The organism is Aquirufa sp. A-Brett2-W8 (assembly GCF_054558755.1).
In genome coordinates this window covers 57672-224752 of record NZ_JBPXKS010000007.1, presented here as the reverse complement: position 1 = coordinate 224752, position 167081 = coordinate 57672, and the positions used below count along the sequence as shown (strand labels likewise).

Annotated in this window: 151 protein-coding genes and 3 tRNA genes (1 of these 154 only partly in view); 76 read left to right on the top strand and 78 right to left on the bottom strand. The window is 39.4% G+C overall.

The genetic code is table 11. The features are described from left to right. Positions 1-218: 218 nt before the first annotated feature. On the bottom strand, positions 219-2438 hold the full coding sequence (gene katG / locus ACST13_RS08665) for a catalase/peroxidase HPI (RefSeq protein ID WP_459522794.1): 2220 nt from the start codon (positions 2436-2438) through the stop codon (positions 219-221). Between the two features lie 471 nt (positions 2439-2909). Here katG and ACST13_RS08660 point away from each other — a divergent pair, with 471 nt between their 5' ends. The 8 genes from ACST13_RS08660 to ACST13_RS08625 all read left to right on the top strand — a co-directional run bounded on the left by ACST13_RS08660 (position 2910) and on the right by ACST13_RS08625 (position 11134). Further along, positions 2910-3680, top strand: a complete 771-nt coding sequence (locus tag ACST13_RS08660; RefSeq protein ID WP_459522793.1) for a hypothetical protein — start codon at positions 2910-2912, stop codon at positions 3678-3680. Then, positions 3677-4594 (top strand): hypothetical protein, encoded by a 918-nt coding sequence (locus ACST13_RS08655; protein WP_459522792.1) that lies wholly within the window; start codon positions 3677-3679, stop codon positions 4592-4594. Before ACST13_RS08660 ends, ACST13_RS08655 begins: the two co-directional genes overlap by 4 nt. Before the next feature lie 1103 nt (positions 4595-5697). Further along, positions 5698-6327 carry an AraC family transcriptional regulator gene (locus ACST13_RS08650; RefSeq protein WP_459522791.1) on the top strand — a complete coding sequence of 210 codons (630 nt, stop codon included), beginning with the start codon at positions 5698-5700 and terminating at the stop codon, positions 6325-6327. A 115-nt stretch (positions 6328-6442) separates the two neighbouring features. Then, entirely contained in the window at positions 6443-6970 is a 528-nt protein-coding gene (locus tag ACST13_RS08645) for a T9SS type A sorting domain-containing protein (RefSeq protein ID WP_459522790.1), read from the top strand. A 76-nt stretch (positions 6971-7046) separates the two neighbouring features. Beyond that, complete coding sequence (locus ACST13_RS08640) at positions 7047-7580, top strand: hypothetical protein (protein WP_459522789.1); 534 nt, start codon at positions 7047-7049, stop codon at positions 7578-7580. Positions 7581-7627: 47 nt separating this feature from the next. Then, on the top strand, positions 7628-8131 hold the full coding sequence (locus tag ACST13_RS08635; RefSeq protein WP_459522788.1) for a hypothetical protein: 504 nt from the start codon (positions 7628-7630) through the stop codon (positions 8129-8131). A gap of 110 nt (positions 8132-8241) precedes the next feature. Then, positions 8242-9504, top strand: a complete 1263-nt coding sequence (locus ACST13_RS08630; RefSeq protein ID WP_459522787.1) for an ice-binding family protein — start codon at positions 8242-8244, stop codon at positions 9502-9504. A gap of 271 nt (positions 9505-9775) precedes the next feature. Then, complete coding sequence (locus ACST13_RS08625) at positions 9776-11134, top strand: alginate export family protein (RefSeq protein ID WP_459522786.1); 1359 nt, start codon at positions 9776-9778, stop codon at positions 11132-11134. On the opposite strand, the gene ACST13_RS08620 is transcribed toward ACST13_RS08625, so the two are convergent. Further along, positions 11111-12568, bottom strand: a complete 1458-nt coding sequence (locus ACST13_RS08620) for a sodium:solute symporter (RefSeq protein ID WP_459522785.1) — start codon at positions 12566-12568, stop codon at positions 11111-11113. The genes ACST13_RS08625 and ACST13_RS08620 overlap by 24 nt on opposite strands. 51 nt (positions 12569-12619) lie before the next feature. On the opposite strand from ACST13_RS08620, the gene ACST13_RS08615 reads away from it, so the two are divergent. Genes ACST13_RS08615 through chrA form a run of 5 tightly spaced genes read left to right on the top strand, consistent with a single transcriptional unit; the run spans position 12620 to position 16400 of the window. After that, positions 12620-12952 (top strand): ATP-dependent Clp protease adaptor ClpS, encoded by a 333-nt coding sequence (locus ACST13_RS08615; RefSeq protein WP_459522784.1) that lies wholly within the window; start codon positions 12620-12622, stop codon positions 12950-12952. Continuing rightward, positions 12949-13557 carry a recombination mediator RecR gene (recR, locus tag ACST13_RS08610; RefSeq protein WP_459522783.1) on the top strand — a complete coding sequence of 203 codons (609 nt, stop codon included), beginning with the start codon at positions 12949-12951 and terminating at the stop codon, positions 13555-13557. Before ACST13_RS08615 ends, recR begins: the two co-directional genes overlap by 4 nt. Positions 13558-13586: 29 nt before the next feature. Next, positions 13587-14261, top strand: coding sequence for a superoxide dismutase (locus tag ACST13_RS08605; protein ID WP_459522782.1), 675 nt, complete (start codon positions 13587-13589; stop codon positions 14259-14261). Between the two features lies 1 nt (position 14262). Next, positions 14263-15231 carry an isopenicillin N synthase family dioxygenase gene (locus ACST13_RS08600; RefSeq protein WP_459522799.1) on the top strand — a complete coding sequence of 323 codons (969 nt, stop codon included), beginning with the start codon at positions 14263-14265 and terminating at the stop codon, positions 15229-15231. 2 nt (positions 15232-15233) lie between these two features. After that, on the top strand, positions 15234-16400 hold the full coding sequence (gene chrA, locus ACST13_RS08595) for a chromate efflux transporter (RefSeq protein ID WP_459522781.1): 1167 nt from the start codon (positions 15234-15236) through the stop codon (positions 16398-16400). Positions 16401-16406: 6 nt separating this feature from the next. Here chrA and rfbA read toward each other — a convergent pair whose 3' ends face one another. From rfbA to galE, 3 genes are read right to left on the bottom strand one after another with little or no spacing between them, the layout of a single operon-like run. Continuing rightward, positions 16407-17267: a glucose-1-phosphate thymidylyltransferase RfbA gene (gene rfbA / locus ACST13_RS08590; protein ID WP_459522798.1), complete on the bottom strand. Its 861-nt coding sequence runs from the start codon at positions 17265-17267 to the stop codon at positions 16407-16409. Position 17268: 1 nt separating this feature from the next. Continuing rightward, positions 17269-18324, bottom strand: coding sequence for a dTDP-glucose 4,6-dehydratase (gene rfbB / locus ACST13_RS08585; protein WP_459522780.1), 1056 nt, complete (start codon positions 18322-18324; stop codon positions 17269-17271). 1 nt (position 18325) lies between these two features. Then, complete coding sequence (galE, locus tag ACST13_RS08580; protein ID WP_459522779.1) at positions 18326-19339, bottom strand: UDP-glucose 4-epimerase GalE; 1014 nt, start codon at positions 19337-19339, stop codon at positions 18326-18328. A gap of 81 nt (positions 19340-19420) precedes the next feature. Between galE and ACST13_RS08575 the strand changes: the two genes are divergently transcribed. Beyond that, positions 19421-20254 (top strand): transglutaminase-like domain-containing protein, encoded by an 834-nt coding sequence (locus tag ACST13_RS08575; RefSeq protein ID WP_459522778.1) that lies wholly within the window; start codon positions 19421-19423, stop codon positions 20252-20254. Here the strand turns inward: ACST13_RS08575 and ACST13_RS08570 are convergent. Further along, positions 20246-20800 carry a 4'-phosphopantetheinyl transferase family protein gene (locus ACST13_RS08570; RefSeq protein ID WP_459522777.1) on the bottom strand — a complete coding sequence of 185 codons (555 nt, stop codon included), beginning with the start codon at positions 20798-20800 and terminating at the stop codon, positions 20246-20248. The two genes, ACST13_RS08575 and ACST13_RS08570, sit on opposite strands and share 9 nt — an antisense overlap. A gap of 103 nt (positions 20801-20903) precedes the next feature. Here ACST13_RS08570 and ACST13_RS08565 point away from each other — a divergent pair, with 103 nt between their 5' ends. From ACST13_RS08565 to ACST13_RS08540, 6 genes are all read left to right on the top strand, one after another. Further along, positions 20904-21788, top strand: coding sequence for a WD40 repeat domain-containing protein (locus ACST13_RS08565; RefSeq protein WP_459522776.1), 885 nt, complete (start codon positions 20904-20906; stop codon positions 21786-21788). Between the two features lie 45 nt (positions 21789-21833). After that, on the top strand, positions 21834-22685 hold the full coding sequence (locus tag ACST13_RS08560; RefSeq protein WP_459522775.1) for a DivIVA domain-containing protein: 852 nt from the start codon (positions 21834-21836) through the stop codon (positions 22683-22685). 8 nt (positions 22686-22693) lie between these two features. Then, on the top strand, positions 22694-23050 hold the full coding sequence (gene folB, locus ACST13_RS08555; protein ID WP_459522774.1) for a dihydroneopterin aldolase: 357 nt from the start codon (positions 22694-22696) through the stop codon (positions 23048-23050). Between the two features lie 48 nt (positions 23051-23098). Then, positions 23099-24121 (top strand): LacI family DNA-binding transcriptional regulator, encoded by a 1023-nt coding sequence (locus ACST13_RS08550; RefSeq protein ID WP_459522773.1) that lies wholly within the window; start codon positions 23099-23101, stop codon positions 24119-24121. 113 nt (positions 24122-24234) lie between these two features. Next, the gene (gene gyrA / locus ACST13_RS08545; RefSeq protein ID WP_459522772.1) at positions 24235-26829 is read left to right on the top strand and encodes a DNA gyrase subunit A; all 2595 of its coding nucleotides are present in this window, start codon (positions 24235-24237) and stop codon (positions 26827-26829) included. 50 nt (positions 26830-26879) lie between these two features. Further along, positions 26880-28325, top strand: coding sequence for a tetratricopeptide repeat protein (locus ACST13_RS08540; RefSeq protein WP_459522771.1), 1446 nt, complete (start codon positions 26880-26882; stop codon positions 28323-28325). Between the two features lie 314 nt (positions 28326-28639). On the opposite strand, the gene ACST13_RS08535 is transcribed toward ACST13_RS08540, so the two are convergent. The 6 genes from ACST13_RS08535 to ACST13_RS08510 form a co-directional block, all read right to left on the bottom strand. Beyond that, on the bottom strand, positions 28640-30010 hold the full coding sequence (locus ACST13_RS08535; RefSeq protein WP_459522770.1) for a sensor histidine kinase: 1371 nt from the start codon (positions 30008-30010) through the stop codon (positions 28640-28642). Positions 30011-30012: 2 nt separating this feature from the next. After that, a complete protein-coding gene (locus ACST13_RS08530) occupies positions 30013-30690 on the bottom strand; it encodes a response regulator transcription factor (RefSeq protein ID WP_459522797.1) in 678 nt (225 codons plus the stop codon). Next, positions 30690-31157 (bottom strand): pyrophosphohydrolase domain-containing protein, encoded by a 468-nt coding sequence (locus tag ACST13_RS08525; RefSeq protein WP_459522769.1) that lies wholly within the window; start codon positions 31155-31157, stop codon positions 30690-30692. Before ACST13_RS08525 ends, ACST13_RS08530 begins: the two co-directional genes overlap by 1 nt. Before the next feature lie 150 nt (positions 31158-31307). Continuing rightward, the gene (locus tag ACST13_RS08520) at positions 31308-31790 is read right to left on the bottom strand and encodes a helix-turn-helix domain-containing protein (RefSeq protein WP_459522768.1); all 483 of its coding nucleotides are present in this window, start codon (positions 31788-31790) and stop codon (positions 31308-31310) included. 79 nt (positions 31791-31869) lie between these two features. Continuing rightward, a complete protein-coding gene (locus ACST13_RS08515) occupies positions 31870-32718 on the bottom strand; it encodes a CvfB family protein (protein ID WP_459522767.1) in 849 nt (282 codons plus the stop codon). A 43-nt stretch (positions 32719-32761) separates the two neighbouring features. Next, complete coding sequence (locus ACST13_RS08510) at positions 32762-33580, bottom strand: 2,3,4,5-tetrahydropyridine-2,6-dicarboxylate N-succinyltransferase (RefSeq protein WP_459522766.1); 819 nt, start codon at positions 33578-33580, stop codon at positions 32762-32764. Between the two features lie 503 nt (positions 33581-34083). On the opposite strand from ACST13_RS08510, the gene gap reads away from it, so the two are divergent. Further along, a complete protein-coding gene (gene gap / locus ACST13_RS08505) occupies positions 34084-35076 on the top strand; it encodes a type I glyceraldehyde-3-phosphate dehydrogenase (RefSeq protein ID WP_459522765.1) in 993 nt (330 codons plus the stop codon). A 48-nt stretch (positions 35077-35124) separates the two neighbouring features. On the opposite strand, the gene trmB is transcribed toward gap, so the two are convergent. The 6 genes from trmB to ACST13_RS08475 are packed head-to-tail and all read right to left on the bottom strand — an operon-like array spanning position 35125 to position 43446. Beyond that, positions 35125-35784, bottom strand: coding sequence for a tRNA (guanosine(46)-N7)-methyltransferase TrmB (gene trmB, locus ACST13_RS08500; RefSeq protein ID WP_459522764.1), 660 nt, complete (start codon positions 35782-35784; stop codon positions 35125-35127). Between the two features lie 12 nt (positions 35785-35796). After that, on the bottom strand, positions 35797-37053 hold the full coding sequence (locus tag ACST13_RS08495) for a bifunctional folylpolyglutamate synthase/dihydrofolate synthase (RefSeq protein WP_459522763.1): 1257 nt from the start codon (positions 37051-37053) through the stop codon (positions 35797-35799). 7 nt (positions 37054-37060) lie between these two features. Beyond that, positions 37061-37933 carry a hypothetical protein gene (locus tag ACST13_RS08490; protein ID WP_459522762.1) on the bottom strand — a complete coding sequence of 291 codons (873 nt, stop codon included), beginning with the start codon at positions 37931-37933 and terminating at the stop codon, positions 37061-37063. A gap of 4 nt (positions 37934-37937) precedes the next feature. Further along, positions 37938-38906: an HU domain-containing protein gene (locus ACST13_RS08485; protein ID WP_459522761.1), complete on the bottom strand. Its 969-nt coding sequence runs from the start codon at positions 38904-38906 to the stop codon at positions 37938-37940. Between the two features lie 2 nt (positions 38907-38908). Next, the gene (locus ACST13_RS08480) at positions 38909-40576 is read right to left on the bottom strand and encodes a hypothetical protein (RefSeq protein WP_459522760.1); all 1668 of its coding nucleotides are present in this window, start codon (positions 40574-40576) and stop codon (positions 38909-38911) included. Between the two features lie 5 nt (positions 40577-40581). Continuing rightward, positions 40582-43446, bottom strand: a complete 2865-nt coding sequence (locus tag ACST13_RS08475; protein ID WP_459522759.1) for a tetratricopeptide repeat protein — start codon at positions 43444-43446, stop codon at positions 40582-40584. A gap of 157 nt (positions 43447-43603) precedes the next feature. On the opposite strand from ACST13_RS08475, the gene ACST13_RS08470 reads away from it, so the two are divergent. Further along, entirely contained in the window at positions 43604-45367 is a 1764-nt protein-coding gene (locus ACST13_RS08470; protein ID WP_459522758.1) for a M61 family metallopeptidase, read from the top strand. Here ACST13_RS08470 and ACST13_RS08465 read toward each other — a convergent pair. Continuing rightward, the gene (locus ACST13_RS08465; protein WP_459522757.1) at positions 45364-45600 is read right to left on the bottom strand and encodes a hypothetical protein; all 237 of its coding nucleotides are present in this window, start codon (positions 45598-45600) and stop codon (positions 45364-45366) included. The two genes, ACST13_RS08470 and ACST13_RS08465, sit on opposite strands and share 4 nt — an antisense overlap. Next, on the bottom strand, positions 45600-46037 hold the full coding sequence (locus ACST13_RS08460) for a peptidylprolyl isomerase (RefSeq protein WP_459522756.1): 438 nt from the start codon (positions 46035-46037) through the stop codon (positions 45600-45602). Before ACST13_RS08460 ends, ACST13_RS08465 begins: the two co-directional genes overlap by 1 nt. A 73-nt stretch (positions 46038-46110) precedes the next feature. Between ACST13_RS08460 and ACST13_RS08455 the strand changes: the two genes are divergently transcribed. Further along, the gene (locus ACST13_RS08455; RefSeq protein WP_459522755.1) at positions 46111-46854 is read left to right on the top strand and encodes a tetratricopeptide repeat protein; all 744 of its coding nucleotides are present in this window, start codon (positions 46111-46113) and stop codon (positions 46852-46854) included. Here ACST13_RS08455 and menD read toward each other — a convergent pair. From menD to ACST13_RS08425, 6 genes are all read right to left on the bottom strand, one after another. Then, positions 46840-48450, bottom strand: coding sequence for a 2-succinyl-5-enolpyruvyl-6-hydroxy-3-cyclohexene-1-carboxylic-acid synthase (gene menD / locus ACST13_RS08450; RefSeq protein WP_459522754.1), 1611 nt, complete (start codon positions 48448-48450; stop codon positions 46840-46842). The genes ACST13_RS08455 and menD overlap by 15 nt on opposite strands. Positions 48451-48485: 35 nt before the next feature. Next, positions 48486-49349 carry a sigma-70 family RNA polymerase sigma factor gene (locus ACST13_RS08445; protein ID WP_377982372.1) on the bottom strand — a complete coding sequence of 288 codons (864 nt, stop codon included), beginning with the start codon at positions 49347-49349 and terminating at the stop codon, positions 48486-48488. A 62-nt stretch (positions 49350-49411) separates the two neighbouring features. Further along, the gene (gene pnp / locus ACST13_RS08440; protein WP_459522753.1) at positions 49412-51565 is read right to left on the bottom strand and encodes a polyribonucleotide nucleotidyltransferase; all 2154 of its coding nucleotides are present in this window, start codon (positions 51563-51565) and stop codon (positions 49412-49414) included. A 115-nt stretch (positions 51566-51680) separates the two neighbouring features. Beyond that, positions 51681-51956 (bottom strand): 30S ribosomal protein S15, encoded by a 276-nt coding sequence (rpsO, locus tag ACST13_RS08435; RefSeq protein WP_377977958.1) that lies wholly within the window; start codon positions 51954-51956, stop codon positions 51681-51683. 74 nt (positions 51957-52030) lie between these two features. After that, the gene (locus ACST13_RS08430) at positions 52031-53470 is read right to left on the bottom strand and encodes an LptF/LptG family permease (protein ID WP_459522752.1); all 1440 of its coding nucleotides are present in this window, start codon (positions 53468-53470) and stop codon (positions 52031-52033) included. Positions 53471-53481: 11 nt separating this feature from the next. Further along, positions 53482-53874, bottom strand: coding sequence for an START-like domain-containing protein (locus ACST13_RS08425; protein WP_459522751.1), 393 nt, complete (start codon positions 53872-53874; stop codon positions 53482-53484). A 135-nt stretch (positions 53875-54009) separates the two neighbouring features. Between ACST13_RS08425 and ACST13_RS08420 the strand changes: the two genes are divergently transcribed. Together ACST13_RS08420 and ACST13_RS08415 are read left to right on the top strand one after the other, a co-directional pair. Beyond that, positions 54010-54083, top strand: a tRNA-Met gene (locus tag ACST13_RS08420). A gap of 33 nt (positions 54084-54116) precedes the next feature. Further along, positions 54117-54575, top strand: a complete 459-nt coding sequence (locus ACST13_RS08415) for a deoxycytidylate deaminase (protein ID WP_459522750.1) — start codon at positions 54117-54119, stop codon at positions 54573-54575. A gap of 167 nt (positions 54576-54742) precedes the next feature. On the opposite strand, the gene ACST13_RS08410 is transcribed toward ACST13_RS08415, so the two are convergent. After that, positions 54743-55261, bottom strand: a complete 519-nt coding sequence (locus tag ACST13_RS08410; RefSeq protein WP_459522749.1) for an FKBP-type peptidyl-prolyl cis-trans isomerase — start codon at positions 55259-55261, stop codon at positions 54743-54745. A 92-nt stretch (positions 55262-55353) separates the two neighbouring features. Here ACST13_RS08410 and holA point away from each other — a divergent pair, with 92 nt between their 5' ends. Beyond that, positions 55354-56400 carry a DNA polymerase III subunit delta gene (gene holA / locus ACST13_RS08405; RefSeq protein WP_459522748.1) on the top strand — a complete coding sequence of 349 codons (1047 nt, stop codon included), beginning with the start codon at positions 55354-55356 and terminating at the stop codon, positions 56398-56400. Positions 56401-56411: 11 nt separating this feature from the next. Here holA and ACST13_RS08400 read toward each other — a convergent pair whose 3' ends face one another. Next, a complete protein-coding gene (locus tag ACST13_RS08400) occupies positions 56412-57149 on the bottom strand; it encodes a hypothetical protein (RefSeq protein WP_459522747.1) in 738 nt (245 codons plus the stop codon). 137 nt (positions 57150-57286) lie between these two features. Here ACST13_RS08400 and ACST13_RS08395 point away from each other — a divergent pair. Together ACST13_RS08395 and ACST13_RS08390 are read left to right on the top strand one after the other, a co-directional pair. After that, positions 57287-57359: transfer RNA gene (locus ACST13_RS08395), tRNA-Lys, on the top strand. 135 nt (positions 57360-57494) lie between these two features. Beyond that, positions 57495-57977 (top strand): DUF3237 domain-containing protein, encoded by a 483-nt coding sequence (locus tag ACST13_RS08390; RefSeq protein ID WP_459522746.1) that lies wholly within the window; start codon positions 57495-57497, stop codon positions 57975-57977. A 289-nt stretch (positions 57978-58266) separates the two neighbouring features. Here the strand turns inward: ACST13_RS08390 and ACST13_RS08385 are convergent, their stop codons facing one another. Beyond that, positions 58267-58986, bottom strand: a complete 720-nt coding sequence (locus tag ACST13_RS08385; protein ID WP_459522745.1) for a DUF4197 domain-containing protein — start codon at positions 58984-58986, stop codon at positions 58267-58269. A gap of 268 nt (positions 58987-59254) precedes the next feature. On the opposite strand from ACST13_RS08385, the gene ACST13_RS08380 reads away from it, so the two are divergent. Genes ACST13_RS08380 through ACST13_RS08370 form a run of 3 tightly spaced genes read left to right on the top strand, consistent with a single transcriptional unit; the run spans position 59255 to position 61754 of the window. Beyond that, entirely contained in the window at positions 59255-60541 is a 1287-nt protein-coding gene (locus ACST13_RS08380; protein ID WP_459522744.1) for a M20/M25/M40 family metallo-hydrolase, read from the top strand. Beyond that, positions 60538-61350 carry a ThuA domain-containing protein gene (locus ACST13_RS08375; RefSeq protein WP_459522743.1) on the top strand — a complete coding sequence of 271 codons (813 nt, stop codon included), beginning with the start codon at positions 60538-60540 and terminating at the stop codon, positions 61348-61350. Before ACST13_RS08380 ends, ACST13_RS08375 begins: the two co-directional genes overlap by 4 nt. 50 nt (positions 61351-61400) lie before the next feature. After that, complete coding sequence (locus tag ACST13_RS08370; RefSeq protein ID WP_459522742.1) at positions 61401-61754, top strand: hypothetical protein; 354 nt, start codon at positions 61401-61403, stop codon at positions 61752-61754. Here ACST13_RS08370 and ACST13_RS08365 read toward each other — a convergent pair. Further along, the gene (locus ACST13_RS08365) at positions 61743-62699 is read right to left on the bottom strand and encodes a zinc-dependent alcohol dehydrogenase family protein (RefSeq protein WP_459522741.1); all 957 of its coding nucleotides are present in this window, start codon (positions 62697-62699) and stop codon (positions 61743-61745) included. The genes ACST13_RS08370 and ACST13_RS08365 overlap by 12 nt on opposite strands. Before the next feature lie 74 nt (positions 62700-62773). On the opposite strand from ACST13_RS08365, the gene ACST13_RS08360 reads away from it, so the two are divergent. From ACST13_RS08360 to ACST13_RS08345, 4 genes are read left to right on the top strand one after another with little or no spacing between them, the layout of a single operon-like run. Continuing rightward, the gene (locus ACST13_RS08360) at positions 62774-63532 is read left to right on the top strand and encodes an SDR family NAD(P)-dependent oxidoreductase (RefSeq protein WP_459522740.1); all 759 of its coding nucleotides are present in this window, start codon (positions 62774-62776) and stop codon (positions 63530-63532) included. A gap of 2 nt (positions 63533-63534) precedes the next feature. Next, positions 63535-64725, top strand: coding sequence for an acyl-CoA dehydrogenase family protein (locus ACST13_RS08355; RefSeq protein ID WP_459522739.1), 1191 nt, complete (start codon positions 63535-63537; stop codon positions 64723-64725). Continuing rightward, positions 64725-65714, top strand: a complete 990-nt coding sequence (locus ACST13_RS08350) for a phosphotransferase family protein (protein ID WP_459522738.1) — start codon at positions 64725-64727, stop codon at positions 65712-65714. The genes ACST13_RS08355 and ACST13_RS08350 overlap by 1 nt, the downstream gene beginning before the upstream one ends. After that, positions 65711-66565 (top strand): 3-hydroxyacyl-CoA dehydrogenase NAD-binding domain-containing protein, encoded by an 855-nt coding sequence (locus tag ACST13_RS08345; protein WP_459522737.1) that lies wholly within the window; start codon positions 65711-65713, stop codon positions 66563-66565. The genes ACST13_RS08350 and ACST13_RS08345 overlap by 4 nt, the downstream gene beginning before the upstream one ends. Here ACST13_RS08345 and ACST13_RS08340 read toward each other — a convergent pair whose 3' ends face one another. From ACST13_RS08340 to ACST13_RS08310, 7 genes are all read right to left on the bottom strand, one after another. Next, on the bottom strand, positions 66566-66841 hold the full coding sequence (locus ACST13_RS08340) for a penicillin acylase family protein (protein ID WP_459522736.1): 276 nt from the start codon (positions 66839-66841) through the stop codon (positions 66566-66568). Then, the gene (locus tag ACST13_RS08335; protein ID WP_459522735.1) at positions 66842-68626 is read right to left on the bottom strand and encodes a penicillin acylase family protein; all 1785 of its coding nucleotides are present in this window, start codon (positions 68624-68626) and stop codon (positions 66842-66844) included. Next, positions 68623-71088, bottom strand: a complete 2466-nt coding sequence (locus ACST13_RS08330; protein WP_459522734.1) for a PIG-L family deacetylase — start codon at positions 71086-71088, stop codon at positions 68623-68625. The genes ACST13_RS08335 and ACST13_RS08330 overlap by 4 nt, the downstream gene beginning before the upstream one ends. Further along, the gene (locus ACST13_RS08325; protein WP_459522733.1) at positions 71088-72452 is read right to left on the bottom strand and encodes a Gfo/Idh/MocA family oxidoreductase; all 1365 of its coding nucleotides are present in this window, start codon (positions 72450-72452) and stop codon (positions 71088-71090) included. The genes ACST13_RS08330 and ACST13_RS08325 overlap by 1 nt, the downstream gene beginning before the upstream one ends. Further along, the gene (locus ACST13_RS08320) at positions 72449-73756 is read right to left on the bottom strand and encodes a glycoside hydrolase family 30 protein (protein WP_459522732.1); all 1308 of its coding nucleotides are present in this window, start codon (positions 73754-73756) and stop codon (positions 72449-72451) included. The genes ACST13_RS08325 and ACST13_RS08320 overlap by 4 nt, the downstream gene beginning before the upstream one ends. 287 nt (positions 73757-74043) lie before the next feature. Continuing rightward, positions 74044-77397: a HEAT repeat domain-containing protein gene (locus tag ACST13_RS08315; protein ID WP_459522731.1), complete on the bottom strand. Its 3354-nt coding sequence runs from the start codon at positions 77395-77397 to the stop codon at positions 74044-74046. An 8-nt stretch (positions 77398-77405) separates the two neighbouring features. Then, positions 77406-79805, bottom strand: coding sequence for a TonB-dependent receptor (locus ACST13_RS08310; protein WP_459522730.1), 2400 nt, complete (start codon positions 79803-79805; stop codon positions 77406-77408). Positions 79806-79908: 103 nt separating this feature from the next. On the opposite strand from ACST13_RS08310, the gene ACST13_RS08305 reads away from it, so the two are divergent. Genes ACST13_RS08305 through ACST13_RS08295 form a run of 3 tightly spaced genes read left to right on the top strand, consistent with a single transcriptional unit; the run spans position 79909 to position 84334 of the window. Then, positions 79909-82020, top strand: coding sequence for a penicillin acylase family protein (locus ACST13_RS08305; RefSeq protein ID WP_459522729.1), 2112 nt, complete (start codon positions 79909-79911; stop codon positions 82018-82020). A 32-nt stretch (positions 82021-82052) separates the two neighbouring features. Then, positions 82053-83258, top strand: coding sequence for a PAS domain-containing sensor histidine kinase (locus tag ACST13_RS08300; protein WP_459522728.1), 1206 nt, complete (start codon positions 82053-82055; stop codon positions 83256-83258). 20 nt (positions 83259-83278) lie between these two features. Then, the gene (locus ACST13_RS08295; RefSeq protein ID WP_459522727.1) at positions 83279-84334 is read left to right on the top strand and encodes a response regulator; all 1056 of its coding nucleotides are present in this window, start codon (positions 83279-83281) and stop codon (positions 84332-84334) included. Here ACST13_RS08295 and ACST13_RS08290 read toward each other — a convergent pair. Genes ACST13_RS08290 through ACST13_RS08250 form a run of 9 tightly spaced genes read right to left on the bottom strand, consistent with a single transcriptional unit; the run spans position 84331 to position 92793 of the window. Further along, positions 84331-84993 (bottom strand): sulfite exporter TauE/SafE family protein, encoded by a 663-nt coding sequence (locus tag ACST13_RS08290; protein WP_459522726.1) that lies wholly within the window; start codon positions 84991-84993, stop codon positions 84331-84333. The genes ACST13_RS08295 and ACST13_RS08290 overlap by 4 nt on opposite strands. Beyond that, a complete protein-coding gene (locus ACST13_RS08285) occupies positions 84993-85439 on the bottom strand; it encodes a FixH family protein (RefSeq protein ID WP_459522725.1) in 447 nt (148 codons plus the stop codon). Before ACST13_RS08285 ends, ACST13_RS08290 begins: the two co-directional genes overlap by 1 nt. After that, a complete protein-coding gene (ccoG, locus tag ACST13_RS08280; RefSeq protein WP_459522724.1) occupies positions 85432-86817 on the bottom strand; it encodes a cytochrome c oxidase accessory protein CcoG in 1386 nt (461 codons plus the stop codon). Before ccoG ends, ACST13_RS08285 begins: the two co-directional genes overlap by 8 nt. A 36-nt stretch (positions 86818-86853) precedes the next feature. Further along, positions 86854-87069 carry a YgaP family membrane protein gene (locus tag ACST13_RS08275; RefSeq protein ID WP_459522723.1) on the bottom strand — a complete coding sequence of 72 codons (216 nt, stop codon included), beginning with the start codon at positions 87067-87069 and terminating at the stop codon, positions 86854-86856. 17 nt (positions 87070-87086) lie between these two features. Continuing rightward, the gene (locus ACST13_RS08270; protein WP_459522722.1) at positions 87087-87824 is read right to left on the bottom strand and encodes a cbb3-type cytochrome c oxidase N-terminal domain-containing protein; all 738 of its coding nucleotides are present in this window, start codon (positions 87822-87824) and stop codon (positions 87087-87089) included. Between the two features lie 7 nt (positions 87825-87831). Beyond that, positions 87832-88017, bottom strand: coding sequence for a hypothetical protein (locus tag ACST13_RS08265; RefSeq protein WP_459522721.1), 186 nt, complete (start codon positions 88015-88017; stop codon positions 87832-87834). Positions 88018-88021: 4 nt separating this feature from the next. Then, complete coding sequence (gene ccoN / locus ACST13_RS08260) at positions 88022-90148, bottom strand: cytochrome-c oxidase, cbb3-type subunit I (RefSeq protein WP_459522720.1); 2127 nt, start codon at positions 90146-90148, stop codon at positions 88022-88024. After that, complete coding sequence (gene ccoS, locus ACST13_RS08255) at positions 90145-90300, bottom strand: cbb3-type cytochrome oxidase assembly protein CcoS (RefSeq protein ID WP_459522719.1); 156 nt, start codon at positions 90298-90300, stop codon at positions 90145-90147. Before ccoS ends, ccoN begins: the two co-directional genes overlap by 4 nt. A gap of 57 nt (positions 90301-90357) precedes the next feature. Beyond that, positions 90358-92793 (bottom strand): heavy metal translocating P-type ATPase, encoded by a 2436-nt coding sequence (locus ACST13_RS08250; RefSeq protein WP_459522718.1) that lies wholly within the window; start codon positions 92791-92793, stop codon positions 90358-90360. A 132-nt stretch (positions 92794-92925) separates the two neighbouring features. Between ACST13_RS08250 and ACST13_RS08245 the strand changes: the two genes are divergently transcribed. Further along, complete coding sequence (locus tag ACST13_RS08245; RefSeq protein ID WP_459522717.1) at positions 92926-93309, top strand: cyclic nucleotide-binding domain-containing protein; 384 nt, start codon at positions 92926-92928, stop codon at positions 93307-93309. 63 nt (positions 93310-93372) lie between these two features. Here the strand turns inward: ACST13_RS08245 and ACST13_RS08240 are convergent, their stop codons facing one another. Further along, positions 93373-94179 (bottom strand): SDR family oxidoreductase, encoded by an 807-nt coding sequence (locus ACST13_RS08240; protein WP_459522716.1) that lies wholly within the window; start codon positions 94177-94179, stop codon positions 93373-93375. 91 nt (positions 94180-94270) lie between these two features. Here ACST13_RS08240 and rlmD point away from each other — a divergent pair, with 91 nt between their 5' ends. Then, positions 94271-95692 carry a 23S rRNA (uracil(1939)-C(5))-methyltransferase RlmD gene (rlmD, locus tag ACST13_RS08235; protein ID WP_459522715.1) on the top strand — a complete coding sequence of 474 codons (1422 nt, stop codon included), beginning with the start codon at positions 94271-94273 and terminating at the stop codon, positions 95690-95692. Between the two features lie 211 nt (positions 95693-95903). Here rlmD and dnaB read toward each other — a convergent pair whose 3' ends face one another. Then, positions 95904-97496 carry a replicative DNA helicase gene (gene dnaB, locus ACST13_RS08230; protein WP_459522714.1) on the bottom strand — a complete coding sequence of 531 codons (1593 nt, stop codon included), beginning with the start codon at positions 97494-97496 and terminating at the stop codon, positions 95904-95906. Positions 97497-97599: 103 nt separating this feature from the next. On the opposite strand from dnaB, the gene ACST13_RS08225 reads away from it, so the two are divergent. Continuing rightward, positions 97600-98559, top strand: a complete 960-nt coding sequence (locus ACST13_RS08225) for a PhoH family protein (RefSeq protein WP_459522713.1) — start codon at positions 97600-97602, stop codon at positions 98557-98559. Next, a complete protein-coding gene (locus ACST13_RS08220; protein WP_459522712.1) occupies positions 98540-98989 on the top strand; it encodes a GNAT family N-acetyltransferase in 450 nt (149 codons plus the stop codon). The genes ACST13_RS08225 and ACST13_RS08220 overlap by 20 nt, the downstream gene beginning before the upstream one ends. Before the next feature lie 184 nt (positions 98990-99173). Here ACST13_RS08220 and ACST13_RS08215 read toward each other — a convergent pair whose 3' ends face one another. Further along, positions 99174-99542 carry a DUF3127 domain-containing protein gene (locus ACST13_RS08215; RefSeq protein WP_459522711.1) on the bottom strand — a complete coding sequence of 123 codons (369 nt, stop codon included), beginning with the start codon at positions 99540-99542 and terminating at the stop codon, positions 99174-99176. 73 nt (positions 99543-99615) lie between these two features. On the opposite strand from ACST13_RS08215, the gene ACST13_RS08210 reads away from it, so the two are divergent. Next, positions 99616-99698, top strand: a tRNA-Leu gene (locus tag ACST13_RS08210). 35 nt (positions 99699-99733) lie between these two features. Beyond that, a complete protein-coding gene (gene trhO, locus ACST13_RS08205) occupies positions 99734-100723 on the top strand; it encodes an oxygen-dependent tRNA uridine(34) hydroxylase TrhO (protein ID WP_459522710.1) in 990 nt (329 codons plus the stop codon). Here the strand turns inward: trhO and ACST13_RS08200 are convergent. From ACST13_RS08200 to ACST13_RS08190, 3 genes are read right to left on the bottom strand one after another with little or no spacing between them, the layout of a single operon-like run. Further along, positions 100718-101068: an iron chaperone gene (locus tag ACST13_RS08200; protein ID WP_459522709.1), complete on the bottom strand. Its 351-nt coding sequence runs from the start codon at positions 101066-101068 to the stop codon at positions 100718-100720. The two genes, trhO and ACST13_RS08200, sit on opposite strands and share 6 nt — an antisense overlap. Positions 101069-101072: 4 nt before the next feature. Then, positions 101073-101399 (bottom strand): DUF2834 domain-containing protein, encoded by a 327-nt coding sequence (locus tag ACST13_RS08195; protein ID WP_459522708.1) that lies wholly within the window; start codon positions 101397-101399, stop codon positions 101073-101075. After that, a complete protein-coding gene (locus ACST13_RS08190) occupies positions 101396-101836 on the bottom strand; it encodes a hypothetical protein (protein WP_459522707.1) in 441 nt (146 codons plus the stop codon). The genes ACST13_RS08195 and ACST13_RS08190 overlap by 4 nt, the downstream gene beginning before the upstream one ends. 2 nt (positions 101837-101838) lie before the next feature. Between ACST13_RS08190 and ACST13_RS08185 the strand changes: the two genes are divergently transcribed. After that, positions 101839-102759 (top strand): nucleoside phosphorylase, encoded by a 921-nt coding sequence (locus ACST13_RS08185; protein WP_459522706.1) that lies wholly within the window; start codon positions 101839-101841, stop codon positions 102757-102759. Here ACST13_RS08185 and ACST13_RS08180 read toward each other — a convergent pair. Continuing rightward, on the bottom strand, positions 102725-103201 hold the full coding sequence (locus tag ACST13_RS08180; RefSeq protein WP_459522705.1) for a GNAT family N-acetyltransferase: 477 nt from the start codon (positions 103199-103201) through the stop codon (positions 102725-102727). The genes ACST13_RS08185 and ACST13_RS08180 overlap by 35 nt on opposite strands. Positions 103202-103237: 36 nt before the next feature. Here ACST13_RS08180 and surE point away from each other — a divergent pair, with 36 nt between their 5' ends. Continuing rightward, entirely contained in the window at positions 103238-104005 is a 768-nt protein-coding gene (gene surE / locus ACST13_RS08175) for a 5'/3'-nucleotidase SurE (RefSeq protein WP_459522704.1), read from the top strand. On the opposite strand, the gene ACST13_RS08170 is transcribed toward surE, so the two are convergent. Then, the gene (locus ACST13_RS08170; RefSeq protein ID WP_459522703.1) at positions 103976-104530 is read right to left on the bottom strand and encodes an NUDIX domain-containing protein; all 555 of its coding nucleotides are present in this window, start codon (positions 104528-104530) and stop codon (positions 103976-103978) included. The two genes, surE and ACST13_RS08170, sit on opposite strands and share 30 nt — an antisense overlap. Before the next feature lie 26 nt (positions 104531-104556). Between ACST13_RS08170 and ACST13_RS08165 the strand changes: the two genes are divergently transcribed. Next, positions 104557-105543, top strand: coding sequence for a cation diffusion facilitator family transporter (locus ACST13_RS08165; protein ID WP_459522702.1), 987 nt, complete (start codon positions 104557-104559; stop codon positions 105541-105543). Here ACST13_RS08165 and ACST13_RS08160 read toward each other — a convergent pair. The 3 genes from ACST13_RS08160 to ACST13_RS08150 are packed head-to-tail and all read right to left on the bottom strand — an operon-like array spanning position 105540 to position 107324. Then, on the bottom strand, positions 105540-106238 hold the full coding sequence (locus ACST13_RS08160; RefSeq protein ID WP_459522701.1) for an SDR family NAD(P)-dependent oxidoreductase: 699 nt from the start codon (positions 106236-106238) through the stop codon (positions 105540-105542). The genes ACST13_RS08165 and ACST13_RS08160 overlap by 4 nt on opposite strands. Positions 106239-106240: 2 nt before the next feature. Then, positions 106241-106942 carry a GTP cyclohydrolase I FolE gene (gene folE, locus ACST13_RS08155; protein ID WP_459522700.1) on the bottom strand — a complete coding sequence of 234 codons (702 nt, stop codon included), beginning with the start codon at positions 106940-106942 and terminating at the stop codon, positions 106241-106243. Next, positions 106902-107324, bottom strand: a complete 423-nt coding sequence (locus tag ACST13_RS08150; protein ID WP_459522699.1) for a 6-pyruvoyl trahydropterin synthase family protein — start codon at positions 107322-107324, stop codon at positions 106902-106904. Before ACST13_RS08150 ends, folE begins: the two co-directional genes overlap by 41 nt. A gap of 70 nt (positions 107325-107394) precedes the next feature. On the opposite strand from ACST13_RS08150, the gene ACST13_RS08145 reads away from it, so the two are divergent. The 4 genes from ACST13_RS08145 to ACST13_RS08130 are packed head-to-tail and all read left to right on the top strand — an operon-like array spanning position 107395 to position 112164. After that, positions 107395-108747: a Gfo/Idh/MocA family protein gene (locus ACST13_RS08145; protein ID WP_459522698.1), complete on the top strand. Its 1353-nt coding sequence runs from the start codon at positions 107395-107397 to the stop codon at positions 108745-108747. A 5-nt stretch (positions 108748-108752) separates the two neighbouring features. Then, positions 108753-109955 (top strand): sugar MFS transporter, encoded by a 1203-nt coding sequence (locus tag ACST13_RS08140; RefSeq protein ID WP_459522697.1) that lies wholly within the window; start codon positions 108753-108755, stop codon positions 109953-109955. A gap of 30 nt (positions 109956-109985) precedes the next feature. Further along, positions 109986-111971, top strand: coding sequence for a (E)-4-hydroxy-3-methylbut-2-enyl-diphosphate synthase (gene ispG / locus ACST13_RS08135; RefSeq protein ID WP_459522696.1), 1986 nt, complete (start codon positions 109986-109988; stop codon positions 111969-111971). Positions 111972-111975: 4 nt separating this feature from the next. Further along, complete coding sequence (locus ACST13_RS08130) at positions 111976-112164, top strand: DUF6728 family protein (protein WP_459522695.1); 189 nt, start codon at positions 111976-111978, stop codon at positions 112162-112164. On the opposite strand, the gene ACST13_RS08125 is transcribed toward ACST13_RS08130, so the two are convergent. Continuing rightward, positions 112165-113199 (bottom strand): thioredoxin family protein, encoded by a 1035-nt coding sequence (locus ACST13_RS08125; RefSeq protein ID WP_459522694.1) that lies wholly within the window; start codon positions 113197-113199, stop codon positions 112165-112167. It abuts the gene before it with no gap. Next, the gene (gene gldC, locus ACST13_RS08120) at positions 113199-113552 is read right to left on the bottom strand and encodes a gliding motility protein GldC (protein WP_459522693.1); all 354 of its coding nucleotides are present in this window, start codon (positions 113550-113552) and stop codon (positions 113199-113201) included. The genes ACST13_RS08125 and gldC overlap by 1 nt, the downstream gene beginning before the upstream one ends. A 43-nt stretch (positions 113553-113595) precedes the next feature. Between gldC and ACST13_RS08115 the strand changes: the two genes are divergently transcribed. Together ACST13_RS08115 and ACST13_RS08110 are read left to right on the top strand one after the other, a co-directional pair. Further along, positions 113596-114846, top strand: a complete 1251-nt coding sequence (locus tag ACST13_RS08115; protein WP_459522692.1) for a competence/damage-inducible protein A — start codon at positions 113596-113598, stop codon at positions 114844-114846. Between the two features lie 3 nt (positions 114847-114849). Then, positions 114850-116106: a dihydrolipoamide acetyltransferase family protein gene (locus ACST13_RS08110; protein ID WP_459522691.1), complete on the top strand. Its 1257-nt coding sequence runs from the start codon at positions 114850-114852 to the stop codon at positions 116104-116106. A 44-nt stretch (positions 116107-116150) separates the two neighbouring features. Here ACST13_RS08110 and ACST13_RS08105 read toward each other — a convergent pair whose 3' ends face one another. The 4 genes from ACST13_RS08105 to ACST13_RS08090 form a co-directional block, all read right to left on the bottom strand. Beyond that, entirely contained in the window at positions 116151-116912 is a 762-nt protein-coding gene (locus tag ACST13_RS08105; protein ID WP_459522690.1) for an acyl-CoA desaturase, read from the bottom strand. A gap of 85 nt (positions 116913-116997) precedes the next feature. After that, complete coding sequence (locus ACST13_RS08100; protein ID WP_459522689.1) at positions 116998-117702, bottom strand: RsmE family RNA methyltransferase; 705 nt, start codon at positions 117700-117702, stop codon at positions 116998-117000. Positions 117703-117705: 3 nt separating this feature from the next. Then, positions 117706-118284, bottom strand: a complete 579-nt coding sequence (locus ACST13_RS08095) for a hypothetical protein (protein WP_459522688.1) — start codon at positions 118282-118284, stop codon at positions 117706-117708. A gap of 7 nt (positions 118285-118291) precedes the next feature. Beyond that, positions 118292-120499, bottom strand: coding sequence for a glutamine synthetase III family protein (locus ACST13_RS08090; protein WP_459522687.1), 2208 nt, complete (start codon positions 120497-120499; stop codon positions 118292-118294). Positions 120500-120741: 242 nt separating this feature from the next. On the opposite strand from ACST13_RS08090, the gene ACST13_RS08085 reads away from it, so the two are divergent. Both ACST13_RS08085 and mtaB read left to right on the top strand, forming a co-directional pair. Continuing rightward, positions 120742-121755, top strand: coding sequence for a glutamine synthetase beta-grasp domain-containing protein (locus ACST13_RS08085; RefSeq protein WP_459522686.1), 1014 nt, complete (start codon positions 120742-120744; stop codon positions 121753-121755). Positions 121756-121844: 89 nt separating this feature from the next. Next, positions 121845-123164 carry a tRNA (N(6)-L-threonylcarbamoyladenosine(37)-C(2))-methylthiotransferase MtaB gene (gene mtaB / locus ACST13_RS08080; RefSeq protein WP_459522685.1) on the top strand — a complete coding sequence of 440 codons (1320 nt, stop codon included), beginning with the start codon at positions 121845-121847 and terminating at the stop codon, positions 123162-123164. Between the two features lie 225 nt (positions 123165-123389). Here mtaB and ACST13_RS08075 read toward each other — a convergent pair whose 3' ends face one another. The 3 genes from ACST13_RS08075 to ACST13_RS08065 all read right to left on the bottom strand — a co-directional run bounded on the left by ACST13_RS08075 (position 123390) and on the right by ACST13_RS08065 (position 126681). Further along, positions 123390-124736 (bottom strand): ammonium transporter, encoded by a 1347-nt coding sequence (locus tag ACST13_RS08075; RefSeq protein WP_459522684.1) that lies wholly within the window; start codon positions 124734-124736, stop codon positions 123390-123392. 26 nt (positions 124737-124762) lie between these two features. Beyond that, positions 124763-125905, bottom strand: a complete 1143-nt coding sequence (locus tag ACST13_RS08070; RefSeq protein WP_459522683.1) for a porin — start codon at positions 125903-125905, stop codon at positions 124763-124765. A 428-nt stretch (positions 125906-126333) separates the two neighbouring features. Beyond that, entirely contained in the window at positions 126334-126681 is a 348-nt protein-coding gene (locus ACST13_RS08065; protein WP_459460064.1) for a 4Fe-4S dicluster domain-containing protein, read from the bottom strand. Between the two features lie 112 nt (positions 126682-126793). Between ACST13_RS08065 and ACST13_RS08060 the strand changes: the two genes are divergently transcribed. After that, complete coding sequence (locus tag ACST13_RS08060; RefSeq protein ID WP_459522682.1) at positions 126794-127789, top strand: acyl-CoA reductase; 996 nt, start codon at positions 126794-126796, stop codon at positions 127787-127789. On the opposite strand, the gene ACST13_RS08055 is transcribed toward ACST13_RS08060, so the two are convergent. Both ACST13_RS08055 and trpS read right to left on the bottom strand, forming a co-directional pair. Next, positions 127762-128307 carry a phosphatase PAP2 family protein gene (locus ACST13_RS08055; RefSeq protein WP_459522681.1) on the bottom strand — a complete coding sequence of 182 codons (546 nt, stop codon included), beginning with the start codon at positions 128305-128307 and terminating at the stop codon, positions 127762-127764. The genes ACST13_RS08060 and ACST13_RS08055 overlap by 28 nt on opposite strands. A 3-nt stretch (positions 128308-128310) precedes the next feature. Further along, positions 128311-129282 carry a tryptophan--tRNA ligase gene (trpS, locus tag ACST13_RS08050; RefSeq protein ID WP_459522680.1) on the bottom strand — a complete coding sequence of 324 codons (972 nt, stop codon included), beginning with the start codon at positions 129280-129282 and terminating at the stop codon, positions 128311-128313. Between the two features lie 118 nt (positions 129283-129400). On the opposite strand from trpS, the gene ACST13_RS08045 reads away from it, so the two are divergent. From ACST13_RS08045 to trxA, 3 genes are all read left to right on the top strand, one after another. Beyond that, positions 129401-130084, top strand: coding sequence for a DUF2461 domain-containing protein (locus ACST13_RS08045; protein WP_459522679.1), 684 nt, complete (start codon positions 129401-129403; stop codon positions 130082-130084). 6 nt (positions 130085-130090) lie between these two features. Further along, complete coding sequence (gene dnaE, locus ACST13_RS08040; RefSeq protein WP_459522678.1) at positions 130091-133657, top strand: DNA polymerase III subunit alpha; 3567 nt, start codon at positions 130091-130093, stop codon at positions 133655-133657. A gap of 72 nt (positions 133658-133729) precedes the next feature. After that, complete coding sequence (trxA, locus tag ACST13_RS08035) at positions 133730-134053, top strand: thioredoxin (protein ID WP_459460052.1); 324 nt, start codon at positions 133730-133732, stop codon at positions 134051-134053. On the opposite strand, the gene ACST13_RS08030 is transcribed toward trxA, so the two are convergent. Then, a complete protein-coding gene (locus ACST13_RS08030) occupies positions 134050-135252 on the bottom strand; it encodes an aspartate aminotransferase family protein (protein ID WP_459522677.1) in 1203 nt (400 codons plus the stop codon). The genes trxA and ACST13_RS08030 overlap by 4 nt on opposite strands. Positions 135253-135341: 89 nt before the next feature. Between ACST13_RS08030 and ACST13_RS08025 the strand changes: the two genes are divergently transcribed. Further along, positions 135342-137873, top strand: coding sequence for a DUF5686 and carboxypeptidase regulatory-like domain-containing protein (locus ACST13_RS08025; RefSeq protein ID WP_459522676.1), 2532 nt, complete (start codon positions 135342-135344; stop codon positions 137871-137873). Between the two features lie 66 nt (positions 137874-137939). After that, positions 137940-140120: a sodium-translocating pyrophosphatase gene (locus tag ACST13_RS08020; RefSeq protein ID WP_459522675.1), complete on the top strand. Its 2181-nt coding sequence runs from the start codon at positions 137940-137942 to the stop codon at positions 140118-140120. 82 nt (positions 140121-140202) lie between these two features. Here ACST13_RS08020 and ACST13_RS08015 read toward each other — a convergent pair whose 3' ends face one another. The 3 genes from ACST13_RS08015 to ACST13_RS08005 all read right to left on the bottom strand — a co-directional run bounded on the left by ACST13_RS08015 (position 140203) and on the right by ACST13_RS08005 (position 144102). Further along, a complete protein-coding gene (locus tag ACST13_RS08015) occupies positions 140203-140769 on the bottom strand; it encodes a 50S ribosomal protein L25/general stress protein Ctc (RefSeq protein ID WP_459522674.1) in 567 nt (188 codons plus the stop codon). A 61-nt stretch (positions 140770-140830) separates the two neighbouring features. Further along, positions 140831-141772 (bottom strand): ribose-phosphate pyrophosphokinase, encoded by a 942-nt coding sequence (locus tag ACST13_RS08010; RefSeq protein ID WP_459522673.1) that lies wholly within the window; start codon positions 141770-141772, stop codon positions 140831-140833. 65 nt (positions 141773-141837) lie between these two features. Further along, the gene (locus ACST13_RS08005; RefSeq protein WP_459522672.1) at positions 141838-144102 is read right to left on the bottom strand and encodes an aconitate hydratase; all 2265 of its coding nucleotides are present in this window, start codon (positions 144100-144102) and stop codon (positions 141838-141840) included. Positions 144103-144282: 180 nt separating this feature from the next. On the opposite strand from ACST13_RS08005, the gene ACST13_RS08000 reads away from it, so the two are divergent. The 3 genes from ACST13_RS08000 to ACST13_RS07990 all read left to right on the top strand — a co-directional run bounded on the left by ACST13_RS08000 (position 144283) and on the right by ACST13_RS07990 (position 150053). Then, entirely contained in the window at positions 144283-146571 is a 2289-nt protein-coding gene (locus tag ACST13_RS08000; RefSeq protein ID WP_459522671.1) for a DUF5686 family protein, read from the top strand. 97 nt (positions 146572-146668) lie between these two features. Beyond that, on the top strand, positions 146669-149158 hold the full coding sequence (gene topA / locus ACST13_RS07995; protein WP_459522670.1) for a type I DNA topoisomerase: 2490 nt from the start codon (positions 146669-146671) through the stop codon (positions 149156-149158). Between the two features lie 4 nt (positions 149159-149162). Further along, positions 149163-150053 (top strand): bifunctional 5,10-methylenetetrahydrofolate dehydrogenase/5,10-methenyltetrahydrofolate cyclohydrolase, encoded by an 891-nt coding sequence (locus ACST13_RS07990; protein WP_459522669.1) that lies wholly within the window; start codon positions 149163-149165, stop codon positions 150051-150053. Here ACST13_RS07990 and ACST13_RS07985 read toward each other — a convergent pair. Genes ACST13_RS07985 through ACST13_RS07965 form a run of 5 tightly spaced genes read right to left on the bottom strand, consistent with a single transcriptional unit; the run spans position 150050 to position 154267 of the window. Beyond that, positions 150050-150955: a class I SAM-dependent methyltransferase gene (locus ACST13_RS07985; protein WP_459522668.1), complete on the bottom strand. Its 906-nt coding sequence runs from the start codon at positions 150953-150955 to the stop codon at positions 150050-150052. The genes ACST13_RS07990 and ACST13_RS07985 overlap by 4 nt on opposite strands. A gap of 3 nt (positions 150956-150958) precedes the next feature. Next, the gene (locus tag ACST13_RS07980; RefSeq protein WP_459522667.1) at positions 150959-152566 is read right to left on the bottom strand and encodes a hypothetical protein; all 1608 of its coding nucleotides are present in this window, start codon (positions 152564-152566) and stop codon (positions 150959-150961) included. A gap of 2 nt (positions 152567-152568) precedes the next feature. Continuing rightward, on the bottom strand, positions 152569-152973 hold the full coding sequence (locus ACST13_RS07975; protein WP_459522796.1) for an EVE domain-containing protein: 405 nt from the start codon (positions 152971-152973) through the stop codon (positions 152569-152571). 3 nt (positions 152974-152976) lie between these two features. Continuing rightward, complete coding sequence (menB, locus tag ACST13_RS07970) at positions 152977-153801, bottom strand: 1,4-dihydroxy-2-naphthoyl-CoA synthase (protein ID WP_459522666.1); 825 nt, start codon at positions 153799-153801, stop codon at positions 152977-152979. Positions 153802-153817: 16 nt separating this feature from the next. Continuing rightward, on the bottom strand, positions 153818-154267 hold the full coding sequence (locus ACST13_RS07965; protein ID WP_459460026.1) for a DUF2452 domain-containing protein: 450 nt from the start codon (positions 154265-154267) through the stop codon (positions 153818-153820). 63 nt (positions 154268-154330) lie between these two features. Here ACST13_RS07965 and ACST13_RS07960 point away from each other — a divergent pair, with 63 nt between their 5' ends. The 11 genes from ACST13_RS07960 to ACST13_RS07910 all read left to right on the top strand — a co-directional run bounded on the left by ACST13_RS07960 (position 154331) and on the right by ACST13_RS07910 (position 164651). Beyond that, positions 154331-155368 carry an AMP-binding protein gene (locus tag ACST13_RS07960; RefSeq protein ID WP_459522665.1) on the top strand — a complete coding sequence of 346 codons (1038 nt, stop codon included), beginning with the start codon at positions 154331-154333 and terminating at the stop codon, positions 155366-155368. Beyond that, complete coding sequence (locus ACST13_RS07955) at positions 155369-156127, top strand: hypothetical protein (protein ID WP_459522664.1); 759 nt, start codon at positions 155369-155371, stop codon at positions 156125-156127. It abuts the gene before it with no gap. A gap of 9 nt (positions 156128-156136) precedes the next feature. Then, on the top strand, positions 156137-157531 hold the full coding sequence (locus ACST13_RS07950) for an aldehyde dehydrogenase family protein (protein WP_459522663.1): 1395 nt from the start codon (positions 156137-156139) through the stop codon (positions 157529-157531). A 92-nt stretch (positions 157532-157623) separates the two neighbouring features. Then, entirely contained in the window at positions 157624-158415 is a 792-nt protein-coding gene (locus ACST13_RS07945; protein ID WP_459522662.1) for a hypothetical protein, read from the top strand. Positions 158416-158475: 60 nt separating this feature from the next. Further along, on the top strand, positions 158476-160416 hold the full coding sequence (gene thrS, locus ACST13_RS07940) for a threonine--tRNA ligase (RefSeq protein WP_459522661.1): 1941 nt from the start codon (positions 158476-158478) through the stop codon (positions 160414-160416). An 81-nt stretch (positions 160417-160497) separates the two neighbouring features. Continuing rightward, positions 160498-161058, top strand: a complete 561-nt coding sequence (gene infC, locus ACST13_RS07935; protein WP_459460016.1) for a translation initiation factor IF-3 — start codon at positions 160498-160500, stop codon at positions 161056-161058. A gap of 81 nt (positions 161059-161139) precedes the next feature. Beyond that, entirely contained in the window at positions 161140-161334 is a 195-nt protein-coding gene (gene rpmI / locus ACST13_RS07930; protein ID WP_459522660.1) for a 50S ribosomal protein L35, read from the top strand. A gap of 85 nt (positions 161335-161419) precedes the next feature. Beyond that, complete coding sequence (gene rplT / locus ACST13_RS07925; protein WP_459522659.1) at positions 161420-161764, top strand: 50S ribosomal protein L20; 345 nt, start codon at positions 161420-161422, stop codon at positions 161762-161764. Between the two features lie 67 nt (positions 161765-161831). Further along, the gene (locus ACST13_RS07920; RefSeq protein ID WP_459522658.1) at positions 161832-162917 is read left to right on the top strand and encodes a cysteine desulfurase family protein; all 1086 of its coding nucleotides are present in this window, start codon (positions 161832-161834) and stop codon (positions 162915-162917) included. Continuing rightward, positions 162914-163882, top strand: a complete 969-nt coding sequence (locus ACST13_RS07915) for an XdhC family protein (RefSeq protein WP_459522657.1) — start codon at positions 162914-162916, stop codon at positions 163880-163882. The genes ACST13_RS07920 and ACST13_RS07915 overlap by 4 nt, the downstream gene beginning before the upstream one ends. A gap of 1 nt (position 163883) precedes the next feature. Beyond that, complete coding sequence (locus ACST13_RS07910) at positions 163884-164651, top strand: DUF3050 domain-containing protein (RefSeq protein ID WP_459522656.1); 768 nt, start codon at positions 163884-163886, stop codon at positions 164649-164651. Positions 164652-164720: 69 nt separating this feature from the next. Here ACST13_RS07910 and dnaK read toward each other — a convergent pair whose 3' ends face one another. After that, the gene (gene dnaK / locus ACST13_RS07905; protein WP_459522655.1) at positions 164721-166613 is read right to left on the bottom strand and encodes a molecular chaperone DnaK; all 1893 of its coding nucleotides are present in this window, start codon (positions 166611-166613) and stop codon (positions 164721-164723) included. Positions 166614-166773: 160 nt separating this feature from the next. Between dnaK and ACST13_RS07900 the strand changes: the two genes are divergently transcribed. Further along, a protein-coding gene (locus ACST13_RS07900) for a fatty acid desaturase (protein WP_459522654.1) crosses the window boundary here: on the top strand, positions 166774-167081 show its start. It continues 697 nt past the right edge of the window; only the first 308 of its 1005 coding nucleotides appear in the window; it begins with the start codon at positions 166774-166776; its stop codon lies beyond the right edge, outside the window.

Here is a 167081-nt window from a genome sequence, read left to right as displayed (position 1 = left end):
CGGATGTCTTTGATGTAATTTTCTGCTGATTGTTTTTTTCTTGTTTCCATTTTGTAATTTAATAATTGTTTGGAAACACTCCCTAAGAAATAACCTCTATCGGTCCACTTTTTGCTGACGATTTACAGGGAGTATTACATACATTCTGACAATATTAAAATAAAAAAAGGCTCCATTTAGTGATAATACTAAACAGAGCCTTAAATTAAATTTTAATTTTATACTATATCGAATCGATCAAGATTCATGACTTTCGTCCATGCTGCGACAAAGTCAGTTACAAATTTATTATGTGAATCTTCGCACGCATAAACTTCGGCAATGGCACGTAATTCTGAATTAGATCCAAAAATTAAATCTACCCGAGTACCAGACCAATTAACTTGGCCTGTGGAGCGATCAGAACCTTCAAATATATATTGATGAACATCAACTGCTTTCCAAGCAGTTCTAAGATCAATTAGATTAACAAAGAAGTCGTTTGTTAATACCCCTGGGGTTGATGTAAATACTCCATGGTTTGACCCATCAAAATTCGCATTTAAAACGCGTAATCCACCAATTAATACCGTTAATTCAGGAGCACTTAAAGTTAATAATTGTGCTTTATCGATTAACATATCTTCGGCAGATAATAATGTACGAGGTTTAATGTAGTTTCTAAAACCATCTGCTATCGGTTCTAATACTCCAAATGATTCTACATCTGTATCATCTTGCGATGCATCCGTACGACCAGCAATAAAAGGAACTGCAATTTCTATTCCGCCGTCTTTAGCAGCTTTTTCAACAGCCGCCGAACCACCTAAAACTACCAAGTCAGCTAATGAGACTTCTTTATCTTGATTAATTGAATTAAACTCCTTTTGAATATTTTCTAGGACGTCTACTACTTTTGATAATTGAGATGGGTTGTTTACCGCCCAAAATTTCTGTGGCGCTAAACGAATCCGGCCTCCATTAGCACCACCGCGTTTATCTGAACCTCGAAATGTGGATGCAGATGACCACGCAGTAGTTACTAATTCACTGACAGATAATCCTGAAGAAAGAATACTATTTTTTAATACAAGTATATCAGCAGCATCTATAGCTTTTAACTTTGCCGCTGGAATAGGATCTTGCCATATTAATACTTCGGCTGGAACGTCAGCACCTACATACCTAGAACGAGGTCCCATATCTCGATGAGTTAATTTAAACCAAGCTCTAGCAAATGCATCTGCAAATAAATCAGGATTTTCATAAAATCTTTTTGAGACCTTAGCATAAGCCGGATCAACTATTAAAGCTAAGTCTGATGTCAACATGGTAGGAGCATGTTTTATTGAAGAATCATGCGCATCAGGTACTGAACCTGAACCAGCTCCCCCTTTGGGTTTCCACTGATTTGCCCCAGCTGGACTTTTTGTTAATTCCCAATCGAAACCAAATAAATTTTCAAAATAATTATTGCTCCATTGCGTTGGTGTAGTTGTCCAAGCTCCTTCTAGTCCAGAAGTAATGGTATTAATTCCGTTACCTGTTCCTAACGTGTTTTTCCAACCCAAACCTTGCTCCTCTATGCTGGCAGCAGCTGGTTCTTTCCCAACATACTTACCAGGATCTGCAGCTCCGTGGGTTTTACCAAAAGTATGACCACCGGCAATTAATGCTACGGTCTCTTCGTCATTCATGGCCATTCTAGCAAAGGTTTCACGTATATCCCTTGCTGAAGCTATTGGATCAGGATTTCCATTGGGACCTTCCGGGTTAACATAAATCAAACCCATTTGAACTGCTGCTAATGGATTTTCTAAATTGCGATCGCCTGTATATCTTTGATCATCTAACCATACACGCTCATTACCCCAATAAATGTCTTCGTGTGCCTCCCAAACATCTTCTCTTCCACCTGAAAATCCAAATGTCTTAAAACCCATTGACTCCAAAGCACAATTACCAGACAAAATCATTAAATCTGCCCAAGATAATTTACGGCCATATTTTTTCTTAATTGGCCATAACAATAAGCGTGCTTTGTCTAGGTTAGTGTTATCAGGCCAACTATTTAATGGAGAAAATCTTTGCGTCCCTGCACCTCCACCACCACGGCCATCAGTAGTTCGATACGTACCTGCACTATGCCAAGCCATTCTTATCATAAACGGACCATAATGACCATAATCTGCAGGCCACCAATCCTGTGAAGTTGTCAATGATTTGATAATATCGTCTTTTATAACTTTCAAATCTAGCGTCGAAAATTCTTTTGCATAATTGAAAGATTCATCCATCGGATTTGATAATCGAGAATGTTGTCTTAGAATATTTAAACGCAATTGATGTGGCCACCAATCTGTATTTCTTGTTCCACTTCCTGCACTAGGTTGTTTAACCATTGATGCTGCTCCCGTATAAGGACATTTAGCTTCTTCGCCGTGATTAGAATTATCCATAATAAATGATTGTTTATTGAATCAAAATAGCTTTATACCATTTGATATCAAATATCAACTTAAAAATTACATAAATCAAATCTATATTTATTATATTAGTATAACTGAAACGTATAGCAATTGTACCACCCCCCTAATAGACTGGACTAAATTTTAAATAAAACAGAGCAGCAATAAAGTGAGCAAGACCACATTATTTCATCCGATTTTAATAAGTTTCAAAAATCAAAAAATAAAAATAGATTTATCTGGTTTGGTTTTGATACGAATTAGATAGGGTAGGACAGGATTAAACTCTACCGTACGGACTACCAGAAACCACTCAGGGCGAGTGGTTTCTTTGTTTTTAAGGGTGTGGTAGTACGAAAGGTGTTTTCGATAGAAATTGGGGTTTGTTTAAATTTAATTAACTTCTAATTCTCTTATAAATTTCTTAATTTCAAAATCTTATGTTACCACAAAAATCACACCATGGAAGTACATCACCCTCATCATCCAACCCATAAAAAGAAATGGGCTGAATACATTATTGAATTTATCATGCTTTTTGCGGCGGTTACTTTGGGGTTTTTAGCGGAAAATTTACGGGAACATCAAGTCATCGAACACCGGATCGAACAAAATAAAATCGCCATCCTAAAGGATTTACAAGTTGATTCAAGCATAATTGCAAGGGTAATGGCTTCACACGATCGCTCTACTCAGACATTTAACAATGTGAATCAATTACTTTATTTGGCCAAAAATAAAAAAATAAGTCAGGAGCAATTAATTGATTCATTAAAAATAATGTCGGATTTTTATGCGTCCACTGCGACACTTTACATGAATAATAGCTCCTTTAAAAACATGCAATCGAGCGGATTATTCACTTATTTAGAGGAAAATGAACTTAAGAATGCGTTGTCTATTTATTACGAAGTAAATTTCAAAGCAGTAGAATCACAAAATACCTTTTTTGATCAAGTGGGGGTGGATTTCAATAATCACTTACCCATGGGAGTAGGAAAAGTCATCCGAGAAACAAATCAATTTTCGAAAGAGTATGAAATGAATGATCCAATCAAATACCAAAATTTTCTTCTAAGTCTTCCAAAAACAAAAGAAATTTTACAATCGGATGCGTTTATTTTTGAAGTCCAAAAATACTACAACTACATTTTTATCTACCAATTAAGTCTTAGTAAAGCGAAGAAAAGCAATGATAAGTTAATCGAACTTTTAAAAGCAGAAATCAAATGAAATATCTAAAATTCCTTATTTTATGTTGCTTAACAGCATTTTCGATGAATGCGCAAATGATAAATGACAGTACATTTGATGCGAGCGTGTCACACCCTAAATACATGAAAGGCAAAGGTCCGGCCCTATTAATCGACGCGGCACACCATAATTTTATCGTGGAAATGGGTTTAGCAAAGCCATTAATAGATGTGGCTACAGCAGATGGCTACCGGCCTAAAATCGATTCCGCTCTTTTCACCAAAGCCTATTTAGATCAATACAAACTGGTCGTTATTACGCCGGCAATGCCATTTAAGTTTGGGTCTAAGAAAGAAGTGACCACAGAGTCGACCTTTACTCTAGCTGAAATCGATGCCTTGCATGATTGGGTGGCTGCTGGCGGTTCTTTGATGTTACTAAGCGAGCATGCGCCTATCGATAAATCCATGAAGCCTTTACTAAACAAATTCGGGATTCAATCCAGTATCGGGATTATTTGGGATTCTTTGAATTGCGATAAAAGTATACAAATGAAAGGTTTTCAGACCCTACTGAAATTCAACAAAGAAAATGGTTTGCTGAATACGGATCATCCGATCACGAAAGGTGAGCGATCTGGGGAGCAAATCGACGCCATCGTCTGTTATGGAGGTAGCGGTTTAACAGGGCCAAGTTACACAAGCCTTTTTAACCTTTCCTCTACCTCAGAAATCAAACGCTGGAATGGAATCAATCCAGCCGGCAGCGCCACTTCGCAAGGTTTGGTAGGGAAAGTGGGCAAAGGAAAACTAGTTGCATTAGGCGATTGCAATGGGTTCACAGCGATGTATATCCCTATGGGTGATGGCAAAAAATTTTATGCTGGCATGCAAGTGACGGACCATCACTGGAAACAATTTGTGTTGAATACGCTACATTGGCTATCTAATTAAATTAGAAACTCGCTAAATCGTTCTTGCCCCTAATTTTTCTGTCAGCTCCACGATTGCTTACAAGTAGATATTGGTCGAGTTCAAGATTTGTATCTATCATGAGTGGAATTATTAACTTCCTCCAATTTACATAAAGGTTGTTTGATTGTTTAAAACAGAGCAGCAAATAAGCGAGCAAACCCATTACATTTCATCCGATTTTAATATGTTTCAAAAATCAAAAAATACAAATAGATTAATCTGGTTTGTTTTTTTTGTGTTTAAGCAAATCTGAAGGTTCATCCTAAAATCATTCTCATTTTTCTTTTTAAATACCTACTGAATTATTTCGTGCTAAACTCTTTTTGAAATTTAGTTCAGTCTATTAGGGGTTTAGTGCACATCCGATGATCTATAGAAAATAAACCTTGACCCATTTATATAAAAGGGCCAAGGTTTATCTTGTAAATTTAATTTACACCATAAACTTTGGTTATTTTTGAATATTGTTTTAATTAAAAATTTTAAGCTGTGCGAGCTTCCTATTAAAAGGAATTAGCTTTTCTTGAAATCATATTTTAAAAGTCCCTCATCCTAAAATATTGAACTTAGCCCTAGCTATTTACTGCTTTTTAATATCAATCCTGATACTAATTCATAATATTAAGACGAATGTGGCTAATTATTTATTAAGCCTCTGCATTTTTATGGTTGGGCTAATTTTCTTCAATATTCACGTTCTAATCAAACAAGATCTGGTTTATATATCGGCAATTTTATTGGCGCATTTTAGTCCGATTTATTTATTATTAGGACCAATTATATATTTATATGTTTAATTTTTCTTGTATAATAAATACAGATTTTTTTATGTTGATTTAATTCATTTGGTACCCCCTTTATTTTTACTAATTAATGAGATACCATATTTATTAATTCCTTTTTCAGAAAAATTAATTCTTGCTCATTTGGTACAACTTGATCACAATAATTTATACAATATTCAATTAGCGTTTATAAATGTTAAAATGATCAATATATTCATAATTAGTTCGTACCTCTTTTACTTATTATATTGTGTTTCACTTTTTTATAGAGTTAGGAAATCTGAATCAGTTAATGACATGTCTCCAGTTGTTTACAAAAGGGGAATTAAATGGCTTTTTTCATTCTTTTTTTTCTTGAATCTTATTTTTGCAGGATTATTGATATTATTTATTATAGAGGTAATATTTACCTCAAATTTTTTCTTAATAATTTCTGGAATTGGGATCTTATTTTTAATCATCACTTTATTTTTCTATCCATCTATTATTTATGGGATCAAATTTTTGAACAAACCTCATAAAATAATTAAAGACTCAACCTTAATTTCCCCAAATAGATTACTAAGCCAAAAGCAATTCGTTGAAATTGATGCCTTAGTGGCCGTATTTATGGTAGAATTACCTTATACTCGAAATGATTTTAATCTAAATAGAGTTTCTTTTGAGCTAGGAATTCCGAAGCATCATCTTACCTATTACTTACAAAACCACCTCAATTTATCATTCAATTCCTGGCGAGATCAATTACGTATAATCTATGCCAAAGACTTAATTTCAAAAGGGGGAGCCCAATCGTTTACACTAGAGAGTATAGGGAAGCAGGTTGGGTTTCAATCTCGGGATAAATTTAGACGCGCATTCAAAGCACAAACAGGCAGCAATCCTTCTAATTTTTTAAAAATTCAATTCTATCTGACCCCTTTGTAACAAAAGGGTCTTATGTTGAAACGTTTAATTCCTAAAGCCTTTTTTAATTCATAATTTTAAATAATTTATTAAAATAAGTCAACTAATTGAAAATCATAAAGTTTTGGTTTATGTTATGAAAACCAAAATATCAATTTTCAGATGCCACATAAACATTATCAATATCCAAAAAACAAAAATAGTTGTATTGTTTTTGTTTGTCTTTGGGCTTATAACAGCAAAGGCACAAGAAGCAGTAATTGCTGCAGGCGGTAATGCTTCAGGTAGCACAGGCACCGTTGCTTATTCGGTAGGGCAAATTGTTTATACTACTAATATAGGAACAAACGGCTTAGTGGTACAAGGCGTGCAACAACCCTATATAATTTCTGTTGTGCTAGGTGTAGAACTCCATACCATTCAATTGGATTTTACAGTTTACCCTAACCCTACCAACAATTTTTTAACGCTTAATGTGGGGAACGCCGAACTTTCAACTTTGAACTTTCAACTTTATGACCTTAGAGGAATATTAATTGAAAGCCGAAAAATACTACGTAATACCGAAACAATTAGTATGGAAAATCTACCAAGTGCCCTGTATTTTTTGAGAGTGACTAACAATAACCAAGATTTAAAAACATTTAAAATTATTAAATACTAAAGCGATCAAACAGATATATTCAATCATAGCAGGGCTTTTAATAACGGTAAGCGTATTTGCACAAGCCCCACAAAAAATGAGTTACCAAGCTGTAATTCGTAACAGCACTAATGCATTGCTAACATCATCTCTAGTGGGTATGCAAATCAGTGTTTTACAAGGTTCATCTACCGGAACTCCTGTATACGTAGAAATCCAAACACCCAGTACTAACTCCAATGGCTTAGTAAGCTTAGAAATTGGAATGGGTAGGGTTGTTAAAGGCATATTTGTAGGTATCAACTGGGCAAATGGACCTTATTTTATTAAAACCGAAACTGACATTACAGGCGGAACCGCTTACTCCATTGCTGGTACAAACGAGTTAATGAGTGTGCCTTATGCTTTGTTTAGTGCAAACGCAACGGCTGGTGTAGTTCAATATTTTGAAAAAGAGTTAGCTTCTGACGGGGAAAATAGTATTGCTCTAACATTCACTTTGAGTCCTTTTTCTAGAATTAATTATAATGGAGCTATACTAAGGCAAAATCAATGGTCAGGAGTAGGTCTTACTACTTTAACATTAATTCTTGACACAAGGCAAAACGATAAATTAACAGTTACAAATTGAATATTAAACTAAAATCTTGCAGTGGTATAGATAAACTGAGTTAACCAATGATAAAAAAATATATACTAACAATCGCATTATTTGCAATTTCCTATGTAGGATTTTCACAAACTTCAACTACTCCTGCAGGAACAGCTTCACCAACTGCTACTACCCCAACAGCACAATTAAGAATTCCAGATCGAATAACTGATTTTGGCCAAAATTTGCCTGCTGGAACGCAAATTTATGTTTTGTCTGATTCAACTTTATGGCAAACAAAAGTTCCAATTGCCTCAACTAAAACAATTAACTCTGCATACGTTGATTTGTTATTAATTAACCGAAGTGCCACATACCTTGTTGAATCATTTGAAGCACCCAACTCATCTAGCACGTATACACTTTCAAAACACCCAATAAATGGAACAGGGGGGATAACTGTTATGATGAATGGGGCGGCATTGAGACCTGGTACAGATTATACTTGTTTGGGGGTTATTCTAACTATTATTTCTAATCAATTACAATATGATAAATTTATAGTCTCCTATTCTCATACTACTAATTAACAGGTAGATTTTCCTGCAGGGAGAGTTAGCGCTTATGTTTCTTCATAAGGCAACTCTCCCTTTTTTGCTTTTGATAGTCCTACACTTCATAATCACTACCATTACATAATATGAAAAAGTTACTTATTTTATTCCTGTTTTTATCTACCCTGATGTTTGCGCAGGTAACGAGTTCTCCTTCAATATTAATTAAGATAGCTAACTCAGTAACTGTTTTTGGCTCTAATTTATCCGTTGGTACACAAATTTATGATATAGCTAATCATAAATTATATGCTGTAAAAACAATAATAAATGGCACCGAAACAATTACTACTTCCTTATTATCTTTAAACTTGCTTAACACCGCTGGTCATAGTTCTGTTGATGATTCTACAATTTGTTCAACTACTTCAACTACAGATTTAGTAATTACAAACATGACTAGAACTATAGTAGAGGATGGCACGTATTCTATTCAATTTAATGGGCAAATAGAAATCCCCACAGCTATTTATACAACGGGCTTTAGCACTGCTACTGCGGCTGAAGATTTAAATTTAATTTATAACGATATTATGGCAATACCAGTAACCGCTTCCCATCCACTTACTTTTGGAAATGGTGAAATACTTTTTCCTGGAGTGTATAATGTAGCGGGCGCAGCATCAATTGCTGGCACTCTTACTTTAAATGGTAATAATGAAATAAACCCTATATTTATAATTAGAGCCAATGCAGGAGCATTTAATACAGGGGCTGGTACTAATGTAATTTTTAAAAACGGAGCAACCGCAAAAAATGTTTTTTGGATTGCCGATGGAGCAATTGGTCTCGGTGCTAATACAAATATCTCAGGAACCTTATTTTCTCATGGGGCAGCCGTTGCAGGGGCTAATAGCATAGTAAACGGACGATTATTAACTACATTGGGAGCAATTTCTTTCGGACCAGGTGCACTTAAGTTGCCAACAGGTAATAGCATTATAAATTTTAGGAGCTTATCTAATTTCGTAATGTTTACCAGTTCTGGTGGAGAAGCCAATAGTGGTGCTTCAGTATATAATGGAGATATTGGAACAGCTTTAGGAGCTATCACAAGCTTTGAAACTGCAACTGTAAATGGAAATATCTTTCAAGCAGGATCAACTACGCTTGTTACAGCCGTTAATCATATGGCTACATTTAGCCTTTATAAAAATGGCGTCTTAATTCCTAATTCTAGCAGAACAAGAATACTATTACCATCGGAAATTTCATTACTAGCCCTTTCTAAAATTGAAGCGGGTGACACAATAGATGTGAGATGGAAAATTGATGAACAAATTTCTGATGGTATTGAAATAAGTGTTTTTAATAGAATTTTAACATTGATTAAAGTAGGAAATTTGTAGTACCACCCTAATAGACTGGACTAAATTTTAAATAATACAGAGCAGCAATAAAGCGAGCAAGACCACATTATTTCATCCGATTTTAATAAGTTTCAAAAATCAAAAAATAAAAATAGATTTATCTGGATTGGTTTTGATACGAATTAAATAGGGTAGGAAAGGATTAAACTCTACCGTACGGGATTAATCGGTAGGCAAAAAACCACACGTCGCGTGTGGTTTTTTTGTTTTAAAATGAGTTCTTTTGTTAATCGAATCTATTATTTAGCCTTTGAATAAGTTAGTATATATTTTTTTCAGCCTCATTGTGTTTTCTTCTTCAGCTCAGCATATAGCGAGACTGCGCGCTGAGGACAATTTCGACTATTTATTGTCGGATACACTGCAGAAATCCTGGGATGAAAAATTGAAATTTATACCTCTTTTTTCAGGCATAAATGTCAGTGTGGGGGGAGAATGGAGAGAACAATATCAGAACTATACGCAGGCAAATTTTGGCCAATTGCCTGCCAACTTTACGGAAGAAAGTCCTCATCAATGGCTTCACAGGTGGTTATTACATGCGGATTTAAACGTTAATTCTCAATTTCGGATTTTTACGCAGTTAAATAATACGGTTCGTTTTTGGAATCCTAATCCGATTTTGTCCCAAGTGGAACAAAATATGTTGTCAATACACCAAATTTTTGGGGAATATAAATTTCATCAAAATCTAATCCTGAGAGTAGGAAAACAAGAAATGCAATTCGGACAGGAGCGATTTATTGCCTCCCGCGAAGGGCCTAATAACAGGCAATCATTCTTGGGAGCTGAGGCAACCTATCATTCAAAGAAGGTTAGAGCGGTACTGTTTTACCTAAATCCGGTGAAAATGAATTTGGGTACTTTCGATGATGGTTTGATGGATGAACGTATCGGGGGGATTTATGTGACGAAACAAGTAATGCCTAAATATATAAATCTAGACGCTTTTTATTTCAATTTCACTAGTTCACAGCGGTCCTACATCTTAAAAAATGGATTAGAAAATAGGAATACGGGTGGATTTCGAATCTATTCCTCTCCTAAATTATTCAATTATGAACTGGAGCTTGCTTACCAATGGGGAACCTTTAAAGAGTTAGCTATTCGGTCTTGGATGCTGGTTTGGGATACAAATTATCAGCTAAAGCCTCATCTATTTTTGGGAATCGGTGGAAACTATGTGCCTGGAGATAAATCGGCAACAGATTCAGAGTTAAATACGTTTAATACGTTATTTGCAAGACCTCCATTCGGTCAAACTGTCGCTCTAAATATTACCAATACGTTTAATGTGAGTCCTTATTTGAGGTTCCAAAAAGGCACAAAATGGTTTGTTACCGCGCGCGCCTCTCTTGTTAATCGAATTAGTGAAGCTGACGGTATTTATACCCCTAATATGTCGACTTTGCGCCCGGTTGAAAATGGAAAAACTTCAAACTTAAAAGATCTCTGTTCTATTTATTCCCTTGATTTTAATTATAATACTGCCCCTCATTTGTTTACACAATTTGAATTTGGCTTTTGCAGGGCTGGAGACTATTTAAAAGAGTCTGGTTCCGGTAAAAATGTCATTTATTTTGCGCTACGCAACGCTTACCGATTCTGATTTTTTGTCCCGAATCAACCACAACATCACAAAGCAAATCGCCCCATTTAAGATCAATTTAGCGAATCCAAAGCCACCGAATAAGCTCTGCGCCTGAGTTTCTAGTACAAAGGTGATGATGGGTGAAAGAACGCACACAATAGGCACCCATTTATCTCGAATGGCGAATTTAGTAAATAGACCAAACGAAAACAAGCCTAATAAGGGCCCATAGGTATAGCCTGCGAGGTTAAATACGGCGGCGATTAATTCAGAGGTGTTGAAAATGTGAAATAGGCCAATTACGACAAAAAACAAGGCAGAGAATCCGATGTGAACCCAATGTTTCATGCTTTGCTGCTTTTTCTCCTTGAACTTTTCGATGCTTAAAAAATCAATACAGAAAGACGTCGTCAAAGCCGTTAACGCTGAATCAGAACTCGCATAAGACGCCGCAATAATCCCTAATAAGAAAGTTACAGCGGCTAGTGTCCCAAATTCTCCACCTAAAGCTAACATAGGATATAATTCATCTGTTTTCGTGGGTACTGCAATTCCTTTTGAAGCCGTATATATGTATAATAAGGCGCCTAAGGATAGGAACAAGATATTGATAAAAAGCAGCACCCAGTAGAACCAGAACATGTTTTTCTGCGCTTCGCTGATCGACTTACAAGTCAGGTTTTTTTGCATTAAATCCTGGTCTAAACCCGTCATTACAATCGCAATAAATACGCCCGCTAAGAAGTCTTTTCCGAAGAAATGGGGGTTCTTCCAATCCCACTCAAACAGGTGAGAGTATTTGCTTGCGCTTACCTGCTGAATCATATCAGGGATGCTCATGTCCATTTTTTGGCCCACTAAAACAATCGTAATAAAGAGCGCTACTAATAAGAAAAGCGTCTGTAACGTATCTGTCCAAATAATCGTTTTAACCCCTCCACGGTGCGTATAAAGCCAAATTAAGAAGATCGAAACGAAAACGGTCACAACGAAGGGCACGCCGATAGGGGCGAAGATGGCTATTTGTAACACATTCACCGCTAAATACAATCGCGCTGCAGAACCAATGGTTCGAGACAATAAAAAGAAGGCAGATCCTGTCTTATAGGACCAAAATCCGAAGCGCTTTTCTAAATAACCGTAAATAGAAATCAAATTAAGTCGATAATATAGGGGCATTAGTACCAATGCGATGGTTAAATAACCCAAAGAATGGCCTAAAATGACTTGATAATAGGTGAAATAGGTTTTCCCTACGGCTCCAGGAACAGAAATGAAAGTTAAACCAGATATCGATGTTCCGATCATTCCAAAGGCTACAAGCCACCAAGGGGACTCGCGATTGGCTGTAAAAAAGGCATGGGTATCAGCGCCTCTCGAGGTAAAATAGGAGATCGCTAATAGCAGTCCAAAATAGAGGGCAAGAATTCCTCCAGCTAATTGTACAGACATAAGGTTTGGAACGGATTTTTTTTTAAATTTGATTTCAAATTCATCAAAAATATGGAATTCTGTGTAGATAGTATTTATCGTCTACCTTTTTCTTTTCAAAATCAGGAAAAATGGCAAGAAGAAACTTCTACCCTTGTAGAGGAAGAGGTGAGCGAAGCCCATCAACTGATTGTCTATAATGATGAAGTAAATTCCTTTGAATATGTGATTTTGACGTTAATTGAGGTATGTGAACATACGCCACAGCAAGCGGAGCAATGTACTTTACAGATACATTTTAGAGGGAAATGTGGCGTAAAAACGGGTGGATTTGATGAATTAGTGTCCATGCGCAATGAGATTTGCCGTAGAGGAATTTCAGCAGAAATTGAAGCAAGCGTATGATGAATAACTATCCTTCGAAGATGATCGAACAGGCTGTGGAAGAGATTTCTAAACTGCCTGGAATTGGTAAAAAATCGGCATTGCGATTAGCCTTACATCTTTTGAAGCGCCCAGAAGCACAGTCTTTGCAATTAGCACACGCGGTGGTTCAATTAAGAACAGAGACGAAATACTGTCCGCAATGCCATATGATTTCCGATGGGGATTTATGCGGCATTTGTGCCAGCCATAAACGCGATGAGAGTATTATTTGTGTCGTGGAGGATTTACGAGATGTGTTAGCGATTGAAAATACCGGTCAATTTATGGGCTTATATCACGTCCTAGGAGGGATTATTTCCCCTTTATCGGGTATTTCTCCGGGTGATTTAACGATCGAAACCTTGGTAGCTCGCGTAGCATCAGGGAAGGTTGCAGAAGTGATTTTAGGATTGAGTCCTACGATGGAAGGGGATACGACGGCATTTTATTTGACTAAAAAGCTGAAGGAGTTTCCCGTTAAATTATCCACGATTGCACGTGGAATTCCTATTGGTGGTGATTTAGAATATACGGATGAGATTACGCTAGGCCGAAGTATAGTAGGTCGAGTGGTGTATGAATAGTTTACGAATAGTATTTAACCAAATAAACGATGAAACGTGCGGAATTTTTACAGAAATCCATAGTTCTTGCGGGAGCTGGCGTGGTGTTGCCTTCTTTTGCTTCACCCGTGGCAGACTCTTTTAGCTTACCGGCTTTGCCTTATGCTTTTGACGCTTTAGAGCCTCATATCGATCGTTTAACAATGGAAATTCACCATGATCGCCACCATAAAGCCTATGTGGATAATTTAAACAAGGCTTTACCAGGAACGACTAAATCGATAGAGGAAATTTTAGCCTCAGTTTCATCTCAGCCCGTTGCGGTGCGTAATAATGGGGGTGGACACTGGAATCATAGTTTTTTCTGGAATGTGTTAGCGCCTGCCAAAGGTTCGAAACCTTCAGCTGCCCTAGCAAAGCAAATTGATACGGATTTCGGATCATTTGATGCTTTTAAGGCTGAATTTACGAAAGCAGCGACCTCTCGTTTTGGTTCGGGCTGGGCTTGGTTAATTAAAAAAGAGGGGAAATTGGTGATTTCGTCTACGCCTAATCAAGATAATCCTCTGATGGATCTTGCCGAGGTGAAAGGACAGCCCATTTTAGCCTTAGATGTGTGGGAACATGCGTATTATTTGAAATACATGAATAGACGCGCGGATTATATCGCAGCGTTTTGGAACCTAGTTAACTGGGACTTTGTATCAACTAACTTTAGTAAATAAGATGTTATTAGATGAAATTCCTTCGCTGGATCTAGCGGATTTCTTATCTGGCGATGCAAGTCGCAAGGCGAAATTTGTACAAGAATTAGGTTCAGCCTTTAATACTATTGGTTTTGTGGCCATCAAGGGACACGGTTTGACGAATGACTTTACGACAAATTTGTATTCTGAAGTAGAGCAATTCTTTCAATCACCTGACTCGCTAAAGCAATCCTATGAAATTGAAGGTATTGCAGGCCAACGAGGTTATATCGGGAAAAGAAAAGAAACGGCTAAAGGCTTCACTGTACCTGATTTAAAGGAGTTTTACCATGTAGGTCAACCTCTAAAGGAGGATGGTGACTCGGTTTGGTCCGAATACCCGGCTAACATTTTTCCGACAGGATATCCGAATTTCGAACAATATACTGTCGAAGCCTATCATACACTTGAGACGGCAGGGAAGGCACTTTTACAGGCGATTGCGCTCTATTTAAACTTGCCAGAAGACTATTTTGAATCTCGAGTAAAAAATGGAAATTCCATTTTGCGTGCGATTCATTATTTCCCAATTTTAAATCCTGATTCTTTACCAGAAGGAGCGGTGAGAGCTGCGGCACACGGTGATATTAACTTAATTACCTTGTTAATGGGTGCCTCTGCAGAAGGATTGGAAGTATTGCGAATGGATGGCAAATGGATTCCAATAACTGCTTTACCTGATCAGGTGGTGGTGAATGTGGGGGATATGTTAGATCGTTTGACGAATCATAAGTTAAAATCGACTATCCACCGCGTAGTGAATCCGGCTCGCGAGAAAATGGGCAACTCGCGTTATTCGATTCCCTTCTTCATGCATCCGCGTTCTGAAATGGATTTAACTTGCTTGCCTTCTTGCGTCTCCACTGAATTTCCTAAAATTTATACAAATATGACGGCAGGGGAGTTTTTGAATGAGCGATTGATTGAGCTAGGACTTAAAAAGGCATAAGTATGCGGCTAAAACACGGGGATTTCCTGCTGGATGTCTTGATTTTAGCCTGCACCTCTTTTGGTGGACCACAAGTTCATTTCGCACTCTTTTTAGATAGATTAGTCAAAAGACGAGGCTATTTAAGCGAAGAAGAATTGTTTGAAATTCAAGCGCTCTGCTCCGTTCTTCCAGGACCTACCTCGACTCAAATGATCACCGCCATCGGTTTGAAAAGAGGCGGGGCTTTGTTAGCTTATTTAACCTTACTTTCTTGGATTACGCCTGCTGTCTTGATTATGACAGCTGCGGCTTTTGGGATGTCTCTTTTACGCAATAATTCCATTTTGCAGTATGTGTTACCCGTTGGAATTGGCCTGATCTTACAAGCTGGTTGGTATATGGCTAAAAAGGTCATCACAGGTTCCATGTACGTTATCATTCTACTGGTGACTTTATTCGTTGGTATCGCCTTTCAAAGTCCTTATATATTTCCATTGGTGTTAGTTTTAGGAGGGATTGTATCCTCGTTTAACTACCGAGATTTCCCTCCACAAACCAAACATAAATTTGTCATTCCCTGGGCTAATTTTCATTTGTATTGGGGATTTTTAGTCTTTTTAGCAGTTTTAGGGCATTTTACGGATTACTTCCCGATTCGAATTTTTGAGAATTTTTATCGAAATGGATCCCTTGTTTTTGGAGGAGGACATATTCTTGCGCCCGTTTTATATACCGAGTTTGTTGAATTTAAGCACTTGATCGATTCGGAGTCTTTTTTAACTGGAATGGCACTTTCGCAGACATTACCTGGCCCCGTTTTCGCCTTGACATCCTATTTAGGTGTCTTATTGATGAAAGATTACGGAATTTTAGGTGAATTGGCTGGATCCGCCATCGGAGCTATTGGGATATTTTTGCCAGGCACCTTTTTGATCTTCTTTGTGTTTCGAATTTGGGGGCAATTAAAGCAATATCGCTTTATTCGTGCGTCTTTGGCCGGAATACAGGCAGCATCGGTGGGTTTAACTTTAGTGGCTGTATTTACGTTTACGCGACCTTTGGTGGTTGATGCACAGTTTATATCGCTGGGAATTGTGGGTCTCGCATTCCTTTTAGCAGAGAAAACAAAAATTCCCGCCATCTTGCTATTTTCTTTAGCCTTATTAGCGGGAATTTTGGGACTTTAAAGCCGATTAGGCGATTAAATTCAATAGGTATTGCCCATATCCACTTTTAACAAGCGGTTCTGCGATTTTCTTTAATTGAGATTTGTCGATATAACCCATGCGATAAGCTACCTCTTCTATACAACCCACCTTCATGCCTTGGCGCTCTTCGATTACTTGAACGAATTGTCCCGCCTGCATCAAGGAAGCGAAGGTTCCGGTATCTAACCAAGCGGTTCCGCGGTTCAAAATACCCACAGAAAGACGTCCTTGCTTTAAGTATTCTTTGTTTACGTCTGTGATTTCGTATTCTCCACGGGGAGATGGGGCGATGTTTTTGGCAATCTCCACCACGTCATTATCGTAGAAATACAAGCCTGGAACGGCATAATTAGACTTAGGATGCGTCGGTTTTTCTTCGATTGAGATCACTTTATTATCTGCATCGAACTCCACCACACCATAGCGTTCCGGATCAGTCACCGAATAGGCATAAACAACGCCACCGGAAGGATTGCTGTTTGCTTGTAATAATTTACTTAAACCAGAGCCATAGAAGATATTATCTCCCAAAACCAAGGCAACTTTATCCTTACCTATGAATTTTTCACCTATCACAAAAGCCTGCGCTAATCCATTCGGTTCCGGTTGTGCGGCATATTCGAAGTGACAACCGATTTGGGATCCATCGCCTAAAAGTTTCTCAAAATGAGGCAGGTCGTGCGGTGTAGAGATGATTAAAATCTCCTTAATGCCTGATAGCATCAAGATAGACAAGGGATAATAGATCATCGGTTTGTCATAAACCGGCATCAATTGCTTACTAACTGCTAAAGTTAAGGGGTGCAATCTTGTTCCAGATCCACCAGCTAAAATAATTCCTTTCATCTTATCGTCCTGCGTAGTTTTTTTCGTAATATTTTTGATAATCTCCTGATGTGACGTCATTTAGCCATTTTTCATTCGCTAAATACCAATTAACTGTTTTTTCTAATCCTTCCGCAAATTGCAAACTAGGTTCCCAACCTAATTCTTTCATAATCTTATTTGAATCGATCGCATAGCGTAAATCATGACCCGCTCGGTCTGTTACATACGTGATTAATTGAACCGATGTTCCTGCTGGCCGCCCTAATTTTTCGTCCATGATTTTACACAACAAATGCACTAAATCGATGTTTTTCCATTCATTAAATCCACCAATGTTATAGGTATCACCTATTTTACCATCGTGGAACACGGTATCAATCGCACGTGCATGATCAATTACAAATAACCAATCACGTATATTTTCGCCTTTCCCGTAAACAGGAAGAGGTTTATGGTGAATAATATTATGAATCATTAAGGGAATTAACTTCTCTGGGAAGTGATTAGGCCCATAATTATTCGAACAATTCGTGATAACCGTAGGTAAACCATAGGTCTCATGGTAAGCACGCACGAAGTGATCAGAACTAGCTTTAGAAGCTGAATAGGGTGAACGTGGGTCGTAGGAGGTAGTTTCCAAAAAGAATTCCTTCGGATCATGCAATTCTCCATATACTTCATCGGTAGAAATGTGGTAGAAACGCTTTCCTTCCATTTTGCCTGCCCAGTATTTCTTAGCGGCCTGTAATAAATTCACTGTTCCGATTACATTCGTTTTTACGAAGGCTAAAGGATCTGTAATCGAACGATCTACGTGCGATTCCGCCGCTAAATGCAATACTCCATCGAATTGATGCTCTACAAAAAGGGCATCGATATGATCAGCATCCGTAATATCGGCTTTAATGAAGTGGTAATTAGGGGCAGACGCCACATCTTCATTATTCGCTAAGTTGCCCGCATAGGTCAAGGCATCCAAATTATAAATCTGGTATTCCGGGTATTTGTTGACAAACAAACGGACCACGTGAGATCCAATAAATCCGGCGCCGCCGGTGATAACTAATTTCTTCATCTTATTTCATGATGGCTTCTTGCCATTTCCAGGCATCTTGCAACGCTTTTTCTAAACTATACTGTGTTTTCCAACCTAAAACCTGGTTAGATTTATCTGTAGAGGCATACACTGCGGTAATATCCCCAGCTCTGCGATCTCTAATTTCATAAGGAACTTTCTTTCCGGTGGCTTTCTCGAACGCGTTAATAACTTCCATCACCGAACTTCCTTGGCCTGTTCCTATATTAAAGAAGTCGTAATTCAATGCTGATTTTCCCTCAATTAAGTGAGCTAATGCCTTCACATGGGCTCCAGCTAGATCTACTACGTGTATATAGTCCCGAATTGCCGTTCCATCTGGAGTAGGATAATCTGTTCCCCAAACCTGTAATGGCCCGCGTAATCCTGCCACAGATTGAGTTAAGAAAGGGATTAAATTAGCTGGTGGACCTAAGGGTAATTCTCCGATTAAAGCGGATTCGTGCGCTCCAATGGGGTTAAAGTAACGCAAAGCAATAGCTTTAAGTTTCGTAGATGCTGCCACCGTGTCCCGAATAATCTCTTCACAAATTTGCTTCGAATTTCCATAAGGGGACGTAGCCGCTTGCACAGGCGATTCTTCCGTCGCTGGAAGCGTTTCTGGTTGTCCATAAACAGTGCAAGAAGAGGAAAATACCAGATTAGATAGGCCGTATTGAGCCATTTTCTCTAGTAATAAAACGGTTGATGCTACATTGTTTCTGTAGTATTTTAAGGGATTCTCCACGGATTCGCCTACCGCTTTCGAGGCGGCGAAGTGGATGATTCCTTTGATATCGTATTTTGTAAATAATAGATCGTAGGTCTGGGGATCATTAACGTCCCCCTCTTCGAAAATAACCGCTTCTTTGGTGATTATTTCTAGGTTTTTAATCACTAATTTAGATGAATTAGAGAAGTTGTCTACGATGATGGGCGTGTAACCGTGTTCTTTTAAAACCACATAGGTATGTGATCCAATGAAACCTGCGCCGCCCGTTATTAAAATTTGCATTAGTAATTTTAAAAGAATTAAACACAAATTTAGGGGAAATAGGCCAATTGTCTTTAATTTTGTTAAAAATATACGTTACCTATGACGGATGCTGCCATAAAAGCAATGATTCATTTATTAGACGATTCTGATCAGGAAGTCGTGACCATGGTGGAGCAGCAAATCCGGACCTTAGGGCCCTCTATTATTCCTGTATTAGAGTCTGAATGGGAATCAGTCAGTTTGAATCCACTCCTACAATCCAAAATAGAGAACTTAATTCACGATTTTCAATGGCAATCGGTGAAGACCCGTTTGCAGATTTGGAAGGAGTCTGGTGGGATGGATTTATTAGAGGGAATGTGGATTTTAGCCACTTATCGCTATCCAGATTATAGTTTTGATGATTTAAAATTAGAGATGGACCAGCTTTATTATGAAGTCTGGCCTCAAATGCGGGAGGAAATACATCCCATGGATCAGGTGAAGGTGTTGAATGCGGTCATATTTGATCAATTGAAGTTTGGCCCTAACACGAAAAACTTTCACGCGGCGAATAATTCCTTCATTAATAATGTTTTGACGTCTAAAAAAGGTAATCCCATTAGCCTTTGTGTCATTTATATGTGGATCGCCCAAAAACTAGGCATGCCCGTATATGGCGTCAATCTTCCGAATCTTTTTGTTTTAACGCACAAGCAAAATGGCTTGCAATTTTACATTAATGTATTCAATAAAGGCTTGATTTTCAATAAGATTGATATCGATAATTACATTGCACAATTGAATTTAACGCCGAATGAAATCTATTATAATCCTTGTTCGAACCTAGAGATTATCCGTCGTGTGATTCGCAATTTGATGATGGCATACGAAAAAGCGGGGGAGCAGAATTATAAAGATGAATTAACAGAGCTGATCGAATTATTAGATTAGAGCAATTGTTAGACTAAAATCAGCGTATTCTTTCCAAAATAGCGTTATTTCCTCTCCTGTTTCGATTTGAGCATTCGTAGGATTATGATCAAAATCGGCTATTTCAATCTCTTTTTGAAAAGATAAACCTGGTTTTCCTACTGCCTTATAAACTGATTCTTTTGCAGACCAGGCCAAAGTCAATAGATTCGACGATTTTTGCCATTTTCCCCATTCCTTTTCGCTCAAGAATCTAGGCGCAATCTTCTCGATGTTCCGTCCCGGTTTTTCAATATCTATCCCTATTCGGAATTTACGTGAACAAGCAGCTGCCACATAGGGGTAGGAGTGGGTTAAACTTACATGCCAGTCAGAATTTTGAAAATAGGGGCGATTTCTATCATTTTGAATTAAAACAAGCTCTTCAAAATCGGATGACATTTGATGTAGACAATACCTGACAGCGGTTGATTCTAGTTTTTTAATAGGATTAAGCACAGAAGGCGTAGACCAAGATGCCGGAAAGGATTCAAAAAAAGCCTGCGGTTCTTCGATTTTCCAAATCATAAATTGGAAATCGGCTGAACTTATTTTTGAAAATATTTGGGGCATAAAAGGGAATATTTGGACGTAAAATTATCATTTTTGTAGCTAAATCGATGGAAATAATTTGAATACGCTGCAAATCGAACGTATTGACACCTTCTCAGGACACCGTGGCCCCATTTTTTCGCTAGAAAAAGGTCTAGATTCCTTGTTCTATTCCGCTGGATCGGATGGCTGGGTGGTGCAATGGAATTTAGCGAAACCTGACCTAGGAAAGGTCATTGCGCAAATAGAAGGGTCCATTTATGCCCTAAAATTAGACGCAGAGGGTATTTTATGGATAGGCCATAATCATCAGGGTATTCAAGGGATTCGAGTGGCTGATCAAACCCAAGTATTTTCAATTCCAACGCTAGGTTCATCTATTTTTTCGATTGAATTTATGGCTTCAAACGCCTGGATTGGACATAATGATGGGTTAATTACGGTAGTCGATAGGGCCTCAAAATCTGTCCTTAAACACATTAAGGCTAGTACAAAAAGTGTGCGTTGTTTTTCGCTTTTATCTGATGAACGAATCGCAGTAGGGTATTCAGATGGGTTTATTCGAATTTTTAATTCTGAATTTCAATTACTAAACACTTTTCTAGCGCATGAAGCATCCGTTTTTTCTGTCCAAAACAGGGGAGGGGAATTGTATAGTGTAGGGAAAGATGCCAAAATAAAGCAGTGGAACCCTGATTTTATATTGAAAAATGAGGTAGTGGGTCATATTTATGCCATACATGACCTGCAATTTTCTCCTGATGGAAATTGGTTTGCCACGGCTAGTATGGATAAGACGGTGAAGATTTGGGAGGCAGACAGCTTGAAACTACGAAAAGTCCTCGATGCAACTAGACACGGTGGCCATAAGAATTCGGTTAATAAACTAATTTGGAGTTCATTTGATGATTTACTAGTTTCTGCATCAGACGATAAAAATTTGTCTGTTTGGAAAATTCAATAAAAATTTCCCTATTTTAGTATTTATATACCTAAATCTATCAACACATTGGCAGCTTCCTTTTCAAAATCTTTTCGCGGTTACGACGTCTCTGAAGTAGACGCTTACGTTCAAAGTGTAGAAAACTTTGAAACCGAAACCGAAAACGCCTTAGCAAAATTGAATCATAAAACAGCTGAATTAGAGGCTGAAGTGACTCGATTAAGAGAAATTGAATCCAGTTTATTTAGGGCTTTAAAATTAGCGGAAGAAAGTCAACAGAACTTTGCCGCGAAGATGGAGAGAGAGTCAAAATCTATTCTGGATAAAGCCACTAAGGAAGCAGATGCCATTAAAAAGAAAGCAGACGTAGATGCTCAAAAGCAAGCTCTCTTAACAGAAAACGAACGTAAGCAAACCTTAGCACAAGCCGGACAAGAATTAAAAGAGCAGGAGCGTCAATTGCGCAATTTACAAGAGGCGCAGAAGGAAATTGCATCCCAATTAAAGCATATTTCAGAACAAACATTGGGTTCTATTGCTCAATGGGCTACATCGCCTGTAATTAATCCGCCTACATCAATTGAATCAAATCCAGCACCAGTCTCTAAAAGAGGTCGCAAGCCGGGGGTGAAAAATAAACCGAAAACAGCAAAAGCGAAACCAGCTCCGAAACCAAAGGTAGTCAAGGCGAAACCTGTCATTAAAGCTAAACCCATGGCCGCACCTGCTAAAAGAGGCCCTAAGCCAAAGGCAAAGCCCCCTGTAGCTCAAACCACTAAGCCGGCAGCCAAACGCGGACCTAAGCCTAAAGTAAGCCTTGATACCGTTACAGATGACGGTTTACCTACTTTAAACAGGGTTTTAGAGGCTTATGCAAAATCATCAGGACCTCGTGGAAAAGTAGGGGAGATCAATTAAAATTTAACATGGCGAATTACCAGGTTTCTATCGATGATATTCGAATTTTTGCCTTTCACGGATTGTATCCTGAAGAGCGAATTTTAGGGAATTGGTATACCTTAGATGTAGTAGTTGAATCGGATTCAGAGCCTAATTTTTCGGATGATATAGCTAATACGATTGATTACTCGCATATTTTCGCCATTTGCAAAAGAGTAATGGCTAAACCGGTCGATTTATTAGAGACAGTCGCGGAGAATATTGCTAAGCAGATTCAAGCTGATCTTTCAACAGAAGTCTCTATTTTAGTGCAAATTTCTAAAGAAAACCCACCTATGGGTTTATCTAGTGGCAGAAGCACTGTCGTTTATCGCCTCGATTAATTTTCGTATAGTTTTATTGTGTAAATTTGGATTGAATAAACCTATTTTATGCGTCACCAAGTCACCATTAAAGATATTGCTAAACAGCTGGGAGTCTCAGTTGCGACCGTATCTAGGGCTTTACGTGATCTACCGGATATTCATCCAGATACGAAGAAAATGGTTTTGGATTTGGCCAAAGAGCTAGATTATCAACCTAATGTCCTCGCATCTAGTTTAGTTAAATCTAAGACCAAAACTTTAGGTTTAATTGTCCCAGACTTAGGTTATTATTTTTTTTCTACGGTGGTAAAAGCAGTAGAAGATGCCGCCATAGCGGCTGGATATTCTCTTTTAATTGCCCAAACTCAGGAATCATTTGAGCGAGAACTAACGAACATTCAGAACCTGTCTCGTTCACAAGTGGAGGGAATTATCATCTCCTTGTCTCGTGAGACAGTTAATTTTGATCATTTGACTCGCCTGCAAAGAAGGGGAATTCCCTTAGTGTTTTTCGACAGGGATAGTGACGAAATTGATGCCTCTAAGGTTATGGTGGATAATGAACAGTCTGCCTATGAGGCTGTGAAGCACCTGATTGAAAATGATTGTAAGCGCATTGCCTTCTTAGCTGGCCCTATAAATGTGTCAGTAAGTAATCAACGTCGATTAGGTTATTTGCGTGCTTTAGAAGAAGCGGGGATTCAGGCAGATGCTAATTTAATTATACATAGTGATTACTTCCAGGATTCAGCGATTTCAAAGACGCATCAGTTGATGAAGGAAGTAAATAGACCGGATGGAATTTTAGTCGTTTCTGATCGTTTAGCGATCGGTGTTTTAATTGCCTTGAGAGAGTTAAATATATCTGTTCCTGACGAGGTAAAAATGGTGAGTTTTAATAACGAACCTATTTGTTCTTTAATTTCGCCTACGATTTCTTCGATTTCACAACCTTTGGAAGAAATAGGACGATTATCTGTGGAATTATTGCTAGAACAGATCGAGCATAAAACCGATAATCCGGTCCCTAGAGTGGAAGTTTTAAAGACAAAATTGATCGTACGAGAATCTTCCGTGCAAAAAAAATAATCCCCTCATTTTAGCCTCATTTTTTTTGGAAAAATAGGTAGAATTTAAGATATTTGTTCTATTGAAAAATACTGCTTTTGGCGGTGTCATTCCCTTGAATCAAAACATTATTTATGTCATTACAAACCAATGTTATCCCTATCAACATCGAAGATGAAATGAAAGGGGCGTACATCGATTATTCGATGTCAGTAATTGTGTCTCGTGCGCTTCCAGATGTACGTGATGGGTTGAAACCAGTTCACAGAAGGGTATTATTCGGAATGGAGGAACTGGGGGTTAATTACAACAAATCCTACAAGAAATCTGCTCGTATTGTCGGGGAAGTACTCGGAAAGTATCACCCACACGGTGATTCATCTGTATATGATACGATGGTACGTATGGCCCAAGATTGGTCTTTACGTTATCCATTAGTGGATGGCCAAGGAAACTTTGGTTCCGTCGATGGTGATTCTCCTGCAGCGATGCGTTATACGGAGGCTCGTTTGAAGCGTATTGCGGATGAGTTGCTTTCTGATTTGAACAAAGAAACGGTTGATTTTCAACCGAACTTCGATGATTCCTTGGAAGAGCCCACGGTTTTACCTGCAAAAATTCCTAATCTATTATTGAACGGTACGTCAGGTATCGCAGTAGGTATGGCGACGAATATGGCGCCTCATAACCTAAACGAGGTGGTAGATGGAATTGCCGCGTATATTGATAACCGCGATATTACCATCCTTGAATTGATGCAATATATTAAGGCACCAGATTTCCCCACGGGAGGAACCATTTATGGTGTTCAAGGTATTCGCAATGCATTTGAGACAGGTAGAGGTCGTATTGTGGTTCGTGGTAACGCGACTTTTGATACGTCTAAAACAGGGAAAGAGCAGATCATTATTTCTGAAATTCCGTACATGGTTAACAAGGCGACACTAATTAAGCAATGTGCTGATTTAGTGAACGATAAGAGAATCGATGGTATTTCTGAGATTCGTGATGAGTCAGATCGTCAAGGAATGCGAATCGTTTTCGATTTGAAACGCGATGCGGTGGCGAATGTGGTATTGAATAACCTGTACAAGCATTCAGCTCTACAATCATCGTTCTCGGTGAATAACGTTGCTTTAGTGAAAGGTCGCCCGATGATGTTGAATCTAAAGGACTTGATTCATCACTTCGTAGAGCATAGAAATGAGATTATCGTACGTCGTACACAATACGATTTGCGTGAAGCACGTAAGCGTGCACATATTTTGGAAGGATTTATGATTGCGCTAGATAATCTAGATGCAGTGATTAAATTAATCCGTGAGTCGAAAGATCCGAATGCGGCTCAAGAAGGCTTAATGTCTAAATTCAACTTATCAGATCTTCAATCGAAGGCTATCCTGGAGATGCGTTTACAACGCTTAACCGGTATGGAGCGGGAGAAGATCATGAATGAGTTTGCGGAGATTATGAAGTTGATCGATGATTTGGAAGATATTTTGGCCAAACCTGATCGTCAACTACAGATTATCAAAGATGAATTAACAGACATGAAACAACGTTATGGCGATGAGCGTAGAACGCAAATCAACATGACGGACGAGGAATTCTCTGTGGAAGATATGATTGCGGATGATGAGATGTTAATCACTGTTTCTGCTCAAGGTTATATTAAGCGTACACCGATCTCAGAATACCGTTCTCAAACGAGAGGTGGCGTAGGATCTCGTGCCGTAGTGACGAAAGATGATGATTATACAGAGCATTTGTTCTCAGCGACGATGCACAACTGGTTATTGTTCTTCACTGAAAGAGGTAAATGTTTCTGGTTACGCGTTTACGCGGTTCCAGAGGGATCTAAAATTTCCAAAGGTCGTCCTATCCAAAACTTGATGAATATCGAAAATGGAGATACCATCAGAGCTGTTATCAACGTGAAGTCGATCACAGATCCGGATTACATTGATAATAACTTCATTGTGATGTGTACAGAAGATGGTACGATTAAGAAAACTTCCTTAGAAGCGTATTCTCGTCCTCGCCAAAACGGTATCATTGCAATTACTATTCGCGAAGGGGATCGATTATTAGACGTAGCCTTAACTAATGGCAATAACCAAATCGTTATTGCGACGAATACAGGTCGTTCTGTTCGTTTCGAAGAGACGCGTGTTCGCCCAATGGGACGTTCAGCAGCTGGTGTGAAAGGTATTTGGATCGACGAAAAGATTCCTACGGAGAAAGTAGTAGGAATGGTTTGCGTTTCTGATCCAGCGGTTCAGCAATTGCTAGTGGTTTCTGAGAAAGGTTTTGGAAAACGTTCTGAAGTAGAAGATTACCGTTTAACTAACCGCGGTGGTAAAGGGGTTAAAGCCTTGAATATCACGGAGAAAACAGGTAATTTAGTCGCTATCAAGGAAGTGAATGATAATAATGACTTGATGATTATAACCAAAGCGGGTATCTTAATCCGCTCTAGCGTTGCAGAATTGCGCGTGATGGGACGTAATACGCAGGGAGTTAAATTAATTCGTTTGAAAAATGAATCAGATGAGATTTCATCCGTAACCAAGATTGAAAAAGAGCCTGAACCAGAAGAGGTAGAGGTTTTAGACGGTGAGGATGTGGTTATTGTAGAAGGCGTAGAGTCATCTAACACAGAAACTGAAGCTCCAGAAGGAGGGGAGGAGAATACATCTGAAACATCAGAAGAAGTAACTGAAGAATAATTTTAATAGCCCGTACGTGAGTACGGGCTTTTTTTTAATTTAATATAACAATGAAAAAACTACTTTTATCCCTATTTACGGTGGCTTTGGCGATGAATGCTTCATTTGGCCAAGCAGAAAAAGCTTTAGTTGAAGCACAAAAGAAGAGCATCAACGAAGCAATGAAGAAATCTGACGAAGATGTCAAGAAAGCACCTACCAAAGCTAGATTATGGTTAACTCGCTCTCAAGCTTATTTAGACTTAGCCTTATTTCCTGACTCCACTTTTACCTTAACTAATCCAGAGGCTGCATTTCAAGCATTTGAATTTGCAAATGAGGCAACAAAATTAGATACAAAAGACGGTAAAAAAGGAACGGTTGCGAAAGAAGTAGACCAAATGATGGTAGAAAAGAAATTTTCTAATGCTTTCTTAAATATGGGTGTTATTAAGTACCAAGGTAAAGATTACCGGGGTTCACTTCGTTATATGGCTAAAGCATCTGAAGTGGCTCCTAATGATACTATTTCAGCCATGTATACGGGTGTAACTGCTCAATTATGTCACGAAGATAAAATTGCTATTGTGGCATATGAGAAGTATATGGCCATAGGAGGAAAGGATTTAGCCATTCTTTACGGTTTGTCTCAAATCTACAAAAGCAACAAGGATGAAGATAAATCATTGGCTATTATTGACAAAGCCATAGGTCTTTATCCTACAAACAAAGATTTAAAAGGGGAGAAGTTCAACATGTTAATCGCCTTTAATCGGGTTGATCAAGCAATCACCCAATTAACTAAAACTACGATTGACGATCCTAAGGATGGAATTTCTTGGTTAAACTTAGGTCTTTTATACGAAAATAGAGTTTCTGGTCTTACTGATGAAATTAGAAAGGTTCAAGACAAATTAACTAAAGTTCAAGAAGTGGATCGTCGATTAACGGCACAAAATGACCAAATATCTGCTTTCCAAGATGAAGTGAAGCGTACAAAAGCAAAGTTGAAGACAGCTACAACTCCGAAAGCTAAGGCATCTGTAAACAACCAAGTTGCGAGCCTTGAAACTAAGGTAAAAGAGTTATCGGATGTATTGAAAGGTATTCAAGAGGAGAAAGCTGCTGCAGCAAGTGCAGCAGGGGATGCGGCTGCAAACAAGGCTAGAATCGATGAATTATCAGCTAAAGTGAAGGAAATTCGGGCAACTTTGCCTAATTACTATTTAAAGGCTTTAGAAATTGATGCTACTAATTATGACGCATTATATCAAATGGGAGCTTATTACTATAATGATGCTCAAGAAATTAAGCGTCAAGTGAATGGTATGGATATGAATGAATACAAGAAGACTGGTAAGGATTTAGAAGCTAAACTAGCGGTTAAATACAACGAGGCTTTACCTTATTTCGAAAAAGGTTACCAATTGAAGAAAGACGAAGACTTGAAAGAAATCTTAAAGCAGGTATATCGCGAATTGAAAAACGAAGCGAAACTAGCTGAGCTAGAGAAATAAAAATAAGTCGCTAGTCAATTTAAAACAAGGAAAGGGCTGCATAGAAATAGGTGGCCCTTTTCTTACGCTTTATTTTTTATTTAACATAATATAAATTATATAACAAATCAGTAGCCAGTAATCAGCAGCCAGTAATCAGTAGCCAGTAGTCGGTAATCAGTATCCAGTAATCAGTAGTCGGTAATCAGTATCCAGTAATCAGTAGCTAGTAATCAGTAGTCGGTAATCAGTATGGTGCTTCATTTCTACTCTATAATCTATACTCTATACTCTATTTCCTGACTACTGTCTACTGTCTACTGGATACTGTCTTACTAACTACTGACGTGAAACGTCACCGTAAACTCCGTGTACGAATCCGGTACAGAAACCACCGAAATTTGGCCATTGTGCAATTGAATGATACGCTCAACCAAGGATAATCCAATGCCATATCCCTTAGAGGATGCCGTATTTTCGCCTCTAAAGAACGGTTGGAAAATATACGGTAAATCGTTCGCTGGAATGCCTTTTCCTTCGTTTTTAACGAAAATTTGAATGCTTTTGCCGGAATTCTTGAAGCTCACTTGGGCTGATTTTGTGGGGCTGAATTTGCAAGCATTTTCCATTAAATTCTTTAAGGCTGTTAAGATGAGTTTGTCATCTCCCTTTACTAGAAGCATTTCTTCATCTTCTGGCATGTGTTGCGTATCGATGCTGACCTTGTAGGCTGAATTTAACTTTTGGGTTAAACTTCTAGCTTCCCAAAGGATTTCATCAATTCTCCATTCATTAAACCCAGCCTGAGTATCTGTCAGGCTTAATTTGTTTAATTCTAATAAGGATTCAGTGATAGCCGCTAATTCTTGTGTGTCTTCTAGCACCGAACTGATCGTTTTTCTATAATCACTTGACTCTCTTTCTTTTAAAAGACTCACCTCTAGTTGAGACGAAATTTTAGTCAATGGATTTTTTAATTCGTGGGAAACGTTTGCAATAAATGTTTTTTGCAATTTAAAGGCGTTTTCAATGCGTTCTAGCAGTCGATTGACCGTAGACACCATCTTCCCTATTTCATCCTCAAAATCAGGCGATTTAAGGCGTTCTTCGAGACGTTTGGGTGATAGTTTATCAACTTGTTGGATTACTTCTGAAATTGGATTCACTGCTTGACCGGCAAAAAACCAGCCTGAAAGCACCACAATGAGGATAAATAAGAGAAATAAGGCAATTAGAATGTTCTTTAGATCTTTGGCATTCTCAGCCGAATATTGATCTACAGCACCGGCAAAAACGACCAAGCGACCTTGCGGCGTGGCAAAAACGGTTCCTAAGACCTCAATATCCTCTCTTTGGAAGTGGATTTCTTGTTTTTGGCGTACCTGTTTGATTAAATCCACATCGATATGCAAATTAATGCTGTCATGCGATGCATAAATACGCTCGTTACACAAATCATACACTAAAATACTCTCCCGGTACAGTAAATCGCGGTTTGTTTGCCCGATGATTCCCATTAGTTTGGAATCCACTTGGTTCACATTGACCAATAATTGGGCGGTTGTGTTTGCTTTTTGGCGTAAACGACTATAAAATTTGTCCTTGTAATTTTCTTGTGTGAAGATATAGATGACAAAATAGGATACGAATAAAATCGCAGATACGAGGTAGGTAAACTGGTAAGTCAGCCTGGATCTAATCTGCATAATTATTCGTTTTTAAGGATATAACCTCTTCCAAATTGCGTGTGAATCAATTTACTTGAAAAGCCTTTATCAACCTTTTTGCGTAAGTAATTGACATAGACTTCGATCAAATTCGAGCTATTTTCGTCCTCTACCTCCCATATATTCTCTGCGATTTGCGCCTTGGAGATGACCATCTCTTGGTTTCGAAGGAAGTATTCTAATAATTGAAATTCCTTCGAGGTTAAATTGATGGACTGTCCCGATCGAGTGACTAATTTACTGAGTAAATCCATCTCTAAATCAGCGAATTTGAGAACTTGGGCATCTAATTGAGTTTGTGAGGAGCGCTTTAATAAGGCTTTTATACGGGCCAAAAACTCTTTAAAATCAAAGGGTTTTCCTAAATAATCATCTGCTCCCGCTTCAAAACCAGTTAATTTATCATCTGTCGTACTCAAGGCGGTCAACATTAGTATGGGTGTTTGAATACCCTCTGCTCTTAATTGCTTGCAAAGTTCGATACCATTGATGCCTGGAATAATTATGTCTGATACAATCAGTGAATAACTGTTGCGAAGCGCTAATTGCTTCGCTATTGTGCCATCGTAGGCTACCTCTACCTCATAGTTGTTCTCTTCTAATCCTTGTTTCAGAGATTGAACGGTTTTAGGTTCGTCTTCTATGAGGAGTATTTTGATCATTTAAGAATAGAAATCAAGTCAGCAGGTGAATAATTAATCGACTTCAACACCTTATTATCAGCCGTACGGTAGACCTTCCAAACCCCATTCTCCTCCTTAATTTCCGCCTCCGTACCATCTTTATCTTGATAGAATTTCACGGTATATTCAGCCTCTTCTATTGAGCTACAAGCTTTAGACATATTAGAACGTTGAACTTCGTTGAATAATTCGACGAACTTTTCCCCCATTCCAAATTCTAATACAGCTCCTGATAATACATATTGTAAGTCACAAAGTGCATCAGCAATCTCTACAAGGTCGTTAGCTGCAATAGCTTCTTTCAATTCATCTAATTCTTCTGCTAATAGACTTACGCGTAAATTACAACGCTCGATAGCAGGAATAGAGGGTTGAGCCAATATAGGGGCTCCAAAAGTTTGGTGAAATTGCGCCACCTGGTTCAGCGAATCTAGTTTTTCCATATAAATCAATCATTCAATTTATTAAAATTAAGCAATTAATTGGGCTCAAACAATATGGGATAAAGGCTGAATTTTGAAAATACAATTGTGCACAAGTGTGGATAACTTGTGGATAACTTTTATGGAATTTGTGGATAAGTCTTTTATTGTTTACAATGGTTTACTTTCTGTGAAAGTTCCATCTGTATAAAAAATGATCACACGCTCAATTTTCTTCGCTAAGTGTACCGTAGAGGTTTGGGCTGCTATTGGAATTTGAGTTTTAGTACCAGTCTCCCTAGGCCGTCTGAGATTTGATTGTACGATCGTTTGTTCAGGTAAAATACTTGTAGGCGATTCTGAAGAGACTGGAATAGGGGCATCAAAAAGCGACGGAGTTACAGATGTGGGAGTGCTAAGCACTTTAGGTGCCGACACGGTAAGTGACAAATCACGTTTATCATCTAAAAGCTCTTCTGCTGGAATTTCAGGGAAGGCGATGAGAATCTTCTGAACGACATCTAAGCTAGGTTTATTTCTTCCTGAGAGAATGTGGGAGATACTACTACGGGGTATTCCTAAGGTATCTGCAAACTGAGAGGCACTTAGTTTCTTCGCCTGAATTAACAATTCTATTTTAGCACTTAGATTCATCTTTGTAAACATGATTAATGTACTACAAATTTAAACAATCTAATGTAATTTACAAATCACAATTAGATTACCTTGTTGTTCACAAAAGTGAAACGCAGTCAGAATGCAATGTTATCAGTTTACTTTTGTACAAACCCCCGATGGCTTTTTTGAAGTCTTTCTTCGACATACCTAATTGATCATAGATATCTTCTGCAGGGCTTTTATCGTGAAGATAAAGGACACCCTTATTATCTTTAATAGCTTGTAATACTTTCTCTACTTGTGCATCTAATCGAACCATTCCTATAGGTTCCAAACGTAAATCTAGTCGACCATCTTCGCGCAACTTCTCAATGTATACAAATGTACTTTGACCTAATATAACATTTGTAAATATCTCGTTTTTGAACAACATCCCTATTTTACAATTGTCAATCAAACATTTTATTCCTAAATCAGTGTATTCAAATGGAACAGCTTCTATCTTAGTTCCTGGTGCATAGCGTTCTTCCTCGTCTTCGATGAAAGCAGGAAAGAAGTTTTCAATTCTGGCAGAAGCGACTATGCGATCTGTTTGGGCATCTAAATAAATATATACTAAGTAGAATTTCCCTACGACCATTTTTTGATATTGTTGGCTAAAGGGAACAAATAAGTCCTTTGCTAAGCCCCATTCAAGGAATACACCCAAAGGAGTGACTGATTTCACTTCTAAATAAGCGAATTGCTTAATGGTAGCGTAGGGTTTTAAGGTAGTCGCAATGATTCGATCTTCCGAATCACGGTAAATGAATACATCGATTGATGAATCGATTTCATACGCTTCAGGTACGTATTGCAATGGTAATAGGATTTCATCCTCGTAACCATCTAAATATAGGCCAAATGGAACCTCTTTAACGATACGAAGGTGATTGTATTCACCAATTTTCAATTCATTTTCCATAAAAAAGCCCGGCTATGAACCGGGCATTATTTTTTGATATTTACTAAACGACTACGTTATTCTCTCTTAATGCTTGATTAAGTGATGTTTTTAAGTCAGTACTTTCTTTTCTTTTTCCAATAATTAAGGCACACGGAACGCCATAGGTACCCGCAGCGAAAGTCTTTTGGATACTTCCTGGTATTACTACCGAGTTTTCTGGCACATATCCAATGTATTCCACAGGCTCAGGGCCTGAAACATCAATAATCTTAGATGAGCCAGTAATAGTAACTCCAGCACCTAAAACGGCTCTTTTTCCGATATGTGCTCCTTCAACTACAATACAACGAGAGCCTATGAAGGCTCCATCTTCAATGATCACAGGTGAGGCCTGAGGTGGTTCTAATACACCACCGATTCCCACGCCACCGCTTAAGTGTACGTTTTTGCCGATTTGCGCACAAGATCCTACGGTAGCCCAAGTGTCTACCATGGTTCCTTCGTCTACATAAGCACCAATATTGATATAAGATGGCATCAGGATCGTTCCTTTAGCTAAGAAAGCGCCATAACGGGCGACTGCAGGAGGAACCACACGAACGCCTAATTCTTTATAGTTTGATTTCAAACGCATTTTATCGTGGTATTCGAAGATACCCACTTCCGAAACGGCCATTTGGCGAATAGGGAAATACATCACAATCGCTTTCTTCACCCATTCGTTCACTTGCCAGCTACCATCTGCCTTAGGTTCAGCGGTACGTAACTCCCCTTTATCTACAAAGTCTACGACTTTTTCAATTGCTTCTATGGTTTCAGCCTTCGAACGTAGTTCTGTGTTGTCCCATGCAGCTAAAATTATTTTTTCTAATGAATTCATAAAAATGATATGCAATAAATGAAGATGCAAATTAATCAAAAAAGCCTTGGCTTCCCGAGATCGGAGGAAATAAAATCCACGTCAGTTAAAGAATTAAGCAGAAAGTAGCCAAAATTCTGCCATAAATTTAACTTTAACTTTAATAAGTCATTTATCTGATTATTAATTAGTTATGGATTAACGCAAAATAATATTCGGAGTATTTGTGCTAGAAATTTAGCTAAAAAGACAAGTGACATTCTGTCACTCCCCTACCCCATCGACCTGGAGCAATATTTTCTCATACAAATATGCAAAAATAGTTTGAATAAAAAACGTATCCGTCCAGTTTTTGCATAAAATTTATATAATTAGCTATTGAGCTAAATTAAAATAACGTGATTTACTTTTGTAAAATAGGGCATTTAAACGTTTAAAAGGGTTTATTTAATCCTATTACTCTTGGAATAATACATTTAAAATGCTATATTTGATCTTTGTATGAAATCAAATTAATTTATTCAATGAAAAAAATTAAAGTTGCTATTAATGGTTTTGGTCGCATCGGTCGACTTACCTTCCGCCGTTTATTGGAAAAAGAAAATGTTGAAATCGTTGCTATAAACGATTTAACTGATAATGCTACTTTGGTACACCTACTAAAGTATGATTCAGTTCATGGTCGTTTTAATGGAACTGTTACATCTGATGCTGATAGCATTACTGTTAATGGCCACGTTATCAAAGCTTTTGCAGAGCGTGATCCTAAGTTATTACCTTGGGGTGCTTTAGGAATTGATGTGGTATTAGAATCAACTGGTCGTTTCATCGATCAAGATGGTGCTGGACAACACTTAACGGCTGGTGCTCGTAAAGTAATTATCTCCGCTCCTGCTAAGGGTGATATTCCTACTGTCGTTTTAGGTGTAAATGATGATACCTTAACAGATGAGATGACTATTATCTCTAATGCTTCCTGTACAACGAACTGTTTAGCTCCAATGGCTAAAGTATTAGATGATGCGTTTGGTATTGAAAAAGGATTTATGACAACTGTTCATGCTTACACGGCTGATCAGAACTTGCAAGATGCTCCACACTCAGATTTACGTCGTTCACGTGCAGCTGCTTATTCTATTATCCCTACATCTACAGGTGCTGCTAAAGCGGTAGGTTTAGTTTTACCTCATTTAAAAGGTAAATTAGATGGTAATGCGATGCGCGTTCCTACTCCAGATGGTTCTGTAACGGACTTTACGGTTGTTTTAAAGAGAGATGCTACTGTTGCTGAAATCAATGCTGCTTTAAAAGCTGCTGCAGATGGACCAATGAAAGGTATTTTAGAATATACGACTGACGAAATTGTTTCTATCGATATCATCGGTAACCAACACTCTTGTATCTTAGATTCTAAGTTAACTACTGCAATGGGTAACCTAGTTAAAGTGGTAGGTTGGTATGATAACGAATTTGGTTATTCTTCTCGTGCAGCTGATCTAATCGCTCGCGTAGGTTAATCTAACGTTTGATATAATTTGAAAAGCCTCTCAATGGAGAGGCTTTTTTTATTTCAAGTTTTTTGCTCTGAGGTAATTGATGTTAAATCCTTGTTCATGAAACATCTGTTCGAAGCGTGTCTTTATTCCATAATGATCTTCGTTCCATTCTGAACTATATAAGTCATTTGTCTTGACGTTAATTTCCCAGGCATTGTTTGCTAATGATTCCTCTGAAAATTCGAAGAATGGCAGTGAGTCAGTTTTCAAATGAAGGGTACCTCCTGGTTTTAAAATTTTCTTGTAGCGATTCAGGAAAGTATGGAAGGTCAATCGTCGCTTTTCATCCCGATCTCTTAAACGTGGGTCTGGGAAGGTAATCCAAATTTCATCTACTTCATTTTCGGCAAAGTGTGCTTCAATCTCTTGCATGTGAATTCGAAGAAATGCGGTATTGGATAATTCGAGCTCTCTAGCAGCTCGACCACCTTGTGCTAAACGATCTCCTTTGACATCAATTCCTACGAAATTCATTTCTGGGAATAGTTTACCTAATCCATTGGTGTATTCACCTCTCCCACACCCAAGTTCTAAAACTAGCCGATTCTCATTTTTAAAAAAATCTGATTTCCATTTGCCCTGAAGAACACCAAAAAGAGGTTTTGGTTCTTGAATCACATTGTCTAACTCTAAGGCAAGATTGTATTTGGCTGTTTTTCGTCTGCTCAATTTGAACGCTAATTAAAATGTAATCTCTCCGACTAAATAAGTGCTTCCGCAGATGAGAATTCCATCTGATGGATTTGCAAGTGATTTTGCTTTGGCTATGGCTTCATTGACGGAGAGGATTACCTCACCATGTAAATCTTTAGTTTTGGCTAATTTTTGAAGCTCTACTGCTTCGATGGCTCTAGGATTATTTGCTTGCGAAAAGAAATAAGTGGCATCTGAAGGGAATAGAGATAATACGGATTCGATATCTTTATCAGCGACCATGCCTAGAATGACAAAGAGGCGATCAAAATTCTCCTGACGTACTTGTATAAGGATTTCTGATATTCCACTTTTATTATGTCCCGTATCAGCAATCACCTTAGGATTTTCTCCCAAAATTTCCCAACGCCCTTGTAATCCCGTATTTAGTCTTGCATTCTCAATGCCAGCTTGAATTTTCATGCCCTCTAATGGAATCTGCGTTTGTATTTGCTCACACCAGGCAAGGACTCCCCTGATATTTTTTTGTTGGTATATGCCTCCATAGGGGCTGTTTATCTTCATGGAACCCCAAGTTGGACTGCCGAAGTTAAAATCCAAAGAAGAAATGATATCTGCAGCAAATTGAATGGGCGCCTGCATTTCGGCTGCTTTTACTAGAAAGACCTCTGAGGTTTCAGCCTGCTTTTCACTAATGGTAACCGGTGTTTTTGATTTTATGATACCCGCCTTTTCTGATGCTATTTTCTCTAAGGTATCGCCTAGTAAATCTTGGTGGTCAAAACTGATGTTGGTAATTAAACAGGTCAAAGGGGAAATGATATTTGTCGAATCCAATCGCCCACCCAAACCGGTTTCTATAATGGCATAATCAATTTTTTGCTCTTTGAAATACGAAAAGGCCATTATGACTGTCCATTCGAAGAATGAGGGACGTACTTTTTCGATTAAGTCCAAATGCTTGGAGACAAAGTCAGCGACCCATTCCTCTGCTATATCTAACCCATTAATTTTAATTCTTTCGGTGAATGATCTTAAATGGGGTGAGGTATATAAACCCACTTTATAACCGTGTTCTTGCAGGATAGAAGCCATAAAGTGAGACGAACTCCCTTTTCCATTAGTACCCGCGATATGCAAAGATTTAAATGAACGCTCTGGATGGTCCATTAGCTCACAAAGCGCTTCAATGTTTCCTAGGCCAGGTTTATAGGCTTTTGCTCCTTCTCGATGAAATACGGGAAGCTGAGCATATAAAAAGGAAATAGACTCTGAATAATTCATGGAATGCCTATCTTTCTCCTACTCGGAAGGTGATAGACCCGGTCGCTTCTTTCGGACTAGGTCCTGAAGAAGTTTTGATGAATTTAGACTTTTCAATGGCTCTTTTGTATTTCTGTGCCAAAGAATTAGAGAATGAATTCTCCGCAATCACTAATTTAATAATATTCCCGTCCTCATCGACCTTGATCGTGAATCGGATTAACCCCGTTTCACCAGTATCATCTTTTACGTTAGGACGATTAGCAATTCTCCAGCCGGCGATGTTGACAGATGAATTACCTGCGCCATCTCCGTTTCCGCCATTGCCAGCATAATTAGTTGAATTATTGATGGTCCCGTTTCGGCTGCCTTTATCCCCTATTTTACCAGCATCAGTTCCATTGGAATTACCTCCTGGATTTGGATTAGTCCCTCTTGTACCATTGCTGGTTGTTTTCTTCTTAAATAAAGCACCTTCATCGATTTTCTCTTCGGGTTCAGGTACCGGTTTTGTCGAAACAACAGCTGTCTTTTTCGTGTTTTCAGAAATACTGACTGGACTTTTTACCACCGATGAAATAACGGTTTCTTTAGAGCTAGGGGTTGGTTTTGCTTTGCTTACGGAAGCCACTTCGGTTTCTTTCTCTGCAGGTTGGGATTCCTCATTATTGGGTAGATCACTAGCCTGATTAAAGGACTGCACATTTCCACCCCCTTCATCATCTGTACCATAATTCACTTGAAAACCAGGTTCAGGTAATTCAAGCTTCATTTCTTCCGCTGACCATACTTTCGCATACCAAAACAATAAGAACAACAAACCTTGAATCACTAGCGTGATCGCTAATGCCTTCCGTTGGTTTTTTCGTTCTAAATTCTTTTGTTCGATTGTATTCGTCATTGAATTAAAGGGCTTTATACACCCAAATATCTATCTTTTTCGATTCTTTTAATTCCAATGCTTTAGCATACCCTGCATCCATTGAACTTTCTGATCCTAAACTAATACGATAGAATTTAGTCTTTTCATTTTTGAGAATGATCTCTGCTTGTTCAAAACCACGTGATTTTAATTCTTTTAACCCTTTTTCAGCTTGTGTTAAAGATTGGAAACTGGCAGCCACTAAATAAATCACCTCCGCATGCACTAGCTTCTCCTTTTCTACTACTACTACTGGTGCAGGAAGAGTTTTAATCGTATCTGCTAATGGTACAACAACGGCTGCAACAGGAATCACCTTCTTCTCTATCTTAATGGGATTTAAAGAGCTTTGCGATTGATTAGTTGGAGGGGCAGTTAAGAAAAAGGCACCGAGTCCTCCTAGTATAAAGGCTATAAAAGCATATACATAGATGGATCTAGACAATTGTAGCGGTTTAATTTCCTCTAGTGTTATTTCTGGTAAATCTTCAGCAATAGGTGCTGAAATTAGCTCAGGTTTCTTCTCCTTTATAACAATATACCCTAGCCCTACAGGGAAAAGTCCAAAAACAGCTAAATCAGCATTAAAATCTGGGTTAGGAGAAAATGAAATACGATTTTCTTGAATTAAGGTAAACGAACCTAAGACTCCTATTGTTAAAACACCCTGTGATACAAGTAGTGATTTTAATTCTTTACTTATGTTAGCAATTTCTACAGCTGCCTCTTTTTGCTTAATTGACTTCTTCCTAGCCCATTCAGTGCTTAAGAATCGATCATCTGTTTTCAGTTTTTCGTTGAAGGCAACAAATTTTTTCTTAGGATGAATTTTTCCTTCTTTTTCATTAAATGAAAAGCCCTGTGCATTGACTACAAAACCCCCAAAATTAGGGATTATCACACATTCGTGCTCGTATAGTAAGTGCTCAAGAAAGGTATAAAATTCGGTCATTTTTAAAATGAATATGCGAGAGTTGCTGTAAAGTTAAAACCTTGCGTCGGATAAAATAAATATCGCTGGTAATTTTTTCCGAGGATATTATTAGCGGATAAACTGGCAGTGAATTTCTCTGTAATGGCATATTCTCCCTTTACATTGATATCTACGATGTTATCTAGCGTGCTTGCCTTTTGAGTTCTTGGATTAAAGCCATATAATCCGCCTACAAAGTAAATTTCAGGTAATACCTTTAATTTAGGTAGGACATTAATGGTGTTTCTCCAGGCGATTTGAATATTAGGTCGGTGGTAGGCGTACAATAGATTCCCTAAATTTCCATAATTCGTATAATCTACCTGCAAATCGGTTTGAACCTTATCAGAAATAGACATTTTGAAGTTGGCTTGCATTTGTAAGACAGAAACGGCCCCGTCGGCATTGGAATATAGAATATCAAATTGGGATAAGTCTGCTGCAGAGGCTGTAAAGAAGGCCATTTTAGCATATTCACCATAGGATGCTTTCAATTCGTAATGTACATTACGCTCGTTGCTACCCGTTAAACCTCCCGAAAGCATCCATTTTTGTTGGGTATTTTGTAAACCGATGGATTGTGATAGCCAGGGGTTTACTACTAAACTGCTGCTGTAGGAATTAAACTGTGTATTACCCTCAAAACCAGCAAATAAGCGAATAAAGTCATTTGCTATGAATCGAACATGTACTTTAGGGTAAATTCTTAGCTCTTCATCTTGTATGGCATTTATACCTGCTTCTAAAATCAAGCGGGGTAAAATATCATACGAGATACTTGGCTGTAAACGGAAGAAATTTCGGTTGATAGATGTGTTACTAGTGAAGTTTGAAAGTGTGGCATCTGCGTTTACGCGCAATGAAAGTCCGTCAGAAATAGCGTAAGATGATTTAATATAACTGGAAGACATCCATTCTTTAGGAGCTAAATTCCCGGCTAATGAAGAAAATTCGGTTCCTGCTTGATAGCTAAACTTTTTACCTTCCGTTGCGCTGAAGATGTCACCATTGAATTTTAGTAAGTTATAATTTATACCAAAGGCATCTATATTTGCAGGGATGACGATGACATCCTTAATGCCATAAAAATTAGTTGCGGTGCGACGGTAGTCTATCGAAGCTTTTAATAAAGCTTTTGACCAAAGTGACTGCGAGTATACTTTGACTTCATTTTCGGAACGACTTGAAAAAGCATTTCCAGTGGGTCCCATGGAATTAGCATCATGGTTAATATACAATCCTCTTGATTCTTTTTCGGTGGGATTATAGCCAAAATGTCCATTCAATAAAGTGTGGCCATAATTTCCAGCACCAATTTTAATCGAGTTTTTTGCTTTAGATCCAAAAGGGGATTTTAACTCCTCTCCTGTCCGAGGTCCAATTACGTTAGTTTGGATACTGGGCAAAACGAGTGATTGTGGCTTAGCAACATCAAAATTAAAATCTACTTTATGATCTTTGCTATAATCAGGAACTTCATTTAATGCTTCAAATGTACGGCTCATCGCAGGCTGTACTTCTATTTTACGCACCTTTTGCGTGACAAACTCTTCATTTTGAATGGACCCCTCCTTCTTCTGTTGACCATTGCTAAAGATGGAAATCAGACTAAAAGAGGATGCTATAACGATCTTAGATGTGAATCTCATATTCATTATTTAGGGAAATAGGTTTTCATTAAGGTTTTAGCAGCATCAACGCTTTCTTTATCCTCTGAATTATCAATAATAGATTTTAAGGTGGCCTTAGCTTGGGCAAGATTTTTAAGCTCAAACAAATTTTTAGCTAAAATTAAATAGGCTTTTCCTAAGGTAGCATCTGCCACTTCGGCAAATTCATTTCTGAATTTCTCCAAAATCATCTCATTCGATGTTGCATAATTGCCCTTTGCATTATTTAATTGAATAATATCAAGGAATAATAAAGCTGATTGTTCTATTCCGTCAGCTTCTTTTGTAGCAGACGCGTGGTATTCCTGGTAGGCAATTAGAGCAGAATCTAATTCAGTTAATTTAAGATAGGATTCAAGGATGCGTTTATTCGAACGAATAATGACCGTTGAATCCACTCCTTTTTCCTTTAATAATCGGTAGTGAACAATAGCATTCCGATAAGCTGCTGAATCAAATTCGATATCAGCAACCTTCGTGATAACGGAATTTAAAGATGGATGAACGTTTTGTTCAATCACCTTTTTGTAAAATTCAAAAGCTAGTGCCTTATTATTAGACCGATTCGCTGCATCAGCTATTAAGTAGGTTACTTCGCTAACACGTTCATCAGCAGGGAAATGTGCTATGAAATTTTTCAAAGGCTCGATAGCCTTATCGTATTTTTCACCTAAATAAATTCCTTTAGCCGCTTGGTATTCTAAATCGGTCTTTTCTTCATCATTTAGGCTGCCATTTTGGTACATATTTAAATAAGCAGTCATTTCCTCTGGACGTCCTACCCCATTTAACTCTTCCTGAAGACCCGCCACGGCATCTTTTGCAAAAGCTTCTTTCGCGTACTTTTCGATGACCACCTTATAATCCGTAATGGCTTTCTCCGGCTGCTTCGAATTCGAATAGGATTGCGCTCTTTTTAAGATAGATTCTGCGTAATAGGGACTATTAGGTTGATTTATTATCAAATCGGTGAATCCTGCGATTGCCTCAGTATATTTACCCGCACGAAAGGAGATTAGATTTTCTTGAAAACTAGCGTCATCACCAAACTTCGTATTAGGAAACGACTTCTTTAAGGCTTGAAAGGTTGCTTTTGCTTCTGCATCCCGCTCTAAGTAAACTAGCGTGATCCCTTTTTGATACATCGCATAATCCTTCTCCGTTTTTACATTTTCTATCGCTTGATTATAATAAGTTAATGCTTCGCTATAATTCTTAGCTACTAAATAGGTGTCTGCTAGACGAAGAAGTGCATTTGCATTGGCTTTTCCGGATGGATTTACCTTCAATTGGTCTACGTAAGTCTTGAAATAGGTATTCGCATTAGTGAATTCTTTTACTGAGAAATAGGCATAGGCAATACCAATACGGTTTCTTTGTAGGAAATCTGCTGAGTGTTTGCCTGTTAATAAAGGCTTGTACACCTGAATAGCGGCATCGAAATCTTTTAATTGAGAAAGACACTCTGCTTTTCCGAAAGAGGCTTCATCCATTAGGTTTTGATTAGCCGCTTGTGCGATGGCTTGGTCGAAAAAGCTAAGGGCTTCTTTGTATTGCTCCTGGTTGTACGCCTTTATTCCTAAATTATAGGTAAGCGTTTGATAGGCTACCTTCATTTCATCTGAAATCGAAATGCCCGATTTCATCAAAGCCGTTGCTGGTTGCAAAGAGGATAATTTTAAAAAGGCATCGGCGGCGAAACTTTGGTAAGCAGCCGTAAATGAACTACTAGCATATTTTTTTCCAAATTGTTCAATAGCTTTTAATCCTTCTAACCACTTTCCTAAATCGATGGAAATGCTAATGGATTTAAATTGAGCCTCTTCTTGCTGATTCAAATCAAAAACTAAAGCTCCTGATTGATTGAATGCCGTAGCAGCATCCGATTTTTTTCCTAGCTTTAATAAGGCTAAACCTTGAAGATAAAAGGCTTTTTGGCCTAAAGAATCATTTTTTAATAATCCCGTAATCGATTGAATAACATCCTCGTATTTATCAATTGAATAAAGTGCAAATCCCTTTTTATAGGTCGCAGCCTCATTTTTATGGACTGTCAAGTAATCGCCAAAGCTTTTTGCTGCCTTCGCATACAATCCTTTTTTAAATTGAACTTCGGCCACTAATAAGGCTAAATCAGGGTGTGTGGAGATAATAGGCTCCGCATACTTTAATAGTTCATCCCATTGGGCAGTTTGCTGATAGGAAGAGATTAACCAATAAGGTAAGTCTTTGCGGAATTTAGAATGACCGTTTGACTTCTTAAAATCAGCAATGGCTTCCAGGTAATTCTTTTGTTGGTAATGAATCACACCCGCATAATAAGCTGCAGAAAAGGCATATTCTTCATCTGGGTCCGTCTTTACTTCATTGAAAAGAGCTAAAGCATTATCGAAGTCTTTTGTCTCAAAATAGGCCACTCCTAATTTATAACGCGCTTCTACGTTGCCTAATGAAGAACTTTCTAAGTAACGAATCGCTTTCGCGTAATTAGCTATATCATAGAAATACAATCCAATTCTTCTGAAAAGTAAATTACTTTGTGGGCTATTCGGGTGGTTCAGATTGAAATGATAACCTAAAACATCAATCTCGGGTTGATTTAAATAAAGAGAACATAAGACCTGGTAGTATTCAGCTAAAATTACTTCGTTTTTAGTCGGATCAGATTGCCTGCTTAAGTAGTTTGCGAACTCCTCGCGCGCTGCTACATAGTTTGCGGCATCGAAATATTCTTTTCCTTGATTAAAATGAATCTGATTACTCTCAAAGGCCAAAGACTGTTGAGCGAAAGACGAGAAATGAAGGGATAAAAAGAGGACGAGGCAGTAAAAGGATGATCTAAATACCATAGGTTTATTGTCAATTATCACGACTAAACAATAATACGATTTTTATGTCAAATAATTGTTTAGAGATTTAGAATTATTTGGAAAAAAATAGCACATGTTAGACTATACGGCTGATTTTTATAATTTTACTAAAATCTATTTCTCAACAAAAATATATATGAATTTAAAACTAGTATTATTCGGTGTTTTACTGTCGTTCTGCAGTTTAGCAGTACCCATCAAGCACGAGATCAGGATGTCAGAGCCTTTTTCTCATTATTTTGAAATAAAAACGACAGTAGATGTCAGCAAAGAAATCAATTTTGTCGATCTAAAAATGGCTGCCTGGACACCAGGATCCTATTTAATTCGGGAATTTGCTAAAAATGTAGAGTCTGTTTCGGTGGAATCCGCTGGCCAAAAAATCACCATTTCTAAAATAAACAAAAATACATGGCGTGTTTCTCTGAGCCCAGGTCTCAAGCAAGTTTCTGTTAATTACCGAGTCTATGCCTACGAAATGTCTGTTCGCACGTCTTTTCTAGATGACGCACATGGTTACATAAATCCAGCCAGCGTGTTGATGTTTGCACCTAAGTTTGCTGCATTACCTCAGGAATTAAGTATTATTCCGTACAAAGACTTTAAAAAGGTGTCGACCGCGATGAAAAATGTAGGCGGCTTCAATTATGTGGCTAAGAACCTAGATGAGTTGATAGACTCCCCTATTGAGATTGGGAATCACAAGGTTTGGGACTTTAAAGTGAACAATATTCCTCATCAAATAGCCTTTTATGGCCCAGCGAAAGTCGATTCAGTCAAATTCCTAGCTGATGTAAAAAAGATGGCTGAAGAGGCTCAGAAAGTGGTAGGAGAACATCCATGTGATCATTATTTGTTCATCATACATAATTTAAATCGGGGCGGCGGCGGTCTAGAGCACTTGTATTCAACGACTTGTCAGGTAACGCGTTCTGGATATGAAAGTGTGAAAGGATACCAAGGGATTATGAATTTATTAGCGCATGAATATTTCCATTTGTGGAATGTGAAGCGTATTCGTCCCAAAGCTTTAGGGCCATTTGACTATGAAAATGAGAATTACACGCATAATTTATGGTTATCAGAAGGAATTACGAGCTATTATGCGGATGTGATCAATCAACGCACGGGAATGGTTTCTACGGCGGATTATATCAAGGGTTTAGGGGATGAAATCGCAGGTGTTGAAAATACACCGGGAAATCAAGTGGAATCAGCAGCTGAAGCTAGTTGGGATGCTTGGATTAAATATTACCGCCCTAATGAGAATTCCCGTAACTCTAGCGTTTCTTATTACGACAAAGGCTCTATTTTAGGTGGTGTATTAAATATGTGGATCATTCAGCAAACGAAGGGTGCTAAATGTTTAGATGATGTATTTAAGCTGTTGTACCAAACCTATTATTTAAAAGCAGGTCGTGGTTTTACCGATGCAGAATTAGAAGATGCCTTCTCTAAAGTGGCCGGAGTTTCCGCTGCGGATTTCTTTAAGACGCATATTTATGGAGTGAAGACTCCTGCTTATTCGAGTATATTTAAGGCTTTTGGCTATCAATTCACAGATGCGAACTTAGCGAAATCAATTCCTTATGTAGGGGTTTCTATCTCAGCAGGTCGCGTAATCTCAATTTATAAAGGTGGAGCAGCCTATATGGCTGGATTAAATGTAGGTGATGAGATACTTAAAGTCAACAACGCTGATTTTCCAGGAATCGATAAGTTATTAGCTGATAAGAAACCTGGGGATTCCTTAGTGTTTTCGGTAAAAAGAGATGGAATGGAACGTACTTTCTTAGTGGCGGTGCAACAAACGCCTTTGAAAGCATTTGCTATTGAATCCGATGCTAATCCGACAGAGGCGCAATTGAAATTACGCCATAAATGGTTAGGAGGCAATTAATCTATGTTTTTTGCCATTTCGGCATACATATTTTTAAAGGTCTGTAGGACAAAGTCTTGATAAGAGGAGCTGGATACCAGCTCCTCTATTTCTTTTAGGGAAGAAAAATCCATTACAGAATACTTGTAGCTCTGCTCCAGTTGTGGAGTTTCGAACTTCACGATATACTTCGAATTCCACTCAAAAAGTGAGATTCGCATCTGCGGATGGATTATTTCTTTGATAAAATGCATTAGTCTTGAATGATTTTAACGCTTTGGATTTTATCTCCTTCACGTACTAAATCGATCACTTCTACTCCTTCTACTACCTTACCAAAACACGTGTGCTTACGATCTAAGTGAGCCGTATTATTACGTGAGTGGCAAATAAAGAATTGTGAACCACCTGTATTCGGTCCACGGTGTGCCATCGATAAAACGCCACGATCGTGGTATTGGTTATCTCCAGTTAATTCGCAAGGAATAGTATATCCCGGTCCTCCTGCTCCAGTTCCTTCTGGGCAACCTCCTTGGATAACAAAATCGTTAATTACTCGGTGAAAAGAAATACCATCATAAAAGCCTTTTTCAGCTAAGTCGATGAAATTTTTCACATGGATAGGTGTATCCTCTGTATAGAATTCAATATTCATTAACCCTTTATCGGTTAACATTTCTGCGTATGCCATAATTTTACATTTAATTAAGCTACAAAGATGCGAATGAAATTTGAATTATTTAAATTGTACTTTCTTTCGGAACATGAAATACCTGATAATTTTTATTACCTCTATTGTACTTTTTGCTTGTAGTAACGCATCGGAAGATGAAAAGCGAGAAGCATCGGCTTTCTTTTTACGCGGTAATGCGAAATGGAAGGAAAAAGAGTACCATGAAGCGATTAAATGGTATACGGAAGCCATCGGAAAGCAACCTGATTTCTCAGATGCGTATTATAACCGGGGCTTAATTTACCAAACCTTAGAAAAAAATGAAGAGGCCTTAGCGGACTTTTCGAAAGCAATTGAATTAGATCCGAAATTCGCTCCTGCCCTCTTTAAAAAGGCTGAAATGCTGCAAACCATGGAGCGTTTCGATGAGGCTTTGCCTTCCGCTCAATTATTAGTGAAATCTTTCCCAGATTCAGCGGCTAATTGGACGCTTCAAGGTGATATTCTTTTGCAAAAAGAGGATTTATCGGGGTCTCTGGCTTCTTATGAACGTTCTTTGTCCCTCGATTCTACTTCGGTAGAAACACTGATCAATAAGGGCGTAGTCATGCAAGAGATGAATGATATCGATTTAGCGGAAGCGGTCTTTAAAAAGGCTTTAGCTACCGGGAAATATACCGATTTACTTTATAATAATTTAGGATATCTAGCCATACAGCGAATGCAATGGGATTTAGCAGCTTCTTATGTGAAGAAGGCTTTAGAAAAAGATCCTAAAAATGAGTTGTATTTAAAGAATTGGGCCAAAATTCAGGCCAAATCAAGCCTTAAATAAAGCCATATACCTTTTCAATTCCTCCGCGTTTTCGACTGAATTCGTATGAATTTCTAAAAGTGCTGGGCCTTTGTTTTTGAAAAAGGCATCTAGCTTTAAATCGGAGGTTTTGCTGGCTGAGAAATAGCTAATTTTAGCGTCTTTAGCCGTATTTTCTGCCGTAAAACCTTGTTCGGTTTCCATAAATTCAGTCAATTCCGGTAAATCTTTTGCCCCATCTAGGTTTCGGAAGATACCTCCACCCCCATTATTTAAGACAATAATCCGTAAGTTAGCGGGTAGGTATTTATTCCAAAGCGCATTGCGATCGTATTGAAACGCCACGTCTCCTATAATGGAAATACATAATTTATCTGTTTTTTGGGCTGCTCCTACGGCCGTACTCAAACATCCATCAATACCGCTTGTGCCTCTATTTGCAAAGACCTCCGTTGTATTGAATTTTGCCAAAGTCCAATTAATGTATCTGACTGCTAATGAGTTAGCTACATGAACTTCCGCTGATTCTTGCTCAATCGCCTCTGTAATTTGGTTGTACAAATGAATCTCGGTCCAATTTGGTTGGGCAAAATAATCAGCCTGCAGCGTTGCTATTTTAGTTGAATTCCAAACATTCCAGTTTTTTTGTTTCCACTCCACCCCTTCAATAAATGACGACGCATTCGTATTTATGATATGACTTAAACAAAGAAATGGATCAGGTCTACCGATTGGATTCGGGTGGATTAGCCAAGATTGTTTAGGCTTGTTAGAACGCAAAAATTGCTTAATTCGTTTAGAAACAAAGGATTTTCCGAAGTGAATGTGCAAGTCTGGTTGTAAGGCTGGCCATAAAGACTCGTCCGCTAAAAGTAAATCATGAGCGATGGTACTGCCACAATTCGAGGTTGCATCCCCTATAACTGGAATCCCGTAAGCAGATAAAGTTTCGAAGATCGAATTGTCTTCCATTTGACCTACGGTCACGAGAATTTTCTCTGCTTTAGTGATTTCTTGGTTGAAATAAGAAAAGTCAACTTTATTCTTTGTGCTTTGTGCTTTTTGCTTTGACAGGTTTTGTGGCAGGGAAAAAGTCTCACTTTTTTCCAAGACAAAACCGGGTTCAGGATAAAACGGCTCCCTAATCGGCACATTAATCTGCACTGGTCCTCTTGGTTCCGCTAAGGCTGTCGAAGGTGCTAAAGAGCAATCATCCGTTTCGAAATCAAAAAAGGCTTTGGAATGATTTCCGTACAGGTTTTCTTGGTAAATTGTTTGGCCATCCCATTGTCCAATCCATTCTTTCGGACGGTCTGCCGTTAAAATGATAAGTGGAACTTCTTGAAAGAAGGCTTCTAGGACGGCTGGCGCAAAGTTTACACCAGCAGAGCCTGAGGTACAGCAAAGAATAACCGGGCGATCTTTCTTAAGAGCGATTCCTAAGCCAAAAAATCCAGCTGAGCGTTCGTCCGAGACGGAATAGCAAGTAAACCCACCGTGACGCGTTAAGGCGATCATTAAGGGAGCATTTCTAGATCCTGGGCAAATAATAGCCTCATTTACACCTTGTTGGTATAAAGAGTCTACGAGTTCGATGATGCCTTTAGGAAATGCCATAGCAAAAAAAAGCCTCGTAAGAGGCTTTTTACAACTTATCCAAGATATGTTTTTAGAGCTTTGCTTCGAGAAGTGTGTCGTAAACGACGGATCGCTTTCTCTTTAATTTGTCTCACACGCTCGCGAGTTAAATTAAATTTCTCACCGATCTCTTCTAAAGTCATCGCATGTTCGCCATTTAAGCCAAAATACAAGGTAACCACATCAGCCTCCCGTTGAGTTAAGGTAGAAAGCGCCCGTTGTACTTCACGACGAAGTGAATCGTTAATCAAACCAGAATCTGGTTTGTCCTCAGAATCATTCTCTAATACGTCTAAAAGTGAGTTTTCTTCACCTTGAACGAATGGAGCATCCATAGAAACGTGACGACCTGAAATTTTCAAGGTGTCTACCACTTCTCCAGTTGAAATTTCTAAAACTTCTGCTAATTCTTCAGGAGATGGCTCACGCTCGAATTTTTGCTCTAATTCAGAGAAAGTTTTTGAAATTTTATTCAAAGAACCTACTCTATTTAAAGGCAAACGTACGATACGAGATTGCTCTGCTAAAGCTTGAAGGATCGATTGACGAATCCACCAAACAGCATATGAAATGAATTTAAAACCACGAGTTTCATCAAAACGTTGTGCTGCTTTGATCAAACCTAAATTTCCTTCGTTAATTAAGTCACCTAAGCTAAGACCTTGGTTTTGGTATTGTTTTGCAACGGATACCACGAAACGAAGGTTTGCTTTCGTTAAACGCTCTAAAGACAATTGATCCCCTTCGCGAATTTTCTGCGCGAGGATTACCTCTTCATCCGGAGTCAATAAATCGACTTTACCGATCTCTTGAAGGTATTTGTCTAGAGATTGACTTTCCCTGTTGGTAATTTGTTTGCTAATTTTTAGCTGTCTCATAAGATCTTACAACAGAATGAATGAGTCGCCCACCGAAGCAGACGACTCAGGATATACTAATATTATTCAGCTGAAGCTGCTGGAGCCTCTGGTTTTTCAGGCTTAGGTAAAAGAACCTTAGCAGATAAACGGAATTTACCCGTTTTCTTATCTACCTCGACTAATTGAACCCGTACTTTATCTCCTTCTTTGAAAACACCGTCCATTGTGTCGATGCGATCCCATGAAATCTCAGAGATATGTAATAAACCATCTTTACCCGGTAAAAATTCCACAAAAGCTCCGAATGCTTGAATATTCTTCACTTTCCCTTCGTAAATCTCTCCTACCTCTGGTAATGTTACGATTCCACGTACCATGCTGACCGCTTTCGCCATCGCATCTCCGTTAGCAGAGAAGATACTTACGTATCCACCATCTTCTTTTTCTTCGATCGTAACAGTTGCTCCTGATTGCTTTTGAATATCTTGAACTACTTTACCACCTGGTCCGATTACCGATCCGATTTGGTCTTTCATAATCTTGATAACCGTAGCACGTGGAGTTTGAGGTTTGAAATCTTCTCTAACGGCTGGCATCGCTTTCTTCATCTCATTTAAGATGTGTAAACGACCTTCTTTCGCTTGAGTTAAAGCTTCCGCTAAAACCTCGTAAGATAAACCTTGTACTTTGATGTCCATTTGGCAAGCTGTGATACCATTTTCAGTACCCGTTACCTTAAAGTCCATATCACCTAAGTGATCTTCATCACCTAAGATATCAGATAATACAGCGTATTTACCTGTTTTAGCATCAGAAATTAATCCCATTGCGATACCTGAAACGGGCGCTTTGATTTTTACACCTGCGTCCATTAAGGCCAAAGTACCCGCACAAACTGTCGCCATCGAAGACGAACCATTTGATTCTAAGATATCAGAAACGATACGTAAAGTATAGGGGAAGTCTTCCATTTTAGGTAAAACCTTCTTAATCGCACGCATCGCTAAGTTTCCGTGACCTACTTCGCGACGTCCTACTCCACGGTTAGGTTTTACCTCACCTGTAGAGAAGCCTGGGAAGTTATAGTGCAACATAAATTTGTTGTACCCTTGTGTCATCGCTTGGTCGATAATTTGCTCATCCATTTTTGTACCTAATGTAACGGTAGTTAAGGATTGAGTTTCACCACGAGTGAAAACAGACGAACCATGTGGCGTAGGTAAATAATCTACTTCACACGTGATTTGACGGATTTCATTCAATTTACGACCATCTAAACGGTAGCGCTCTTGCAATACTAATTGACGAGCAGCTTCTTTTTCGATATCGTGTAAATATACTTTCGCTAATGAAAGATTTACGGTATGATCTTCTGGTAAGGTAGCTATAAATTCGTCTACGATTGCCTTGAAACCAGCTTTACGCTCGTCTTTCTTCGGATTAGCCAACTTAGCTACGGCTAAGTATTTCTCGTAATAGTTTTTCCACAATTCTGCACGTAACTCTTCGTTATGTGTTTCGTGGCTATAAATGCGCTTTTCTGTTTTACCACAGGCGATGGTTAATTCATTCAATGCAGTACACTGAATTTTAATCGCCTCGTGAGCAATACGTAAAGCCTCTAGCATTTCGGTTTCAGAAACTTCGTCTCCTTCACCTTCTACCATTAAAATATCGTTTGCGTTTGCAGCAACTAATAATTCTAAGGAAGCTCCAGCTAATTCGCTTACGCTTGGGTTTACTTTATATACACCGTTGATTTTAGCTACACGGACTTCAGAGATAGGTCCGTTGAATGGAATATCAGATACGGCCAAAGCTGCAGCTGCAGCTAAACCGACAAATGCATCTGGTAATACTTCAGCATCTGCTGATATCAAGTTAATTAATACTTGAACATCTGCATGGTAATCATCTGGGAAAGTAGGGCGCAATGCGCGGTCTACTAAACGAGAGATCAAAATTTCATAATCAGAAAGGCGCGCCTCTCTTTTTAAGAAACTTCCTGGGATACGTCCATTGGACGCAAATTTTTCTTGATAATCTACTGATAAAGGAAGGAAATCAACTCCTTCTTTGGCCTCTTTGTTAGCCACTACAGTAGCTAACAACATCATATTTCCTGATCTTATAACGACTGCTCCGTCTGCTTGCTTGGCTAACTTGCCAGTTTCAATCGAGACTTCTTTGCCGTCTGGCATTGAAATATGCTTTGTAATGATGTTAAATGACATACGATTTTGAATAAATTTCACGCAACCTCGCGTGATTTAAGATTTGTTTGAACGTTTCAAACGTTTACAGCGGGAGAATAAAATAGGGCTCCAATGAAATGGAGCCCTGTTATTCTTATTTACGAATACCTAATTCTAGAATGATCGCACGGTAACGTGTGATATCAGTACGAGTTAAGTAATCTAGTAAGCTACGACGCTTACCTACTAATTTCAAAAGTCCTAAGCGTGTGCTGTGGTCTTTCTTGTTTTTCTTTAAGTGCTCAGTCAGATAGTTGATTCTGTACGTGAATAACGCAATTTGCGATTCAGAAGAACCAGTATCGATTTTAGACTTTGCTTTCCCTTTTGTTTCGAAAATTTCTTGTTTTTTCTCAGGTGACAAATACATCTTTTACCAGTTTAAGTTTTAAATAATTATTGAATTTGCAAAAGTACAATTTTATTGTCTAATAAACAAATGTTCTAGGCGTCTGTTTTGACTCCACTTACCTTGTTTTTCAGTCGGTCCCAAATCACCTTATAGAAGTCCGTTTCAAACAAACGAGAATCTGCTAAAGCGATCTTCAAGAAGTAGGCGCCTATTAATGCTAGGATGGCATTAGCGAGCCATGCTCCTACTTGGTGGATTAAGGCACCTTCTTTGGCCATTTTATCCCCCTGTTGTGTCAAAATATAAAGCAATATAAAGAAGGAAACCGCTACCACTACCGGCACTCCGAATCCGCCTTTCTTAATAATAGCTCCCAAAGGCGCCCCAATCAGGAACATCACTAAAATGGCAATCGCATTCGTGAACTTGTGGTGCCACTCCAGATTCGTCTTGTTTAATTTTGTTTCATAATCCTCTAAAATGACTCTATTCGTTTCACCTGAGGTAATCATGTTTTTCGCCTGTTGAGCTGCTAAATCGAATGGAACGGGGCTTTTTTTAGCTAATTCCTTCTTTAGACGAGGTTTGATCCAATCCGTATTATTAAAGAAGGATAAGGTTTTCTTTACCGGCGTTACATAGTATAAGAAATTGGCGGCAGAGGCCTTAAAGAATCCCTTTCTGACAATGCTGATCGTATTCGCTAAGGAATCTGCGTCATCAGCTAGTTGATTATTATTACGCATGATTTCATGGTGAGCGAATTGTTGCTCATCCGTTTTTTGGAGATCAAAGACAGCTAATGACATCACCACCTTACTTTTCTTGAAATCATGCACCGCTAATTCGGTCGGATTCACCACGGAACCTTGATCCGCATCCTCTAGATAATCTTTTCCATTAAAGAGTTCAAACACTAAATAGCGTTTATTTAGTATTGTATACATCAAAGCCGAATCCGCCAAAGTCACATGGCGATTACCGTCATTGTGCGTATGATCGTAAATAAGGAGGTTTTTCAGCGTCTTATTATCTGGGTACTTCTTCCCTACTTTAATGGAATATCCGGTCAAATCGGTATAAAAAATACCTTCCTTGATATTTAAAGTCGTCTTAGTCGTCTTTATGTCATACAGTAAACTCCAGCCTTTGATATTCGCCCAAGGTAAAGCCACATTCATAAACCAAAACATAAAGAGGCTTAAAAACACGGCCGATACTAAAATGGGACGCATAATGCGGAAAATGGAAATACCCGCACTCTTCAGCGCCGTCAGTTCGAAATTTTCGCCTAATTTCCCAAAAGTCATCAACGAAGAAAGCAATACCGACAAGGGCATCGCTAATGGAATGGTGATCAATGAGAAGTAGAAAAATAGTTCTACGTACACAAAAGCACCCAAATCCTTACCGAACAAGTCTGCAAAGTAAAACAATACCAAACGTAATAGGAAAATAAAGATGACAACGAGAAATGTCAAAGAAAATGGACCTAAAAACGCCTGAAGAACAAGCTTATCAATCTTACGCATCTTAGTAAATCCTAACTACCGACGATTTCTTTCAGTTTGTCGATTAAATAATCCCATAATTCCTGTGCATCGTCTTCAGATTTAAAGCTGGATGCCCCATCAATAATCGTTAGATAGGTAGTATTAGAAACTTCACTCACATCAAGGCTCATCTCAATAATATGTTTTCCTGGCTCCGAATCCTCTTTTTTGAAATCAAATTTTACTGATTTATTCGGCTTCCCTGGCAGAACCGAGGCTGGATGATTTTCATTGTCCCAAATAAATTGTAATTCCTGCGTTCCTCGGACAATTACCTTGTCTGCAAACCATTGTTGTAATCCGGATGGACTACTTAAGTAAGGATATAGCACCTTAGGGGATGCTTTTATCTCATATTCAAAAGTATATGTGGTTTGCGACATATTGATTGTGGTTTAATATAGCTGTAAACAAAGGTATTAACTCTGAGCTAATTCCCAAATCCTGCGCAAAATTAATAAGTATTGTGAAAATATTTGTGTTCTACGGTCGGAACGCTTACCTTTGCGACATAATTTGGCGGGGTAGCTCAGATGGTTAGAGCGTTGGATTCATAACCCAAAGGTCGGCAGTTCGATTCTGCTCCCCGCTACAAGAAATCCCTTTTCGGGATTTTTTTATGCCTATGAAAAAGCCTTCGTTTGATGTGATTTTTATGGAACTAGCTCAGAATCTGGCGCTTCGTTCCCATTGCACTCGCGCTCAAGTGGGCTGTGTATTAACAAAGGATACCCGCATTATTTCTATCGGTTATAACGGTCCACCCGCTGGAACGCATAACTGTGATGATGAATTTGGCGAGGATGGATGTCCTAGGGATTCAAAAGGAAGTTGTTCTTTAGCTCTTCATGCAGAACAAAATGCGATTCTATACGCCTCTAAAAATGGTGTTTCAGTAGAAGGCTCAACGATTTACGTTACTCTTTCCCCCTGTATCTCTTGTGCGCGTATTATTTACAGCATGAAGATCAAAAAAGTAATCTTCTTGAATTCTTATGCGGCTTACAAAGGGTTGGCTTCAGATGAGGGGGTGGATTTTTTGCGAAAGTTTGGGGTGGAGGTGGTTGCATATGCGGATCTTTAATCTAAAATAAAGTATAGAGCATAAAGCACAAAGAATAAAGTTGGAATCAAAAAAGGCGCAAATTGCGCCTTTTTTGATGGTATTAGGAACAAAAAACATTTCATAAGACATCGCCGAAGGCGAATCGACCTTTATTCTTTATGCTTTGTGCTTTATAATTTGTGTTTTTAATGTTGCACTCCCCCTTCCCCATGCACGTGACCGTGGGCAAGTTCGTCTGGAGTAGCTTCTCTGATGTTTAATATTTTGCCTTGGAACATGAGTGTTTTCTCTGCCAAAGGGTGATTAAAGTCCATCGTGACTGTTTCGCCTTCGATGGAAACGACTAAACCCTGCATACGGTTTCCTTGATCATCTGTCATAGGAATGAAGTTACCGATTTGAAGGATGTCGTCAGCGGTTTGATCCTCTGCTTGAAAAATAGATTTAGGTAATTCAATAATGGCATTAGGATCAACATTTCCGTAGGCATCTTCAGCGGAGATGCTAAAATCGAAGGTATCTCCGATAGAAAGGCCTAAAAGATTTTGTTCAAAAGCCTCTGGCAGGCCGCTAAGGCCGTGAATAAAGACCATTGGTTCTTTTTCGTCTACGATTTCCACTACATCTGGTTGCCCGTCTTCGTCTGGAAAAGCAAGTTGGTAGGAAATGTATACGACGTTATTTAGTTGTATTTGTGGATGCATAGCTGTTTTTTTGCCTGCAAACCTACGGGAAATACTTGAGATATTTTTCCATCCCTTTGGTTTTACCTATTTTTGTTTAAATAAATTATCACATGCAACAAAGTGCTTCAGAGGTTTTAAAGGATATTAAGCAGAAAAAGCTGGCTCCTATTTATTTGTTGCATGGCGATGAGCCCTATTTGATTGATCAGTTGGTAGACGCTTTTGAAAAAGAGGTGTTGCCGGAGGATCAGCAGAGTTTTAATCAATTTGTACTTTTTGGCAAGGACCATAGTTTAGGTTCTATTATTGCCACTGCGCGTCGGTATCCGATGATGGCAGAGCGTCAGGTCGTGATTGTAAAGGAGGCGGCGTTCATCGAGGCGATGGCGAAAGCGAAGGAAAATGCGAAGACGAAGGATGATGATTTAAAGGTTTGGGAAGATTATTGTGCTAATCCGACGCCTTCTACCCTGCTAGTGTTGACCGTGAAATCATTGCTTTCAGATAAATCAAAGGTTTTTTCTGCTCTGGTGAAGCATGGCGTGATTGTGACGTCGAAGAAAGTATCAGAGGATAAATTGGGTGCTTGGTTAGTGGATTATTTGGGCCAAAGAGGGGTCAAAATTCAACCCGCAACGGTCGAATTGATGGTTTCTTATGTGGGGGCAGATTTATCTCGCATGGCGCATGAGGCTGATAAATTAATTGTAAATGTGCCGGCTGGCTCCGAAGTGGGTTTGACGGAGGTAGAGAAATACATCGGGATTAGCCGGGAATACAATTATTTTGAGTTCCAAAAAGCCATCATCCAGCGAAATACCGAAAAAGCGCAGAAAATAGCCTTTCATTTTGCCGAGAATGCGAAGCAAAATCCAGTCGCTCCTATGCTGGTGCTTTTATTTAATTTCTTTTCCAAAGTATTGCAAGTCCACGATGTAGGGAATGTCTCTGATGGGGAGATTGCAAAGCTGATTGGGGTAAATCCTTATTTCGTACGAGATTATACGACGGCGGCGAGAAATTACCCGTTGGCGAAGGTCGTGCGTATTATTGAGGCTGTAAAAAATGCTGATTTAAAAGTGAAGGGGGTAATTGGAAGTGCGGAGACAGATCGCGAAATTATTTTGGACTTAAGTTTCCAAATCCTGCACCTCTAGTTAATAGGCCCTTAGTTTATCGGAAGGAAGTCGTCTTCTTTCACATAACCTTGCTGGTTTTCAATCAGGCTATACACCCAAATATCGTGGGTAAACCAATAATTAATTCTATTTCCCTTCTTTAACAGACGTTCCACTGGTGCCGCGGAGGATGGGAAGTCGCGCATGTAGGACTTTTCTTTCGTGATAATCCCATAATTTAAAAATCCGGGGAAGTTAGCAAAGAGCCAAATCAAGGCGATATAGATGATTAAATAACTAAATTGGCTGCCGCGAATGGTCTTTTTTTGAAAGACGGAATAGGTCAAAATCCCCACACCATAAAGTGCGATTAGTAAAAGGAATCCTAGAATCCAGGGGAAGAATTTAAAGTAGAGCCAGTAGATTTGATCCCAAATACTCATTTCAAAGCCATTCAGGCCCTGCTTCTCTCCTATTTCCTCTAAGCGTTTGGAGATTTCGGGTCTGGCATTCGTGGCTTGAATACTGGATAAATAGTATAATTCCTTTAACCAATCGTTTTTCGCTTTCGCGATATAGGCCAGTTTTAGTTTGATATTTTCGGATTCTCTGGGTTTGGTCTTTAAATGAGACAGGTAAATTTTCTCCGCGCTCAAAAGTCGGTTCGCTTTAAACAAGGAATCAGCTAATGCGAGTTGATTTCTATCTATTTGGCTATAAGCTGTTTGGCCAAAACCAAAAGAAAAAACTAGTAGAAATATAATTTTATTTAGAGAAAGGGCTTGCATTATTTAAAAAAGGGTGCTAGTTTTGCACCGCAATAAGGGGAAAAAGTTACTCTTTTGCAAACGAAGGTCAACCCGTAGTTGAACTTCCTTTCGGTTCCAGAGTGAACCATTTTACATATACAAGCCTCGGCTTGAATGATTCCGTAGCTCAGTTGGTAGAGCAATACACTTTTAATGTATGGGTCCTGGGTTCGAATCCCAGCGGGATCACAACTAAAATTAAGAAACACTGTCAAACTCAACATTGACGGTGTTTTTTTTGCCCTAACTCTCAAAAAATGATGATTAATGATCGCTAGTTTCAAAAAGATATTTATATTAGGGCTTCATTTAACCCATAATCTCATGAAAAAATTAGTATTGGCTCTCGTTTGTGTATTGAGTCTTAGTCTTCCGTCTCTAGCGCAAGAACTAAAGAGTAAATTGCTTTTTGAAGTAACTTTTAATCTAAAACCAGGAGTAGAAGTAGGACAAACTTTAGCTGGTAAAAGAACAATTTATCCTGTATTGGACGGCTTTTTCGAAGGCCCTAATTTAAAAGGAAAAGTTTTACCAAATGGTGGAGATTGGTTGATGCAGTTAAATGAAACTACCAATAAATTAGATGTAAGAGCTTCTTTACAAACCAATGAAGGCGAAAATATCTATGTGACTTATCAAGGATATTTAAAGTTAAACGCCGATGGTACGTATTATTTTAGAACTACTCCCTATTTTGAAACTAGCTCTAAAAAGCTAGAATATTTAAATCATACCGTTTGTGTGGGTGTGGGTACCATTGTGAAGCCGGGAGAAACGGTATCTTATAAGGTGTATCAAATTTTGTAAAATTTAAAGTTTATCCGATCTGGATCACCTCTTGAAATTTTAAAACACTGTCAAAATCAATTTTGACAGTGTTTTTTTTGTACTCATTTTTCTAATCAATTTCTTCCTTTAATAAATTTACTAAGCAAAAAGAAAATAGGTAATACCAAAAACCAACATAAAATAGACATGATAAGGACTTCCAGTAATAAAATTGAAAGGCTTATAATAGGATCCGAATCTATCATTGCCAGTATAGTGACAATAAATAATGAAATAAGGTAAGTAACTAAAAGTTTTGATTTTAGATTCATCTCTCAAAAACCTTCTTCAACAACTCACTCGTCCGTGCCATCGGATTAGCGCGAATATCCTTCTCTTGCTTCGCAATTTCGATGTAAATTCCTTCCATCGCCTTTTCAGTTACATAAGCGCTTAAGTCCGGATTGATCTTTTTATTGCTGAATGGAATGGCATTGTAGGCTGTGATGGCTTTTTCCCAATACTTCGTCGCGTTTACTTTGTCTAGCGATGTTTTGATGATGGGATTAAAGCTGGATTTTAATTCTGCTGTTGTCTTTGACCGTAAATAGGTGGTAGCGGCTGATTCGTCGCCGCGTAGGATATTTAGTCCGTCAGTGATGGTCATTTGTTTGATGGCATTGACAAAAATGGGAGCAGCAGTAACACAGGCGTCCTCTGCGGCGCGGTTCATGCTCAGGATGAAATCGTCTGCTAATTGATTAAGGCCGACACTTCTAAGGGTGCTCTCCACTTTAGCTGCTTCGGGTGGCATTAAGATTTTTAGGGCGGCGTTTTTGAAGAAACCATCGGGTTTTGAGAGATTAGTGCAGCCTTTTTCGGCCCCAATGCGTAGAGCTTCTTTCAAGCCATTCGCAATTTCATCAGAACTTAAACCGGTTTTTGTGGCGCCTGAGGCGATTTCAGTAGCTTTTTTCAGAAGGCCTTGGAAGGTTTGGGCTCGAGCGTTAAAGCTGAGAACCAGTGTGAGTAAAAGTATTTTTTTCATATTATTTTAAAGAATAAAGTAGGAATCCCCTGTAGGGATGACCATATGAAATATTTCCTTCGGACTCATTCCCTTCGGACTCTCTCCCTCCGGACTTCGGACTCTCTCCCTCCGGACTGACTTCTAAATTTACAGAAATATCCCTACCTTTAAACACACTATTTACAAACCTATAATGAAATTACGTTTCCTCCCTCTCCTTTTGCTCCCCTTGTTTTCTAGCGCGCAAACAGCTCAATCCAATGTTGACAGTCTTTTTATCAAGAAGATGTCTGACGAGATTATGACTAACGGAAAGGCCTATGACTTATTGTATGAGTTGACCAAAAAGATAGGTGGGCGTTTAGCTGGTTCCCCTCAGCAACAAAATGCGGTTATTTGGGGGAAGAAAAGTTTAGAAGCGATTGGTGTGGATAGAGTATTCTTGCAGCCTTGTAAGACACCTAATTGGAAGCGTGGTGGAACGGATTTTGCGGCGATTGTGGGGGTGAATGGAGTGGCTAGAATGCAGCCGTTGGCGGCTTTGGCCTTAGGGAATTCACTGGGTTCGAATGGATTAATCGAGGCGGAAGTGGTCGCAGTGGCTAGTTTTGATGAATTAGACAGGCGCAAGGAGGAGGTGAAAGGCAAGATTGTGTATTACCACAGTGTTTTTGATCCAACGAAGATTCAGACGTTTAAGGCTTATGGTGAGAGTGGCGCTTTTCGCCGTTCTGGGGCGAGTAAAGCCGCGAAATATGGTGCAGTGGCGGTGATGATTCATTCGCTGAGTACAGCGCCGGATAATGAACCGCATACGGGTAGCATGAGTTATGATGAGGCATATCCGAAGATTCCAGCGGTGGCTTTGGGTCCAGATGATGCGATGATGCTGTATGCTTTGGCCAAAAAAGGAACCATCAAAGCCCAAGTTCAAACTTACGGTTTCTTCCTTCCAGACGCTGACGAAAACAACGTAGTCGCGGAAATCCATGGATCCGAATTCCCAGACCAATTCATCACCTTAGGCGGCCACCTAGACAGCTGGGACGTAAACGAAGGTGCACACGACGATGGCGCTGGCATCGTCCAAACGATGGAAGTATTGCGCGTCATGAAAGCAGTAAACTACAAACCCAAGCGCACGATTCGTTTCGTCCTTTTTGCTAACGAAGAAAACGGTGTCCGCGGCGGAAACGAATACGCGAATCAAGCCAAAATCAATAAAGAAAATCACATCTTCGTCCTAGAAAGTGACGAAGGCGGCTTCACCCCGCGTTCCATCGGAATAACCGCCTCTCCTACTCAATTAGCTAGGTTTCAAACGTGGAATCCCCTTTTGAAACCCTACAGTTCTGAAATTACTTCAGGCGGTGGCGGTACGGACATCGGACCTATGTTAGGCGTAAATAAAGCCACCATATTAGCGGGACTCATTCCAGACAGTCAACGTTATTTCGATCTACACCACGCAAAAACGGATGTATTCGAAAATGTGAACAAAAGAGAATTACATTTAGGCGCTGTGAATATGGCTGCCATCATCTATTTAATTGATAAATACGGCGTAAAATGAGATTAACGACACTATTTCTGCTTTTTGCTTTTGCTTCTTTCGCATCATTCGCGCAAAAGACTTCTTATTCAGTTCTTGTCTACACAAAAAATGGCCCCGGCTATGTGCATGATAATATTCCGTCTGCGGTAGCAGCTGTACAAAAGTTTGGCTCTGAAAATCGCTTTCAAGTGGATGTCTCCGCTGATCCGGCGGTGTTTGAAGAAAAGAATTTGGCCAAATACAAAGTCATCATCTTCACCTCCACTAACAACGACGTATTCGACACAGACGCTCAGCGCGTCGCTTTCCGTCGTTATATCGAAGCAGGTGGCGGATTCGTGGGTGTGCACTCGGTAACGGGCACAGAACGCAAATGGAGCTGGTTCAAATCGATGGTAGGAGAAACCTTCTCTTGGCACGCCAAGTTCCAGCCCTTTTCAGTCATCAACATCGCCCCATCCCACCCATCCCTACAAGGTGTCCCTTTAAAATGGACAAAAGAAGACGAATGCTATTTTGGCTTTGAACTCTACCCTGGCATCCAAATACTAATGATGCATGACGTAACAACTCTTGATCAGTCTCAAAAAGAACTCATCACGAAACACAAAGGCGTATACGGCGACTATTTCCCAGCCGTATGGACCCAAAAATTCCAAGGAGGCCACATTTGGGTAACTACCCTAGGCCACGCGAAAGAAAACTACCAAGAACCGACTTATTTGAATCACTTGTTGCAAGGTATTAACTACATCGCTGGTCAGGTCCGCAAAATCGATTACTCGAAGGCTTTCTCGACGGGTAAGGATGATGTGTTGAGGTTTTAATTTTGAGGTATAATTTTCCTTTTTTCGGGAAAAATACCCATTTTTGCACCATGATTAGAGTATTATTAGTGGCTTTTGCCACCCTGTTCGTTCTAAATTCCTGTGAAAAATCCTCCGATGAAATCGAGGGAGAAGTTCGTGCACTATGGTTGCAAAATCTTGAAAAAGAGCATATTACAGGAGTAAGTATCCTGGATATTTCTTTGGTTCAAAAGAGTGATTCACTTTATACCGGTGCTCTAAAGACGAAGGAGTCTGACGGTACATTCCTATACAATCTAGAAGTTACCCTCGCTGGAGATAAGCTATCTTACGAAGTAGTCGGTGATGGTATCCCGACCGATGGCCGAAATACCCACGAACCTGATGACCAGCCCGCTGAGCTGGATAGCTTACACCAATAATATTTTTCCTGTTCGTCCTTCTTTCTGGTAAGCGATCAAAGCCTCTTTAAATTCTGCTAGTGGATACGTTGCTTGAATGTCGACTTTAACGTCTTGCTTCAAAAGATGTGTAAAAACCTCTTTAATGGCCTTTTGAATTCCTTCATTGCCTAGTTTTTCCCACCAAGAGCTCAACCACCAGCCTTCGACGCTTAGGTTTTTGAAGATTAATAGTCCTGAATTCAAGGGAATAGGTTCTAGGCTTAATAGGCCAAAAACAAGCATCTTTCCACCTGGTTTCAGGCAAGTCAAGGCTTTGGCCCCCTGATCCCCTCCTACGGCATCAAATACATACTCTATACCTTCCGGGAATAGTTCTTTTACTTTCTTCGTCACATTCTCAGTCGCCACATCTACGACGGCCGTAGCTCCTAAGTCCAATAAGGTCTGCTTCTGATCTTGTCGTCTCACCGTAGCGATGACGTGAATGCCCCGCATCGCAGCTAATTGAATGACTACTTTACCCCAAGCCGAGGCCCCAGCTGTAATCAGTAAGGATCCTCCTTTGCCTAAGCCAGAAGTTTCCAGCATACCATAAGCGGTCACCGGATTCACAAAAGCCTGGCAAGCCACCTCATCTGACATTCCCTCCGGAATAGGGATCAATCCCGCGTCAGAAACACATATAAATTCTTTCCATGTGCCTATAGAGGTAAATAATACGCGGGTTCCTGTAGGGAAAGTGGTCGATTCCTCTACCACACCAGCTGCTTCGAAACCTGCGCTACTAGGTAATTTAGGTGTAATACCATATAAGCCCTGGACAAACATCACATCTGAGGGATTAATATTCCGCGCTGTGATACGAATGAGAGCCTCTCCTTTCGCCGGAGATGGCTTTTCGATTTCTTCTAATTGTAGGACATTTTCAGGTAATCCAGTTTCGTAAAAGACAACTTGTTTCATAGGGTATTTTTTCAGCTTTTGTTTGCGTAAATTACCACAATTAATCTTTAAATTGTTTAAAAATAGATTAGAATATGCAGGCATTTTCATTGAAGAATCAAGTAGCCTTGATTACAGGGGCTAGTAAAGGGATCGGTTTCAGTATCGCGGAGTTTTTTGCGGAGGCTGGAGCGAAGGTGGTCATAAGTAGTCGAGATCAAGCAACGCTAGATCAATTAGCACAAGAATTACGGGACAAAGGATATGAGGCGACGGGGATTGCGTGCCACGTGCGTAAGATGGATCAGTTAGCATCACTTGTGGAAAAAACGATGGCTATCTATGGCCAAATTGACATACTAGTCAATAACGCGGCTACTAATCCCACTTTTGGGCCTATTCACGATACCACACTCGATGCTTTCGATAAGATTATGAATGTGAACTTGAAGGCTCCGTTTGAGTTAATGCGTTTGTGTTTACCTCATTTACAGAAATCTGCGAATGCGTCTGTGATTAACATTAGCTCCGTGGGAGGTATTTCCCCTGAACCTGGTTTAGGGATTTATAGTGTGAGTAAGGCGGCGCTGATATCGATGACGAAGGCTTTTGCCAAAGAATGGGGCGATTTTAATATCCGAGTGAACGCTATTTGTCCAGGCTTGATCAAGACGAAGTTTTCGGAGGCGCTTTGGTCCAATGATAAAATACTTCAACATACGCTTCGTCAATTACCCATTAAACGCATAGGTACGCCAGAGGAAATTGGCGCGACCGCTTTATACCTTGCCTCACCAGGAGCTTCTTACACGACCGGCGCAGTCATTACCGCTGATGGTGGCTTAACCATTTAATTATGTTTGTTTCAGATAAAGCACTCGAACTTGTACCTCGTTACAGAGCATTCCTCGAGAAATACATTATTCCCTTAGAGCAAGGGGCCATTTATGGTTCTTTCAGAGCTCATTTACCTCAATTACAGGCCTTGCGCGCTAAAGCAAAAGAGGACGGCTTGTTTGCCCCTCACCTGCCCGTTTCGCATGGAGGACTTGGTTTGTCCTTAGTAGAATTTGCATCGATCTCAGAAGTATTAGGGACGAGTCCTTTGGGACATTACGTATTTAACTGTAATGCACCCGATATAGGCAATATGGAGTTGATGCATCAATTTGCATCGCCTTATTTACAAGAAAAGTACTTACGTCCTTTAGAGAGAGGCGAGATTCGTTCTTGTTTCGCGATGACCGAGCCGGAGCATGCAGGAAGTAATCCGGTGCACATGTCTACTACAGCTGTCCGTGAGGGAGATGAATATGTGATCAATGGCCACAAATGGTTTACGTCCTCAGCGGATGGGGCGTCCTTTACGATAGTGATGGCGGTGACGAATCCTTTGGCTGAAAATAAGTATGAAAGGGCGAGTATGATTCTGGTGCCTTTGGATAATCCTGGATACCGTATGATTCGCAATATTCCCATTATGGGAGATGAAGGTGAAGATTACCTTTCCCATAGTGAGGTGGAGTTTGTGAATTGCCGGGTGCCGGTATCTCACTTGATTGGGACTGAAGGATCTGGTTTTACCTTAGCGCAGGTTCGTTTAGGGCCAGGGCGTATTCACCACTGTATGCGTTGGATTGGAATATGTGAGCGGGCTTTGGGGATGATGTGTGACCGAGCTATCGAACGGGAGTTAAATCCGGGGCATTCGCTAGCGATGCAGCAGACTATTCAAAATTGGATAGCTGAAAGTGCAGCGGAGATTAAGGCCTCTCGCCTCTTAGTATTAAACACAGCCCATATTATCGAAAATAAAGGTGCTAAGGCGGCTAAAGAAGATATTTCTACGATTAAGTTCTTTGTATCTGATGTATTAATGAAGGTGATCGACCGGGCGATTCAAGTGCACGGCGGTCTAGGAATCACTGATGATACGATGCTATCCTTCTGGTACCGGCATGAACGCGGCTCGCGTATTTATGATGGGCCGGATGAGGTGCATAAGACGGTTTTGGCTAAGAGCATTCTTAAATCACGCAAGGCTTAATGGAAGGTTTTGAAAAATTGCCTGCCTATTTAGGCGTTTCCTCTGTAGAGCTTAGCGCTTTCCCGGGTGGATTCTCGAATCTGACGTATCAGGTAAGCGCTGGTGATTCTACTTATGTGTTACGCAGACCACCGCAGGGGTTGAAGATTGCCAAAGCCCACGACATGATTCGCGAGTTTCGGGTGCTTCAAGCTTTAGAGAAGGCGGGTTATACGAAGATGCCGCATCCTATCTCTTGCTGTGAGGACGAGTCCGTTATAGGGGTACCTTTTTTCCTGATGGAAAAGGTGGAGGGAATGATCATCCGGAATCGTCCTCCGGTGGAGGCGTCGTCCTCGTTTTTCCAAAGCCTTTCGCAATCGGCTCTAGATGTCTTGTTCGAATTACACTCGCTGGAGTTGTCAGCATCAGGTTTAGGCGCCCTAGGAAAACCCGAGGGTTATGCCTTGCGCCAAGTTCAAGGCTGGGCGGAACGTTTTCAAAAGGCAAAGACATCAGAGGTTCCACAGATTGAAAAAGCCTTTGAATGGCTTTTGGCTTCTCTGCCCGCTTCTTCGGATGTCGCCTTCATTCATAACGACTTTAAATACGATAACCTAGTCATTTCTACCTCAGGCGAAGTGCAGGCCGTGTTGGATTGGGAGATGGCAACCGTGGGAGATCCGTTGATGGACTTGGGAACGACTTTAGCCTATTGGGCGGAGGCAGAAGATGAAGATATTTTGAAGATGTTTAATCTATCGTATGTGCCTGGTAATTTTACGCGACGCGAGGTTATTGATTATTACGGCTCCAGGACGGGACGAAATGTGAGTGAAATGGGTTTTTATTATGTTTTTGGGCTTTGTAAGGTAGCCACGATTGCACAGCAAATTTACCAGCGCTTCAGTTTAGGCTATTCTAAAGATCCTCGATTCAGTGTTTTAAATCAAGTCGTGGAGGCCGCGGGCCGAAAAGTGACAGCATGTATTCAAACAGGAACTATATGAAAATTTCCAACGTATGCATCTTAGGTGCAGGAACTTTAGGAACAAGAATTGCCTTGCAGGCTGCATTGTCTGGCTTTCAGGTAAAGATTTATGATATAAATGCGGAGGCTTTTGTATCGTCTAAAAGAGTGATGTCTAAGATTCTTAGATCGCTTTCGCTTACTGATGAAATTATTGCTAAGATCAAATTCACGACGGATCCTGCGGAGGCCGTGGCGGACGCAGATATTATCTCGGAATCTGTGACCGAGGAGTTGCCGCTGAAACGTCAGGTTTGGGCGCAATTTTCTGCTTTAGCACCAGCTAAAACGATTTTTACGACGAATACCTCGTATTTATTGCCTTCTATGCTGGTGGATTGCGTTGATCGTCCTGCCCTCTTTTGTGCTTTCCATTTTCACGATGTGTTTTACTCCAAGGTGGTGGATATTATGCCCCATCCAGGAACTTCAGAGGAGGTGATTACACTATTGGAGGATTTTGGCAGGGCTTTACTTCAAGTGCCTGTGATCGTTCGTAAAGAGAATCCGGGTTATGTGTTCAATTTTATGCTGATGGCCGTTATTGGTGCGGCAGGAAAGCTACGGACGAAGGAAGTAGCGAGTATCGAGGATATTGATAAATCCTGGATGGTGAACTTCCATATGCCTATGGGGCCTTTTGGCATATTAGACAGTATCGGATTAGATACGGCATGGCATGTAACGCATAATCAACAAGATGCGGGTTCTCAGGCTTTTGCAGCTCTGTTAAAGACCTATATCGATGCCGGAAAGCTAGGAGAAAAAACAGGGGAAGGATTTTATACCTACCCTGCCCCTGCCTATAAAGATCCTGATTTTCTAGTCTAGCTATTCAGGATGGTAGATTTTCTCGGCGTTCTTTACTACTTCGGCTTTGTCCAAAGTCATGACCTTCGTCTTCTGTGCTTGATATAATTCACGTTGATCTGCAAAGTGTTTTGATTCTGGATGCGAACTAGCGCCAAAGGTATTCACCGTCTCAATCAGTGGCAAACCTCCGCCTTTAGGGAACTTCACAAAACCGATATACGCATCGCCGCTATTCATCTTGCGTTGTGATTCACCCATAGGCTCAGACATCACCGCAGCTAAAACATCGGGCATTCAGGCTTGCGGCCAATCTTGATCCCCTCTTTTTAGGCGTTGGAACTCCCCTAGTGTCACGTCTAAACGGCCGTAATGCTTCATCAAGAAATCTTGAGCATATTGCACTATTTCAACTGCTTCTGCCTCTGTAAACGGTTCTTTAGAACCTGAATGCCTAATTTTAGACGCGCCGTAATACACGATGTTATAATACAAAGCACCGATACTTTCGACGTTTGTGACGTGATTCCACTCTTTTAGGCCCTTGATGATGGTCGCGATAGCAGGATATTTGGCTGGATCTAACGTGAATAAAACAGAGGCATCATACCCATACGGATATAAAATTTTAGCAGGCAGTTGGCGATCGAATTTAATTTGTTTCAAATCCTCCCAACCTATTTTGTCATAAGTATCGATCAATTCTTTCGCCCGCTGAGAACGGTTATTATGGTAGGTCTCGTAGCCGTCATATTTGTCATAATTCGCAGGATTGAGATTCTCGTTCACCGCAGTGGCCATAAATGGAGAGTGATTCGTGTTAAATAAGTAGCCTGATGCCGGATTCAAATGTTGCGGTAAGGCATCAATTGGTTTGAATTTTTCCCAAAGCGTCTCCCGCGTATTACCCGGTAGCGTGGAGGCCCAGTTGTATTTGGCATTACGATACGGCATTTTTCCATTCGAGATATAGAAAATGTTATCTTCTTTGTCCGCATACATAATGTTAAACATCGGTAAATGATTCTGGTTCAGCGCCGCCTTGAATTCTGTCAAGTTCGTAGAGCGATTCATCGCATACCATTGTTGTAAGGCACCCGCATCCATGAGAGACGGTAAGCGTATGGAGAAGTATTCACCTTTGGGAGATTTCACCGTAGGGCCATAGATCGATTCGTAAGCCATCTTGGAGACTGGGATAGGAATGCCTTTAATGTGAAGTTTTATTTTTCTTTTGGCTAATGTCAACCATTCTCCATCCACCTTATATTGACCTGGATGTTCTTTATCCGTCTGCAATTGATACACATCAATTTTATCCTGAAAGTTCACCGTATGAGCCCAGGCTAAATTAGGCGTCACTCCATGAAAGATCAAGGGACCACCTGGGAACAAGCCGCCCAAGATATTCCAACCTTCCTCAGATTGCACGTGCGCCTCATAAAAAGCGGTGGCTCCTTCGATGGGCTGATGCGCATTGATGACTAACATCGGCTCTCCAGTGGCAGATTTCGAACCTTTAATGGCAAAGGCATTACTGCCTTCTCCTGTAAAACCTGGAAGCGAAGGAATGGAGCCATCTAGAATCTTAGGCAAAGTCTTATCTACCCCACAGAAAATAGCCACCGAGAACATCGTCGTAGCGATATAATCTTCAATAGCAATGGGAAATATGTGCTTGTTCAAAACCTCTGACGGATGCGCCTTTCCATAGGCCTCTAAACCCATCAAGTACCCCTGCACTAATTGCAAGAATTTAGGATCCATCGACTTGATTTGCTGATCCACCACTTTCCGTGTATTCAATAAGCCAAAAACAAAGTCCACTGGGGCTCCCTTCTTCCCTAAATAGGGGCCTAATTTACCTTTACCGGTTAAAATAAGCGTTTGTATCGTTTTAAAATCATCCTCCGAATGCGCGTAGGCTAAGCCATAAGCTACTTCCGGATCCGTGGGGGCGAAAATATGGGGTATACCGTAATTATCGCGGGCAATGGTAATTTTATCCTTTCGGATGAGGGGTTGTTGAGCATTTGCTAGAAATGTAAATAGGCAAAGAGCAGCTACTAGTTTTAATTTCATTGTTCAGGTTTAGCGAGTAAGTTAGCCAATAAGCGATAGGCACCAGGAACACCTGCCGGTATTTCGCGGAAGAAAACAAGTCCAGTGTAAATGAATTGTCCTTTTCCGTATTTAGTCACGGCAATGTTTCCTTTATTTTCAGCTTCGTTTGGATCAGAAAACCCTAAAGGAAACTCAAAATGCGTATCGTTTGTTTCGGCCGTATAAATACTGCGCTCCTGAATCCAATCGTTGAAATCTTTTTCAGTGATTTTGTTAGGGCTGTTTAGTAGTGCGTGATTTGGTAGAAGAAAATTTGGCTTAGCTTCTTCTTTCGTAATCCGGTTACGTGTCACTTGTAATGGATAAGGTGACATACTCGACTTCATCGGTCCTAAGAAACTGGCCGTATTGTATTGAACCACATAATTACCGCCGTTTTCGATGTATTTCATGATTTCGGGGTATGCATTTGCCCAATAGTCATTCGTATTATAGGCTCTAACTCCTGTCATTACCACATCGTATTTCTTTAGATTAACGGCTGTTAAGTCCTTTTCTGATAAAAAGTCTACCTCATAACCCATCTGTTTTAAACCCTCGGGAACTTTATCTCCCGCTCCTTTAATGTAACCTAAGCGATTTCCTTTCTTGACAAAATCAATATGCATTAAGCTTAAGTTTACCGGTGAGAAGTAGCGCTGCGTAGGAATATGCGCATATTCGATGGTTTGTATTTCCAAAGAATCTACCCAGTGATCATTTCCAGAGGCGATATGCAATTGTAAATTTGAAGTCAGCTTCCCTTCTTTTAGGCTCGCTTCTGTGAAGGAAATAGGCCATTCACGCTTCTCGCCTGCTTTCATACCTTCTTTTAAAGGAATTAGGGCGATTGAGGTTCCATTCGTTTTAACGTCAATTGCTCCCGGTTTTAATGCCGACATTGCTGTTATAGCGATTTGGATGGTTTTGGTGGCTTTGCTTCCCTTCGGTAATAAAACGACATTGGAACTTAAGGTAAAGACTGTTTTAGGGCTAATGGTGATAGGTGACAGGATTTCCCCCTTCACGGGATCAATAATTAATTCTTGAATGGGTCTTTCTACACTAAATTCTTCTCCTTGAATGTGGAAGATTGCTTTAGCGGTATAGGCAGGATCTACTTTTGCTTGACCTATTTTTTGTTGATCAGATACATTAAAGTACCCCGTTGCTTTCGTTTGCTGAATCCAATAAGGTTGTGTTATCGCTGCGGAGACTGTGATAGTACGTTGTAATGGATATTTTTTATAAGGTTGTATTTTGCCTGTAAAAGTGGTGTCTTGGCCTCCAAATGAAACGGCGACATCCTCTACCGAAATAGGCGCTCTCACGATAAATTCGGTTTTAATGTTCAATTTTTCACCCGTAGCAATGATACCTTGCGTTGTGGTAGCTCCTAAGTAAATCCCAGCTGCTTGAACCACCCAGGCATCGATTTCCGCGATTTTCTTTTGAGTCCAAGAGCTAGCAGGAAGCGCTTTTATCGACTTTTTAAGTCCTATCAAAGCCGGAATGCTGGCGTAAGGTTTTTCTGGGTTATAGGCTGTGATAATAGGATTGATTAAGGCCTCTATGCTCGGATTCACGCGATTCCAAGTGGCATCTACTCCGTCCCATAAGAATTCTTTAGGAGCATCCCCTCCTAGCGTGGCAAAATACTCGGTGCTTCTACCGCGATCTACTGCAAACCCAAAACCTTGGGATTTATGTTGACTTCTACTATAGGCGGCTAATTCGCCCGTGCTTTGGCCTAGGAAGGTTAAAAAATCACCAATATCTACTTTGAATTGTGAATCACTAATCGTTGAATTTCCGCTTGAACCAGGGAAACGGAACGTATTCCACAAAAGACGTTTTGCCTGCCAAACATTCACCCCTTGCTTCAATTGCTCCGGGTACATGTTAGGGTCAGCCGCGGCTTTATAAGCTTCGATTGCGAGAGCCGACGAAGCGGAATGGTGCCCATGCCCTGCTCTAGCATCCGGGGGGAAACGCGTAAAAATGATATCTGGACGTGTTTTACGAATAACCCAAACTAAATCAGATAGGATGAGATTCTTATCCCAAAATCCCAAAGCCTCATCCGTCGACTTCGAAAAGCCAAAATCAAAAGCGCGGGAGAAATATTGATTCGCACCATCAATTCGACGAGCGGCTAATAATTCCTGTGTTCTAATTAAGCCCAAAGGAACCCCTTGCTCGCCCCCGATGAGGTTTTGGCCTCCATCTCCTCGCGTACAAGCGAAATAATTCGTCTCCCAGTGTTGTTGCTGCGCAAACCAGGTGAGCATATGGGTACTCTCATCATCTGGATGAGCTGCCACGTGTAAGACAGAGCCAAGTACCTTTAATTTTTTCAAGTCTTCGCCTAATTGTGCGGCGTTTCGTTGTTGAGAAAGTGCAGGAAATGCGAATAAGGCAAGAAAAATGAGCTTTTTCATTAATTTAACATGTTTCGGTTCCACGGTCCACGGTAATTTCTTGCTAAAAGAACAGTTGCTTCCGGGTCATTTAAAACGGTTTTGGTTCTAGGGTCATAAGAAAGTGGTCGTCCTAATTTCATGGATAGGTTAGCTAAAATACAAGACGCCGTTGAAATGTGGCCTTCTGAAATATCTGCAAGGGGTTTAGAACCTTTATCAATCGCCGCTAAAAAATCAAGCATGTGTCCGCGTGTAGCAGGCGCTGCATTTAATTCGATGCGATCTTCCTTTAAATCTTCTGGATATTTCTCTTTTTCATACACCACATCCATGTGTAGTTTTTCTGCTTTCGAATCCGTGGGTGTGAAATCATATTTCATGGTGCTCATCCGCAGCGTTCCTTTTTCACCATAAATAGTCAAACCCCAAGGATATTCAGGGTCCGGAGGAGTTCCCCAGGTTCTATGTTGCCAAACACAATTCAGTCCATTATACTCAAATACGGCAGTTTGCGTGTCAGTGATATTTGATTTGCCTTCTTTTTGGACATATATACCTCCTTCTGAACTCACGCGATTAGGCCAGCCTAAACCGAGCATCCAACGAGCCGTATCGAACATGTGAATACACATATCCCCCATGATTCCATTACCATATTCTTCAAAAGTTCTCCACCAGCGCGTATGTGGCAAGCCATCATAAGGACGTAAAGGTGCTGGTCCCGTCCACATTTCATAATCAAAATAGTCTGGAACAGCCTGAACAGGAGGATTTCCGTTATTACGCATTTGGTAATAACAATACATTTCTACGTGGGCAACTTTACCCAAAAGTCCTTTATCGATAATCTCTTTTTTCGCCTGAATTAAGTGTGGCGTACTCTTTCTTTGCGTACCCACTTGAACCGTTTTGCCGTATTTACGAGCGGCAGCTACCATCGCCTCCCCTTCTAAAATATCGACTGAAATAGGTTTTTGGACATATACGTGTGCCCCAGCCTTCACCGCATCAATCATTTGTAAGGCATGCCAATGATCTGGACTTCCTACAATGGCAATATCTAATTCATTTTCCTTCAATAATTGGCGGTAATCACCGTAAAGTTTGGGTGTTTTACGTGATTTTTGACGAGCAGCTACCATTTTTCCCGCTTCCGTTAATTGATTGCGATCTGGATCACAAAGTGCCACCACCTCCACGGGTACCACTTGCATTAATCGGAATAAGTCACTTTTACCGTACCATCCGGTACCGATTAAGGCCACGCGGTAAGGTCGAGCTGGATTCACTAAATCCAATCCATAAGCGCCAAAAGTGGACATAGCCAAAGCAGCCGAAGCTCCCTTCATAAAATGTCTGCGGTTAATGTTAAATGTTTTCATAGAATGATAGTTAAGACTGATTCAGCTGGTATTTCTAGGTTTAGTTTTTCAATTGTGATATTTTTTTTGCGGCCCTCATTTTGAACTAAGATGGCAATTTTTCCATCCGGACGTCTAAATGCAGCTGCCTGAATACCTTCAGGCACCTCTAGGCCTAGACGTATGGATCCAGCTGGCACAAAACGTGCCACCTGCATAACAATATAATAAGATTGATTTCGAATGATGTCCTGACCTGAGATGGTTAAAGCACCTAAACATTCCGTACATCCACCTGGTGTATGGGGTCCATAGGTCAGGTCATTCGCTAAATTCCATTCAATGGCCGTTTTAGCGTGGTTATTTACTGCGCCTAAAATTACATTTTTCACATGCCACATGAAATCACCCGTGAAGTCACCTTTATAGCCCGTCCACTGTTCTGTAAAATAGAGGTCTTTATCTGGGTGTGCTGCTTTCACTTTACTTAAGGCAGAAATATCCCCATTGTATAAATGGAAGGCAGAACCACTGACATATTTTCTGGTCTCAGGATCATTCAATAAATCAATCGCGTATTCAGGATGGTCGCAATTATGATCGTAGACGATGATTTTGGTCGTGATATTTCGTTTTTTGAATATAGGTCCCAAAGCTGTTTTTATGAATTTTGCCTGCATTTCAGAGGTCATCAACATACTGGGATTATTTCCGGGATGCAATGGCTCGTTTTGGGGTGTTAAAGCCCAGATGGAAATCCCTTCTTTCGCCATCGCCTGAATATAGTTAACGAGGTAATTCGCGTAAGTAATATAGTGTTTCTCTAAAAGGGATCCACCTTTACTTTCCCCATTATCCTTCATCCAAATCGGCGGTGACCAGGGTGTCGCCATGATATTTATCGCCGGATTGATGGCTATTATCTGTTGTAATACGGGGATTAAATCGTTTTTAGAAGGTTCTAGGCTAAATTTTCGAGGTTTGTCTTCATAAGAAAAAACAGAGGCATCTAAATCGGTCGCCCCTACACCTATTCGTAAAACGGAGATTCCATTCTCGCCAAATAGTTCTTGCAATAAAGCAGCTCTTTTCGTGGGTTCTAGCTGTTGAATCAATTGTGCGCTTCCCCCTGTTAGGGTGAAACCGAATCCATCTATGCTTTGAAAGCTTTGTTCTGGATGTACCACAATTTTCGCTCCGATGAAATCTGATCCTAGCCCGTCATTTTTTTGAAAAAAGGATTTCTGTTTAGGAAGACTTAGGTACAGTTCTGTTTGGGAAAAACAGAAAAGCGGCAAGCTTAATAGCAGCAATAGTTTTTTCATAGGTTTAAATTTCATTAAAGATATCGATTATTTGCAAAAAAATAAACCGCCTTTTTATGGGGCGGTTTATCATTTCATGTAGACGCCTTCGGACTTAGTCGCCTACGGCTTAGTCGTCCTTCGGACTTAGTCGCCTACGGCTTAGTCGCCTACGGCTTAGTCGTCCTTCGGACTTAGTCGCCTACGGCTTAGTCGTCCTTCGGACTTAGTCGCCTACGGCTTAGTCGTCCTTCGGACTTAGTCGCCTACGGCTTAGTCGTCCTTCGGACTTAGTCGCCTACGGACTATTACTTAAGTGAGGATAAGTACTCCACTACATCTCTAATTTCTCTCTTTGTCATTAGACTACCCATCGGAGGCATGCTAGATGGTAGATTTTCTCTGGTTTTAATGCGCGCCACCGGAATTCTTAATGGTTCTGCATCGTTTGTTTTTAATTGAATTTCGTCTGCCGTCTCTGAAATGACAGATCCTGACACTTCCTGCCCATCTGTTAAAACAAAATTAGTGCTACCATATCCTGGAGCGATACGCGCACTTGGCTCTATTAAAGCTTGTAAAAGTTGCTCTCTAGTTAATCTTGATGCCACTCCTTTTAAGTTTGGACCTACCGTAGCTCCTTCACCACCCACATTGTGACAACGAACGCATTGAATGGTGGAGTTATAATTAAAGTTATTTCTACCATCCGTGAGGGAGCCTCCGTACAAGGCTTCTTTAAACTCATCCGTTAAAGTTCCTTTTACTTTTAGGGCATCCAGTTTAGCGACTAATTTTTCTTCATTTGTTGCTTCTACAGCTTCCATTAAATCTAATTTCACTCCCACGGGAAGCTTATTGTCCACCATTCTTTGGATTAAATCAGCAAGAATAGCGGAGGTGTTAGCAGCTTTCATTTTTGCCATACTTTGAAGTAGTAATTGCTGCTCGATAAGCGTTCCTTTCTCAAAAATAGGTTCAGTAATGGCGGGTAATTCGCTTGATGTTAATTCAATTTTATTTAAGTGACTCAAAGCCGCAGCACGTACAATTTTGCTTGTATCTGAGATACCTTTCTCTAGGACATAGGCTAATTTAGAGGTATTTAAATCTGCTAATGAGTTAATTAAGGCCGCTTTTACTTTTGATTTGTTGTGTTTTGTTAATAATTCGATTTGAGAATCCGTAAACTCTTTCAATTGTAAATCAGCAATTAATTTAGCCGTAGCAATTAACACGTCCGGATTTTCTGACGCTAAAAAAGCTTGTATTTTAGGTTGAATTCTGGCTACTACATCGGCTGGGTTTCTATCCAATGCTCCTCTATGGCGACCATCCACGCGATCCATGACGGATGGATTTGCCCACGAACCTAAGGTGGCAATCGCTTCCGCTCTCACATCTTCTGAAATTCCTGTTCTTTCAGAGTAGGCAATTAATAAATCAATTTCTTTTGCTGTTCCCACGCGTAAACACGCATTAATGGCACGGCGTATAATCACCTCATCCTTTAAGCGTGTATCTGCTAAAGTAGCGGCTAAGGCAGGTAAAGCCGCAGGAATAGATTCGTCATCATTAATAGCTCTAGCTGCTTCAGCTACGATATATTCATCTGAATCAGCTAAGAAAACCTGAATTCCAGGATGAGCTAAACGTCGCAGCACAAGCACAGCTGCAATGCGCAAAGAACGATTGGGCGAATTTTGTAATGCTAATAAGGGTTCTGCTTTACCTATTCTGCTCAAAGCTAAAACAGCCGCGTGACGGATATATAAATCTTTGTCCCCATTTTTTTCAATTTGTTTCAATAAGCCAGGGATAGCTTTTTCAGACTGAACGCGTCCTACTGCCTGAGCCGCAAAGAAGGCCACTCTCGGATTAGCTGAAGCTAAAAGTGAAATCATTTGAGCTTCAGCGGCAGAATCCTTTAGATCGCCTAAGGCTTTTAGCGATTGTGCCACGATTTCTTCATCCGAATCGATTAGCAATGCTTGAATTGCTGATGCGGCTTTTATTTGGCCTAATCCCCAAATCCCATGAACCCGGGCTAGTTGATTATCTTTTTGCTGTGCCGCTTTTACGAAAATTTCTGTCGCTTTTCTCTCCGCTAATTCATATTGTGCTTTTAAACGAATACGTTGATCAGCATAGAACAATAGCTCATATAATTGAGTCAAACTTTGCTTCGAATAATCCTGTTGAATGAATTTCTTCGTTTGCTCCCGTTCTGACTTTAAGTCATTTTCTTTATCCTCCACATCGATCTTCCAAATACGACCATAGTTCTTCGTATCCCAACCAAAAATCCAATCTGAGGCATATAAAGCGCCTTCAGGCCCGAAACGTATACCGGTTGGAAGAATCCCTTTGATGACATCCTCTTCTGAATTAAAATCAAACGATGCACCTTTGGGTTTTAAATCAAATGACCAAATGTGGGAATTATTAGTATTCCCCACAAACTCGACCAAGAAGAATTTATTTGTCCAGCGCTTTCCTAATGCAGTTCCAGGATTCCAAAGCATCCCCGTAGGGCCATTATGGAAATTGCGAATAGGCGGAATAATATAAGCCGCCTGCCCCTCCCAATGCGGAATAGATAGCTTTTCATCCATCCAAACTTTGTAGGAATTATTGCGCGGATCTGTATACTTACCATATTGCCAGTTCGAGCGCCATCCAGCATCCGAACCCTCCACTACGTGCACTAATCGCTCACTTTCTCCGGGATGATCGCCATCATTATCGGAGCTGATAAGATTACCAAAATTATCAAACACAAATTCGTGCGTATTTCGCAAACCACTAGCATAGACCTCAAATTCCGAACCATCTGGATTAGATCTTACGATAACACCCGAGTTAGGGTGTTTATATTGTCTCCCGTCTTTCGCCGTGATATTAGCCCCAATATCCCCTATTTGCCAGTAAATTTTACCATCCGGTCCTTCTGTTACTCCTGACATTCCATGTCCACCAAAACCAATATGAACCGCATATCCTGTCGAGATGGATTGTGGATCTTTCCATTGACCATTATCATGCTTTAAACGCATTAAATCTGGTCCAATAGCTACGAATGCATCTTTTTTACGAACTAATAAGCCCCCAGCCACGTCGGTAACTTCTTCATTAAATCCATTAAATACGCGTGTAGATTTATCTGCATATCCATCGCCATTCACATCTTCTACTTTGTAGATTTCTTCTTTCTCCACCTTTAAATCCAACCAATCATGGGATCCATCCCCATTCATATCTGGCAACCAGGTATTTTTTGCACTATTTTCTGGCGCAAAGTTTCGTCGTAAAAAAGCTCTTCTATCTTCAACGGTTTGAAATCCGATAGATTCCGTCATCCAATCACGGTGTCCTCTAATATCAAATTCAGATGCCTTGTTTCGGTTCGTGCTATTGACAAAAATCGCACCATTATCATCCACAGCGATAGCTACTGGATCCTGCAGAAGAGAATCAGATGCCCATAAATCAATTTTTAGACCGGGAATGATCTTGATTGGCTGTTTGTCTTTTACAGCTTTGGCAGTCTCCAAAACCTTAGATTGATCAACTAAAATAATTTTATAGGTATCATCTTTGCTTTGCTTAGAGCAAGCTGCGATACTAAGAATGACACTAGAATAGAGAAATAATTTTTTCATATGGTGTATTAATTTTCTTCATCCATCATACTGCGACGTTGTTTAGCCGCTTGTTTGGTGGTTTTGAAACGGTAGTTAAAAATCAAATTAACGGATCTTAAACGTCCTTGCGATTCACCACGGGTAAAGAATCCTGATCCATCTCGAGGTTCTAAAAACCGTGATTCGTAGCGATTAATTCTGGAGTTAAAGATATCTAAAATACTTAAAGTTAGCGTACCATTTCCTTTAATTATGTCTTTTGAAGCAGATAAATCTACCCAAGCCATATATCCACGGCTACCCTGCGGCGTAAGTTGTGGGGCTTCATAATTAGCTCTTATTTGGAAATCAGTGAGTCCGATTTTAATGCGAGAGCTATGTCGAACAAACCAGGAATAGGTATCACTTTTAAAGGCTGCATTGATATTTGAAGCATCTGCAATGGCCCTAAAGGCATTAAAACTTAGGTCAGCCTTATAGGATTTGGTAAAATTCCATGAACTTGCCATTTCGATACCCATTGATTGTTGATCGGATATATTTGCGGGTAAAGTCCTTGAAAATCCTAAGCTATCTACTGTTCGTATACGTTCAATTTTTCCTGATGTTTGGCGATAATAAATCGAGGAACTGATACTTCCTTTATCGAAATATTTTAAATGCCCTAGGTCAAATGAATTAGTGAATTCTGGATTCAAATTTGGATTACCTGAGAAGAAATTTCGGTTATCTGATAGTGTGACAAAAGGAGACAAATCATTATAGGTAGGACGTCTCACCCGCCTAGAATAGCTCAATTGAAAAGAATTATCAGGTGTGATGGTATAGGTAAAATGTGCGCTTGGAAACAAATTCGCATAGTTTCTAGGGTTTTTCTCCCTGGTCAGCTGCAGTTCAGTTTGTATATCTGTCGTCTCCGCTCTTAGCCCAAATTGATAAGAGAATTTCTGCATTTTACTTCCAAAAATAAAATAGGCAGCGGAGATATTTTCCTTATAATTAAATATATTTCGAAGGTTAGGCAGGATGGTAAATTCCCCATTTGCTTGTTTTTCTGTTACGATGTAGTCATTAATCATATCACGAAAACTTGTCCGTAGTCCCATTTCTATCTTCGCATCTTTACCTATCGGATTTACATAATCTGCTTGTAAGATCCATTGGCGCTCAAACTCGTCATTTAAGGCTTTTTGCACCTTATTAAGCTCATTTATGGCTGTTCCGTCAGGTTTTTTTCCATTTTGGGTATATAATTGATCAGAACGTTCCCAATAGTCTAAATAGCGTAAATCAGCAGTAAATTCCTGCCCTTTCTTCGCAAAATTTTTCTTAAAAGTCAAGGCATACTCTCCATTAGGTTCTGCCTCCTTTTCGTCTTGTTGTCGATAGGTATCACTATAGAGATTGGATAAATTACCGCGGTAGTCTAGGTAGTAAAAGTCAGTGATACGTCGCACATCGGTACGTCGGTAGATATAGGAAGCCGTTAAAATGGTTTTATCATTGAAGAAATAATCGGCTCCACCGCGTACATTATTGACTAAACCGGTAACATTATTGTAGGAACGTTGTTCTAAGAAATTAGTTTGTTTTCCAGTGTAGACCTCTTGGTAAATAGTGTTTTTACCTGGTGTCCGGCGATAGAATACCCCATAATTGACAAAGAAATTGAATTTGTTCTTTCGGTAATTGACGATGGCCGTACCCCCAAAATTCTCTGGATATCCAGTCGTGGTTTCGATCGCCCCATTAAATCCTTGGTTTTGGTTTTTCTTTAATACGATATTGATTATACCGGCCATTCCCTCTGCCTCATAGCGAGCGGATGGATTCGTAATGATTTCTACTTTATCGATCAAATTTCCTTGCAAAGATTGTAAACCCGACGATCCATTTATGCCCGCTAAAGTAGACGGTTTTCCATCGATCAAAATACGGACGTTATCACTTCCACGCAGTTTAATCGCTCCTTCTGGGTCTACTTGTATCGAAGGTAGATTACCCAAAATCTCAGCAGCTGTCGCTCCTTTATTTGCTAAATCTGTTCCTACATTAAATATTCGCTTATCTAAGTTTAGTTCCATCGAGGCTTTTTGGCCCTTAACGACTACCTCATTTAAGGTCTGATTACTTTCTTTAACGGAAATCGTCCCTAAATTAACGGAGGACATAAATGACTGATTAGCCATTTTAAGGGGCTCATAACCAATGCTTTCGATCAACAAATCATAAACACCCGGAGCTATTTCCACGCTAAATTTACCCTTTTCATTCCCAATCGTTCCGGTCACAAGCGCCGCACCTTTAAACAGGCGAATGCTCGAAAAAGGAACATTGACCTCCCCTTGAATTTTAACTTTATTTTGGGCAATTAAGCTGAATGAACACAATAGAAGTAGTATCGGAAGGAGCCGAAAAATTTTCATATACTAGGTTTAGAATTATCTTGTAAGATAGAAAGACAATTTTATATAGTTTATACCCTCCTGACCCGATTTATTCTTATTTTTAGATTCTCAACACCAAACTATGAAAAAATTATTCCCTCTTATTTTACTTTTATTAACACACCTCACGCAAGCGAATCCTTACGAAGCGCAAGCTAAGCGGGTGACTATTCACCGCGATCAATGGGGAATTCCGCATATATATGGCAAAACGGATGCAGATGCAGTTTTTGGGCTTATGTATGCGCAGTGCGAGGATGATTTTGCGCGTGTGGAGTTGAATTACATCGAAAAACTAGGTCGAATGTCAGAGGTGAAGGGAGAAAAAGAGCTCGCTTATGATCTGTATATTAAACTATTAATAGATGAGACGGAGGCCAAAGAAGAATACAAGACGAGTCCTCTTTGGTTGAAAAAACTCCTACATGCCTATGCGGATGGGATTAATTATTACTTACTGAAACATCCCGAGGTTAAACCTCGCCTTATCACGCATTTTGAGCCATGGTTTCCCCTTTTATGGACAGATGGATCCATCGGTGCTATTTCTACCGGGGACGTGACAGAACAAGAAACCGCACTTTTTTATGGTTTACCTAAGCAGGTGGCCAGTGTGAAGTACCAAAATCCTAATGAAAAATTAACTGGATCCAATGGTTTTGCCGTAGGTCCGTCCCTTTCCACTTCTGGACATTCGCTTTTTTACATAAATCCCCACGTGACTTTCTATTTTAGACCGGAAGTGCACGTGGTTAGTGAAGAAGGATTATCAGTATATGGCGCTGTTACGTGGGGCCAATTCTTTATCTATCAAGGTTTTAATCCTTATAATGGTTGGATGCATACCTCATCTGAGGTAGATGTGGCCGATGCCTATGTGGAAACCACTAGAGATAATCAAGGTACGATGGAATATCTTTTGGATGGAAAATGGATTCCATTTAAAACGAAATGGATTACCCTGGGCTCCAGAATAATCAAAACTTATTATAATCATCGGGGCCCTATTTTAGCTGTTAGAAATGGCCATTGGATTTCTGTTCGTTCCTATAACCGGGCAAGAAAGAGTTTGATCCAAAGTTGGTTACGTACAAAGACGACAGGTTTTGATTCTTTTAAGCGAGTTATGGAAATGCGAGCTAATACCTCGAACAATACCGTTTATGCGGATAACAAAGGAAATATAGCCTATTGGCATGGTAATTACGTGCCTCGTAGAGATGGGGCGCGGGATTGGGGTGTTCCTCAGGACGGATCATCCTCTAAAAACGATTGGCGTGGACTCCATAAGTTGGATGAAATAGTGCATAGCTATAATCCGGCTTCAGGTTGGATTCAGAATTGCAATTCCACACCTTTTACTGTTTCAGGCGTATCAAGTCCTAAACGAACTGATTATCCGGTCTATATGGCACCAGATGGAGAGAATTTCCGTGATCGTAACGCGGTTCGCTTGTTCTCCCAAACGGGTAAATTAGATTTGGCTGGATTAATAGGACTTGGATATGATCGCCGATTGATGGCGTTTGAGGTGTTATTACCACCACTTGTAGAGGCTGCAGGAAAAGAAGCTGATTTGCAGGAAGTGGCTCAAATATTGAAAGATTGGGATTTTAATGCATCCACGACGTCTATTGCCCAAACAATAGCGATACGCTGGGGACTGAAAATTATGCCTAAAATACCTAAGGCCATGCAATTCGGTGGTGAAACGGATGTGGTTCAGAATATCGAAAAATACGCTGAATCTGGATCTAAAGTAGAAATGCTACAAGCATTGAGGGATGTGATGGCAGATCTAAAAAAGGATTTTGGTACCTGGCGAGTTTCATGGGGTGAATTAAATCGTTTTCAACGCGTTTCGAATGGAGAGGTCTTGCAAATGGACGATGATAAACCGAGCATTCCCGTACCTTTTACCTCTTCCGCCTGGGGACAGCTTCCCTCCTACACAAGTCGTTCGATTCAAGGGTCGAAAAAGTGGTATGGGGTGAATGGTAATAGCTTTATTGCAGCGGTGGAATTTGGACCTAAAATTAAAGCCTATTCGCTTTTAGCTGGAGGCCAAAGTGGTGATCCCAACTCCCCTCATTTTTTTGATCAAGGCAAGAATTATTCAGATGGAAAATTTAAGGAAGTTTATTTTTACAAAAGTGATGTAATGAAGCATGTTGTCTCTTCTTATCATCCTTAAAATTTTGTATATTTAGAGATAAACAACCAAAAATGCCTAATCAAATACAAGCCGGATTCGAGTTTGAAGCCATATTTCAAGAGGCTGCGATTGGCATTATTGTGACAAATTCCGGCTTTGAAATTATTCTTTCCAATCGATTTGCAGACAAACTTTTTGGCTTTGATGAGAACGAATTGTTGGGTGAAAATATATCCTTATTAATTCCGAATCACCTGAAAGATAGACATCAGGGTCATTTAGATCATTTAGGTCACGAAAAGCCCATATCCAGACCCATGGGAGTCGGTTTAGATTTAAAAGCCAAGCGAAAAGATGGTTCCCTTTTTCCCATTGAAATTTCCTTAAGTCACTTTAAAGCGGCGCAAAGTATGCATTACATTGCATTTGTGAGTGATGTGACCTTAAAGAGGAAGGTGGAGATGGAGTTGATTTTAAAGAATCAGCAGATTAACCAGTTGAACGAAACGCTAGAGCAAGAAGTGGCAGCTCGAACTCAAGCTCTTCAAAATACCTTGGATAAATTAGAGGTAAACGCGAAGGAACTTGAAATCTCCTTAGAGAAAGAAAAAGTATTAGGGGATTTAAAGACGCGTTTCGTATCGATGGCCTCCCATGAATTTAGAACGCCATTAACCTCCATTTTAGGATCAGCCACTTTAATCGAAAAATATGCTAAAGCAGAGGATCAACCTAAGCGTGAACAGCATATTAATCGAATTAAATCTTCTGTGAGTCATTTAACAGAGATATTAGAGGAATTTTTATCCGTAGGTAAATTAGAGGACGGAAAATTAGAAATTCATAAATCTGAGTTCTCCATTCAAGATTTTTTACAGGATATTCTTTCAGACTTCAGTACCTATAACCAATCAATAAGAGTAGAATTAGAAGCGGATTTCATCTGTTTTCAGGATGTCTCTATCCTACGCAAGGTTATATTTAATGGGCTTTCCAATGCCTTGAAATTTTCACAGAAAGAAGTGGTTTTATCCGTTTTTCAGGAGGGAACGCAAGTCGTAATAAAAATTAAAGACCAAGGTATTGGGATTAGTGAAGAAGATCAGAAACATTTATTTGAACGCTTCTTTAGAGGCGGAAATGCGACTGTGATACAAGGTACGGGTTTAGGATTGCATTTAATTGATCGCTATATGCGCTTGATGGGTGGAAAAGTGGAAATTACAAGTGAACTGAATCGGGGTACAGAACTCCTAATTAAGTTCCCTCTTAAATAAGTTTCCTAAAGAATAGAACTATGAGCAAGCGCATTTTAATAATTGAAGATAGCATAGATATTCGGGAGAATACGGCAGAGCTATTAAAATTATCTGGATTTAAAGTGGAGACTGCGTCCGATGGTTTAGAGGGGGTTCGATTAGCTCGGACTTGGAATCCAGATTTGGTCATCTGCGATATTATGATGCCTAATTTAGATGGATTTGGCGTATTGCAAGTATTTTCTAGTCAGCCCGAACTTTCGAGTATTCCGTTTATCTTTTTAACGGCTAAAATAGATCGAGCTGATATGCGTAAAGGAATGGAAATGGGAGCTGATGATTATTTGACTAAACCTTTTCAGGAAGTGGAATTATTAAGAGCCATCGAAGCCCGTTTCAAGAAGTCTAAAACGATTAGTCCTTTAACAGATTCGGTTACTGATGTCTCAGCAGTACACGAAGCGCTTAGTTTTTTAGATTTACCTACCTGGGTTGGAGAAAAGAAAAATCAAACACATGCGAAAAAGCAGGTAATTTATTCCGAAGGGGATCATCCGATTCGATTGTATTATTTGGTCAAAGGAAAGGTAAAAACCTATCATACGAATAAAGATGGTAAGTATTTCATTACCTCTTTTGTTCAAGAAGGCGATTTTTTTGGATTTGTAGACGTCCTAGAAAATCAGGCATATCGCGAGAGTGCAGAATCGCTAGAAGAAACGCATATAATTAGTGTTTCAGCCAACGATTTTTTACAAAGAATCAAGGAAAATATCCACCTGGAAGTCTTTTTCAGAAAAGCTTTAACAACTTATTTATTAAAAAATGAAAAGCTATTAGTCGAAATGGCTTACCAAAGTCTTCGTATGCGTGTGGCAATGGTATTAGTTGAACTTGCTAAAACTTATGGAAATAATCTCTCGGACCCATTAGTGATAAAGCTTTCCCGAGAAGATCTAGCCTCTCGCGTGGGTACAGCCACCGAATCTGTTATTCGTACCCTGAGTGACTTCAAAAAAGAAGGATACGTAGATGTGAAGGGAGGAGAAATGACTTTGAAAAATATCGAAGGACTGGCAAAGCTAAAATACTAGCTAAATGGATGGCAAATGATCGGGCTCAGACTTGAGTGCGTTAAATAATTAGAATAGGAAATTCCGATACCCCAGGCTCCTCTAAATAAGAGTATTCCGGCTATAAACCAGCCTAGGTATAGAAAAATGGGTTGCTTCTTTAATTTAGATGATCCCCAAATAAACAGTTGCAGCGCTGGCAAAGTGGCAATTCCTAAAATCACCATACTAAAGGCTCCGTAAAGTGGATTGGGTTGAATCAAAGCCACACTTAACCCAGCCACCACAAGGCCACAGGGTAATAAGCCATTCGCCATCCCTAATACGAAATAACCACTAGGTCCCATTTTTGTACTCCATTTTTGCAATTTTTTACCTATGGTTTGATGTAAAAAGGCGAGAGGCCCCTCTCCTATGTTCTGGCTTAAAATAAGCAAGATCAATACCCCTGCCAATAAATAATAATAGGACCACAAATTAGGAAATAACCAAATGGAACCTATCCCAGCCACTAAATAGCCTAAAATGCCATACATGAAAATTCGTCCCAAGGGATATAATACCATTCTGGTGGGGGAATGTCCGCGGGAATTAATTTGTGCCACGAGTGGTCCGCACATCGCAAAGCAATGCCAACTTCCGGCTAGTCCGATCAGAAAGGTATAATACCAGGTTTGCATTATGGAATCATTATTCTTTGCTCTTCAATGTAATTTTCCCCGTCTTTTTCCCAGCTTAGACTCACATTCCATGGTCCCTTTTGCAAGAAGTCAGTGGAGATGAATGCCGTTCCTGAAGTATCTGCAGTAATTTCTACTGTTTTATCTAAAGAGGCATTTGAAGGACGATAAAATACGATGCGACCCTGTAATACGGTAGCAGGAAAATGAATCTCCGCCTGCTTGAAATCTGCTGAAAATTCCAAGGAAGCCTTTACTGATAAAGCAGCCGTTTGCTCCCTTTCATTGATTTTTTGTTGAAATGCCTGTCCATCAGCATAATAATTTTTGCCTACTAATTCGATGGATTCGTTGGACATATTGACATAAAAATAAGCCATAAATGCCCCAAAAAGTACAAAAGTGACCATGATTCCATGTCCCCAGTTAAAGTTAAATTTATTCATCAGGTTGTATAAAACTGGTTTTAATTATCTCTTCTTTAGCACTAGTTTCCGTAATACGAATCGGAACTTTATCTCCATTTTTCCAAACGCCCATTTTGATTCGTAGGAAAAATTCCCCTTTCGTCATCTTACCAGCGTTGACTAAATTAATGGACTTTCCTACCCACACAATGGTAAAAGGCTCTTGCGCTTCAATTTTAAAGCTTTGGGGCTCCATCGATTTATTGAGGATTTCCATTTGGTATAAATTACTTACCTCGTGTTTCTTTTCATCTACTTGGAAAATCATACCAGGAGTACGCAATAAAGTAGTTTCAAAGTTTGTCCGCGTGACTAACATATAAGCTAAACCCGCGACAATTAAGGCTAAAACCGTGCTGTATGCACCGATACGCAAAGTGAATTTCAGCTTTTGGCCTGAATTAACACCATTCAAGGAATCGTAACGAATTAAGCCAGTCGGTTGATGTGTTTTCTCCATTACCGCGTCGCACGCATCTATGCAGGACGTACAGCCGATACATTCTAGCTGATTGCTTCCATTTCGAATATCAATTCCCGTAGGACAAACGCGAACACACCAATGGCAATCGATACACGCCCCTTTATCGGCTCCTTTTCCACGAGGCTCTCCCCTTTTGTGATCATATTGCACAAGAATGGAATTATTATCCAATAATACCCCTTGCAAACGCCCATAGGGACAAATGACCATACAAACGATCTCTCTAAATCGGGCAAATACTAGGTAAAAGACCGCTGTAAATAGGAGAATAGCTACTAAACCCACCATGTGATCATATGGAGACTCCGTGATTAATTTTAGCCATTCCTTTTTACTTATGATATACATCAAAAAGGTATTCGCAATGGCAAAAGATAGAATAATAAACAAGCTATGTTTTATACCTCGCTTCATAATCTTCTCCGTATTCCAGGGTGCTGACGCTAACTTCCTTTGTGCCTTATCATCCCCTTCGATCCAGTATTCGATTTTTCTGAAAAGCATTTCCATAAAAATGGTTTGCGGGCATGCCCAACCGCACCAAATTCGGCCAAAAAGCACCGTAAATAAACTGACAAACAAGAGAAAGGCGACTAAACCAAGCGCTACTAAATGGAAATCCTGAGGAAAAAAGGGAACTCCCCAAAAAATAAATTTGCGTTCTATAACATTAAATAGAAATATCGGATTGCCCTTATATTCTAGCCAAGGTATTCCAAACAATAGCGTTAATAGTACATACGAAAAATACGTTCTTAGGCGGTAAAATTGTCCGATAATGCGACCCGGATAGATCCAAAGTCGTTTACCGTCCTTTGTCTGGTTGTACAGATGGTTCCGGTAATCATCATTATCTAGATTTAATTTAGACATACATAAAAAGGTCCGATTTCCTCGGACCTTAGGGGTTTAAAACTTAGGAGGTTCTTCTCTGACGGTGCTTTTGTGGAGCATTTTGTATAGAGGACAAATTCTTACCAAGCCGGTTACCGCAATTATAACTGAAACGACATAAACAGCTAAAGCGAAATCTGGTGGAATTATTTTAGCATAAGCTAAAATGATCAATACGAGGGACAATGCAATGCGTACAATTTGGTCCATTTTACCAACATTCTTTCTCATAATTTTAGTTTTTAAGGTTATTTTACTTCAGTTCCTTGTGGCTCCTTCGCTCCAGCAGGATTTGTTCCTTGAAGCGTTATAATAAAGGACGCCACTTTTTGAATTTGTAAGGGATTTAAAGTCTTATTCCAGGCAATCATTCCTTTTTCGGGAACACCATACGTTAAGGTTTTAAAGATGGATTTTATATCACCGCCATGTATCCAAAATTTATCCGTTAAATTAGGCCCCACGCCTCCTTGCCCCTTATCACCATGACATGCTATGCAATTCGAACTATAAATTTGTGAACCTTCTGCTAAATCCTTCGCCCCATTTACTACCGTCACATTGTTCTCGTTCACGGAGTTAGCAAATTTCTTCATATATACTTCTCTCTCTTTCGCAGCTATAGCCACCTCGGTTTTATATTCTGTTTCTTGGATATTACCATCCTGGTAAACGTGGTAATAAAAGGCATAAACTACGGCGAATAGAATTGTTGAATAGAAGAGATACATGAACCAGGGAGGTGTCGGATTATCTAATTCTTCGATACCATCGTGTGTATGATCCATCAATAGCTCTTTTTCTTTTTCCAAAGGTTGTAAGCCTGTGAAACCATTCCACCAGCTCAATTTTTCAGTGGAGTCAGGTGTAGCCTTTTCAGCTATGTTTTTCAAGGCCACATGCAATTGTAGCGTTACGATCAAAATGACAATCCCAGTCATCAGAATCATACTGACTAACCAAATTTCAACGACATTAACAGACATAGTAGTATTATTTTAAGTTCTCGTTTAATTTAGTTCCTTCGTTAAAGGGCATTAACTCCATTTCAAGAAGGTGCTTTTTGTCCATCCAAATTAAGTAGACGCCTACTAAAACGAAGAAGGTGAAAAAGGTCAGTAGCGAGAAAATCATATAATTATCTGCTCCTGGGATAGTCGATATAAATTGCTTAAACATGATCTTATTTTTTAGAGATGTCAGTACCTAAACGTTGTAAGTAGGCAATCAAAGCAATAATCTCTTTGTCTTGACTCACTTTAATTTTCTCCAAAGCTAAATTTGCTTGGATGGTTTTAGCTTGCGTATCCAAGTCCTTAACCGCATTGCTTACCTCTTGAGTGGAATAAGGCACGCCTAGTTTTTTCATAGCCGCTAACTTATCTTGGGTTTGAGACGTATTCAATGTTTGTTCTAATAGCCAAGCATAATTCGGCATGATTGAACCTGGAGACATACTACTAGGCTCTCTCATGTGATGGTAATGCCATGAATCCGGGTATTTGCCACCCTCTCTATGCAAATCCGGACCGGTACGCTTCGATCCCCACAAGAAAGGATGATCGTATACAAACTCCCCTGATTTAGAGAATTCCCCATAGCGTTCGGTTTCACTTCTAAACGGACGAACTAATTGCGAGTGGCAGCCTACGCACCCTTCCCGGATGTAAATATCACGTCCCTCTAATTCGAGTGACGTATAGGGTTTCACAGATTCGATTGTGGGTACGTTTGATTTGACCATAAACGTAGGTACTAATTCGACCAAAGATCCGATCAATATCATCACTAAAGAGGCCACCAATAATTGGATAGGACGTTTTTCAATCCAACGGTGCCAGTGTACATCACTTTCTGTTTTTTCTTCGATGATGGCCAAAGGTGCAGCCTCTGCTTTCTCATTCGCTAACAAAGTTCCCTTTGCCATCGTTTTGTATAAGTTGTAGGCCATTAATATAGCACCCGTTAAATACAAAGTACCCCCAAAGGCACGCATCATGTGCATCGGTAATAATTGCAAAGTAGTATCAAGGAAGTTACCGTATTGCAAGGTTCCATCTGCTGTGAATTGTTTCCACATCATTCCTTGTGTAAATCCAGAGATATACATCGGAATGGCATAGAAGGCGATGCCGATTGTTCCGATCCAAAAGTGTGCTTTGACTAATTTTTCAGAGTAAATAGTTGTTTGGAAAATGCGCGGCATAAGCCAATACAACATGGCAAAGATTAAAAAACCATTCCAACCTAAGGCACCTACGTGTACGTGTGCAACGATCCAGTCGGTAAAGTGTGCGATGGCATTAATGTTTTTTAAGGATAACATGGGCCCCTCGAAAGTAGCCATTCCATAACAGGTGATACCCACCACCATGAATTTCAAAATGGTATTTTCTCGAACTTGATCCCAAGCTCCTCTCAAGGTTAATAATCCATTAATCATACCTCCCCAAGACGGAGCAATTAGCATAATAGAGAAAACAACCCCTAAGGACTGAGCCCAATCAGGTAAGGAAGAATATAATAAGTGGTGAGGACCAGCCCAGATATAGATAAAGATCAATGCCCAGAAGTGTAAAATAGAAAGACGGTACGAATAAACCGGACGATTTGCCATTTTTGGCAAGAAATAATACATCAAACCTAAAAAGGGAGTTGTCAAGAAAAAGGCCACCGCATTGTGCCCATACCACCACTGAATTAAGGCATCTTGAACACCGGCGTATACATAATACGATTTAAATAAAGAAATAGGTAATTGAACCGAGTTCGTTAAGTGCAAGACTTCAACGGTAATAAACGTAGCGATATAGAACCAAATAGCCACATATAGATGGCGCTCTCTTCTTTTAAAGATGGTTCCAAACATATTGATTCCAAAAGCCACCCATACCAAGGTAATTGCAATATCAATAGGCCACTCTAATTCCGCGTATTCATGAGAAGTCGTAATACCTAAGGGTAAAGTCACCGCAGCTGCTACGATAATTAATTGCCAACCCCAAAAATGGAAACTGGACAAAAAATCACTAAACATTCTAGCTTTTAAAAGCCGTTGCAGGGAATAATACACCCCAGCGAAAATGGCATTGCCTACGAAGGCAAAAATCACCGCATTCGTATGCAATGGACGTAAGCGGCCAAAAGTTCCGTATTGTGTTAAATTCCACGAGGGGGCAAATAATTGAGTAGCAATAATAACACCTACTGACATTCCTATTACCCCCCAAAGGATAGTGGCAAGTGAAAAGTTGCGAACAATTTTATTATCGTAATAAAATTGCTCTAATGAGGTAGATTTTGTGCTCATAGATTTTTGGTTGTTTCGTCTTCCTGTAAAATGCGCATGGCTGGAGTAATTAAATCCTCTTGTTGCCCTGTTCGGATGGACCAAACAAAGGCAATGACGAATCCTAATGCCATTAATAGGCTCAATCCGATCATTAGGTACATTATTTCCATTTATTTCACATTTTATTTGTTGCAATTTCGGGCAATAGGTTCATTGAAAACCTGACTTCAATCATGTTTAATCCTGATTTTATTCCGTTCTAAACCATGCCCTTTCTGGTTCATTTCCCAGGTCGCAATTACTAACATACTTATCGAGTTGATGGGCATTAAAATGGCAGCTATCATCGGATATAGCGTACCTTGAATCGCATAGCTTAATCCAAAACCATTATAGACTAAGGAAAGTAAGAAACTTGCTTTTATTAGTTTTAGGCCAAATTTGGAGTAATTTAAATACTCCCCTAATCGGGGTAATTCGGAACCTTTCAAGATGGCATCTGATGATGGCGTAAAATGCAAATGATCATCTGATACAGCAATTCCTACCTGCGCCTGCTTTAATGCCCCGGCATCATTTAATCCATCGCCTATCATCGCTACGATTTTGCCTTGATTCTGGAGTTTTTGAATGTATTCCATTTTCTCTAATGGACTGCATTCGAATTTCATGTGATCTTGATCTTCAAACCAATCCAATAAATGCGCCGCATGTTCTTTTTTATCTCCCGAAATCAAGTGTATTTCATATTGATGTCTTAAGCGATGTAAGAGCGCTTCTATACCCGGTCTATTTTCCCATGGGAATTCGATATAACCGATAGGTTTATGATTAATAGCTACGAATAAGCGTGTTTCGGAGGAGAAAAAGCCTTCAGGAGAATCTACGTGATTATGCGTGTATTTCGCACTTCCTATTTGGACAAATAAATCCCCAAAATCAGCCTCTAAACCTTTTCCAATAACTTCTTTGAATTCTTTTAATGGAATAATTGTTCGATGTTGCAAGAACTTTTTCACCTGCTTGGATAACGGATGAGTGGATTGAAATACCAGTGAATACAGCGCATTCCACTCGTTATCCAAAAGTCCTCTGGTGAACGTAATTTTAGGGACTGATTGACTTTGTAAAGTTAGCGTGCCTGTTTTATCAAAAACTAAAGTATCTACTTGCGCCATTCGCTCAAAAGCCTGTATATCCTTCACGAAGAAGTTGAATTTCGCCAGCCAGCGAATACCATGTCCTAATGCAAAAGGATAAGAAACGGCTAAGGCGCAAGGGCAAGCTATCACAAGAATACTGACGACGGCATTAGACCATTTACTCGGATCTATTTGGTACCAATAAATTCCAGCGGCTGCGGCCAGGCTTATCAGAACGACCGTAAAATACATGCCCACCCGGTTAGCAAAATTCTCCCAGTTTTCTGATTTATGGTTCGCGTCCTTAAAGACTTGCTGTTCCCAAAGCTGCGTTAAATGACTTTGCTTCAGCTCTTTACTAATTTGAATCTCAATAGCTTCCCCCAGATGTTTTCCGCCGGCATAAATAGATTGCCCCGCTGTAATCGGAATTAATTCGCTTTCTCCCGTCACAAAGCTATAATCCATCTCGCTTTTTCCCTTTAATAAATAGGCATCTGCAGGTATAATTTCTTGATTTCGGATAAGAAGTCGATCGCCTATTTCAATCCCTTCTAATGGTGCAGTTACCTCAATACCATTGGCTACTTTAGTTACCACTAAGGGAAAATAGGCCTTGTAATTGCGTTCAAAAGATAAAAAATCAAACGATTTCTGCTGAAACCACTTCCCTATCAATAAAAAGAAAATTAGTCCTGATACCGAATCAATATAACCAGCACCCGTATGTGATAGTATCTCATAGGCACTTCGGCCATAGCCCACTAAAATGCCTAGTAAAATAGGTAATTCAATGGTCATTTTACGCAGTTTCAAATGGGCATATACATTGCTTATATAATCTGATCCCGAATAAAATACGGCGACACTACCTAAGGCTAAATTCAAATAACCAAACAAATGTTGTAAGGATCCATCCTCAATTCCCAAATATTCAGGAAAGCTAAATAGCATGACATTTCCCGCACAAAATCCGGCGATGCCCAATTTTAGAAAGAGTTGTTTTTGGCTATTATTCTGAGGTTTTTCCGCCTCATTGGAGATATGTGGTTCGTATCCTAAACTCGCGATTAAGGTCGCCAGAGCGCCTAAGCTTAGTTTATCTTCTTTGAACCAGACGGTTAAATCTTTTTTGCCAAAATTCAGGCTCGTCTTAATGATTTGCTCATTTAGTCTTTGTAAGTTTTCAAGTAAATACAAGCAAGAGCGGCAATGAATGGCAGGGAGATGGAAGCTGACTTTAGAGAAGGAGGCATTCGAAAATGTAATTAATCGATTACGGAAAGCCGCATTGTTCAAAAACTCAAAATTCTTACCTGTGGGAGAAATACCCGGATTCAGATCGCAGCTATAGTAGTCTGAGAGGTGATTATCGTTTAACAGTTCGTAAACCCGCTCGCAACCCTGGCAGCAAAATGATTTGTCATTTTTTAAAATAGTTATTTCTCCACATTTGTCACCACAATGGAAACAGCTATTTCCTTGTTCTATCTTAGGTTCCTTTTCTATTTTTATATTCATTTAGATAACGATAATGTGTCAAAATTCGGAATTTTGAAGGGAGATTTTTGTGATAAACTACACGTAGAAAACTGATCGATATCAGTATTTGGGTGTAAATAACCTCGTATTTTCGTATTGTTATTTATACAAATGAAAAATTTTTCAGATACAGAGCGGAAAGTATTAGCGAGTGGGATTGAGCTCCGTTATTTGCCAGAAGAGTATTTATTTAGGTTGGGTCAAAAAGCAGAGTTTGTCTTTTATTTGCAAGAGGGCAGTTTGATTTTAGAAGGACTTGCGGGTATTACTACCATTGATCACAAGGGCCTATTTATTGGAATTGAAGAAGCAATTGACGAAAAAAAGCACGTGTATTCTGCTATGACTACCAGCAGTGCTCAATTTTTAGTATTTGAAAGGAAGTATTTTCAATTTTTGATTGATGAATTCGACTTAGCACTTCCCTATTTCGAGTTAAAAAAAGCTGAATTGAATGAGCTTTTACAAAAAGTTCAATTGAACTACAAAGTGTAGAATAGTTTAGAGTGGTATTTAATTGGGTTTTTGGCCCCCTTTTGCTTTTAGCGGAAGGGAGCTTTATTTTAAGGGGCTATCTTTTTCCTTTTTGAGGGTATTATAGACCATTTTGTCGAAAAATCCATTCATCCATTTGTTCAAGAATACCGTTAGTTTACCTTGGAAAGTTAAAACTAAGGTCTTCTTTTTAGCTTGAAATGCATCAGCTATTCGAGTCGCTACTTCTTCTGCTAACATCATATTTCCTTCATCTCGCATACTTTCCCCCGTTATTTTTCCCTCACTATTTAAGGAGGCGGCTCTGATATTAGATGCGGTGAATCCTGGACAAGCGATTAAAACGTGCACTCCTGTCTCTAATAATTCTGTTCTTAAGGCTTCCAGGAATCCATTCATAGCAAATTTAGAAGCGGAATAGCCCGTTCTAACCGGCAATCCTCTATATCCAGCGATAGATGAAATACCTATTATCCCTCCTTTAACGGCTTTAATATGAGGCAATGCGGCATGTGTGGCGTATACCGTCCCCCAAAAATTAATATCCATTACTTGTTTTAGAACTTGTAGATCTACAGTTTCGAACATAGATCTCATGGAGATGCCTGCGTTGTTAATTAATAGATCTATTCTGCCAAATAGTTGAATAACCTGATTTACCATCGCACGGGTTTGCTCTTCTGACGCGGAGTCGCAAACGATTCCTTTGGCGTTTATTCCAGCTGCTTTTAATTCTGCTTCTGCCGCGGTTAGATTCTGTTCGTTTCGTCCTGTAATGACTATTTGTGCCCCTTTTCTTCCGTATTCAAATGCTAATGCCTTCCCAATTCCTGAGGATGCTCCCGTAATGATAACAACTTGATTCTTCATACAAATAAATTTCCTTACGAAGTTAAGGTTTTATCTTGAATTGGTTGGCTTGCCCATATAAAGCCGTATTTTTGTGTACATTTTTAGCCGTATGAGTCAGAAAAAAGAAAAGAAAGCCCCTGTGGTGTTGGAACAAATTGCCATATTGGATTTTGCTGCTGAGGCAAAGTGTATAGCCAAAGTGAACGATGAAGTGATTTTTGTACAAGGTGCCGTAGCTCCTGGAGATATCGCTGATTTACGTATTTTAAAGTCGAAGAAAAGCTTTAAACAAGCTCAAGTCATCAACATTCAAGCCCTTTCAAAACATCGTACAGACGTGGCTTGTAGCCATTTCGGTATTTGTGGTGGATGCAAATGGCAACACGTTTCTTATGAAGCCCAAATGGCCTTCAAAGCGCGTCAAGTAAAAGATAATTTGACTCGTATCGCGAAAGTGAAACTTCCCGAATTTCAACCAATTCTAGGTTCTGAAGAGACTTACTATTACCGAAATAAATTAGAATTCACTTTTTCTTCTGCCCGTTGGCTTACGGAGGATGAAATTGGTAAAGAAGATTTGGGATCTATGAATGCCCTAGGATTCCACGTTCCTGGCCGTTTTGATAAGATTTTGCCTGTCGATCATTGTCACTTACAGCCTGATCCATCTAATGCGATTCGTAATGGTGTTCGTGATTTTGCTGAGGCGAACGGTATCTCCTATTATGAATTGAAAAATCAAAAAGAAGGTGCTTTACGAAACCTGATTATCAGAAATACGGTTACCGATGAATGGATGGTTACCGTTCAGTTTGCCTATGCGACTGAAGAGGAAATTAATTTGGTGATGGAATATTTGAAGTCAACATTTCCGATGATTACCTCTTTAAATTATGTGGTAAATCAAAAAGGAAACGACACTTTCCATGATTTGGAAGTTATTTGTTACTACGGAAAACCTTTTATGGTAGAAACCATGGAGGATTTGAAGTTCCAAATTGGCCCTAAGTCCTTTTTCCAGACCAATGCCAAGCAAGCCCTTAAATTGTATCAATTGGTGCGTCAATATGCTGATTTACAAGGGAATGAAGTCGTTTATGATTTGTATACAGGCACGGGAACCATCGGTTTATTTCTAGCGAAACATGCTACTAAAGTAGTAGGTTTAGAATATGTTGATATGGCAGTAGAAGATGCCCGTATTAATGCTGAATTAAATGGCATTAAGAATGCCACTTTCTTTGCAGGAGATATGAAAAAAGTATTGACGGAAGAATTTATTGCTATCCATGGCGCTCCAGACGTCATAATCACAGATCCTCCTCGTGCAGGAATGGATGTAGATGTAGTGTATCAAATTTTGGCAGTAAAGCCAGCGAAAATTGTTTATGTTTCTTGTAATCCGGCTACTCAGGCACGTGATTTAGCATTATTAGATGCCTCCTATGAGGTAGATGTCGTTCATCCAGTGGATATGTTTCCGCAGACGCATCATGTGGAGAATATAGTGAGGTTGAAACTTAGAGCATAGATTATTTCATTACGCGATTCCGAAATTGTACTACGTATTTAATTAAAGCAAAAAGAATAGAGCATAAAGCATAAATATGGAAGCAAAAAGGGCGATAAATCGCCCTTTTTGTATTATAGAAATGTATCCCCGAAGGGGATTCCAACTTTGTGATTTGTGATTTGTGCTTTGCGCTTTGTGCTTTGAGTTTTAAAAATTGCAAACGCAATTTTTAAAACGGAGTGTTCAAAGGATCATAATCCTCCGGCGGTAAGTTCATTTTGCTTCCTTTGAAAACGTTATCATTGCCTGATTCGAACGCTGAAGTTTGATCGCCTAATGCACTTAGGTCAAAATTACCTCCTTCTTTGTTGTTCGAAAATGGTTGGAAATCTAAGTCACAATATTTGGTGAATTTACCGATGAATTTCAGCCAAACATTTTCGAGTGAGCCTGAACGGTTTTTGGCCATAATAATCTCCCCCATTCCAGTAATCGAGTTTCCTTGATCATCAGCCGTTATTCCATAATATTCTGGGCGGTAGATGAACATTACCTGATCGGCATCTTGCTCAATGGCACCTGATTCACGAAGATCGGACAATTGTGGTTTTTTATTACCACCACGCGTCTCAGTGGAACGATTTAATTGTGACAGCGCAATAACAGGAACATCGAGTTCTTTAGCTAACTGCTTTAATGCACGGGATATTTGGGCAATTTCTTGTTCACGGTTACCGCTTGCGCCTTTTCCGGAACTATCACCCGTCATTAACTGTAAGTAATCTATGACAACGAGATCTATGCCTTTTTGGGCCTTTAAACGACGACACTTGGCTCTTAATTCTAAGATAGATAAGGCTGGGGTATCATCGATAAACATATTTGCCTCAAATAATTTATTAATCTTCGTGTGTAATTGCTGCCATTCGTGCGGCTCTAATTTACCTCGCCGAATCTTGTCCGCATCGATTTCTGCCTCAGCTGAGATAATACGATTCACTAACTGAACGGCACTCATTTCAAGTGAAAATAAGGCGACAGAATGACCAAAATCTACTGCAGCATTTCGGCAAGCCGACACGACAAAGGCCGTTTTACCCATACCAGGACGAGCGGCTATAATGATTAATTCTTGTCTTTGCCATCCAGAAGTCAAACGGTCTAAGTCAGTAAATCCAGATGGAACACCTGTTAAACCACTTTTTTGTAATTGTTTCTTCTCTAATTCATCCACGGCCTTTTTCAAAATATCCGACATACTCTCGTAGTTCTTGCGGATATTAGATTCGGCGATAGTGAAAAGCTCTTGCTCCATCTTATCTAATAAATGGAAAACATCCGATGTGTCTTCGTAAGATAAGCGTTGAATTTCAGAGGATATTTGGATTAGCTGGCGTTTTAAATACTGTTCTATGATGATTCTAGCATGGAATTCGACGTTAGATGTAGAACTTACACGCGAGGTTAATTGTGCTAAATAGCTTGTGCCACCTGCTTTTTCTAAATTACCATTTTGCTTTAAATAATTGTTAACAGTTAATAAATCAACTGGTTGTGAAGCTTGGAATAAACCTTGGATGGACTCGAAGATTAACTGGTGCCCCTCTTTATAAAAGGTTGCCGGTTTTAATATCTCGATAACGTTGGCTAAAGGTTCTTTCTCTAACATTAAGGCACCTAATAAGGCTTCCTCTAAGTCTACAGCTTGGGGAGGTAATTTTCCTAATCCCAAATCGCTCAAACGAGTGGGACCTGTTTGTGTACGAATACCAGTAGACTGATTTCCTTTTTTATAAATGGATGAGGGGGTGTTAGATTCCATACCACAATTTTACGTTAAATTTTCAAAATTTTATTATAAAGGAAGATATAAAATTTCAAGAATTTCCTATTTTTACTTCTGTACGATTTAAACCCATTTTTACTTGTTAGAAAAAATAATTTCCCTCTCAGAGGTCTCATTAATTGACTTTTTAGGCGTTGCTAACGCGAATATCAATTTATTGATTCAAGCTTTTCCACAATCAAAAATCATAGCCAGAGGCGAGCAATTAACCGTCCGGGGATCGAATGATCAAATTGCTTTAGTGGAAGCCATTGTGAATTCTTGTGTGGCTCATTTGGACAAACATCATACGCTTGCTGAAAAACATATGCAGGCCTACATTGATGCCGTTATGAATCCCACGGGTGAAGAATCGGAACAACCCTGGGTGGAGGATAAAGACGTGCTTCTTTTTGGCAATAAAGGAATCGTTATTAAGGCCAAAACTCCCAATCAACGTAAACTGGTCGAATCTGCATCCACGAATGACATCGTTTTTGCTATAGGGCCCGCAGGTACGGGTAAAACCTACACGGCTGTTGCCTTAGCGGTGAAGGCACTGAAGAATAAAGAAGTTAAAAAAATTATCATTACACGACCCGCAGTTGAAGCTGGTGAAAACTTGGGTTTCTTGCCTGGGGATTTGAAAGAAAAAATAGATCCCTATTTACGTCCGATCTATGACGCTTTGGATGATATGATTCCGCCCGATAAATTAAAGTTCTATTTAGAAAATAGAACGATAGAAATTGCGCCTTTGGCTTATATGCGCGGTCGAACCCTAAATAAAGCATTTATTCTGTTAGATGAAGCCCAAAACACCACTTCAATGCAAATGAAGATGTTTTTGACTCGTATGGGTATACAATCTAAAACGATTATTACAGGTGATAAATCACAAGTTGATTTGCCTAAACACCAAACCTCAGGCCTGGGTGAAGCGGAACGTATACTCACGGGTATAAGCGGTATTTCTTTCGTTGAATTAGATGGATCCGATGTTGTTCGTCACCGTTTAGTGCGTAAAATCATCGAAGCCTATGGAAAGCAAGACAAATAAGCTCATTCAAGCTATTTCTCCTGAAGAAATCGAGCAGGTTTTTGAGATCCGTACCGAAGTATTTGTCAAGGAGCAAAAATGCCTTCCTTCGGAGGAGTTTGATGAATTAGACGCGGTGGCTAAACATTATTTATTGTTTGAGGGCAATTTACCTGTTGCCACGGGTCGCTACCGAAAAACCGAGAAAGGGATTAAAGTCGAACGCATTGCTACATTAGAAATGGCAAGAGGAAAAGGTTACGCCTCTTTTGTGGTCAATCACCTAATCGAAGAAGCTTTAAAAGAATACCCCGATTGCGCTTATTTTTACTTACATGCTCAAGTGAGTGTTATGCCTTTATATGCTTCTTTGGGCTTTAAGGCTTATGGTGAGACTTTTATTGAGGCAGATATCGTGCATCAGGCGATGTCATTAAATCACAAAGCATAAAGTACAAAGTACAAAGATGGAATAGCCTTCGGCTATACATTTCATTAATAAATAAAAAAGGGGCTTTAGGGCCCCTTTTTTATGCAAACTTTATACTTTTTGCTTTGTTCTTTGTGCTTTCATTTAAGTAGCGAAGCTAATTAAATGAAGTAGCGAAGCTAATTAAATGAAGTAGCGAAGCTACTTAGAAAGGTAAATCATCCCCACTCTCCGCCGCTAATGGAGGAAATTGATATCCACCCGCTGCTGGCGTAGGCTCCACTCCTGCTAGAATAGATCCCGTGCGATCTAAACGATAGGCACGAATCTCCGTATACCAACGGTCGTTGTATTCTCTTGATTCTACGTTGAATTGAACTTTCACGATTTCACCCTCTTGAACTGGAGTTAAATCTTGTGTTTTATCTCCCCAAACAGACATACATACCTTTTTAGGGTATTGATCTTGTGTTTCGATCACAAATTCTTGTTTGATCCAATTAGTTCCGTTTTTACCTGTTCCTGTAACCTCAGGTAATTTCTTGATTAATTTACCGCTTATTTCTAAAGCCATTTTACGATATATTTTTGAGTTCTGTAATTCTTGGCAAGTAAGTAAATAATTGGTAATTTTGCTAACCGTTTTTGGCGATGTGGTGAAATTGGTAGACACGCTACCTTGAGGTGGTAGTGCCCCTTAGGTTTGGGAGTTCGAATCTCCCCATCGTCACTTAATTTTTAATTAATCTGTAAATCATTTTGAAGATGAAACCTTACAGTGTATTGCTTTACTATAACTATACTCCTATCCCGAATCCGGAGGAGTACCGAGTAAAACATCATCTTTTTTGTATTGAGAACAAGCTTTTGGGACGAATTATCGTAGCTGAAGAAGGTTTAAATGGAACTGTTTCAGGGCTAAAAGCAGATTGCGATGTCTATATGAAGTGGTTAGAAAATGATCCCCTATTCGCTGGTTCAGATTTTGACTTCAAAATTGATTACCACGAAGCCCATACATTTAATAAATTACATGTACGGGTTAAAGACGAAATCGTTCACTCTGAATTGCCTGTAAATCCAAGGTTAAGAACCGGTAAGCATTTAAAGCCGAAAGAATTCAAGCAATTATTGAAAAATGATCCTGATGTGGTTTTAGTCGATATGCGTTCGAACTATGAACACGAATTAGGTCGCTTTAAAGGGGCTTATACTTTTGATATGGAAAATCTGCGTGATTTGCCCGATCATATGCAAGAGATTGAGCATTTGAAGGATAAAAAAGTAATTACGTATTGTACGGGAGGAATTAAATGCGAGAAGGCATCTGCCTATTTATTAGAAAAAGGGTTTAAAGATGTCTATCAATTGCATGGTGGCATTATTAAATATGGATTAGAAGAAGGTGGCGAGGATTTTGATGGTTCTTGCTATGTATTCGATAACCGGGTGGCTACCGCTGTTAATTCCATTAATCCAGAAGTGGTTTCTACCTGTCATGTCTGCCAAACAAAATCTGATCATATGGTCAATTGTGCAAATTCAGAATGCAATGAGCATTTAGCGATTTGCCCCGCTTGTCTAAAAGAAATGGAAGGTGCTTGTTCATCGGAATGTAAAGAACATCCTAGAAAACGCCCATACAATGACAAAGGATATTATTCCAAAAACTCAGTAGGATATTCGCCGGAATTGGGATTTAAATCTTTTAAACGAACAGAAAAAATCGAAAAACAAAAAAAGGCTCAATCATGAGTCTTTTTTCTTTTTGGCTAAATTCTCCTGAACTCTAAATAAAGTAATTTCCTTAATGAGGTCCAAAGGCATAGGTGAATGGTAAGGAAATTTAATCGCCCCTTTAGATCCTTCATAGGGCGCTAATTCTTGTACAAAATTCTTTATCCCGCTAGGGGTCGGATAAAAGCCCAAGTGGTTATTCCAGGCAGCAAAATGTATCAGATTTCCATTTAATTTGAAGGTAGGCATGTCATAAGACATCGTTTCCTCCGTTTCTTCCGGCACGACAGAGCGAATGGCATCACGTACTTCGATTAAAATCTTTTGTGTGGCCTCCGGAAAGGTCAAAATGTATTCTTCCATTTTTTTAGGCTAATTGACGGTGTCTAGCAAATAAAAATAAAGGGAATGCAAAGGCAAATCCGATTAAAACAGTTGCTAATAAATAAAGGTACAAGTATTTGATTTTAATACGCAATCCCTCTACTAGTATAAAAAAAGTACCTGCTGTGGCTCCTGTCCAAAAATCACAGCTTAAACTTTTAGCATAGGGGTTTGATGTCCAAGTGCTTTGGACAAAATCAATTACATCGAATTTCCCCTTGTTTAGCATCATCCCTTCATACACAAAGTAAAAGGTGAAACTGCCCCCTAATAAGGAGAGTAAAAGATAGAAATAGTGCGCATTTTTCATAAGATTGATTTTATTGTGATTTTTCGGCCGCGCATTTCGATGCGCTCCCCTACTTTTTTTCCTTTTAACTCAATACCCAGTGGAGATTCGATGGAAATAGCATAAACATCATCTAGTTTACCATATCCAATGGATATATAATACGTTTCTAGATCTGTCACTACTAAACTGCCCTCTGATATAACCACCGCAGCAGGTAAATCGGTTAGCCGGTCTAATTTAGCGATGGAATTAAGCGTATTATCTACCAAAGCACTTAACTTATCCATCTCCCTTTGCATCATTTCGCGACCCGTTTCAAATTTATCTCCGGCGCTACTTTTTGTATCAGAATCGCGGGATTCTTTGGCCAAAATATACTCTCTACGAGCCTCTTCTAGGGATTTTTCCAAAAGAGAACGTAGTTTCAGATGTATTTCGGATTTGGTGCTTTTCATGAATGGCTAATTACATTGGAAAATTATCAATAAATTTGCGCATGACCTATTTCTCTCCCACTGACTTAATTATAAATCCGGATGGTAGTTCCTATCATTTGAACTTACGTCCTGATCAAATTCCGGATACCCTTATTCTTGTAGGGGATCCTGAGCGCGTTCCTACGGTATCTCACTATTTCGATGAGGTGACTGAGATGATTCAAAAACGGGAATTTGTGACGCATATAGGCTTGCTAGGTGGTAAACGAATCGCGGTAGTATCCAGTGGTATTGGGGCAGATAATGTGGAGATAGTGATGAATGAACTAGATGCGTTAGTAAATATTGATTTTAAAACGCGCACAGAAAAAATAGAGAAAAGATCTTTGAATTTAATTCGGATAGGTACCTCAGGAAGTATTCAAGCGCACATTCCCGTGGATTCAATTTTAGTTTCTACAGCTGCGATAGGCTTTGATAATTTGGCTCAGTTTTACGGCTTTGATTCAGTACAGTCTATGCCAGAAGAAGTCCTGGCGCGATGGACAAAAGCCATTGATTATCCTTTGCCACTTTATGCGGCAAGTGCAAGCGCCTCCCTTTTATCTCAATTTGCCTCATTGAATGCTTACCAAGGCATAACATTAACCGCTCCAGGTTTTTATGCGCCACAAGGACGAACGATACGAATGCATTCTATTAGACCTGATTTTCTGACTAAAGTTTCCGCGGCTAAATTAGGGGATCAAGAAATCACCAACATTGAAATGGAGACAGCGGCTTATTATGCTTTTGCTGGTGCGATGGGACACGAAATGATTTCGTTAAATGCTATTTTAGCGAATCGAATTACGCAGGAATTCTCACAAGATCCAGAAGGTCAAATTAGGTCCTTGATTGAAAAGGCTATAGGAATAATCGCATCACATAATCGTCCATAACATAGCCATTGCCTATATCTAAGACCATTTCGCGTTCTACTGTGAATCCTTTTTTGATGTAAAAGGTCACAGCTGAATTTAATTTATTTACATTTAAATAGATAGATATAAGGCCTAATAAGCGAGCCTGTTTGCTTATTTGCTCGATTATAAAGCTTCCCGCGCCCTTTTGTTTTATAGAGGAACGCAAATAGAGTTTATGTAATTTTCCATCCGTTTCAGAAGTTTTTTCAAACGCACAATAGCCGATGGCATGTCCATCCATTTCGAGCATTGAAAACAAGTCGATTTGCGCGCTAATTAATTCCGTGTTATACATCATCGGAATCATATACAAGGTCTGTTCCTCTGTCAAAATAGGCCCATAAGTAGGCCTCCAGGCTTCCTCTGCAATTTCTTGTATGGTGGGTATATCTTCGAGCGTCGCTTTACGTAAAATCATTGCCAAAATTTGTAAATTGCATCCAAAATAGCAAATATGAAACCTCTTATTCTCATCGCAAACGACGATTCGATCTATTCCAAAGGTATCCGTGTTTTAACGGAAATTATGTCAGAAATGGGCGAAGTGGTTGTGGTTGCTCCTGATACGCATCAATCGGGAATGGGTCATGCCATTACCTTAGGTGAGCCACTTCGAGTGGTTAAGACGAATGATTTTGGAGATCATATCCAATCCTATAAATGTTCAGGAACCCCGGCTGATTGTGTTAAGATAGGTAAGCACCAGATTTTAAAGGATAGAAAAATTGATTTGGTCGTTTCTGGCATTAACCATGGGTCGAATGCTTCAATTGCCGTTTTATATTCAGGAACGATGTCTGCAGCGATAGAAGCAGCTATGGAAGGTATTCCCGCCATTGGATTTTCCCTTTGCGACTTTGTGTCAGATGCGAATTTTTCTCACTGCCATGATTATATTATTAAAATCTGCCAGCAAGTACTCGTTCATGGATTACCTAAAGGTTTAACTTTAAATGTGAATTTTCCTGCACATTCTTCTGTGCCATTACAAGGAGTTAAAGTAGTTAAACAAGCCAATGCCATCTTTAGAGAGCGATTTGAAGAGCGTAAAGATCCCTATGGAAAGCCTTATTATTGGATGGATGGAGATTTATTCAATGAAGATTTGAATAACAATACTGATCTAGATGCTTTAGCAGAAAATTATGTCAGTATTGTGCCTATTAAATATGATTTGACTGATTATGATGAATTAAAACAGATGCAAAGCTGGGATCTTTAATAGACTCAGAACGCTTAATGCGTCTGTAATTTCCCCATTTTTAGCCATTTCTATAGCGTCTTTCAGTGGGAGTTTTCGAATTTTTAATTCTTCTGTTTCTTCTGGGCAGGCTTGGTGTTGACTCAGGTTTTGGGCTAAATAAATTACCGCTTTCTCATCACTCACGGAATTCGAAAGGTAGACCTCCCCTAGTTCTTTCCACTCTGTAGCGACAAGTCCAGTTTCTTCTAAAAGTTCGCGTTTAGCAGCCTCTACTATAGATTCCCCCGATTCGATGGAGCAACCGCCTTCAGGTACCTCCCAAGAAAAGGCATTCAGTGTATAACGGAATTGCCCTACTAAATAAGTAAAGCCGTCGGAGTCTACGGGAACAATCGAAATAGCGATATTTTTGAAGTGCACCTTCCCATAAATACCTGGATTTCCAGCTGGATTCAACACTTGGTGGTTCTCCACCCGAATCCAAGCATTCTCATATGCCGTTTCTTGACTGATTGTTTTCCAGGGATTGTTTTCCTTTTCCATCCGGTAAAAATACTATCTTTGTCGTAATGAAACAGCGGCTTGTCCTTCTTTCTTTTGTCGTTTCGGTACTGATCATGGTAGCGAAGTTTGCGGTTTACTATGCTAGTGGATCCACAACTTTATTAACGGATGCCTTAGAGTCAATTATTAATGTGGTCGCCGCCTGTTTTGCCTATTACTCGATCTATTTAGCCTCTTTACCTAAAGATTTGAATCATCCCTATGGCCACGGGAAAATTGAATTCTTTGCGTCAGGATTAGAAGGAGTCCTTATTTTATTAGCCTCAGCCTATATTTTCTTACATGCCTCAGAGCATTTGTATTCATCACCAGAACTTAAAAACTTGGATTTGGGTATAGGTGTATCATTTATTTCTGCGGCTGTTAATGGAGTTTTAGGCTATTTTTTAGTCCAAAAAGGACGCTCCTCCCACTCTCCCGCCTTAATCGCAGATGGTAAGCACCTTCGATTAGATGCTTATAATGGTATTCTAGTAGTGCTTGCCTTAGCCATTACCTATTTTACGCATTGGTATTGGGTAGATTCAGTAGCCTCCTTTCTATTTGCTGGGTTTATGTGCTGGCAAGGAATAAATTTAATAAGAGAATCGGTGGCAGCTTTAATGGATGAGACGAACCCTGCCTTGTTTGAAAAAGTAACGAATTGGATTGTTTTGAATAAAAAAGAAGAATGGATTGACTTGCACAATTTGCGCGTCCAACAATACGGTGGTGATTTACATATTGATTGCCATTTGACATTGCCTCGGTACTGGGATTTGAATAGAACGCACGAAGAAATTCATGGCTTTGAACAGATGTTAGGTGAGCTGCAGGCCACTCACGTAGAGATATTTGTACATGCAGATCCTTGTTTAGATGAATGCTGCAATCATTGTTCGATTTCGGATTGTTCAATACGGAAGGAGGCCTTTACGAAGCAAATAGCATGGAATCAGATGAATTTGGCCCTAAACCAAAAACATTTCAACGAAACGTTAGCTCGTTCTTAACTTGTTCTTAACGAACCGATTCCCCCATCTACCCCCATTATTTGACCTGTAATCCACGAATTCGTCGAGTCTAAAAGGAATGCCGCTAAATTGGCTACATCCTCCGCTTGTCCCACACGTCCTAGGGGATGGCGTTTTCCTCCTGCTTCGATTTTTTCCGGTGAATTTAATAAGGCTCCAGCTAATGGAGTTAAAGTCAAGGATGGTGCTATGGCATTTACCCGAATTTTATTAGCTGATAATTCAGCTGCTAAAGATCTAGTTAAACCTTCTATGGCTCCTTTTGCACTCGCAATGGAAGCATGGAATCCCATTCCCGTCTGCACAGCGACCGTACTAAATAAAACGATGGATGACGTATCTGATTGTTTTAAGGCAGGTAATAAAGCTTGAATCACTCGTACCGCGCCCAAAACGTTTATTTGGAAATCTTTTTCAAAATCCGCTGAAGCTAAACGATGAAATGGTTTTAAGTTGATGCTCCCTGGGCAATAGGCAATTCCATCTAAGGGACCTGTAATTGCTACTAAAGCTGAATCGTCAGATGCTAGTGCATCCCAAGTATAATTCACGACTCCCGAAATGCCGGTAGGGTTTCGAGAAAAATTAATTACCTCATGGCCTTTGGCAATCAAAGCAGTAGCGATGGACTCGCCAATCCCTTGGCTAGCACCTACAATAACGTATTTTCCCATAATTAACCTTGGATGGATTGTAAGAATTCTCTTTTAGTACTCTCGTTTTGGAATTTACCTCCATAATACGATGTAATCGTAGAAGTAGCATCATCTTTAACCCCTCTAGAAGAAACGCACAAGTGTTTAGCATCGATGAAAACCGCCACATGATCCGTTTTTAATACCTTTTGAAGGTATTTAGCAATTTGCATGGTCAAACGCTCTTGAACTTGAGGTCTTTTAGCAAAATATTGAACTATGCGATTCAATTTCGAAAGCCCAATTACTTGACCCGATGAAACGTAAGCAATGTGTGTTTTACCTACGATGGGCACAAAATGATGTTCGCAATTCGAATAGAAAGAGATATTCTTTTCAATCAACATCTCATTATAGCCATATTTATTTTCAAATAAAGCTATTTTAGGCTCATTAGCTGGATTTAACCCATTGAAAATCTCTTTAATGTACATTTTAGCTACACGCTTAGGAGTACCGCGTAAAGAGTCATCCGTTAGGTCTAAACCTAAGGTTAACATGATTTCACGGAAATGAGCTTCAATAATGTCTATTTTTTCTGAATCTGAAAGATCAAATGCATCCTCCCTCATCGGTGTTTCGATAGAGGTGGCTACATGATTGTCCCCAATTTCCTCGTCATTCAACAAGAAATGGTCATTATCAATTAGCAGGGAATTCAACGAAATTTCGTTCGGTTTCATATAATCTGATTTTTAAATCTAATTTAGAAGGGAGTTTAGCCCTCATTTTATTATAAATAACGATGACAATGTTTTCTGCTGAAGGATTTAAATCTGCGAACTCAGGTACGTCTAAATTTAAATTCTTGTGATCAAATTTTTTGCACACTTCTGTTTGCGCTAAATCAGATAAAAACTTTGTATCAATAACATAACCCGTTTCTGGGTCAATTGTTCCGGTAACCTGGATAATTAATTCATAATTATGTCCATGGTAGTTCGGATTGTTACACAATCCGAATATTTCTTTGTTCTTCTCTGCAGTCCAAAGTGGATTATGCAATCGATGAGCTGCATTGAAATGCTCTTTTCGGAATACGGTAACGCGTGTTGCTTCAGTCATTTTTTCTAAATTCCTATAAAATTAAAGTATTTTCCTTAAATTTCATCTTTTATAACCTATCATTAACAAAATGAAAAGAAGGAAATTTATCTCTGATTCCTTACTGTATAGCTCAGGTACTGCTTTATTTCCCACTTATTTAAGGACTCTACCTGAAGAACAAACGAAAGTACGTTTAGGTTTTATCGGTGTTGGATTAAGAGGCCAAAATCACCTGGAAATGGCTATGTATCGAACGGACGTCGAAGTCGTGGCGATCTGTGATATAGATCCGAAAGCAATTGATATTGCCTTGAAGATGATTTCAGAAAAAGGTCGTCCCGCTCCTGCAGTGTACGGAAAGACGGAAAAAGATTTTGAAAATTTAGCTAAACGTACGGATATCGATGGTGTTGTTATTGCAACGCCATGGGAATGGCACGTTCCGATGGCCTTAGAAGTGATGAAACAAGGCAAATACGCTGGCGTGGAAGTTTCGGCTACCGTTACCTTGAAGGAATCCTGGGATTTGGTGAATATGTACGAGAAAACAGGTTCTCATTGCATGATTTTAGAGAATGTGTGTTACCGCCGAGATGTGCTGGCAACTTTAAATATGGTTCGCCAAGGGATGTTTGGCACCTTAAATCATGTTCAATGTGGTTATCAACATGATTTGCGCGAAGTCAAATTTAATGATGGAAAGCAGGGTTATGGTGGTGGTGTTGAATTTGGGGAGAAGGGTTTTTCAGAGGCCAAATGGCGTACCCAGCATTCTGTCGATCGCAACGGAGATTTGTATCCTACTCACGGCTTAGGACCTGTGGCTGAAATGTTAAATATAAACCGTGGAAATCAGTTTGCTTATTTAACGTCGATGGCGACACCTGCTTTGGGATTACATAATTACATCGTAGAAAAAGGCGGTGCTGATCATCCGAATGCGAAAGTGAATTTCAAATGCGGCGATATTGTTCAGACGATGATTAAGTGTGTAAACGGAGAAACCATTCTTATTACGCATGATACGAATTCACCTCGTCCTTATTCACTCGGATTTAGAGTTCAGGGAACGAAAGGTCTTTGGATGGAAGATAATAAATCTATTTATCTAGAAGGTGTTTCTGCCAAAGCGCATCGCTGGGAAGACGCCAAGCCTTATTTAGATAAATACGATCATCCTTTGTGGAAATCACATGCCGTAGATGCAGAAAATGCCGGCCATGGAGGAATTGATTATTTTGTTTTAAGAGCCTTTATTGAGGCAATTAAAGCGAAGGTAGCTCCACCGATCGACGTATATGATGCGGCGGCATGGTCTGCCATTGCACCCCTTTCAGAGGAGTCCATCAAGAAGGGCTCCGCTCCTATTCAAGTCCCTGATTTTACCCGGGGTAAATGGAAAAAAAATCAACCAATTTTTGCTTTAAACGATCAATACTAAACCAAATGAACCAATCAAAAAACGTAAACGGACCTCTTTTAATTATCGGTATTCTCTTCTTTGTCTTCGGATTTGTGACCTGGGTGAATTCGGTGCTGATCGCCTTCTTTAAGGATGCTTTTCAATTAAACAATTTCGATTCCTTATTAGTCACCTTTGCCTTTTTCATTTCCTATTTCGTGATGGCGATTCCGTCTTCTTGGGTCTTAGCTAAGACTGGCTTTAAAAAAGGGATGTCTTTAGGACTTTTAGCGATGGCTGTGGGAACTTTATTATTCATTCCAGCGGCTCAAATGGAAAATTATCCCATGTTCTTATTTGGGCTTTTCGTCATTGGAACTGGTTTAGCACTTCTACAAACAGCTTCGAATCCTTATGTGACGATCTTAGGACCCGCAGATTCAGCGGCACAACGAATTTCTGTCATGGGAATTTGCAATAAGGTGGCGGGTATTTTAAGTCAGTTTATTTTTGGTGGATTATTTCTGTCTAGTGCGGTCGCGGGTACTTCAAAATTAGCCATCGTTATTATGCCTTATGGAATTATGACGGCAGTTTTAGTTGTTTTAGCGGTTTGGGTGTGGTTCTCGTCATTACCTGAAGTAGAAGCAGACGAGACGGTGGAAGAGGCTGGGAACGCGAAGTCGAGTGTTTGGTCTTATCCGAGTTTGGTCTTAGGTCTGGTAGCTTTTTTCTTGTATGTAGGCGTGGAAGTGATTGCGGGCGACACGATTATTAATTATGGTGTTTCACAAGGTTTTAGTAAGGATGTGGCTAAGATCTTCACCACCTATACCTTATATGGGATGTTAGTGGGTTACGTGATTGGTATCTTTTTTATTCCAAAATATTTGTCTCAACAAAAAGCCTTGAATTATTCGGCTATTTTAGGAGTCCTTTTTTCAATAGGTGCCATTACCTTTACTGGATTTAATTCTGTTTTATGTTTAGCGCTTTTAGGTTTTGCAAATGCCTTGATGTGGCCTGCATTATGGCCTCTAGCTATTAAGGGATTAGGTAAATTTACTAAGATAGGTTCTGCTTTAATTATTATGATGATCTCGGGCGGGGCTTTGATGCCTTTGTTATATGGTAAAATAGCGGATCAGCTAGGTAATACACAGTCAGCTTACCTCATTTTGATTCCTTGTTATATTTTTATCTATTATTACGCAACAATTGGGCATAAAAAGAGTTCTTGGAAGTAGAATTGCCTATTTTTGCGTTTTATTCCCGCTATGTCTAATTTACCTTTGTCCACAGATCCTTTAATTGCAGACGGTAATCGTTATGCGTCGTCTTTGTATACGTATACAAGACGCAGCACCATTCCTGTGCAAATCGGCGACCTTTATTTAGGGTCAGACTTCCCTATTCGAATTCAGTCGATGACCACGGTAGATACGATGGATACCCAAGGTTCTATCGATCAATCGATTCGAATGATTGATGCAGGCTGTGAATTAGTCAGAATTACGGCTCCATCAGTTAAGGAAGCCCAAAACCTAGAAAATATTCGCAAAGGTTTGCGTGAGCGAGGTTACCATACGCCGTTAGTAGCTGATATACACTTTACGCCTAATGCGGCTGAATTAGCCGCTAGAATTGTCGAGAAGGTGCGTATTAATCCGGGTAATTACGCGGATAAGAAGCGTTTTGAGACAATTGATTATACCGATGCATCCTATGCAGCTGAATTAGATCGTATTCGGGATAAATTCCTGCCCTTAGTCAAAATTTGTAAGGAATATGGAACGGCGATGCGCATTGGTACGAACCACGGTTCTTTATCTGATCGTATCTTAAGTCGTTATGGCGATACTCCTAATGGGATGGTGCAATCAGCTCTTGAATTTCTGCGCATTTGTGAGGATGAGAATTATTTTAATATCGTCCTTTCGATGAAATCTTCCAATACACAGGTGATGGTGGAAGCGTATCGATTATTGAGTAAGAAATTAAAGGACGGAGGATTTAAGGACTATCCAATGCACTTAGGTGTGACAGAGGCTGGTGAGGGTGAAGATGGTCGGATTAAATCGGCCGTGGGTATAGGAACGTTATTAGAAGATGGTTTAGGCGATACCATTCGTGTTTCGTTGACGGAGGATCCAGAATTTGAAATTCCGGTAGCGCAAGATTTAGTTCGTCGCTATGACTCACGTGCTTCATCCCAAGATCCTATTGATTCATTTGAAGGTATTAATGCAGCATTTGACTCTCCTATTCACCCATTCGCACATTTCCGTAGAAAGACATCGGAGATTTTTTCGATTGGTGGACATCAAGTGCCTCGCGTAATTGCGGATTTTTCGTCAAGAACATCTATTGAGGTTGCAGATTTAAAAGCCATTGGTCACTTCTACTTGCCTGAACCTGATAAATGGGCCATGAATGATTTAGGAGTCGATTTTATCTATACGGGCAAGCAGACGCTTGGTTTTATGTTGCCTAATGGTTTGCGCCAAATTCAAGATTCGTCTGTTTATCAGGCCTCTGATTTTGTTTATCCCTTATTCAACTATTCGGATTTTGAAACGGCAACCGTAAAGCACCCAATTTTAAATTTTGTTGCAGTAGAAGCAGCCGAATTACTAGGGGGATCGGATTCATTTGATCAAACGTGCGTGATAGTTTTGAAATCAACCAATGCGCATCAAATGCCAGCGATTCGTCGCGCTTTTTTCCATTTGATGGAAAAAGGCATAGTAAATCCGGTGATTATTCACTTGAATTATTCCTCCATTTCGGATGATCAATTTCAATTGTTTGCACCTACTGATGGAGGAGCCCTATTTATTGATGGTTTTGGGGATGGACTTTTGTTAAGTTTGAATCATGCTAAAAACAAAGAGGCCTTGTGTAATGCGACGAATTTTGGGACGCTACAAGCTAGCCGAATGCGCATATCGAAGACAGAATATATTTCTTGCCCTTCTTGTGGCCGAACCTTATTTGACTTACAAGAAACGACCGCTTTGATTCGCCAAAAAACAGATCACCTGAAAGGCGTCAAAATAGGAATCATGGGATGTATTGTGAATGGACCAGGCGAAATGGCTGATGCCGATTATGGCTATGTAGGAATCGGAAAAGATAAGATTGCGCTTTATAAGGGTCAGGATGTCGTTAAAAAGTCCGTTCCTGCGGATTCAGCGGTAGATGAGTTAATTCAACTAATTAAAGAACATGGGGACTGGCGTGAGCCGTCTGTAAACGAATAGAAAAATGAGCAGATTAAGAGAACAATTTAAGGTAGGTGAAGTTTTTACGTATTTCGTTCGTGTCTTCAAGAAACCCAAGCCAGGTGCACCCTCTAATTTTAATATTCGTGCGATGCATACGATTAACAAGATATCCATCTTGATGTTTATCATTTGCTTAATTGTGATGACTTACCGGGCCTTTATTCGCTAATTATTTCGTCCCGTAAAGGCACCAATAGGATTTAGCCTTTTTCAAAGCACTGGCGTCTTTTGTTTTTCCCTTCACATAATCACAAAGGAATTGATTTTCTTTAGGGCCTAAAGCCCCTGGCATCGAATTGATGAGTTCATCGATTACCTTCATTGCTTGCGTAGCTTTACGCTGTTTAAACAAGATATCAGATTCCACCATCCAGGTTCTACGAACGATGCTAGATCGATCTATTTCTGTTTTAGCCATTTGTGATTTAAGTTTCATCATACCAGCTTCGCCTAATTGTACAGCACAAGAGCTGGTTAATGTGATTTGGAAGATATTCTCATAAACCATCCGAACTACCGATGGGTCGAAAATTGAATTATAATAATTCAGATTACGAATAAAATAGTCAAACAATCGATTATCGTGGCTCATTAAGGCCACTTGCATTAAATTAAAGGTAGATTGTGAGCTATATTGCGCAGGTTTCAATAAGGCTATATAGGCATTCATCGCCTTGATATTAGCCAAAGTATCACCCGTAATCCGGGCAAATTGGGCATAATTTATTAACATACCAGGATTCTTTTCTCCCGCTGCCAGACGTTTCGGAAATTGGGACGCTTGCTCAGCAGGATTGGCGGCCTTTGAGCCTATTCCATTTACCATGGTTACCGTATTGTCTTTCTCCCCAAATATCCGCGCCTGAACGATTTTCATCGATTTAGGCTCAAAGAATACGAAAGTAGGTGTTGCATTAAGTATAATGCCGGCTTGCTTTAAAGCCATTTCATTCGCTGGATTCCGAATGTCTAATTGATAATTAACGAAATTTTTATTGTACAAAGCCCCCACCGCAGCTTGAGTAAATACGCCTTTAAAAGAATTGCAAATATGGCAATCTGGGGCATAGATCTCCATGAAGAGCAATTTGTTTTGCTTAATAGCGGCAGCTCTCGCTTCTTGCAAGGAGTTTACCTGTAAAAAATCTATCCCTTGAGCAACACTCAAAAAAGGTAAAAGCAGAGTTAGTAGAATGTATTTCATTAGTTGGTGCCTTTTTCAGCAGCTACGATTTCTTTTTGTAAATGAGATGACAAGGTGCGACAAACGGATTCTAACTCTTGTGCGAAGAAATTATCACCTGTAGCTTGTAATGAAGCATCAGCTACGGTGCCCACTATTTCGATAAAAAACCTTTTCATATCTAACACTTCCATGTCTTTTGTCCAAAGTGGCAAAGTCAAGGTTCCCTTGTGATATGGATCCCAAGTAGCTACTAAAATGGCCTTGGTTTCTTCGATGCCTTCGTTCGGATTATCGGTAGCTGACCAAGAGATTTGCTCTGGGATATTTTGATCGTCTAATTGTATCTTAAAATTGATTTCAGAATGTTTCATGGATGTAAAATTAATCGTATTTTCGTATAAATTAAGGAAATTTATGGTTAGGGCTGAAATTATTACCATTGGAGATGAGATTCTATACGGGCAAATCCTGGATACTAACACGCAATGGATCAGTCTTGAATTAGACAAATTAGGTATAAAAACGGTACGGAAATCTTCCGTAGGTGATCAAAAATCAGAAATTCTTCAGATACTTAACGAAGCGTCGCAGCGTGCGGATGTTGTTTTTATCACAGGTGGTTTAGGCCCTACGAAGGATGATTTGACTAAAAAGATCTTGGCAGAATATTTTGGTTGTGACCTTCAAATGCATCTAGAGGCCCTACAAGATGTCACGGAATTCTTTTCGAAGCGTGGACGCGAATTATCTGATATTAATCGGGATCAAGCTTTATTGCCTACTAAAGCAGAATTTATACGTAATAGTCAAGGTACTGCTCCGGGAATGTGGTTTAATGAAAAAGGGGTTATTTGGGTTTCTATGCCTGGTGTTCCGTATGAAATGAAATCAATAATGGAGCAGGAAGTGCTTCCTCGCTTAGTAAAGCATTTTAAAACGCCTATCATTTTTCATAAGGTTATCAAAACGGTTGGAATAGGTGAATCCTATTTGTCTGATCTCATTGAAAGCTGGGAATTACAATTGCCGGAACATATTAAATTAGCTTATTTGCCCTCCATGGGTATTGTAAAGTTACGTTTAACGGCATTAGGTCAGGATTTGGAGGTATTGAAGTCTGACGTGGAGGTTGAATTGCAGAAAGTACATCCGTTGATAAAGTCCTATATTTTTGGATATGAAAAAGACGATTTAGCGGAGGTCGTAGGACGAAAATTATTCGATCAAAAAGCAACCTTATCGGTTGCAGAAAGTTGTACTGGAGGTCATTTGGCACATCAGTTCACACAAAATGCGGGTTCTTCTGCCTATTTTCTAGGCGGCATCCTCTCCTATGCAAATCAGGTGAAGATGGATCAACTCGGTGTTTCAGCGGAAATTCTGACCACTACTGGAGCGGTATCTGAAGAATGCATCAAAGCTATGGCTTTAGGTGTTCAACAAAGACTAGGATCTACTTATGCTTTGGCTACTTCCGGTATTGCGGGTCCAGATGGCGGAACGGAAGAAAAACCAGTGGGTACTGTTTGGATAGCCCTCGCTCATGAAAACGGAGTTATTACTAGAAAGTTAACTTTAGGAGGAACACGCACGCAAAATATTTATTTAAGTTCTTTAGCTTGTGTAAATTTGCTGCGCAAATATTTATTAAACGATTTAACCTAAGCTATGGCCATTACAGAGGTTATTATGCCCAAAATGGGTGAAAGTATCATGGAGGCGACTGTTTTAAATTGGTTAAAACAGCCTGGTGACTACGTGGAAGCGGATGAATTTATTTTAGAGGTCGCTACCGATAAGATAGATACGGAGGTTCCTTCCCCAGTGGCTGGTTATATGCAATCTATATTAATTCCAGTAGGCTCTGTCGCTACTATAGGTAAAGCCATTTGTATAATTGATGCGGTATCAACGGGTAGCCCTACTACAGCGGAAGCTTTTTCGCTGGATGATGACATTAGTTCACTAGTCGATGTGAGCTTAGGATCCACTGAATTGAGTACGGAGAAATCGAATAATCCGTGGATATCACCTTTGATTAAGCAGATTTGTCAGTCAGAGAATGTGTCCCAAAGAGAACTAATGGAGATTCCTGGTTCTGGTTTAGATGGTCGTATTACGAAAAAGGATGTACTTAATTACATAGCGGTTCGTAATTCAAAGCGTATCATTTCATCCGGTACTTTGAGTCAAGGTGCAGGAATGCGTCTTCCTGGTGACGAGGTAATTGAAATGGATCGCATGCGGAAGATGATTTCGGAGCGCATGTTAGATTCTAAACGTATCGCACCTCACGTTACGTCTTTCCTAGAAGCGGATGTTACTAATATAGTGAATTGGCGAGCTAAGGTTAAGCAAGGTTTTCAGGATAAACACAAGGAAGCGCTAACGTTTACGCCCCTCCTATTTATGGCCACAGCCATGGCCATAAAGGATTTCCCTGGAATGATTATCTCCGTAGAAGGAAATTATATAGTGCAACATGCGCAGATTAACATCGGTATGGCAGTCGCTTTGCCTACTGGAAATTTAATTGTTCCTGTGATTCACGAAGTGGATAAATTGACTTTAACCGAATTAACCCAAAAGGTAAATGATTTATCTAACCGCGCTAGAGCAAATAAATTAAAGCCAGCTGACTTAGAGGGTGGAACTTTTACTATATCGAATATTGGTGGTTTTGGCAATTTGATGGGAACCCCTATTATTGTACAGCCTCAGGTAGGTATTATAGCCTTTGGAATGATTGAAAAGAAGCCGGCGGTTATTACGAATGAAAAAGGTGAAGATGTGATTGCGATTCGTCAAAAGATGTTTATCTCACATTCTTATGATCACCGTGTCGTGGATGGTTCGCTAGGTGGAGGATTTGTCAAACGCGTCTCTGACTATTTAGAGAAGTTTAGTTTAGATACACAGATATAAAAAAAGAGCCTCGATTGAGGCTCTTTTCATTTATAAGATGGCTATTAAAACTTAGCATCATCCGGTTTTATATTCGGACGAATAATTTTTAATAAGGTCAAAAGTTTAATCATTGGAAAGGTAGGGTCAAACTCAAACCATTTCGTCGCGAAGTTAACGCGATTAGGTAGTTTGTGGTGATTGTTTTGGAACAACTCGCCCATCATGAGTACGTCAAAGATCAAAGAATTTTTTGACTGATCGTGGTTATCATAGTTTTGGTAGCCATATTTATGACCTGACCAGTTAACAATCGCTCCGTGAACAGGTCCCATTAAAAAGTGAACCGGTAATAAGAAGAAGAATGCCCAGTGCATATCAAAGTAGATAAATCCGACCACATATAAAGAGACGTAGGCTACTCCCCAACCAATGCGAGATATCCAGGAATCGCCAATTTTTTCGATGGTTTTCGACACCGGGTATTGATGTTCAAAGCGCTCCTCTACCTCTTGCTTTCTATTTAGCACCGCATTATAAATGTCTTTGGTTTTCCACATCATCGTGAAAACATTGCTAAAAAACATAGGAGAATGCGGGTCTCTCTTGGTGTCGGAGAACGCGTGGTGCATTCTATGTAAAATCGCGTAAGCTCTTGGGCTTAAAAAAGAGGAGCCTTGCGATAAATAAGTTAAGAAATAGAAGAATTTTTCCCAAAACTTACTCATCAAAAACATCTTATGAGCTGAATAACGGTGAAGGAAAAAAGTTTGGCTAAACAAAGAAACATACCAATGTATGAAGAAAGCAGGAAGTACTAATTGCATAATAGAAGGAGGAATTTTAATAATTTAACAAAAGTACGACGCAATTGTTTCTAATTTAAGCTGCTTTTAAAGAATTATACTGATTTTAATCACTATTTAAGAGGTGTAATCCATGACAAACAGCTATTCCAGCTGTTTCCGTGCGTAATATAGATTTTCCCAGGCTAAAAGGTTTCCACTTATTTTTTTTCAATAATTCTGATTCCTCTGAGGTAAAGTCACCCTCAGGCCCTACTAGAACGTGGTATTCTTTTCCCACTGTGGCCACTTTTGATAAAACAGATACAGGAGGATTTGAAATGAAAGCGAACAATTTCTCAGCACCCTCTTTCACCGCAATATCCTTAAACACGTGTAAACCCGTTATTTCAGGTAGGTACAGATTTTTAGATTGTTTCAGGGCCGAAATCGCTGTTTTTTCTAATCGAAGTAATTTGATTTCTTTCCGTTCTGAGTTTTTAGAAGCAAAAAAATGAATACCATGAATCCCAAATTCAACGCATTTTTCCACCATCCACTCCATTCGCTCCATCTGCTTCGTGGGGGCAACATAAAGTTGAATTTTATAGGAAGGTGTAGGTTCTGATTCCATAAGGTTTAAGCCGCTATAAGCTACTTTTTTCCCCTCAATAGAGCTGATTTTAGTTTCAAATTTAGATCCTCTCCCATCTAAAAGGTGTATCACCTCTCCTATTTTGAGACGTAAAACCCGTATAGCATGAAAGGATTCCTCTTCACTTAGAAAAGAGGAATCCTTTGCATTAGGAGCATAAAAAACAGCTATACTCATAAATTAATCTTCGTCTTCTTCATCCTCTTCATCATCAGAGTTAAAGGTATAAAGCGAGGGATCTAGACTTAAAGTATTCCCGTTAAAGTCAATGATGAATTGCGTTAACATGTCGTCATCTAAAGCCGGAACGTATAAAGCAACTTCGATACTTACTCCATAATCAAATTCTGGATCGATTTCGATGTATTCAGCGACTTTGATCTCCTCGTTTTCTTCTAGATCTTCAATAACTTCTAAGATCAGCATTTCAACCTCTTCGTCTAACTCTTCATTAGGCTCGTAGTTTTCATCCCGATTCTCTAAAGGAACATACAAAGGGTATTGCTGAATGATTTCGCGTTCAGCTGCTTCGTATAAAAGACTAGAATAATGTAATTGCAGTGTACAAACAATGGCATCATAAATAACCTCTTGTTTCTCATATTGACCCACAAATTGAATGTGAACCATTTCTCGCTCGTTCCCTGACGGCAATTCTTCGTCTAAAATATAGACGAAAGAACGATTGTCTTCTTGACACTGCTTTTTTAACGCTGCTATTTCTACCGGGTCAAAGCCTGGATTGGTATTTTTAGACATGTTTTGTTTATTTGATTAACAATAATTCACGGTATTTAGGTAATGGCCACTCATCATCGTCAATGATTAGTTCTAATTTATCGACACTGTACCGAATCTCTTCGAAATAATTCTTCACTTTCGTGCTATATAAAACGGCTCTTCCTTCTAGATCTTCTATGTTATTCGCCTCTTTTCTAGCTTCCGTCATCTCATTTTGTAATCTAACAATGGAAGACGTGTATTCAGAGATTTTCTTGATCATTTCGATCGTAGGTGCAAAATATTGCGGGTCTATTCCGATTTCTTTTTGGCCTTTCACATTCTCCACTAATTGTGTCTGGTATTTCAAAGAGGTAGAAACAATGTGGTTAATGGCCATATCTCCGATCACACGAGATTCAATTTGAATTTTCTTTACATAGTTTTCTAATTCAATTTCATGACGCGCATGCATCTCTTCTTTAGAATAAATTCCATGCTTCGTGAATAATTCGATGGATTCTGGACGCGCATAAACCGCTAATGCCTCTGGAGTGGTCTTTAAATTAGATAAACCACGGCGAGCAGCCTCTTCTACCCATTCATCAGAATAACCATTTCCTTCAAAACGGATGTTTTTAGACTCCTTCACATAGCGCTTTAACACTTCCATGATCGCTAATTCTTTCTTCACCCCTTTTTCTAACACTTCCTCTACCTCCTTGCGGAATTTGATTAATTGGTCTGCCACGATGGTATTTAAAACCGTCATTGGTGCTGCAGAATTCGCAGATGAACCTACTGCGCGGAATTCAAATTTATTTCCCGTAAAGGCAAAAGGAGATGTTCTATTTCGATCCGTATTATCTAAGATCAACGATGGGATTTTATTGATACCTAATTTAAGGTATACATTATCTCCTTTTTCTAATTGAATCTCGTCCAGACCATCCATGTTTTCCATGTCGTCCAAAACTTGGCTCATTGTACTACCTAGGAAAGCGGAAACAATAGCTGGAGGGGCTTCATTTGCACCTAAACGGTGCTCGTTGCCGGCAGATGCAATGGACGCACGCAATAAATCAGCGCGATCATGCACTGCTTTTACGGTATTGACAAAAAATGTCAAGAAGCGCAGGTTTTCTTTTGGTTTAGAAGATGGCGCTAATAAATTAATACCTGTATCCGTAGCTAATGCCCAGTTATTGTGCTTTCCGGATCCGTTAATTCCCGCAAATGGCTTTTCATGGAATAGAACCTTTAATTTATGTTTTGAGGCTACTTTAGCCATTAAATCCATTAATAAGGCATTGTGATCACAAGCTAAATTCGCTTCTTCAAACGTAGGCGCCACTTCAAATTGTGCAGGAGCTACCTCATTATGGCGTGTTCTAACGGGCATACCTAATTTAAGTGCCTCGATTTCGAAGTCAACCATGAAGGTATTCACTCGGGTTGGAATAGATCCAAAATAGTGATCTTCTAATTGTTGTCCTTTCGCTGGCGCGTGTCCGAAAACAGTACGTCCTGCCATGACTAAATCTGGTCGCGCATTAAATAAGGCTTCATCTACCACAAAATATTCTTGCTCAGCACCTAAAGTAGGAATTACCTTGTTCACGTCGCGATTAAAGAATTCCTTAATAACGGCTGTAGCGGCTTTATCAACTAATTCAATCGATTTCAATAAGGGAGTTTTATAATCCAATGCTTCTCCCGTATAAGAAACGAAGACAGACGGGATACATAAAGTAGCCGTTCCAGCCGCATTTTCCATGATAAAAGCGGGGGATGATGGATCCCAACCTGTATAACCACGCGCTTCAAAAGTAGAACGAATACCTCCATTCGGGAAGGATGAAGCATCTGGTTCTTGTTGTACCAAGGCGGAACCTTTGAACTTTTCCACCGCTTTTCCATTGCTTAAATCAATATCAAAGAAGGAGTCGTGTTTTTCTGCTGTCGTACCAGTTAAAGGTTGAAACCAGTGAGTGTAATGAGTGGCTCCTTTCGAGATGGCCCATGATTTCATAGCAGCTGCTACTTCGTCAGCTGCATCACGGTCTATTTTAGAACCGGTTTGGATTGCAGTATTAATCTTTAAATAGGCTTCAGGAGATAACAATGAGCGCATTACTTCATCACTGAAGGTCATACTTCCATAATAATCAGATACTTTTTCCGTCGGTAATTTTACAGGTGTTACAGTACGGGATTGAGCCAATTCTAAGGCTTTAAAGCGAGTGATTGCCATTCTTTTTTTGATTTGTTTTCTTAAGTAAAAGTAACGAATTGTCATGGGATAAAAAATGAACAAAAAGGAAAATTAAGATTCATTTTTTTGAGTTTAATTTGGATTTTTGGAGTTTTCTCAAAAAGTGGGTTGTTTTTGCTTGATTTTTTGATGAAAACTATTGTTTTTCCTAAAAAGTGGTATATTTTTGCTATACGAATTCCTAAAAAAGTATTTTTGTTCCAAAATCAAGTTTAAAAATCATGGCTAAATCAAAATTAGAGTACATTTGGTTAGATGGCTACAAGCCAACTCAAAGTTTGCGTTCTAAGACTAAAATTGAAAATAATTTTAGTGGAAAATTAGAAGACCTCGATATGTGGTCCTTCGATGGTTCTTCTACTCTACAAGCCGAAGGAGGTTCATCTGACTGCTTACTAAAGCCAGTTTATGTTTGTCCTGATCCAGCTCGTCGTGATGGTTATTTAGTTATGTGTGAAGTTCTGAATGCTGATGGTACTCCTCATGAGTCTAATGGTCGTGCAACAATTGAAGATGATGATAATGATTTCTGGTTCGGTTTTGAACAAGAGTATTTCCTTTGGGATCCAGAAATAAATAAGCCTTTAGGTTTTCCAGCAAATGGATTTCCAGCACCTCAAGGACCATACTATTGTTCAGTAGGCGCTAGTAACGCGTATGGACGCGAGATTATTGAAGAGCATATGGACTTGTGTATTGATGCAGGTTTAAATATAGAAGGTATTAATGCGGAAGTAGCTGCAGGACAATGGGAATTCCAAATGTTCGCAAAAGGCGCTAAGCAAGCAGGTGATGAAATCTGGTTAGGTCGTTATATTTTAGAGCGTTTAGGCGAGAAATATGGTGTCGCTATCAACTGGCATTGCAAACCTCTAGGCGAATTAGATTGGAATGGTTCAGGTATGCACGCTAATTTCTCTAACACTCTTCTACGTACGGCAGGAAATAAGGAAGCTTACGATAAAATTTGTCAATCATTCGCTCCGTTCGTGAAAGAACACATCGAGGTTTATGGCGCTGACAACCACATGCGATTAACTGGAAAGCACGAAACAGCTTCTATTCACGATTTCTCTTATGGAATTTCTGATCGTGGAGCATCGATTCGTATTCCTATCGCAGCAGTAGAAAAAGGATGGAAAGGTTGGTTAGAAGACCGTCGTCCGAACTCAGCGGCAGATCCATATAAAGTGGCTGCTCGTATTATCAAGACGGTTAAAACAGCCAAAGTATAATACATTTATTAAGCATTTATATACTTTTATAGATAAGATGGCGGGTTTTCCCGCCATTTTTGTTTTACCTTTGTCACCTGATTTCAGGTATGAAAAAAGTCGCATTTTACACATTAGGTTGCAAGTTAAATTTTGCAGAATCTAGCTCTATCGCTCGGTCTTTAGAGCCTTTAGGTTTTGTTCGTGCTGAATTTCAAGATCAGCCGGATTTATTTGTGATTAATACCTGCAGTGTTACCGAACAAGCAGATAAGAAGTGTAAGAAAGTGGTTCGGGAAGCTAAAAAAGCAAATCCGTCATCCACTGTTGTTATAATTGGCTGTTATGCGCAATTAAAGCCTGATGAAATTGCAGCCATTCCAGGTGTCGATTTAGTTTTAGGGGCAAACGAAAAATTTCAATTACCGGAGTTAATCTCCCCCTATTTAGATCGGATTTCGAAATCTTTACCTAAGTTAATTGCCTCAGAAATTCGCTACGATTTAGATTATCATGCCTCCTATTCGCTTAATGACCGTACGCGTACATTTTTAAAGGTGCAGGATGGCTGTGATTATCCTTGTTCTTATTGTACGATACCTTTGGCTCGAGGGCAGTCGCGATCTGACACGATAGAAAAGGTTTTGGGTTTAATTGAGGAGATTTCTGCCAAAGATGTAAAAGAAATTATCCTTACAGGAGTTAATATCGGGGATTTTGGCATTCAAAATGGAAAACGAGTGGAGACTTTCTTTCAGTTGGTTCAAGCCATCGAAGAAAAATCATCCATAGAGCGCTTTCGTGTTTCCTCCATCGAGCCTAATTTATTAACATCAGAAATGATTACCTATTTAGGTGCTTCGTCTAAGTTTGTTCCTCATTTTCATATTCCCTTGCAATCAGGTTCAAATGCTGTTCTGCGTTTAATGAAGCGACGCTATCAACGTGAATTATATGTGGATCGTGTCTCCTCTATTAAATCAGTTATGCCTTCCGCTTGTATTGGTGTAGACGTAATCGTGGGTCATCCCGGTGAAACTCCTGAATTATTTCTAGAAACCTATGAGTTTTTAAATGCTTTGGATATTTCTTATCTACATGTTTTCCCCTATTCTGAGCGACCTAATACCTATGCGGTAGATATGAAGCCCAAAGTAGATGGCATGCAAAAAGCAGAGCGATCTAAGATGTTGCATATTCTTTCCGATAAAAAGCGTCGTGCATTTTATGAATCACAATCAGGGTTAAAAGGAAAAGTGTTATTTGAAGAATCGGCGACTCCAGGAACTATGGAAGGTTTTTCTGAGAATTACGTTCGTGTCGTGGTTCCTTTCGATCCTTTACAGATTAATACGGTTCAACAGGTTAGATATAAATCTTTGAATGAGACGGGTGAGATGTGTGGTGTTGTAATAGAGCATAAAGAATAAAGCACAAAGAATAAAGTTGGTTAAAAGCGGCGATGCCGCATTTTGTGTTTCTAAAGAGTTTATCGGCGAAGCCGATTCCATCTCTATGCTTTATTCTTTGTGCTTTATTCTTTAATTTTTGTTTAGCGCCTCAGGCGCTAAACAAAAAAGTCGAAAGCTAGTAGCCTCCGACTTTTTGATTGAAACAAAACCACAAGAACCATTAATGCGGGCAGCTGTGTTGAATTATTTTGCTAACGACTCGTCGTGTTGAGAAATATCCAAACCTAATCTTTCTTCTTCCTCGTTTACACGTAATGGAATAATTTTGTCCGTGATAACTAAAAGGATATAAGATGCGCCAAAAGCAAAGGCCGAAACGATTGCTAAAGCTAATAAGTGCTTTAAGAATAAAGAGGTTTCTCCGTAGAACAAGCCTTGCTCTACTACTGCTGCGTTAACAGCAGAGGTTGCGAAGATACCAGTCATTAACATACCTACCATTCCACCAATACCGTGGCAAGCGAATACGTCTAATGTATCATCTAAGTTAGAGCTTGCTCTCCAGTGTGCGGCAATGTTAGAAACGATCGCAGCAACCACTCCAATGAAAATCGCTACAGGAACAGTCACGAAACCTGACGCTGGTGTAATAGCTACTAAACCTACTACCGCACCGATACAGAAACCCAAGGCAGATACTTTCTTGCCACGAGTTACATCAAATAGGATCCAAGATAAACCAGCAGCAGCGGCAGCTACGTGTGTAGTTGCGAAAGCTGTTACAGCTAATCCATTTGCTCCTACCGCAGAACCTGCGTTAAAACCAAACCATCCGAACCACAATAGACCTGTTCCTAATAATACATAAGGAATGTTAGCTGGAGGCAAGATATTAGACTCGATATGAGACTTACGGCGACGTAAGTATAAAGCACCCGCTAATGCCGCCCAACCAGCAGACATGTGTACAACTGTTCCCCCAGCAAAATCCAATACACCTAAGTTGAATAAGAATCCATCTGGATGCCATGTCCAGTGAGCTAATGGAGCGTAAACCGCTATACAGAAAAGGACCATGAATAAAACGAAGGCACGGAAGTTTATACGTTCTGCTAAAGCTCCAGAGATAAGCGCTGGCGTGATAACTGCAAACTTCATTTGGAAAAAAGCAAACAAAGCAAAAGGAATCGTGAACTTTAATTGATCAGAAGATCCTAAAGATAATTTGTGATCAAATACACCATTGAACATAAAGAAACTTCTAGGGTCTCCGATCCAGCCACCTAAAGAGTCGCCAAACGCCAAAGAGAAACCGAATACAATCCAAATCACGGAAATTACTCCCATGGCAATGAAAGATTGCAACATAGTAGAGATTACATTCTTGTGATTAACCATTCCACCATAGAAATACGCTAATCCAGGTGTCATTAAAAGTACTAAGCCAGAGGCTACAATCATCCAGGCCGTATCACCTGTGTCTAAACCTTCTGTAGGAATTGCTCCAGGAACAGAAGTGGTGAATAAGGCAAGGACTGCTATTCCTAATAAAACTAATAACGGGATCCAGGTTGGTTTTTGATTCGTCATATTATTAAATGTTAAGTGTGAATAAATTAAAACTTATAGATGAAGTGCAATCCTAAGGTTGTTTGAGATTTTTGATTTTTTCCATCACCGTCTACGAATTGAGTGGAATGGTAAGAATCAGTGCGTAATTCTGGTTTGATCAATAAATGGCCTTCTGCAGCTGTGAATGTAGCCGTTAGGGTAAGAGAACTAACATCAGTTCCAGTACCATCCGCTTTACGTAAAGCACGAGCACCAGATGTGTTATCGAATACTTCGTAGCGACCACCTAAGCTAAACTTATCAGTGAATGCATAGTTAGAGTATAAAGCCACTCCACCCCATGATTTGCTATTTCCTACAGATCCGCCTCCTTGGAAATCACCAGTTTGTGTTCCGTATGCTGCATTTACGCCTAATAAATAGTTAGGGGTGATTTGGTAAGATGTTGTTAAATCCAATAAGTTATAGCTGCCAGAATCATCTTTACCGCTAGCTAAGGGAGTAGATTCATTCGAGCTGATTCCATTAACATATAAGTTCCATCCTGCCGCCGGTGATGTAAACACTTGGTAGATAAAGCCTTTAGAAGAATTGTTATCATTTAAATTATCCACATTGTTGACCAATCCAACCATGGCAGAAAATTTGTCAGAGAAGGCATAATTCGCTTTAGCACCAATGTGGTAGAACGGCCCATTATTGAATAGGTTAGAAAGTGAATAGTTGTAGTTGATAGGCGCATCGATTACTTCGTATCCGATGTGGGTTCCGAATTGGCCTACTGTTAAGGTAAATTTGTCACTTGCTTTCCAGTTAAAGTAAGCTTGTTTGATGGCCAAAGCCGTACTTGCTTTTCCCGCACCCAATGGTCCGATAACGTTTCCGTACTGACCTAAGTCTGCGTTAGGTCCAAATGTTAAATCCACAACTACATCAGCTGATTTAGTAGCGTATCCAAATTTCGTTTGAACAAGTCCTAAAGAAAATTGATTTGACTTCTGGTCGAAAGCTCTTTCGTATCCAGAGGCCCCTAAATTGCTTCTACTAGTTGGGCTATTGAAATTCAACATATAGTATGAATCAATGTAACCCGAAAAAGAAAACTTAGGAGCTTCGGCTTCTTTTTCTTGGGAAAATCCACAAAATGCTGTTGCGGCGAAAATGGCTGTTAGGATAGTTTTTTTCATTTGGGAGATTGTTTAAGAGTAAAAAATGCTTGATTACGAATCAAAGATGTAGGCTAAATTTATATATTCCAAATATTTGAGATAAAAATTTAACCTATTTTTAATTTTTTTGCAAAAAAATAGTAAAAATGAGGTAAAAATTAAACCAGTATTTAATGATTTTGCAAAAATGAAGAATAAATGAGTTCAAATTAAAACTACATTTTTAAAATCTTGAAATAGTATAAATATCGGTGGCTAGTCGCTAGTCAGTAGTCACTAGTCTTTTTTAAAGAATAAAGCACAAAGCATAGAGCAAAAAGCATAAAGATTGAATCGCCTGCGGCGATAGCTTCATGAAATATTTGAACATAAAAAATGGGGCCGAAGCCCCATTTCAAATCTATTCTTTATGCTTTATGCTTTAAATTTTAAGCAAAGCTTAAAATTTATTCCGCATGCAACCATGCTTTCTTCGCTTGTAACGTATCAGTATCTTCTACGCGATCAGGATCAGGCACACAGCAATCCACTGGACAAACTGCAGCACATTGTGGTTCCTCGTGGAATCCAGTACACTCCGTACATTTATCTGGAACGATATAATAAAATTCCTCTGAAACAGGTTCTACAGGAGTTTTTGCATCCATTGAAGATCCGTCTTCTAATTCAATTTCTGTTAAAGAAGTGCCACCGCCCCAAGTCCATTCTACACCACCTTCATAAATAGCTGTGTTAGGGCATTCTGGTTCACAAGCCCCACAGTTAATACATTCGTCAGTTATGATAATCGCCATACCAATGTTTTTGTTTGATCATGCAATTTACGAACATAAATTTGAATAGTATATAATTTATATGGACTAACCGAAAAATTTTACACCTTTGTGTGGTTAAATCTATTATAATATGCCAAAGGCTTCCTTTTTACAGCTTATTACTTTCTTGAAAAACTATTTTACGGATGAATCAAATCGAGATAAAATAGAACTATTTATAGAAAGATCCATAAATGAGAATCCTTGGTTTTCTGAATCATTAGTTCGGCATGCCATGCAGGCAATAGAAGAGCAGTTTTTTTCTGTCAAAGCTTGGGAGGAATTTTATGTAAAGCATCCCTCACAGACGGCACACCCTAAAAAGGTTGGAATTGTTTTAGCCGGTAATTTACCCGCTGTTGGAATGCATGATGTATTAATGGTTTTAGCCTCTGGAAACGAAGCACATTTGAAATTAAGTTCGCAAGATAAAGCCCTCATGCAATTGTATGTGTCTGCGATGCAATCATTTGACAGTACTTTCCCTATCTATGTAATTGATCGTTTACAAGGCATGGAGGCTGTTATTGCGACGGGTAGTGATTTTTCAGGAGCTTATTTTGCCCACTATTTCTCCACCATTCCTCATATTATTCGTAAGAATAGGAGTTCCTTAGCAGTTTTGAAAGGAAACGAAACAGTGGGTGATTTTAAAGGTTTAGGTCAGGATATATTTACCTATTATGGTTTAGGCTGTAGAAATGTCTCTACGATTGCTGTTACTGCAGCGTATGATTTAACTCCTTTATTTGATGAATTGACAAAGGAAACGTGGGTTTTAGATCATTCAAAGTATTCAAATAATTTTCAATACCATAGAACCTTATTCTTATTGAATCAGATTCCTCATTTTGATTTAGGGAATCTTTTAGTGACAGAAAACGAGGATTTAGTCTCTCCAGTGGGTGTTTTATATGTTCATCGCTATACGGATGAAGCCTCTTTATTAGCCTGGATTGCGGAGCGCGAGGAAAAAATTCAATGTAAAGTGGGTTTAGATATTGGTTTTGGCCAAAGTCAACATCCATCCCTCGACGATTTCGCGGATGGAATCAATACTTACGACTTTTTAGTGAATCTCAAGTAAACTTGAAATAGTAGCCACGCTCCTATTCCACCCACAAAAGCTCCCGCGATGACATCTAAGGGATAATGTGCGCCTAAATAAATTCGGCTATAAGATATTAGTGTAGCCCAAAGTACCAAGGCAGCACCTGCAACTTTGTTTTTTGTAAGCAAATAAAAGCCTATCGCTACCGCAAAAGCATTAGCCGCATGTGAGGAGCAAAATCCATACATTCCCCCGCATCCATCAGGTAAATGTATCCAAGATTGGAATTCTTCTACATGACAGGGTCTTAATCGCTTAAAGAGAGGTTTTAGTAGACTAGAACTGAATTGATCAGCAAAGAGAATAGTCGAAAGTAAGTAAATAATCGCTTTCCAAACAGCTTGTCTAAATTCCTTATACAAATAATAGATTAGGAGGGCATATAAGGGAATCCAGGTTAATTTGCCTGATATGATTTCCATAGGTCCATCTAACCAAGGCTGATGCGCCTCGTTAATGAACTTAAATAGATCAATATCCCAGGATGGAAACATAGCTTAGAACTTAAATTCAGATCTGATACGTTTGATGGTAGCTTCTGCAATCGGCTGTACTTTTTGCTCCCCTATCGCTAGTTTTTCTTCAATGATTTCAGGGTGAGCAATGAAATAGTCAAATTTCTCTCTCGCCTCTTTGAAATAGCTGAGCATTAGTTCGTGCAAAGCTTGTTTTGCGTGGCCATAGCCGAAACCACCCGCTAGGTAATTAGCACGCATTTCTGCTACTTGGGCTGGGGAGGCCATTAATTGATACAGTTTGAAGGTAATATCGGTGGAAGGATCCTTCGGTTCTTCTAAAGGAGTCGTGTCAGTGACAATTTTCTTGATTTGCTTTAATAAGTCCTTTTCTGGTAAGAAGATATCAATGTAGTTATTTAATGACTTGCTCATTTTAGCGCCGTCTAGGCCAGGAATGGTCATTACGTCTTCATTAATTCGCGCTTCTGGTAAAACAAAAATGTCTTTATTATATCGCTTATTTACGGAATTGGTGATGTCGCGGGTCATTTCGATGTGTTGTCTTTGGTCCTTACCTACCGGAATAATATGCGCATCATATAAAACAATATCTGCAGCTTGTAAAACGGGATAAGTGAATAAACCGGCATTTACGTCAGATAATTTATCTGATTTATCTTTAAAGCTATGGGCATTTGCCAACATCGGAAATGGCGTGAAGCAATTTAAATACCACATCAATTCGGTGTGGTAAGGGGCTAATTTAGATTGACGGTAGAAGTAATTCTTTTCTGTATCAAAGCCAAAGGCTAACCAAGCTGCCGCTATAGACAACGTATTATTTCTAATACTTTCGCCGTCTTTTAGGGACGTTAGGGTGTGTAAATCCGCGATAAATAAAAAAGATTCATTACCTGCTTGCTTTGAAAGCTCGATGGCAGGCATGATGGCACCTAATATATTTCCTAAATGGGGCTTTCCAGAGGCTTGTATGCCCGTTAATATCCGCATGGCTTTAATTATAATTTATGCAAAAATCAATAAAATAGACCGTAACTCCAAAGGATTTGCGCTTGGGCATTCGAGCTAAATTCGCTAAATTCGTTTTTACATTTTCATCCCCGTTTTCATGCCTCTTTCTCTAAGCCTTTTGGCCTTTTTGCGTGACCTTCGTGTGAATAATTCACGGGAATGGTTTGCCGAAAACAAGGCAATCTATGAAAAGGAGAAAAAAGGATTTGATGCGTGGACCACTGAATTGATTACCGAGTTTGCAGATTTTGAGAATATGGATGGTGTTTTGTTAAAGCATTGCTCCTACCGCATTTACCGGGACGTTCGATTCTCTAAAAATAAAGAACCTTATAAGACCTGGTTTTCAGCTAGTTTTTCAGAAGGTGGGCGAAAGTCCGGATTGATGGACTATTATGTTCATATTGAGCCGAATGGATCGTCATTTTTAGGTGGTGGAATGTACTCTCCTAGTCCAGAGCAATTAGCTGCTTATCGTCAAGAGATTGATTATAATGCGGCAGGATTACGTAAAATCATTAAGAATCCGAAATTTGTGGCCGTTTTTGGTGAGGAAGTGGGTGAAAGTTTAGTTAGAATCCCTAAAGGATACGATACAGACCATGCTGACGCGGAGTTATTGAAGAAGAAACAATTGTTTTTTTGGAAAAAATATACAGATGAAGATGTCTGCAACCCGATGTTTACTAAACAGCTGATTTCTGATGCGAAGGTATTAAAACCTTATTTAGATTTCATGAATGCTATATTTTTTGAAAAAGAACCTTTTATAAAAGAATAAACTCCTATGCAATTTTCGCATTTGCACAACCATTCCCAGTTTTCACTCTTAGATGGTGCGTCTAAGATTTCGTCTATGTTTAAAAAGGCGAAAGAAGATAATATGCCCGCTGTGGCTATTACAGATCATGGGAATATGTTTGGGGTATTTCAATTCGTGGCGGAAGCGGGTAAGCAAGGTGTTAAACCGATTGTGGGTTGTGAGTTTTATTTAGTGAATGATCGCCATAAGCAGGTTTTTACGAAAGAATTAAAGGATAAGCGTTACCATCAGTTGTTTTTGGCTAAGAATCCGGAAGGATACCAGAATTTGGTCAAATTAAGTTCTTTGGGTTTCATGGAGGGGATGTATTCGAAATACCCCCGGATTGATAAGGAATTGGTTTTAAAATACCATAAAGGCTTAATTGCAACGACTTGTTGCTTAGGCGCTTCAGTGCCTCAAGCTATTTTGCGTGATGGAGAGGACGCAGCGGAAAAGGAGTTTAAATGGTGGTTGGATTTATTTGGTGAAGATTATTATATCGAGGTACAGAATCACTTTATTCCGGAGCAACAAACGGTGAATGAGGTGTTACTTCGTTTTGCGAAGAAGTATAATGTAAAGGTGATTGCATCGAATGATAGCCATTATTTGGACCAAAAAGATGCTAATGCGCACGATATTTTGCTTTGTATTAATACAGGTGAAAAGCAGGCCACTCCTACTTATAAAGATATTGAAGGTGATTTTGATATGAAAGGAAAGCGCTTTGCTTTCTATAATGATCAATTCTACTTCAAGACGACGGAGGAGATGACGAAGCTTTGGTCACATATACCAGAGGCAATTGATAATACGAATGAGATTGTGGGTAAGGTGGAAACCTTGAAGCTAGAGAAGGATGTTTTATTACCTAATTTCGTAATTCCATCCACTTTCCTAAATCAAGATGATTTCCTTGAGCATTTAACGATGGAGGGCGCAAAGAGGCGCTACATCGATATTGATCAAGTTGTCGAAGAACGTTTGCGATTTGAATTGCATACAATTAAGACGATGGGATTTGCAGGTTATTTTTTGATTGTAGCTGATTTTATTCAAGCTGGTCGTGATTTAGGCGTTTATGTGGGACCTGGTCGTGGTTCTGCGGCTGGTTCGGTAGTTGCCTATTGTTTAGGGATTACGAACATTGACCCGATTAAATATAATCTCCTTTTCGAGCGTTTCTTGAATCCCGATCGGAAGTCCTTACCCGATATTGATACTGACTTTGATGATGAAGGCCGCCAAAAAGTAATCGACTATGTGGTCGATAAATACGGTAAAAATCAAGTAGCTCATATTGCCACTTATGGTACTATGGCCGCTAAAATGTCTATAAAGGACGTTTCACGCGTTTTAGACCTCCCCTTACAGGAATCGAATGCGTTAGCGAAACTCGTTCCGGATAAACCCAAAATTACCTTAGAACGTATTTTTAATGCGGCACTTACAGGAGATAATAGTTTAGCCGATAAGGAAGGTTTTAATTCGGAGGAATTAGAACAAGTGAAAGAGCTAAGACGCATAAAGGTAGCAGGAGGATTACCTTCAACGGTAATTGAGAATGCACTCGTTTTAGAAGGTTCTGTGCGTGGAACCGGTATTCACGCGGCAGGAATCATTATTGCCCCCTCTGATTTAACTGATATTTTGCCTGTTGCCACCTCTAAAGATGTTAATCTCTTAATTACCCAGTATGATGGCTCCGTGATTGAGAATGCAGGTGTGATTAAGATGGATTTTTTGGGACTGAAAACCCTCTCCATTTTAAAAGAGTCTGTTCGCTTAATTAAACAAAATCATAATGAGACGATCATTTTAGATGATTTACCTTTAGATGATCAGCTTACTTTTGAATTATATCAAAGGGCAGAAACGAACGGTACTTTCCAGTTTGAATCCCCGGGAATGCAGAAGCACCTACGTGATCTAAAACCCGATCAGTTCTCTGATTTAATTGCGATGAACGCCCTATTCCGTCCAGGGCCGATGGTCTACATTCCTAATTACATTGCTCGCAAGCATGGAAGAGAGAAGATTGAATACGATTTGCCAGTAATGGAAGAGTATTTGAGTGATACCTACGGTATTACGGTCTACCAAGAGCAGGTAATGCTTCTTTCTCAGAAGATAGCCAATTTCACGAAGGGAGATGCTGATGTGCTTCGCAAGGCCATGGGAAAGAAGGACAAGGCCACAATCGACAAGATGAAGGGCAAGTTTATGGAAGGTGGAGTAGCGAACAATCATCCGGTGAATAAACTAGATAAAATTTGGACTGACTGGGAAGCTTTTGCTCAATATGCCTTTAACAAATCGCACTCAACTTGCTATGGATTAGTGGCTTATCAAACAGGTTACTTAAAAGCAAACTACCCTCCAGAATTTATGTCGGCGGTGCTTTCGAACTCGTTAGGCAACATAGAGAAGATCACTTTCTTTATGGATGAGTGTAAGCGAATGGGATTAAGTTTACTAGTTCCAGATGTGAATGAATCGTCTCGTTCATTTGCGGTAAATAAGAAAGGCCAAATACGTTTTGGCTTAGCTGCCATTAAAGGCGTGGGTGAAGCAGCAGTCGATGCGATTGTAGAGGAGCGTATGAAAAATGGGGAATACAAGGATATTTTTGATTTTGTTTCGCGCATTAATGTACGCCAAGTAAATAAGAAGAGTTTAGAATCACTCGCTTTTGCCGGTGCATTTGATTGCTTTCCTGAAGTGCAGCGTTCTCATTATTTTGCTGTAGATCCGCAAGATAATACCAACTTCATTGAAAAAATTGTGCGTTTTGCCTCTAAAATGAGTGAATTGAAGGTATCTGCTACGGCGTCCCTTTTTGGGGAATTAGGTGCAGGAACGGGAAATGATATAGCAAAACCACGCATTCCTACTTCTGAACCATGGTCTGTCATGGAACAATTGAAAAATGAGAAGGAAGTGGTGGGCGTTTATATTTCTGGACATCCTTTGGATGATTACAAAACAGAAATTTCCAATTTCTGCAATTCACATACAGGGCAACTTGAATCTCGTCCAAACCAAGCGCAATCTTTTGCTGGGATCGTAACTAAAGTTAATGTGCGGACTTCTGCAAATGGAAATCAATTTATGATTTTCACTCTCGAGGATTACGCGGGTAATTTTGAGTTTGCCCTATTTTCCAAGGATTACATCCAGTTTGAGCGCTTTATTGCCCTAGATCGTCTATTGTTTATTAACGGTTCTTATCAATTAAAGAATCGTCATATGGATCAAATGGTGTTCAAAATACAGTCTATCGAATTATTATCCGAAATTTTAAGCGATCGTACGAAAGAGATCAAATTGCGTTTAGAACTGAATCAACTAAATCCTGGCTTATTAGATCTATTGCAGGAAACTTTAGAGCGTAATAAGGGAGAAAAGAAATTAACCATTGAAGTTTATGATGATCAAGAAAAAATAGGAATGGATTTTCTTTCTCGTAAAATGCAGGTTTCTATCAATAAGGGCTTGATTTCTGAGCTGAGAGAGCTTGAAAATGTGGGCTTTAGATTAATTTCTTAAATATTTTTTACCGGGAACTAATTCTTATCCGGGTTTTGTTTTAATTTTGAATTTTATAAAATATATCAAACAATGGGAAAATACGTAGAGGCAACAGATGCTAATTTTCAAGAGTTAATCGGCACTGATACACCAGTTTTAGTAGATTTTTGGGCAGAATGGTGTGGCCCATGTAAGATGATCGGACCGATCGTAGAGGAATTAGCAGGGGATGTAGAAGGTCAAGCGATTGTGGCAAAAATGAATGTAGATCAAAATTCAGCGGTACCTGCGTCACTAGGTATTCGTTCTATTCCTACTTTAATGGTGTTTAAGAACGGTGAAATGGTAGAGCGTCTTGTAGGAGGAAATATCCCGAAGTCTGTTTTAGCTGAAACTTTATTGAAGCACGCTTAATCTGGCGCGTAGACTTTATTCATAGCCTGTAACAAGATGTTGCAGGCTATTTTTATTTCCTCTTCTGTGATGGTCAAAGGAGGGGCAATTCGAAGTGAATTATCGCAGAATAGGAACCAATCTGTGATTAATCCTTGAAGGATACATTCATCTATGACGGCTTTGACCGTTTTAAAATCTTTCATTTCGACCGCTAGCATGAATCCTATGCCGCGTACCTCATGAATGATGGGGTGTTTTAATAAACTCTTGAAAAGATCGTTTTTAGTTGGAATTTCATCCATTAATCCTTCTTCAAGAATGTAGTGTAAAGTAGCTAGTGAGGCAGCGCAGGAAACTGGATGTCCTCCAAAAGTGGTAATGTGGCCCAGTACAGGCTCAAAACTTAAGGTCTTCATCACTTCATCATTCGCTAAAAAAGCGCCAACGGGCATTCCTCCCCCCATTCCTTTAGCTGTTAGTAAAATATCCGGGATAATGTCCATGGCTTGAAAAGCCCAGAAAGTTCCTGTTCTCCCGAAACCCGATTGAATTTCATCAATAATTAATAAGGATCCAGTTTCAGTACATCGCTTGCGCAAGGCTTGGAAGTAGCTAGGTGATGCTGTTTTTATTCCGGCCTCCCCTGCTACAATTTCGATCACTACTGCCGCTGTTTTATTGGTTATTTTAATCAGATTAGCTATGCAGCCATGGTGAATGTGGCGAATATCAGGTAATAATGGTCTAAAGGCATTTTTGAAATTCTCATCCCCTGCGATGGATAATGCACCTTGGCTAGCACCGTGGTAAGCATCGAAACAAGAGATGAACTCGGTTCTGCCTGTGTAGCGTTTAGCTAATTTCATAGCACCCTCTACTGCCTCTGTTCCAGAATTAGTGAAGTAGACTTGATTTAAGTGGGTTGTTCTAGTAGATTTTACTAGGGCCTCTGCGAGTTTTACTTGAGGACTTTGGATATATTCTCCGTAGACCATTAAATGCATATAGGCGTCGACTTGGTCCTTTATTGCTTTTACGACGCTTGGATTTCGGTGACCTACGTTCGAAACGGCAATCCCGGAAATTAAATCGATATAGGATTTTCCTGCCGAGTCATATAGATAGACTCCTTCTGCCCTAGTTATTTCTAAGGCTAAAGGCGCATCTGATGTAGGCGCCATAAATTTCTGGAAGAGTTGTCTATGTGTGTAAGCCATATGCAGTAAAATTACGTTAATTATCGTTAATCGTCTGCCGTTTATCAAATTTATCCTTTGGTTTTGCGCGTTTCGTTTTATTTTGCAGAATGAAATTATTTCTTCTGCTTCTTTGCTCTTGTATTAGCCTTCATGCCCAAACGCTTAGTGGTGTAGTTTGTTCTAATAAGGGTGAATTGATGCCTTTTGCAACTATTTGGGTGAATGATTTGAATAGAGGTACGCTGGCAAATGAAGATGGGAAATATGCTATTACCTTACCTAAAGGAGAGCATGAAGTTGTTTTTCGATTTCTTGGTCATACACCTAAATCACAACGATTAACTATATCAGCTGATGTTTCCTTAGATGTTGTTTTATCCGAGGAAGCCATCACATTGCAAGACGTGAATGTGGGTGGTTTAAAAGAAGATCCAGCAATAGGCATGATGCGTCGTATGATTTCGATGGCACCTTTTCATTTAAAAGAGATTGATCGGTATTCTGCCAAAGGTTATGTGAAAGGTGCTGGGAAAATCACCTCCATCTCTAAAGTGATGAATGCTCTTGTGGGAAAGAAGATGGAAAAGGAAGCTGGAATTAAGGTAGGTTCCACTTATGTATTAGAAGGAATTAATCAGATCACTTACACTAAGCCAAACAAAATAGAGGAAAAGGTAGTATCAAATCGCAATAACCTTCCTTCTGTGATTAAAAATTCAGGAGCGCCTAATCTGCGCATTACTCAAACTAATTTTTACCAACCTAAGGTGTGGGGCTCCTTGATTTCTCCTATTTCAGCCTCTGCTTTTTCATACTATACTTTTGCTTACTTAGGTAGTTTTCAGTTGAATGGACAAACGGTTTCTAAAATACAGGTTAGACCTAAATCAGTTTCATCTGATTTATTTGAAGGTACATTATCCATTGTCGAAGATACTTGGAGTATCTATTCGTTTAGTTTAGCCTTTCGAAATTCGCAGGGCTATTATACGTTTCAACAACAGAATGTCCTGTTTCAAGGTGTTTGGATGCCGATAAATTATGATGTGAATGTTAATTTCGAAGCGATGGGCTTTGGTGCTACTTTTCGTTACATCACGCAAGTAAAGGAATATTCGATTAAGGTGAATCCAGCCTATGTTGTAAAGCCAACGATTATAGAAGAGCGCTTGCATAAGGATTGGGCAAAGGAAATAAATAAAGAAAAAATCTCCACTCCTAAATTAGCTTTGAGCTCAGATATAACACGCAAAAAGCTTAAAAAAGTGCTTAAAGAGTTAGATAAGGAAGAGAAAAAAGAAGTAAAAGAAGAGTTTAGTTCGGATTATACATTTACGGTGGATTCTACCGCTTCCAGTAAAAAAGAGGAATTCTGGGCCTCGGAAAGACAAATACCATTGACGGAGGCAGAGGTAAAGGGTTATAAAGAGGCGGATAGTCTGTATGTTCAGGATGAGAAAAAACGGATTAAGGATTCTATTAATGCATTACCTCGTTTCCGCTATGGAGATATATTTAGTGCCAGAACGTATTCTTATGGTCAAAAGGGATTAGGTGCTCGTTTGTCAGTCAGTGGTTTTCAGTCAGGATATAATGCGGTGGATGGAGCTAGTTTAGGCCGATCTGTTAATTACCGCTTTACTTATAAATTAGCTGATTATTGGGGAACCGGATTTGATGTTCGTTATGCTTTCTCTAGAAAAGCGTGGAATGGTTCTGCCTATGTGGAACGTAACTGGGATGAGAATCGCCAGCGAATGAATCTTTCAGGAGGTTCAGCTATACAGCAGATTAATTCCACAGAACCTGTTCCAGAAATTGTAAACCTGTATTATGCCTTGTTCCTATCTCAAAATTATCTGAAGTTATACCAAAAGGATTTTATAAAGGCTTCTTATAGGGTTCAAATGAATGCTAAATGGAATGTGAACTCGACTCTTGAAATGCGTTCACGTTCTAGCTTAGTGAATCAGGAGGAGAATGGTTTTTTCTTCAAGGAGCGTCGTTTTGAGTCTAATGGTCTTCCCTTTGCCACTAGTAAGCAACTTTATGGTTCAATTATAGTTCGATATCAACCATTCGCTACTTGGAGGAGATATAATGGATCTCGAAGATTGTCCAATGAGGTGGGTCCTACCATTTCGGGTGCTTATGAACAGGCGTTTGGAGATGATTCCTTTAACAAAGTATCTCTGCAGGTTTCTCAGTCTGTCTCATTAGCTAATTGGGGTGAAATTAATTACCGAGTTTCTGCAGCTCATTTTATCAATAAACCCACTTTGTTAGTTGATTATCAGCATTTCAAAGGAAATGAAGTGAATGTCTCCTCTGGAGAATCAAGCTTTTTTGCCCTTCCCTATTATGCGCTTTCGAACTCTGGAGATCATTTAAAGGCATTTGTTAACTGGGAACCGCGTAAATTCATCCTTACCCAAAACGCGTTTTTATCCCTTTATGGATTGAAAGAGAAAGTGGGTTATGCTTATCTTCAAACGTCCATAAGTTCTCAAGTAATTAATTACCAAGAGATTAGTTATGGCTTGACGGGAATTGGTAAAATCTTAGGCATCGATTTAGTCTATCCTATGGGGACTGTAGTGCCCGAAAAATGGAAAGTTCTGGTCAGATTGCCATTCTAATTGTTTATTTGCACCTTTTTACCTAAATTGTGCTAAATTTTTTGAGTATAATCTAAATTAACCTTTATGAATCAAATTGTTTACTTAGTTCCTGCTTTTGGTTTAGTGGGATTGCTGTACACAGCATGGAAATTTAACTGGGTCTCTAAACAGGATGCCGGAAACGAAAAAATGCAGGAGTTGGCTGGTTATATCGCAGATGGTGCGATAGCCTTCTTAAAAGCAGAATGGAGAATTTTAACATATTTCGCTATTCCTACCGCTATTTTATTAGCTTGGTTAGGATCTCAAGAGGGAACTCCGGAAAATCCGATTCACTCCTCCCCTTTAATTGCAGTTGCTTTTTTAATCGGTGCTGTATTTTCAGCAACGGCTGGTTATATTGGAATGATCGTCGCTACAAAGGCGAATGTTCGTACGGCAGAGGCTGCTAGAACTTCTTTAGCTAAAGCATTGAATGTTTCTTTTACTGGAGGTTCAGTGATGGGAATGGGAGTTGCTGGTTTAGCTATTTTAGGTTTAGGTGGTTTGTTTATTGCTTTCTATCAATATTTTGCGGCAGGGAAAGCTTTGACATCAATGGAGATGAGAACGGCAATCGAAGTATTAGCTGGTTTTTCTTTAGGAGCTGAGTCTATTGCTTTATTTGCTCGTGTAGGTGGTGGTATTTATACTAAAGCAGCCGACGTAGGTGCTGACTTAGTAGGAAAAGTAGAAGCAGGTATTCCTGAAGATGATGTACGTAATCCGGCTACTATTGCAGATAACGTGGGTGATAACGTAGGTGATGTGGCTGGTATGGGTGCTGATTTATTTGGTTCTTATGTAGCTACCATCCTTGCAACAATGGTTTTAGGACAAGAAATATCTGTTACAGATAATTATGGAGGCTTCTCCCCTGTTTTATTACCGATGTTAATTGCAGGTGTAGGCTTATTAGCTTCCTTAGTAAGTACGTTCTTTGTTCGTATTTCTAGTGAAACAGCTTCTGTTCAAAATGCGTTGAACGTAGGTAATTATACTTCTATTGCGATCACATTCGTTACATCTTATTTTTTAGTTAAGAATATTTTACCCGATAGCTTAACGCTTCGTGGTACTACATTTACTTCAATGGATGTGTTTTATGCGATTATCGTGGGTTTAGTGGTAGGAACTTTGATGTCTATTATTACAGAATATTATACTGCGATGGGAAAACGTCCAGTAGATTCAATTGTACAAAAATCGGGTACAGGTCATGCGACTAACATTATTGGTGGTTTAGCTGTAGGTATGGAGTCTACTGTATTACCTATTCTAGTTTTAGCAGGTGGTATTATCGGTTCTTACCACTTTGCTGGTATTTATGGTGTTTCTATCGCTGCAGCTGGTATGATGGCTACAACGGCTATGCAATTAGCTATTGACGCTTTTGGTCCTATTGCTGATAATGCAGGTGGTATCGCAGAAATGGCTCAACTACCTCCCGAAGTTCGTGATCGTACAGATAATTTAGATGCAGTAGGAAATACAACTGCGGCAACGGGTAAAGGTTTTGCGATAGCTTCGGCTGCTTTAACTTCCTTAGCTTTATTTGCAGCTTTCGTGGGTATTGCAGGAATTAGTTCTATCGATATTTATAAAGCTGATGTATTAGCTGGTTTATTTGTAGGTGGAATGATTCCATTTATTTTCTCTGCTTTATGTATTTCCGCAGTAGGTAAAGCGGCGATGGAAATGGTGAACGAAGTTCGTCGTCAGTTCCGCGAGATTCCTGGTATTATGGAATACAAAGCGAAGCCAGAATATGAAAAATGTGTAGCGATCTCTACAGAGGCTTCTATTCGTCAAATGATTCTTCCAGGCGCTATTGCTTTAACAGTTCCTGTTATTGTTGGTTTCACTATGGGACCTGAAGTTTTAGGTGGTGTATTAGCTGGTGTAACCGTTTCAGGTGTATTGATGGGTATTTTCCAATCAAATGCAGGTGGAGCTTGGGATAACGCTAAGAAATCATTTGAGAAGGGCGTTTTGATCGATGGTCAAATATATAAGAAAGGTTCTGAGCCTCACAAAGCTGCCGTAACAGGTGACACAGTGGGAGATCCGTTCAAAGATACGTCTGGACCTTCTATGAACATCTTGATTAAATTGATGTCGATCGTATCGTTGGTTATTGCTCCTTACATTCACGTAGGTTCTATTGACCATGCAGCGAAGATCGAAAAGGCTCCAATCGTGAAAGCGTTTGTAGCTAAGAAATAAGTCTAATATTAATTAGGCATAAAAAAGCCCCGCAATTGCAGGGCTTTTTCTTTATCTATCAATCTGTTTTTCCTTTAAGGAATTAAGCTGTTATTTTACCTCTTAATGCTCTTGGGATTTCGATTGTCGCTACTGGGTTGGATATTGGATTTAAGATCTCACATCCTTCTACCTGTAGTTTGTTTACTTTAACTGTTTGACCTAAGTCTAAACCAGATATATCAATTGTTACGAAATCAGGGATGTTTTCTGCTTGACCACGTAAAGTTACTTTACGTAATTTTTGCACCATTTTACCCCCTTTAATAACACCTGGAGAATTTCCAATTACTTTAATAGGTACAGCAATCTTGACTGCTTTGCCTTTTTGAATTTCTAGGAAGTCTACGTGGTAGATCATCTCGTTCACTGGGTGAAACTGTGAATCTTGTAAGATTGCACGGTATTTCGTACCCTCAATGTTTAATTCAACTTCGTATACATCCGCAGAATATAATAATTCACGGAAAAGGATCATTGGAACAGCGAAATGAACTTGCTCCGAACCACCATACAATACACATGGTGCTAAAGCTTCGTTGCGTAAATCATTTGCGCTCTTCGTACCGAGATTCGCTCTTTTAAACCCTACAATCTCTAATTTTTTCATCTTGTTTTTGTTAATGCTTCCAGTCTTTCGCACAAAGGCTATCCCCTAGAAACGGTTGAAATTAATATTTAATAAATAATGAACTGATAGATTCGTGATCACGGATACGTCCGATGGCCTTTGCGAAAAGCTCAGCAACCGAAAGAATCTTAATTTTGTCACATGCTTGTTTAGAAGGAATCGTATCCGTCACTAATAATTCTGCTAAAACAGAATTAGAAATGTTTTCGTATGCTTTTCCTGATAAAACCGGGTGGGTGACAACCGCCCTTACTGAATTTGCTCCCTTATCCATGATTAATTGAGCTGCTTTGCACAAAGTACCTCCGGTGTCAATTAAGTCATCGACTAAGATCACGTCAGCACCCTTCACTTCTCCAATTAATTGCATGGAGGCAATTTCATTAGCACGTTTACGGTGCTTATCGCAAATAACCATCTCCGCATTGAAGAATTTAGCCATGTTGCGAGTACGAACAACACCTCCCACATCAGGGGATGCGAAAAGGATGTTTTCTAAATTTAAAGACTTTAAGTAAGGAACAAAGATGGCATTACCTTCTAAGTGATCTACTGGGAAGTCCATGAAACCCTGGATTTGGCCTGCATGTAGATCAATCGTCATTAAACGATCAGCTCCTGCTGCAGTTAATAAATTGCCAATTAATTTTGCTCCAATACCCACGCGTGGACGATCTTTACGATCTTGACGAGAATACCCAAAATAAGGAATAACAGCTGTTACATAGTGAGCTGATGCGCGTCTAGCGGCATCAATCATTAATAATAACTCCATCAAATTATCCGCCGATGGGAACGTAGACTGAATGATAAATACATCACAACCACGTACTGATTCGTCAAAACTGGGTGACATTTCACCGTCTGAGAATTTTAAGGTTGTGACAGCGCCTAAATCTTTTCCATAAAACTTAGCAATATCCTTTGCTAAATAATTAGAAGCAGAACCAGAAAATATTTTAACTGCGTTAATCGCTGCCATGTGTTCGTTAGAGCTTATTTATTTTAATAAAGGGCAAAATTAATCAATTTTGCCCCTATTTCAAACTATTTTACAGAAGCACGTATGATGTTTAAGGCACCACCTGCTTTGAACCATTCGATTTGTTGTTCATTATAGGTATGGTTTACAGCAAAACTCTCTGTGCTACCATTCGAATGAACTAACTCAATAGTCAAGGATTTCTCCGGAGCAAAGCTTCCTAAACCAACAATGTTGATCGCATCGTCTTCTTGTATTTTGTCATAATCAGCCTCGTTTGTAAAAGTCAGAGCTAACATGCCTTGCTTTTTCAAATTCGTTTCGTGAATACGAGCGAAAGATTTAACTAGAACCGCACGAACCCCTAAATGACGTGGTTCCATAGCTGCGTGTTCGCGTGATGAACCTTCACCGTAGTTGGTATCTCCTACCACAATGGTTCCTACTCCTGCTGCTTTATAAGCACGTTGTGTAGCGGGTACTGGACCATATTCTCCGGTTAATGCGTTCTTTACGTTATCTGTCTTCTCATTGAAGAAGTTAAGCGCACCTATTAACATGTTGTTAGAGATATTATCTAAGTGACCACGGTATTTTAACCAGGGACCTGCCATTGAAATATGATCTGTGGTACATTTACCTTTGGCCTTAATCAATAATTTCAAACCTTTCAAATCAGATCCTTCCCATGCTGAGAATGGATCTAATAATTGTAAACGATCTGAGGTAACAGAAACTTTTACTTCAACGCCTGAACCATCTTCCGCCGGAGCTTGATAGCCAGCATCTTCAGCAGCGAATCCCAATTTCGGTAATTCATCTCCTGTAGGGGCGTCTAATTTAACTTGTTCGCCTTTATCGTTTGTTAAGGTATCCGTTAATGGGTTGAAGGTAAGATCACCAGCAATCGCTAAGGCAGTCACCATTTCTGGAGATGCTACGAAAGCAAATGTGTTAGGGTTACCATCGGCACGCTTTGCAAAGTTTCTATTGAAAGAGTGAACAATCGTGTTCTTTTCTCCCTTTTCAGCACCTGGACGAGCCCATTGTCCTATACAAGGTCCACACGCATTCGAAAATACGGTTGCTCCGATTGAATCAAATGTGGCGATGAAACCATCCCGCTCGATCGTATAACGAACTAATTCTGAGCCCGGTGTGATAGTGAATTGCGCCTTTGTTTTTAATCCTTTAGCCGCTACTTGTTTTGCTAGAGATGCGGCACGTGCGATGTCCTCGTAAGACGAGTTCGTACATGAACCTATTAAACCTACTTCCACTTTCGTAGGCCAGCCGTTTTTCTCAGCCATTTCTTTCATCTTAGAAATAGGCGTAGCTAAATCTGGAGTGAAAGGGCCATTCAAGTGTGGCTCTAATGTATCTAAATCGATTTCGATTACTTGATCGAAGTATTTTTCTGGGTTAGCGTATACTTCAGGATCAGCTGTTAAGTGTTCTTTCACACCATTCGCTAAAGCGGCTACATCCGCGCGACCGGTAGACTCTAAATAACGGGCCATCGATGCATCATAACCAAATGTTGATGTGGTCGCACCTATTTCAGCACCCATATTACAAATGGTTCCTTTACCAGTACAAGACATGGATGTCGCTCCTTCGCCAAAATATTCAACGACTGCACCCGTTCCACCTTTTACAGTAAGAATGCCTGCTACCTTCAAAATAACATCTTTAGCAGATGTCCAACCATTTAATTTACCTGTTAATTTAACTCCAATTAGTTTAGGGAACTTTAATTCCCAAGCTAAACCTGCCATTACATCGCAGGCATCAGCGCCACCCACACCGATAGCAATCATTCCTAAACCACCCGCATTAACTGTGTGAGAATCAGTTCCGATCATCATTCCTCCAGGGAAGGCATAATTTTCTAATACTACTTGGTGAATGATACCAGCACCTGGTTTCCAGAAACCGATACCATATTTGTCTGAAACAGATGATAAGAAGTCATAGACCTCCTTATTTTTATCAACCGCTACTTTTAAATCGGTAGTAGAGGCTACTTTAGCTTCAATTAAGTGATCGCAATGCACAGTAGAAGGTACAGCCACCTGTGGACGTCCTGCTTGCATGAATTGTAATAAGGCCATTTGAGCTGTTGCATCTTGCATCGCTACACGGTCTGGTGCAAAATCTACATAAGAAGCACCTCTTGCATAAGCAGTAGAGGCTTCGCCTTCCCATAGATGGCTATAAAGAATTTTTTCTGTTAATGTAAGCGGTTTACCTGTTAACGCACGAGCAGCAGCAATGCGAGCCGGCATGCGATCGTAAACAGCTTTAATCATTTCAATATCAAAGGCCATGGTAAAATTGTTATGTAAAAAATATTTACAAAATTAATAGATTAGCTTCAAATTTGCCACTATTTGTAGGATAACATTTCCTTTGTTAATTAATTATTAAGAACTTTGTTCTATTGCTTGATTTAATCTATTTTAAATAGGACTATTTTAACTTTTTAATCTACAATCCGCTTGAATTATTTGAAAATAATCCTTTTGATTGGATGTTTTTTTCATTTTCCTCAGAATGAAGCTCAAGCTCAGTCCCTGTCTCCGTCTTCAGTTTTAGAAAATGCCTTGCGCTTAGCCGATGAACATGGACAAGCTATCGGCTCCTTTAAAATACGCGTTAAAGTGCAAGAAAAAGGCCGGTTTAATCGGGTAATTGGTATAGCTAGAAAACGTTTGACTGCAAAAGAAGGGATTCAAATGGGGCAATGGTACGGTAATCAAACCATATCTGAGGTTCAAGTAGGCCATTTAAATCAAATGATTCACGGTATTGAATCGGTTCAAACTTTTCACAAGAAATATGCCAAACCTACGTTGTTTCTTTGGCCAGATTTATACCAAGACTATGTAGGATCCTCCTGCGTATCTCCGTTGAGTTTTCAAGCAAAATCCTTCTATCATTTTAATTTCAAAGGTGATACCTTAATAGAAGGTAAAAATTGCCTTCAATTTAAGGTAGAGCCTAAGTTAAGACGAGATCACCTGTTCAAGGGTACAATAACGTTAGATGAAGCTGGATGGATTGTTCGTTTTCAAGGCGCTGTATTTGCTGATGCGATCGATTATCAATTTGATTTAATGCATCAATATTTTTTAGGGAAATGGCTTCCTAAAAGAGGGCAAATTAGACTTGTGGCCGGATTACTAGGAAGTGATGGGGAATATATCTGGGAACAAGAGACCTTAGGTTCACCTGAGCAATGGAGCTTTAACCCGCGTTTGTTTACTGAACCTACGAATCCATTGGAAACACTAAATATCTCTGCTGTAGCCTTTGATGAAACATTTGCTAATCAGTTTTTGACCAATTTACATGGTTCTTTACTCCGTAAATGGAAGCAACGGCCTACGTCTAATTTATTGATGATTGATTCGGTTTATTATAAGAAAACGGATCAATCCACGAGCTTGAATCTTGTTTTCATTAATGAGGTTTCTGGAATTACAAATAAGGAGGTTTTAATTGATAGCTTTAGAGTAAGACCATTTAATCTGACTCAATTGATTTTGAGTAATTCGTTTTATTTCGGAAAGTTTAAGCGGGATTTTTATCCGTTTGAGATTTATTATAAATCCCCGGTCTTTGATTCTAATTTCAATACGGTGGAAGGTTTTGTGGCTAATACAGGACTTGTTTTTCGTAAGCGTTGGTCACGCTACCATTTGTTAGAAGCAGAGGTTTTAGGCCGTAGAGCCTTTGGTATTAACCGTAATTCAGGTTTGGTTAAATTACGTTATCGAGCGGATTCATTTGATTTATTGTTTACAAACGCAGATTTTGTTGCCCAGTATAATCCCGAGAATACGATTTCTCCAGAGATGAATTCCTTATCTACTTTGCTTTTAAAGAATAACCAGATGAAGATTTATCGGACAAAGTTCACCTCATTAAATTTCACAAAACGATTCTCTGCTCGATTCTTCTTGAAATCTTTAATTGAATATTCGGAAAGAAGTCAAATGGATAATACCACGGATTATTATTGGATTAATTTTCTTAATCGTGAGTATCAACCTAATAATCCTACTAATTCAGAATATAAAACAGATGGATTTGCTACGCATAAATCATTTATAACACAATTGCAGGTAGGTTTTAGGCCCTTTTTAACTCAAAGTTATCGTGCTAATACGCGCTTAACTGATTGGGGTTCATCCCCCTTATTATTAGCTAAATATAGGGCAGGATGGAAAGATGTGTTTGGTTCGTCAACAGATTTTAATCAATTGGAACTGTCCTATTTACATAATATTGAAGTGAATCCTTGGATTAAAATGGGTTTAATAGTTAATGCGGGTACTTTCTTGGGAAATAAACCAACCTATTTCATTAATTTTAAGCATTATAACGGATCATTAAACCTAATTCAAGCAGGAGAAATGTTAGGTTCTCATCGATTAGTGGGTTATTATCAGAATTTAACGGGAGGATCTAATCAACGTCTAAATGTGAATCATTATGCTAATTCAACAGCTGGATCTTATGTAGAGGCCCTTAGCTTTTTTCAGTTTTCCAATCTGTGGTTAAAGCCGCTTTTAGGTATGAAAAAGTTATATGTAAAGGAGGTTTTAATTGCTAATGCTAATTACGTCCAAAATCAAAATTTACTCTATACTGAATTAGGCTATGGCTTAGATGGCGTGTTTAAAGTTTTTCGTTTAGAAGCAATCGCAAACTTTATAAATGGCGAGTTTAGTTACATCGGTTTTAGGGTGAATATTAATTCTCGAATTCGTATTGGAAATATCCCGGATTAATATTTTTTTTCGCCTTTCGGCAATTTTTGATTCTTTGTTAAATTTAGAGCCCTTATATTTGGACTCGTGTTAAGTATTTCATTTTCTAATCAGCATAATGGCAAAAAATTTAGTCATCGTCGAGTCTCCAGCTAAAGCAAAGACCATAGAAGGATATTTGGGGAAGGATTTCGTGGTGAAGTCTTCTTTTGGTCACGTTCGAGATTTGCCTATAAAAGGTGATAAAGCCATTGATGTAGATAATAACTTCGCTCCTACCTATGTTGTTTCTGCGGATAAGACTAAAGTTATTTCGGAGTTAAAAAGTTTAGCGAAATCTGCCGAAGAAGTTTGGTTAGCAACGGATGATGACCGCGAGGGAGAAGCTATTTCGTGGCATTTAAAAGAAGCCTTAGGATTGAAAGATAACGCGAAGCGCATTGTTTTTCGCGAGATTACGAAGCCAGCGATCTTACATGCCATTACGCAACCAAGAACCATTGATATGGACTTAGTGAATGCGCAGCAGGCTCGTCGAATTATGGATCGTTTGATCGGATTTGAGTTGTCGCCGGTACTTTGGTCTAAAGTTCAAAAAGGTTTATCCGCGGGTCGTGTTCAATCCGTAGCCGTTCGGTTGATTGTAGAAAGAGAGCGTGAAATTGAAAATCACGCATCCATTGCCACCTTTAAAGTGGTAGCTCATTTTGATTTACCTGGAAAAAAAGTTTTAAAGGCAGAATTGTCGAAGGCTTTTGCTAAAGAAGATGAGGCATTAGACTTCCTTAAAAGATGCGTTGGAGCTGCTTTTAGCATCAAGAGTTTAGAAACTAAACCGGCTAAAAAGTCGCCAGCTCCCCCCTTTACCACATCCACCTTACAGCAAGAGGCGTCCCGTAAATTAGGGTTTGCTGTGGCGACTACGATGTCTGTAGCCCAAAAATTATACGAATCTGGCCGCATCACTTATATGCGTACCGATTCTACCATGTTATCCCAAGAAGCGCGAGATAAAGCGAAAGCGGAGATTGAATCAGCTTATGGTGCTAAGTTCCATTACGGTCGTCAGTTTAAAACTAAATCTGAAAATGCACAAGAGGCTCACGAAGCCATCCGTCCAACGGATTTCGCTAATCATAGTATCACTGGGGATGCAAGAGAAAAGCGTTTATATGAATTAATTTGGAAGCGCGCAATTGCGTCTCAAATGGCAGATGCCTTAATCGAGCGTACGACGGCTTTAATTGATATTTCAACGACTCCCGAGCTTTTATCAGCGCAAGGGGAAGTGATTGCTTTTGAAGGATTTTTGAAGGCTTATTTAGAAGGTAAGGATGAGGACGAGGAGGATGAGAATAAAGATATGTTGCCTCCATTAAATGTAGGTCAAGTATTAGATTTAGATGAAATGAAGGCTCAGGAGCGTTTTTCTAGAGCTGCTCCCCGATATACGGAGGCTAGTTTAGTAAAGGCTTTGGAAGAAAAAGGTATCGGTCGCCCTTCTACCTATGCGCCTACGATTTCTACTATCATTAAGCGTGCTTATGTTGTGAAAGAAGATCGTCCTGGTAGAGAACGTGAGTTTCAAACCTGGGTTCTTTCAAATAATGAGATTGCTGGGACAAAAGCATCAGAAATTGTTGGAACAGAGAAATCTAAGTTATTCCCTACACACATTGGTACTTTAGTGACCGACTTCCTAGTGGAGAATTTTGAGAATGTGGTCGATTATACCTTCACTGCAGAGATGGAGGATGAATTTGATAATATTGCCAAAGGTAAATTAGAGTGGACTACTCTAATGAAGAATTTCTATAAGTCTTTTCACCAAACCATTGAAGATTCTAAATCAATTAATCGTAGTTCTGTAGGTGGTGGTCGTGAATTAGGAGTGGATCCTAAAACGGGCCGATTAGTTTCTGTTCGCTTAGGTAAATTTGGTCCTTTCGTTCAGTTAGGGGAATCGTCTGAAGAAGAAAAGCCTGTCTTTGCGAATTTGATGAAGTCACAAGCCGTGAGCACCTTAACGTTTGAAGAGGCTTTGGCCTTATTAGAACGACCTAAATTGCCGCGTGAAGTAGGTATCCATGAGGATATGCCGGTGATTATCGGTGCAGGTAAATTAGGGCCATATATTAAATATGATGGTAAGTTTACGAGTTTGCCAGATACGCACGATCCTTTTACCATTGAAATGGATCAAGCCATTGAAGTTATTGCTCAAGCATTAAAAGATGCGGAAGCGGGTGGATTAGGATATTTTGAGGATTCCTTAATTGAGACCGGAAAAGGTCGTTTCGGGCCTTATGTGAAACATAATGGGAAGTATTATTCTTTGGCCAAAACAGATAATTTAGCAACTATCGATCAAGAACGTGCGATTGAATTAATTGAAGCAAAGCGTAAAGTAGAAGCGAATAAATTTATTAAAGAATTTGCTGAAAATGAGTCTGTAAAGGTTGTAAATGGCATGTATGGACCCTATATTCAAATTGGAAAAAGAAATGTAAAGATTTCGAAAGGAACAGAACCAGCAGATTTAACATTAGAGGAGTGTTTAGCTTTAGGCGACGCAGCTCCTGCACCTAAGAAAGCACGTAAAAAATAAGCTAATGAGTCAGATTATTGATGGTAAAATGGTGGCGGAATCAATGAAAATTGCCATCGGTGAAGAAGTAAAAGAAATGGTTGCTGCCGGCCAAAAGGCCCCGCATCTAGTGGCTATTCTTGTCGGTAATAATGGCGCATCTGAGACCTATGTCGCTAATAAAGTAAAGTCTTGTGAAGAATTAGGTTTTGCTTCTACCCTGTTACGTTTTGATCCATCGATCTCTGAAGCTGATTTATTAGCTGAGGTTCAGAAGGTGAATGATAATCCTGACATGGATGGTTTAATCGTTCAATTGCCTCTTCCAGCCCATATTAATCCAGATAAAGTAATGGAAACTATTCACCCTTCGAAAGATGTGGATGGCTTCCACCCTATCAATATTGGCCGAATGGCGAAAGGTTTACCAGCTTATATTTCTGCTACTCCACAAGGTGTTTTAGATTTATTAGCCTATTACAAAATAAAAACTGCCGGAAAGCATTGTGTAGTGGTAGGTCGTTCTCAAATTGTGGGTTTACCTATGTCCATCTTGATGCAACGTAATCACCCAGTAGGAAACTGCACCGTAACGTTAACACATTCAAGAACGCCTAATCTAGCCGAGATTTGCGCACAAGGAGATATTGTCATCGCAGCTTTAGGGAAACCTGATTTTATTAAAGCTGCGCACATTAAATCGGGAGCAGTTGTGATAGATGTAGGATTAACCCGAGTAGAAGATGCCACTAAAAAATCCGGCTTCGCTTTAAAGGGGGATGTTGATTTTAATGATGTGGCTCCTAAGTGTTCTTATATCACCCCAGTGCCCAAAGGCGTGGGTCCTATGACCATCGTTTCACTCATGAAAAATACACTTTTGGCCGCTAAGGGTGTGATTTATCCCAAAAACTAAGATTGATATAGATAGCGATAAAAGACTCCTAGTGGGAGTTTTTTATCATATTCATCATTCAAATAGATCTCTCCAGATTCGGCGATATCTGGTACATTGAAAATACCCTTCATTAAATTTTCTACGACCAAAGTCGAGAAACCCAGCGAGTAGACATTGGTTAATAATATATGCTCTTTCGGATCTAAAATTTCTTTCACGGAACGTAACATATCATCAATTTGCTCTTCTAACACCCATTTTTCGCCTTCTGGACCACGTCCATATGCTGGGGGGTCTAATAGAATTCCTTGGTAGAAATTACCCCGTCTTGCTTCCCGTTTCACAAATTTTAGAGCATCCTCGGCCATCCAACGGATGTTATCCAGCTTAGATACTTCCATATTTTCCCTAGCCCAAGATAAAACCGGTTTAACAGAATCTACGTGCGTTACATCTGCTCCTACTTGCTTACAAGCTAAACTAGCACCACCCGTATATGCAAATAGATTTAAAATTTTCGGTTTTGGCGTTTTTAGTAAGGGAATGTTTTTTGCTAAAAACTCCCAATTGGATGCTTGCTCGGGGAAAATTCCTACGTGTTTGAACGAGGATAAAGAAATCTTAAAGTTCAAATCTAATGTGTTAGACTTATAAGGCATGAACCATTTATCCGGTACTCCCTTTTTTACTTCCCAAACACCACGTTCCGAACTCCCTTTTTCTTTACTAAAATATGCATGTGCTTTGCTTGCCCAGAATTCTTCTGAAAGCGATTTTTGCCACACTGCCTGCGGTTCAGGTCGTCTTACGACAAAAGCACCGAATTGTTCTAATTTTTCGAATCCACCTGAGTCGATTAGTTCATAATTTTTACCCCAAAAGGCTGGTGTTTCGATGGCAATAGAGGCTAGATTTTTCAAATTTTAGGGGTTCAATGGGATTTTAGTTAGGAAGTAAACAGAACGGCGTCCTTCGTCTGAATTGCTGATAGTTTGATTTCCCACAGCAAGGAAATTAGTACCAAACCAGTAATTCAAATCGGACTTTTCTTGACGACGAATTTTATCTCCTTCGTTTTGGGAACTTAATTCTTGTATTTTCTCCTCTCCTGACTGTCCTGCAGCGGTGATGTATTTAGAAATTATATGGTTGCCTCTTTGGTAAGATAAAGTAAGAATATCCCCATGTAAGGACGTTTTTATCTTTTGAATTAGCTTATCTTCTTTGATATTATTCAAATCAATCGAATGATCCCATAATAAGTTACCTTTTTCGTCTATTTCTGCAATCACCGCGTGGGTATAGATCCAGCCGTCGAATTGCTGAGAATTACTATACGAATTAATACCTCGATATCCCCAAGGACTATAATAACTTGAGAATGGTGAGTACAACCCATAATTACCATAACCCCAGCGGTAAGGATTGTATAACATATTCCATGGCGAATAGAGTCCTCCTCCTAGCATAGCCATATTGCTGCCAAATGGCGAATAATTCATGTATTTATAATCTGGATAAAAGGCTTCCGCAACAATGATATAATGATCTCCCTTTTTAATAAGTTCATGCATTAATAATCGGTAATCTAACCGAAGTTCTTCTCCTTTATCTTCTTTACTTTTGATCTTTTTTTCCTGTTTGCTTTTTTGTTTCTCACCTAAGAAATTAAAGAAATTATTGAATTGAGTAAAGCTGTGGAACTTAGATTCTTGTAATTCTCCATCTAGGTAGGAACTAAAATACAAACCTTGAGAACTAGGGCCCTTTGAAGAACCAATCGTATTTTTGTGGCCATAAGTGCCCACAACTACTTGCAAAGAATCATTTAATTGGGTGGATTTGGCATTCATTTGGGCATATTCCTCTTGTGGATTCATAATTACCTGCCCTAATTGATTTCCATCCTCGTCAAATGATTTCAAAATTAGCTGGTAGCTCTTTGCTTTTTTACCCACAGAATAAACCACATTAATTTGCTGTTGAACTGTATCTAAATCCATTGATTGGATTTCGGCTTGACCATTCACTACTGCAGGTAAAATACGCGTCCTTTTCTCAGTTAAATTAGTGAATAAAATGACGGGGGTATTGTTGACCACTCCACCTATAAATAGCGATTGGTTTAAGGCTTTAAAATTTGAAATTTCCATTTTTTCCACTGAGAAAATCTGGAACTTTTCTAATTTTCCATCGCTAGGGTTTACTCGAACGATATAATAGTTATTACTTTTAAAACGGCTAAATAATAAATAAAGGCGATTTCCATCATAACAATGGGTTACATAGTCAAGATTTCCATCTACACTTCCCTGATTCATCCACACCTGATCTAAATCTGCATTGAATTTTCGAATATTGAATTCAGCTTTGCCTAAATGAGTTAATACAATTACTCCTTTTTCGCCTATTGGAATGGAAAATGTTTCCATTTGAGATCCTCCCACTGGAAATTCAATTCGCTTCATTTCTTGGGCGAATGTGCTTAAATGACAAATGACTAAGGCGAGTAGTAGGCGAATCGATTTCATATTTATTCTGCTAGGCTTAAAATAATATCGAATTCTGCTTTTGCGACGGGAGTTACAGATAAACGCGATTGCTTGATTAAAGCTAAACCACTTAATCTATCATCCGCTTTCATCGCTTTTAAGGTTACCGTTTTAGCGAATTTTTTAATAGGAATTAATTCTACCACCACCCAGCGAGGATCTTCCGTCGTTGGATCTGAAAAATGTTCCTTTCTTACTTCTGCTAGTCCAATGACTTCCATTCCTTCGTTTGAGTGGTAAAAAAAGACCCAATCGCCTTTTTTCATGGCCATCATGTTATTCCTAGCTTGGTAATTGCGAACGCCGTCCCAAACAGATTTCCCCTCCTTAACGAAATCATCCCAAGAATATTTGAATGGTTCAGATTTTACTAACCAATAATTCATCATTTAGGGGAATTTAGGGAATTTAGAGAAATCGGGTTTGCGTTTTTCAAGGAAAGCATTTTTTCCTTCTTTAGCCTCGTCTGATAAATAATACAATAAGGTGGCATTTCCAGCTAATTCCTGGATTCCTGCTTGACCATCTAATTCTGCGTTAAATGCTGATTTTAACATGCGTAAAGCAAGTGGACTCTTTTCTAATATCTTCTCGCACCACGCTACGGTGGTCTTTTCTAACTCTTCTAAAGGAACGACTTTGTTCACTAATCCCATATCTAATGCCTCTTTAGCATCGTATTGATCGCAAAGAAACCAAATTTCACGAGCTTTCTTTTGACCAACAACACGGGCTAGATAAGAGGCGCCAAAACCTCCGTCAAATGAACCTACATTAGGACCAGTTTGTCCAAATCGTGCATTTTCAGCGGCAATAGATAAATCACAAATGACATGTAAAACGTGTCCACCACCGATCGCCCAACCTGCTACCATAGCGATAACGGGTTTAGGGATAGTTCTGATCTGACGTTGAAGATCTAATACATTTAAACGAGGTACCGTATCTTTTCCGATATAACCACCATCTCCACGAACGCTTTGATCTCCTCCTGAACAGAAGGCTTTTCCGCCTTCGCCTGTTAAAATGACTACGCCAACACGTGGATCTTGACGAGCTAATTCCATGGCCTCAGACATTTCCTGAACCGTTAATGGAGTAAAGGCATTGTGCTTTTGTGGCCTGTTAATGGAAATTTTAGCAATTCCGTTATAGAATTGAAACAAAATATCCTCGTATGTTTTGATGGTTTCCCAAGCAAATGTTGAAATCATAAGTTTAATCGATTTGTTATGCGGGAGAATCGTTGTATTCTACCTCCCAGGTGTGGTCGGCTAATAATTTAACTTTGGCTAAATAGCGGCTATATTTAAAAGAACGACCCCATTCTTCTGGTGCCACTAAGGACATTAAGTCTGAACCATCTTCTTTTTCGTATAAATAATAAGTCTCGCTAATGATAGGTTCGAAACCCATGGCAGCTTCATATATACGTTCAGAAATTTCTTTCCTTTCTGCTATTAACTTGGCTTGCCGAGCCAAAACCTCCATTTGCTCGTACAATTGATTCATTTGACGATCCGTTTGCTGGCGCATGGCTAGAACGGAGCGACCTTTTATCTTACCCATATCGTCCGGCTTTATGACAGCCCCTCCTGCGGTATGCGCATAAGGAAGTAAGCCAGGGTTTTCGGCTACTTTGTCTGGATTAATGGGATTTAAGAATGGATCTTCTGACATATTGTAGGTGGCTTTACGATTACCCTTTATTAACTCACAAAATTAGAGAATGTTTGGTTAATTTTGGAAAGAATCTGTGATTATATGCGCATCCTGCACTCTCTTTTATTAGAATTGCCTCCAGCTGAATCGGAATTTGAGCAACAAGTGTTCGAATTTTGTCAGAAGTGGCGTGAAGGTCAAACAGCGTTTTTATTTCACAGTTCCGGTTCTACAGGGGATCCAAAGCCTTTTTTAATTTCTCGGGAGCGCATGTATGCTTCTGCAAAAATGACAGGTGAATGGTTAAAATTAGCCCAAGGCGATGTGGCGCTTTTATCTCTATCACCTACCTATATCGCGGGAGCCATGTTGCTTGTTAGAGCGCTAGTTCTTGATTTAGGTTTGGTTTTAGTAGAACCTTGCCAAAATCCCTTAGAAAACCTTCCTCCAATAAATATTCATCTAACTTCTTTCGTTCCCACGCAATGGAATACGATATTAGCTTCAGGAATTAATTTTAAAAACTATTTTTCTACTGCCAAAGGTATTCTTTTAGGAGGCGCGCGAGTTCCAGATAAACTCCGCATGGACATGGGATTCCCTGTTTATGAAACATATGGAATGACAGAGACCGTTTCACATATCGCCTACCGAGTTTGGAATCAGGATCATTTTCAAATTCTTCCAGGTGTTCAAATTGCGGTCAGCGACACCTCCTGCTTACTTATATGTTCTGTATTAACCGAAAATAAATGGATACAGACGCGCGACCTGGTAGAAATAACGGCTCCCGGGCGATTTATATTGACAGGTCGTTTAGATCGGGTGATTAATTCGGGTGGACTTAAAATTCAACCTGAGAACATAGAACAGGTATATAGTTCATTGACTAATGTGCCATTATTTGTGGCAGGAATTCCTGATGATTTTTGGGGAATGAAAGTAGTTTTATTTGTTGAGTCAGTCGAAGCTATTGTTTGGGATAGTGATTTTATTGACTCCCATTTAGCCTCTGTTGAAGTACCTAAGGAAATTGTTTATCTAGCGTCTTTTATAAAAACCGCTAGTGCTAAAATTGATCCTACGAAAACCGTAGCTTTGTATCTTAATTCCATTTAGATGAACCCAAATAAATTATCTCGGCTTTTTAAGTTATTCTATGAGTCGCCCATTAATGTGCCAGCGCCTTATCATTTAGAAGCTGTTTTTACTTTTTTACAATTTGATACAGATAAACCCACCGTTGCGATTGAAATACAATTCATAGATCGTTCTGATTTTTCTCGAGAAGAATTAATTGCGGATGGATTAGTTCCTGATGATAATTGGACTTTTTCAGGTGATTTGCCACTTGTTTGGCGGGATCGACTGTTTCCTCATTTTCAAGAATATGTGACAGGATCTTGCTCCCCTAAAGATCAGGAACCCTTTATTACCTTAGAAACGAATGATACCACTCCTAACGTTCCCTTGTATTTAGAAGCTCAAGAGACCGTAATTCAAGAGTTTATGCAAGCCATGTTTGAAATAGATGGACGTGAATTACCTTTGTATTTAGGATTTCAATTCAAAGATCGGGCTGGAAATTGGCGGAAGATTGAGGGAGAAATGTCCTTTGCTACCTTGTCCTTTAATTACCTCGATAGTGAAGACGGACAGAAAGAATTTACGAATTGGGATGAATTGCAAGATTTAATGAATCACGTATTTATAGCTGAATTTCAGGCCGATAAAGCGAATCAGAATTGCAAATCAGCTAGTTTAGCCGTTTACCCTGGCGATGGGTTATGGTATGTGGCGGGGCATTCCCTGTGTAAGCCTAGTGGAAACAATTATTATTTCGACGAGTTAGAAGAAAAATTACTATTCATCTTTTAATATACCTTGATGGAAAATCAAATTTTAGAAGTTCTCTCCTTACAAAAATCCGCTCTATTGCGCCTAAGTACCTCTAGTGCGACGGAACGTATCGAAAAGTTACGCAAAATAGAGTCTTATTTAATGCAGCATAAAAATGATTTGTGCGATGCTTTATATACTGATTTTAAAAAGCCCGCATCTGAAGTAGTTATTGCTGAGATGCTAGGTGTTAAGCGTGAAATTCAACACACGGTGAAGCATTTGAAGTCTTGGATGAAACCAACGTCTGTTTCTACTCCGTTGATGCTTTTAGGAACAAAAGGTCTAGTTCAATATGAGGCGAAAGGTTTGTGTTTGATAATTTCACCTTGGAATTACCCTTTCAATTTATCCATTTGCCCTTTAGTACATGCCATTGCGGCTGGAAATGCGGTGATTTTAAAGCCATCTGAATTAACGCCTGCGACGTCCTCTTTTATACAAAAGATGATTTCGTCCCTATTCGATAAGAGTGAAGTGGCTGTTTTTGAGGGTGATGCGGAAGTTTCTACTACGCTATTAGAACAAAAATTTGATCATATATTCTTTACCGGTAGTCCTGCGATTGGTAAAGTGGTAATGGCAGCTGCAGCGAAGCATTTAACTTCTGTAACCTTGGAATTAGGGGGTAAGTCTCCTGCGATTGTAGGTGCTGACGTCAATGTAGAAGAAGCGGCGGCGAAAATTGCTTGGGGTAAGTTTTTGAATAATGGACAAACCTGTATAGCCCCTGATTATCTTTATTTGCACGAAAAGAACTATTTTTCTTTTCTAAAGGCTTTAGAGGCAACCGTGGAGACTTTTTACGGAAAGAACGTCGCAAAAAGTAAAGACTATGCCCGTATCGTCAATCGCCGTCATTTTGATAGAATCGCTTCTTTAGTAGAAGATGCAAAAGAAAAAGGGGCTCAGGTGTTATTTGGAGGCATTATGGATCCAGATGATTGTTTTATTTCTCCTACCGTGCTGATTAATTGCACTCCTGAAATGCGTATTATGCAGGAAGAAATTTTTGGCCCTATCCTACCGGTAATGTCCTATCAAGATGAAATTCAGATAACGTCTGAAATTCGTTCAGGAGATAAACCACTAGCCCTATATGTTTTTTCAAAAGACACGGAGTTTAATCAATACATATTAAATCACACTAGTTCAGGAACCTCTGTGGTGAATGATTGTTTGATTCAATTTGGGCATAATGAATTACCGTTTGGTGGTGTTAATCACTCTGGAATCGGTAAATCAGGAGGGCATTATGGTTTTGTTGAGTTCTCGAATCAAAAATCCGTTGTTATTCAGCGTACGAATTTATTAAAGAATTTTTACCCTCCTTATGGTGTAAAAGTGCGTTGGATGATCGATTTTGTCTTAAAATGGTTGTAAGGTTATTTCTTCTTGTGTTTGCCGTGTTTTTTGTGTCTTGCCAAAGCTCCCCCGACTCAAAGGGTGAAAACATTCCGAATCAACAAGCGATCATGGCAGGTCAAAAAGCGGAGACGAATGTTCAGTTTTTGACTAAGCAAATGGAAGAGCAACCCAGCGCTAACCTGTATTATTTACGGGCTAAAAATTACCTCGCTCTGCATGCCTATGGTTTAGCGGATCAAGATATGGAGAATGCATTACGGGATAATCCGGGGGAACCAGCTTTTTTAGCTCTCTCTGCTAAAACAAAGCAATTTGTAGAAGATTATACAACTTCAATAGACCGTGCTAAGTTAACGGAGACATCTGTGTTAACGAATGGTCAAAACACACTTTTATTAGCTCAGAATTATTTAGCAATAAAACAAATGAGTTTAGGTCGTTTCTATCTAAAAAAAATAGACGAATCCCTTTTGTCCACACTAGACCGCTCATTGCTTAAGGCAATTAAGGATTATGGAGTTGCTGATTCTCTTCGTTTATTTACCCTAATGAATTCTAAACCCAGTGATGATTCACCGCTTGTTTATGTGTATTACGAACAAGGATTTACCTCTATTCCTTCGTTACGTTATCAGCAAGAGATTTTATCAAGTTTAAAGAATTACCCAATGGATCCTTATTTTTTGAGGTATTGGGCTCGTTTTTTAGTCAAAATGAAGAAGTACGATCAGGCGGCTTTGGTTTACAAACAAGTGCTAAAAGTTTTTCCTGAAACGAAATCTTTTAAAGCAGAATTAGTCTATTTTGATCTTGCCAAACAAGGTTTATTGCCTACAAAGCCCTCAGAATCTTTAACTGATTCTTTAGCGGTTTCCGCTGATTCTTTAACCCAAAATTAATCAGGATCTCATTTCGTTGATTTGCACCTTAATTTGTACCTTTACACAAATTTTTTTAGAATGATCAAAATTACATTTCCCGACGGGCAGGTTAGAGAATTTGAAAAAGGAATTACTCCTTATCAAGTTGCATTGCAAATTTCTGAAGGTTTAGCACGTAATGTGTTAGCGGCTAAATTAAATGGTGAGGTAGTGGATTCCTCTACTCCTATTGATGCAGATGCCGTATTGCAATTATTAACCTGGATCGACGAAGATGGTAAAAAGACCTTTTGGCATTCCTCTGCACACTTATTAGCAGAAGCTATTGAGTCTTTATTTCCGGGAACTAAATTCGGAATTGGTCCAGCCATTGAAAATGGTTTTTATTATGATATTGATTTAGGTGATCAAGAATTCGGTTCTGATGACTTTAAAGCGATTGAAGATAAAATGTTGGAATTAGCTCGCTTAAAGAACGAGTTCCTACGTAGCTCGATTTCTAAGGCTGATGCAGTCTCTTATTTTACTGATAAGGGAGATGAATATAAATTAGAATTAATTGAAGGTTTAGCTGATGGCTCCATCACTTTTTATAATCAAGGTAATTTCACAGATTTGTGCCGTGGGCCCCATATTCCTAATACAGGGTTTATAAAATCGGTTAAATTACTTTCGGTCGCAGGTGCTTATTGGCGCGGAGACGAGAAGCGTAAGCAACTAACCCGTATTTATGCGATTACTTTCCCTAAAGCAAAAGAATTAGAAGAGTATTTACACTTATTAGAAGAGGCAAAACGTCGCGATCACCGCAAATTAGGTAAGGAATTAGAATTATTTGCCTTCTCGGAGAAAGTAGGAATGGGTCTTCCACTATGGTTGCCTAAGGGTACTTTATTGCGCGAACGTTTAGAAAATTTCTTACGACGTGCGCAAGTTCGTGCTGGCTATTCACCTGTCATTACTCCTCATATTGCGAGTAAAGAATTGTATGTGACTTCGGGTCACTATGCGAAATACGGTAAGGATTCTTTCCAACCTATTCGTACGCCAGATGAGAACGAAGAATTCTTCTTGAAGCCAATGAATTGCCCACACCATTGTGAAATTTATAAGACCAAGCCACGCTCCTACAAGGATTTACCATTGCGTTTAGCTGAATTTGGCACGGTATACCGATATGAGCAAAGTGGTGAATTACATGGATTAACTAGAGTTAGAGGATTTACTCAAGACGATGCGCACATATTCTGTCGTCCTGATCAGGTGGAAGATGAATTCATGAAGGTGATTGACCTGGTATTATATGTTTTCAAAGCCTTAGGTTTTGATACGTATTCTGCGCAAGTTTCCTTACGAGATAAAGAAAATAAAGAGAAATACATTGGTAACGATGAAGATTGGGATCGGGCAGAATCAGCTATTATTCGTTCTGCAGAAGAGAAGGGTTTGCCTTATGTAATTGAATATGGTGAAGCGGCTTTCTATGGTCCTAAATTAGACTTTATGGTGAAGGATGCTTTAGGTCGTAAATGGCAATTAGGTACGATTCAAGTAGATTATCAGTTACCTCAGCGTTTTGAATTAGAATATACAGGGTCAGATAACGCGAAACACCGTCCTGTTATGATTCATAGAGCTCCTTTTGGATCATTAGAGCGTTTTGTAGCAATTTTAATTGAAAATACAGCCGGTAATTTTCCCTTGTGGCTATCCCCTGACCAAATAGCAGTTCTACCTATTTCAGAGAAATACGAAGATTATGCGAATGAATTGTATCTACGTTTACAAGAAAAGGATTTACGAGGTTATGTAGATCACCGAAATGAAAAAATGGGTCGTAAAATTCGGGATGCAGAGATCGCTAAAGTTCCTTTTATGATTGTAGTAGGCGAAAAAGAGCAGGCCGAAGGAATTGTCAGCGTTCGTAAGAAGGGTGATGGAGATGTGGGATCAATGACTTTAGATGCTTTCATTGCGATGGCACAAGAAGAAATCCAGTCCTTAACCTATGAAAAATAGGAGCTTATGCATTTTTTGCTTGCAAATGCGTTACATTTGATTTAAATTTCTAATTATTACATATTAAACCCATTTTATTTTATGGCTTTACGCCCGAATAACAATTACAGAGGAAATAGAAGAGAAGAAGAACCCTACCGGATTAATCAGTTGATACGTGGTGTGGAAGAAGTTCGATTAGTAGGTGAGAATATTGAAATTGGAGTATATCCTTTTGAGAAAGCATTAGAACTTGCTGTTGCTCAGAGTTTAGATTTAGTGGAGATATCTCCTAAAGCAGTACCTCCTGTTTGTAAGATTATTGATTATGCTAAATTTAAGTATGATCAAAAGAAGAAACAGAAGGAAATCAAGGCTAACGCAACAAAAACAGTTATTAAAGAAATTCGTTTTGGTCCTAACACGGATGAACACGATTTCAATTTCAAGTTAAAACACGCGGTTAATTTCTTAAAAGAAGGAGCAAAAGTGAAAGCTTATGTACACTTTGTGGGAAGAACGATTGTGTTTAAAGAGCGAGGTGAGATGTTATTATTGAACTTTGCTAAAGGTTTAGAGGACGTAGGTAAGCCAGACGATATGCCTAAATTAGAAGGTAAGCGTATGAGTATTATCTTCTCCCCTAAGGCTATTAAGAAATAATTTTCAAATGAATAGTGGATTTTAAGGGTAATTTTCATTACTTTTGCATTCCAAATTTAATTTTTACATAATTATCATACAATGCCAAAGATTAAAACTAACTCTGGAGCGAAAAAACGTTTCAAAGTAACAGGAACTGGTAAGATTAAGCGTAAACACGCTTTTCATAGCCATATCCTAACAAAAAAGACAACTAAACAAAAGCGTAATTTAGTTCACGCTACTTTAGTTCACCCTACTGATATGGTTCGCGTTAAATTAATGCTAGGTATTTAATCAGTATTTTAGTTATTGTTAAACCAGAAAGAAGGCCTAAATAAGTAATCGAGAGATTCGCCTCATTTCAAAAAACAAAAAAATTATGCCAAGAAGTGTCAATCACGTAGCCTCAAGAGCTAGAAGAAAGAAGATCCTTAAGTTAGCAAAAGGATTCTACGGTCGCGGAAAAAATGTCTGGACAGTAGCAAAAAACAAAGTAGAGAAAGGTTTGCAATATGCCTACCGTGACCGTAAAGTTAAGAAAAGAGATTTTCGTGGTTTATGGATTCTACGTATCAATGCAGCAGCTCGTCAAGAAGGTCTTTCTTACTCAGCGTTCATGGGTAAATTCAATAAATCTGGAATGACTTTAAATCGTAAAGTTTTAGCTGACTTAGCGATGAATCACCCAGAAGCATTTAAAGCAGTTTTGAATAACTTGAAGTAATTCAAGTTTTCTCATAAAGAGAGCCCCGAATTTTTCGGGGCTTTTTTTTTATGCCTATATTTGTCTAATGATGAGTCAGCCGATTTACCTTGATTATGCAGCAACGACTCCGGTTCACCCGGAGGTGTTATCGGCTATGCTCCCCTATTTTACCGAAGTATTTGGTAATGCTGGTTCTAGTTCTCATCTGTATGGTTGGAGAGCAGCCGAGGCAGTAGAAAATGCACGTGCTACGGTGGCTAAATTTTTCGATGTAAAGCCATCTGAAGTTGTATTTACATCTGGTGCAACAGAATCAATCAATTTAGCTATTCGTGGTTATTTAATGGGTAAGCCTAAGGGACATTTAATAACAAGTGCTTTGGAACACAAGGCTGTCTTAGAAGTTTTTCATGCTTTAGAGAAAGAAGGTTGGGACGTAACTTATTTATCAGATGTCTCAGAGTTAAGGAATGCTATTAGACCGACTACTGTATTAGTTTCTCTGATGCTAGTCAATAACGAATTAGGAAGCATTCTTCCTTATTGCGAAGTTGTAGAATTATGTGAGGAACGTGGTATTTGTTTTCACTCAGATGCTACCCAAGCCTTAGACAAAATTGACCTTGATTCTTCGTCTTTACCCCATCTACTTAGTTTCAGCGGACATAAATTATATGGTCCTAAAGGTATTGGAGCTTTAATTCATAGAAAGCCTTTACAAGCTATTAGTTTTGGTGGTGGCCAAGAACGTGGTCTACGGCCGGGGACGCTTCCTGTGCCTTTAATGGTGGGTCTAGCGAAGTCGGTTGAGTTAATTCCCCAATGGTTATCAAAAGGCGCATTCTATCAGGACGCGAAAAATAAGTTTTTATCTATATTACCTACTAATTGTATCAATTCTCCAATGAATTCTGTTCCATCCATTCTTAATTTTACCTTGAAAGGTGCTGACTGGGAAAAAATGTTTCAAGAATTAAATGGATTGGCTTTTTCTAATGGTTCTGCTTGTAATGCAAAAACCGAATTACCATCGCATGTTTTGAAGAATTTAGGACATTCTGATGAAGATGCCTTAGCGAGTGCTCGTTTTAGTTTGGGTTATTTTACCTCAGAACAAGACATAGAAAAGGTTTGTGCTATTTTAGTCCAAAATTTACCTAAGTTCCTATGAAAGAATTAATTCTTGTCATTCAGCAAGTGATTGAGCTACAAAAGGCGGGTTTAAAATTCGTTTTAGCTACTGTTGTGCGGGTGGACGGAAGTGCTTATCGTCGCCCAGGTGCTAGAATGCTTATAGCGGAAGATGGGAATTGGTGGGGAGGAATTTCTGGTGGTTGTTTAGAGGGTGATATTTTGAAGAAAGCTCAGTTAGCGTTGTTTTCACAAACCTATAAAACGATTACTTATGATACGCGAGAGGAAGATCCTTTTGCTTTAGGTATTGGCTTGGGATGTCAAGGTGTGATAGAGATATTCATTAATCCATTTCAGGATCAAATTAACCAACTCGTCACTGTATTAGAAAAGCATTTGGCTGGAAATGTGGCACATACATTAGCGATTTCTTATAGTAATGCCTTTCAAATAACGATGAATGATGCAAATGATTCTCATGGATGTAGTTGGGAGAATGAATTATTTACAGAATATTTACCTGCTCCTATGACGGTTTGGGTTTTTGGCAATCAATTTGATGCTCAGGGATTTATTCAGCAAGCGAATTTAGTAGCTTGGAGAGTCAATTGGGTAGGTATTTTATCGAAAATGCCATCGGATGTACAGGTGCAAGAGCGAATTGGATATGAGGAACTTTGGCCTATTCAATCCACTGATTACCTCGTGATGATGACACATGACCTAGAAAAGGATGTGAAGATTTTAGAAAAATTGCTGTCCGCTCCTATTAAGCCTGCCTATGTGGGAATGCTAGGACCTAAGAAAAGATTTGACAAGCTTCAAAACCATTTCAAGGAAGATTTAGTTACCTTATTACCTATTTCTACCCCCATAGGTTTAGATATAGGAGCCGAAGGGCCAGAAGAGATTGCCATCTCTATTATGTCAGAAATATTATCAACTAAAAATAACAGAAATGGTCAGCGATTAAGTTTACGCGATCGCGCCATTCACGAATAACATGAGTAATCAGATCAACCGCCTAAAAGAACAAATTGCCCCATTACGTGATGCATTAGTGCATCATCCAATTAATTCGTATATCCAAAGTACGTCGGAATTAGAGGTCTTTATGAAGCACCATATATTTGCGGTGTGGGATTTTATGTCTTTAGTCAAGAAAATGCAGCAGGAATTAACATCAGTCGAAGTGCCTTGGAATCCAAAAGGAACAGCAGAGATTCGTTATTTGATTAACGAAATTGTTTTAGGAGAAGAATCAGATGTGGACCAAAATGGAGTTTACATTAGTCATTTCGAGCTTTATTTACGCTCCATGGAGGAATTGTCGATTATGCCCTCTCCTTTCTTGCACGAACTTCGATCCTTTGAGAATCTTGAGGAATTGTTATTAGCGATTCCTGAAGCCAATATTCCTGATTCCGTCAAGCACTTTTTGACCTTTACTTTCTCCGCCATTCAAGATCGAAGTATAGAAGAAATTGCGGCTATTTTTACTTTTGGGAGAGAAGATATTATTCCTGCCATGTTTCAGGTTATTGTAGATCAATTGAAAACAGAGAATCCCCTTAAAGTAGAGACCTTAGTTTATTATTTAGAACGTCATATAGAAGTGGATGGCGGGCACCATAGTGAATTAGCTTTTCGTATGATGGAACATTTATGCGGTTCTGATGAGGCCAAATGGGAAAAAGCTACTCAGGCAGCAGTGGAATCTTTGCAGGTGAGGTTGAGGTTATGGGATGGGATAGTAGAGCATAAAGCATAAAGCACAAAGAATATAAATGCAAAAAGCCCGGCTGTTAGACAGACCGGGCTTTTATTTTACCACTCAGGCTTATTTTACTTCTTCGAAAGATACGTCTTCCGCACCGCCATCAGATGCATTTGCATCAGCTGATTGTGCTGGTTCTCCACCTTCTGTTTCAGCGCCTGCTGCATACATCTCTTGAGATGCTGCTGTCCAAGCTGTGTTTAATTTTTCTAATCCAGCATCGATACCGGCTAAATCTTGCGCTGCATGAGCCACTTTTAATTCAGCTAACGCCCCTTCAATGGCCGTTTTATTTCCTTCCGATAATTTCTCACCGTATTCTTTCAATTGCTTGTCAGATTGGAAAATCAACGCATCTGCTTGATTTACTTTTTCAACTTTATCTTTTTCTAATTTATCAGTTGCTTCATTCGCTTTCGCTTCATTACGCATCTTTTCGATATCTTCATCTGTCAATCCGCTAGAAGCTTCGATACGGATTTTTTGCTCCTTACCTGTTCCTTTGTCTTTCGCAGAGACGTGCAAAATACCGTTCGCATCAATATCAAATGTTACTTCGATTTGAGGTATACCACGTTGTGCTGGCGGTAAACCATCTAAGTGGAAACGACCTAATGATCGGTTATCTTTTGACATTGGTCGCTCCCCTTGTAAAACATTTAGTTCTACGGAAGGCTGATTATCAGCAGCTGTTGAGAATGTTTCTGATTTCTTCGTAGGAATCGTTGTGTTTGATTCGATCAATTTAGTGAATACTCCACCCATCGTTTCGATACCTAATGAAAGCGGTGTTACATCTAATAATAAAACATCTTTCACTTCTCCAGTTAAAACACCACCTTGGATAGCAGCTCCGATCGCAACTACCTCATCTGGATTAACTCCTTTAGAAGGTTTTTTGCCAAAGAATTTCTCCACTTCTTCCTGGATACGAGGAATACGCGTAGAACCACCTACTAAAATTACTTCATCGATATCAGCGTTTGTATAACCTGCATTTTTCATAGCACGTTTACAAGGTTCTAATGTACGTTGAATTAATTTATCAGCTAATTGTTCGAATTTAGCACGGGTTAATGAACGAACTAAGTGTTTAGGGATACCATCTACCGGCATAATGTACGGTAAGTTGATTTCTGTAGACGCACTTGAACTTAATTCGATTTTAGCCTTTTCAGCCGCTTCTTTTAAGCGCTGTAGAGCCATTGGATCTTTACGTAAGTCGATGTTTTCATCTGAGATAAATTCCTCAGCTAACCAGTTAATGATTACTTGATCAAAATCGTCCCCTCCTAAGTGTGTGTCTCCATCTGTTGATTTAACTTCAAATACACCATCACCTAATTCAAGAACAGATACGTCGAAAGTACCACCACCTAAGTCGAATACTGCGATCTTCATATCCTTTCCACCCTTGTCTACGCCATAAGCTAAAGCTGCAGCCGTAGGTTCGTTGATGATACGTTTTACCTCAAGACCAGCAATTTGACCCGCTTCTTTAGTCGCTTGGCGTTCTGCATCGTTAAAGTAAGCCGGGACAGTGATAACTGCTTCGGTAACGGTTTGGCCTAAATAATCTTCAGCCGTCTGCTTCATTTTCGTCAAAATCTGAGCAGAAATTTCTTGTGGAGTATACAAACGATCTCCGATGCGAACACGAGGTGTATCATTATTACCTTGATCTACCGTATACGAAATCGTCTTTAGTTCAGAGCTAACCTCTGAATATTTTTTACCCATGAATCGCTTCACAGATGAAATTGTATTCTGTGGATTTGTAATCGCTTGTCTTTTTGCAGGATCCCCTACTTTACGTTCGCCGTTCTCTAAAAATGCAACGATCGATGGAGTTGTACGTCTTCCTTCTGAGTTTGCAATAACGACTGCCTCGTTTCCTTCCATTACCGCCACACATGAGTTGGTGGTTCCTAAGTCAATTCCAATAATTTTTCCCATGATTATTTTTAAATATTTCGAGAGCATTATTACAAGGAATATGCCACTGTAGATTGCCAAAGGCTTTTGTGACATATTGTCACCTTTTAATTTAAAATCTTATTCTGAACTGAAAAAATGGCGAGATATGGTATATTTGTAATCTAAAATATAGACAAGTATGTCCGAAATAAAAAATTTTACGTGGGTTGAAGGCCCAGAACCACATAGAGCTCGCACACGTGCGATCATAAAGTCTCATCCAGAAGTGAAGAAATTGATTGGAAAGAATCCGATGACTTTTGTTTGGATTTTGGCCTGCGTAGGTATGCAATTAGCCATGGCCTATTTTATAAAGGATTATCCTTGGTGGGCAATTGTGGGTGTAGCTTGGATTTTTGGGGCTTTCCCTACCCATACTTTATTTGTATGTATTCATGAATCAGCACATAATTTGATTTTCAAAAAGGCATCATGGAATGTTTTTGC

What these genes read in the sequence shown, in the direction of transcription:
- infC (WP_459460016.1), top strand. Translation starts at nt 160,498, where the DNA reads ATGGCTTTACGCCCGAATAACAATTACAGAGGAAATAGAAGAGAAGAA.
- ACST13_RS08295 (WP_459522727.1), top strand. Translation starts at nt 83,279, where the DNA reads ATGAGCAAGCGCATTTTAATAATTGAAGATAGCATAGATATTCGGGAG.
- ACST13_RS08605 (WP_459522782.1), top strand. Translation starts at nt 13,587, where the DNA reads ATGAAACGTGCGGAATTTTTACAGAAATCCATAGTTCTTGCGGGAGCT.
- dnaK (WP_459522655.1), bottom strand. Translation starts at nt 166,613, where the DNA reads ATGGGAAAAATTATTGGAATTGACTTAGGAACCACCAACTCATGTGTG.
- ACST13_RS08640 (WP_459522789.1), top strand. Translation starts at nt 7,047, where the DNA reads ATGAGTTACCAAGCTGTAATTCGTAACAGCACTAATGCATTGCTAACA.
- ACST13_RS07965 (WP_459460026.1), bottom strand. Translation starts at nt 154,267, where the DNA reads ATGTCAGAAGATCCATTCTTAAATCCCATTAATCCAGACAAAGTAGCC.
- ACST13_RS08170 (WP_459522703.1), bottom strand. Translation starts at nt 104,530, where the DNA reads ATGGAAAAGGAAAACAATCCCTGGAAAACAATCAGTCAAGAAACGGCA.
- ACST13_RS08425 (WP_459522751.1), bottom strand. Translation starts at nt 53,874, where the DNA reads ATGTCGCAAACCACATATACTTTTGAATATGAGATAAAAGCATCCCCT.
- thrS (WP_459522661.1), top strand. Translation starts at nt 158,476, where the DNA reads ATGATCAAAATTACATTTCCCGACGGGCAGGTTAGAGAATTTGAAAAA.
- ACST13_RS08550 (WP_459522773.1), top strand. Translation starts at nt 23,099, where the DNA reads ATGCGTCACCAAGTCACCATTAAAGATATTGCTAAACAGCTGGGAGTC.
- ACST13_RS08275 (WP_459522723.1), bottom strand. Translation starts at nt 87,069, where the DNA reads ATGAGAAAGAATGTTGGTAAAATGGACCAAATTGTACGCATTGCATTG.
- ACST13_RS08200 (WP_459522709.1), bottom strand. Translation starts at nt 101,068, where the DNA reads ATGGAAGAATACATTTTGACCTTTCCGGAGGCCACACAAAAGATTTTA.
- ACST13_RS08045 (WP_459522679.1), top strand. Translation starts at nt 129,401, where the DNA reads ATGCCTCTTTCTCTAAGCCTTTTGGCCTTTTTGCGTGACCTTCGTGTG.
- galE (WP_459522779.1), bottom strand. Translation starts at nt 19,339, where the DNA reads ATGCAAATTTTAATAACGGGCGGCGCAGGTTTCATTGGATCACATACC.
- ACST13_RS08030 (WP_459522677.1), bottom strand. Translation starts at nt 135,252, where the DNA reads ATGGCTTACACACATAGACAACTCTTCCAGAAATTTATGGCGCCTACA.
- ACST13_RS08535 (WP_459522770.1), bottom strand. Translation starts at nt 30,010, where the DNA reads ATGCAGATTAGATCCAGGCTGACTTACCAGTTTACCTACCTCGTATCT.
- menD (WP_459522754.1), bottom strand. Translation starts at nt 48,450, where the DNA reads ATGGCATTTCCTAAAGGCATCATCGAACTCGTAGACTCTTTATACCAA.
- ACST13_RS08055 (WP_459522681.1), bottom strand. Translation starts at nt 128,307, where the DNA reads ATGTTTCCATCCTGGGATATTGATCTATTTAAGTTCATTAACGAGGCG.
- ccoG (WP_459522724.1), bottom strand. Translation starts at nt 86,817, where the DNA reads ATGTCTAAATTAAATCTAGATAATGATGATTACCGGAACCATCTGTAC.
- ACST13_RS08330 (WP_459522734.1), bottom strand. Translation starts at nt 71,088, where the DNA reads ATGAAAAAGCTCATTTTTCTTGCCTTATTCGCATTTCCTGCACTTTCT.
- gyrA (WP_459522772.1), top strand. Translation starts at nt 24,235, where the DNA reads ATGTCATTACAAACCAATGTTATCCCTATCAACATCGAAGATGAAATG.
- ACST13_RS08465 (WP_459522757.1), bottom strand. Translation starts at nt 45,600, where the DNA reads ATGCATTTTATCAAAGAAATAATCCATCCGCAGATGCGAATCTCACTT.
- topA (WP_459522670.1), top strand. Translation starts at nt 146,669, where the DNA reads ATGGCAAAAAATTTAGTCATCGTCGAGTCTCCAGCTAAAGCAAAGACC.
- ACST13_RS08460 (WP_459522756.1), bottom strand. Translation starts at nt 46,037, where the DNA reads ATGGCATACGCAGAAATGTTAACCGATAAAGGGTTAATGAATATTGAA.
- ACST13_RS08540 (WP_459522771.1), top strand. Translation starts at nt 26,880, where the DNA reads ATGAAAAAACTACTTTTATCCCTATTTACGGTGGCTTTGGCGATGAAT.
- ACST13_RS08510 (WP_459522766.1), bottom strand. Translation starts at nt 33,580, where the DNA reads ATGAATTCATTAGAAAAAATAATTTTAGCTGCATGGGACAACACAGAA.
- ACST13_RS08065 (WP_459460064.1), bottom strand. Translation starts at nt 126,681, where the DNA reads ATGGCGATTATCATAACTGACGAATGTATTAACTGTGGGGCTTGTGAA.
- ACST13_RS08410 (WP_459522749.1), bottom strand. Translation starts at nt 55,261, where the DNA reads ATGCATCCACAAATACAACTAAATAACGTCGTATACATTTCCTACCAA.
- ACST13_RS08220 (WP_459522712.1), top strand. Translation starts at nt 98,540, where the DNA reads ATGGAAAGCAAGACAAATAAGCTCATTCAAGCTATTTCTCCTGAAGAA.
- ACST13_RS07920 (WP_459522658.1), top strand. Translation starts at nt 161,832, where the DNA reads ATGATGAGTCAGCCGATTTACCTTGATTATGCAGCAACGACTCCGGTT.
- ACST13_RS08195 (WP_459522708.1), bottom strand. Translation starts at nt 101,399, where the DNA reads ATGAAAAATGCGCACTATTTCTATCTTTTACTCTCCTTATTAGGGGGC.
- ACST13_RS08010 (WP_459522673.1), bottom strand. Translation starts at nt 141,772, where the DNA reads ATGGCAGCGATTAACGCAGTTAAAATATTTTCTGGTTCTGCTTCTAAT.
- ACST13_RS08375 (WP_459522743.1), top strand. Translation starts at nt 60,538, where the DNA reads ATGAGATTAACGACACTATTTCTGCTTTTTGCTTTTGCTTCTTTCGCA.
- ACST13_RS08100 (WP_459522689.1), bottom strand. Translation starts at nt 117,702, where the DNA reads ATGAGTATAGCTGTTTTTTATGCTCCTAATGCAAAGGATTCCTCTTTT.
- ACST13_RS08570 (WP_459522777.1), bottom strand. Translation starts at nt 20,800, where the DNA reads ATGATTTGGAAAATCGAAGAACCGCAGGCTTTTTTTGAATCCTTTCCG.
- ACST13_RS08250 (WP_459522718.1), bottom strand. Translation starts at nt 92,793, where the DNA reads ATGAATATAAAAATAGAAAAGGAACCTAAGATAGAACAAGGAAATAGC.
- menB (WP_459522666.1), bottom strand. Translation starts at nt 153,801, where the DNA reads ATGATTTCAACATTTGCTTGGGAAACCATCAAAACATACGAGGATATT.
- ACST13_RS08455 (WP_459522755.1), top strand. Translation starts at nt 46,111, where the DNA reads ATGAAATACCTGATAATTTTTATTACCTCTATTGTACTTTTTGCTTGT.
- gldC (WP_459522693.1), bottom strand. Translation starts at nt 113,552, where the DNA reads ATGAAACATTCTGAAATCAATTTTAAGATACAATTAGACGATCAAAAT.
- ACST13_RS08180 (WP_459522705.1), bottom strand. Translation starts at nt 103,201, where the DNA reads ATGATTTTACGTAAAGCGACGCTCGAAGATATACCCACCATACAAGAA.
- ACST13_RS08380 (WP_459522744.1), top strand. Translation starts at nt 59,255, where the DNA reads ATGTCTGACGAGATTATGACTAACGGAAAGGCCTATGACTTATTGTAT.
- ACST13_RS08615 (WP_459522784.1), top strand. Translation starts at nt 12,620, where the DNA reads ATGGAATTCTGTGTAGATAGTATTTATCGTCTACCTTTTTCTTTTCAA.
- ACST13_RS08215 (WP_459522711.1), bottom strand. Translation starts at nt 99,542, where the DNA reads ATGGCTTTAGAAATAAGCGGTAAATTAATCAAGAAATTACCTGAGGTT.
- ACST13_RS08005 (WP_459522672.1), bottom strand. Translation starts at nt 144,102, where the DNA reads ATGGCCTTTGATATTGAAATGATTAAAGCTGTTTACGATCGCATGCCG.
- ACST13_RS08060 (WP_459522682.1), top strand. Translation starts at nt 126,794, where the DNA reads ATGCCAAAGGCTTCCTTTTTACAGCTTATTACTTTCTTGAAAAACTAT.
- holA (WP_459522748.1), top strand. Translation starts at nt 55,354, where the DNA reads ATGCAACAAAGTGCTTCAGAGGTTTTAAAGGATATTAAGCAGAAAAAG.
- dnaB (WP_459522714.1), bottom strand. Translation starts at nt 97,496, where the DNA reads ATGGAATCTAACACCCCCTCATCCATTTATAAAAAAGGAAATCAGTCT.
- ccoN (WP_459522720.1), bottom strand. Translation starts at nt 90,148, where the DNA reads ATGAGCACAAAATCTACCTCATTAGAGCAATTTTATTACGATAATAAA.
- ACST13_RS08130 (WP_459522695.1), top strand. Translation starts at nt 111,976, where the DNA reads ATGAGCAGATTAAGAGAACAATTTAAGGTAGGTGAAGTTTTTACGTAT.
- trhO (WP_459522710.1), top strand. Translation starts at nt 99,734, where the DNA reads ATGAAACCTTACAGTGTATTGCTTTACTATAACTATACTCCTATCCCG.
- ACST13_RS08320 (WP_459522732.1), bottom strand. Translation starts at nt 73,756, where the DNA reads ATGAAAAAACTATTGCTGCTATTAAGCTTGCCGCTTTTCTGTTTTTCC.
- ACST13_RS07915 (WP_459522657.1), top strand. Translation starts at nt 162,914, where the DNA reads ATGAAAGAATTAATTCTTGTCATTCAGCAAGTGATTGAGCTACAAAAG.
- ccoS (WP_459522719.1), bottom strand. Translation starts at nt 90,300, where the DNA reads ATGGAAATAATGTACCTAATGATCGGATTGAGCCTATTAATGGCATTA.
- ACST13_RS08445 (WP_377982372.1), bottom strand. Translation starts at nt 49,349, where the DNA reads ATGAGACAGCTAAAAATTAGCAAACAAATTACCAACAGGGAAAGTCAA.
- rlmD (WP_459522715.1), top strand. Translation starts at nt 94,271, where the DNA reads ATGAGTCAGAAAAAAGAAAAGAAAGCCCCTGTGGTGTTGGAACAAATT.
- ACST13_RS08190 (WP_459522707.1), bottom strand. Translation starts at nt 101,836, where the DNA reads ATGAAAAGCACCAAATCCGAAATACATCTGAAACTACGTTCTCTTTTG.
- ACST13_RS08645 (WP_459522790.1), top strand. Translation starts at nt 6,443, where the DNA reads ATGAAAACCAAAATATCAATTTTCAGATGCCACATAAACATTATCAAT.
- folB (WP_459522774.1), top strand. Translation starts at nt 22,694, where the DNA reads ATGGCGAATTACCAGGTTTCTATCGATGATATTCGAATTTTTGCCTTT.
- ACST13_RS08305 (WP_459522729.1), top strand. Translation starts at nt 79,909, where the DNA reads ATGAAAAAATTATTCCCTCTTATTTTACTTTTATTAACACACCTCACG.
- ACST13_RS08430 (WP_459522752.1), bottom strand. Translation starts at nt 53,470, where the DNA reads ATGCGTAAGATTGATAAGCTTGTTCTTCAGGCGTTTTTAGGTCCATTT.
- ispG (WP_459522696.1), top strand. Translation starts at nt 109,986, where the DNA reads ATGTCTAATTTACCTTTGTCCACAGATCCTTTAATTGCAGACGGTAAT.
- ACST13_RS08495 (WP_459522763.1), bottom strand. Translation starts at nt 37,053, where the DNA reads ATGAATTATTCAGAGTCTATTTCCTTTTTATATGCTCAGCTTCCCGTA.
- surE (WP_459522704.1), top strand. Translation starts at nt 103,238, where the DNA reads ATGAAACCTCTTATTCTCATCGCAAACGACGATTCGATCTATTCCAAA.
- ACST13_RS08360 (WP_459522740.1), top strand. Translation starts at nt 62,774, where the DNA reads ATGCAGGCATTTTCATTGAAGAATCAAGTAGCCTTGATTACAGGGGCT.
- ACST13_RS08095 (WP_459522688.1), bottom strand. Translation starts at nt 118,284, where the DNA reads ATGTCTAAAAATACCAATCCAGGCTTTGACCCGGTAGAAATAGCAGCG.
- ACST13_RS08315 (WP_459522731.1), bottom strand. Translation starts at nt 77,397, where the DNA reads ATGAAAAAATTATTTCTCTATTCTAGTGTCATTCTTAGTATCGCAGCT.
- ACST13_RS08655 (WP_459522792.1), top strand. Translation starts at nt 3,677, where the DNA reads ATGAAATATCTAAAATTCCTTATTTTATGTTGCTTAACAGCATTTTCG.
- rfbB (WP_459522780.1), bottom strand. Translation starts at nt 18,324, where the DNA reads ATGAAGAAATTAGTTATCACCGGCGGCGCCGGATTTATTGGATCTCAC.
- ACST13_RS08140 (WP_459522697.1), top strand. Translation starts at nt 108,753, where the DNA reads ATGAACCAATCAAAAAACGTAAACGGACCTCTTTTAATTATCGGTATT.
- ACST13_RS08015 (WP_459522674.1), bottom strand. Translation starts at nt 140,769, where the DNA reads ATGAAAAAATTAGAGATTGTAGGGTTTAAAAGAGCGAATCTCGGTACG.
- ACST13_RS08340 (WP_459522736.1), bottom strand. Translation starts at nt 66,841, where the DNA reads ATGCCCGATGTTTTAGCTGCGGTGATGTCTGAGCCTATGGGTGAATCA.
- ACST13_RS08245 (WP_459522717.1), top strand. Translation starts at nt 92,926, where the DNA reads ATGAAAAATTTTTCAGATACAGAGCGGAAAGTATTAGCGAGTGGGATT.
- ACST13_RS08415 (WP_459522750.1), top strand. Translation starts at nt 54,117, where the DNA reads ATGAAAAAGCCTTCGTTTGATGTGATTTTTATGGAACTAGCTCAGAAT.
- ACST13_RS07945 (WP_459522662.1), top strand. Translation starts at nt 157,624, where the DNA reads ATGGCAGGTCAAAAAGCGGAGACGAATGTTCAGTTTTTGACTAAGCAA.
- ACST13_RS08525 (WP_459522769.1), bottom strand. Translation starts at nt 31,157, where the DNA reads ATGGAAAAACTAGATTCGCTGAACCAGGTGGCGCAATTTCACCAAACT.
- ACST13_RS08335 (WP_459522735.1), bottom strand. Translation starts at nt 68,626, where the DNA reads ATGAAATTAAAACTAGTAGCTGCTCTTTGCCTATTTACATTTCTAGCA.
- folE (WP_459522700.1), bottom strand. Translation starts at nt 106,942, where the DNA reads ATGAAACCGAACGAAATTTCGTTGAATTCCCTGCTAATTGATAATGAC.
- recR (WP_459522783.1), top strand. Translation starts at nt 12,949, where the DNA reads ATGATGAATAACTATCCTTCGAAGATGATCGAACAGGCTGTGGAAGAG.
- ACST13_RS08390 (WP_459522746.1), top strand. Translation starts at nt 57,495, where the DNA reads ATGAAAAAATTAGTATTGGCTCTCGTTTGTGTATTGAGTCTTAGTCTT.
- rfbA (WP_459522798.1), bottom strand. Translation starts at nt 17,267, where the DNA reads ATGAAAGGAATTATTTTAGCTGGTGGATCTGGAACAAGATTGCACCCC.
- ACST13_RS08485 (WP_459522761.1), bottom strand. Translation starts at nt 38,906, where the DNA reads ATGACCGAATTTTATACCTTTCTTGAGCACTTACTATACGAGCACGAA.
- ACST13_RS08150 (WP_459522699.1), bottom strand. Translation starts at nt 107,324, where the DNA reads ATGACTGAAGCAACACGCGTTACCGTATTCCGAAAAGAGCATTTCAAT.
- ACST13_RS08345 (WP_459522737.1), top strand. Translation starts at nt 65,711, where the DNA reads ATGAAAATTTCCAACGTATGCATCTTAGGTGCAGGAACTTTAGGAACA.
- ACST13_RS07910 (WP_459522656.1), top strand. Translation starts at nt 163,884, where the DNA reads ATGAGTAATCAGATCAACCGCCTAAAAGAACAAATTGCCCCATTACGT.
- pnp (WP_459522753.1), bottom strand. Translation starts at nt 51,565, where the DNA reads ATGTCATTTAACATCATTACAAAGCATATTTCAATGCCAGACGGCAAA.
- ACST13_RS08160 (WP_459522701.1), bottom strand. Translation starts at nt 106,238, where the DNA reads ATGGGAAAATACGTTATTGTAGGTGCTAGCCAAGGGATTGGCGAGTCC.
- trxA (WP_459460052.1), top strand. Translation starts at nt 133,730, where the DNA reads ATGGGAAAATACGTAGAGGCAACAGATGCTAATTTTCAAGAGTTAATC.
- ACST13_RS07950 (WP_459522663.1), top strand. Translation starts at nt 156,137, where the DNA reads ATGGAAAATCAAATTTTAGAAGTTCTCTCCTTACAAAAATCCGCTCTA.
- trpS (WP_459522680.1), bottom strand. Translation starts at nt 129,282, where the DNA reads ATGCGGATATTAACGGGCATACAAGCCTCTGGAAAGCCCCATTTAGGA.
- ACST13_RS07975 (WP_459522796.1), bottom strand. Translation starts at nt 152,973, where the DNA reads ATGAATTATTGGTTAGTAAAATCTGAACCATTCAAATATTCTTGGGAT.
- rpsO (WP_377977958.1), bottom strand. Translation starts at nt 51,956, where the DNA reads ATGTATTTGTCACCTGAGAAAAAACAAGAAATTTTCGAAACAAAAGGG.
- ACST13_RS08635 (WP_459522788.1), top strand. Translation starts at nt 7,628, where the DNA reads ATGATAAAAAAATATATACTAACAATCGCATTATTTGCAATTTCCTAT.
- ACST13_RS08265 (WP_459522721.1), bottom strand. Translation starts at nt 88,017, where the DNA reads ATGTTTAAGCAATTTATATCGACTATCCCAGGAGCAGATAATTATATG.
- ACST13_RS08385 (WP_459522745.1), bottom strand. Translation starts at nt 58,986, where the DNA reads ATGAAAAAAATACTTTTACTCACACTGGTTCTCAGCTTTAACGCTCGA.
- ACST13_RS08630 (WP_459522787.1), top strand. Translation starts at nt 8,242, where the DNA reads ATGAAAAAGTTACTTATTTTATTCCTGTTTTTATCTACCCTGATGTTT.
- ACST13_RS08025 (WP_459522676.1), top strand. Translation starts at nt 135,342, where the DNA reads ATGAAATTATTTCTTCTGCTTCTTTGCTCTTGTATTAGCCTTCATGCC.
- ACST13_RS08270 (WP_459522722.1), bottom strand. Translation starts at nt 87,824, where the DNA reads ATGTCTGTTAATGTCGTTGAAATTTGGTTAGTCAGTATGATTCTGATG.
- ACST13_RS08470 (WP_459522758.1), top strand. Translation starts at nt 43,604, where the DNA reads ATGAATTTAAAACTAGTATTATTCGGTGTTTTACTGTCGTTCTGCAGT.
- ACST13_RS08285 (WP_459522725.1), bottom strand. Translation starts at nt 85,439, where the DNA reads ATGAATAAATTTAACTTTAACTGGGGACATGGAATCATGGTCACTTTT.
- ACST13_RS08090 (WP_459522687.1), bottom strand. Translation starts at nt 120,499, where the DNA reads ATGGCAATCACTCGCTTTAAAGCCTTAGAATTGGCTCAATCCCGTACT.
- ACST13_RS08355 (WP_459522739.1), top strand. Translation starts at nt 63,535, where the DNA reads ATGTTTGTTTCAGATAAAGCACTCGAACTTGTACCTCGTTACAGAGCA.
- chrA (WP_459522781.1), top strand. Translation starts at nt 15,234, where the DNA reads ATGCGGCTAAAACACGGGGATTTCCTGCTGGATGTCTTGATTTTAGCC.
- ACST13_RS08145 (WP_459522698.1), top strand. Translation starts at nt 107,395, where the DNA reads ATGAAAAGAAGGAAATTTATCTCTGATTCCTTACTGTATAGCTCAGGT.
- ACST13_RS07980 (WP_459522667.1), bottom strand. Translation starts at nt 152,566, where the DNA reads ATGAAATCGATTCGCCTACTACTCGCCTTAGTCATTTGTCATTTAAGC.
- ACST13_RS08370 (WP_459522742.1), top strand. Translation starts at nt 61,401, where the DNA reads ATGATTAGAGTATTATTAGTGGCTTTTGCCACCCTGTTCGTTCTAAAT.
- ACST13_RS08085 (WP_459522686.1), top strand. Translation starts at nt 120,742, where the DNA reads ATGGCTAAATCAAAATTAGAGTACATTTGGTTAGATGGCTACAAGCCA.
- rpmI (WP_459522660.1), top strand. Translation starts at nt 161,140, where the DNA reads ATGCCAAAGATTAAAACTAACTCTGGAGCGAAAAAACGTTTCAAAGTA.
- ACST13_RS07990 (WP_459522669.1), top strand. Translation starts at nt 149,163, where the DNA reads ATGAGTCAGATTATTGATGGTAAAATGGTGGCGGAATCAATGAAAATT.
- ACST13_RS08300 (WP_459522728.1), top strand. Translation starts at nt 82,053, where the DNA reads ATGCCTAATCAAATACAAGCCGGATTCGAGTTTGAAGCCATATTTCAA.
- dnaE (WP_459522678.1), top strand. Translation starts at nt 130,091, where the DNA reads ATGCAATTTTCGCATTTGCACAACCATTCCCAGTTTTCACTCTTAGAT.
- ACST13_RS08400 (WP_459522747.1), bottom strand. Translation starts at nt 57,149, where the DNA reads ATGCAAGCCCTTTCTCTAAATAAAATTATATTTCTACTAGTTTTTTCT.
- ACST13_RS07955 (WP_459522664.1), top strand. Translation starts at nt 155,369, where the DNA reads ATGAACCCAAATAAATTATCTCGGCTTTTTAAGTTATTCTATGAGTCG.
- ACST13_RS08240 (WP_459522716.1), bottom strand. Translation starts at nt 94,179, where the DNA reads ATGAAGAATCAAGTTGTTATCATTACGGGAGCATCCTCAGGAATTGGG.
- ACST13_RS08600 (WP_459522799.1), top strand. Translation starts at nt 14,263, where the DNA reads ATGTTATTAGATGAAATTCCTTCGCTGGATCTAGCGGATTTCTTATCT.
- ACST13_RS08110 (WP_459522691.1), top strand. Translation starts at nt 114,850, where the DNA reads ATGGCCATTACAGAGGTTATTATGCCCAAAATGGGTGAAAGTATCATG.
- ACST13_RS08105 (WP_459522690.1), bottom strand. Translation starts at nt 116,912, where the DNA reads ATGCAATTAGTACTTCCTGCTTTCTTCATACATTGGTATGTTTCTTTG.
- mtaB (WP_459522685.1), top strand. Translation starts at nt 121,845, where the DNA reads ATGAAAAAAGTCGCATTTTACACATTAGGTTGCAAGTTAAATTTTGCA.
- ACST13_RS08475 (WP_459522759.1), bottom strand. Translation starts at nt 43,446, where the DNA reads ATGGTATTTAGATCATCCTTTTACTGCCTCGTCCTCTTTTTATCCCTT.
- ACST13_RS08185 (WP_459522706.1), top strand. Translation starts at nt 101,839, where the DNA reads ATGGCTAATTACATTGGAAAATTATCAATAAATTTGCGCATGACCTAT.
- ACST13_RS08115 (WP_459522692.1), top strand. Translation starts at nt 113,596, where the DNA reads ATGGTTAGGGCTGAAATTATTACCATTGGAGATGAGATTCTATACGGG.
- ACST13_RS08650 (WP_459522791.1), top strand. Translation starts at nt 5,698, where the DNA reads ATGTCTCCAGTTGTTTACAAAAGGGGAATTAAATGGCTTTTTTCATTC.
- ACST13_RS08490 (WP_459522762.1), bottom strand. Translation starts at nt 37,933, where the DNA reads ATGACGAATACAATCGAACAAAAGAATTTAGAACGAAAAAACCAACGG.
- gap (WP_459522765.1), top strand. Translation starts at nt 34,084, where the DNA reads ATGAAAAAAATTAAAGTTGCTATTAATGGTTTTGGTCGCATCGGTCGA.
- ACST13_RS08290 (WP_459522726.1), bottom strand. Translation starts at nt 84,993, where the DNA reads ATGCAAACCTGGTATTATACCTTTCTGATCGGACTAGCCGGAAGTTGG.
- ACST13_RS08350 (WP_459522738.1), top strand. Translation starts at nt 64,725, where the DNA reads ATGGAAGGTTTTGAAAAATTGCCTGCCTATTTAGGCGTTTCCTCTGTA.
- ACST13_RS08075 (WP_459522684.1), bottom strand. Translation starts at nt 124,736, where the DNA reads ATGACGAATCAAAAACCAACCTGGATCCCGTTATTAGTTTTATTAGGA.
- ACST13_RS08575 (WP_459522778.1), top strand. Translation starts at nt 19,421, where the DNA reads ATGACGGATGCTGCCATAAAAGCAATGATTCATTTATTAGACGATTCT.
- ACST13_RS08165 (WP_459522702.1), top strand. Translation starts at nt 104,557, where the DNA reads ATGAAACAGCGGCTTGTCCTTCTTTCTTTTGTCGTTTCGGTACTGATC.
- katG (WP_459522794.1), bottom strand. Translation starts at nt 2,438, where the DNA reads ATGGATAATTCTAATCACGGCGAAGAAGCTAAATGTCCTTATACGGGA.
- ACST13_RS08325 (WP_459522733.1), bottom strand. Translation starts at nt 72,452, where the DNA reads ATGAAAACATTTAACATTAACCGCAGACATTTTATGAAGGGAGCTTCG.
- rplT (WP_459522659.1), top strand. Translation starts at nt 161,420, where the DNA reads ATGCCAAGAAGTGTCAATCACGTAGCCTCAAGAGCTAGAAGAAAGAAG.
- ACST13_RS08480 (WP_459522760.1), bottom strand. Translation starts at nt 40,576, where the DNA reads ATGAGATTCACATCTAAGATCGTTATAGCATCCTCTTTTAGTCTGATT.
- ACST13_RS08620 (WP_459522785.1), bottom strand. Translation starts at nt 12,568, where the DNA reads ATGTCTGTACAATTAGCTGGAGGAATTCTTGCCCTCTATTTTGGACTG.
- ACST13_RS08515 (WP_459522767.1), bottom strand. Translation starts at nt 32,718, where the DNA reads ATGGAAAATGAATTGAAAATTGGTGAATACAATCACCTTCGTATCGTT.
- ACST13_RS08310 (WP_459522730.1), bottom strand. Translation starts at nt 79,805, where the DNA reads ATGAAAATTTTTCGGCTCCTTCCGATACTACTTCTATTGTGTTCATTC.
- ACST13_RS08020 (WP_459522675.1), top strand. Translation starts at nt 137,940, where the DNA reads ATGAATCAAATTGTTTACTTAGTTCCTGCTTTTGGTTTAGTGGGATTG.
- ACST13_RS08125 (WP_459522694.1), bottom strand. Translation starts at nt 113,199, where the DNA reads ATGAAATACATTCTACTAACTCTGCTTTTACCTTTTTTGAGTGTTGCT.
- ACST13_RS08520 (WP_459522768.1), bottom strand. Translation starts at nt 31,790, where the DNA reads ATGAATCTAAGTGCTAAAATAGAATTGTTAATTCAGGCGAAGAAACTA.
- ACST13_RS08365 (WP_459522741.1), bottom strand. Translation starts at nt 62,699, where the DNA reads ATGAAACAAGTTGTCTTTTACGAAACTGGATTACCTGAAAATGTCCTA.
- ACST13_RS08660 (WP_459522793.1), top strand. Translation starts at nt 2,910, where the DNA reads ATGGAAGTACATCACCCTCATCATCCAACCCATAAAAAGAAATGGGCT.
- ACST13_RS08070 (WP_459522683.1), bottom strand. Translation starts at nt 125,905, where the DNA reads ATGAAAAAAACTATCCTAACAGCCATTTTCGCCGCAACAGCATTTTGT.